This window comes from Nocardia sp. XZ_19_231, from assembly GCF_015355705.1.
Lineage (GTDB): Bacteria > Actinomycetota > Actinomycetes > Mycobacteriales > Mycobacteriaceae > Nocardia > Nocardia salmonicida.
In genome coordinates this window covers 967,191-1,175,309 of record NZ_JACUZI010000003.1, presented here as the reverse complement: position 1 = coordinate 1,175,309, position 208,119 = coordinate 967,191, and the positions used below count along the sequence as shown (strand labels likewise).

At 67.4% G+C, this 208,119-nt stretch carries 208 protein-coding genes and 2 riboswitches (1 of these 210 cut by a window edge); of the genes, 113 read left to right on the top strand and 95 right to left on the bottom strand.

The features are described 5' to 3' along the window. Positions 1-83: 83 nt before the first annotated feature. The 6 genes from IBJ82_RS18685 to IBJ82_RS18660 all read right to left on the bottom strand — a co-directional run bounded on the left by IBJ82_RS18685 (position 84) and on the right by IBJ82_RS18660 (position 9,437). Positions 84-275 carry a calcium-binding protein gene (locus IBJ82_RS18685; RefSeq protein ID WP_228537188.1) on the bottom strand — a complete coding sequence of 64 codons (192 nt, stop codon included), beginning with the start codon at positions 273-275 and terminating at the stop codon, positions 84-86. 810 nt (positions 276-1,085) lie between these two features. Then, a complete protein-coding gene (locus IBJ82_RS18680) occupies positions 1,086-2,345 on the bottom strand; it encodes a S1 family peptidase (RefSeq protein ID WP_194827105.1) in 1,260 nt (419 codons plus the stop codon). Between the two features lie 154 nt (positions 2,346-2,499). After that, entirely contained in the window at positions 2,500-3,861 is a 1,362-nt protein-coding gene (locus IBJ82_RS18675; protein WP_194827104.1) for a S1 family peptidase, read from the bottom strand. A 118-nt stretch (positions 3,862-3,979) separates the two neighbouring features. After that, positions 3,980-5,074, bottom strand: a complete 1,095-nt coding sequence (locus IBJ82_RS18670) for a hypothetical protein (RefSeq protein ID WP_194827103.1) — start codon at positions 5,072-5,074, stop codon at positions 3,980-3,982. Positions 5,075-5,116: 42 nt separating this feature from the next. After that, complete coding sequence (locus IBJ82_RS18665) at positions 5,117-7,633, bottom strand: LuxR C-terminal-related transcriptional regulator (protein WP_228537187.1); 2,517 nt, start codon at positions 7,631-7,633, stop codon at positions 5,117-5,119. Next, on the bottom strand, positions 7,623-9,437 hold the full coding sequence (locus IBJ82_RS18660) for an Hsp70 family protein (RefSeq protein WP_194827101.1): 1,815 nt from the start codon (positions 9,435-9,437) through the stop codon (positions 7,623-7,625). Before IBJ82_RS18660 ends, IBJ82_RS18665 begins: the two co-directional genes overlap by 11 nt. 293 nt (positions 9,438-9,730) lie before the next feature. Here IBJ82_RS18660 and IBJ82_RS18655 point away from each other — a divergent pair, with 293 nt between their 5' ends. From IBJ82_RS18655 to IBJ82_RS18645, 3 genes are read left to right on the top strand one after another with little or no spacing between them, the layout of a single operon-like run. After that, positions 9,731-12,061, top strand: coding sequence for an IniB N-terminal domain-containing protein (locus IBJ82_RS18655; protein WP_194827100.1), 2,331 nt, complete (start codon positions 9,731-9,733; stop codon positions 12,059-12,061). A 17-nt stretch (positions 12,062-12,078) separates the two neighbouring features. After that, on the top strand, positions 12,079-13,917 hold the full coding sequence (locus tag IBJ82_RS18650; RefSeq protein WP_194827099.1) for a dynamin family protein: 1,839 nt from the start codon (positions 12,079-12,081) through the stop codon (positions 13,915-13,917). Further along, positions 13,914-15,476, top strand: a complete 1,563-nt coding sequence (locus IBJ82_RS18645) for a dynamin family protein (protein ID WP_194827098.1) — start codon at positions 13,914-13,916, stop codon at positions 15,474-15,476. Before IBJ82_RS18650 ends, IBJ82_RS18645 begins: the two co-directional genes overlap by 4 nt. Positions 15,477-15,498: 22 nt before the next feature. Here the strand turns inward: IBJ82_RS18645 and IBJ82_RS18640 are convergent, their stop codons facing one another. The 3 genes from IBJ82_RS18640 to IBJ82_RS18630 all read right to left on the bottom strand — a co-directional run bounded on the left by IBJ82_RS18640 (position 15,499) and on the right by IBJ82_RS18630 (position 17,847). Beyond that, on the bottom strand, positions 15,499-15,753 hold the full coding sequence (locus tag IBJ82_RS18640; protein ID WP_194827097.1) for a hypothetical protein: 255 nt from the start codon (positions 15,751-15,753) through the stop codon (positions 15,499-15,501). Between the two features lie 70 nt (positions 15,754-15,823). Beyond that, a complete protein-coding gene (locus tag IBJ82_RS18635; protein WP_194827096.1) occupies positions 15,824-16,138 on the bottom strand; it encodes a hypothetical protein in 315 nt (104 codons plus the stop codon). A gap of 20 nt (positions 16,139-16,158) precedes the next feature. Then, on the bottom strand, positions 16,159-17,847 hold the full coding sequence (locus IBJ82_RS18630) for an MFS transporter (protein WP_370585359.1): 1,689 nt from the start codon (positions 17,845-17,847) through the stop codon (positions 16,159-16,161). Positions 17,848-17,958: 111 nt separating this feature from the next. Between IBJ82_RS18630 and IBJ82_RS18625 the strand changes: the two genes are divergently transcribed. From IBJ82_RS18625 to IBJ82_RS18600, 6 genes are all read left to right on the top strand, one after another. After that, positions 17,959-18,423, top strand: a complete 465-nt coding sequence (locus tag IBJ82_RS18625) for a MarR family transcriptional regulator (RefSeq protein WP_194827095.1) — start codon at positions 17,959-17,961, stop codon at positions 18,421-18,423. A 249-nt stretch (positions 18,424-18,672) separates the two neighbouring features. Further along, complete coding sequence (dnaK, locus tag IBJ82_RS18620) at positions 18,673-20,538, top strand: molecular chaperone DnaK (RefSeq protein ID WP_194827094.1); 1,866 nt, start codon at positions 18,673-18,675, stop codon at positions 20,536-20,538. Positions 20,539-20,579: 41 nt separating this feature from the next. Then, positions 20,580-21,107 carry a nucleotide exchange factor GrpE gene (grpE, locus tag IBJ82_RS18615; RefSeq protein ID WP_255532996.1) on the top strand — a complete coding sequence of 176 codons (528 nt, stop codon included), beginning with the start codon at positions 20,580-20,582 and terminating at the stop codon, positions 21,105-21,107. A gap of 24 nt (positions 21,108-21,131) precedes the next feature. Next, on the top strand, positions 21,132-22,328 hold the full coding sequence (gene dnaJ, locus IBJ82_RS18610) for a molecular chaperone DnaJ (RefSeq protein WP_194827092.1): 1,197 nt from the start codon (positions 21,132-21,134) through the stop codon (positions 22,326-22,328). Between the two features lie 128 nt (positions 22,329-22,456). Further along, the gene (locus IBJ82_RS18605; RefSeq protein WP_062991685.1) at positions 22,457-22,804 is read left to right on the top strand and encodes a heat shock protein transcriptional repressor HspR; all 348 of its coding nucleotides are present in this window, start codon (positions 22,457-22,459) and stop codon (positions 22,802-22,804) included. Between the two features lie 616 nt (positions 22,805-23,420). Then, positions 23,421-24,590, top strand: coding sequence for an FAD-binding oxidoreductase (locus IBJ82_RS18600; protein WP_194827091.1), 1,170 nt, complete (start codon positions 23,421-23,423; stop codon positions 24,588-24,590). A gap of 101 nt (positions 24,591-24,691) precedes the next feature. Here the strand turns inward: IBJ82_RS18600 and IBJ82_RS18595 are convergent, their stop codons facing one another. The 6 genes from IBJ82_RS18595 to IBJ82_RS18570 all read right to left on the bottom strand — a co-directional run bounded on the left by IBJ82_RS18595 (position 24,692) and on the right by IBJ82_RS18570 (position 29,298). Continuing rightward, positions 24,692-25,450 carry an FAD-binding oxidoreductase gene (locus IBJ82_RS18595; protein WP_194827090.1) on the bottom strand — a complete coding sequence of 253 codons (759 nt, stop codon included), beginning with the start codon at positions 25,448-25,450 and terminating at the stop codon, positions 24,692-24,694. A 29-nt stretch (positions 25,451-25,479) separates the two neighbouring features. Beyond that, positions 25,480-26,637, bottom strand: a complete 1,158-nt coding sequence (locus IBJ82_RS18590; protein WP_194827089.1) for an FAD-binding oxidoreductase — start codon at positions 26,635-26,637, stop codon at positions 25,480-25,482. Between the two features lie 200 nt (positions 26,638-26,837). Further along, positions 26,838-27,185: a hypothetical protein gene (locus IBJ82_RS18585; RefSeq protein WP_194827088.1), complete on the bottom strand. Its 348-nt coding sequence runs from the start codon at positions 27,183-27,185 to the stop codon at positions 26,838-26,840. A 1-nt stretch (position 27,186) separates the two neighbouring features. After that, positions 27,187-27,672: a hypothetical protein gene (locus IBJ82_RS18580; RefSeq protein ID WP_194827087.1), complete on the bottom strand. Its 486-nt coding sequence runs from the start codon at positions 27,670-27,672 to the stop codon at positions 27,187-27,189. Further along, a complete protein-coding gene (locus tag IBJ82_RS18575) occupies positions 27,669-28,991 on the bottom strand; it encodes a hypothetical protein (protein ID WP_194827086.1) in 1,323 nt (440 codons plus the stop codon). The genes IBJ82_RS18580 and IBJ82_RS18575 overlap by 4 nt, the downstream gene beginning before the upstream one ends. Positions 28,992-29,016: 25 nt before the next feature. Continuing rightward, positions 29,017-29,298 carry a hypothetical protein gene (locus tag IBJ82_RS18570; protein WP_194827085.1) on the bottom strand — a complete coding sequence of 94 codons (282 nt, stop codon included), beginning with the start codon at positions 29,296-29,298 and terminating at the stop codon, positions 29,017-29,019. 147 nt (positions 29,299-29,445) lie between these two features. Here IBJ82_RS18570 and IBJ82_RS18565 point away from each other — a divergent pair, with 147 nt between their 5' ends. Beyond that, on the top strand, positions 29,446-30,024 hold the full coding sequence (locus IBJ82_RS18565) for a sugar O-acetyltransferase (protein ID WP_194827084.1): 579 nt from the start codon (positions 29,446-29,448) through the stop codon (positions 30,022-30,024). Positions 30,025-30,088: 64 nt separating this feature from the next. Here IBJ82_RS18565 and IBJ82_RS18560 read toward each other — a convergent pair whose 3' ends face one another. Further along, positions 30,089-30,454 carry a hypothetical protein gene (locus tag IBJ82_RS18560; protein WP_194827083.1) on the bottom strand — a complete coding sequence of 122 codons (366 nt, stop codon included), beginning with the start codon at positions 30,452-30,454 and terminating at the stop codon, positions 30,089-30,091. 88 nt (positions 30,455-30,542) lie between these two features. Between IBJ82_RS18560 and IBJ82_RS18555 the strand changes: the two genes are divergently transcribed. Genes IBJ82_RS18555 through IBJ82_RS18540 form a run of 4 tightly spaced genes read left to right on the top strand, consistent with a single transcriptional unit; the run spans position 30,543 to position 33,569 of the window. Beyond that, positions 30,543-31,067, top strand: a complete 525-nt coding sequence (locus IBJ82_RS18555) for a DUF3558 domain-containing protein (protein WP_194827082.1) — start codon at positions 30,543-30,545, stop codon at positions 31,065-31,067. After that, the gene (locus IBJ82_RS18550; RefSeq protein WP_194827081.1) at positions 31,064-31,459 is read left to right on the top strand and encodes a hypothetical protein; all 396 of its coding nucleotides are present in this window, start codon (positions 31,064-31,066) and stop codon (positions 31,457-31,459) included. Before IBJ82_RS18555 ends, IBJ82_RS18550 begins: the two co-directional genes overlap by 4 nt. Position 31,460: 1 nt before the next feature. Then, positions 31,461-32,777, top strand: a complete 1,317-nt coding sequence (locus IBJ82_RS18545; protein ID WP_194827080.1) for a hypothetical protein — start codon at positions 31,461-31,463, stop codon at positions 32,775-32,777. A 33-nt stretch (positions 32,778-32,810) separates the two neighbouring features. Next, complete coding sequence (locus IBJ82_RS18540; protein ID WP_194827079.1) at positions 32,811-33,569, top strand: ESX secretion-associated protein EspG; 759 nt, start codon at positions 32,811-32,813, stop codon at positions 33,567-33,569. Positions 33,570-33,628: 59 nt separating this feature from the next. Here the strand turns inward: IBJ82_RS18540 and IBJ82_RS18535 are convergent, their stop codons facing one another. Then, positions 33,629-34,618, bottom strand: a complete 990-nt coding sequence (locus IBJ82_RS18535; protein ID WP_194827078.1) for an NADP-dependent oxidoreductase — start codon at positions 34,616-34,618, stop codon at positions 33,629-33,631. 212 nt (positions 34,619-34,830) lie between these two features. Here IBJ82_RS18535 and clpB point away from each other — a divergent pair, with 212 nt between their 5' ends. The 8 genes from clpB to IBJ82_RS18495 all read left to right on the top strand — a co-directional run bounded on the left by clpB (position 34,831) and on the right by IBJ82_RS18495 (position 43,883). Then, a complete protein-coding gene (gene clpB / locus IBJ82_RS18530; protein ID WP_194827077.1) occupies positions 34,831-37,407 on the top strand; it encodes an ATP-dependent chaperone ClpB in 2,577 nt (858 codons plus the stop codon). Positions 37,408-37,470: 63 nt separating this feature from the next. Further along, on the top strand, positions 37,471-38,286 hold the full coding sequence (locus IBJ82_RS18525) for a DUF5666 domain-containing protein (protein WP_194827076.1): 816 nt from the start codon (positions 37,471-37,473) through the stop codon (positions 38,284-38,286). Positions 38,287-38,393: 107 nt separating this feature from the next. After that, on the top strand, positions 38,394-39,545 hold the full coding sequence (locus tag IBJ82_RS18520; RefSeq protein ID WP_370585358.1) for a hypothetical protein: 1,152 nt from the start codon (positions 38,394-38,396) through the stop codon (positions 39,543-39,545). Between the two features lie 51 nt (positions 39,546-39,596). Next, a complete protein-coding gene (locus IBJ82_RS18515) occupies positions 39,597-40,403 on the top strand; it encodes an SDR family oxidoreductase (RefSeq protein ID WP_194827075.1) in 807 nt (268 codons plus the stop codon). A 5-nt stretch (positions 40,404-40,408) separates the two neighbouring features. Continuing rightward, positions 40,409-40,972, top strand: a complete 564-nt coding sequence (gene pyrE / locus IBJ82_RS18510; RefSeq protein ID WP_194827074.1) for an orotate phosphoribosyltransferase — start codon at positions 40,409-40,411, stop codon at positions 40,970-40,972. Between the two features lie 69 nt (positions 40,973-41,041). Continuing rightward, a complete protein-coding gene (locus IBJ82_RS18505; RefSeq protein ID WP_194827073.1) occupies positions 41,042-42,100 on the top strand; it encodes a beta-ketoacyl-ACP synthase 3 in 1,059 nt (352 codons plus the stop codon). A gap of 1 nt (position 42,101) precedes the next feature. Continuing rightward, positions 42,102-42,788, top strand: a complete 687-nt coding sequence (locus IBJ82_RS18500) for a lysoplasmalogenase (RefSeq protein WP_194827072.1) — start codon at positions 42,102-42,104, stop codon at positions 42,786-42,788. Positions 42,789-42,887: 99 nt separating this feature from the next. Further along, positions 42,888-43,883 (top strand): alpha/beta fold hydrolase, encoded by a 996-nt coding sequence (locus IBJ82_RS18495; protein WP_194827071.1) that lies wholly within the window; start codon positions 42,888-42,890, stop codon positions 43,881-43,883. Here IBJ82_RS18495 and IBJ82_RS18490 read toward each other — a convergent pair. Further along, positions 43,867-44,313 (bottom strand): hypothetical protein, encoded by a 447-nt coding sequence (locus tag IBJ82_RS18490; RefSeq protein ID WP_194827070.1) that lies wholly within the window; start codon positions 44,311-44,313, stop codon positions 43,867-43,869. The two genes, IBJ82_RS18495 and IBJ82_RS18490, sit on opposite strands and share 17 nt — an antisense overlap. Before the next feature lie 71 nt (positions 44,314-44,384). Here IBJ82_RS18490 and IBJ82_RS18485 point away from each other — a divergent pair, with 71 nt between their 5' ends. The 3 genes from IBJ82_RS18485 (at position 44,385) to IBJ82_RS18475 (ending at position 46,597) form a co-directional block, all read left to right on the top strand. Next, complete coding sequence (locus tag IBJ82_RS18485; protein WP_194827069.1) at positions 44,385-44,687, top strand: DUF4190 domain-containing protein; 303 nt, start codon at positions 44,385-44,387, stop codon at positions 44,685-44,687. A 21-nt stretch (positions 44,688-44,708) separates the two neighbouring features. Beyond that, the gene (locus IBJ82_RS18480; RefSeq protein ID WP_194827068.1) at positions 44,709-45,374 is read left to right on the top strand and encodes a TrmH family RNA methyltransferase; all 666 of its coding nucleotides are present in this window, start codon (positions 44,709-44,711) and stop codon (positions 45,372-45,374) included. A 131-nt stretch (positions 45,375-45,505) separates the two neighbouring features. Further along, the gene (locus tag IBJ82_RS18475; protein ID WP_194827238.1) at positions 45,506-46,597 is read left to right on the top strand and encodes a glycoside hydrolase family 76 protein; all 1,092 of its coding nucleotides are present in this window, start codon (positions 45,506-45,508) and stop codon (positions 46,595-46,597) included. Between the two features lies 1 nt (position 46,598). Here the strand turns inward: IBJ82_RS18475 and IBJ82_RS18470 are convergent, their stop codons facing one another. After that, entirely contained in the window at positions 46,599-47,264 is a 666-nt protein-coding gene (locus IBJ82_RS18470; RefSeq protein WP_194827237.1) for a DedA family protein, read from the bottom strand. 32 nt (positions 47,265-47,296) lie between these two features. Continuing rightward, entirely contained in the window at positions 47,297-47,953 is a 657-nt protein-coding gene (locus IBJ82_RS18465) for a DedA family protein (protein WP_228537396.1), read from the bottom strand. Positions 47,954-48,165: 212 nt separating this feature from the next. Between IBJ82_RS18465 and fbaA the strand changes: the two genes are divergently transcribed. Beyond that, positions 48,166-49,203: a class II fructose-bisphosphate aldolase gene (gene fbaA, locus IBJ82_RS18460; protein WP_194827066.1), complete on the top strand. Its 1,038-nt coding sequence runs from the start codon at positions 48,166-48,168 to the stop codon at positions 49,201-49,203. A gap of 30 nt (positions 49,204-49,233) precedes the next feature. Continuing rightward, a complete protein-coding gene (locus tag IBJ82_RS18455; protein ID WP_194827065.1) occupies positions 49,234-50,352 on the top strand; it encodes a BTAD domain-containing putative transcriptional regulator in 1,119 nt (372 codons plus the stop codon). 55 nt (positions 50,353-50,407) lie between these two features. On the opposite strand, the gene IBJ82_RS18450 is transcribed toward IBJ82_RS18455, so the two are convergent. From IBJ82_RS18450 to IBJ82_RS18440, 3 genes are all read right to left on the bottom strand, one after another. Continuing rightward, the gene (locus tag IBJ82_RS18450) at positions 50,408-51,466 is read right to left on the bottom strand and encodes a fused (3R)-hydroxyacyl-ACP dehydratase subunits HadA/HadB (RefSeq protein ID WP_194827064.1); all 1,059 of its coding nucleotides are present in this window, start codon (positions 51,464-51,466) and stop codon (positions 50,408-50,410) included. A 97-nt stretch (positions 51,467-51,563) separates the two neighbouring features. Next, positions 51,564-53,060 carry a hypothetical protein gene (locus tag IBJ82_RS18445; RefSeq protein WP_194827063.1) on the bottom strand — a complete coding sequence of 499 codons (1,497 nt, stop codon included), beginning with the start codon at positions 53,058-53,060 and terminating at the stop codon, positions 51,564-51,566. Between the two features lie 527 nt (positions 53,061-53,587). Then, positions 53,588-54,028: a hypothetical protein gene (locus IBJ82_RS18440; RefSeq protein ID WP_194827062.1), complete on the bottom strand. Its 441-nt coding sequence runs from the start codon at positions 54,026-54,028 to the stop codon at positions 53,588-53,590. 450 nt (positions 54,029-54,478) lie between these two features. Between IBJ82_RS18440 and IBJ82_RS18435 the strand changes: the two genes are divergently transcribed. Both IBJ82_RS18435 and IBJ82_RS18430 read left to right on the top strand, forming a co-directional pair. Further along, positions 54,479-54,913 (top strand): DUF3151 domain-containing protein, encoded by a 435-nt coding sequence (locus IBJ82_RS18435; protein WP_062991733.1) that lies wholly within the window; start codon positions 54,479-54,481, stop codon positions 54,911-54,913. Positions 54,914-54,938: 25 nt separating this feature from the next. Then, positions 54,939-56,105 (top strand): FUSC family protein, encoded by a 1,167-nt coding sequence (locus IBJ82_RS18430; protein WP_194827061.1) that lies wholly within the window; start codon positions 54,939-54,941, stop codon positions 56,103-56,105. 1 nt (position 56,106) lies between these two features. Here IBJ82_RS18430 and IBJ82_RS18425 read toward each other — a convergent pair whose 3' ends face one another. From IBJ82_RS18425 to IBJ82_RS18415, 3 genes are read right to left on the bottom strand one after another with little or no spacing between them, the layout of a single operon-like run. Next, positions 56,107-56,961: a glycosyltransferase family 2 protein gene (locus IBJ82_RS18425; protein WP_194827060.1), complete on the bottom strand. Its 855-nt coding sequence runs from the start codon at positions 56,959-56,961 to the stop codon at positions 56,107-56,109. A gap of 40 nt (positions 56,962-57,001) precedes the next feature. Beyond that, positions 57,002-57,790 (bottom strand): site-2 protease family protein, encoded by a 789-nt coding sequence (locus IBJ82_RS18420; protein ID WP_194827059.1) that lies wholly within the window; start codon positions 57,788-57,790, stop codon positions 57,002-57,004. Next, positions 57,787-58,416 (bottom strand): hypothetical protein, encoded by a 630-nt coding sequence (locus IBJ82_RS18415; protein WP_228537183.1) that lies wholly within the window; start codon positions 58,414-58,416, stop codon positions 57,787-57,789. Before IBJ82_RS18415 ends, IBJ82_RS18420 begins: the two co-directional genes overlap by 4 nt. A 265-nt stretch (positions 58,417-58,681) precedes the next feature. On the opposite strand from IBJ82_RS18415, the gene IBJ82_RS18410 reads away from it, so the two are divergent. Then, the gene (locus tag IBJ82_RS18410; RefSeq protein ID WP_194827057.1) at positions 58,682-59,971 is read left to right on the top strand and encodes an adenylosuccinate synthase; all 1,290 of its coding nucleotides are present in this window, start codon (positions 58,682-58,684) and stop codon (positions 59,969-59,971) included. A gap of 206 nt (positions 59,972-60,177) precedes the next feature. Next, positions 60,178-60,471 (top strand): hypothetical protein, encoded by a 294-nt coding sequence (locus tag IBJ82_RS18405; protein ID WP_194827056.1) that lies wholly within the window; start codon positions 60,178-60,180, stop codon positions 60,469-60,471. Here the strand turns inward: IBJ82_RS18405 and IBJ82_RS18400 are convergent, their stop codons facing one another. The 3 genes from IBJ82_RS18400 to IBJ82_RS18390 form a co-directional block, all read right to left on the bottom strand. Next, positions 60,472-61,290, bottom strand: a complete 819-nt coding sequence (locus IBJ82_RS18400; RefSeq protein ID WP_194827055.1) for an alpha/beta fold hydrolase — start codon at positions 61,288-61,290, stop codon at positions 60,472-60,474. A 173-nt stretch (positions 61,291-61,463) separates the two neighbouring features. Continuing rightward, a complete protein-coding gene (locus IBJ82_RS18395; protein WP_194827054.1) occupies positions 61,464-62,027 on the bottom strand; it encodes a methylated-DNA--[protein]-cysteine S-methyltransferase in 564 nt (187 codons plus the stop codon). A 37-nt stretch (positions 62,028-62,064) separates the two neighbouring features. Then, positions 62,065-62,328 carry a hypothetical protein gene (locus tag IBJ82_RS18390; RefSeq protein WP_194827053.1) on the bottom strand — a complete coding sequence of 88 codons (264 nt, stop codon included), beginning with the start codon at positions 62,326-62,328 and terminating at the stop codon, positions 62,065-62,067. 62 nt (positions 62,329-62,390) lie between these two features. Between IBJ82_RS18390 and IBJ82_RS18385 the strand changes: the two genes are divergently transcribed. After that, positions 62,391-63,890 carry a PLP-dependent aminotransferase family protein gene (locus IBJ82_RS18385; protein ID WP_194827052.1) on the top strand — a complete coding sequence of 500 codons (1,500 nt, stop codon included), beginning with the start codon at positions 62,391-62,393 and terminating at the stop codon, positions 63,888-63,890. Here the strand turns inward: IBJ82_RS18385 and IBJ82_RS18380 are convergent. Together IBJ82_RS18380 and IBJ82_RS18375 are read right to left on the bottom strand one after the other, a co-directional pair. Beyond that, positions 63,877-64,248: a hypothetical protein gene (locus tag IBJ82_RS18380; RefSeq protein WP_194827051.1), complete on the bottom strand. Its 372-nt coding sequence runs from the start codon at positions 64,246-64,248 to the stop codon at positions 63,877-63,879. The two genes, IBJ82_RS18385 and IBJ82_RS18380, sit on opposite strands and share 14 nt — an antisense overlap. 78 nt (positions 64,249-64,326) lie before the next feature. Then, positions 64,327-65,424 carry a CaiB/BaiF CoA-transferase family protein gene (locus IBJ82_RS18375; protein WP_056823339.1) on the bottom strand — a complete coding sequence of 366 codons (1,098 nt, stop codon included), beginning with the start codon at positions 65,422-65,424 and terminating at the stop codon, positions 64,327-64,329. 128 nt (positions 65,425-65,552) lie between these two features. On the opposite strand from IBJ82_RS18375, the gene IBJ82_RS18370 reads away from it, so the two are divergent. Beyond that, entirely contained in the window at positions 65,553-66,035 is a 483-nt protein-coding gene (locus IBJ82_RS18370) for a DUF456 domain-containing protein (protein WP_370585373.1), read from the top strand. Between the two features lies 1 nt (position 66,036). Here IBJ82_RS18370 and IBJ82_RS18365 read toward each other — a convergent pair whose 3' ends face one another. Both IBJ82_RS18365 and IBJ82_RS18360 read right to left on the bottom strand, forming a co-directional pair. After that, positions 66,037-66,885 carry an amidohydrolase family protein gene (locus IBJ82_RS18365; protein WP_194827049.1) on the bottom strand — a complete coding sequence of 283 codons (849 nt, stop codon included), beginning with the start codon at positions 66,883-66,885 and terminating at the stop codon, positions 66,037-66,039. A gap of 225 nt (positions 66,886-67,110) precedes the next feature. Continuing rightward, positions 67,111-68,499 carry an FAD-dependent oxidoreductase gene (locus IBJ82_RS18360; RefSeq protein ID WP_194827048.1) on the bottom strand — a complete coding sequence of 463 codons (1,389 nt, stop codon included), beginning with the start codon at positions 68,497-68,499 and terminating at the stop codon, positions 67,111-67,113. Positions 68,500-68,690: 191 nt separating this feature from the next. Between IBJ82_RS18360 and IBJ82_RS18355 the strand changes: the two genes are divergently transcribed. The 3 genes from IBJ82_RS18355 to IBJ82_RS18345 all read left to right on the top strand — a co-directional run bounded on the left by IBJ82_RS18355 (position 68,691) and on the right by IBJ82_RS18345 (position 70,967). Next, a complete protein-coding gene (locus IBJ82_RS18355) occupies positions 68,691-69,149 on the top strand; it encodes a hypothetical protein (RefSeq protein ID WP_194827047.1) in 459 nt (152 codons plus the stop codon). Between the two features lie 45 nt (positions 69,150-69,194). Beyond that, positions 69,195-69,314, top strand: a riboswitch (SAM riboswitch). 17 nt (positions 69,315-69,331) lie between these two features. Then, positions 69,332-69,748, top strand: a complete 417-nt coding sequence (locus tag IBJ82_RS18350; protein ID WP_062986129.1) for a rhodanese-like domain-containing protein — start codon at positions 69,332-69,334, stop codon at positions 69,746-69,748. A gap of 10 nt (positions 69,749-69,758) precedes the next feature. Further along, positions 69,759-70,967, top strand: a complete 1,209-nt coding sequence (locus IBJ82_RS18345; RefSeq protein ID WP_194827046.1) for an O-succinylhomoserine sulfhydrylase — start codon at positions 69,759-69,761, stop codon at positions 70,965-70,967. Here IBJ82_RS18345 and IBJ82_RS18340 read toward each other — a convergent pair. The 4 genes from IBJ82_RS18340 to fgd form a co-directional block, all read right to left on the bottom strand. Continuing rightward, on the bottom strand, positions 70,964-72,148 hold the full coding sequence (locus IBJ82_RS18340; RefSeq protein WP_228537182.1) for a type II toxin-antitoxin system HipA family toxin: 1,185 nt from the start codon (positions 72,146-72,148) through the stop codon (positions 70,964-70,966). The two genes, IBJ82_RS18345 and IBJ82_RS18340, sit on opposite strands and share 4 nt — an antisense overlap. A 14-nt stretch (positions 72,149-72,162) precedes the next feature. Then, on the bottom strand, positions 72,163-72,357 hold the full coding sequence (locus IBJ82_RS35380; RefSeq protein ID WP_194827236.1) for a helix-turn-helix transcriptional regulator: 195 nt from the start codon (positions 72,355-72,357) through the stop codon (positions 72,163-72,165). Positions 72,358-72,579: 222 nt separating this feature from the next. Next, positions 72,580-72,936, bottom strand: a complete 357-nt coding sequence (locus tag IBJ82_RS18330) for a hypothetical protein (protein ID WP_194827044.1) — start codon at positions 72,934-72,936, stop codon at positions 72,580-72,582. A gap of 99 nt (positions 72,937-73,035) precedes the next feature. Next, positions 73,036-74,046 carry a glucose-6-phosphate dehydrogenase (coenzyme-F420) gene (gene fgd / locus IBJ82_RS18325; protein WP_194827043.1) on the bottom strand — a complete coding sequence of 337 codons (1,011 nt, stop codon included), beginning with the start codon at positions 74,044-74,046 and terminating at the stop codon, positions 73,036-73,038. 159 nt (positions 74,047-74,205) lie between these two features. Here fgd and IBJ82_RS18320 point away from each other — a divergent pair, with 159 nt between their 5' ends. The 4 genes from IBJ82_RS18320 to IBJ82_RS18305 all read left to right on the top strand — a co-directional run bounded on the left by IBJ82_RS18320 (position 74,206) and on the right by IBJ82_RS18305 (position 77,314). Beyond that, entirely contained in the window at positions 74,206-74,964 is a 759-nt protein-coding gene (locus IBJ82_RS18320; protein WP_228537393.1) for an HAD-IIA family hydrolase, read from the top strand. Between the two features lie 77 nt (positions 74,965-75,041). Beyond that, on the top strand, positions 75,042-76,130 hold the full coding sequence (locus IBJ82_RS18315) for an LLM class flavin-dependent oxidoreductase (protein WP_194827041.1): 1,089 nt from the start codon (positions 75,042-75,044) through the stop codon (positions 76,128-76,130). Further along, entirely contained in the window at positions 76,127-76,738 is a 612-nt protein-coding gene (locus IBJ82_RS18310; RefSeq protein ID WP_194827040.1) for an FMN reductase, read from the top strand. Before IBJ82_RS18315 ends, IBJ82_RS18310 begins: the two co-directional genes overlap by 4 nt. A 27-nt stretch (positions 76,739-76,765) precedes the next feature. After that, positions 76,766-77,314 carry a YceI family protein gene (locus IBJ82_RS18305; RefSeq protein WP_056814989.1) on the top strand — a complete coding sequence of 183 codons (549 nt, stop codon included), beginning with the start codon at positions 76,766-76,768 and terminating at the stop codon, positions 77,312-77,314. Between the two features lie 61 nt (positions 77,315-77,375). Here IBJ82_RS18305 and IBJ82_RS18300 read toward each other — a convergent pair whose 3' ends face one another. Both IBJ82_RS18300 and IBJ82_RS18295 read right to left on the bottom strand, forming a co-directional pair. Continuing rightward, complete coding sequence (locus IBJ82_RS18300) at positions 77,376-77,825, bottom strand: MarR family winged helix-turn-helix transcriptional regulator (protein ID WP_194827039.1); 450 nt, start codon at positions 77,823-77,825, stop codon at positions 77,376-77,378. Then, entirely contained in the window at positions 77,822-78,454 is a 633-nt protein-coding gene (locus tag IBJ82_RS18295; protein ID WP_194827038.1) for a DJ-1/PfpI family protein, read from the bottom strand. Before IBJ82_RS18295 ends, IBJ82_RS18300 begins: the two co-directional genes overlap by 4 nt. Positions 78,455-78,569: 115 nt before the next feature. Here IBJ82_RS18295 and IBJ82_RS18290 point away from each other — a divergent pair, with 115 nt between their 5' ends. Together IBJ82_RS18290 and IBJ82_RS18285 are read left to right on the top strand one after the other, a co-directional pair. Then, a complete protein-coding gene (locus tag IBJ82_RS18290) occupies positions 78,570-78,788 on the top strand; it encodes a hypothetical protein (RefSeq protein WP_056814983.1) in 219 nt (72 codons plus the stop codon). 12 nt (positions 78,789-78,800) lie between these two features. After that, complete coding sequence (locus IBJ82_RS18285; RefSeq protein WP_194827037.1) at positions 78,801-79,898, top strand: flotillin family protein; 1,098 nt, start codon at positions 78,801-78,803, stop codon at positions 79,896-79,898. Positions 79,899-79,965: 67 nt separating this feature from the next. Here IBJ82_RS18285 and IBJ82_RS18280 read toward each other — a convergent pair whose 3' ends face one another. Then, positions 79,966-80,475 (bottom strand): nitroreductase family deazaflavin-dependent oxidoreductase, encoded by a 510-nt coding sequence (locus tag IBJ82_RS18280; RefSeq protein WP_194827036.1) that lies wholly within the window; start codon positions 80,473-80,475, stop codon positions 79,966-79,968. 95 nt (positions 80,476-80,570) lie between these two features. Between IBJ82_RS18280 and pta the strand changes: the two genes are divergently transcribed. Beyond that, entirely contained in the window at positions 80,571-82,649 is a 2,079-nt protein-coding gene (gene pta, locus IBJ82_RS18275) for a phosphate acetyltransferase (protein WP_194827035.1), read from the top strand. Next, the gene (locus IBJ82_RS18270; RefSeq protein ID WP_194827034.1) at positions 82,646-83,845 is read left to right on the top strand and encodes an acetate kinase; all 1,200 of its coding nucleotides are present in this window, start codon (positions 82,646-82,648) and stop codon (positions 83,843-83,845) included. The genes pta and IBJ82_RS18270 overlap by 4 nt, the downstream gene beginning before the upstream one ends. 8 nt (positions 83,846-83,853) lie before the next feature. On the opposite strand, the gene IBJ82_RS18265 is transcribed toward IBJ82_RS18270, so the two are convergent. Genes IBJ82_RS18265 through IBJ82_RS18255 form a run of 3 tightly spaced genes read right to left on the bottom strand, consistent with a single transcriptional unit; the run spans position 83,854 to position 89,014 of the window. Continuing rightward, positions 83,854-86,574, bottom strand: a complete 2,721-nt coding sequence (locus IBJ82_RS18265; RefSeq protein WP_228537181.1) for a serine/threonine-protein kinase — start codon at positions 86,572-86,574, stop codon at positions 83,854-83,856. A 5-nt stretch (positions 86,575-86,579) separates the two neighbouring features. Next, entirely contained in the window at positions 86,580-87,536 is a 957-nt protein-coding gene (locus IBJ82_RS18260; RefSeq protein WP_194827033.1) for a glutamate ABC transporter substrate-binding protein, read from the bottom strand. Further along, positions 87,533-89,014 (bottom strand): hypothetical protein, encoded by a 1,482-nt coding sequence (locus IBJ82_RS18255; protein WP_228537180.1) that lies wholly within the window; start codon positions 89,012-89,014, stop codon positions 87,533-87,535. Before IBJ82_RS18255 ends, IBJ82_RS18260 begins: the two co-directional genes overlap by 4 nt. 128 nt (positions 89,015-89,142) lie before the next feature. Between IBJ82_RS18255 and IBJ82_RS18250 the strand changes: the two genes are divergently transcribed. Continuing rightward, positions 89,143-89,781: an NUDIX domain-containing protein gene (locus IBJ82_RS18250; RefSeq protein ID WP_194827032.1), complete on the top strand. Its 639-nt coding sequence runs from the start codon at positions 89,143-89,145 to the stop codon at positions 89,779-89,781. A 30-nt stretch (positions 89,782-89,811) separates the two neighbouring features. On the opposite strand, the gene thiE is transcribed toward IBJ82_RS18250, so the two are convergent. After that, complete coding sequence (gene thiE, locus IBJ82_RS18245) at positions 89,812-90,510, bottom strand: thiamine phosphate synthase (protein ID WP_194827031.1); 699 nt, start codon at positions 90,508-90,510, stop codon at positions 89,812-89,814. A gap of 79 nt (positions 90,511-90,589) precedes the next feature. Between thiE and thiO the strand changes: the two genes are divergently transcribed. From thiO to IBJ82_RS18215, 6 genes are all read left to right on the top strand, one after another. After that, on the top strand, positions 90,590-91,681 hold the full coding sequence (gene thiO / locus IBJ82_RS18240) for a glycine oxidase ThiO (protein ID WP_194827030.1): 1,092 nt from the start codon (positions 90,590-90,592) through the stop codon (positions 91,679-91,681). Continuing rightward, the gene (gene thiS, locus IBJ82_RS18235; protein ID WP_056814965.1) at positions 91,678-91,893 is read left to right on the top strand and encodes a sulfur carrier protein ThiS; all 216 of its coding nucleotides are present in this window, start codon (positions 91,678-91,680) and stop codon (positions 91,891-91,893) included. The genes thiO and thiS overlap by 4 nt, the downstream gene beginning before the upstream one ends. Then, positions 91,886-92,650, top strand: coding sequence for a thiazole synthase (locus IBJ82_RS18230; RefSeq protein WP_194827029.1), 765 nt, complete (start codon positions 91,886-91,888; stop codon positions 92,648-92,650). The genes thiS and IBJ82_RS18230 overlap by 8 nt, the downstream gene beginning before the upstream one ends. An 85-nt stretch (positions 92,651-92,735) precedes the next feature. Then, on the top strand, positions 92,736-93,668 hold the full coding sequence (locus IBJ82_RS18225) for an ABC transporter ATP-binding protein (protein WP_194827028.1): 933 nt from the start codon (positions 92,736-92,738) through the stop codon (positions 93,666-93,668). Continuing rightward, positions 93,668-94,429, top strand: coding sequence for an ABC transporter permease subunit (locus IBJ82_RS18220; protein WP_194827027.1), 762 nt, complete (start codon positions 93,668-93,670; stop codon positions 94,427-94,429). The genes IBJ82_RS18225 and IBJ82_RS18220 overlap by 1 nt, the downstream gene beginning before the upstream one ends. A gap of 287 nt (positions 94,430-94,716) precedes the next feature. Next, the gene (locus IBJ82_RS18215) at positions 94,717-95,523 is read left to right on the top strand and encodes an adenylate/guanylate cyclase domain-containing protein (RefSeq protein WP_370585372.1); all 807 of its coding nucleotides are present in this window, start codon (positions 94,717-94,719) and stop codon (positions 95,521-95,523) included. Positions 95,524-95,632: 109 nt separating this feature from the next. On the opposite strand, the gene IBJ82_RS18210 is transcribed toward IBJ82_RS18215, so the two are convergent. Then, a complete protein-coding gene (locus IBJ82_RS18210) occupies positions 95,633-95,776 on the bottom strand; it encodes a hypothetical protein (protein ID WP_165610314.1) in 144 nt (47 codons plus the stop codon). Between the two features lie 85 nt (positions 95,777-95,861). On the opposite strand from IBJ82_RS18210, the gene IBJ82_RS18205 reads away from it, so the two are divergent. The 10 genes from IBJ82_RS18205 to IBJ82_RS18160 all read left to right on the top strand — a co-directional run bounded on the left by IBJ82_RS18205 (position 95,862) and on the right by IBJ82_RS18160 (position 106,675). Then, positions 95,862-97,577 (top strand): acyclic terpene utilization AtuA family protein, encoded by a 1,716-nt coding sequence (locus IBJ82_RS18205; RefSeq protein ID WP_194827025.1) that lies wholly within the window; start codon positions 95,862-95,864, stop codon positions 97,575-97,577. Next, the gene (locus tag IBJ82_RS18200) at positions 97,574-98,725 is read left to right on the top strand and encodes an acyl-CoA dehydrogenase family protein (protein ID WP_194827024.1); all 1,152 of its coding nucleotides are present in this window, start codon (positions 97,574-97,576) and stop codon (positions 98,723-98,725) included. The genes IBJ82_RS18205 and IBJ82_RS18200 overlap by 4 nt, the downstream gene beginning before the upstream one ends. Beyond that, positions 98,722-100,320 (top strand): acyl-CoA carboxylase subunit beta, encoded by a 1,599-nt coding sequence (locus tag IBJ82_RS18195; RefSeq protein WP_194827023.1) that lies wholly within the window; start codon positions 98,722-98,724, stop codon positions 100,318-100,320. The genes IBJ82_RS18200 and IBJ82_RS18195 overlap by 4 nt, the downstream gene beginning before the upstream one ends. A gap of 8 nt (positions 100,321-100,328) precedes the next feature. Then, entirely contained in the window at positions 100,329-102,323 is a 1,995-nt protein-coding gene (locus tag IBJ82_RS18190; protein ID WP_194827022.1) for a biotin carboxylase N-terminal domain-containing protein, read from the top strand. Next, positions 102,320-103,480 (top strand): acyl-CoA dehydrogenase family protein, encoded by a 1,161-nt coding sequence (locus tag IBJ82_RS18185; protein ID WP_194827021.1) that lies wholly within the window; start codon positions 102,320-102,322, stop codon positions 103,478-103,480. The genes IBJ82_RS18190 and IBJ82_RS18185 overlap by 4 nt, the downstream gene beginning before the upstream one ends. 240 nt (positions 103,481-103,720) lie before the next feature. Next, positions 103,721-104,503 carry an enoyl-CoA hydratase family protein gene (locus IBJ82_RS18180; RefSeq protein WP_194827020.1) on the top strand — a complete coding sequence of 261 codons (783 nt, stop codon included), beginning with the start codon at positions 103,721-103,723 and terminating at the stop codon, positions 104,501-104,503. 4 nt (positions 104,504-104,507) lie between these two features. Next, positions 104,508-105,122: a TetR/AcrR family transcriptional regulator gene (locus IBJ82_RS18175; protein ID WP_056814935.1), complete on the top strand. Its 615-nt coding sequence runs from the start codon at positions 104,508-104,510 to the stop codon at positions 105,120-105,122. A gap of 70 nt (positions 105,123-105,192) precedes the next feature. Beyond that, positions 105,193-105,399: a hypothetical protein gene (locus IBJ82_RS18170; protein ID WP_056814932.1), complete on the top strand. Its 207-nt coding sequence runs from the start codon at positions 105,193-105,195 to the stop codon at positions 105,397-105,399. After that, positions 105,390-105,821, top strand: a complete 432-nt coding sequence (locus IBJ82_RS18165; protein WP_194827019.1) for a PIN domain-containing protein — start codon at positions 105,390-105,392, stop codon at positions 105,819-105,821. The genes IBJ82_RS18170 and IBJ82_RS18165 overlap by 10 nt, the downstream gene beginning before the upstream one ends. Positions 105,822-105,895: 74 nt before the next feature. After that, positions 105,896-106,675, top strand: a complete 780-nt coding sequence (locus tag IBJ82_RS18160; RefSeq protein WP_194827018.1) for an SDR family oxidoreductase — start codon at positions 105,896-105,898, stop codon at positions 106,673-106,675. 90 nt (positions 106,676-106,765) lie between these two features. Here the strand turns inward: IBJ82_RS18160 and IBJ82_RS18155 are convergent, their stop codons facing one another. The 3 genes from IBJ82_RS18155 to IBJ82_RS18145 form a co-directional block, all read right to left on the bottom strand. Next, positions 106,766-108,844, bottom strand: a complete 2,079-nt coding sequence (locus IBJ82_RS18155; RefSeq protein ID WP_194827017.1) for a glycosyltransferase family 39 protein — start codon at positions 108,842-108,844, stop codon at positions 106,766-106,768. Further along, on the bottom strand, positions 108,841-110,118 hold the full coding sequence (locus IBJ82_RS18150; RefSeq protein WP_194827016.1) for a bifunctional glycosyltransferase family 2/GtrA family protein: 1,278 nt from the start codon (positions 110,116-110,118) through the stop codon (positions 108,841-108,843). The genes IBJ82_RS18155 and IBJ82_RS18150 overlap by 4 nt, the downstream gene beginning before the upstream one ends. 69 nt (positions 110,119-110,187) lie before the next feature. Continuing rightward, positions 110,188-110,814: a bifunctional 2-polyprenyl-6-hydroxyphenol methylase/3-demethylubiquinol 3-O-methyltransferase UbiG gene (locus IBJ82_RS18145; RefSeq protein ID WP_194827015.1), complete on the bottom strand. Its 627-nt coding sequence runs from the start codon at positions 110,812-110,814 to the stop codon at positions 110,188-110,190. Between the two features lie 150 nt (positions 110,815-110,964). Between IBJ82_RS18145 and IBJ82_RS18140 the strand changes: the two genes are divergently transcribed. After that, the gene (locus IBJ82_RS18140) at positions 110,965-111,696 is read left to right on the top strand and encodes a TetR/AcrR family transcriptional regulator (RefSeq protein WP_194827014.1); all 732 of its coding nucleotides are present in this window, start codon (positions 110,965-110,967) and stop codon (positions 111,694-111,696) included. Positions 111,697-111,904: 208 nt separating this feature from the next. On the opposite strand, the gene thiD is transcribed toward IBJ82_RS18140, so the two are convergent. Beyond that, positions 111,905-112,753 carry a bifunctional hydroxymethylpyrimidine kinase/phosphomethylpyrimidine kinase gene (gene thiD, locus IBJ82_RS18135; RefSeq protein ID WP_194827013.1) on the bottom strand — a complete coding sequence of 283 codons (849 nt, stop codon included), beginning with the start codon at positions 112,751-112,753 and terminating at the stop codon, positions 111,905-111,907. 91 nt (positions 112,754-112,844) lie between these two features. On the opposite strand from thiD, the gene IBJ82_RS18130 reads away from it, so the two are divergent. Beyond that, positions 112,845-113,975, top strand: coding sequence for a GTP-binding protein (locus tag IBJ82_RS18130; protein ID WP_194827233.1), 1,131 nt, complete (start codon positions 112,845-112,847; stop codon positions 113,973-113,975). Positions 113,976-114,078: 103 nt separating this feature from the next. Here IBJ82_RS18130 and IBJ82_RS18125 read toward each other — a convergent pair whose 3' ends face one another. Then, positions 114,079-115,215, bottom strand: a complete 1,137-nt coding sequence (locus IBJ82_RS18125) for an epoxide hydrolase family protein (protein WP_194827012.1) — start codon at positions 115,213-115,215, stop codon at positions 114,079-114,081. An 89-nt stretch (positions 115,216-115,304) separates the two neighbouring features. Here IBJ82_RS18125 and IBJ82_RS18120 point away from each other — a divergent pair, with 89 nt between their 5' ends. The 9 genes from IBJ82_RS18120 to IBJ82_RS18080 all read left to right on the top strand — a co-directional run bounded on the left by IBJ82_RS18120 (position 115,305) and on the right by IBJ82_RS18080 (position 122,223). Continuing rightward, the gene (locus IBJ82_RS18120; protein WP_194827011.1) at positions 115,305-115,952 is read left to right on the top strand and encodes a TetR/AcrR family transcriptional regulator; all 648 of its coding nucleotides are present in this window, start codon (positions 115,305-115,307) and stop codon (positions 115,950-115,952) included. Between the two features lie 58 nt (positions 115,953-116,010). Beyond that, a complete protein-coding gene (locus IBJ82_RS18115) occupies positions 116,011-116,433 on the top strand; it encodes a VOC family protein (RefSeq protein WP_194827010.1) in 423 nt (140 codons plus the stop codon). Between the two features lie 45 nt (positions 116,434-116,478). Further along, positions 116,479-117,285 (top strand): ABC transporter permease, encoded by an 807-nt coding sequence (locus tag IBJ82_RS18110; RefSeq protein ID WP_194827009.1) that lies wholly within the window; start codon positions 116,479-116,481, stop codon positions 117,283-117,285. 40 nt (positions 117,286-117,325) lie between these two features. Then, on the top strand, positions 117,326-118,084 hold the full coding sequence (locus IBJ82_RS18105) for an ABC transporter ATP-binding protein (protein ID WP_194827008.1): 759 nt from the start codon (positions 117,326-117,328) through the stop codon (positions 118,082-118,084). Positions 118,085-118,131: 47 nt separating this feature from the next. Continuing rightward, positions 118,132-119,112 carry an ABC transporter substrate-binding protein gene (locus IBJ82_RS18100; RefSeq protein WP_228537384.1) on the top strand — a complete coding sequence of 327 codons (981 nt, stop codon included), beginning with the start codon at positions 118,132-118,134 and terminating at the stop codon, positions 119,110-119,112. Between the two features lie 244 nt (positions 119,113-119,356). Next, complete coding sequence (locus IBJ82_RS18095; protein WP_194827006.1) at positions 119,357-120,877, top strand: MFS transporter; 1,521 nt, start codon at positions 119,357-119,359, stop codon at positions 120,875-120,877. 73 nt (positions 120,878-120,950) lie between these two features. Continuing rightward, a complete protein-coding gene (locus tag IBJ82_RS18090; RefSeq protein WP_194827005.1) occupies positions 120,951-121,382 on the top strand; it encodes an SRPBCC domain-containing protein in 432 nt (143 codons plus the stop codon). Beyond that, on the top strand, positions 121,372-121,701 hold the full coding sequence (locus IBJ82_RS18085; RefSeq protein WP_194827004.1) for a helix-turn-helix transcriptional regulator: 330 nt from the start codon (positions 121,372-121,374) through the stop codon (positions 121,699-121,701). Before IBJ82_RS18090 ends, IBJ82_RS18085 begins: the two co-directional genes overlap by 11 nt. 15 nt (positions 121,702-121,716) lie before the next feature. Continuing rightward, on the top strand, positions 121,717-122,223 hold the full coding sequence (locus IBJ82_RS18080; protein ID WP_194827003.1) for an SRPBCC domain-containing protein: 507 nt from the start codon (positions 121,717-121,719) through the stop codon (positions 122,221-122,223). A 30-nt stretch (positions 122,224-122,253) separates the two neighbouring features. Here the strand turns inward: IBJ82_RS18080 and IBJ82_RS18075 are convergent, their stop codons facing one another. The 9 genes from IBJ82_RS18075 to IBJ82_RS18035 form a co-directional block, all read right to left on the bottom strand. Next, on the bottom strand, positions 122,254-123,045 hold the full coding sequence (locus IBJ82_RS18075) for a thioesterase family protein (RefSeq protein WP_194827002.1): 792 nt from the start codon (positions 123,043-123,045) through the stop codon (positions 122,254-122,256). A gap of 131 nt (positions 123,046-123,176) precedes the next feature. Then, a complete protein-coding gene (locus IBJ82_RS18070) occupies positions 123,177-123,410 on the bottom strand; it encodes a hypothetical protein (RefSeq protein WP_194827001.1) in 234 nt (77 codons plus the stop codon). Positions 123,411-123,517: 107 nt separating this feature from the next. Then, complete coding sequence (thiC, locus tag IBJ82_RS18065; protein ID WP_194827000.1) at positions 123,518-125,161, bottom strand: phosphomethylpyrimidine synthase ThiC; 1,644 nt, start codon at positions 125,159-125,161, stop codon at positions 123,518-123,520. Beyond that, positions 125,154-125,279, bottom strand: a riboswitch (TPP riboswitch). It overlaps the preceding gene by 8 nt. A 73-nt stretch (positions 125,280-125,352) precedes the next feature. Continuing rightward, entirely contained in the window at positions 125,353-127,608 is a 2,256-nt protein-coding gene (locus tag IBJ82_RS18060; protein ID WP_194826999.1) for an MMPL family transporter, read from the bottom strand. A 136-nt stretch (positions 127,609-127,744) separates the two neighbouring features. Next, positions 127,745-128,923, bottom strand: coding sequence for a fumarylacetoacetase (gene fahA, locus IBJ82_RS18055; RefSeq protein ID WP_228537179.1), 1,179 nt, complete (start codon positions 128,921-128,923; stop codon positions 127,745-127,747). Further along, entirely contained in the window at positions 128,920-130,122 is a 1,203-nt protein-coding gene (locus IBJ82_RS18050) for a homogentisate 1,2-dioxygenase (protein ID WP_194826998.1), read from the bottom strand. The genes fahA and IBJ82_RS18050 overlap by 4 nt, the downstream gene beginning before the upstream one ends. Positions 130,123-130,195: 73 nt before the next feature. Beyond that, positions 130,196-131,005 (bottom strand): exodeoxyribonuclease III, encoded by an 810-nt coding sequence (locus tag IBJ82_RS18045; RefSeq protein ID WP_194826997.1) that lies wholly within the window; start codon positions 131,003-131,005, stop codon positions 130,196-130,198. 22 nt (positions 131,006-131,027) lie between these two features. Further along, on the bottom strand, positions 131,028-131,987 hold the full coding sequence (locus IBJ82_RS18040) for a GNAT family N-acetyltransferase (protein WP_194826996.1): 960 nt from the start codon (positions 131,985-131,987) through the stop codon (positions 131,028-131,030). Beyond that, entirely contained in the window at positions 131,977-132,567 is a 591-nt protein-coding gene (locus tag IBJ82_RS18035) for a peptide deformylase (protein ID WP_194826995.1), read from the bottom strand. The genes IBJ82_RS18040 and IBJ82_RS18035 overlap by 11 nt, the downstream gene beginning before the upstream one ends. Positions 132,568-132,738: 171 nt before the next feature. Between IBJ82_RS18035 and IBJ82_RS18030 the strand changes: the two genes are divergently transcribed. The 5 genes from IBJ82_RS18030 to IBJ82_RS18010 all read left to right on the top strand — a co-directional run bounded on the left by IBJ82_RS18030 (position 132,739) and on the right by IBJ82_RS18010 (position 137,017). Further along, entirely contained in the window at positions 132,739-133,074 is a 336-nt protein-coding gene (locus IBJ82_RS18030) for a DUF3263 domain-containing protein (protein ID WP_194826994.1), read from the top strand. A 42-nt stretch (positions 133,075-133,116) separates the two neighbouring features. Continuing rightward, positions 133,117-133,674, top strand: coding sequence for a LytR C-terminal domain-containing protein (locus tag IBJ82_RS18025; RefSeq protein WP_370585357.1), 558 nt, complete (start codon positions 133,117-133,119; stop codon positions 133,672-133,674). 89 nt (positions 133,675-133,763) lie between these two features. Continuing rightward, positions 133,764-134,459, top strand: coding sequence for a superoxide dismutase family protein (locus IBJ82_RS18020; RefSeq protein ID WP_194826993.1), 696 nt, complete (start codon positions 133,764-133,766; stop codon positions 134,457-134,459). Positions 134,460-134,471: 12 nt separating this feature from the next. Next, complete coding sequence (locus IBJ82_RS18015) at positions 134,472-135,614, top strand: glutamate--cysteine ligase (RefSeq protein WP_194826992.1); 1,143 nt, start codon at positions 134,472-134,474, stop codon at positions 135,612-135,614. A gap of 50 nt (positions 135,615-135,664) precedes the next feature. Then, complete coding sequence (locus tag IBJ82_RS18010; RefSeq protein ID WP_194826991.1) at positions 135,665-137,017, top strand: phosphatase PAP2 family protein; 1,353 nt, start codon at positions 135,665-135,667, stop codon at positions 137,015-137,017. Here IBJ82_RS18010 and mnhG read toward each other — a convergent pair. The 8 genes from mnhG to IBJ82_RS17970 form a co-directional block, all read right to left on the bottom strand. Further along, complete coding sequence (gene mnhG, locus IBJ82_RS18005; protein ID WP_056814841.1) at positions 137,014-137,316, bottom strand: monovalent cation/H(+) antiporter subunit G; 303 nt, start codon at positions 137,314-137,316, stop codon at positions 137,014-137,016. The genes IBJ82_RS18010 and mnhG overlap by 4 nt on opposite strands. Continuing rightward, entirely contained in the window at positions 137,313-137,573 is a 261-nt protein-coding gene (locus tag IBJ82_RS18000; RefSeq protein WP_194826990.1) for a monovalent cation/H+ antiporter complex subunit F, read from the bottom strand. Before IBJ82_RS18000 ends, mnhG begins: the two co-directional genes overlap by 4 nt. A gap of 2 nt (positions 137,574-137,575) precedes the next feature. Beyond that, complete coding sequence (locus IBJ82_RS17995; protein WP_228537178.1) at positions 137,576-138,124, bottom strand: Na+/H+ antiporter subunit E; 549 nt, start codon at positions 138,122-138,124, stop codon at positions 137,576-137,578. Beyond that, entirely contained in the window at positions 138,121-139,716 is a 1,596-nt protein-coding gene (locus IBJ82_RS17990; protein ID WP_194826989.1) for a Na+/H+ antiporter subunit D, read from the bottom strand. Before IBJ82_RS17990 ends, IBJ82_RS17995 begins: the two co-directional genes overlap by 4 nt. After that, positions 139,713-140,096, bottom strand: a complete 384-nt coding sequence (locus IBJ82_RS17985; RefSeq protein ID WP_194826988.1) for a Na(+)/H(+) antiporter subunit C — start codon at positions 140,094-140,096, stop codon at positions 139,713-139,715. The genes IBJ82_RS17990 and IBJ82_RS17985 overlap by 4 nt, the downstream gene beginning before the upstream one ends. Beyond that, positions 140,093-142,882: a Na+/H+ antiporter subunit A gene (locus IBJ82_RS17980; RefSeq protein WP_194826987.1), complete on the bottom strand. Its 2,790-nt coding sequence runs from the start codon at positions 142,880-142,882 to the stop codon at positions 140,093-140,095. Before IBJ82_RS17980 ends, IBJ82_RS17985 begins: the two co-directional genes overlap by 4 nt. Positions 142,883-142,996: 114 nt before the next feature. Further along, on the bottom strand, positions 142,997-144,274 hold the full coding sequence (locus IBJ82_RS17975; protein ID WP_194826986.1) for a hypothetical protein: 1,278 nt from the start codon (positions 144,272-144,274) through the stop codon (positions 142,997-142,999). 76 nt (positions 144,275-144,350) lie between these two features. Continuing rightward, the gene (locus IBJ82_RS17970) at positions 144,351-146,606 is read right to left on the bottom strand and encodes an AAA family ATPase (protein WP_194826985.1); all 2,256 of its coding nucleotides are present in this window, start codon (positions 146,604-146,606) and stop codon (positions 144,351-144,353) included. Between the two features lie 77 nt (positions 146,607-146,683). Here IBJ82_RS17970 and IBJ82_RS17965 point away from each other — a divergent pair, with 77 nt between their 5' ends. Continuing rightward, positions 146,684-147,148: a hypothetical protein gene (locus IBJ82_RS17965; protein ID WP_228537177.1), complete on the top strand. Its 465-nt coding sequence runs from the start codon at positions 146,684-146,686 to the stop codon at positions 147,146-147,148. Positions 147,149-147,161: 13 nt separating this feature from the next. On the opposite strand, the gene IBJ82_RS17960 is transcribed toward IBJ82_RS17965, so the two are convergent. The 5 genes from IBJ82_RS17960 to IBJ82_RS17940 form a co-directional block, all read right to left on the bottom strand. Next, a complete protein-coding gene (locus IBJ82_RS17960) occupies positions 147,162-147,509 on the bottom strand; it encodes a UBP-type zinc finger domain-containing protein (RefSeq protein WP_194826984.1) in 348 nt (115 codons plus the stop codon). Further along, positions 147,502-148,959, bottom strand: coding sequence for an ATP-binding protein (locus IBJ82_RS17955; protein WP_194827228.1), 1,458 nt, complete (start codon positions 148,957-148,959; stop codon positions 147,502-147,504). The genes IBJ82_RS17960 and IBJ82_RS17955 overlap by 8 nt, the downstream gene beginning before the upstream one ends. Before the next feature lie 11 nt (positions 148,960-148,970). Next, complete coding sequence (locus IBJ82_RS17950) at positions 148,971-150,638, bottom strand: FAD-dependent oxidoreductase (RefSeq protein WP_194826983.1); 1,668 nt, start codon at positions 150,636-150,638, stop codon at positions 148,971-148,973. 120 nt (positions 150,639-150,758) lie between these two features. Next, on the bottom strand, positions 150,759-150,950 hold the full coding sequence (locus tag IBJ82_RS17945) for a hypothetical protein (RefSeq protein WP_194826982.1): 192 nt from the start codon (positions 150,948-150,950) through the stop codon (positions 150,759-150,761). Positions 150,951-151,139: 189 nt separating this feature from the next. Continuing rightward, the gene (locus IBJ82_RS17940; protein ID WP_194826981.1) at positions 151,140-152,165 is read right to left on the bottom strand and encodes a beta-ketoacyl-ACP synthase III; all 1,026 of its coding nucleotides are present in this window, start codon (positions 152,163-152,165) and stop codon (positions 151,140-151,142) included. Between the two features lie 237 nt (positions 152,166-152,402). Between IBJ82_RS17940 and IBJ82_RS17935 the strand changes: the two genes are divergently transcribed. The 5 genes from IBJ82_RS17935 (at position 152,403) to IBJ82_RS17915 (ending at position 156,393) form a co-directional block, all read left to right on the top strand. Continuing rightward, complete coding sequence (locus tag IBJ82_RS17935; RefSeq protein ID WP_194826980.1) at positions 152,403-152,675, top strand: GlsB/YeaQ/YmgE family stress response membrane protein; 273 nt, start codon at positions 152,403-152,405, stop codon at positions 152,673-152,675. 70 nt (positions 152,676-152,745) lie between these two features. Beyond that, positions 152,746-153,459 (top strand): phosphatidylserine decarboxylase, encoded by a 714-nt coding sequence (locus tag IBJ82_RS17930; protein ID WP_063004109.1) that lies wholly within the window; start codon positions 152,746-152,748, stop codon positions 153,457-153,459. Continuing rightward, the gene (locus IBJ82_RS17925; RefSeq protein WP_194826979.1) at positions 153,456-154,325 is read left to right on the top strand and encodes a phosphatidylcholine/phosphatidylserine synthase; all 870 of its coding nucleotides are present in this window, start codon (positions 153,456-153,458) and stop codon (positions 154,323-154,325) included. Before IBJ82_RS17930 ends, IBJ82_RS17925 begins: the two co-directional genes overlap by 4 nt. A gap of 25 nt (positions 154,326-154,350) precedes the next feature. After that, positions 154,351-155,226 carry an RNA polymerase sigma-70 factor gene (locus IBJ82_RS17920; RefSeq protein ID WP_194826978.1) on the top strand — a complete coding sequence of 292 codons (876 nt, stop codon included), beginning with the start codon at positions 154,351-154,353 and terminating at the stop codon, positions 155,224-155,226. 84 nt (positions 155,227-155,310) lie between these two features. Beyond that, positions 155,311-156,393, top strand: a complete 1,083-nt coding sequence (locus tag IBJ82_RS17915; protein ID WP_194826977.1) for an NAD(P)/FAD-dependent oxidoreductase — start codon at positions 155,311-155,313, stop codon at positions 156,391-156,393. Here IBJ82_RS17915 and IBJ82_RS17910 read toward each other — a convergent pair. Then, positions 156,374-157,633 (bottom strand): hypothetical protein, encoded by a 1,260-nt coding sequence (locus IBJ82_RS17910; RefSeq protein ID WP_228537175.1) that lies wholly within the window; start codon positions 157,631-157,633, stop codon positions 156,374-156,376. The genes IBJ82_RS17915 and IBJ82_RS17910 overlap by 20 nt on opposite strands. Positions 157,634-157,705: 72 nt before the next feature. On the opposite strand from IBJ82_RS17910, the gene IBJ82_RS17905 reads away from it, so the two are divergent. After that, complete coding sequence (locus IBJ82_RS17905) at positions 157,706-158,437, top strand: Clp protease N-terminal domain-containing protein (RefSeq protein WP_194826976.1); 732 nt, start codon at positions 157,706-157,708, stop codon at positions 158,435-158,437. Between the two features lie 245 nt (positions 158,438-158,682). Next, the gene (groL, locus tag IBJ82_RS17900) at positions 158,683-160,311 is read left to right on the top strand and encodes a chaperonin GroEL (protein WP_194826975.1); all 1,629 of its coding nucleotides are present in this window, start codon (positions 158,683-158,685) and stop codon (positions 160,309-160,311) included. A 169-nt stretch (positions 160,312-160,480) separates the two neighbouring features. Here the strand turns inward: groL and IBJ82_RS17895 are convergent, their stop codons facing one another. Continuing rightward, complete coding sequence (locus tag IBJ82_RS17895; RefSeq protein WP_370585356.1) at positions 160,481-161,281, bottom strand: DUF6585 family protein; 801 nt, start codon at positions 161,279-161,281, stop codon at positions 160,481-160,483. A 248-nt stretch (positions 161,282-161,529) separates the two neighbouring features. Between IBJ82_RS17895 and IBJ82_RS17890 the strand changes: the two genes are divergently transcribed. Further along, on the top strand, positions 161,530-162,309 hold the full coding sequence (locus IBJ82_RS17890; RefSeq protein WP_194826974.1) for an alpha/beta fold hydrolase: 780 nt from the start codon (positions 161,530-161,532) through the stop codon (positions 162,307-162,309). On the opposite strand, the gene IBJ82_RS17885 is transcribed toward IBJ82_RS17890, so the two are convergent. After that, positions 162,296-163,240 carry an SMP-30/gluconolactonase/LRE family protein gene (locus tag IBJ82_RS17885; protein ID WP_194826973.1) on the bottom strand — a complete coding sequence of 315 codons (945 nt, stop codon included), beginning with the start codon at positions 163,238-163,240 and terminating at the stop codon, positions 162,296-162,298. The genes IBJ82_RS17890 and IBJ82_RS17885 overlap by 14 nt on opposite strands. Before the next feature lie 115 nt (positions 163,241-163,355). Here IBJ82_RS17885 and IBJ82_RS17880 point away from each other — a divergent pair, with 115 nt between their 5' ends. Further along, entirely contained in the window at positions 163,356-163,805 is a 450-nt protein-coding gene (locus IBJ82_RS17880) for a MarR family winged helix-turn-helix transcriptional regulator (RefSeq protein WP_228537174.1), read from the top strand. 48 nt (positions 163,806-163,853) lie between these two features. Here the strand turns inward: IBJ82_RS17880 and IBJ82_RS17875 are convergent, their stop codons facing one another. The 3 genes from IBJ82_RS17875 to IBJ82_RS17865 all read right to left on the bottom strand — a co-directional run bounded on the left by IBJ82_RS17875 (position 163,854) and on the right by IBJ82_RS17865 (position 164,965). Further along, positions 163,854-164,306: an SRPBCC family protein gene (locus IBJ82_RS17875; RefSeq protein WP_194826972.1), complete on the bottom strand. Its 453-nt coding sequence runs from the start codon at positions 164,304-164,306 to the stop codon at positions 163,854-163,856. Between the two features lie 152 nt (positions 164,307-164,458). Continuing rightward, complete coding sequence (locus tag IBJ82_RS17870; protein WP_194826971.1) at positions 164,459-164,719, bottom strand: hypothetical protein; 261 nt, start codon at positions 164,717-164,719, stop codon at positions 164,459-164,461. Between the two features lie 3 nt (positions 164,720-164,722). Then, positions 164,723-164,965: an MFS transporter gene (locus tag IBJ82_RS17865; protein WP_194826970.1), complete on the bottom strand. Its 243-nt coding sequence runs from the start codon at positions 164,963-164,965 to the stop codon at positions 164,723-164,725. Positions 164,966-165,698: 733 nt separating this feature from the next. Between IBJ82_RS17865 and IBJ82_RS17860 the strand changes: the two genes are divergently transcribed. Together IBJ82_RS17860 and IBJ82_RS17855 are read left to right on the top strand one after the other, a co-directional pair. Then, positions 165,699-166,331, top strand: a complete 633-nt coding sequence (locus IBJ82_RS17860) for a TetR/AcrR family transcriptional regulator (protein WP_228537173.1) — start codon at positions 165,699-165,701, stop codon at positions 166,329-166,331. Then, the gene (locus IBJ82_RS17855) at positions 166,331-167,200 is read left to right on the top strand and encodes an alpha/beta fold hydrolase (RefSeq protein ID WP_063054515.1); all 870 of its coding nucleotides are present in this window, start codon (positions 166,331-166,333) and stop codon (positions 167,198-167,200) included. The genes IBJ82_RS17860 and IBJ82_RS17855 overlap by 1 nt, the downstream gene beginning before the upstream one ends. Before the next feature lie 3 nt (positions 167,201-167,203). Here IBJ82_RS17855 and IBJ82_RS17850 read toward each other — a convergent pair whose 3' ends face one another. Together IBJ82_RS17850 and IBJ82_RS17845 are read right to left on the bottom strand one after the other, a co-directional pair. Continuing rightward, positions 167,204-169,264 carry a prolyl oligopeptidase family protein gene (locus tag IBJ82_RS17850; protein WP_194826969.1) on the bottom strand — a complete coding sequence of 687 codons (2,061 nt, stop codon included), beginning with the start codon at positions 169,262-169,264 and terminating at the stop codon, positions 167,204-167,206. 45 nt (positions 169,265-169,309) lie between these two features. After that, complete coding sequence (locus IBJ82_RS17845; RefSeq protein WP_194826968.1) at positions 169,310-169,840, bottom strand: hypothetical protein; 531 nt, start codon at positions 169,838-169,840, stop codon at positions 169,310-169,312. A gap of 139 nt (positions 169,841-169,979) precedes the next feature. Between IBJ82_RS17845 and IBJ82_RS17840 the strand changes: the two genes are divergently transcribed. Then, positions 169,980-170,954 (top strand): membrane dipeptidase, encoded by a 975-nt coding sequence (locus IBJ82_RS17840; protein WP_194826967.1) that lies wholly within the window; start codon positions 169,980-169,982, stop codon positions 170,952-170,954. Between the two features lie 49 nt (positions 170,955-171,003). Here the strand turns inward: IBJ82_RS17840 and IBJ82_RS17835 are convergent, their stop codons facing one another. Next, positions 171,004-172,032, bottom strand: a complete 1,029-nt coding sequence (locus tag IBJ82_RS17835; RefSeq protein ID WP_194826966.1) for an NADP-dependent oxidoreductase — start codon at positions 172,030-172,032, stop codon at positions 171,004-171,006. Between the two features lie 126 nt (positions 172,033-172,158). Continuing rightward, complete coding sequence (locus IBJ82_RS17830; RefSeq protein WP_194826965.1) at positions 172,159-173,196, bottom strand: AraC family transcriptional regulator; 1,038 nt, start codon at positions 173,194-173,196, stop codon at positions 172,159-172,161. Positions 173,197-173,306: 110 nt separating this feature from the next. Here IBJ82_RS17830 and lpdA point away from each other — a divergent pair, with 110 nt between their 5' ends. The 3 genes from lpdA to IBJ82_RS17815 all read left to right on the top strand — a co-directional run bounded on the left by lpdA (position 173,307) and on the right by IBJ82_RS17815 (position 176,185). Continuing rightward, positions 173,307-174,710, top strand: coding sequence for a dihydrolipoyl dehydrogenase (gene lpdA, locus IBJ82_RS17825; RefSeq protein WP_194826964.1), 1,404 nt, complete (start codon positions 173,307-173,309; stop codon positions 174,708-174,710). Between the two features lie 226 nt (positions 174,711-174,936). After that, positions 174,937-175,437 (top strand): L,D-transpeptidase, encoded by a 501-nt coding sequence (locus IBJ82_RS17820; RefSeq protein WP_194826963.1) that lies wholly within the window; start codon positions 174,937-174,939, stop codon positions 175,435-175,437. 52 nt (positions 175,438-175,489) lie between these two features. Next, positions 175,490-176,185, top strand: coding sequence for a polysaccharide deacetylase family protein (locus IBJ82_RS17815; RefSeq protein WP_194826962.1), 696 nt, complete (start codon positions 175,490-175,492; stop codon positions 176,183-176,185). On the opposite strand, the gene IBJ82_RS17810 is transcribed toward IBJ82_RS17815, so the two are convergent. Continuing rightward, the gene (locus IBJ82_RS17810; RefSeq protein WP_194826961.1) at positions 176,175-176,591 is read right to left on the bottom strand and encodes a helix-turn-helix domain-containing protein; all 417 of its coding nucleotides are present in this window, start codon (positions 176,589-176,591) and stop codon (positions 176,175-176,177) included. The genes IBJ82_RS17815 and IBJ82_RS17810 overlap by 11 nt on opposite strands. Before the next feature lie 84 nt (positions 176,592-176,675). Between IBJ82_RS17810 and IBJ82_RS17805 the strand changes: the two genes are divergently transcribed. Next, entirely contained in the window at positions 176,676-177,515 is an 840-nt protein-coding gene (locus tag IBJ82_RS17805) for an NmrA family NAD(P)-binding protein (protein WP_194826960.1), read from the top strand. A gap of 191 nt (positions 177,516-177,706) precedes the next feature. Beyond that, entirely contained in the window at positions 177,707-178,030 is a 324-nt protein-coding gene (locus IBJ82_RS17800) for a hypothetical protein (RefSeq protein ID WP_194827223.1), read from the top strand. On the opposite strand, the gene IBJ82_RS17795 is transcribed toward IBJ82_RS17800, so the two are convergent. Beyond that, on the bottom strand, positions 178,031-178,408 hold the full coding sequence (locus tag IBJ82_RS17795) for a VOC family protein (protein WP_194826959.1): 378 nt from the start codon (positions 178,406-178,408) through the stop codon (positions 178,031-178,033). It abuts the gene before it with no gap. Positions 178,409-178,500: 92 nt separating this feature from the next. Continuing rightward, positions 178,501-179,046, bottom strand: a complete 546-nt coding sequence (locus IBJ82_RS17790; protein WP_194826958.1) for a carboxymuconolactone decarboxylase family protein — start codon at positions 179,044-179,046, stop codon at positions 178,501-178,503. A gap of 214 nt (positions 179,047-179,260) precedes the next feature. On the opposite strand from IBJ82_RS17790, the gene IBJ82_RS17785 reads away from it, so the two are divergent. Further along, complete coding sequence (locus tag IBJ82_RS17785) at positions 179,261-180,142, top strand: NERD domain-containing protein (protein ID WP_194826957.1); 882 nt, start codon at positions 179,261-179,263, stop codon at positions 180,140-180,142. Here the strand turns inward: IBJ82_RS17785 and IBJ82_RS17780 are convergent, their stop codons facing one another. From IBJ82_RS17780 to urtA, 6 genes are all read right to left on the bottom strand, one after another. Continuing rightward, positions 180,143-180,892 carry a GntR family transcriptional regulator gene (locus IBJ82_RS17780; RefSeq protein WP_194826956.1) on the bottom strand — a complete coding sequence of 250 codons (750 nt, stop codon included), beginning with the start codon at positions 180,890-180,892 and terminating at the stop codon, positions 180,143-180,145. It abuts the gene before it with no gap. Between the two features lie 14 nt (positions 180,893-180,906). Beyond that, positions 180,907-181,599, bottom strand: a complete 693-nt coding sequence (gene urtE / locus IBJ82_RS17775; protein WP_194826955.1) for an urea ABC transporter ATP-binding subunit UrtE — start codon at positions 181,597-181,599, stop codon at positions 180,907-180,909. Further along, entirely contained in the window at positions 181,592-182,395 is an 804-nt protein-coding gene (gene urtD, locus IBJ82_RS17770) for an urea ABC transporter ATP-binding protein UrtD (RefSeq protein ID WP_194826954.1), read from the bottom strand. Before urtD ends, urtE begins: the two co-directional genes overlap by 8 nt. Continuing rightward, the gene (gene urtC / locus IBJ82_RS17765) at positions 182,392-183,522 is read right to left on the bottom strand and encodes an urea ABC transporter permease subunit UrtC (RefSeq protein ID WP_194826953.1); all 1,131 of its coding nucleotides are present in this window, start codon (positions 183,520-183,522) and stop codon (positions 182,392-182,394) included. Before urtC ends, urtD begins: the two co-directional genes overlap by 4 nt. Continuing rightward, positions 183,519-184,403: an urea ABC transporter permease subunit UrtB gene (gene urtB / locus IBJ82_RS17760; RefSeq protein WP_056814698.1), complete on the bottom strand. Its 885-nt coding sequence runs from the start codon at positions 184,401-184,403 to the stop codon at positions 183,519-183,521. The genes urtC and urtB overlap by 4 nt, the downstream gene beginning before the upstream one ends. Before the next feature lie 70 nt (positions 184,404-184,473). After that, positions 184,474-185,724 (bottom strand): urea ABC transporter substrate-binding protein, encoded by a 1,251-nt coding sequence (urtA, locus tag IBJ82_RS17755; RefSeq protein WP_194826952.1) that lies wholly within the window; start codon positions 185,722-185,724, stop codon positions 184,474-184,476. Between the two features lie 338 nt (positions 185,725-186,062). Here urtA and IBJ82_RS17750 point away from each other — a divergent pair, with 338 nt between their 5' ends. Together IBJ82_RS17750 and IBJ82_RS17745 are read left to right on the top strand one after the other, a co-directional pair. Further along, on the top strand, positions 186,063-187,892 hold the full coding sequence (locus IBJ82_RS17750; RefSeq protein WP_194826951.1) for an acyl-CoA dehydrogenase: 1,830 nt from the start codon (positions 186,063-186,065) through the stop codon (positions 187,890-187,892). Next, complete coding sequence (locus IBJ82_RS17745; protein ID WP_194827222.1) at positions 187,889-189,082, top strand: RNA-guided endonuclease TnpB family protein; 1,194 nt, start codon at positions 187,889-187,891, stop codon at positions 189,080-189,082. The genes IBJ82_RS17750 and IBJ82_RS17745 overlap by 4 nt, the downstream gene beginning before the upstream one ends. A gap of 15 nt (positions 189,083-189,097) precedes the next feature. Here the strand turns inward: IBJ82_RS17745 and ramB are convergent, their stop codons facing one another. Continuing rightward, positions 189,098-190,504, bottom strand: a complete 1,407-nt coding sequence (ramB, locus tag IBJ82_RS17740) for an acetate metabolism transcriptional regulator RamB (protein WP_194826950.1) — start codon at positions 190,502-190,504, stop codon at positions 189,098-189,100. Between the two features lie 92 nt (positions 190,505-190,596). On the opposite strand from ramB, the gene IBJ82_RS17735 reads away from it, so the two are divergent. The 5 genes from IBJ82_RS17735 to IBJ82_RS17715 all read left to right on the top strand — a co-directional run bounded on the left by IBJ82_RS17735 (position 190,597) and on the right by IBJ82_RS17715 (position 194,804). Continuing rightward, positions 190,597-192,099 carry an ATP-dependent DNA ligase gene (locus tag IBJ82_RS17735; RefSeq protein WP_194826949.1) on the top strand — a complete coding sequence of 501 codons (1,503 nt, stop codon included), beginning with the start codon at positions 190,597-190,599 and terminating at the stop codon, positions 192,097-192,099. 73 nt (positions 192,100-192,172) lie between these two features. Next, a complete protein-coding gene (locus IBJ82_RS17730; RefSeq protein ID WP_194826948.1) occupies positions 192,173-193,360 on the top strand; it encodes an inorganic phosphate transporter in 1,188 nt (395 codons plus the stop codon). A 12-nt stretch (positions 193,361-193,372) separates the two neighbouring features. Next, on the top strand, positions 193,373-193,654 hold the full coding sequence (locus tag IBJ82_RS17725) for a hypothetical protein (RefSeq protein WP_194826947.1): 282 nt from the start codon (positions 193,373-193,375) through the stop codon (positions 193,652-193,654). Between the two features lie 11 nt (positions 193,655-193,665). Then, the gene (locus tag IBJ82_RS17720; RefSeq protein WP_194826946.1) at positions 193,666-194,031 is read left to right on the top strand and encodes a DUF3349 domain-containing protein; all 366 of its coding nucleotides are present in this window, start codon (positions 193,666-193,668) and stop codon (positions 194,029-194,031) included. Positions 194,032-194,129: 98 nt separating this feature from the next. Next, on the top strand, positions 194,130-194,804 hold the full coding sequence (locus IBJ82_RS17715; RefSeq protein ID WP_370585355.1) for a TetR/AcrR family transcriptional regulator: 675 nt from the start codon (positions 194,130-194,132) through the stop codon (positions 194,802-194,804). Positions 194,805-194,869: 65 nt separating this feature from the next. Here the strand turns inward: IBJ82_RS17715 and IBJ82_RS17710 are convergent, their stop codons facing one another. Next, a complete protein-coding gene (locus IBJ82_RS17710) occupies positions 194,870-195,886 on the bottom strand; it encodes an alpha/beta hydrolase family protein (protein ID WP_194826945.1) in 1,017 nt (338 codons plus the stop codon). A 245-nt stretch (positions 195,887-196,131) separates the two neighbouring features. Here IBJ82_RS17710 and IBJ82_RS17705 point away from each other — a divergent pair, with 245 nt between their 5' ends. Genes IBJ82_RS17705 through IBJ82_RS17690 form a run of 4 tightly spaced genes read left to right on the top strand, consistent with a single transcriptional unit; the run spans position 196,132 to position 199,611 of the window. Continuing rightward, a complete protein-coding gene (locus tag IBJ82_RS17705) occupies positions 196,132-196,926 on the top strand; it encodes an ABC transporter ATP-binding protein (protein WP_228537171.1) in 795 nt (264 codons plus the stop codon). Between the two features lie 8 nt (positions 196,927-196,934). Further along, the gene (locus IBJ82_RS17700; RefSeq protein WP_194827219.1) at positions 196,935-197,690 is read left to right on the top strand and encodes an ABC transporter permease; all 756 of its coding nucleotides are present in this window, start codon (positions 196,935-196,937) and stop codon (positions 197,688-197,690) included. After that, positions 197,687-198,487 (top strand): ABC transporter permease, encoded by an 801-nt coding sequence (locus IBJ82_RS17695; RefSeq protein ID WP_194826944.1) that lies wholly within the window; start codon positions 197,687-197,689, stop codon positions 198,485-198,487. Before IBJ82_RS17700 ends, IBJ82_RS17695 begins: the two co-directional genes overlap by 4 nt. A 59-nt stretch (positions 198,488-198,546) precedes the next feature. Further along, complete coding sequence (locus IBJ82_RS17690; RefSeq protein ID WP_194826943.1) at positions 198,547-199,611, top strand: ABC transporter substrate-binding protein; 1,065 nt, start codon at positions 198,547-198,549, stop codon at positions 199,609-199,611. 40 nt (positions 199,612-199,651) lie between these two features. On the opposite strand, the gene IBJ82_RS17685 is transcribed toward IBJ82_RS17690, so the two are convergent. After that, entirely contained in the window at positions 199,652-200,671 is a 1,020-nt protein-coding gene (locus tag IBJ82_RS17685; protein WP_194826942.1) for an XdhC family protein, read from the bottom strand. Positions 200,672-200,686: 15 nt separating this feature from the next. Further along, a complete protein-coding gene (locus tag IBJ82_RS17680; protein WP_228537170.1) occupies positions 200,687-201,283 on the bottom strand; it encodes a nucleotidyltransferase family protein in 597 nt (198 codons plus the stop codon). Between the two features lie 126 nt (positions 201,284-201,409). On the opposite strand from IBJ82_RS17680, the gene uraD reads away from it, so the two are divergent. The 6 genes from uraD to IBJ82_RS17650 form a co-directional block, all read left to right on the top strand. Further along, entirely contained in the window at positions 201,410-201,901 is a 492-nt protein-coding gene (gene uraD / locus IBJ82_RS17675) for a 2-oxo-4-hydroxy-4-carboxy-5-ureidoimidazoline decarboxylase (RefSeq protein ID WP_194826941.1), read from the top strand. Continuing rightward, on the top strand, positions 201,898-202,215 hold the full coding sequence (gene uraH / locus IBJ82_RS17670) for a hydroxyisourate hydrolase (RefSeq protein ID WP_194826940.1): 318 nt from the start codon (positions 201,898-201,900) through the stop codon (positions 202,213-202,215). Before uraD ends, uraH begins: the two co-directional genes overlap by 4 nt. A gap of 1 nt (position 202,216) precedes the next feature. Continuing rightward, positions 202,217-203,122, top strand: coding sequence for a factor-independent urate hydroxylase (gene pucL / locus IBJ82_RS17665; RefSeq protein WP_194826939.1), 906 nt, complete (start codon positions 202,217-202,219; stop codon positions 203,120-203,122). Then, on the top strand, positions 203,110-204,480 hold the full coding sequence (locus tag IBJ82_RS17660) for an 8-oxoguanine deaminase (protein ID WP_194826938.1): 1,371 nt from the start codon (positions 203,110-203,112) through the stop codon (positions 204,478-204,480). The genes pucL and IBJ82_RS17660 overlap by 13 nt, the downstream gene beginning before the upstream one ends. Positions 204,481-204,668: 188 nt before the next feature. Beyond that, positions 204,669-205,514: an FAD binding domain-containing protein gene (locus IBJ82_RS17655; RefSeq protein WP_194826937.1), complete on the top strand. Its 846-nt coding sequence runs from the start codon at positions 204,669-204,671 to the stop codon at positions 205,512-205,514. 39 nt (positions 205,515-205,553) lie between these two features. Continuing rightward, positions 205,554-208,119, top strand: partial view of a molybdopterin cofactor-binding domain-containing protein gene (locus IBJ82_RS17650; protein ID WP_194826936.1) — the 5' portion only. It continues 506 nt past the right edge of the window; only the first 2,566 of its 3,072 coding nucleotides appear in the window; it begins with the start codon at positions 205,554-205,556; its stop codon lies off the right edge, out of view.

Sequence of the window (208,119 nt, the reverse complement as noted above, 5' to 3'; positions counted from 1 at the left end):
CCGCCCAGGGCCTGTGCTCCGGGTCGACACACGGTCAACCCGCCGAAGGGGGTGGGGACTTTTAGGTGGCCACCAGTGGTGACCTACACGTGGCCACCAGTGGGGACTTTCTCATGGCCAGGGACACCGATCAGCGTTCCCGGTGCGGGTTCTTGGGCTACGACGGTCCAGTTGCGGTCCATCACCTGGGCACGGCCACGTCCGCTGGCGTCCGTGGACCGGGAGAAGAACACTCCTGCCGCCTGGATGGTGTTCTGTGCTTCCTGGAGGTTCATACAGACCACTGTGGGCATGATCGCGGTCGGTGGGGCGGCGGTGGTCGGGGCGGACGCCGGTGAGGTTGCGGGGGGTGGTGCGATCGTGGGTGTGTCGGTGGGTGCGGCGGCTTGGGCTGTGGTGGGTGGGCGCAGTGTTGTTGTCGATGGGGCGCTCGGAACGGTCTCGGCTGTGCAAGCGGTGATTGTTGCCAGCATCGCTGCCGCGATCGTTGCTTTCTGCGCGTGGCGTGCTGATGGAAATGCTTTCCCCGGTGAGTGATTCATGTCTGAAGTCCCCTGCTCACAGTTGCACTGACGGTCGGATGGCCGGTGTGCGCGACTCCCCCCGACAGGAGCGCTGGGCGAGCGTATATCTGGGGTGGGGTGCGGTTGGGCGGTACTGGCAAGTAGTGGGCAATCTGGGTGAGGGGGGCTATGTTCGGTAGTCCCAGGAGGTTTGACGCTGTGTTTATTGGAGCGCTGGCGCGCTCGAGTCGCGGCCCCGAGGGGCCGCCGGTTAGGCGCCGGTGCTTGCTCCTTCGTCGCCTACGCACCGGCGCCTAACCGGCGACCCGGCCGCGACCGGCCACTTCGTGGCCGCCGCTCCCTAGGGGTCGCGGGTGGGGGCTGGGAGTGCGGTCATGGCGGATGTGGGGTGTGCGGTGTGGCGGGGCTGGGAGTGCGGTTGTGGCGGATCTGGTGTGAATGGTGTGAATGGTGTGGGCAGCGTGGGCTTGGGGTGACCACTTAGTGTGTTGACGCCAAAAAGGCCGGTAGCGGGAGTGCTACCGGCCTTTTTGGGGCTGCTCTGTGCCTACATGGTGGTGATCAGTTGGTGCGGACCGCCAGGCCGGGGTTGTCCGAGAGGACGACGGTCAGGGGCTGGGCGAACAGCTGGGGGGTGTCGCCGGTGAGGGCGCCGATGATGTTCGGGATCTCGCAGATCGGGAAGTCGGCGACCGAGGAGGCGCTGGAGATACCCAAGGCCAGACGGCCGGTGACGATGGCGCCGCCGGAGTCGCCGGGGAGGGCGCAGATGTTGGCCGAGAAGCTCTGGGTGAGCTGACGGTCGCCGACCTGGACGGTCTGGTCGACGCCGTTGATCACGCCGCAGCTGAAGCCGGTGCGGGCACCGGACTTGCACACGGGGGCGCCGACCACGGGGGTGGCCACGCCGTCGACGGCGATGGGGGCCTGGCCGGGGATGCGGACCAGGTTGTTCTCGAAGCGGGCACGCGCGTTGTCGTTGACCCGGATGATCGAGTAGTCCTGCTCGCCGAGCACCGACTTCTGGAAGGTGCCGAGCTGGGCGCCCGCACGGTCGCCGTTGACCTCGTACACGGCGGCGGCGTTGCCGGTGCCCGCCGACTCGATGTCGGGGTTGCAGTGGCCCGCCGAGATGTTGATGACGTTGCCGGCGCGGTCGGTGCCGTTGAAGCCGAGCGAGCAGCGCAGCGAGCTACGACCCACGATGGAGGCGTAGCCGTCGCCGCCTGCCAGCGCGCCGTTGCCGTCACCGGCTACGGGGGTGGCGGACAGGTCGATGCGCTCGCCTGCCACCGGCGGAGCGGTGACGATGACGCGGGAGGGGTCGATGAAGCTGGGAAGCGGAAGCCCGGCCTGCTGCACGCGGACCGCGATCGAGTTGTTCACGGTGTCGACGACGACGCCACGCACGAGCGCGGAGATCTCCGGCGGTGCGGCGGCGAGCCAGTTCTCGAAGGCGGTCTTCTCGCCGCGCAGGGTGGACTCGCTCTTGGCGACGTTGCGGACCTCGAAGCCGGCCGACTGCGCGGCTTCCCTGGCCTGGTCGGTGCCGGGTCCGGGGGAGAGCGCCACGACGGCGTTGCCCTGGTCGCTCAGCCAGGAACCGGCGAAGACCTGCGGGAACTGACGCTGCGCGGTGGTGGAGAACGCGGCGACCTGCTGCGCGACATCGGCGCGGCGCAGGTACTCGTCGGGGGAGATCTTCAGATCGCGGGTGACCGCCTCGATGAGCTGGGCGGGCAGGTCTGCGGGCGCGGGCTGCGCGTCGGCAACCGCCATCGTGGGGCCGAACAGCAGAAACGCCGCCGAAGCGGCGATCATAGATTTCCGAGCTCTTCTCGAGCTTCGCGCGGACGGGGTACGACCCATACGTGGCAGGAGCATGGTCCGAACTATATGGGCTCGAGCGACTTATGCCTACTCGGACCGGGCAAGAGATTTCGCTCACCCGGTCCGGTCGGTGATTTGTCCCCGCTCAGCCCGCGTTGGGCTTGGTGCGCACCATGATTCCGCTGCCGAGCCCGCCGCCGGAGGTGGCCTCGATATCGGCCAGGATGGGCCGGATCGGGATCCCGAGGGAAGCGGTGCCGCCGTAGGGGGCGAGCTGGGTGTTGGCTTCGGTGCAGTTGGGCGCGCCGGAGGCGTTCGAGCCGCTGGTGATGCCGAGGGCGAGCGTGCCCGACACGATTGCGCCGCCGCTGTCGCCGCCGAGGGTGCAGGCGGTGCTGGCGAAGCCGCGGATCGTCTTGCTGACGCCCGTCTCGGTGAACAGCTGGGTCTCCACGTGATCGGCCGAGACGAAACCACAGGTGAAGGTGGAGGACTGGCCGGTCTTGCAGACCGGCGCGCCGGTGACGGGTTCGGCGGTGCCGGTGAGCGTCAGGGTGGTGCCTTCGGCACCGCGCACCCGAGGCTGGTCCATGCCCGCGTTCACCGCGCGCTCGTTGAGCTTGATCACCGAGTAGTCCAGCGAGGCGGGCCCGCCGAGCACCGAGCGGGCGAACGAGCCGACCTCGGGGCTGTTGGGGATATCGCGCACGTTCGGTACGTAGACCGAGGCCGCGCCGCCGCCGTCGACATTCGGGTTGCAGTGGCCCGCGGAGATATTGAGCGCGTTACCCGAGGCGTCGGTGCTGTTGAACCCGAACGAGCAGACATCCACACCGCGCAGGTCGGCGTCGTGCAGGTCCTTCTTCGCGGTGATGTAGGTGTCGCCGCCCATCGGCTTGTACTCCACCGGACCACCGCCGCCGGGCGAGAGCACCACCTTGATGGTGGCGATCAGGGTCGGCAGATTGAGCATGTGGCCGGTGCCGGTGTTGGCCACGTTGAGCACGAGCTGGCTGTTGAGCGCGTCGATCGCGATCGAGCTGATCGGCGCGGAGATGGCGGGCGGCAGGCTCGCGATCCACTGACTCAGTTGCACCAGCGCGCCTTCCAGTCCACCGGCCGAGATCGGCGCGAGGTGGGTCTGGTAGCCGGCGGCGGTGACGAGCTTGCCCGCCTCGGCATCGGTGGTGGCAACGACCGCCTTGCCTTCCGGCGTGAGCCAGGCACCGGCGAAGGTGTCGGGGTTGGCGGCGCGGAAATCGGTCGCGTAGTCGCGCAACTGCTGGGCGCGCGCGGCGCGATCGAGGTACTCGGTGGGGGTCATCCCGAGATCACGCGACAGCGCGGTCACCAATTCGCCGGGTAACGCGTCGGCTGAAAGTTGTAGCGGTGCAACAGGTTCCGAGGACGCGATACCGGATCCGAGCAGGGGTGCGAGTAGAACAGTCGCGGCGAACCCGGCGGAGGCTGCCTTGACCGCGGCGCGACGCGCCACCAACTTGCGCATGAAATCCCTTCGTCGACAACCAGTGACCGAGAACACCGCCGGCGGCGATCATGTCGGTCAGCGCATCACTCTAGGGCACGCTCGCTCAGCTGGCGCGGTTACCGTCCGGCTGCTGTATTCAGCGCTGACCCGGGATGGTGAGGGGCGCGGGGAGATAGCCCGGTGGGTAGGTCCCGAAGGGCGACCGGGGACGACTGGTGGTGGGGCTCGGCGGGGTCGTCGGCGGGGTGGTGACCGGTTCCGGGGTGGTCGTCGGCGGCGCCTCGGTGGTGGTCGTGGGCTCCGGCTCGACGGTGGTGGTCGGCGGGGGCGTGGTCGATTCGACGACCGGCGGCGGGGGCGGCGCGGGTGCCGAGGTGGGGGTCAGCGTTTCCGGGCGGGCATCGGAAATCGTCGGGGGCTGGGTCGTTTCGGCGTCACGGATCAGCACCGAGACCGCGACGCCGCCGAGCAGCAGGCCGATGAGCGCGGCGGCGGCGATCAGCAAGGGGGTTTTGCTGCGGGCGGGCTTCTCGGTGGGCGCCACCGCGGGCTCGGCGATCGGGGCGGGCGCGACCGGCGCCATCGCCTTCGTCGGCAAGGGAGTGACCGGCAGCGCCGCCGAGTACGCCTGCGCGGTCACCACGGGTGGCTCCAGCGCGGGCATCACATCGGTGGCGACCATGGCGTTCTCGGTGACGATCGGGTCGGGCGGCGTGGCGCCCGCCGGGGTGGCCAGCACCGCAACCAGCGCGGCCTGGGCGGCGGCGTTGGCGTAGGTCTTGCCAGGATCGGCGCCGTGCTCGGGCTGGGGCAGTTCGTCCTCGCCGAGCAGGGCCACCGACTTCAATCCCAGGTAGTCCAGTGCCTCGCGCACGCCGCGCACGACCTCGGTCGACCAGCCGGCGGGGTGGGTCGCGTAGAACTCGGCGGGACCACTGAGGTGCTCGGTGGTGAGATCGATCAGGCAGAACATGGCCGTCGCGAGGAGGTCTTCGGCGCGATAGGCCTCACCGCCGTCGACATCGACACCGGCCGGGTCACCGATCGCGCGCACGAATCCGGCGATCGAGTGGGCGTGCCCGGTGGGTGCGGGTCCACCGAGGGCGGCGTCACCTTCGTCGGACATGTGCAGGACCGAAGCACGCTCGATGACCTGAACCGTGCCGTCCTCGGTGACCACCGCGGCGATGCATTCGTCATCGGCGATACGCAGGCCGACCCCAGTGGCCATCGGCGGTACACCCCTCACTTCGGCGTAAATCGTCCGCGCGAGTCACACCAGCAGTTGGCCGTGTCCCATCGCGCGCAGCATTGAGAGTAATTCCGATCGTGAGCGCGCGCCTATTCGGCGTCGGATTCGCGCGACGTGATGCTCGACGGTCTTCGCGGAAATGTACAGCCTCGCGCCGATCTCGCGATAGGTCAGACCGAGCAGTACCAGTTCGGCCACCTCGCGTTCACGGTCGCTGAGTGCGCTGGACTCGCTGGTCAGCGGCGTGGGACCCGCGGTTATCTGCGGTAGCGGCTGTGCGGTCGGTCGTGGGGGCTCGACCGGCTGGGCCTGGGTGCGCACCGAGCGCGCGAGTTTGAGCAAGGCGGTCGCGGTCGTCGAATCACCTGCCGCGAGGGCGGCCTCGCTGGCCAGTCGGGCGGCGTCCCAGGTGAGTCCGAGTTCGGCCAGCGCCGACACCGCGGCCTGCACGTCGGCCGCGGCCACCTGTCCGCGCAGCACGAGCAACCAGGTGCGCCCGGCGTCGGCGAGCACGGCGGCCTGCCGGTCACCCGCTTCCGCCGCCGTCTTCAGGGCATGGGCGTGGGGCAGCAGCGCGCGGGGCGACTCGTCGGCCAGCGCGGCCTGTACCCCGTACCAGTGGAAGGAGTTGGTCCAGGCGGGTGCGCGGCCGAGCTTGCGGACCAGCGCCCGCGCGGCGTCGACGAGCGGTTCGATCCGGCGCACGTCTCCCAAGCGGATGCCCGCCAGCCACAGTTCGCCGATCGGCAGCAGGCTCAACAGGTCGGCTTCCAGTTCGTCGAACAGGGGGCAGGCCGCTTGCCACGCGTGAGCCAGGGCGGCGTGGTCGCCGCCGCGGCGGGCCAGTCCCACGGTCAGGGCGTGGGCGAGGAGCTGATCGCGTGGCGCGAGGGTGCGAATGTCGATGTCGGCGAGGGTGCTCGCGGCGCGGCGTTCGTCGCCGCCGAGCAGCGCGGTCCATGCGGTGAGCACCGGAAGCTGTCGGCTACCGCCCATGCCTGCCGCCCGGCGCAGCGCGTCACCGGCGCGGCGCGGCTCGCCGCTACCGAGGCACAGCAGGGTGGCGATCGAGACAGCCGAACAGGGTAGGTAGCGATCGTCGCCGGTGTCGGTGTTGCCCGCTTGGATCAGCGCGGAGATCGCCGCGGCCGTGCCTGCGCCGTGCGGGTCGAGCGATTCGTCGAGCGCGCCCGCGATCAGCCGAGCCCCCGCGTCGGCCTCGGTCGGCGGCCAGTGCTGTGCGGATACGGACATGCGCGCGGCGGCGGCTTGGTCACCGGCCAGGTTGAGGACCATGGCCGCGGGCGCCCAGTCGGCGCCGACTCGCTCCGGTCCGAGCCAGTTGTACAGTCCGGCCGCCCGGCTCACCAGTCCCCGACGGGTGAGCACGCCCGCGCAGATTCGCACCGCGGCGACGAGTTCGGTCCCGGGGATGTTCTGTGCGGTCAGCAGCGGTTCGGCCAGGCGGAGCGCGGTGTCGGTGTCGCCCGCGTGCGCGGCGGCCTCGGCCCAGCGCACCGCGATCGACTCCACCGCGGCGCCCGCCGCTGCCGCTGCCGCGTAGCAGCGGGGGGCCTCGTCCGACTTCTCCGCAGTGCGACAGAGGAACTCCGCGAGCCGGGCATCGACCACGCCTGACTCGGCCAGGATCAGCGCCGTGCGGTCGCGGAGCAGGCCGGCGTCGAGGCGCGCGGTGAGCAGCCTGCGCTGCACATCGACATAGCGGCGATCGCCGAGCAGCGTCCGCAGCGGAGCGACGGCGGGCGAGAGGAGTAGGTCGGCATCGGTGACCAGGGCACCCGCCCTGGCGCGGTCGATCAGCTCGTGCGCGGTGGCGGTGTCGACACCGAGCACCTCGGTGAGTTCTGTCGCGTCCAAACCGGTTCCGGTCGCCGCGATGACCAGCGTTTCGAGCAGCTCGGGTTCGACCGCTTCCAGCAGCGACCGCGTCCACGCGGTGACGGACTCGTTCACCGCTGTCTCGCAGGTCTCGAGCGAGGCCGAACGGGCACCCATCAGCGCTGCGACGACACCGCCGGGAATTCCCGCTGTCAGCTGATGGATGTGCGCCGCGAGCGGCTGGGACACGGCCACGCCGAGTTCCCTGGCGAACGAGGTGATGTGGGCACTGCCCAGTGCGCGCAGATCCACCGTGCGGCCGTTGCGCGCCACCGCGTCGGCCAGCGCGCGCAGCCGGGGATCGTGTGGGCGCGGCTGGGTGGTCAGCACAACGGAGCGTTGTCCGGTTTCGATGGCCGCGCAGAGTGCGCGTAGCTCGGCGTCGCTGTAGCGGTGGATATTGTCGGCGACGAGCACTGCCCGGTCGCGAACCTCGCTCTCGGCATGGTCGGCCGCGGAGTCGACCACCGGAATGCCGCGGCCACGTAGGTGCGCTCGGACGGCGTTGAGCAGGAACGATTTTCCGGTGCCCGCTCGGCCGCGGATCAACAGCAGCACGGTCTGCTCGTCGGCGGTGTCGAGTGCGCGGAAAACGGTTCGGGCGTTCGGGAAGGTGTCGTGAGCGATCTCAGCCACCATTTCCTCCGAGGACCCGGCCCGGCAGTTGCGTTCCCGATTCGAGGGTCTCGCCGACCGCGCCGCCCACGTCGTCGAGCAGACCGCCGGGATCGACCTGGATGGTGGGAACCTGCGGCCTGGTCGGTGCGGGTGCGGGGGCAGGTGCTGGAGCGGGTCCTGGTCCCGGCGCGGGAGCTGGGGCAGGGGCGGGTGCCGGGGCCTGACCAGCGGGCGGTGCCTGCGCCGGTTGCTGCGCGGCGGGACCTGGCTGGCCCGCGGTCGCCGGTGTCTCGGCTGTCGGTGTTCCGGCGGCGGGTGCGCCACCGGCAGGTGCCGGAGCGCCCGCCGCGGGCGTGCTGCCAGGAGCACCGGCGTCGGTCGTGCCGACCGGGATCGCGCCCGACGGCGTCGCGGTGCCGGTCGCGCCTGGCAGAGCTGGGTCGGTGACCACGGAGTTCGTGGCATTCGCAGTCCCGGCCGCGCCGCCCGCGCTGGTCGACGCGGGTGCGCCGGGAACCGGTGGAGCGCCGGTGGTCGCGGCGGGTCCGGTGGGTGAGAGCTGAGTGGCGCCACCGAGCGCGAGGGTGCCGGTGGCCAGCGCGGCCATGGTCAAGGCCGCGGCCGCGACGATCGCCGAGCGTTTGGCCGTGAACATCTTGGTGCGAATCGGTTCCGACGGCGGCAGCGTGAGCACCTCGACGGCCGGGGCCACGGACACCGAGGACGATGCCACCGCCACGGCCGGGATGGCCACGGTGGGCAGGCTGATCGCGGCGATGTCGAGGGCGATCTCGGCCGCGCCGAGTGCCGCGCAGGTCGTGGGGTCGGCACAGGCGATCACCGGCAGGCCGAATTCGGTGGAGATCAGCTCGGCTACCAGGGGAATCGCGCCACCGCCACCGGTGAGCAGCACCCGACCGACATCACCGAGGGTGAGGTCGGCACGGCGGACCGCGTCCTGGAGCAGGCTCATCGAGTCGAACAGGATCGGACGCAGCAGATCCTCGAGTTCGCCCCGGGTCAGCCGGACCTGTTCGGTGTGCACGGAGGGGCTGAGTCTTCCGACCGGAATCGCCGTCGCGGTATTCCTCGACAGTTCCTCCTTCGCAATTCTGCAGCGCTCGCGCAATGCCGACAATTCATCTTCGACAACGGGATCGAATGGATCGATGTCGTTTCCACCCAGGGCATTTGCCAGCACATAGCGCATCGTCAGCAGATCGAATTCGGAACCGGCGATCGCGGTGCTGTGTACCGGCGTACCGAGCAGTCCGGCCTGCTCGCCCGTGCGCAGGACCGTCACCGTCGATCCGCTCGCGCCGAGGTCGTAGACGACCAGCGCACCGTCGTCGAGCGGCCCGTGCTCGATCTCGTAGCGGCGCACCGCGGCGAGCGGCTCGGGCACCAGCGTCACCTCGGGCAGGCCCGAGCGCGCGAGTGCGGACCTGGCGGCCTCGACGGTGACCTCGGGCCACCATGCCGGGTAACACGCGACGGTGGTCGCCGCGTCGTCGGATTCGGCGGCGGCGCCGCGGAGTTCGGTTGTCAGCGCGCGGGTCGCGGCGGCGAACAAATCGGCTGCGTCGTGGGTGGAACCATCCGCTGCCAGCAGGTCTACCGGATCGCCGACTCTGGACAGGTAGTCATCGATGACCACTCCGCGATGGTGGCCCGTCGTGTCGGCGAAGCTCACCGACCCGTCGGTGCCGAGCAGCAGCGCGCTGCGGTGAGTGAGAACGGTGGTACCGGCCTCGTCGCCTGTCGTGGCCGCGGCAGCCGAATTCACCGCTCCGACAGTGATGCCGAGCGCCAGACGCTCTGTCATTGGACAACCCCGTTCGCAGGACTTCCGGTGGACCGGTAAACGCTTGGGTAGAGCGAGATCGCCGAGGGCGGGCGTCCCATCCGATCTGTCGGTTGCTAGGGGGCAGCTGTTACCTGCGATGGGGGAAGTACGGGGAAATTCCCCTAATCCGGGTCGGCCCCTAATGGGGTGCGCCCGGTGGGAACTAGGTATTCGCCCCGTTACCTGTAACGACGTACCCGCCTAGCGTGAAAGACATTCCAACGACAAACAGATCGGGCACCACCACCCATGATCTGGAGGAGCTGATCTCGATGACACCGAACGCGATTCTGGAGTTCATCCTCAATCTGCTGCGCGACCCCGATGCCGCGGCCAGTTACTGCGCCAACCCCTGCCATGCGCTGAGCGTGGCAGGCCTGGCGGTGACCCCGGAGGACATCTCCGCGGTTGCCCCCATGGTGGCGGAATCCGCGCTGGTCAGCGGCGGCTCCCAGCTGCAGGCGATCGTGGCGGCAGGTGCCGCGGCGAGCACGAGCGCGGTTCTCGCTTCCACCGCGACGGCGGCCGCCGCTGTCACCGCGGCTGCCGCAGCCGACGCTGAACTCGACCTCGGCCTGGACGTGGGCCTCGGCGCCGTGGCCTCGGTTGTCGCCGACGCCGCCGCCCAGGTGGGAGCCGGTCTCGACGTCGCCCTGAACGCTGTCACCGGCGCGAACGTGGACGCCGACCTCGGCGCCGACCTGGCTGCCGGTGTCACCGCCGGCCTCAACGGAGCTTTGAACGGCGCGGTCGGCGTGGGTGGCGATTTTGCTGCCGGCATCGGTGGTGCTGTGAATGGTGCGGTCGGGGTAGGTGGCGATCTCGCTACTGGCATCGGCGGTGCCTTGAACGGTGCGGTCGGCGCAGGCGCTGACCTGGCCGCCGGACTCAACGGAGCTTTGAACGGTGCGGTCGGCGCAGGTGCTGACCTGGCCGCCGGACTCAACGGAGCTTTGAACGGTGCGGTCGGCGCAGGTGCTGACCTGACCGCTGGTCTCGGTGGTGCCGTGAATGGTGCGGTCGGCGTGGGTGGCGATCTTGCTGCTGGCATCGGTGGCGCCCTGAATGGTGCGGTTGGCGTAGGTGGCGACCTGGCTGCCGGCCTTGGCGGTGTTGTCGGCGTCGGGGGCGATGTTGCCGCCGGTCTCGGCGGGGTATTGAACGGTGCGGCGGGTGCCGGTCTCGGTGTGGGACTGGACAGTGCGCTGACCGGCGTGGTGGGTGCGGGCGGTGACGTTGCCGCGGGACTCGGCGGCACACTGACCGGCGCCGTCGGCGCGGGCGCCGATCTGGAGACCGGATTGAACGCTGCGCTGGGTGGCGCGGCCGGCGCCGGTGTCGGTCTGGGCGGCGTGCTGTCCGGTGCGGCTGGCGCAGGTGCGGATATCGCGGCCGGTCTCGATGGCGCGGTCGGTGCGGGTGCCGGTCTCGGCGGTGCGCTGAACGGCGCGGTAGGTGCCGGTCTCGACGGTGCATTGAATGGGGCAGTGACCGCGGGCGGCGATGTCGCTGACGGGCTGGGCGGTGGCCTCGAAGCCGGGCTGAGCGGGGCGACCACTGCGGTGGGTGGGCTCGGGGCAGGCGTCAACGGCGGGCTCGGTGCGGTGGCTAACGCGGGAGCGCAGGCTGCGGGCGGGCTCGGAGCCGCCGCGACCACCACTGCGATCACGGGTCTCGACGGTGTAGTCGGCGCCGAGCTCGGCACCGGCTTGGAAACCGGGCTCGGTGGCGCAGGCACGGGTCTGATCGGTGGCATCACCGGCGGTGCGAGTGGTGAGTCGGGTACCGGGTTCGGTGTCGACGGATCGCTCATCGGCGGCGGCTCGGGGCAGGTCACAACCGGCTTGGAATCAGCGCTGCCCACCACGACAGGCATCGGACTGACCACCGGCCTGCAGGGCGGCCTCGATACCGCGACGACTCTCGGCACCGACGTGTCCGGCGCTGTCACGTCGGGTGCACAGGCCGGTTTGGACGGTGCCGTCGAGTCCGGTGTGGGTCTGGCCGGTTCTGCGACCGCTGGTGCGCAAACGGGTTTGAGCGGTCTCGCCGGGTCGGGTGTGGGTCTGGCCGGATCGGCGACCGGTGGTGCGCAGGCGGGTCTGAACGGTGCCGCCGACGTAGGCGCCGGGCTCGCGGGTTCCGCCGTCGGCGGTGCGCACACAGGGTTGACCGGTGCCGCGGAAACCGGCATCGGCCTGACAGGTTCCGCGACCGGCGGCGCCGAAACAGGAACCGGCCTCGAGACCGGCCTCGGCAGCTTCGGCGACGCGGGACTGTCCGGCAGCACCCAGGTCGCGGGCGGCTTCACCTCCGCCGTCGACGGCACGGCACAGGGCAGCACCGCCGCGGTCGGCGGCCTCTCCGGCCAGACCACGGCGACCTCGACAACCCAGGCCGACGCTTCCGGCACGGTCGGCGCGACGACGCAGGGCGCGGTCACCACCGCGGCAGACACCTGGTCCGCGGTCGACGTATCGAGCGCGTTCGGTTCCGGCCTGCACGGTTCCCCGCTCGGCGGGACCGAGACGTCGCTGTTCGGTGAATCGAGCACGGTCACCGACTCCGGAACCGAAGTGCACACCGACGGACTGTTCCACTGAGCGAAACGGGCGTGGCGATGGCTGTTCTCGCACCGAACGCGGTGCCGCTGACGACGGTGTTGTCCGACACCGTCGCGGCGGCCCATGCCGCGGGCCGTGACGACCTGGTCGCGCGCTTGGAGAAGGTGGCCGAGCGGGTGCGCGACCCGCGCCACCGGATCGTCGTCACCGGTCAGCTCGGTCAGGGCAAGAGCCGGTTTGTGAACGCACTGCTCGGAATGGATGTGTGCCGGGTCGGCGACGACGCGACCACCGTGCTCCCCTTGCAGCTGTCCTACGGCGAGCAGCAGCGGGCGTACCTGGTGCTCACCGCGCCGGGAACCGACGAATCGCGGGTGGAGATCCCGTTCGACGAGATCGGCGCCGTCGATACCCGCAGCCCGCTGGCACAGGGCAGGCAGATCGTCCGGATCGAGGCCGAGCTGCCGATCCAGCTGCTCGCCGACGGCATCGTCCTGATCGATACCCCCGGCGTCGGCGGACACGGAAGTGTCTGCGCCGCGGGTGTACTCAGCCTCGCCGCGGCGGCCGACGCGGTGCTCGTGCTCTCCGATGCCTCCACCGAGCTCACCGAACCCGAGCTCACCTTCGTCCGGCAGATCCGCGAAATGTGTCCCGCCGTCGCGGTCCTGCTCACCAAGACGGATCTGTATCCGCACTGGCGTCAGGTGCTCGAGGCCGACCGCGCCCATCTCACGCGCGCGCAAGCCGAGGTCGCATTGATTCCGGTGTCGGCGTTGCTGCGCGCGCACGCCCTGCGTCTGCAGGACGCGCAGCTCGGCCTGGAATCCGGATTCGGTGTGCTGTTCGGTTTTCTGCGCGATCGGGTCGTCGCCCGCGACCAGGCGGTCTCGCGGCAGGCAGTGGCTCGCGAATTGTCTTCGGCAGCAGAGCATCTGGCGCTGGCGCTGGGCAGCGAACTGGTCACGCTGCGCGATCCGGCAAGCGGCGCAGCGGCGGTCAGCGAGCTGCAGTCGGCGCGCGCGGCCGCCGAGGACCTGCAGCGGCGCACTGCGAGCTGGCAGCAGACCCTCACCGACGGCATCACCGACCTCGTCGGCGACGTCGACCACGACCTGCGCGACCGCCTGCGCGGTATCGCCCGCACCGGCCAGGAGTGGATCGACGAGAACGATCCGGGCAGGCATTGGGGTGCGATCACCGAATGGCTGACCGGCTCCGTGGACACCGCGCTCGGCGACAACCTGGTACTGACCCATCGCAGAACGGAACTGCTCGCCGAACGGATCGCCGACCACTTCAGGGAGGTCGGCGCGGTCGAGCTGCCGCAGGTGCATGCCGGGATGGACGAAGAAAGCGGCCTGGTGAGCTCCGGTTCCCTGGCCGATCTCGAGCCGGATATCGGTTTCACGAGCAAGGTGCTCGTCGGTATGCGCGGCTCCTACGGCGGCGTGCTGATGATCGGTCTGGCCACGACCTTCGCCGGCCTGGCGATGCTGAACCCGATCTCCCTCGGCGCGGGTCTGATCGTCGGCGGCAAGGCCTATCGCGACGACAAGTCGGCCCGACTGGCGCGGCGCCGCATCGAGGCCAACGGGGAGGTTCGCCGGTTCCTCGACGACGTGGCGTTCCAGGCGGCCAAGGACACCAAAGACCGGCTGCACCGCATCCACCGCGCGCTGCGCGACCACTTCGCCGGCGTGGCCGAACGCAGTCTGCGCTCGATCGACGCGTCCCTGCGAGCAGCACAGGAAGCGGCCGCGATGGCCGCCGCGCACCGCGCCGAGCGCACCGTCGTGCTGGAACGCCAACTGCACGCCGTCGCCGAGCTGCGGCGATACGCGGAATCGATGCAGATCGAACCGAGACGGGCCGACGGTACGGTATCTGGGTGACCCACCGTTTCGACACCGCCGCGCCCGGCGACCGAACTACACCGAGGATCCTGACCGAGGCGCACGAGTTGGTCGGCGCAGCGGCGCGGGCGTTCGCCCGCGACGAGTACGCGCGCACGCTGCTGGCCGAATGCGAATACCGATTGCGGGAGCCGCTGCGGGTCGCGTTGGCCGGTTCGATCAAGGCGGGCAAGTCGACGTTGCTGAACGCGCTGGTGGGCCAGGCCGTCGCCCCGACCGATGCCACCGAGTGCACCCGCGTCGTCACCTGGTACCGCGACGGCGCGACCCCCACGGTCACCGCGCACGCCGCCGACGGCTCACGCGCGAATGTGATCGTGCGCCGCGGAAGTGGCGCGCACGGCCTGACCTTCGACCTGAACGGTCTGCACTGGGACGCGCGCGGTCCCCGCGAGGTGGACCATCTCGAGGTCGGCTGGCCCTCGGCCGCGTTGTCGCAGACCACGATCATCGATACCCCCGGCACGTCGTCGCTCTCGCGCGAGGTGTCGTTGCGTACCGCACGATTGCTCACTCCCGCTGGTACCGAAGGTGATGCGCGATCGGGTGGCGCTCCGATCTCGGTGCCGGGGGCCGATGCCGTCGTCTACCTGCTGCGCCGTCTCGACGCCGCCGATGTGAGTTTCCTCGAGCAGATCGGTGCCGGCGCCGGTGGTGCGGGCCCTCTCGGCGTGATCGGGGTGGTGTCACGCGCCGACGAGATCGGCTCGGGCCGCATCGACGCGTTGCATTCGGCTCGCGATGTCGCCGCCAGGTTCGCCGGTGAGCTGGAACGAACCGGCCTGTGCCAGGCGGTGATTCCGGTGGCGGGCTTGCTGGCGTTCGCCGCTTCGACGCTGCGGCAGCCGGAGTTCGCGGCGTTCGAGGCGTTGTCCACGGTGCCCGCGGAGGACCTCGGGATCGCATTGCTCTCGGCAGACCGATTCGCCCGCGCCGACATCGCGCTTCCGGTGGCTCCCGAACTGCGCGCGCAGCTGGTAGATCGCTTCGGCCTGTTCGGTATTCGCATGGCCACCATGCTGATTCGCCTCGGTGTCCGCGATTCCCTCTCGCTGGCAGCGGAGTTGGCGGATCGCAGCGGCATCGAGGAATTACGTTCGGTGCTCGAGGTCCAATTCGGCCAGCGCGCCGAGGAGCTGAAGGCGCATTCCGCGCTGAGCACTCTGAATCGAATCCTGATGGCCTACCCCGGAACCGAGGCCGATCGACTGCTGCCCCGAGTGCGCGCCCGGCTCGCCGACGTCCACGGTTTCACCGAACTCCGACTGCTCGGGCGCCTGCGCACCGACGAATTACCGCTGCCCCCAGCGGTACTCGCCGACCTGCACCGCATTCTCGGCGGCGCGGGCGTGGCGGCACACCTGCGCCTCGGCTTGCCCGCCGAGGCCGACTCGAATTCCCTGCGCGCCACGGCTTTCGCCGCCGTCCGCACGTGGCGGGCGCGAGCGGGCCACCCACTCGCCGACCAATCGACCGCTACCGCCTGCCGCGCCGCGGCCCGCAGCGCCGAGGGAGTCCTGGCCGAACTCCCTCGGTGAACAGCGATGGCGCCGGACGCGATCAGAGGTAATTCGCGGTCCCCGAGGAACTTCCGGTCCCGTAACCCAAGGTCGTCGCGAGCCGTCGCACCGCGTTGATCGCGTTACCCAACGGCCCGGCATCGGCGCAAAGCGGCAAGGACGGGCACCCGTCATCCGCCACCGCGGCCACGCCACCGCGCCCGGTATCCGCCGAAGCGGTCGCCGCAGGCCCCACCACGAGCCCGGCGACAACCGCTCCGCCAACCATCAATGCACTGATTCCACGCTCGATCATGCGGCGAAACTATCGCATCGCCGAGCACCCCACCGCCCCCCAAAAGCTGGGGCAGCGACTCTCCCGGATCTCAGTGCGACGCGGTTTCGGTCAGGATCGGCACGACCTCCTCGGCGAGATACAGCTCTACGTCGCGACCGGCTCGCTGGGCATGGATTACCGTCGTCCCGCGTTCGGTTGCCCTGGCCGTCAGTGTCTTTCGGGATTTCGATTCGACCCCGCCACCGATCACGAGCAGGTGAACCTGTTCGTGATCGAGGATCGCGAGTGCCTCGTCGTCGGTGGTCGACCCGAGGACCCGAAATCCGAGCCCGCCCACATAGCCGAGTGCGGCATCGACAACTTCGCGTCCGCGCCCGACGGCAAGCAGATCAACTGTGTACATGTGCGTCCATCCTTGCTGTTTCATGCGGTGACGATTTCCGGCTCGTCATCGAGTACATGCTGCTCCAGCTTGGCCTCCTTCGGCAGTGCCAAGAATCCGAGGCACACCAACAGCAGCATCCCGGCGCCGTAGGACAGCGTGTATCGGAACGTCTCAGCGAAGTTCACCGCGTTCGCCTCGGTGCCTGCCTCGGCGAGTACCCGCGAAATCGCTGAGTCGCCATCAGGATTCGACTGACAGCTGGCGGGCGTCACAGTCGGATCATCCTCCGCCGACCGATCGCGCACGCACGCCGCGAACCCGTCCACGATCTGATCCTGTACCTGTATCGGCACTCCCGCCAGCGCCAGCTCCGCCCGGATCTCGGGCGTCACGGCGGCCACCCCGAGATCGGAATCCCGGTCCAGCACGCTGAAGAACAGCACGCCGACCAATGCGACGCCCAGCGCGGTTCCCAACTGCTGCCCTGTGTTCAGCAGTCCGGAGGCCGACCCGGCCTCGCGCTGCGGTACCTGCCCGAGCAACAGATCCAGCGTCGGCGCCACCACCATCCCGAACCCCGCGCCGGTGAGCACCAACGGCAAGGCCATCTGCCACGAAGTGAACTCGCGTCCGTACCGCACCCCCATCGCCCCGTACAGCGCGAACCCCGCCGCATTCACCAGTGCCCCGATCATCAACACCCGTCGCCCGTACCGAGCGGCCAGTACCCCGACCGAAAGCCCCGCTCCCACACCGGCTCCCACCGCGAACAGCGCCGAAGTGAGCCCGGCCCGCAACGGCGACCACCCGAGCCCGCCCTGCATGAACAACGTCCAGACCAGGAAGAAGCCGCCCATGGCGATCCAGAACAGCAACCAGGTTCCCACCCCGACCGCGAACGGGCGAGACCGGAAAAGCCCGAGGTCGACCAACGGCGAACGCCCCGCCCGAGCCAGCCCACGCTCGTAGAACAGGAACCCGACGAACATCGCGAGGGCCGCCGCGATCATGACGAAAATCCATGCGGGCCAGTCGAGTCGACGTCCCTCGGTCAACGGGTAGACCAGCAGCAGTACGGCCGAAATCGCCAGCACCATCCCGACCGGATCCAGTCGCGGCGGCGTAGCCGACTTCGAATCACTCATCACGAACCACGCCGCGATGAAGCCCGCGATGCCGATCGGGATGTTCACCAAGAAGATCGGCCGCCACCCCAACCCGAACAGGTCGGCCTGCACCAGGATGCCGCCGAGCGCGAGACCGACCGCCGAGGCCGACCCGCCGACACCGCTGTAGATGGCAATCGCCTTGGCCCGCTCCTCCTTCGGGAACGTCGTCTGGATGATGGCCAGAATCTGCGGCACCATCAGCGCCCCCATCGCACCTTGCGCGAAGCGGGAGCCGATGAGCACGGTCGGATCGGTGGCCAGCCCGCATGCCGCCGAGGCGATCGTGAAACCAGCCATGCCGGTGAGGAATACGCGTTTGCGACCGTAGATGTCGCCGAGTCGCCCACCGGTGATCAACACCGCGGCGAAGGCGAGAACGTAGGCCGCGATGATCCATTCGAGCTGTGAGTACTCGGCATGCAGATCGTTGCGAATGCTCGGCACGGCCACATTCACGATGGTCACGTCGAGTAGATCCATGAAGCCGGCGGCCAGGACCACCGCGAACGCGATCCAGCGCCGGGGATCCGCGTCGGGGGGAGTGGGGGAGGTAGTCACGATGGTCTCTCTTCGAGTAGGGAGTGGAGACCTCTCAAACTATGCACCTCAAGTGATTATCAATCAATAGGGCAATCATGAATGGTGCGTTAATCGGCGTATCGTAGGGGTGTGACCGACCCGACGCAGCTGTCGACCCATGCCGGATTCCTCCTCGGCCAACTGGGCTTCCATTCCGCTTGTCGCTTCAGTGATCTGCTGGCGCCGCTCGGCATCAAGCCGCGCCACTTCGGCATGCTGAAACTGCTGAGCGCCCACGACGGCCGCACTCAGCAGGAGCTCGGCGAGGCGCTGGAGATCCACCGCAATGTGATGGTCGGCCTGGTGGACGACCTGGAGAAACGCAACCTCGTGGAGCGTCGTCGCCACCCGAACGACCGCCGTGCCCACGCCCTCCATCTCCTGCCCGCCGCCCATGCCCTCCTGATCGAAGCCGAGCAGCGGGTCGCCGAGCTCGACGCCGAACTCCTGTCCCCGCTGGCTCCCGAGGAACGTGCCGTCTTCCTCGATCTCCTGCGCCGAACCGCGCAAGGCAACGGCCTTCGTCCCGGCATCCACCCCGGCCTCACCCGATAACTCCGTCCGGCCCGTCACGATCCAGCATCAGCGGCTGCAGTTGAGCGCACTCCTGGCAAGAATGGCTCGGGGTCGGGAAGTTTTTTTCGGGTGGCGGGAATGAATCGCCGCAGCTACTGGTTGTGCCGATCAACAACCTGAGCGAACCTGACTCAACTTCGGGTTGACTCACGGTGGATCTCGAAGGCAGGATTGAGCCCACTACGCTCAGCGTTGCAATAACCGAACGTCAAACAGGAGGAAACCACTATGGCTCGTGCGGTCGGAATCGACCTCGGGACCACGAACTCCGTCGTCGCCGTGCTCGAAGGCGGCGAGCCGGTCGTCGTCGCGAACTCGGAAGGCTCGCGCACCACCCCCTCGATCGTCGCCTTCGCGAAGAACGGCGAGGTTCTCGTCGGTCAGCCCGCGAAGAACCAGGCGGTCACCAACGTCGACCGCACCATCCGCTCGGTCAAGCGCCACATCGGCACCGACTGGAACGTCGAGATCGACGACAAGAAGTACACGCCGCAGGAGATCTCCGCGCGCACGCTGATGAAGCTGAAGCGCGATGCCGAGGCCTACCTGGGCGAGGAGATCACCGACGCCGTGATCACCGTCCCGGCCTACTTCGAAGACGCCCAGCGTCAGGCCACCAAGGAAGCCGGCCAGATCGCCGGTCTCAACGTGCTGCGCATCGTCAACGAGCCCACCGCGGCCGCGCTCGCGTACGGCCTGGACAAGGGCGACAAAGAGCAGACCATCCTGGTCTTCGACCTCGGCGGCGGCACCTTCGACGTCTCGCTGCTGGAAATCGGCGAGGGCGTCGTCGAGGTCCGCGCGACCTCCGGTGACAACCACCTCGGTGGCGACGACTGGGACGAGCGCGTCGTTTCCTGGCTGGTCGACAAGTTCAAGGCGTCCTCGGGCATCGACCTGACCAAGGACAAGATGGCCATGCAGCGTCTGCGTGAGGCTGCCGAGAAGGCCAAGATCGAACTGTCCTCGGGCCAGAGCACCTCGATCAACCTGCCCTACATCACCGTCGACGCGGACAAGAACCCGCTGTTCCTCGACGAGCAGCTCACCCGCTCGGAGTTCCAGAAGATCACCTCTGATCTGCTGGATCGCACCCGCGCGCCGTTCCAGTCCGTGATCAAGGACTCGGGCCTGAACGTGGCCGATATCGACCACGTCGTGCTCGTCGGTGGTTCCACCCGTATGCCCGCCGTGTCCGACCTGGTCAAGGAACTGACCGGCGGCCGTGAGCCCAACAAGGGCGTGAACCCGGACGAGGTCGTCGCCGTCGGCGCCGCCCTGCAGGCCGGCGTGCTCAAGGGCGAGGTCAAGGACGTCCTGCTGCTCGATGTCACCCCGCTGTCGCTGGGCATCGAGACCAAGGGTGGCGTGATGACCAAGCTCATCGAGCGCAACACCACCATCCCCACCAAGCGCTCGGAAACCTTCACCACCGCTGACGACAACCAGCCCTCGGTGCAGATCCAGGTGTTCCAGGGTGAGCGCGAGATCGCCTCGCACAACAAGCTGCTCGGCTCCTTCGAGCTCACCGGCCTGCCCCCGGCCCCGCGCGGCGTGCCGCAGATCGAGGTCACCTTCGACATCGACGCCAACGGCATCGTGCACGTCACCGCGAAGGACAAGGGCACCGGCAAGGAAAACAAGATCAAGATCCAGGACGGCTCCGGTCTGTCCAAGGAAGAGATCGACCGCATGGTCGCCGACGCCGAGGCGCACGCCGCCGACGACAAGGCGCGCCGTGAAGAGGCCGAGACCCGCAACCAGGCCGAGTCGCTGGTGCACCAGACCGAGAAGTTCATCAACGAGCAGAAGCTGAGCGAGGGTGGCGCACAGGTCTCCGCCGATCAGCTGGCGAAGGTGGAGACCGCGGTCGCCGAGGCCAAGCAGGCACTCGAGGGCACCGATATCTCCGCGGTGAAGTCGGCCGTGGAGAAGCTGGCCACCGAGTCGCAGGCCCTCGGCCAGGCGATCTACGAGGCCTCCGCCGCCGCCGACGCGCAGTCCGGCAACGGCACCGGCCCCAGCCAGGCCGATGACGATCAGGTCGTCGACGCGGAGGTCGTGGACGAGCCGGTCGACACGGACAAGAAGTGACCGAGGCGAACTCCTCGGAGCAGGAGTTGGTCGACGACATTCTGGAAGACACCGCCGACGAGAACGCGGAGGCCGCCACGGCGGACTCCGCCCTCGACGCCGACGTTGTCGAGCCGGAGAACGACGAGCTGGCCGAGCGCACCGCCGACCTGCAGCGGTTGACCGCGGAATACGCGAACTACCGCCGCCGTGTCGAGCGCGACCGTCAGGCCAACATCGATGCCGCCAAGGCCTCGGTGGTCACCGAATTGCTCGCGGTGCTGGACGATCTGGATCGGGCGAGGGCGCACGGCGACCTCGACACCGGCCCGCTGAAGTCCGTCGCCGACAAGCTAGAGACCGCGCTCACCAAGCAGGGTCTCGTCGAATTCGGTTCCACCGGTGACCCGTTCGACCCCACGCTGCACGAGGCAGTGCAGCACGAGGGTTCGGGCGCCGACCCGGTGATCGGCATCGTTATGCGCAAGGGCTATCGGTTCGGCGACCGGGTGCTTCGGCACGCGCTGGTCGGGGTAACCGATGCCGAGGCCGCGGGGGCATCGGATCCGGATGCCGGCGACAGTCAATAAGAACGCGAAAGGAGGAGATGCCCGGTGAGCCAACGGGAGTGGATCGAAAAGGACTTCTACAAGGAGCTGGGTGTCTCCTCCGGCGCCTCGCAGGACGAGATCAAGAAGGCCTACCGCAAGCTCGCCCGCGACCTGCACCCGGATTCCAACCCTGGTGACACCAAGGCCGAGGAGCGGTTCAAGACCGTCAGCGAAGCCAACGCGGTGCTGTCGGATCCGGCCAAGCGCAAGGAGTACGACGACACGCGCCGCATGTTCGCGGGCGGTGGCGGCGGCGGACGGGCCTACGGCGGCGGCGGGTTCAACCCCGGTGCGGGCGGCGGCTTCTCGCAGGACTTCAACATCGGCGACATCTTCGGTCAGGCCGGTGGCACCGCCGCCGCGGGCGACGGCGGGCTCGGCGATCTGCTGGGCGGGTTGTTCAACCGGGGTGGCGCCGGCGGCCGGGCGGCGGCTCGTCCGCGTCGCGGCTCCGACGTGGAGACCGAGACGACCCTGGGTTTCCGCGAGGCAGCCCAGGGCGTCACCGTTCCGCTGCGGATGACAAGTCCCTCGCCGTGCACCACCTGTCACGGCAGCGGCGCCAAGCCGGGCACCAGCCCGCGCGTGTGTCCGCACTGCAACGGCGCAGGCGTGGTCAGCCGTAATCAGGGCGCGTTCGGTTTCAGCGAGCCCTGCGACGACTGCCGCGGCACCGGGTCGATCATCGACGACCCGTGCACCGACTGCTCCGGCACCGGTATCCAGAACCGCACCCGCACCATCACCGTCCGGATCCCTCCGGGTGTCAGCGACGGTCAGAAGATCCGGCTGGCCGGTCAGGGCGAGGCGGGTCTGCGCGGTGCGCCTTCGGGCGATCTGTATGTCACCGTGCACGTCAGCCAGGACAAGGTCTTCGGCCGTCAGGGCGACGACCTCACCCTGGTGCTCCCGGTGAGCTACAGCGAATTGGTACTGGGGACAACAGTTTCCGTACCGACGCTCGACGGCCGGGTCGGCGTGAAGGTGCCCCCGGGCACCGCCGACGGGCGTATCCTGCGAGTTCGTGGTCGTGGTGTGCCCAAGCGCGGTGCGGCGGGCGGTGCCGGTGACCTGCTGGTCACGGTGAAGGTCGCGGTACCGCAATCGCTCGACTCCGACGCCACCGATGCGCTCAAGCGGTATCAGGAGGCGGAGAAGGCCAGTGGCTTCGAACCGCGTGCAGGATGGGCGGGTGCTTGATGTCCCCGCGCATCGAGCTCAGCGCCCGGAGGAGGTAGCGCAGCGTGACCACGGAGGGTGTAGGGAGAGGCGCGGATAGCCCGGATCCGAAGTCTGTTTCGGGCGCCACCTCGCGTGCCGAGTTCTTCATGATCTCGGTGGCGGCTCAACTGGCGGGGATGCACGCGCAGACGTTGCGTACCTACGACCGGCTGGGTCTGGTCACCCCGCAACGGACATCGGGTGGCGGACGCCGTTATTCGGCCCGCGATGTCGAGGTGCTGCGCGAAGTGCAGCGCCTGTCGCAGGACGAGGGCGTCAACCTCGCCGGCATCAAGCGCATCATCGAGCTCACCAATCAGGTGGAGGCGTTGCAGCAGCGCGTCGAGGAGATGAGCGCGGAGATGGAGCGGTTGCGGGCGGGCTACCGGCCCGATCTGTCGCCGCCGGCGCGCAGCACCGCGCTCGTGGTGTGGCAGCCACGGCATCGTCGCTGAGCCGTCTTCGATTCGACGAGCCTCCGGTTCGCCCATCCGCTGTGGTGGATGCGAGCTGGGGGCTCGTCGGTCTCCGGTCAACCCCCGGCGACCGGCTGGTGACTCTCCAGCAACTCACTTATTCATGATCCTGCTGATCGGAAGTAGCGTTGCGGCGCGCTGAGGTGGGGATTTGTCACTACGAACGTCCAAAAGTTTGCTGGCGGGATGCTGAATTCGGCTCAATCGGAAGGCAATTCGCCGTCCCCGACCAGCCGCTCCGGTGTGCCTACCCTGCGTGTCATGGCTCGGCGCGTCGGGTTACGACATCCCGCCGTTGTAGCGGAAAGGTCGCTCTACCAGGCGCGTTGGTCTCCAATTGCATGGAATGCCGGGTACTTTGAGAAATCGTGAGCAAGTGTTCACCCTCAATTTACGGACCCAAGGTATGTTTCCATGAGAAACTGCTGGGAACCGCCTGGTATTTCAGGAATTACATGCGTGATGTTTAAGAGTACGATTCCTAAGCTGGCAAACCTCGCCTAGACTTCTCGCATCGGCTGCTGACGAGTGTCCTCCCAGCCCGTCACTCGCCGGCGCGGCTAGCGTTCGATGGCGAAACGAGGTTGTGACACATATGGATTCGCGGACTGTCGCTTTGATCCGTACTACGTTCAAGGCGGTTGCTGCGGAAGAAGGTGGACCAGAGAAGCTGTCGAGGTCGTTCTACTCGATCCTCTTCACGGACTACCCCGGTGTCCGAGACTACTTCCCGGCTGCCATGGATTCCCAGCGCGACCGACTGGTCACGGCGATCTCCTTCGCCCTCGACCGCCTAGAGGAGCCCGACAAGCTGCTGCCGTTCCTGGCCCAGCTCGGGCGCGACCATCGTAAGTACGGCGTGCAACCGGCTCACTATGTGGCCGTGGCCAACTCGTTGAAGTCGGCCATGCGGTTGTTCGCCGGCGCGGAGATGTGGACCGATGAGGTCGCCACCGCGTGGGACGAGGGCCTTGCCACCATCAGCGGCGCCATGATCAGCGCGGCCGACAAGGAGACCACACCGGCTACCTGGACGGGCACCGTCGTCGAACATCGCGAGGTGCTGCGCAACCTCTCGATCGTTCGGGTCCAGCTCGACATGCCGATGCAGTACGCCGCCGGTCAGTATCTCAGCGTGCAGATCCCCTCGCGGCCGCGGATGTGGCGCTATCTCTCGCCCGCGAACCCGGCCAATCCCAACGGCGAGATCGAGTTCCACATTCGCGGGGTGCTCGGCGGCTGGGTCAGCCCCGCCATGGTCGCGCACACCGCCGTCGGCGATCAGTGGGCGCTCGGCTCCCCCCTCGGCGGCCTCGGCGTGCCGCGTAACACCAAACGCAAGATGCTGATGGTCGGCTGCGGCACCGGCATCGCCCCCCTGCGCGCGCAGATCATGGCGATGGCTCAGCGCCGGGTGAACCCGAAGGTCCACCTGTTCGTCGGCGGCCACCACCCCTGCGACCTCTACGACCTCCAGGTCCTGAGCCAACTCGCCATCGCCAACAAGTGGCTCACCGTCACCCCCGTCACCGAAAGTGACGAAAACCCCTGGTGGTACTTCGATTCCGGCGAACCCCACCCCGAGTTCCCCGGCCTCGAGCCCCGCATGACCGGCCAAATCGGCAAGGTGGTGGCCAGCTACGGCCCGTGGGCGGACCGCGACGTCCAGATCGTCGGCTCCCCCTCGATGGTCCAAACCACCAAGTTCCGCCTCATGGCCGCAGGCACGCAAGCCCAATCAATCCGCCACGACCCCTTGTTCTGACTTGTCATTCCCGCAGGAACCCAAGCTCAATCAATCCGCCACGACCCCTTGTTCTGACCTGTCATTCCCGCGGGCCGGTCGCGAAACCGGCCCCCGCGATGTCAGGCGCCTTCGGAGATGATGTTCGCCGGGGGAGTGCCTGTTTCGATCAGGCGGTCGACGGTGGTGCGCACCATCGCGGGTGAGCCGCAGACCAGGACTTGGTTCTTGGTGAAGGGGCCGTGGGCGGCGGCGACGTCGGCGAGGGTGCCGTGGAGCATTTCTTGTGGCCCGAAGCCCACGTCGGAGCGGGTCTGCTCGTGCCATTCATCGCGCACCGCGGGATCATCCGGGGTTTCGACAACCGGAATGACCGAAAGCCAAGGCAATTCGCCCGCCAGCAGGAACAGCATGTCATTGGCATAGAGGTCGCGAGGCGAGCGGCCACCGAAGAACAGGTAGGTGCGCGGCGGAGTGTCACGGCGAGCCAGGTCCAGGATCTGGGCGCGCATCGGCGCCAGCCCGGTACCGCCGGCGATCATCACCACCTCGACAGCATCGGGATCAACCGCGAAAACCCCATGGGGAGCATTGATTCGCCACTGATCACCGGGTTTGGTGTCGGCGACGATAGAACTCGAACACCACCCACCGGGCACCGTCCGCACATGGAACTCGAGCTTGCCGTCCAGCGAGGGCGGCAGCGCGGGGGAGAACCGCCGTCGCACCCCGGGATGCTGCGGCACCTCGACCTCTACCGAACCGCCCGGCTCGAACGGTACGAAATCACCGATCAGCCGGATCACGGCGAGATCGTGGCGCAGGCGGTGGTGGCCGACGACGGTAGCCGTCCATGCGGGGTCAGGAAAAGCGTTGCTCATCAGCCTCTTTCGCGATGTCGCGGGCGGGTTCAGACAGGATCGGCTGCGATGATCTCACTCGGTGTACCGGCCCGCTGGAGCGCGTAACGAGTGTTGGCGATCATCGCCGACGATCCCGCGATCTGGATCTGACGGTCCGACCACGCGCCGAAGCTGGTCACCACCGCCCCCAGATTACCGACCAGCCGACGAGGCATGCCCATCGGCGTCTCGCCCGAATCCTGGGGATACCACCAGGGATTGGTGCGTTCCTCGCATACCGGCACCACGGTCAACCACGGATTGGACTGCGAGAGCTGCCACATGTTGTCCACGTCGTAGAGGTCGCCGGGATAGCGCCCGCCGATGAAGAAGTGCACGCGCGGATTGATCCCCCGCTGACTCATCTCGATCAGCTGCGCTCGCAACGGCGCGATCCCCGTGCCGGAGCCGATCATCAGCACATCGCGCCCCGACTCCCGGTCCACGTGCAACCCGCCGAGCGGCCCGGCGATCTTCCACCGGTCCCCGACCTTGGTGTCGTTGACGATCGCCGGACTCACCCAGCCACCACTGATCCGCCGCACATGGAATTCGATCTCGCCATACGGGTTCGCGGGGATGGCGGGGGAGAAGTATCGCCACATATTCGGCCGCTGCGGCACCGCGACCGGCACGAACTGTCCGGCCTTGAACGGAATGGGCCCGTCGGCCTGTAACCGCACGATCGCCAGGTCGTCGAGCACCCGCCGATGCCCCACCACGGTCGCGTCCCAGTACGGCTGCGACGTGTCCTCGTTGGCGCCGATCGCCATCGACGCCGAGATCAACAGCGTGATGTCACGCCAGCCTTCGTCGAGCTCTCTGGTCCAGCGGTTGCCGTGGAAGGTGCGCAGCGCCGCGAGCAGCGCGCGTCCGGCCAGGTCGTAGTGGTCGGCCTCGACCCCGTACTTGCGATGGTCGCGGGCAAGTTGCTCGAGGAAGCGTTGGGCGCGTTCGAAGTCCTCGAGATGGTCGAGGACGAACTGCACCGCCGTCGTGATCCGCTTGGCCTGCATGTCCATGGCAGGCGGAAACAGCTCACGCAACCTCGGGTCCTGCGCGAACAGGTGACCATAAAAAGCACTGATCAGCCGCTCGGAACCACCGGGTGACTCGGCCACCCCGCGGAAATCGGCGCGGACCAGCGCAAGCGAACGCGCATCCACGTCGTCAAGCTCCGTTTCTCTACAGTTGCTGCAAAGTGGCCCCGTCTGCGACGCGGCTGTTACCAGTATGGCCCGAAACCATCATCTCGGTGCGGGGATGCTCATCACGCCCGTTCCCAGCAGCACGGATCGTAAACCCCGCACTCCCGATCAGCGCGATCTCCCCGTCATCGATACGCGTCGGTGATCTTGGGTGGGGGCTACCAGCCGCGTTCGAAGATGCTGGCTTCGTCTTCCTCGTCGAGGGGTTCGGGCCGCGGAAGCTCGATCGCGACGGCATCGTCGGCGATGAACGCCATTGTCGATTCCACCCGGGGATCGGCCGCGAGTTCGCGCATCGCGGCGGTGACTCGGGGTTGCATCTCCAGTACTGCGAGCCGATACGCTGCGAGGATCTTCTCGCCGTGCGGGCCGCTCACCGCGACCACCTGGCTGTCGGCATCGACCTCGACGGTCACCCCGTCGACCGTGCCGATGCCACGGATCTTCTCCAGCGCATGCTGGGCCCGCTGGACTTTGAGGCCGAGCTCGTCGTGTCGACTCGCCATCTCAGCCGCCGGAGGTCGCGGTGAATACCAGGATCGGTTTCTCGGTGTGCAGGTATCCGGTCGCGGTGCCGTTCCATTCGGCGGAGCCGCCGAGCGCGGTATCGAATTCGGGACTGGTGACGTACGAGCCCGCGGGCACCTCGGTGCGCAACACGTCCGGCAGGGCCGGTGGCTGTGCCTGCGCGACGAGGCCGGTGCGCAGGGCGGCGGCGGTGTCGGGTTCGAGTTCGACGACCGCCTCGACCCAGTAGGTGGTCAGGCCGGGCGCGCCACCCGCGTTGTTGCGGCCAAGCCAGAACACCTCGACCGGCTTGCCGATGAGCGGGAAGTACTTCTGCATCGGCTCCGGGTCGCGGCGCAGTTCGTTGGACACGCTGCTGGTCCTTTCCTGCGAATTCGAGTCGGAAGGTGCGGTGGAACAGCCGAACACGGCCAGCGTGGCGAGCGAAATCGCCAGTATCGCGGCGACGCGCTGCGGTGTTCTCACTTCGGGCGACCCTCTCCGGTGCTGCGATCGTTGTCGGGCATGCGGCCGCTGTCGCCGTCGTTGCGGCCGTCGGAGCGGTCCTCGCGACCCGGGTTGCGGTCGGGGCTCGACGTGTCAGCCACGACGCCGCTCGACGGTGGCTGCCCGAGTTCCCAGGACACCGTCCGAGTGACGCTGCCGTGCGATTCGAACGGTTTGGCCCAGCCTATCTCGGCGAAGCGACCGTTGTCCGAATCCGGTGCGCCGGTGGCGATATCGCTCTTGTCCTTGTCGAAATTGTAGTAGTCCGCCGCTTCCACGGTGACATCCATGACCACCCGGTTACCTTCGACGCGGGCATTGGCGTGGCTCCATTGCTGGTAATCGCCGATCGTCTTCTGCCAATTCTCGGTACTCGTACTGCCGGTTGTCGGATCACCGGTGATTTTGAAGTTCTTGTTGCCCGTCCTCGCGAAATAGTCCGCGGCGGCGGCCATGTTGGCGACCTCGGTATCGACGGAGCCACGAACCGTGGGATCTTCCTTGTAGGCCTCGTCGTAGTCGAAGGCGATCTTCTCGCCGTTGTTGTCCCAGTAGTGCCGGTACAACGCGGTGGCATCGTCCAATTCGGACTTGACGTACTCGCCGCCGAGCAGCTTGGCCTGCCACTTCTGCTTGTCGAGCCAGTCCCCGAAGTTGGAGTCCTTCGAGTTGTAGATGAAGGTGTCGTCATGCTTGAGTTTCGGCGCCTTCGGGTCGCCGATCCGGTATCGGCCGTCCGGGGTGGTGGTCAACGAGGGTAGATCCGGTATCGACACGGTGGGTTTGTCTTTGAGCTTCTGCAGCGCGTCGACGCCGAGTTTGATCGCGGTGGCGGCATGCTGCTCGGCGTCGCTGAAGTCTTTGAGCAATCCCGTCAGCTGGGACTGGAAAAAGGACGCCTGACTATTGAGCTTGGCCTGCATGATGAAGGTCATCATCGTGCCTTCGGTCGCCGGATACTTCGGCGGCGTGACGGTGCCGTCGTCGGCGACCTTCATGCCTGCCGCGGGCGCGGCATTGTCGACGATGTCGAGTACCGACGTGCGCGTCCCGTCCAGCCGGGTTCCGAAGGTCTTGTAGTACTCCGCGACGGAGGTGACCACTTCGTCGATTCGGGTGCCGATCAATTTCTGCGAGACCGAACCGGCCGACGCCGCCGCGCTCGCGACGCCCTTCCATCCGGTCACGGTCTTATCGACGGCGGAGGCCATATTGCCGACCTGTTTGGTGAATTCGCCGGTGCCCGTCGTGAGGGCCGTGCTGAAGGTCACCATGGTCGAGGGCTGGCAGCCTCGCACATGACTGATTGTCGCCACGGTCGACTCACGCCAGCTTTCGGGATTGTTCTCCGAAGGCCTGGTCGACTTCTTCGTATGTCTTCGCGCCGGAACCGGCTACGCGGGCCATCTGCCCGATGCGGTCGCCCATCGCGTGGAACGCGGCCTCCGCGTTCTCATCGATCGCTGTGGTGACGCTGTGGACGGGCGAGCCCGGCATGGTGACGGTGACATCCAAGGTGATGCCGGTGAGGAGATCGGCCTGCCCCGTCAATGTCTTGCCCAGCTCCCGCAGCGCGTCCGCGTCCACCTGCAGAATGTCAACCATGGGTTCCCCCGTCATAGCTGTCCGAACTCCCACTGTGCGCGACGCTACCCGATCGAGATGCCTTGCGCACCACTAGCTTCCGTCGGCAGATTCGAGCGCGCATACCGTAGCTTTCCTTATCGGAACGGGGTGCGTGAGAATCGACCGATGGCGAGCGACAATCTCATGTTGATTCACGATCCCGAACTCTTGGCCCAGGGTGAACGGGTGCTCGGAGCCGAGTTCAAGGCGATGCACGAGCGGGTGCTGAAGGTCAGCGCGTTGACGTCCCGGCTGAACTCGCTGCCCTTCGAAAACGAGTCGGGGAAGGCGGCGCTGCTCGAAGAGATCCTCGGCCGTGCGCTGCCGACAGGGCTCACGATCTACCCGCCCTTTTACACCGATCACGGCCTGAACCTGGACCTGGCCGAGCGCGTGTTCATCAACCAGGGCTGCACCTTCCTCGACTACGCCGGGATCCGGTTGGGCCGGGGAGTGATGGTCGGCCCGAAAGCCACCTTCATCACGATGGGCCACCCCGTCGACCCGGAGGAACGCCGGAAGTTTCTCACCGGTGCGCCGATCGACGTCGCGGAGAACGTGTGGATCGGCGCGGGCGCGATGATCCTGCCCGGCGTCAGCATCGGCCGTGACTCGGTGATCGCGGCGGGTGCTGTCGTCGCCGACGACGTTCCGGCGAACAGCCTGGTGACCGGCCCCAAGGCAACCGTGCACCGAAGCTGGTAGCCCGGCCCGGGCGACATCGAATGTGGGCGTGACGCTGACGTGCAGCCCCCGCATCGAGACCGGGTCAGCCGGTGACCTTCTGCACTGCCGCCTGCCGCGCACCCTCGTCGACCTCCCCGATCTCGAACCCCTTGCCCACGATGTGCTGGACCAACGCGGCCTCCGGCGGCAGCCCGTACTTGCGGAGGTAGTAGGGGACAGCGCCGGGCCAGACGAACGCGCCGTCGGTGTGGAAGTTCAACGGCACGTCGCGCTGGGCGGGGTCGAACTCGTCGGCGTCGTGGCTGCGGGCGCTCAGAATCACCGGCGCGTGCTCGAGGTAGGACAGCACCCGATCCTGGATATCGGAGTCCACCGCCGACCGGTTCACCACCGGTTTGCCCTCGGGATCACGCCCGTCGAAGGGCGCCGAAAGTCGAAGTTCGCTCATGCTCAGACAACCTACGCGGCCCCGGCTCTGGTCGGTTGACCGTGCTAATGTGCCTGGTCAAGGCAGTGCTCGGGCGGAAGGGGTGGGGATGAAACGCGCAGGTACGGCGTTGGTGGTTGCCGGTTTGGCGGTTGTCGGGTTGGCGGGGTGTGACTCGGGGGAGTCGACGTCGAAGGGGGCGACCACCACGGCCAAGCCGGTGTTGTGGAATCCGTGCACGGAGATTTCCGATGCTGCGTTGACGGAGGCGGGGGTGGATCCGGCGACGGAGGAGAAGGGCGTCGCGGGGGTTCCGCAGTCGGGGTGGGAGATCTGTGGATGGGAAGGGCGCAGCTTCGCCATCACCGTCTATTCGACCGCTAAGACCGCAGATGAGTTCGAAACGAAGCCGGGCAACGTCGACTTTCGCGACGTCACGATCGCGGGGCGGCCCGGACGGGAGTTCCGAGTTGAGGGCGCATCGAAGCAGCTCGATTGCGACGTGGTGTTCCCTGCGGGTCAGGGTGTGGTCCAACTACAGGTTCTGAACCGCGCGAGCCTCGACGGGTTGACTGACCCTTGCGTATCTCTGGCGCGGGTTGGGGAGACGCTCGCGCCGACATTTCCGAAGTGACCGGGGAGGCACAAATGACTGGAACGTCGCCGTATACGCAACTGCTGGGGCAGGTCCGCTCGGGTGAGGTCTATCTGAACAGCGAGGATGCGGCCTACCACATGTACAAAGCCTGCGATAAGCGGATCGCCGACCTCGATTCGCTCCGCGGCGCCACCCGCCGAGCGCAGGCGGTCAGCGGATTCGGTGATTTCCAGATCGGCAAGGACCTCGAGAAGAAATTCCTTTTGCAGGCGACCGGCGACGAGAACTCGATCGATAACGTCATCCTGAAAGACATCGAAGCCGTGAAAGAGCTCCGCGAAGTCTTCGCGATCTCCTTCAAACGAATCGCAGGCAAGGACATCGAGAACGCCAACGCCCTCGACTACATCACCGAGCAGGTGAGCTGACATGACCGGTATGCAGAGCATCAGCGGCATCGACCTATTCGGCAACCTCCGCGACTTCGTCATGTCCCCGTTCTCCGGCGACGACGGCGACCTCGACAGCTCCGAAATCGCGGATATCCAGAACAAGTACAACACTCAGCGAGATAGCAACCGAAAGAAGGCGGGCGACCTCGGCTTCGACGGTGATTACCGTCCCGCCACCGTGGCGAGGAACGATGGTTTCCCGGGAACTGTCGCGGAACTGCGTGCCAAGGTCGACAAGATCGACCTCGACGCCGTCAACAGTCTGATCGGCGCGTGGAACGAAATCTCCACTCGCAACAGCACTTCCCTCGACGAGTTCCGCAAGCAGATAGCTCGCGGCATGGCCCCGGACGTCTGGACAGGTTCCGCGGCGAACGCCGCCGCGCAAACCGTCGCGGCCTATGACACCACGGGCAAGAAGGTCACCACTGCGGCCGCGCTCACCGCCACAAAACTGGACGAACTCCGCACCGGCCTCGAGCCTACGAAACGTCTCGTCCCACACGAGCCCGAACACCGCAGCGGCCTCGACAATGTCGGCGCCCTGCTCACCGGCCGGGGGTGGCGCGATGACGATGTCGCGCAAGAGAACGCGCGCATCGAAGCCGTTCGTATTCTCCAAACCGTTTACGCCCCAGTGGTGTACGAGTCCGACACCAAGGTCCCGGTGATCCCTATCCCGAAGACCATCGAAAATGGCGGCGGCGAACCTGGAATAACCGGCAGCACAACACAATCCACTACCCAGGGCTCGACAACCCAGCCCACCACTCAGCCCACGACGACTCCGACCACCACACCGGCGTCGACCACTCCCACCACTGACCCGGACGTCACCGACGACACCGACGACTCGACAGACGACTCGACCACCCCCGAATCGACCACTCCTCAGTCGACGGAGCCGGGTTCGACTACCCCCGCCTCGACCACCCCGAGCTCGACCATCCCCGGCTCGGGCTCGCCTTCCGGATCACCTAGTGGCGCAGGCTCTCCCGGCGGCGGGTCCCCTGGCTCGGGCACACCGGGCGCGGGCTCTCCCGGTGGAGCGGTACCAGGAAGTCCGACGGCTGCCGGCACCACCGCGGGCCGCGGCACCGGCACGGGTTCCGGCACAGTCGGCCGCTCCGGCACGCCCGGCATGATGAGCCCCGGCGCCGGCAAGGGCGGCGGCAAGGACGACGAATCGACCAAGGGCATCCCCGACTACCTCATCACTCAGGAACACGGTGACGAACTCACCGGTCTGGACACCCTGCCCAAGATGGTCCCGCCCGTCATCGGCGCAGACTAGTCGCCAATCCTGATGGAACAGAGTAGATCTCCCGTGCGTACCTGGCATTTCACCGCGTTAGATTTCCGCACCCTGTGGGAAGCCGCGGGCCGCGATGTCCTCCCGTACCCCCTGCATCACCGCCACACCGACGTCGAAACCCACGCCGAGGTCCTGCGCCTGCGCAGCAAGGCCGCCGAGAACCTGATGGCCGAGTTCGACAGCGATCTCGACCGCGCCATGGCCGCCCTGCTCGCCCCGCACGCCCGCGTCGAAGTCGCGGGCGCGTCCAAGGGCGTCAAAACGATCCGAGCCCACGGCGGCGCCCGCGACACCTACGCCTCCCTCGCCGTCCAGGCCCCCGGCGACGACACCAACCCCGGCGACATCACCCTCCACCTGTTCGACCCCGAGGCCTTGGCCGCCGCCGTCCTCTCCACCCTCCCCAAAGTCGCCCCCGGCAAAGGCCGCGAAATCCGCGTCACCGCAGCAGAACTCGCCGCCCCCCGCCCCGACGTCCGCGACCGCTGGAACCCCACCCCCCGAGAACAACTCGAATCCTTCCTGGCGAAACCCACCACCACCCTCACCCACATCGGCGTCTACGCCAACGCCAGCGTCGACAACCGCCACACCGAAGGCCGAGACGACTTCCAACTCCACGACATCCCCGGCGACGGCCGCTACGTCTTCTACGGCGAAACCACCTTCATAGCCAAACCCACCACCCCCACCCGAATCAAAACCACCCTCGCCACCATCCTCACCACCACAGCCACCAAGGCCCGCACCGGCACCTACCTCCCCCGCTGACGGTGAGCGCTCGTCCGGCGTCGCGGCGGTGTAGCCCCAAGCGGGCAATGTGCAGTGAATCAGATGGCGAGGACGGTCTTTCCGCGTGCGCTGCCCTGGCCGAGCACGGCGGGAGCAGCTTCTAGTGGCACCGTAATCTGCACCGGAACAACCACATCGCCAGCGGCGACGCGGGACAGCAGGCGGCTCAATTCTGGTGAGCGGCCTTTGGATTCGAAGTTGCCGCCGGTGATGTCGCGTTCGCGGAGCGTGCCTTCGTCGGCCGCCCAGGTCGTCGAGTAGGCGTGTCCGCCTCGGCGGACGAGGGTGGCGTGGGAGGCGAAATCGCCTGCTGCGCTGATCAAGTCGAACAGTACGTCGATCCCGTCGGGGTGTGTGAAGCGGACGGCGCCGGTGACGTTCGAGTCCTGGCGGGTGGCCGGGTCCGGGTCGACGAAATTCGGGTCGGCGGGGCGGGCCTGGGTGTAGTCGACGGTTTCGGCGGCGCCGAGGCGTGCGACCTGGTCGGCGGCATCGCCTCGGGCGGTCGCGATGACATGGGCGCCCGCGATATTGGCCAGCTGAACGAGGAACGACCCCACTCCGCCCGTCGCGCCGACGATCAGCACCGTGTGGCCGGGTTGGATATGCGCGGCGTCGACCAGATCCTGGGCTGTCACGCCGGCGACCGGCAGTGCCGCCGCGGCCACCGTGGTGACGCCGTCGGGGATCGGGACGAGGGTCGCGTCTTCGGGGACTGTGGCGTACTGCGCCCAGCTGCCGTGTCCCGCAGGCGCGGTCAGGAATTTGCCGACCACTTTGTCGCCGACCTCGAACTTGGTGACGCCGGTGCCGATCGCCGAGACGGTGCCCGCGCCGTCGACGCCGAGGATCATCGGGAAGTCGGTGGGCATCTTGCCCTCCAGGATGCCGTCGGCCATCTTCAGGTCGAACGGGTTGACCCCGGCCGCGTCGAGCGCCACTTGAACCTCACCGGGCCCCGCGGCGGGGACCGGTACATCGGCGAGCTCGGGTGTGGCGCCGAACTTCTGAACCACGATCGCGCGCATGGGGGTGAACTCCTCGCATCGGGGGTGAGCCGGGCACCGCAATCCTAGGTGGATAGCCGTCCGACATGCAGTGATTGGTCGTCTTCGGTGGTGTCGCAGCGTAGCGTGAAGCGCGGATCCGAAGTCCGCTGAAAGTTTTTAGAGTTGAGCGGAACAGACTCAACTTTGTGAGCGTTGAACAAGTCGATACCGAACACACACAAGGGAGATTCGTGGACTCGTTCAATCCCACCACCAAGACGCAGGCGGCATTCACCGCCGCCCTTCAGGCCGCCGCGGCGGCGGGCAATCCGGAGATCCGTCCGGCACACTTGCTGGTGGCGTTGCTGGATCAAACCGATGGCATCGCCGCACCGTTGCTCAAGGCCATCGGGGTCGATCCGGCGACAGTCGAACGTGAGGCGGGCGCCCTCGTCGACCGTCTGCCGCGTGCCACCGGCGCCACCACCAAACCGCAGCTGGGCCGTGAGGTACTGGCCGCGATGACCGCCGCCCAGCAGCTCGCCACCGAGCTCGGCGACGAGTTCGTCTCCACCGAGAACCTGCTGGTCGGGTTGGCTGAAGGCGCTTCGGATGTCGCTCAGCTGCTGCGGAAGCACGGCGCCACCCCGGAGGCCCTGCGCGACGCGTTCACCGCTGTCCGCGGCGGCAGCGGCCGGGTCACCAGCGCCGATCCGGAAGCCAGCTACCAGGCACTGGAGAAGTACTCCACAGACCTCACCGACCTGGCCCGCGCGGGCAAACTCGACCCGGTGATCGGGCGCGACACCGAGATTCGACGCGTGGTGCAGGTCCTGAGCAGGCGCACCAAGAACAACCCCGTGCTCATCGGCGAACCCGGCGTCGGCAAGACCGCCATCGTCGAAGGTCTGGCGCGACGCATCATCGAAGGCGATGTGCCGGAGTCGTTGCGCAACAAGAAGGTTGTGTCCCTCGACCTCGGTGCGATGGTGGCGGGCGCGAAGTATCGCGGTGAATTCGAGGAGCGGCTCAAGGCCGTGCTCGACGACATCAAGAACAGCGCGGGCGAGATCATCACCTTCATCGACGAGCTGCACACCATCGTCGGCGCGGGCGGCACCGGCGACTCGGCGATGGACGCGGGCAACATGATCAAGCCGCTGCTGGCCCGCGGCGAGCTGCGCCTGGTCGGCGCGACCACCCTCGACGAGTACCGCAAGTACATCGAGAAGGACGCGGCGCTCGAACGGCGATTCCAGCAGGTGCTGGTCGGCGAGCCGTCGGTGGCCGACACCATCGGCATCTTGCGCGGCATCAAGGAACGCTACGAGGTGCACCACGGCGTGCGCATCACCGATTCGGCGCTGGTGGCGGCCGCGACGCTGTCGGACCGCTACATCACCTCGCGATTCCTGCCAGACAAGGCGATCGACCTGATCGACGAATCGGCGTCGCGCCTGCGGATGGAACTCGACTCGCGTCCCGTCGAGATCGACGAGATCGAGCGGGCGGTACGGCGCCTCGAGATCGAAGAGGTGGCGCTCGAGAAGGAGACCGACGCCGCGTCCGAGCAGCGGCTGGAGAAGCTGCGTCAGGAATTGGCCGACGACCGCGAGAAGCTCAGCCAGCTCACCACCCGCTGGCAGAACGAGAAGAACGCCCTCGATTCGGCGCGCGGGCTCAAGGAGCAGCTGGAGGCACTGCGCGGGGAGTCGGAGCGGGCAGAGCGCGACGGTGATCTCGGCAAGGTCGCCGAGCTGCGATACAAGCGCATTCCCGACCTGGAGAAGGAGCTCGCCGACGCCGAAAAGGCCAGTGCCGCAGCGTCCGACGGTGACGTGATGCTCAACGAGGAAGTGACTCCCGACGACATCGCCGATGTTGTCTCGGCCTGGACCGGGGTGCCAGTCGGCCGGATGCTCGAAGGCGAGACCGCCAAGCTGCTGCGGATGGAATCCGAGGTAGCGGGGCGCGTCGTCGGGCAGGAAGAGGCGGTGCAGGCGGTCTCCGACGCGGTGCGCAGGGCACGTGCCGGTGTCGCCGATCCGAACCGGCCGACGGGCTCGTTCCTGTTCGTCGGACCGACCGGCGTCGGCAAGACCGAGCTGGCGAAATCGCTGGCGGACTTTCTGTTCGCCGACGAGCGCGCCATGGTGCGTATCGACATGAGCGAGTACAGCGAGAAGCACTCGGTGGCCCGCCTCGTCGGCGCGCCGCCCGGATATGTCGGCTACGACCAGGGCGGCCAGCTCACCGAAGCGGTGCGTAGGCGGCCGTATTCGGTGGTGCTGTTCGACGAGATCGAGAAGGCGCACCCGGACGTCTTCGACATTTTGTTGCAAGTTCTCGACGAAGGCAGGCTCACCGACAGCCAGGGTCGCACGGTCGACTTCCGCAACACGATCCTCATCCTCACCTCCAATCTCGGCGCCGGTGGCGACCACGATCAGGTGATGGAGGCGGTGCGCCGCGCGTTCAAGCCGGAGTTCATCAACCGGCTCGACGATGTGGTGATGTTCCACGCGCTCGACGCGAAGCAGCTGGAATCGATCGTCGACATCAACCTGCGTCAGCTGCAGAAGCGGCTCTCGCAGCGCAGGTTGACCCTCGATGTCACCGAGGAGGCCAAGCAGTGGCTCGCCGTGCGCGGCTACGACCCGGCCTACGGCGCGCGACCGCTGCGCAGGCTGATCCAACAGGCCATCGGCGACAGCCTGGCCAAGGAACTCCTCTCCGGTTCGGTCGCCGACGGTGACACCGTGAAAGTGAGTGTGGACAACGCCACCGACAAGCTCGTCGTCGAACGCGAAGTTGTGCACAGCTCGTGATTTGTCCACAGCCCGGTGCGTAGGGACCTCCCAAACGCGCCGGGCTGTCCTACCCTGGAGCCCATGACGAACCCGAACGATCCGTGGGGGCAACGCCCGGAGGATTCGCCGACCGAACGGCTGGGTTCGCCGGGCTCCGACTCGACCACGCCGTACAAAGGCAACTCGTTCGACGAGTGGGGGCAACCGTCGAACCCGACGCAGGCGTTGCCGCCACACGATGCTCAATGGGGTCCCTACGAAAGTGGCTACCCCGCAGGTCAACCCCCGCCGCAGCAGGCGCCGCCCGGCTACGACCAGGGCTACCAGGCGCCGCCGCCCGGGTACGACCAGGGCTATCCCGCCGGGCCGCCACCGGGTTATCCACCGCGTCCGCAGGACGGTGACCAGGAAGAACCGCCCAAACGCCACACCGGTTTGTGGATCGCCCTCGGCTTGGGCGTGCTGGCGTTGATCGCGGTCGGTGGGGTGCTGGCCGGGCTCGTGCTGAGCGGCAACGGCTCGGACGACAACACCGCTTCGGCGCCGACGTCCACTCAACCGTTCGCCCCGCCGACGATGAAACAGACCACGCCGGGCGCGCCGCCGAGCGCGAGTGGTCTGCCCGGTTTGCCGGGCCTCGGCGGCGGCGAAGATCTCGGCGCCACCATGGGCAGCATCACCGCCAATACCGGCACCGAGATCACCATGAGCACCCTCGGCGGATCCGACGTTCGGGTGCTGATCGACGATGCCACCCAGGTGATCTCGCTGACCAGCACGAAGGCGAGCGAGCTTCCCGTCGGCGACATGGTTATGGTGCAGGGCGACAAGAACCCAGATGGGTCGATCCACGCCAAGATCATCATCAGTACGGCGTTGCCGGGCGGCCCCCGATGAGCGACCCGCGCGTCGAATCCCCGGTGCTACCGGGCAATCACGGCGACGGCTGGATAGGCTAGGCGACGATGACGGCTATGTGGTTCGGGTTAGCAGCGATCGCACTCGTGGGTGCGGTAGTTCTGCTGTATTTCGATCGGGTCCAGCGGCAGCGCACCGGACACGCGAGACAGGTGTGGGCGAAGTCCCAGGGCTACACCTACGTGTCGGTGGAGCCCGCCCTCGCCTCGACGTGGCGTCGTGGCGCGCTGGCCAAGCTCGGCTACCTCTCGGCGGTCGATGTGGTCTCCGGTATTCGCAAGGGCGAGAAGTTCGTGCTCTTCGACCTGGAGGACGCGGCGACCCTGGTGGCCGTGCGCCGCCAGATCGGCTCCGAGATCGACGTCGACATGCGGCTCAAGACCGCCGCGCCGCCGAAGGACCACGATCTGGAACTGCTCGGCGCCATCGGCGACCGGGTCGTGTTCGCCACCGATCCGGAGATCGCGCGTCACGCGGTGGATCAGCGGATGGTCGGCTTCATCGAGTCGCTGTCCGACACCGTGCAGATGCTGTGGAGTGAGGGCAACTGGACTCTCGGCATGCTGCCCGTCGGCAGCGGATCCAAGGACTGGGAGACCGCGATCGACGTGGTGCTTCGTCTGTCCGGCCTGCTGCACGTGCTGCCGCCGGTGGCCGAGCCCAACGAATTCAACCGCCCGCGCTCCAGTGCGAATCTGGCGCCGGGTTTCCGGCCCGAGTACGACGAAGACGACGACGAGCGTGAATTCGCCTCGGGTCGTGACGAGTTCGCCGACGCCGACGAGCGTGGCCGCGCCCGCTTCCCCGGCCCCGATGAACTCGAGGCCGACGACGAGCCCTACGTCACCCGAGGCGCGGCGGCCCGCCTGCCCGAGACCGACAAGCCCTACGACAGTCGTGGTGCCGCGGTCGACTTGGACGACGACGAGCGCCACCCCACGCGCGGCGCTGCCGCACGCCCGGACGACGGCCGACCTCGCGACGATCGCGCCCCGATCGGCGGCCGTGCCCCCGCGCTGCCCGCCGATTACGACCCCGATCTCGACGACCCCGAATTCGAAGACCAGCCCGCACCCGGACGCCGTCCGCTCGGCGAACCGCCCAAGCGCCCGTCGCTGGCCGTGGTCCCCGAGCCGCGTCCCCGCACCGAGCCACCGCTCGACGACGCGGAGCCGGGCCAGCCGGGCGGGCCGTTCCACCCAGGTTTCCGCCCGTACCAGGGCCCTGTACCGAAGTGATCCACCTGCCGCGGTAGTCGTCGCGGCATCCTCGACCGGAATCGATCTGCGATGACCGATAGTCCTCTGCGCCTGCCCGGCGTACACCGCCCCGTCGCGATGATCACCGGACCGACGTCCGGCATCGGGCAGGGCTTCGCCCACCGCCTCGCGGCCCTCGGCTACGACCTGGTTCTCGTCGCCAGGAACGAGGAACGACTACGGGAACTCGCCGACGAGTTGGCCCGCCGTTTCGCCACCTCGTCCGAGGTCCTCGTCGCCGACCTGGCCGATGACGACGACCGCGCCCGCGTCGCCGCCCGCGCCGCGAGCGGCATCGCATTCCTCGTCAACAACGCGGGTTTCGCGCATTCGGGTGAATTCTGGACGCTCGAGCCCGCTGAGCTGCAAGCCCAGCTCGACGTCAACGTCACCTCGGTCCTGCAACTCACCAGGGCGGCCCTGCCGCCGATGGTCGCGGCGGGCGCGGGTTCGATCGTGAATGTGGCGAGTGTGGCCGGGTTGATCCCCGGACGGGGGTCGACCTACTCGGCCTCCAAGGCCTACGTCGTATCCTTCACGGAGGGTTTGGCGGGTGGATTGGTGGGCACCGGTGTTCGCATCCAAGCGCTGTGCCCCGGATTCGTGCACACCGAGTTCCACGAGCGCGCGGGCATCGAGATGAGTTCCCTGCCCAAGCGCCTGTGGCTCGACGTCGATCAGGTCGTCGACGGGTGCTTGCAAGATCTGGACTCCGGCCGGGTGATCAGCGTGCCCGGCGTGCAGTACAAGGTGCTCACCGCGGTTGCGGGCTTCGTCCCGCGCACCCTGGTGACCCGCATGAATCGCGGACTCTTCAACGCACGCGGAAGGACATGACTTAGATGATCGACCAAGCACGTCAGGCGCTCACGAAGGCCGATCGCGACCAGCTGGCCACCCTCGTGCGCGATCTCGCGGTCGTGCACGGCAAGGTGACGCTGTCCTCGGGCAAGGAGGCCGACTACTACGTCGACCTGCGCCGCGCGACCCTGCACCACCAGGCCGCCCCACTGATCGGATCCCTGCTGCGCGAGCTCGTCGCCGACTGGGACTTCGACGCCGTCGGCGGGCTCACCATGGGTGCCGATCCGGTCGCGATGGCCGTGATGCACGCGCCGGGCCGCCCGATCGACGCCTTCGTGGTCCGCAAGGCCGCCAAGGCACACGGCATGCAGCGCCAGATCGAGGGCCCCAACGTCGTCGGCAAGCGGGTGCTCGTTGTCGAGGACACCACCACCACCGGCAATTCGCCGCTCACCGCGGTGCGCGCGCTGCGTGACGCGGGCGCGATCGTGGTCGGTGTTGCCACTGTCGTCGACCGGGAAACCGGCGCTGACCAGGTGATCGCCGAGGAGGGGCTGGATTATCGATCCATCCTCGGCCTCGACGATCTTGCCCTGGGATAGCCTGAACAACGCCGAACCCGGACGACGACGTGGTGTGTCCGGACAGTCTGAAGGACGTGTGAGTCACCTGTGGTGAGCATTGCAGTAAACAAAGGTCGCGACAACGTCGCGATGCTCGGGATCGGTGCCTACCGTCCGCAGCGCATCGTCACCAACGCCGAAGTGTGCGAGACCCTCGACTCGACGCCCGACTGGATCTTCGAGCGCACCGGTATCCACAACCGGCGCTGGATCAGTGGCGACGAGACGATCCGGTCGATCTCCGTGGCCGCGGGTGAGCGCGCCCTGAACAACACCCCGATCGATCGAAGCAAGATCGGCGCGGTCATCCTGTGCACCTCGAGCTGGCTCAAGCTCACCCCACACGGCGCCCCCTCGGTGGCTTTCGACCTCGGGCTCAACGGTGTCGCCGCCTTCGATTTAACGTCCGGCTGCGGTGGCTTCTGCTACGGGCTCGGTGTCGCCGCCGACCTGATCCGTGCCGGTTCGTTCGACTACGTGCTGGTGATCGGCGCCGAGACGATGACCGTCGGCCTCGACCCCACCGACCGCGGCACCGCGATGATCTTCGGTGACGGCGCGGGCGCTGTGGTCGTCGGCCCGGCCGAGGACAACGGCATCTCCCCGACGGTCTGGGGCAGCGACGGCGAGAACGCCGAAGCCATCGCCCAGGACGTCGATTTCCTGGCGTACATGAACAAGGCTCAGGCTCTGCAGGGCACCGATCCTGCGGTCGAGGCCGTCGGCCGGATGTCGCTGCACATGGAGGGCCCGAAGGTCTTCCGCTGGGCCGCGGTCACCCTGCCGCGCGCGCTCTCGGCGGCGCTCGAGTCCTCCGGCGTGGCCAAGGAGGACATCGAGGTGTTCGTCCCGCACCAGGCCAACGCCCGGATCAACGAGCTGATGAAGAAGAACCTCGGCCTGGCCGAGAGTGTCCCGATCGCCAACGACATCGAGAACACCGGCAACACTTCTGCCGCCTCGGTGCCGCTGGCGATCGAGGAAATGTTGGTCACCGGCAAGGCGAAGGGTGGTCAGCTCGCGCTGCTGCTCGGCTTCGGCGCGGGTCTGAGCTACGCGGGCCAGGTCGTCACCCTGCCGCCCGCCCCGAAGGAACCGAGCTTCTGACATGCGAAAGCTGCGCGTCGCGTACGTGGTGGCGGCGGCGGTCACCGTGTTCGGTGCCGTCACCGGCCGCGACCGTCTGCAATGGGTCGCCAAGCCACTGCTGATGCCGTTGCTCGCCGCCGACACGGTGACCAGCGGCGTCGAGCTCGATCCGGCCGAGCGGCGGTTGCTGCTCGGCTCGTTGGCCGCGGCCACCGTCGGTGACGTGCTGCTGCTCGATCCCGACGACGACCGCCGCCTCATCGCGGGCGCGTCGTCGTTCGCGGTCATGCAAACCGGCTACTCCCTGCTGTGGTGGAAACGAGGCGCCCGCCCGCGCCCCGAGATCGCCCTACCCAGAGTGGTGGCCTGGGTCGGCGCGGCCGGCCTGCTGCGCGTCAAAGCCCCGAACCTCGTTGTCCCGCTCACCGCCTACGGCGCGACGTTGGGCACGGCCGCCACGCTCGCTTCGGATCCAGCTCTCGCCCCGGATGCGAAAAACATCGCGGGCCTGAACATTCCGAACGCGGACCCACGCAGCGGCTACGGTCTCGGCGCCCTGCTGTTCACGATTTCGGACGGCCTGATCGTCCTGCGCCGCCTGTTCGCCCGCGACGATCGCACCCGCCGGATCACCGAAGGCGCCATTCTGGCCACCTACACCGCCGCGCAGTACCTGCTCACGGAGCCGCCGCCCCAGCACCGCTGATTTCGCGGATACCTGGGAGGTGGTGGGACAGCAGGCACCGTCACATGGCGCTTACCTCTGTGTTGTCGCGATGCAACACCTCGCGCGCACGCTTCCTGGATGAGCGGGGAAGCGCAGTTCATCGAGGTGCACGGGTATCGCCGGGCGTTCAGGATGGCCGGAACCGGTCCGCCGCTGCTGCTCATCCACGGCATCACTGACAGCTCCCTGACCTGGGCGCCGGTTTTCGACGCGTTAGCCGAGCACTACACAGTGATCGCGCCCGACCTGCTCGGCCACGGTGATTCGGATAAACCGCGTGGCGACTACGCCGTGGCGGCCTATGCCAACGGCATGCGCGATCTGCTCAGCATCCTCGGGATCGAGCGGATCACTGTCGTCGGGCACTCCCTCGGCGGCGGCGTGGCCATGCAGTTCGCCTACCAGTTCCCCGAGAAGGTGGAGCGGATCGCACTGGTGTGCCCGGCGGGGATGGGCGCGGGCGTGCATCCCGCTTTCCGGCTCGCGACGCTGGCAGGCGCGGGCCCAGCGCTGAAGGCGATCACGTGTTGGCCGGTCCGCACCGCCGTGCGCGCCGTGATCCCGGTGGTGACGGCGGCGGGTGGACTCGGCCTCGGCCCCGACGCCGAATACGTGCTCAGCCTCTACGGCCACCTCTCCGACGCCGGCGCCCGCAATGCCTTCCTGCGCACCATTCGCGCCGCGGCAGACCGCCGCGGCCAGACCATCACCATGCTGGACCGCGGCTATCTCGCCGCCCACCTCCCGACGCTGGTCGTCGGCGGCACCCGCGACACCGTCATCCCGTCGGGTCACGCCGATCGCGCCCACCGAGCCTTCCCCGGCAGTCGCATCGAAATCTTCGTCGGCGCAGGCCATTTCCCCCATCACTTCGACCCGACCCGCTTCGTCGGGCTGATCCGCGCCTTCATCGAAGAGACCGAGCCTGCGGTCTTCGACCCCCTCCGCTGGCAACGCACTCTTCGTCGCGGCCGGCCGATCGTCGGCCTCCCGTCGCCCACGCCGTCGAACGCGCCCGTGCCGTCCGTCGAGCCCGCGCCCACCGACGCACCCGCGCTCACAGCACCAGGATGATCCGATCGCGGTCCAGCGGGTCCACCCGAATCGGAACTGTCTCTCCCACAACCATTCTCGCCTTGTGGACCGGCATCACATCCACCACGATCGTCCCGTGGTAGCTCTCGGCCCCTGGCACCGTGAGCTCCACATCGAGCTCGGTCAGTTCACTCGCGTGATCGGTCCGGCTCAACGGATGCACCCCATCGATCCGCGCCCACCCCTCCAGCCCGTGCTTGCGCAGCTGCCGATCCGCCCGCGTCGGCATCGAAGCCAACGCCATCGCGATCCCGCACGCCGAGCCGAACAACCCGACCATGATCATCACCTGATACGGCAGCGTCCCCGGTGGTGCGTGGGGAGCCAACCACGCCAGCCACACCGCGAGCGCGATCAGATACCCCGCCACGACGCCGATCAGCGCCCGCGCTACCCGCTCATGATCCATCTCGCTCACCACCCGAAGTCGGTGTTCTTCCAGGGTAAGCGCCCTGCGGTCGCCGCGATTACCCTTGGCCCATGAGCTATCCGCCCCAGGGCTATTACCCGCGCCCGCCGGAGCACCCCGAGTCGACGACGGTCCTCATCCTCGGCATTCTCGGACTGGCCCTGTGCGGCTTGTGCGCCCCGTTCGCCTGGATGAAGGGGCGCAAGGTCGTCGCCGAGATCGATGCCTCCGGTGGGCAGATCGGTGGCCGCTCGCAGGCCAATGCCGGCTACATCATGGGCATCGTCGGCAGCTGCGTCCTCGGTGTGTCGATCCTCGTCGTGGCCGGTTCGGTGCTGCTGCTGGTAATGACGGCCGATTCTTCGACCTACTGAGCTCCCACCTAGCATTGCCGGGTGGATGAACCAGAGGTCGCGGGCCCGACCGAGTGGGGCGAGCACCCGCACGGCCTCGGTCCGTGGGAGCAGGAATACGACACTCCCGCCCCTGCTGACGCCCGCTATGACCCCGTCCTGCTGGCCGAAGGCGACCGCCGCAATGTCGTCGACGCCTACCGCTACTGGACCCGCGAGGCGATCGTCGCCGACATCGATGCCCGCCGGTTCCCCTTCCATGTGGCCATCGAGAACTTCGGCCACGACGCCAATATCGGCACCGTCGTGCGCACCGCCAATGCCTTCGCCGCCGCGGCCGTACACATCGTCGGCAGGCGGCGCTGGAACCGCCGCGGCGCCATGGTCACCGACCGCTATCAGCACCTCGTCCATCACAGCGACCTCGCCGAACTGCGTGAATTCGCCACGCGCGAGGGTTTGACGGTGGTTGCCGTCGACAATGTGCCGGGCGCGGTCCCACTGGAAACGGCCGATCTGCCCCGTCACTGCCTGCTGCTGTTCGGCCAGGAGGGCCCCGGCGTCAGCGATGACGCGAAAGACGCAGCGGCCCTGACTGTTTCGATCGCCCAGTTCGGCTCCACCCGCAGCATCAACGCCGGTGTGGCCGCGGGCATCGCCATGCACGCCTGGATCCGTCAACACGCCGACCTGTCTGCGGCCTGGTAACGGAATGGGCACGGAATGTCGGTACCACCTGGCACCATGGTGCCATGACCTCGCGCAGCGGCCGGCGCCCCCAGCCCTCTGATCGCGCCGGATCCGTGCCCACCCCGGCGCTGTGGTCCGAGCGTGCCGATATGGCCGAGTCCGCGATCATCTCGCGGCATCTGCGAATGCTGTGGAGTTGTCCCGGAACGGAATTGGGTGTTGTCGGCTGGCCGGCGACCCGCCGCGAACGGGCCTTCGCGGGCTGGCACTACTGGTGGCAGGCCCACCTGCTCGATGTGGCGGTCGACGCCGCCAATCGCGTGCCCACCCCCGCCCGGCGCAGGCGCATCGGCGCGATCGCCCGCGCCATCCGGCTGCGCAACATCACCGGCTGGACCAACCGCTACTACGACGACATGGCCTGGCTGGCCATCGCACTGGAACGCGCCGAGCGCACCCAGGAACTCACCTCGGCCCGCAGTGGGCTGATCGCCCTGGAACAGAAGCTCTACGGCGCCTGGGAACCCGAGGTCGGCGGCGGCATTCCGTGGCGGATCAAATCGGACTTCTTCAATGCCCCCGCCAACGGCCCGGCCGGCATCGCCCTCCTACGCCTCGGTCGCGTGGAGCGCGCCCGCGAGATGGCCGACTGGATCGACGCCACCCTCCGCGACCCCGAATCCGGCCTGATCCTCGACGGCATCCACCTGCCCTCCGGTGAGATCGAACGTCCGGTGTTCAGCTACTGCCAGGGTGTCGTCCTCGGCCTGGAAGCCGAGCTGGCCGTGCACACCGACGACGATGAACGCCACGTCGAACGGGTCAGCTCACTGCTGGCCGCGGTGGAAGAACACATGACCACCCGCCTGGTGATCAACGGCGGCGGCGGCGGTGACGGTGGTCTGTTCAACGGCGTGCTGGCGCGCTACCTCGCGGTGGTCGCCCTGATGTTGCCCGGCGAGGGCAAGCAGGCCGAAACCGATCGCCGCACCGCCGCGGCCATCGTCAAAGCCTCGGCCACCGCCGCCTGGGCCAACCGGCTCGAGGTCGAGGGCGAGCCGCTGTTCGGGTACGACTGGTGCAAACCGGCCAGGCTTCCCGGCGGCATCGCGGGCGCGGGCAAGTTCACCGCGGGCGGGTCGGTGACGGCCTCGGCGGTGCCCGAACGCGACTTGTCCGTGCAACTGTCCGGCTGGATGCTGATGGAAGCGGCCTACCAGGTCAGCGCGGCCGGGCTGTAGCTCAGCGCTCGGTGTCGCCCGCGATGCTCGGCTCGAGGTCGTAGTCGTCGACCGGTCGCGCCATCTCCTGGCGATAGTGCCGGATGCCGAGGACGGTGCCGATGATCAGACCCACGATCAGCGTGCCGATCACGACGGGCATCAGCCACGGCACCTGCTCGAGGAACTCGCCCGCGTAATACCCGATCAACAACAGCACCGGCGCCCAGATGATCGCGCCGAGCGTGCTGGCGACGGTGTAGCGCCGGTGATCCATCCCGGCCGCGCCCGCCACCATCGGGCACAGCGTGCGCACCCACGGAATCCAGCGGGCCACCAGCACCGCGAGGAACCCGTGCCGTTCGAGCAGACCCGTGACCTTGGCCAGATTCTTGGTGTTGATATAGCGGCCGTTCTTGCGCGCCACCAGGCGATGCCCGGTACGCGCACCGACGACATAGCCCACTTGATTACCCGCGATCGCCGCGAGCATGGTGCCCACCGACAGCGCCCAGACCTGCGCTTCGCCATTGGCATGGGAGGCGAGCACGATGCCCGCGGTGATCAGCATCGAATCACCGGGCAGGAACAGCCCGATGATGAACGCACATTCGAGAAAGACGAAAACGAGCACCACCGTGCAGACCACAGCGGGGCCTGCCGAGATCAGCGGATCGAAGCTGCCCATAGCGAGGGTCGACGGTACTGCGGTCACAGGGATCAGTGCGTCTCGTTCGTCGAAGCAGCCAGCTCGCCGCTCTGCGCCGGCGCGGCCGGTGCGTTGCGGCGCTCGAGCACCTTCTTACCGACCGTGATGACCGCGGGCAGGATCGAGACGAACACGATCAGCAGGAAGATTCCTTCGATGTGGTCGCGGATGAACGGCACATTGCCGAGGAAGTAGCCGAGGATCGTGACGCCGCCACCCCACAGCACCGCGCCGATGATGTCGAACGCCACGTACTTGCGGTAGCTCATCTGCGACACACCGGCCAGCACCGGCATGAACGTGCGCACGATCGGCACGAACCTGGCCAGGATGATGGTCTTGGGGCCGTGCTTCTCGAAGAACTCGTGCGTCTCGGTGACGTAGTGCTTCTTGAAGAAGCGGCTGTCTTCCTTGTTGAAGATGGCCGGACCGATCTTTCGGCCGATCCAATACGCACATTGATCACCGAGGAAGGCTGTGAGAATCACCAACGGTACGAGGACCCAGATCGAGAGGGTCGAGCCCGGTTGCGCGGCGAGCATGCCGCCGGTGAACAGCAGCGAGTCACCTGGCAGCAACGGGAACAGCAAACCGGTCTCGATGAAGACAATCGCCAGGATGGCGGGCAGCACCGCATTCGCGAGCCAGGTCTCTTGGAGTAGATACATCGGGTCCAGCAACTGGGTCAACGCAAGGTTGGTCGTCACCGCATCGGATACCGCCAGCAAAGTCACGGCCCCCACAGTACCGGTCCGATCTGTGACATGAGTGCCCTGCGGGTGAACCTCGGCCCACCGGGTGATCTCGCGTTCGCCTTCCTAATTTAGGGTGTGGCCTGACAGAATTGGTTTTTGCTCCCCACAAGACGGAGGTCACTGCTGTGCCTATCGCGACCCCGGAGGTCTACGCCGAGATGCTCGGCCGGGCCAAGGCGCACTCGTTCGCATTCCCGGCTATCAACTGCACCTCGTCGGAGACGATCAACGCCGCCATCAAGGGCTTCGCCGACGCGGGCAGTGACGGCATCATCCAGTTCTCCACCGGTGGCGCCGAATTCGCTTCGGGCCTCGGCGTGAAGGACATGGTCACCGGCGCGGTGGCGCTGGCCGAGTACGCGCACGTCATCGCCGCGAAATACGACGTGACGATCGCGCTGCACACCGATCACTGCCCCAAGGACAAGCTGGACACCTACGTGCGTCCGCTGATCGCGATCTCGCAGGAGCGCGTGAACAACGGCCAGAACCCGCTGTTCCAGTCGCACATGTGGGACGGCTCGGCCATCCCGATCGACGAGAACCTCGAAATCGCCAAGGAACTGCTGAAGGCCTGTCAGTCGGCCAACATCATCCTCGAGGTCGAGATCGGTGTCGTCGGCGGCGAGGAAGACGGCGTCGAGGCCGAGATCAACGACAAGCTCTACACCTCGTCCGAGGACTTCCAGAAGACCATCGAGGCGCTCGGTGCGGGCGAGAACGGGCAGTACCTGCTGGCCGCCACCTTCGGCAACGTGCACGGTGTGTACAAGCCGGGCAACGTGGTGCTCAAGCCCGAGGTGCTGGCCGAGGGTCAGCGCGTGGCCGCCGAGAAGCTCGGCCTCGAGTCCGGCGCGCAGCCGTTCGACTTCGTCTTCCACGGTGGTTCGGGCTCGCTGAAGTCCGAGATCGAGGACTCGCTGCGCTACGGCGTGGTGAAGATGAACGTCGACACCGACACCCAGTACGCCTTCACCCGCCCGGTCGCCGGTCACATGCTCGCCAACTACGACGGTGTGCTGAAGATCGACGGTGAGGTCGGCAACAAGAAGGTCTACGACCCGCGCAGCTACCTGAAGAAGGCCGAGACCTCGATGGCCGAGCGCGTGACCGAGGCCTGCAACGACCTGAAGTCGGCCGGACGCTCCGTCAGCGGTTCCTGATTTTCGCACCAACAAACGGGGCCCGAGCTCATGAGTCTTGATGTCCGTGTGCTCGGGCCCGTTCGACTGCTCGTCGGCGGCGAGCCGGTAGCGGTCGGCGGGCCCAAGCCGCGCGCTCTCCTTGCCGCGCTCACCGTCAACCGGCGGCGCGCGGTGTCTTCTGCTGTGCTCGCCGAGATGGTCTGGAACGAGGATCCGCCGGATTCCTACGCCGCCAGCCTGCAGGTGTTCGTGTCGAATATTCGCAAGGCACTGCGCAATGCGGGGATCGATTCGGCGCAGGTGTTGCGGACCGAGGGTGCGGGCTATCGGCTCGAAATCCCCGATACCGCCTGTGATCTCGGCCGGTTCGAGAGTGCGCGCGAAGCCGGTTCGCGGTGTTTGGACGTGGGCGACCACCCCGGTGCCGCCAATCTTTTCGGTGCGGCACTGCGGGAATGGACCGGGCGGGCGCTGGCCGATCTGGCCGGATTGCAGTTCGCCGACGGGTTCGCCACCGCGATGAACGAGGAGCGGCTACTCGCCGTCTCCGCCCGCGTCGACGCTGAAATCGCCTGTGGGCGGGCTTCTTCGGTAATCGGCGAGTTGGTGTCGATGACCAACGAACATCCGCTGCGCGAGCCGCTGTGGGGCCAGTTGATCACCGCGCTGTACCTGTCCGGGCGGCAGGCCGATGCGTTGGAGGCCTGCCGGCGGGTGCGTGGCGTGCTGGCCGAGGAATTGGGGATCGATCCCGGAGCCGCGTTGATCGAGCTGGAGCGGCAGGTTCTGCGGCAGGAGCCGTTGAATGTGTTGGCTTCCAGACGTTCTGATCAGGTGGCCGCGGCGATGACCGAGACTGTGACCGAGGTTCCGCAGTCGATTCGCAACGGCAATCTGCGGTTCGCCGATGGGCGGACGTTGCCGATTCCGCACGGGGGAATCCGGATCGGCCGGATGACGGACAACGAGCTGGTGCTCGATGATCCGAAGGCCAGTCGGTATCACGCCCACATCATGCCCAGCCGGGCTGGATTGCTGATCAAGGATCTGCACTCGGCTAATGGGGTTTATGTCAATGAGGTGCCTATTGACAGTGGTGCGTTGTTGGCCGATGGGGATGTAATCCGAATCGGTGGGACTGTTTTGGTGTTCATTGCTGTGAAGTAGGGGCCGGGCGCGCGTGTCCGCGGCCGCAAGGGTGCCGGCCGCGGACACGGTGGGGTTACGTCAGGCGGATTTCGGCTGCTGCTCGGCCGAAGAGCTTGCGGCCCTCGGAGATTCCGCTCAGCAGGACTGTCGCCGCGCGGCGGTCGGGGTCTACCGACTTGATCTTTCCGGAGAACTCGATGACGCCTGCCTCGGCGGGGGGAACCGGGACGAATCCCGAGAAGCGGACGCTCAGCTTCTCGATGGCGGTGGGGTCGCCGAGCCAATCGGTCAGGTACTGCGCGGCCAGGCCCATGGTGAGCAGGCCGTGGGCTACCACGGTGGGCAGGCCCGCCAGTTCGGCGGCGCGGTCGCTGAAGTGGATCGGATTGGGGTCGCCGGAGACGCCCGCGTAGTTGGCCAGGTCGCCGCGGGTCAGACGGGCGGTGGCGGGGGGAAGTTCGGTTCCCTTTGTCAGGGTGTCGAATTCGGGGGTGGTGTTGACCGCTACGGTTTCGCGCTGGGGGAGCGCGGGGGCGGTGCCGGTGAGGCGGATCAGCAGGTCACCGGTGCCCACGCCGCCGATGGAATCGGGGCGCGGGTGCATGCTGATGTTCTCGACGGCCTCGACGATATCGGGGTCGACCTCGACACCGCGGCGGGCCACGATCGTGGTGGTGCCCTGCACGGCGACCTGGCCGTGCTGGTTGCACAGCGTGAAGCCGACGTTGATGAAGTCGTTGTCGCCGAACTGGCGGATCGACTCGATCTCGAGCTCGGTGCTGATCCGGTCGCCCGCCAGCATCGGGTGGAACAGCTCGAAAACCTGGTCGGTCTGCAGCACCTGCGACAGGTCGTACTCGCTGAGCACGCTGTCGAGCAGGGCTCGGGTGCCCGTCATGCCGATCACCGAGGCGAAGGTCGGCGGGGCGATCACACCGTCGTAGCCGAGCTTGCGCGCGTCGACTTCCTGCTGATGGGCGGGGTGCAGATTCTGCACTGCCCTGGCGAATTCTCGGATCTTCTCGCGGCCGACTTCGTAGTGATCGCGGAACCCGAAGCGCTGACCGACCGGTGTCGCATCCGGGACCACAGCATCGATGTCCGGCTGCTCCACTGTCTGTTCCCTGCTCATGATCCAGAAAACTTACTTGTTTACTGGTCTGGATCACCAGTTATGTGTGACCCGTCATAGCAGTCAGAAGTGCTCGCTATGACGGGTCGACGCACGGTCAGGGGGTACCCGCGGGGTCACACACCTTCCAGCTACCGTCGGTGCGCTGCAGGTCGAACGTCCGCGCGGTCCGCTTCGACGGATCCGCCGAGGTGTACACCGTGGCCTGAGCCAGCGCGGTATCGCCGGTGATCCGCACCGCGTCCACACTGTCGACGACCGGGATGGAACCGCGCTCGGTCGAGACTTCGTGCACGCCCTTGAACTGGTCGGCGGTGATGCCCTGATAGAACGTGTGCAGCTCGCCGCACGTGCTCGCCCGCAGGTCCTCCAGGTCGCCGCTGCGCAGCGCGTCGGTGTAATCCCCGATCACGGCCTTCACCTGGCCCTCGGGCGAATCGTCCGCGCCGCCCATCAATGCCACGACTGTCGCGATCAAGGCGATGACCAGCACCGCGGCACCGCCGGCGGCCAGTAGCCATTTCTTCGACTGCTTCGCGCCGGGTTCGGCGGGGGCCTCGCCCGGCACCCCGATGCGCTGGGGCGGCGCGACCTGCCGCTGCCCCTCCGCCAACTGCTGCGCAGGTCGGGTCGGCTGAATATCGGCAGGCGAAGGCGCCGATCCACCCGTCCGCTGCGGCGCACCCGGACCGCGAGGCGGTGAAGGCTGAGTCTCTTCGACCCCCAACTGCTCCGCACCGCGCGAACCTTGCGGACCGGGGCCCATCGGACCCTGCTGGCCGAGGCCCTGTTGTCCCGAGCCGACCGGCGCCTGCTGCCCCGGTCCACCGGGCCTGGGGCCGACAGGTCCTTGCTGCGGACCGCGCGGCGGTCCCTGCTGACCCGGGCCCATCGGCCCGTGTTGCCCCGGACCTGCGGGGGACTGGCCCGGACCGGCGGGTCCGAGCTGGCCGGGCCCCGGCTGTCCGGCCTGTCGTGGTCCGGCCGGACCACGCGGCGTATTCGGCGGCGGAGTCATCGCCGGCCGTCCACCGGCGGGCGGCACCACCCGATCGGTCCCACCCGGACCGGCGGTCTTCGCCCGCTGTACCGGCATGGCGGTGGTCGGCGAATCCGCCGACGCCACCTTCATCGCCACGGTCTGATCCTCGGAAGAGGGGCCGTTGCCCGTCGGCTTGCTCGTGCTGAACTTCTCTGTCGCCTCGACGTCGACCGACTTGTCGTCCCGCGAGGCCGCCGCTCCAGTCTCAGACGAATCGGCCTCGGGCACTTCGGCCGAAGCGGCAGTCGGGTCATCTTCGGGCTCTGCCGCCGGGGTAGCACTGCGAGCGGTCTCGGACTCCTTCGAATCAGCCTCGGCCGCAGCCTTATCGGTGGCACTCGGGGGTGCACCGCCGTCCTGCACGCGGGTGCTGGAGTCGCTCTCGACCTTCGGGTCCCGAGCTTCCGGCGCCTCGTCGGATCCGCTGCCCCCTGCCGCTACCGCGGCACCCGCGGCCGCGGCACCCGAGCCGAGTTCGGACTTATCGCTCGGCGCAAAGGCATTGTCGTCCTTCGCATCTGATTCATCGATGGTGAGATCAGCCCGGCTCATCGCGGCCGTCGGTACATCCGCTTGAGCCGACTTCGCTTGGTCACCACCTATTTTCACCGTGCGGTCATCCGCCGAACCACGGCCAGCGGCCGGACCCCGCCCGGGAATCGACATCGCGGTCGTCGGTGCGTCAGGGCCCGCGAGATCAGCGTCCTGCTCGGCACGAGGCGCGGAGCTCGGAGCGTCCGGCTCGCCGCCCCGGTTCTTGCCGGGCAAACCCTTCGACAGCCCCGCCAACGGCGACCCCGCACCGGCCGAATTCTGCTCGGGTCCTTGCTCTCCCGGCCGCCCCACAGGCGCGTTCCCTTGCCGACCGACCGGTGCCGGTCCGCCGGGTCCGCTCACACGCGGAGCACCGCCCGGTCCGGCAGGGCGCGATCCCGCATTACCCGGCCCGCCTGGCTGCCGAGCACCGGGCGCACCGGCAGGTCCGCCTCCTACTCGGGGTCCACCTGCCGACGACCCCGGTCCACCGCTCGGCCCGCGTCCACCGCCTTGCACCGGCCCGCGTCCCGCTTGGGGGCCGTTCACCGGGCCTGGCCCACCGACCGGAGCCCCGGGCCGTGATCCACCCTGGCCCGGATGCTGTTGTGCACCAGGTGCGTTGCCGGGCCGACCCGAAAATTGCTGTGCGCCGGGCGCATTGCCCGACTGTCCCGCGCCCGGTCGCGAACCACCCGGCGTGAACCCTGGCCGACCCCAGGACTGTTGTGCCCCCGAACCCGGAGGCTGTTGTCCACCAGGCGTATTCCCCGGCCGCGCGGAGCCCTGCCCCACACCGGGTGCAGCGCCGCCCGGTCGTCCACCGGCGGGATTGCCCTGCGGAGCCCGAGGTCCACCCTGCGGGGATCCACCCGCATTGCCCTGCGTGCTTGCGCGAGGTCCACCGGGAGCATCTGCACCGGGACCACCCGAGCGCTGCGGACCACCGGGCTGATCGCCCTGCCCTGCGGCAGGCTGTGTCCCACCGGAACGAGCGTCCTGCACGCGCGCAGCATCATCGGGCTGACGCGGCAGATCCCCTCGCCGAATCACCACCGTCTGGTCCGCGCTCACCGGCGGCCTCGTCGCGCGGTCCGGCTCGGTGACCGACTCCGGCGCGCCGGGAGGAGACGCGGACGAATCGTCACGCTGGCCGGGCGCGCCGGGACCGGCAGACTCTGCTGCCGGGTTGTTCTCGTCGGTCGGGTCGGACACCTCTGTACCCCTCGCTCAGGCTCGAACGTTGCACTCTGCGCTCAGCCTAATAGGCACGGACGCGAAGCGGTCCCAAGTCTCGCGCGCACGGTCGTAGCGAAGGTGCCGCTACGACCGGCCAGTGGCTCCGAGTCGGGTGCGCATCGCGGGAATGCGGCGCGTGGGGGAGCGCTGCGGCGGGCCGGTCGGCGCCCGTCGGACCCTCGGTGCACAATGAACCCATGACCTCCTTCGGTGACCTGCTCGGACCGCAGCCGGTCCTCCTTCCCGAACTGACCGACGCCGAAGACGCCATTGCCGCGGGCACCGACCCCGTCGAGGTCGTCGCGCAATACCCCGCCGCGTCGATCGCGTGGGCCCAGCTGGCAGAGGCCGCTCTGAAGCGCGCCGGCGGCGAGGTGAACCACGACACCGTCGCCGCGTACGCCTTCGCCCGCACCGGTTACCACCGCGGCCTCGACCTGCTGCGTCGCAACGGCTGGAAGGGTTTCGGCCCCGTGCCGTGGAGCCACGAAGCCAACCAGGGCTTCCTGCGTAGCGTCGGCGCGCTGGCGAGCGCCGCGAAGACGATCGGCGAAACCGAGGAGTACGCGCGCTGCCTCGACCTGCTCGAGGACTGCGATCCGCGCGCGGCGAGCGAACTCGGCCTGGACTGAGTCAGTGGTCGGGTCCGAGTCGTAGGTGAGCGAACACAGGCCTTTCGTCGCCGTCGCCACTCCGGTGGTCGCGGCTGCCAAGGTCAGCACCGTCGGCCGGTACCGGGCGTCGATCGAGCGCCTTCGGCTCTCGGCGGTCCCGATCATCCAGTGCGCGCTCGGCGCCGCACTGGCCTGGTTCATCGCCCACAACCTCATCGGCCACGTCGAACCGTTCTTCGCGCCGACCGCCGCGGTGGTCTCCATCGGCGTCTCGTTCGGTGCGCGAGTGCGCCGGTCGGTGGAGCTGGTGGTGGGTGTCGCGGTGGGCATCGGCATCGGTGACCTGTTCATCGCCCAGGTAGGCACCGGTGTCTGGCAGGTGGCCCTGGTGGTCGGCGGCGCCATGTCGGTGTCGATTTTTCTCGGCAGCGGCGCGCTCATGACGATTCAGGCGGCTGGTTCGGCCGTGCTGGTCTCGACTTTGAATCAGGCGCCCGGCGCGGGCCCCAACCGCATGATCGACGCCTTGATCGGCGGACTCGTCGGCGTGCTGATGGTCGCGCTGATCCCGCTGCATCCGGTGCGCCGCGCCCGCGAACATGCCGCCGACGTGCTGTCGGTGATGAGTAAATCGATGATCACCTGCGCCGAGGGCCTGCTCGAACAGAACTCGACGAAGGTGTCCGACTCGCTGTCGGCGGTGCGCGACACCCAGCCCAAGATCGACGCTCTCCGCGACGCGCTCGCGGGCGGCCGTGAGATCAGCCGCATCTCACCGCTGTACTGGAATTCCCGAAAACGCTTGGAACGCATCCACAACGCGGCCGACCCACTCGACAACGCCGTCCGCAATACCCGTGTGCTGCTTCGCCGTTCGCTCACCCTGGTCCGCGACGACGAGGTCCTCGATCCGCGCTTGATCGACCTGCTCGACCAGTTGGGCCACGCCACCGACGTGGTCCGCAAGATGATGCTGGCCGACCCGGGCGAACAACCCGATCAGGCCGAAGCCCTCAAATCGGTGCGCAGCGTCGCCAAGGGCGCCCGCCCCGAACTCGTTGTCGGGGCGGGATTGTCGGCGCACGTGGTGTTCGCGCAGCTGCGTTCGATCGTGGTGGATCTGATGGTGGTGTGCGGGATGCAGCGCATCTCGGCGATCGCCCTGCTCCCGCCCACCGTGCCCAATCCGTATGTGACGCCCGAGGAGTAACTCAGTCGCCGACGGGGGAAACGCGCGGGCGCCCCGAACGCAGCGAGAAACGCTTGCGATCGAAATCCCACGCCCGGTAGATCGGCCACTGCGAGGTGTGCATGATCCAGGCGCCGGTGATCACCGCGCGATGGAACGGCACGACGGCGTAGCCCTGATTGGCGATGGTCTGTAGGCCGCGCAGCTGGTATTTCCACCACACGTCCGGCGGGGTCTTGCGACGGCGTGCGGAGATCTCGGCCCGCAACGCAGGCAGCTGGTCGATGCGCAGCTTCGCCTTCGACAGGCACAGCGCCAGATCGAGGTCTTCGTGCAGGTCACGGCGGGTAGTGGTAGCCGAACGCACCTGCTCCCACGCCGAGCGCCGGATCGCCATATTGGCGCCGTGCACATTGCCGACGGGCTGGGTCTTGATCAGCCCGAGCCGCTCCTGGCCGCCGATCGCGGCGGCGAGGAAGATGCCGATCGGGGAATCGTGATAGGTGCTGATGCCGGTCACCGCCGTGGTGTCCGGGTGGGAGTCGAGATGGGAGCGCACGGTGGCGCCCCACTCGGGAGAGACGAGGGTGTCGGCGTCGATGCGGCCGAGAATGTCGCCGCGTGCCTTGTCGAAACCGGTGTTGCGAGCGAACGCGACGCCGGGCTGCGGCTCGGAGATCAGTTCGATCTGCGGATGTCGAGCGGCTAGTTCGGCGACGATCTCGCGGGTGTTGTCGGTGCTGCCGTTGTCGACGACGACGATCTCATCGATCGCATCCTGGCTGACGAGGCGCTCGAGGCATGCGGCGATGCCCGCTGCTTCGTCGAGTGTCGGGATGACGACGGACAGGACAGCGGACGATTCAGTGGAGCTCATACGCAATTTCCGTTCCAGGGTCGATTCTGACCCGAGGCTATCAACGCCAGAATCGGGTCAACTGGCCGCCGTAGGCAGCCCACACCTCAGGTACCCCCGAGAGTTCGAACAATGCGTAAACACCGTTGAAGAACACCTGGCTGAGCGGCGTGAAGAAGATGACAGCGAACAGGATCAACATGCCGTACGGCTTGAACTGATCGAGCGAGCGCCGCGTCTGATAGCTCAGCGACGGCTCGATGATCCCGTAGCCGTCCAGCCCCGGCACCGGCAGCACGTTCAGGAGGAACGCGGTGATCTGCAAAAACGCCAGAAAACTGAGCCCGCACCAGAACGCGGTGTGCTCGGTGACCGTTCCGAAAGCCCGGATCACGATCAGCAGCACCACCGCGCACAGCGCGTTCGACGCGGGCCCGACCGCGCTCACCAGGCGCTGCACACTCGTCTTGAACCGTGTCGTGTCGACATACACCGCGCCGCCGGGCAAACCGATCCCGCCGAGCGCGATGAACACCAGCGGCAGGCCGATCGACAGCACCGGGTGGCTGTACTTCAGCGGATTCAGCGTGAGATACCCACGCACCTCCACCTCGTGATCGCCCGCTCGCCACGCCACGTACGCGTGGGAGAACTCGTGCAGGCACAAACTGACGATCCAGCCGAACACCACGAGCAGGAACACGCCGACTTTGGCGCGCACCGAGTCGATGTCGGCGTCCCAGGCGAGTGCACCGCCGCCCACGGTGATCAGCACGATCAGCAGGAAAACCGGGCTCGGCCGGACCGCGCTGTGCCCGGACCGCCGTTCCGAGGGGAAGGAGTAAGTCATCGCACCAATAACCAGGGTTGTTCGAATCGATAGAAAGTCGAGCGGGGAACGGTGCGTTCGGCGGTGATCCCGTCGCGGGTGACCACAGCCCGCGGGGTGCCGAGTTGGGCGGCGCGACCGGAAACCCAGGTGCGCTTGCGCAGACCTTTACGCACTCGCGCGCGGACGCCGGGCATGGTCATCGTCGGCGAGATCAGCATCGTGGTGACCTTGCCGGTGAACAGCAGCGTGTCGTCGACATAGGCTTCGCCTTCGAGCTTCTCGCCGTCGACGCCGGTGATGCTCGCGCGCCCGACCAGTACGGTGCCGGTGTCGTCGCGGATCAGCGGCGTCTCGATCGCCCGGCCCTCCACCGCTCGCTTCGCGGCGCCGTTACCGGTTCCGGTCTGATAGACCCGCGAGGCGTAGGTGGTCTCGACCGGCACGAAACCGACTTCGACGTGCAACCGCTCGGTGCGCATCAGATGGGTGAGCACGGCGGCGAGCGAGGCATCGGCGCCGAGCACGATCAGACGCGGGAGGCTGTCGGCGGCCAGCACCGGGAGCAGCTCATCGATCACCGCGACATCGGGCACCTGCCCGGTCTGGGTATTGGGTAACGAGGAGAGGGCGATCGGGACCGGCATTTCACCGCATCGGAGAACGTGGGTACTCAAACTGCGGTACACCCTCCTCGGTCACGCAAACTCACTGCCGACTGGTAACCGTAACCGATCAGGGCAGGTGCGGTAGGGCGGGGTCGGCACGCTCCGCGGGGCAGGTCGACGGGACCTGATCAGGCGTCGGCTAGACTGTGCCTCCGGCCACCGCCTCAGTGTTGGACGCGCCAGCGTCTACGGCAGGTAGCTGCAGTGCCGCGTGTGCTGCCGTCGATCTGTAGGAGACTCCGAAATGCCGGCAATCGTCCTCATCGGTGCCCAATGGGGCGACGAGGGTAAGGGCAAAGCTACAGACCTGCTCGGTGAGCGGTTGCAGTGGGTGGTCCGATACCAGGGCGGCAACAATGCCGGCCACACGGTGGTTCTCCCCAATGGCGACAAGTTCGCGCTGCACCTGATTCCGTCCGGCATCCTCACCCCCGGTGTCAAGAACGTCATCGGTAACGGTGTCGTCGTCGACCCCGGCGTGCTGCTCGACGAACTCGCCGGTCTGGAAGAGCGCGGAGTCGACACCTCCGGCCTGCTGCTCTCCGCTGACGCGCACCTGATCATGCCGTACCACGTGGCCATCGATAAGGTCACCGAACGCTTCCTCGGCAACCGCAAGATCGGCACCACCGGTCGCGGTATCGGCCCCTGCTACCAGGACAAAGTCGCCCGCGTCGGCGTCCGCGTGGCAGACGTGCTCGACGAGAAGATCCTCACCCAGAAGGTCGAGGCCGCCCTGGAGTTCAAGAACCAGGTGCTGGTCAAGATCTACAACCGCCGCGCGCTCGATCCGCAGCAGGTGGTGGACGAGGTGCTCGAGCAGGCCGAATCGTTCAAGCACCGCATCTCCGACACCCGGCTCGAGCTGAACCTGGCGCTCGAGCGGGGCGAGGCAGTGCTGCTGGAAGGCTCGCAGGGCACGCTGCTCGATGTCGACCACGGCACCTATCCGTTCGTCACCTCGTCCAACCCGACCGCGGGTGGGGCCGCGGTGGGTTCGGGCATCGGTCCGAACAAGATCGACACGGTGCTCGGCATCCTGAAGTGCTACACCACCCGCGTCGGCTCCGGCCCGTTCCCGACCGAGCTGTTCGACAACTTCGGTGAGTTCCTGGCCAAGAACGGTGGCGAGGTCGGTGTCACCACCGGTCGTGCGCGGCGCTGTGGTTGGTTCGACGCGGTGATCAGCCGGTACGCCACGCGCGTCAACGGCGTCACCGACTACTTCCTCACCAAGCTGGACGTGCTGTCCGGCCTGGACACGGTGCCGATCTGCGTGGCCTACGAGGTCGACGGCAAGCGGGTCGAGCAGATGCCGACCACGCAGACCGGGTTCCATCACGCCAAGCCGATCTACGAGGAGCTGCCGGGTTGGTGGGAGGACATCTCCCACGCCCGCACCTTCGAGGAGCTGCCCGCCAACGCTCAGGCGTATGTGCTGCGGCTCGAAGAGCTGTCGGGTGCGCGGATCTCGTGCATCGGAGTGGGTCCGGGTCGCGACCAGACGATCGTTCGCCACGACGTGCTCGCGTGATGTGAGACCGAAGAACTAGCCAGAGGTCCGGTGCCGGTTTACGGCACCGGACCTTTGTTTCGGGCGGGGTGCCCGACATCTGTTCGCTATCGATGTGTGGCATCCGCGGTCGCGGGTGGCGTGCTCGGCAGCGGTTACGGCGGCACTCTCTGACAGGCGAACGTCGCCGGGGTAGCGTCGAAACGGGTTTCGGAAGGAGGTGGACGATGGCGATGCGTGGTGTTTTCGCCGCTGCGGCATTGCTCGCGCTGGCGGCACTACCGGGATGCGCCGCGCCGGATGCCCCCGCCCCCTCGCCCAGTATTGCCCCGGTGACTTCGGTGTTGCCGCCCGCGCAGACGCTGGCCCCCTCGCAGCAGCGCAACGAGCGCATTCGCGGGATGCTCTACAGCGCCGGTTGCACGAGTAACAGCTGCGTTCAGGCCTACTTCGCCTGTTTGGACGGCTACCTCACCGGGGAGCCGTGCCAGTTCTTCCGCGACCACCCACCGCCGCCCTGATCACCTTGTGCGGGTGAGGAATTCGCCGACAGCGGGGGCGAGGATCGAGATCTTCGGGTTGTGACTCACCCCGGGGAGTTCGGCGAACTCCGCCTTCGGCAACGCGGCGGCCGCGGCCTTCGAGCCCTTGATGAGCAGTGGCGCGGTGCGGTCGCCCGCGAGGACGAGCACCGGAACCTCGACACCCTGCCAATCGGCCGGATCCAGCTTCTTGCCCTGCATGTACGGCTTCATCACAGCCCAGTCGTGGGCTGTCGAATTCGACGTTGCCGCAAGCGTTTTCCAGAACGGCGTCACCCGCATCGCCGCCACCATGAGCAGCGGCATCCCCATCGCCTTTGTCATGTAGTACCGCACGGTCTTCCCGCGCTCACCCGCGGCGATCATCGGATGGAGCTTGACTTCCAGATCCTTCGGCGGCACATGGCCTTTCGTGTCGACCACGAACGGGGGCTCGAAAGCCACCACTTCGGTGACGCCCGATACCGACTGCGCGGCCAGCAGTGCGAGCGCGGCGCCGGAGGACCAGCCGAACAGCGCCGCCTTCGGGCCCTCGGCCTCGACCAGCGCCGCGATATCGGCGACCTCGTTGGCCGCGTCGTACACACCGGGGGAGTCCGTGCTGTCGCCACGCCCGCGCCGGTCGTAGTTCAGCACCGTCAGCCCGTAATCGTCGGCCAGCGCCTGCGCGAGTTCGACCATCGTCGGGAACTCGCGGTAGCTGAACGCACCACCGACCAGGATCACGGTCCCGGCCGTCCCCTCGCCGATCCGGTCGTAGGCAATCGTGGTGCCGTCGGCCGACGTCACAGTATGCATGGGGAATTCCTCTCGATAACGGGCCGCCGCGCTCGACGGTACGCGATCGCCTCGACCGCAGGTCCGCGCGGGTTTCGCGGACCCGGCAGTTGACCACCGACCGGGCGAGTTCGATCTTGCTCGTTGAGACGGTGGCCGCCGAGGGAATTCATCGGTAGCGACCTGGATGCCGATCAGAACAACATCGGCTCGCCGAAACCCGGCGTCCGTTCGATCTCCAACAGCCGCGCTTTGGTGCCGATCCCGCCCGGCGCCGAGAACCCGTGCAACGCATGATCGGCCGCCAGCACCCGATGGCACGGAATGATGAGCGGCACCGGATTGCGTCCCAATGCTTGTCCCACTGCCTGCGCGGAGCCGGGAGCGCCGATGCGGCTCGCGATATCGCCGTAGCTGAGCGTGTGACCTGGGTCGATGTCGCGCGTCACCGCGTACACCGCGCGATGGAATTCCGGCACACCCCGCAGGTCCACCTCGATCCAGCGCAGCGAATCGAGCGCCCCGTCGAGGTGAGCGCGGATACCCGCGATCGCCTCGACGATCACGGGCCCCGGCGCGCTCTCCGGCACCACGGACCCATCGAACGGCCGGGTGATCCGCGCGAGGGTCTCCTCCTCGCTGGCCTCCGGTAGCTGGAACCGGACAACGCGATCACCGTGCCAGGCGATCGCGCACAGCCCGATAGCGGTGTCGAACAGTGCCGAGACCACCGTCTCGGTCTGCGTCGAGTCACTCATGGTCACAGTGTGCGCCGACCCACCGACAAAGACACGCTCACGCGGCGAGCGACCCCGGCTGTGTGTCCGTCGAGGCATTGTTAAGGCCAGTTTCGGGCAACTGGACTGCATTGTCGTCGACCTCGTGCGACCGCATCGCATCGAGATCCCGGAAGAGCCGTTGCTCGTCGTAGGTGCCGAAAGCCCGGTCATGCGGCAGATATTGGAAAGGCCAGAACGGCAGCTCGCCCTTCTTTGGCGAGAAGTGGTAGACCGCCAACCCGAAGGCAACGGCAACGGCGAGGGCGAGGAAAGTGGTCATGTCAGTAAGAATCCACCGACTGGCCTTGCTTAGAAATATCCACTTAGGGAATACTGGACTTTATGGCGACAAGAGTGATCGGTGCGGCAGGCTTGGCTCGCGACCTCGGCCGGTGGCGTGACCCGGAAACCGACGGCGATTCCGAACGTCGCCCGCACCGGCCCGCCTACCTGGCCTTGGCCGAGGCCATCCGGCTGCTGATCCACGACGGTCGGGCCCCGCTCGGCGTCGCGCTGCCCAGTGAGCGCGATCTGGCGGGCACCCTCGGCGTCAGCCGCACCACCATCACCTCCACGTATTCGCTGCTGCGTGAACACGGCTACCTGATCAGCCGTCAGGGTTCGCGCAGCACGGTCGCGCTGCCGCCCGCGATCCAGCACGACGGCGCCAAACCGAGCCGCGGCATCATGGCCCTGATGGCGCAGCCGGAACTGCCGACCATCGACATGACCTACGCCGCGATGCCTGCTTCGCCTGAATTGCACGATGCGTATTCCATCGCCCTGCAAGGGATTCCGTCCTACCTCGGCACCCACGGCATGGACCCGGTCGGCATTCTCGCGCTACGCGAAGCACTGGCCCGCCGCTACACCGCCCGTGGCCTGCCGACGGAACCGGAACAGATCCTGGTGACTCTCGGTGCGCAACACGGACTTCGGCTGCTCCTCAACGTGCTCGCCTCGCCGGGCGCGCGAGTACTGATCGAGCACCCGTCCTACCCGAACGCCATCGAAGCCATTCGCGATGTCGGCGCCCGCCCCATCCCGATCCCGCTTCGGCCCGAATTTCCCGACGCCGGTTGGGATCTCGAAGGCTTGCGCAGCACCGCGAGGCAGACCGCGGCCACCCTCGCCTACCTGGTTCCCGACTTCAACAACCCCACCGGCCTGCTGCTCGGCGCCGAAGGCCGCGCCGAACTGGCCGCCATCGCTCGTGACACCAGGATGACCGTCGTCGTCGACGAGTCGATGGGCGAATTGAACCTGTCGGACGCGACGATGCCCCCGCCGGTCGCCGCGTTCGCGAAAGGCTCCGAGATCGTCACGATCGGTTCGGCGTCGAAGTCGTTCTGGGGTGGCCTGCGCGTCGGCTGGATCCGCACCAATCAGCCCCTGATCGCCAAGCTGCTCGGCATCCGCTCCACCGTCGACCTCGGCACTCCGGTGATGGACCAGCTCGCCACCGTCCACCTGCTCGAGAACGCCGAACCGATCCTCGAGCGTCGCCGCGAACAGCTACGCGCCCAGCGCACCGCCCTGCTCGACGCCGTCGCCGAAGACCTCCCCGGCTGGCACATCGCGGTCGGCGCGGGCGGCATGTCGGTGTGGGCCCAGCTGCCGAGCCCGGTCTCCACCGCGCTGGCCGCCACCGCCCCCAACCACGGTGTATTACTCGCCGCCGGACCACGTTTCGGCGTCCAGGGCGCCTTCGAACGTTTCGTCCGACTGCCCTACACCCATCCCGCGGCCGACCTGCGTATCGCCGTCAAATCCATCGCCGCCGCCTACGACGCCCTCACCCCGCGCGCCGCCGACCCACTCCAACCGCTCACCTGCTACTGAACGCGCACGGGTTGTGCCCGGTGGACGCGGGCTCCGGGCGGACGGTCTCGTACCCCGCTCCGAACATGAACAGCACCGCGAGCACCGAACCCACCGCGGTCAACGGCACCGCGACGGCGCTGCGTTCGGACGGATAGCGGAACAACAGCACCAGCAGACACAGCAGCGAGATCGCGGCGGCCAGCAGTAGCCCGGTCGCGAGCCCGTTCAGCACGGTCACCATCACCGGCACCGGTGCCTCGGTGTGGCAATGGTTTTCGGCGCTCTGCGCTCTACGGGTGTCGAACAATCCCTCGGCCAGGATGAAGCACAGCACTGCGGCGCCGAAGGTGGTGACCGCGATGAGGGCGGCGAGCACCTTCGGTGGCGTTCGAACGGTTCGGATCCTCGGCCTGTCGTCGATAGTGGAAAACATTACCGACGACAGGCCGACAAATCAGTCAGCCCAGACCGTTTCGATCGGTGTCGCGACGTTCGGCGGGGGAGTGGGCGTGCCGCCCGGGGTGCGCGAGAACCGCGGCGCAGGCGCGTGCTGCACCACACCGTCGATCTCGATCAGGCCGGTACGGGCCACGATATGCGGGTTCTCGGTGGCCTCGGTGAAGGTCAGCACGGGCGTGGTGCAGGCGTCGGTGCCGTCGAAGATCGCGGCCCACTCGTCGCGGGTCTTCGTCAGGAACTTGTCGGTGAACAGCTTGCGCAGCTGCTCCTGACCGTTCGGGTCGATCTGCATCGGCAGACCTTCGGGATCGATCTCCAACCCCGCCAGCAGTTCGGCGTAGAACTGCGGCTCGATCGCGCCGACGGCCATGTACTTGCCGTCGGAGGTCTCGTAGGTGTCGTAGAACGCCATGCCGGTATCGAGCAGGTTGGTGCCGCGCTCGTCGGACCACAGGCCGACCCCGCGCATGCCCCAGATCATGTGCGAAAGCGAAAGCGCCCCATCGATCATCGCGGCGTCGATCACCTGGCCCTTGCCGGAACTCTGCCGCTCCACCAGCGCGGCGAGCACGCCGAACACCAGGAACATCGAGCCACCGCCGAAGTCACCGACCATGTTCAGCGGCGGTACCGGCCGCTCGCCTTTGCGCCCGATGGCATTGAGCACGCCGGTGAGCGAGATGTAGTTGATGTCGTGTCCCGCGCGATCGGCGAGCGGGCCGTGCTGGCCCCAGCCGGTCATCCGGCCGTACACCAGGCGCGGGTTGCGGGCCAGCACATCGTCCGGCCCGAGGCCCATGCGCTCGGTGACGCCGGGACGGAAGCCCTCGAGCAGCACGTCGGCCTTCTCGACCAGGTCGAGGATCTTGGCGACGTCGGCGGGGTCCTTCAGATTCGCCTCGACGATCGTTCGCCCACGCCACTGCGGGCGCTCCATGAAGCCGGGCAGCTGGTTCGGGCGCTGCACGCGCACCACGTCGGCGCCGAGGTCGGCCAGTAGTAGCGCGGCGTGCGGGCCCGGCCCGATGCCTGCCAACTCGATGACCTTGATGCCCGCAAGGGGCCCCTGCTTGGCGGTGGACTCCGTGCTCACGCGGTGACCTCAGTTCGTTGTCGAACGGTATTGACACACTGACAATAGCGCTGGGGTGGCGGCTCGGGTAGAGCATGGGCGAGAATTCGCATGAGCGCGACTCGGCGCGGCAACGGGAGGACCCGGTAGTGGGCGTGTGGGGTGAGGTCCTTGTCGGCCTCGTCATTCTGGTCGGCATCGTCGGCGTGATCGTTCCGATTCTGCCGGGGGTGATCCTCATCTTCGCGGCGATCGCGGTGTGGGCGTTCATGACCGGTGGCGCGACGGCCTGGACGGTGCTCGCGGTCGCGACCGTCGCGCTGGTGCTGTCCGGCGTCGTGAAGTACACCTGGCCGGGAAAGCGGATGCGCGAAGCAGGAGTGTCGAACCGCGCGCTGCTGGCCGGTGGGGTGCTCGGCATCGTCGGCTTCTTCGTGATCCCGATCGTCGGCCTGTTCATCGGCTTCGTGCTCGGTGTGTACCTGGCCGAGCTGTATCGCTTGAAGACCAACGACCTGGCGTGGCCCGCGACGATGCACGCGCTCAAGGGCGTTGGCCTGTCGATGCTGGTCGAGCTGTTCGGCGCGCTGATCGCCTCCGGCGTATGGCTCACCGGGGCGATGGTGAGCTGACCTATTCGATCACCGGCAGCGGGCGGGTGTGCTCGTCCGCGCCGGGCAGTTGGTTGCGCGGGATCGGGATGGTCGGGTTCTCGACACGCGGGATCGGCACCGGCTCGCGGCGCACCGCGGGCAGTCGGTAGAACTCGCGGGCGTTGTCCTCGAGTACCGCGTGCATATCCGCGCCGACCACCTGGCAGATCAGGTCCACATCGCGTTCCTCGAACGGCCTACCGGCGCGCGTGCCGGGCAGATCGCTGCCGAACATCAGCGCACCCGGGTTGACCGCGTGGATGCGGCGCAGGGTCTCGGCCACATCCATCTCGACCCGCCCGAACCCGGTCGCCTTCACCCTGGCGCCGCGGTCGACCAGGTCGAGCAGGTACGGCAGACCCACCGCGGACATACCGAGATGGTCGATCGAGAGCGCGGGCAGCTTCGAGATCACCGGTTGCAGCGAGGCCAACATCTGACCGTCGATGTAGAGCTCGACGTGCCAACCCACCAGTTCGTGCGCGCGCAACGCCTGCAACGTCATCTCGGTGATGTCGGCGGCGGCGCGCTTGAGATTGAACCGCAGGGCCCGCACGCCGGCGCGGTCCAGCTCGAGGATCTCGTCGTCGGTGGCATCGAGATCGAGTCGGGTCACGCCGACCCAGTCGGGACCGAGCGCGGACAGTGCTGCCTTCAGATACGTCTGATCGGCGCCTTGGAAAGACGCGCTGACCACAGCGCCGCCGCGAACCTCGAAGTGCCCCATACGCTTTCGATAGTCATCGATCACATAGGGCTCGGGTAGATAGCCTTCGTTCTCGATCAGCGGAAACCGCGGATCGATGATGTGGACGTGGGCATCGAACACCAGTACAGAATGCCTTATCTTCGGAGCGCTGGCGCGCTCGAGTTCGCGGCCCCGCCGGTCCCGTCGATCAGGCACCGTTGCTTGCTCCTTCGTCGCCTACGCAACGGCACCTGATCGACGGGACGGCCGCGAACCGCCGCTAACGCGCCGGACCCTCCTCAGGGTCGGGTCGTGCGGGGCTGGGAGTGCGGTCATGGCGGACCTATTGGTGTAGCTGGCGGCGGCTCAGGCCTTGTTCGGCTCGGACGCGCGCAGCATGTCTTCGCGCTCGACGACCTTTACGCGCTCACGGCCTTCGGGCTCGCCGAGGGCGCGCTCGTGGGCGTCGAGGCGGTACCAGCCCGCCCACGTGGTGAACGGGATGCCCTTGCCCTCGAGGAACTCGGTGACGGCGTCGAGCTCGGGCTTCGGCGCGGGGGCGAAAGCCTTGGCGTCGTCGAGCAGGCAGGCGATGGTCTCGTTGGCGTCGCCCTTGGTGTGGCCGATGAGGCCGACCGGGCCGCGCTTGATCCAGCCGGTCACGTAGGTGGCAGGCATGAACCGGGCGTCGCCTTCGGCGGTGTCGTCGGAGATCACGCGACCGGCCTCGTTGGGCACCGTGCCCGCCTGATCGTCGAACGGCAGCTGGGTGACGTTCTGCGAGAGGTAGCCGACGGCGCGGTACACGGCCTGGATGTCCCAGTCGGTGAAGTTGCCGGTGCCCTTGACGTTGCCGGTGCCGTCGAGCTGGGTGCGTTCGGTCTTCAGGCCGACGACCTTGCCGTCGGCGCCGAGGATCTCCGAGGGCGATTCGAAGAAGTGCAGGAACAGCTTGTGCGGGCGGTCGCCGTGATCGCGGATGGCCCACTGCTCCAAGGTGTTGGCGACCATGTCGACCTGCTTGGAGTTACGGCGCGCGGCTTCGGAGCCCTCGTCGTAGTCGATGTCCTCGGGGTTGACGATGACCTCGATCGTCGGCGAGTGATCCAGTTCGCGCAGCTCGAGGGGCGTGAACTTGGCCTGCGCGGGGCCACGGCGACCGAACACGTGGACCTCGAGGGCCTTGTTGCCCTTGAGCCCTTCGTAGACGTTCGGCGGGATCTCGGTCGCCAGCAGCTCGTCACCGGTCTTGGCCAGCACGCGCGCGACGTCGAGGGCGACGTTGCCGACACCGAGGACGGCGACTTTCTCGGCCTCGAGGGGCCACGAACGCGGGACGTCGGGGTGGCCGTCGTACCAGGACACGAAGTCGGCGGCACCGTAGGAGCCGTCGAGGTCGATGCCGGGGATGGTCAGGGCGCGGTCGGCGTTGGCGCCGGTGGAGAAGATGACCGCGTCGTAGAACTGGCGCAGGTCGTCGAGGGTGATGTCGGTGCCGTAGTCGATGTTGCCGAGCAGACGGACCTGGTCTTTGTCGAGGACCTTGTGCAGGGCGGTGATGATGCCCTTGATGCGCGGGTGGTCGGGGGCGACGCCGTAGCGGATCAGACCGAAGGGCGCGGGCATGCGCTCGTAGAGGTCGATGCTCACGTCGGCATCGGACTTCATCAACGCGTCGGCGGCGTAGATACCGGCCGGTCCCGCACCCACGATCGCAATGCGAAGTGGGCGAGTCGCTGCACTCTGTTCGGTCATTTCTACGCGCACCCTTTGGTCGAGAACTGATTTGACGGCGTCAACTTAGCTTAGGCTAAGTCGATATACCGGCTTACTGGCAGCTGCCATCCCACGCGGCAGCCGACCGCAATCAAGGCGATTCTAGCTGCGGCGTTGCAGCTACCCGGCGTGCGGTGTAGCTGCCCGCGCGGGTCTGTCAGGATTACAACATGAACGAGGAGCAAAGAGGCTCGGATGACCAGCCCATCGTGGTGGATCAGACCGACAAGCGTTCCATCGTCCCGTTCGTCGCGGCCGCGGTGATCGCGATCATCGTGCTCATCGGCATCGTGGCGGGCGGACTGCTCTCACCCGCTGAGAAAAATGTCACAGAGGCCGACCGTCTCGCGGCCGCTGTCACCAACTATATCGACGCCCGCTCGCGCAGCGACCTCCGTCCACCGACCGGTGTGGCCTGCCCAGGCTTCAACGAAGAGTCCTCCGGCCTCGGCGAACAGCTCGGTGGCCCGAAATCCACTGTCACGATCGACGGCAGGGGTTTCGAGAACGCGACCGTGAACGGCGACCGCGCCAAAATCGACGCGGCCGTGGTGGTCAACAGCAACCCGGCCACGATCAACTGGAAACTGACCCGCGTCGACGGCGCGTGGCTGGTGTGCACCTTCTGAATCGTTTGACACGGTGACCTGTGCCGAGGCAATCTCAGATCGCAAGGTCATGAGTGCCAGCGTCAAGCCCCGGCTCGCTGGTCGGCAACCCTCCTCCGCGGTGGGGTGCTCCGGGTGACGACCTGGCCGTGTGTCCGGGGACTTCCGGCACGGCAAGAGCGGATTCACGCAGGAGGATCGACATGACTTACGCCGGCGACATCACCCCTGAGAAGGCGTGGGAGCTGCTCACCGAGCACCCCGGCGCCGTACTGGTCGACGTGCGCACCGAAGGCGAGTGGGCACACATCGGTATCCCCGACACCAGCTCCATCGAACGCCCGGCCCATTTCATCGAATGGGTCGACGGCACCGGCACGCGCAATCCGGAGTTCGGTGTGCAGCTCGAGAAGGCACTCGCCGATCGTCCCGACGACGCGCCGGTCGTGTTCCTGTGTCGCTCCGGTCAGCGTTCCGCGCACGCGGCGAACCTGGCGACGGCGGCGGGCGTGGCACCGTCTTACAACGTGCTCGACGGTTTCGAAGGTGGTCCCGACGCGTTCGGTCAGCGCGGCAGCACCGGTTGGCGCGCTGTCGGCCTGCCGTGGCGTCAGGCATAAGGAGAAAAGCATGATCACCGGTGGTTCGTTCGACAAGCCACTGCCCGAGGGCGTCGGTCCGGGCACGCTCGGCGTGCGTGGCGGCCTGCGCCGTTCCGGTTTCGACGAGACGTCCGAGGCGCTGTATCTGACCTCGGGTTTCGTCTACGAGAACGCCGAAGCCGCCGAGGCCGCGTTCACCGGCGACGTCGAGCACTTCGTCTACTCCCGCTTCGGCAACCCGACCGTGGCGATGTTCGAGGAGCGCATCCGCCTGCTCGACGGCGCCGAGGCGGCCTTCGCGACCGCGTCCGGCATGTCGGCGGTGTTCACCGCGCTCGGCGCGCTGCTGAAGGCGGGCGACCGTCTCGTCGCCGCCCGCAGCCTGTTCGGTTCCTGTTTCGTGGTCTGCAACGAGATCCTCCCGCGCTGGGGCATCGAAACCGTCTTCGTCGACGGTGACGACCTCGACCAGTGGGAGCAGGCCCTCTCCGTCCCCACCCAGGCCGTCTTCTTCGAGACCCCCGCCAACCCGATGCAGACCCTCGTCGACGTCCGCAAGGTCACCGAACTCGCCCACGCCGCGGGCGCGAAGGTGGTGCTGGACAACGTCTTCGCCACCCCCCTGCTCCAGCGCGGCTTCGAACTCGGCGCCGACGTGGTCGTCTACTCTGGTACCAAACACATCGACGGCCAGGGCCGCGTCCTCGGCGGCGCCATCCTCGGCGCCAAGGACTACATCGACGGCCCCGTCAAAACCCTGATGCGCCACACGGGCCCGGCCCTGAGCCCCTTCAACGCGTGGACCTTGCTCAAAGGCCTGGAAACCATGCCGCTGCGCGTACGCCACTCCACCGAGTCGGCCCTGCAAGTGGCTAAATTCCTGGAGACCAAGAATTCGGTCGACTGGGTGAAATACCCCTTCCTGGAATCACATCCACAACACGCCCTCGCCAAGGAGCAGATGACCGGCGGCGGCACAGTCGTCACCTTCGCCCTCAACGGCGACGACGGCAAGAAGCGAGCCTTCGAGGTCCTCAACCGCCTCCGCATCATCGACATCTCCAACAACCTCGGCGACGCCAAAACCATGATCACCCACCCCGCCACCACCACCCACCGAGCCATGGGCCCGGAAGGGCGCGCGTCAATCGGCTTGTCCGACGGGGTAGTTCGCATCTCGGTCGGTCTGGAAGACCTCGAGGATCTCCTCGGCGACCTCGACCACGCCCTGAGTTAGCCCTCGCACGAGTTGAGCGAAAGCTCCAATTCCCCTCGGCGTAAGCGCAGCTCACGCCGAGTCCTGTTCAACGGAGAACCGGAAAACGGGAGCTGGTCGAAATCGACAGTCGCGGCGGCGCGGAGCGCAAGTTGCTGCGCTGACTTCGCGGCCTTGTCCGGCAGCCCGACTTGTCCGGCGAACTCGGCCCAGTGCTTCGCTCGAAGGCCCCTGGTTCGTCCGGCGATCGGCAACGCCATCGAATCGTCGTCGTAGACGAGAGTGCACGGAATGTCGTACAGCGGCGCGATACTCCAGCGCCCCATGCTGTCCCGAAGTACCCCGACGTTCTTGCCGTGCAGGTCACCGTTGCCGGTCAACCACGCGAACAGGAACTGCAGGTAGAGATTTCGTGCTGCGATCAGAGGGGCACGGACCATTCCAGCAAGCGCTTCGACGACCTGTACCGCATCAACGTTGTACTTCGACGACGGCGGCAATCCGAGCACCTGGGTGGCATCCTCGAACGCGAGACGACGCCATCCGTCCCCTTCATGCACACGGTCGAACCGTTGGACCAGCAAGCCTGGCTGCCCAGATCGGTCGTGCACCAGGTCCGACCTGACAACCGCAAGCTTCAATCCCCGTGCCGCGGCCAGGTGCGCGGATTCGTTCTCGATCAGATACGGATATCCCGACTGTGACAGCTTCAGGATGAATCGACCGAAGCCCGCAGCAATCGGCGTGCTGATCATCGACGCGCTCGCCTTGTTCTGGATGCCAGGGATCGCCTGTCGATCGACATCGTCTACGAGGCGGTCGAATTCGAGCTCGTCGGCTGACATGCAGTCGACCAGCGCGGGAACGTCAACAGGTTGTGCGCCGGCGGGAAACACTTGAACGTCACCCGGTACATCGGCACCGACCGCGAGTAGCAGGCTGAGTTCGTCGTCAGTGCTGGTCTTTACAGCACGACGAAGCACCGTCAAGCGGTGCCCTTCCGGCAGCAGGCCCGCGAAGAATGCCGGTACAGACCCCGATCCGCCGATGACCGGCTCGGTGCCGAGCGGCAAAGTGGAAGCGACCGGATCCCCGGAATACTCGGGTGCGTACTGAAATTCGGTGCCGCCTTGCCGTGTCCGGTTGATCGAGGCAGCGAGGGTACCGGCTTTATAGACATCTGCGCTCCTGACGGTGCGCAATGCTTCGAAGTCTGTCATGGCGTGACCGCCAGGGATAGCCCCAGCGCGGCGGCCACCGCTGCGACAGTCCCGATGCTGGGTGAACCTCGCCCCTGCTCGATATCGCGGACCGTTCGGGTCGAGGTGCCCGCAATTTCGGCAAGCTGCTCCTGCGTCAAGTGATGGAGGCGCCGCTCCGCCCGAATCCTCGCGCCCACCGCATGCAACATATTCGCAGCCGCCTTCAGTCGGCAGAATTCCGCCGAATTTTCCATCGGCGAAGTTAGGGTACCTCAAATAGTGGGATACCGGCAATATTCTGCCGACTTAGTGAGAGGTGTCCACCCCTGCCGCCCCGGCAGGGCTGAACCGGCAGGATGTTGCCGAACTGTGACTAGTCGAGGTGCTGAAGACCTCGAAGATTTCCTCGGCGACCTGGACCACGTCCTGAGCTAGCTCCGGGTATCTGTCCTTGCGGCGTCCAGAATCGCGATCGCCTCGTCGATCGGATCGATGACGAAAAGTTCGGTTCCGGCGTCGGTGTCGACGCGCAGACGTGTGCGGATGCCGCCGCTGAACAGCCCGCCATCCGGGCTTTGCCGCCCGACGCCGCGCAGTTGGGTCAGCGGCGCTTCCCAGCGCTTGCCGCCCATGATCGCGTCGAGGTGATTGGGTACGAAGAGCAGTCGGGTTTCGGTCAGGTGGAGGCGTCCGCCGATGGCCCTGCCGCCTTGTGTTCGATTGGCGAGCTTCTGCCAGATGACGTTCTCGTTGGCGTTCAGCGTGAGGCTACCGATCCACAATCCCATGGTTCATTTCCTTGTGTCGTTCCGGTGTTCGTGACCATGGATCGATATCTGGCCGGGCGCCGTTAATGGCGCCCGGCCAGGGATCTGAGCAGACCGGTCTCAGCCCAGGGCGCGCAGGCGGGGGGCGAGGTCTCGCTTGAAGAGGTCGAGGAAGCGGAGTTGGTCTTGGCCGGGGGCGTGGAAGACCAGGTGGTTGAGGCCGGCGTCGAGGTAGGGCTTGATCTTGGCGACGGCTTCGTCGGGGTCGCTGGCGACGATCCAGCGCTTGGCGACCTGTTCGATCGGGAGGGCGTCGGCGGCCTTTTCCATTTCGATGGGGTCGGTGATGTCGTGCTTCTGTTCGGGGGTCAGGGAGAGCGGGGCCCAGAAGCGGGTGTTCTGAAGGGCCAGTTCGGGATCGGTGTCGTAGGAGATCTTGATCTCGATCATCTTGTCGATCTCGGCGACATCGCGTTCGACCTTGGCGGCGCCCTCGACGACGGCGGGCAGCAGCTTCTCGGTGTAGAGGTCCATGCCCTTGCCCGAGGTGCAGATGAAGCCGTCGCCCGCGCGACCGGCGTACCTGGCCACCACGGGGCCGCCTGCGGCGATGTAGACGGGGATTCCACCCTTGGGAACGTCGTAGATGGAGGCGCCGACGGTGTGGTAGTACTCGCCGTCGAAATCGACGCGATCTCCGGTCCACAGTTCGCGCATCATCTTCACCGCTTCACGCAGGCGGGCGAAGCGCTCTTTGAAATCGGGCCATTCGCCCTTGTAGCCGGTGGCGATCTCGTTGAGCGCCTCGCCGGTTCCGACACCGAGCATCACCCGGCCCGGGTACAGGCAGCCCATGGTGGCGAAGGCCTGCGCGATCACGGCCGGGTTGTAGCGGAAGGTCGGGGTGAGTACCGAGGTGCCGAGCTGGATGCGTTCGGTGCGCTCGCCGACGGCCGCCAGCCAGGCCAGCGAGAACGGGGCGTGGCCGCCGTCGTGGCGCCATGGCTGGAAGTGGTCACTCACGGTCGCGCTGTCGAGGCCGTGCTGCTCGGCGGCGACGCCGAGTTCGACCAGCTCTCGCGGCCCGAACTGCTCTGCCGATGCCTTGTACCCGAGCTTGAGCTCAACCATTCCAGCCACTCCTGTCGTCCGTTGACCCCTGCCATCACGACACTAGCGCGCGGTCGGTCATCCGCGCCCACGCTGTTTCGTCACCCACCATGCCGAGTTTTAGCGGACAATTAACTGGTGACCACCAAGGATGAGCAGATCTTGTCGTACCTCACCGACATGGACGGCGTGCTGGTGCACGAGGATCAGCTGATCCCCGGCGCCGACGAGTTCCTCGCCGAACTGCGCGCCAACGAGATCCCGTTCCTCGTGCTCACCAATAACTCGATCCGCACTCCGCGCGATCTGCAGGCCCGCCTGCGCCACACCGGCCTCGACATTCCCGAGGAGTCGATCTGGACCTCGGCGCTGGCCACGGCGACGTTCCTCGCAGACCAGCGCCCCAACGGCACCGCGTATGTGGTCGGCGAATCCGGCCTCACCACCGCGCTGCACGAGATCGGCTACGTGCTCACCGACAGCGATCCCGACTACGTGGTGCTCGGCGAGACCCGCACCTACTCCTTCGAGGCCATCACCACCGCGATCCGCCTGGTCGATCGCGGCGCCAAGTTCATCGCCACCAACCCCGATGCCACGGGCCCCTCCCGCGACGGCGTCCTGCCCGCCACCGGTTCGGTCGCGGCACTGATCACCAGGGCCACCGGTAAGGAGCCGTACTACGTCGGCAAGCCGAACCCGCTGATGATGCGCTCGGCGCTGCGCCAGATCGGTGCGCATTCGCAGTCGACGGTGATGATCGGCGACCGGATGGACACCGACGTGATCGCGGGGCTGGAGGCAGGTATGCGCACGGTGCTGGTGACCTCCGGCATCTCGACCAAGTCCTCGGTGGAGGCCTACCCGTTCCGTCCGACCATGGTGGTCGACTCGGTGGCCGACCTGATCGGCCGGACCCGCCGCCCGTTCTCCGCCTGATCATGTGACCTGCGCCTCATCGGAATAGGTTGGCCCCTTCGCTGGTTATAGTTGCCATGGCAACCAAAGGAGGGCCCGTGCAGTTCGGAATCTTCAGCGTCGGCGATGTGACCACCGATCCCACCACCGGCCGCACCCCCACCGAGGCCGAGCGGATCAAGGCGATGGTCGCGATCGCGCAGAAGGCCGAGGAAGTGGGTCTCGATGTGTTCGCGATGGGCGAGCACCACAATCGACCCTTCGTGCCGTCCTCGCCGACCACGATGCTCGGTTATATCGCCGGGCGCACCGACAACATCTTGCTGTCCACCTCCACCACGCTGATCACCACGAACGACCCGGTCAAGATCGCCGAGGACTTCGCGATGCTGCAGCACCTGGCCGACGGCCGGGTGGACCTGATGCTCGGTCGCGGCAACACCGGCCCGGTCTATCCGTGGTTCGGCAAGGACATCCGCGACGGCATCCCCCTGGCCATCGAGAACTACGCTCTACTGCACCGGCTGTGGCGCGAAGACGTCGTGAACTGGGAAGGCAAGTTCCGTACGCCGCTGCAGTCGTTCACCTCGACGCCGCGACCGCTCGACGACGTGCCGCCGTTCGTCTGGCACGGGTCGATTCGTAGCCCGGAGATCGCCGAACAGGCCGCGTACTACGGCGACGGCTTCTTCGCCAACCACATCTTCTGGCCCACCGACCACTTCAAGCGGTTGATCGACCTGTACCGCCGTCGCTACGAGCACTACGGCCACGGCAGCGCCGACCAGGCCATCGTCGGACTCGGCGGACAGGTGTTCCTGCGCAAGAACTCGCAGGACGCGGTCCGCGAGTTCCGCCCCTACTTCGACAACGCGCCCGTCTACGGGCACGGACCGTCGCTGGAGGAGTTTACCGAGCAGACCCCGCTCACCGTGGGCAGCCCGGAGCAGGTCATCGAGAAGACGCTCACCTTCCGCGAGCACTTCGGCGACTACCAGCGCCAGCTGTTCCTGGTCGACCATGCCGGACTGCCGTTGAAAACGGTGCTCGAGCAGCTCGACCTGCTCGGCGAGGAGGTAATTCCGGTGCTGCGCAAGGAATTCGCGGCCCGACGTCCCGCGCATGTGCCCGACGCGCCCACCCACGCATCGCTGGTGGCCGCACGAACGAAGGAGTTGACCGCATGACCACCCGCATCGCCGTGGTGTCGGCCGGGTTGTCGCAGCCCTCGTCCACGCGACTGCTGGCCGACCGGCTGGCCGCCGCGACGGCACGGGAACTGGGCGGTGACGCGGAGCTGGACTTCGTCGACCTGCGTGATCACGCCCGCGAACTGGCCGACAACCTGCTCACCGGGTTCCCCGCCCCGTCGCTGCGGGCGGCGATCGACAAGGTCGTCACCGCCGACGGTCTGATCGCCGTCACACCGATTTTCAGCGCCTCGTACAGCGGTCTGTTCAAGACGTTCTTCGATGTGCTGGAACCGGATTCGCTGGCCGCGATGCCGGTGCTGACCGGCGCCACCGGCGGCACCGAACGGCACTCCCTTGCTCTCGAGCACGCGGTGCGTCCGCTGTTCGCCTATCTGCGCTCGATCGTCGTGCCCACCGCGGTCTACGCGGCCTCGACCGATTGGGGCGCCAACGGCGCCGACCAGGCGCTGAACAACCGAATAGACCGCGCCGCCACCGAATTCAGCGCATTGCTACTCGGCAGGACGGCCACCCGGCCGACCGATCCCTATCTCGACACGACCCCGTTCGAAGACCTACTCGCAGCAAATCTTCCCCACTGATCCAACCCCCTTAGAAGGAGCACACTCATGACCACCGCCATCGCCAAGGGACTCACCGCAGGCACCTGGGCCATCGACCCCACCCACTCCACCGTCGGCTTCTCCGTACGCCACCTGATGGTGAGCAAGGTCCGCGGTCGCTTCACCGACTTCGACGGCGCCCTCGTGATCGCCGAGGACGGCACCGCCACCGCACACGCCGAGATCCGCGTCGACTCCCTCACCACCGACAACGCCCAGCGCGACGGTCACCTGCGTACCGCCGACTTCTTCCACGCCGAGCAGTTCCCGCTGATGACCTTCAAGTCCACCGGATTCCGCGGCGAGGGTAGCGATTTCGTCGTCGACGGCGAGTTCACCGTGCGCGGCAACACCAAGCCGGTCACCCTCGAGGTCGAGTTCCTCGGTGTCAGCCCGGGGATGGGCAACGGCCCGGTCGCCGGCTTCGAAGCCAAGACCGTGGTCTCGCGCCGCGACTTCGGCCTCGACATCGACATGCCGCTGCCTGACGGCGGCGCCGTGATCGGCGACAAGATCACCCTCACCCTCGAGATCGAGGCCGGCCTGCAGAGCTGAGCTCCGCGCCGAATCGACGCCCCCATCACCGTCCGGTGGTGGGGGCGTCGACGTGTTCCGGCTAGTCCTCGTCGGCGATGATCGTGTCGAGGGTCGCCGCGAGGCGAGTGAGGGTCGCGACCGTCGCTGCGAACTCGGTCGGACCGAGTGCCTTCGCCAGCCGGTGCGCCATGGCCGCGTGCTGCGGGTCGATGCGCCGAATGGCGGCCTGGCCCTCTTCGGTCATCGCGACCAGCTTGGCTCGCTTGTGTGCCGGGTTGGGTCGGTACTCGCACATGCCCTTGCCGACCAGCAGGTCCGCGATCCGCTGCACGCTCTGCCGGGTGATGCCCATCGCACGGGCGATGCCGGCCACCGGCTGTGGCTGTTCCTGCACGGCGGCCATCACCTGCCACCAGGCCACCGAGATCCCGGCCGGTGCGGACAGCCCGTCACCGATGGTCAGGAACTGACCGTTGAGCCGGAAGACGGTGAGGGCGGCGCCGTCGAGTAAGTCCTGTTCGGAGTTCAAGCTGCGTGGGTCTCCTCGTATTCAGCCAGCGCGGCGTACCCGGCCGGGTCTTTCTGCGCATACAGCTTGTACCAGGCCTCGAGTACGTGCGGTTCGTACAGGTCAAGGCGCGCGAAGATCTCTCTCGCGAATTCGAACGGTGACATGCCGTCCGCGGTGATCACGTCACGGTCGGTGATCGCCGCCGTCTCGACGTAGTGCTCGGCACCCGAATATCCGCTGTAGACAAGGAGTTCCGCCGCATTGCTGGCGTGTGCGCGGTCATCGAGCAAGCCCACCGTGGCCAGACCGAAGGTGGCGCCGCAGATCGCGGCCACCGGCACCCCGGCGTCGACGAACTCCTTCGCCTTGTGCGCGAACGCGTTCAGGTCCCCACTCATCCACAGGTCCGCGCCCGGCAGGATCAGCATCGCGCTGTCGGCCGGATCGAGATCGGCGAGGGCGAGGTCGGGCGTTACTCGCAGGCGCCCCATGGTGGTGATCGGTTCGGTGGTGAGGCCGACCGTCGCGACCTCGAACGTTCCGGGCTCCCGGTGCCAGTTTCCGTTGGCGATGTGCGCCGTGGCGGCCCCCACTTCCCAGTCGGCGAGGGTGTCGTAGACGGCTACGTGAACTGTTGTGATCGACATGACAGTATCCTGTCATATTTGACAGGATACTGTCAATAAGAATTTTACTACCGGCTTATAGCCGACGCTCCGTACTCTGACGGCATCCGGTGCGAGACAGGGAGGTTCACCCGCGATGACCGATTCCGTGCACGGCATGACGGGCACCATCACGTCACCGATTCGGGAGGCGGGCGCACTGGGTGAGGTGCTGATCTCGATTCGCGGGGGTACCGAGCTCTACCTCGCCCGAGCCGATGAGCCGATCGCCGCCTGGACCACCGTGTTGATCGTCGCTGTCCATCCGGGGCGGCTGGTCGATGTGGTCACTTGGATTCCGCTTCCCTCAGAATGAAAGGGGCCCGCGATGCTGGGCTATCACGTACCCGATCCCGACGAAGCCATGCTGGTCAGTGGTGCCAAGACCAAGGACGACACCCCGTTCAAGGTGGTCATCGGACGCGGCACCTGGGTGATGCCGCTGTTCCGCAAGGTCCGCTACCTGTCGCTGGCCATGTTCGAGTCCGAGATCCGCGAGCGCTGCGTGACCAAGCAGGCCATCCAACTCGATGTGCGTGCGGTGATCGCGTTCAAGGTCGCCAACGACACCCAGTCGATCGTCAATGCGGCACAACGCTTCCTGTCCGAACAGGAACAGGAGATGTCGGTGCTCACCGGCCGGATCTTCTCCGGTCACCTGCGCTCGATCGTCGGCTCGATGACCGTCGAGGAAATCATCCGCGAACGCCAGAAGCTGGCCGACGAGGTCCTCATCGCCTCCAAGGTGGAGATGAGCAATATCGGCCTGTGGGTCGACTCGTTCCAGATCCAGAGCATCGACGACGGCAATCTCGGCTACATCAACGCGCTCGCGGCACCGCACAACGCGGCGGTCCAGCGTGATGCCCAGATCGCCCAGGCCCAGGCCGCCCAGCGCTCCGCCGAAGCCGAACAGGAGTCGTTGCGTCGTCGCGCCGAATACGAGCGCGAAACCTCCATCCTCAAGGCCGAGTACCAGCGCGACATCGACAAGGCCAATGCCGAAGCGGCACAAGCGGGCCCGCTCGCCGACGCCATCGCCAGGCAGGCCGTCCTGCACGCTCAGGCCGAGCAGGCGCGCAAGAACGCCGAACTCCGCGAACAGCAACTCCGAGCCGAAGTGGTGAAACCTGCTGAGGCGGAGGCGGAACGCGTCCGCATCCTCGCGGTGGCCGAAGCCGACCGCACCCGCATTCAGGCCGAAGCGGCAGCGTCCAACAACCGAATCGCACTGGACCAGATGCTCATCGAACAACTCCCCGAAATCGTCAAGCAAGCCGCACACGGCCTGGCGGGCGCCAACCTCACCGTCCTCAACGGCCCCGACGGCGTCGGCGAACTGCTCAACGGCATGGTCGGTCAGGGTCTGACGGTGTTCAACTCCCTGCAGAAGGCACTGTCGAACGGCGAAGTCGACAAGGTCTGATGCGCGAGGGCGTCCCGGGCCTGACGAGCCCGGGACGTCGCGGGGCACCTCGGGTACGCGGACCCGGTCAGATGGTCCGGCGCAGGGCGAACATGCGTAGATCGCGGGTGGTGCGCTCGCGGTAGGCGGCGTAGGCGCCGGTGATCTCGACGAAGCGGGCGAAGATCGCGTCCTGGTCCGCGTCGGGGACCGGGGTGGCGGTGACCGGGATGCGCTCGCCCGCGATGGCGACGGTGGCCGACGGGTCGGCGAGCAGGTTGGCGGTCCACGCGGGGTGGCGTTCCTGGCCGAAGTTGGAGCCGATCACGTACAGGGTGTCGCCGTCGTGGACGTAGAGCAGCGGCTGGGTGCGGGCGACGCCGGACTTGCGGCCGGTGGTGGTGAGCAGGATCACCGGGGCGCCGATCGGGCCGAGCACGGTGTACTTGGCGTCGGTGCGTTCCAGCAGGGCGCGGTCGAGCGAGGTGATCGTGCGGACCAGCCAGGACCCCGGCTTGGTCGCGGCGAAACGGTTGGCTGCGCGGGACAGGGGATTGGTGCGCGAACCCCACTGCCGATCCGGGAACTGCGATGTCATGGGGCGGACTATAGCCCGACCGGGGCGGACTATAACGCGACCGATCGGACCACACCGGACCCCTGAATCGCCGACAATTCACTAAGCTCGCGAGCATGGTCGAACAAGCGCCGTCCACCGTGTACATCGCCTCACCCGAGGGTGACACCGGAAAATCCACGGTCGCACTGGGTGTCCTCGGCATGCTCTGCGCGACCACCGCACGCGTCGGCGTGTTCCGTCCGATCACCCGCTCGGCCGACGAACCCGACTACATCCTCGAACTGCTGCTCGAGCACAGTACTGCCGATATCAGCTACGAACAGGCCATCGGCGTCACCTACGAGGACGTGCATCGCGACCCCACCGCCGCGATCAGCGACATCGTGATGCGGTTCCACGACGTCGCGAAGGCCTGTGACGCGGTGGTGATCGTCGGCAGCGACTACACCGACGTCGCCAGCCCGAGCGAGCTGCGCTTCAACGCCCGCATCGCGGTGAACCTGGGCGCGGCGGTGCTGCTGGTCGTTCGCGGCGCGGACCGCACGCCCGGCGAGGTCAAGCAACTGGTCGAACTGTGTACCGCCGAGCTCACCACCGAGCACGCTCACCTCGTCGCGATCGTGGCCAATCGCTGCGCTCCCGACGAGCTCGACGAAATCGCCACCACGCTGGCGAGTTTCGATGTGCCGTCGTGGACCCTGCCCGAGGTGCCGCTGCTGATGGCGCCGACGATGGCCGAGCTGTGCGAGTCCATCGAGGGCGAAATCTACAGTGGCGACCCGGAGTTGCTGCAGCGTGAAGCGCTGCGCATCATGGTCGGCGGCATGACCGCCGAACACATCTTGGAGCGACTCTCCGACGGTGTGGTGGTGATCGCGCCCGGCGACCGGTCCGACGTCCTGCTCAGTCTGGTGAATGCCCATGAGGCAGCGGGCTTTCCGTCGCTGGCCGGGGTCATCATGAACGGCGGCCTTCGCCCGCATCCGGCGATCGCGCGGCTGATGGAGGGTCTGCAGCCCAGGCTGCCCATCCTCGCCACCGAACTGGGCACCTACGACACCGCTAGTGCCGTGCACGGCACCCGTGGCCGGATGTGGGCGGGCAGTCCGGGAAAGGTGGACACCGCGCTCGCGCTGATGGAGCAGCGGGTCGACGCACCGGAACTGTTGCGGCGCATTCAGGTTCCGACTTCGACGGTGGTGACACCCCAGATGTTCGAGTACCGGCTGATCGAACGCGCCCGCGCGGATCGCAAACGCATCGTGCTGCCCGAGGGCGACGACGACCGCATCATTCGCGCCGCCGGACGGGTGCTGCAGCGCAAGATCGCGGACCTCACCATCCTCGGTGACGAGGCCTCGGTTCGTGCCCGTGCCGCCGAGCTCGGTGTCGACATCGCCGACGCCGAGGTGCTGGCCCCGCGCACCTCGGGCTACCTCGACGACTTCGCCGCCGAATACACCGAACTGCGCAAGCACAAGGGCATGACGCTCGAGCGTGCGCGCGAAACCATGGCCGACATCTCGTATTTCGGCACCATGATGGTCTACAAGGGGATCGCCGACGGCATGGTCTCCGGCGCCGCGCACACCACCGCGCACACGATCCGTCCCTCATTCGAGATCATCAAGACGGTGCCCGGCGTCTCCACGGTGTCGAGCGTGTTCCTGATGTGTTTGGCCGATCGTGTTCTCGCCTATGGCGATTGCGCCGTGGTGCCCGATCCGACCTCGGAGCAACTGGCCGATATCGCGGTGTCCTCGGCGGGCACGGCCGCCCGGTTCGGGATCGACCCGCGGGTGGCGATGCTGTCGTACTCGACCGGTGCCTCCGGGACCGGCGCTGATGTCGACAAGGTCCGCGCGGCAACCGAACTCGTGCGCGAACGCGCGCCGGAACTGCCGGTGGAAGGCCCGATCCAGTACGACGCCGCGATCGAACCCGCCGTCGCCAGCGCCAAACTGCCCGATTCCGAAGTAGCCGGCAAGGCAACGGTTTTCGTCTTCCCCGACCTCAATACCGGCAACAACACCTACAAGGCGGTGCAGCGCAGCGCGGGTGCGGTCGCGATCGGGCCGGTGCTGCAGGGGCTGCGTAAACCGGTGAACGATCTTTCGCGCGGCGCGCTGGTCGCTGACATCGTCAACACCGTGGCGATCACCGCCATCCAGGCACAGGGAGACGGCAAGTGAGCGATCTCGTCCTGGTGCTGAACAGCGGCTCTTCGTCGATCAAATATCAACTACTGCACGCCGTCTCGGCAGAGGTGTTGGCGTCCGGGCTGGTCGAGAAGATCGGCGAGTCGAACGGTGGGCGGATCGTGCACGAGGCAGGCCCCGCCAAGCTCGAGTACAACGGCACGATCGAGGACCACAAGGCCGGTCTGCTGCGGGCGTTCGAGATGTTCCGTGAGACCGGCCTCGATCTGACCACGATCGGAATCGGCGCGGTCGGGCATCGGGTGGTCCACGGCGGCGAGGTGTTCTGGGAACCGACCCTGATCACCGACGATGTGCTGCACGCGATCGACGAGCTGTCGGTGCTCGCGCCGCTGCACAATCCCGCCAATGTGGTCGGCATCGAGTCGACGCGAGAGCTGCTGCCCGACATTCCCGAGGTCGCGGTCTTCGACACGGCGTTCTTCCACACCCTGCCCGACGCGGCCAAGACCTATGCCATCGACGCGAAATTGGCGGCCGCCCACGGCATTCGCAAGTACGGCTTCCACGGCACCTCGCACCAGTACGTGTCGGAGAAGGCCGCGCAATACCTGGGTAGGCCGACCGAAGAGCTGAACCAGATCGTCTTCCACCTGGGCAACGGCGCGTCCGCCTCGTCGATCCAGGGCGGCGTCGCGATCGACACCACCATGGGCATGACCCCGCTCGAAGGTCTGGTGATGGGCACCAGGCCGGGCGATCTCGACCCCGGCGTGATGCCGTTCCTCATGCGCGCGGCCGACCTCGACGTGAGCGAGGTGGAACAACTACTCAATCGCAACTCAGGCATCAAGGGCCTGTCCGGGGTGAACGACTTCCGCGAGCTGCAGAAGCTGATCGACGGTGGCGACACCCAGGCGAAGCTCGCCTACGACGTCTACATCCACCGCCTGCGCCGCTACCTCGGCGCCTATCTCGTGGAACTCGGCACCGTCGACGACATCGTCTTCACCGCCGGTGTCGGCGAGAACAGTCCGGCGGTGCGCGCCGACGCATTGGCGGGGCTGCAAGCCCTGGGTATCGAGATCGATCCCGCCCGCAACGAGACGAGAGCCCCTGGCATCCGCCGCATTTCGCCGGACTTCGCCCCGGTGACGGTGCTGGTGGTACCCACCAATGAGGAACTGGCCATCGCGCGCGCGGCCCACGAACTGGTCGGCGGGCGCTGAGCTCCGGCTCAGAACCAGGATTTGGGGCGCAGCGAGTTGGCGAGGTCGACGAGGGCGTAGCGGTGGTCCCGGTCCGGTGCGTTGCGGGCGAGGGAACGCAGGCCGGATTCGGTGCCGTCGCGCAGTTCGCGTTCGGTGAAGCCACGCCCGAACAGCTTGGCGTCCTTACGTTTCGGAGTGTTCCCGGCCTGTAGCCAGGCCAACGCGGTGCCCTGGACCAGGGTGCGCATGAGGGTGGCCCGGTGCTCGCCGGGGGCGACGGACTGGGCGCGCGAGGCAGCCAGTCGCAGGACCTGTTCGTCGAGTTCGGCGACGGGGGAGCTGGTGAGCAGCAACAGGATCGATGTGGTCTGGGCGGTGGTGAAATGGCGGGACGCGGCGGGCACGTCGTCGAGCGCGTGTACCGCTTCACCGACTCGCCCCGCCACCGCCAGCTGCCTGGCGAGGCCGAATGCCGCGCTCACCACGGCCCGGTCGGTGCGCCACACGGTGTCGTAATAGCGTTCGGCGAAGCTGCGCCACTGTTCGGGCGCCACGGAATCCCAGTGTTGCAGTATGAGTTCGGCGGTGGCGGCCAGCGCCAGCTTGGGCGCGATCTCCCCCGGCAGCACCCGCAGCACCGCCTCGAACGACGCGAAGGCGGCTTCGTAGTCGAGTTCGAGCAGATACGCCTGACCGGTGAACCAGTCCGTGCGCCAATCGGTTTCGTTGGGAAACCGGTCGAGCATGTGCAGAACCGCCGCCGACTCGCCCAGTTCCAGCCGCGCACGCGCCTCGGCGAAGAGCAGCTCGCCCGCCAGGGTTTCGGGCGCGTTGGCGGGGTCGGCTTCGGCGCGCTCGCGGGAGTCGTGCAGCGCCTCGAGCACCCGCTCCGGTTCCGGGTTGGCGGTCGCGGCCAGCAGCGGAGCCGACGGGTCGGCGGGGTCGATCAGCGGAATCGGGAGTGCGGCGACCACATCGCGGGAATCCAGTAGCGGTGAGCGACCGACACCGTCGAGGTAGGAGTCGGTCTGGCTGATCAGTTCCTCGGTTCCGAAGCTGGTGCGCTGTGGACTGAACACTGTGGACAGCTGTGGATGTTCGGTGCCGGTGTCGAAGGCGAGGATCTCGCGCAGCACACCGGCCAGCTGCGCCGACATCGCCCGTGCCGACGGAAAACGCTGTGCCGGATCGAGATCGGTGGCGGTGAGCAGGAATCGATGGAAGAACTCGTAGCGGGCGAGCAGCGGCTCGTCGGCGGGGTCGGGGATGCCGTCGAGGTAGCGGCCGTGTTCGCTGGGCAGTGCCAGCGTGAGCGCGGCGATCGTCCGGCCGACGGTGTAGACGTCGGAGGCCGGCGTCGGTCCGGTCTTGGCGATCTCCGGCGCCTGGAAACCCTTGGTGCCGTACAGGTTTCCGTAGGCGTCGATGGTGGCGACCGCGCCGAGGTCGATCAGCTTCACCTGGTCCTCGGTGACCATCACATTGTCGGGCTTGAGGTCGTTGTAGGTGAGACCGATCGAGTGCAGATATTCCAGCGCGGGCAGGATCTCCAACACATACGCGATGGCCTCGGCCAGCGGCATCTGCTCGCCACGCGGCCGTGCGTCGAGAATGTCACGCAGCGAATGGCCGCCCACGTACTCCATCACGATGTAGCCGATGGACCCGTCACCCGCGGTGTGCTCGACGAAGTTGTGGATCTTGACGATGCTCGGGTGCGCCACCTCGGCCAGGAACTGCCGTTCGGCCACCGCCACGGCCTGCGCTTCGGCATCACCCGCGTGCAACAGCCCCTTGAGCACCACCCAACGATCGCTCACATTGCGGTCGATGGCCAGATAGATCCAGCCGAGCCCGCCGTGCGCGATGCATCCCTGGATCTCGTACTGCCCGGCGACCATATCGCCCTCGTGCAGCGACGGCCGAAAATCGTAAGCGGCCCCGCAGGTTTCGCATTCACCACTGGTCGCCGCCGCCCGCGCCGGCGTCGAACGCCCGACCGGATTGCTACAGCGCCAGCAGAACCGCCGCCCCTCCGACACCATCGGATCCGCCAGCACGGCAGCACGCGGATCGGCCGGGGTCACCGTCGGAATCGGCACCAGCCCGGCCCCGAGCCGTCGGGTGGGTCGCGACCGCGCCGTTCGCACGCTGCGCCCCGACCGTGCGGTACCCCCGCCGGTCTGCGGCGTGGACGGCCAGGATTCGGGATCGACCGGAGTCGGCTGCGTGCCACGCTGAGCGGCCTCGGTGGCCGCGTACGGCGCGGTCATGGGGTCCCGCTGCGCGGCTTCGGTCGGCGCGTACGGCGCGGTGCGCGGTGCCGCTTCGGTCGGTGCGTACGCCGCTGACTCGGTTTCCGGGGGACGATTCGCCCGCTGTGTGGCGAGCTGCTCGTCCGCCTGCTGTGCCGTTGCGGCCTGGGAAATCTCGCCCGATCGCTCGACGGCGCCTAACTCTTCGGCTCGCTGGGTGGCATCGGTCGCCGGGGTGTGGTCGCGGCTGCTCGCCTGCTGTCGGGCGAACTCCGCGGCCGCCTCGGCGGTGAGTTTGGGCAACGGCCGCGTCTCGTCGTCGCCGGGCAATGTCCACCCACCCGGCAGCGTGCCCGGCCGCTGACGCTGGGTCAGCTGGGTCGGCTCGCGCCGTTCCGGGTCGGGCGCCGGATCGTGAGGCGTCGACTCGGCGCCGAGCTCCGGGTCCGGATCGGTTTGTCCCAGTTCGCCATTGACGGGATCGGTGCTCATGGCTGTCAGTCCTGGTACTTCGGTGCGGGCGGGCTCGGTGTCTCGCCGAGGGTCGCGAGCCAGCGGCGGTGGATGCGGGTCCAGGTGCCGTCGTTGCGGATGCGGTCCAGGGTGGCGTTGACGAAACGCACCAGGTCGTCGTCGCCTTTGGGGATACCGATGCCGTACGGCTCGGCGCTGATGCTGCCGCCGACCACCTCGGTGTAGGGGTCCTGAGCGGCCAGACCGGCCAGGATCGAGTCGTCGGTGCTCACCGCGTCGACCTGGCGTTGTTGCAGCACCACCAGGCAGTCGGCCCAGGTCGGCACCGTCAGAATCGTGGCGGCGGGTTGGTCGCGGCGGATGTGATCGAGGGAGGTGGTGCCGCGCACCACGCACACGCGCTTGCCCGCCAGATCGGCGAGGCCGCCGATACCGGAATCCTTCACCGCGAGCACCCGCTGGTCGGCCCGCAGATACACCGTCGAGAACGCCACTCGCTGACGTCGCTCGCAGGTGATGGTCATCGTCTTCGCGATCAGGTCGACCGTGTGATCCTGCAATGCGCGCTCGCGCTCTTCCGAGGCGAGACTGCGGTATTCGATCAGATCGGGGTTGCCGAGCAGGTCGCGGGCGATCTCGCGGGCGATATCGGCGTCGAAGCCGACGATGCGGCCGCTGAGCGGATCGCGGAAGCTGAACAGATTGCTGCCCGCGTCGAGTCCGACGACGAGCCTGCCGCGCGCGCGGATGGCATCGACCGTCGGTCCGGACGCGGTGCTCGGCCGCAGACTCGCGGTCGGATCACCGCACTGCTCGCCACCGGTAGCGGGCACGGGGGTATCGGTGCCGATCGGAATCGCCTTGGCGGGCAGCGGCGGTTCGGAATAGACGCCGCGCTGATCGGGCGCGGGTGTGCTGTCGGAGCAGCCGGCGAGCAGCCCGACCAGCACCAGCGCCGCGAAAACGCGCCCGCGTCTCACCGGTACTCCCGCAGCCGCGGCCACAACCCGAGCACGACGCAAGCCGCCGCCGCGATCCCGAGCACGAATGCGCCGGGGGCGAGGAAAGACAGCACGTCGATCGCCTGAGAGACCTTCGCGCGCAAGGTGTCTCGTGTCACCGCGCCCGCCTTGTCCAGTGCCCGGTCGAGTGCGTCGACCTGGGCGGCCGAATCTGCGGCGCTCGGACCGGTGGCCACGGCGGCCGCGCCCGTGAAATCGCCACGTTCGAGGGTGTCGTTCATCCGCTGATGGGCCGACTGCCAGCGGGTCAGCGCGGCCCGCGCGTGCGCCACTTCGTCGCGCGCGGGGGCGTCATCGGGATAACCGGCGAGCAACTCGTTGAGCCGGGCGGCATTGGTATCGAAAGTGCGGTCGTAGTCGCCGGTCGCATCGCGGCGAACCAGCTTCACCATTTCCGCTGATCTGGCTTGCTGCACCAGGATTCGACTCTCGGCCAGTCGCGCCGACGGCACCGCTCCTTCGTCCCGGCAGCGAATCATCGCCACCGCGGACAACGATCCGGCCGCAACCGTCCAGATCAGCGTCAGTGCCAGCGCGCCGGTGCCGATCAGCAGGCCCATATTGAAGAACCGGCGCGAGCGCCGCGCCAGCTCGACCTGCACCCAGATCAGCGCACCGAGCGCCACCACCAGCAGCGCGATCGCCGTCCACGGTGGCTGCACGTGCCGGTACTGCGCGGCGGTGACCGCGTCGAACCGATGGTCTTCCAGCTCCTCGGCCATCGGCAGCAAGCCGGTCTGCATCTGATGCGATGCCTCGCTCAGATACGCCGCGCCGACGGGGTAGCCGTTGCGGTTGTTCACCCGTGCGGTCTCGATCAGCCCGCTGTAGACGGGCAGCCCGGTCGCGATGCCGGTGCGCAGCCGGCGATCGGTGCCCGACGGGTCGGCCGCTTCTTCGTCGGAGACGTGTCCGGCCTGCGTCACCAGCTCCGCGGCGGCTTCGCCGATGGCCTGGGTGTAGCGGTCGCGCACGGCCTTGGGTTCGAGTCCGCCCGCGATGAAGGCGGTGCCCGCGGCGGCGTCGGCGATCGAGAGCGAGGTGTAGAGGTGGTTGGCCGAATGCGCGTCGGGTTCGGTGTCGTCGAGCAGGACGCCGAGAGCTTGCTGACGCTCACTCACAGTCGTCGAAGTCACCGCGCCCGCGGTCACGCACAGCACCATCAGGACCAGTCCGGCGGCAACCAGCCGCCCCGGCGAAGAGTGCGCGAAGCTGCGCAAGCGGGCGGGTTGGAACTGCGCGCGCAACGCTCTGACGTCGGGCGCGGGCGGCCGGTCCACGGTCGCAGTCGGTCGGCGCAACGGCGCCCAGCGCGGTGTCACCGGCGCGGCTCCCGAGGTCTCGGAAGGCTTCGCACCTGCCGTGGCCTGCGGCGACGGGCGAACACGGACGGCCGCCACCTCGGTCGAGGCATTGCGATTCCCCGGTTCGTCCATCGTTCACCTCCCGGCGCTGTTCGTGCACACCTACCTGTGCGGAGTTTATTGTGGGCCTACGGGTAGCGCAGCCCCTCACATACCCCCGAAGCGGTTGCTGTTCGGCTGCTCGGAGGAAAGAGTATGGGATGCGCGGCGACGGAGACGGCTGGTACAAGAGCCCTGACGGGGTCAAGCACTGGGGCAAGTTCGGTGCGGCGGGGCTACTGCTGCGCGCGCCGTTGCCCGGTGGCGGGTCGGCGGTGCTGTTGCAGCACCGGGCGCCGTGGAGTCATCAGGGCGGTACCTGGGCGCTGCCCGGCGGCGCACGCGATTCGCACGAGTCACCCGAGCACGCGGCCGTCAGGGAGGCGGAGGAGGAAGCGGGCATCACCGCCGACCTGCTCCGCGTACGCGCCGAACGCTTGACGATGACCGCCGCGAGCGGCTGGACCTACATCACCGTCATCGCCGACGCCGACAGCCAACTCCCCACGGTCGCCAACAAGGAATCCGCCGAACTGGCCTGGGTTCCCGAGGACGAGGTCGCCGACCTTCCGTTGCATCCCGGCTTCGCCTCCTCCTGGATCGAACTGCGCGCGGTGCCGTTGCGGGTGCGGCTCGAGGCCGATACCGAACTCGCGCAGGCGCTTCCCCGCACAATTGAATTGCCAGACCAGGGCTTCTTCTGGCTGCACGCCCGGGTCGACGGCCCCGGCATCGAAGTGGTCCTCGACGCCGAGCCGACCGAGGGCCCGACCCTCACCAGGGCCGACGTCCTCGCCTGAGTGGCGGGCAGCGTCGCTGTCTGCCCGCGCTCAGTTCGCGTCGAGTAGTGCTTGTTTGAGTTCGCGGGCCGCGGCTTCCGGGTCGGCGGCCTCGGTGATCGCCCGGACCACGACGACGCGGCGGGCACCAGCGGCCAACACCTCCGGCAGTCGCTGCGCGTCGACGCCGCCGATGGCGAACCAGGGGAGCGTGGGATGGGACTCGGCGGTCGAGCGGATGAAGTCCACGCCTGCGGCCTGGCGGCCGGGCTTGGTCGGCGTGGTCCAGATCGGGCCGGTGCAGAAGTAGTCGAGGTGGCCGTCGATGGCGGCCAGGCCCGCCTGATTGCGGTTGTGGGTGGAGCGGCCGATCACCACATCGGGGCCGACGACGCGTCGCGCGTAGGTGGGCGGCAGGTCACCCTGGCCGAGGTGCAGCACGTCCGCGCCCGCGGCCAGGGCGATATCGGCGCGGTCGTTCACCGCGAGCAAGGCGCCGTGACGTCGCGTCGCGGCCTTGATCTCGGCGAGCGCGCCCAGCTCGGCCTTGGCCTCCAGCGCGCCGAATTCGGCTTCGCCCGGTGACCCCTTGTCCCTGAGCTGCACGATGTCGACGCCACCGGCTAGCGCGGCGTCGACGAATCTGGCCAGATCGCCCTTCTCCCGGCGCGCGTCGGTGCACAGATACAGCAGCGCACTCGACAGACGCTCCCTGGGCGGGACGGAACGGTTCGGATGGGAGGGCTGCACGTTCACGACGGTAGTCGCGCTACCGTTGGAGTGCGAACGCCGTGGCGGGCGATAGGCAAAAAAGGACAGGTGGAACGTGATGCGGACTCTGGCGGTCGTTGGCGGCGGCGCCGTCGGACTCGCCGTCGCATGGCGGGCCGCCGAGGCGGGCTGGACGGTCACCGTTTACGACCCGGAACCGGCGCGCGGCGCGTCCTTCGTGGCCGGTGGAATGCTCGCTCCGCTGTCGGAAGGCTGGCCCGGTGAGGATCGCGTGCTCGCTTTCGGCGCGGCCGCGCTGGCCGAGTGGTCCGCCTTCGGTGACAGCCTGCGCGCGATCTCCGGCGAGTCGATGTTCGTGGCCGATGAGACGCTGACCGTCGCTCTCGACAGCGCCGATGCCACCGATCTGCGCACCGTCTCGGAGTGGTTGGCCGGTTTCGGCCACGACCTGCGAGTGCTCGACCGGGCGGGAGTCCGCGCGCTGGAACCCGCACTCGCGCGCACCGTCCGCGCGGGCCTGCACGCGAAGACCGAACCCGCCATCGACAACCGGCGGGTACTGCGTGCTCTCCAGTCCGCCTGCGCCGGGGCCGGTGTCGAGATCCGCACCGAAGCTGTTGTCGCACTGGACGATCTACCGCACGACCGGGTCGTCCTCGCGGCGGGCGCCCGCTCCGCCGAGCTCTGGCCCGGCCTGCCGGTGCGCCCGGTGAAGGGCGAAATCCTCCGGTTGCGTCGCAGGCCCGGCGTCAGCCCGCCGCCGACCAGGGTGATCCGCGCCCGGGTCCACGGCCGACAGGTTTACTTGGTCCCCCGTGAAGACGGAATCGTCGTCGGCGCAACACAATACGAAGCGGGCTTCGACACCACTGTCACCGTCGGTGGTGTCCGTGACCTGATCGCCGACGCCGAGACCATCCTGCCCGGCATCGCCGAATACGAATTGGCCGAAGCGAATGCGGGTTCGAGGCCGGGAACACCCGACAACCTCCCGCTGCTCGGCCACCTCGACGACCGGGTCGTCGCCGCCACCGGTCACGGTCGCAACGGCATGCTCACCCTGGCGCTCACTGCCGCGGTCGTGCCCGCACTGCTCGACGGCGCCACCCCCGCGGTAGTCGAAGCCGCTTCACCCCAACGTTTTCCGGCATCGCAGATGCCATCTCTGTCGCAAGGAGGAGTTCGATGACCTCGACCATCCCGATCGGCGTCACCGTCAACGGTGTCGACCACGAGTTCCCCGAGCCGCTCAGCGTCCGCGAACTGCTGGCAAAGCTCGAATTGCCCTGCCGGGGGGTGGCATTGGCGGTCGATGGCGCGGTCTTCTCGAAATCCCGCTGGGACGAGCCGGTCGGTCGCGGCTGGACCATCGAGGTGCTCACGGCGGTGCAGGGTGGCTGAGTCCGTTGCGCCGTTGCGTATCGCGGACAAGGAGTTCGGTTCGCGCCTGATCATGGGCACCGGCGGCGCCGAGAACCTCGCAGTCCTGGAACAGGCCCTGATCGCGTCGGGCACCGAGCTCACCACTGTCGCCATGCGCCGAGTCGACGCCGCGGGCGGCACCGGCGTGCTCGACCTGCTCAAGCGCCTCGACATCACTCTCCTGCCCAACACCGCAGGTTGTCGCACCGCCGCCGAGGCCGTGCTCACCGCCCAGCTGGCCCGCGAGGCCCTCGACACCAACTGGGTCAAGCTCGAGGTGGTCGCCGACGACCGCACCCTCCTGCCCGACCCCTTCGAACTCCTCGATGCCGCCGAGAAGCTCGTCGACGACGGTTTCGTGGTCCTGCCGTACACCACCGACGACCCCGTTCTCGCGCGCCGTCTCGAGGAGGCGGGCTGCGCCGCGGTGATGCCGCTCGGCTCTCCGATCGGCACGGGCCTCGGCATCGGTAACCCCCACAACATCGAAATGATCGTCGCCGCCGCAGGGGTTCCCGTCATCCTCGACGCGGGCATCGGCACCGCCAGCGACGCCGCCCTCGCCATGGAGCTCGGCTGCTCGGCGGTTCTGCTCGCCACCGCCGTGACCAGGGCGAAAGAGCCCGAACTCATGGCATCGGCGATGTCGGCGGCGGTGCGCGCCGGCTACCTGGCCAGGCAGGCGGGCCGCATCCCCAAGCGTTTCTGGGCTCAGGCTTCTTCCCCAGCCGTCTAAGGGTCGAAGGTCATCCTCGAGGATGACCCGACTCGCTACTTCTCGGCGACGCGCGTTGCGTGGGTTGTCAGGCAAGCTAGGGCTCATGATCGAGCTGAAGGGCCTGACGAAGCAATTCGGCCAGACCGTCGCGGTGCAGGACCTCACGTTCACCGTCCGACCAGGACTGGTGACCGGGTTCCTCGGACCCAACGGTGCCGGTAAATCGACGACCATGCGGATGATCCTCGGATTGGACAAGCCGACGGCGGGCAGTGCGCTCATCGACGGCAAGCGGTACCAGCAGCTGGAACGCCCGCTCACGCAGGTCGGCGCGCTGCTGGATGCCAAGTGGGTGCATCCGAACCGCTCGGCGCGCGCCCACCTGGAGTGGCTGGCCGCCTCCAACGACATCCCGAAGTCGCGGGTCGAAGAAGTCCTGCGCCTGGTCGGCCTGTCCGAGGTGGCGAACAAGAACGCGGGCGGATTCTCGCTCGGTATGTCCCAGCGCCTCGGCCTGGCGGGCGCGCTGCTCGGCGACCCGAAGGTGCTGCTGTTCGACGAGCCGGTCAACGGCCTCGACCCGGAGGGCATCCTGTGGATCCGCCGGTTCATGCAGCGCCTGGCCGCCGAGGGTCGCACGGTGCTCGTGTCGAGTCACCTGCTCTCGGAGATGTCGCAGACCGCCGAGCAGCTCATCGTCATCGGTCGTGGTCAGCTGATGTTCGACGGCACCACCCAGGAGTTCATCGACCGCGCCTCCGAGCAGTCGGTGCGCGTGCGCAGCCCGCAACTGGATCAGCTGCGCAGCCTGCTCACCTCGCACGGCATGACCGTGAAGGAAGACGGCGATGCCGCGCTGATCGTCGCGGGCGTCTCCTCCGACGAGGTCGGCAAGGTGGCGGGCACGAACAACGTCACGCTCTACGAGCTGGCGCCGCAGCAGGCTTCGCTCGAGGAAGCGTTCATGCGGATGACCGGCGGCGCCGTGGAGTACCACGGTGAAAGCTTCGACCAGGCGATGGGAGGTGCGCTCTGATGGGCGTGCTCGCAGCGGAACGAATCAAACTCACCTCGACCCGTTCGCCCTGGTGGTGCTCGGCGGTCGTAGTGGTCCTCGGTATCGGCCTCGCTCTGCTGATCGCGCTGGTCACGAATGCCGACACCGCGGGCAACTCGGAGGAGGGCCCGCCGTTGCTCACCCCGACCGTCGCGGTATCGGGTGTCTCCAGCTTCGGCGTGATGGTGCTGATGATCATGGCGGCGTTGACGGTGACCAGCGAATATCGCTTCGGCGTCATCCGCTCCAGCTTCCTCGCCGTCCCGAACCGGTCCAAGGTCGTGCTGTCCAAGACCGCGCTGGTCGGCGTGTACGCGGCGGTGCTGACCGGTGTCCTCTCGCTCATCGCCTTCATCGTGGCCAAGGTGATCGTCGGTGACGACGCTCCCGGTCTCGTGCTCGACGGCAACTGGCGAGCCCTCTACAGCGTTCCGATCTATGCCTTCCTGTGCGTCATGCTCGCCATCGGCGTCGGTGTGCTGGTCCGGCAGTCCGCCGCGGCCATCTCGCTGATCGTGTTGTGGTCGCTGCTGGTGGAGAACCTGCTCGGCGCGTTCGGCAGCTTCGGCCGCACCGTGAAGCCGTTCCTGCCGTTCCAGAACGCGAACCGATTCCTGAGCGTCGAGGAGTACGCCGGCGACTGGCACTGGGGAGTATGGGGCAGTCTGATCTACTTCGCCGTCTTCGTGGCGATCGTTTTCGCCGGGGCGCTCGTGCTGGTCAACCGCCGCGACGCCTGATAATCCAGCCCGGGCCGCCCTCGTAATCGCCCGGGCCGCGAGGGCCGCGACCTTGTCGGGAGGTCGCGTGACCCGACCTTCGGGCTTCCGCTGCCCGGTAGCTCGAAGGTAGGACCGCCGGTCCGCTGCACACAAGCAGCGGACCGGCGGTCGTCGTCGGGTGATATAACCTTTTGGGCGTGAGTGAAACGCCTTCTGGCGGGGTGAATCCGCGGCGCGACGCCGCTGCGGACGTGTCCATCCCGTTGGAGCCGATCGTCAGTGGATCCGCCGAATCCGACCCCGGCGTGCGCGCAGGGCGGAAGCGCCCCCAGATCTCGTCGAAATTACAGGCCGCCAACCGTCGGGCCGACGTGATCGGTGCGCTGCGCAGGGCGCGCCAACAGCTGCCCGGTGACCCCTCGTTCGGTGATCCGCTGTCGGTGACGGGCCCCGGTGGTGCGCGCGCGGTGGCGAGAGCCGCGGACAAGATCGTCGGCGGCGCGCCGACCGCGGCCAGGGAGATCGGGTTCGGCGCCCTTCAGGTGTGGCAGGCCGGGTTGGAGCGGATCGGTCGTGGGCGTGGCAGCGAGGAGGTGACCATCGTGTTCACCGACCTGGTCGGGTTCTCGAGTTGGTCGCTGTCGGTGGGCGACGAGCTCACCCTGGAACTACTGCGCAAGGTCGCCAGGGCCATCGAGCCGCCGATCGTCGAGCGTGGCGGTCAGGTGGTCAAGCGGATGGGCGACGGGCTGATGGCGGTGTTCTCCTCGCCCGATCGGGCCGTGCGCGCCGCGCTGGCGGCTCGCCGCAATCTCGCCGAGGTCGAGATCGCCGGTTACCGCCCGCGCATGCGGGTGGGCCTGCACACCGGTTCTCCCCGTGAGATCGGTGGCGACTGGCTCGGCGTCGACGTCAATATCGCCGCCCGCATGATGGAGGCCGGCGGCAACGGAAATACGATGGTATCCAGCATCACCTTGGCCGCTCTGCGCCCGGAAACGCTGGATGAGCTGGGTGTTGTCGCCAAACCGTACAAGCGGAATTTCTGGGCGGCGCCGCTGAACGGTGTGCCCGAAGACGTCAGGATCTTCAAGCTACATACGACGGGCTGAGCGTTTCGCCAGCCGATCCTGTTCCTTCCAGTAGGCCCGGAACGCCTGCTGGGTAGGGGTCGGCTCGGTCGTCAGCGCCTGCCAGTTCGTCGAGCGCGCGAAAGTCTTGCTATTCGAGCCAGAGCGCGGCGCCGAGGCCCGCGAGGACGGCGGCGACGATCAAACCGATCGACATCGCGCGATTGTTCTTCCAGGTCGTGTACGCGCCGCCGAGCAGGAATCCGGCGAGGGCGAAGAGGAGGACGGACAGCATGGGCTCCATCTTGCCTGGTGAATTGCCCGCGATTAACAAGCACGCTTGCTTGCTTTTTTTCTGAACCGCTGCGATCCTGGGTGCCATGAGTGCTCTCTCCGCTGATCCTGACCTGATCCGGATCGGGAATTGTTCCGGGTTCTACGGTGACCGGCTCAGCGCTATGCGCGAAATGCTGGAGGGCGGGCAACTCGACGTGCTGACCGGCGACTACCTCGCCGAGCTCACCATGCTGATCCTGGGCCGCGACCGGATGAAGGACCCCAGCCTCGGCTACGCAAAGACGTTCGTGCGCCAGATCGAGGACTGCCTGGCCCTCGCGCTCGAGAAGAACGTACAGATCGTCACCAACGCGGGCGGCCTCAATCCGGCCGGGCTGGCCGAGCGGCTGCGCAAGGTGGCCGCCGACCTCGGGCTGGACGCCAAGATCGCCTACGTCGAGGGCGACGACCTGGTCGCACGCGCCGCCGAGCTCGACCTGGGTCAGCCGCTCACGGCCAACGCCTACCTCGGCGCGTGGGGCATCGTCGAATGCCTGAACTCCGGCGCCGACATCGTCGTCACCGGCCGGGTCACCGACGCCTCGGTGATCGTGGGCCCGGCGGCGGCCCACTTCGGCTGGGGCCGAACCGATTACGATGCGCTGGCAGGCGCCGTCGTGGCCGGGCACGTGATCGAATGCAGCACCCAGGCCACCGGCGGCAACTTCGCCTTCTTCACCGAACTCGGTGACATCGGCCGCCCCGGCTTCCCGATCGCCGAGATCCGTCGCGACGGGTCCTGCGTGATCACCAAGCACGACGGCACCGGCGGCGCGGTCACCGTCGACACCGTCGAAGCCCAGCTCATGTACGAAATCCAGAGCGCGCGCTACGCCGGACCCGACGTCACCACCCGCCTGGACAGCATCGCGCTGAGCCAGGAGGGCAAGGACCGTGTGCTGATCAGCGGCGTCACCGGTGAGGCCCCGCCGCCGCAGCTCAAGGTCTCGCTCAACACGCTCGGCGGCTTCCGCAACGAGATGTCGTTCATCCTCACCGGCCTCGACATCGAAGCCAAAGCCGAACTGGCGCAACGACAGCTGGAATCCTGGCTGCCGGACAAGCCCGCCGAGCTCACCTGGACGCTGGCCCGCCTCGATCGCCCCGATGCCGAGACCGAGGAGCAGGCCAGCGCGATGCTGCGCTGTGTGGTGCGCGATTCCGATCCGAACAAGGTCGGCCGCGGGTTCTCCAGTGTCGCGGTGGAATTGGCACTGGCCAGCTACCCGGGCGCCAGCTTCACCGCGCTGCCCGGAAACGGTTCCCCCTACGGTGTCTTCACCCCCGGCTTCGTCGACGCGCACGAGGTGCCGCACGTGGCGGTGCTGGCCGACGGCAGCCGCGTCGATATCGCCCCCGCCACGGAAACCCTGGTCCTGGAACCTGTTTCCGAACCCGAGCTCCCCACGCCGCTGCCCCCCGCCGAGACCGGTCGCGTGCCGCTCGGCACGATCGCTCTCGCCCGCAGCGGCGACAAGGGCGGTGACGCCAATATCGGCGTGTGGGTGCGCACCGACGACCAGTGGCGGTGGCTGGTGCACACGCTCACCGTCGAAAAGCTGCAGGAACTTCTCCCCGAGACGGTCGAACTGGCCGTCACCCGCCACGTGCTGCCCAACCTGCGCGCGGTCAACTTCATCATTTCCGGCCTGCTCGGCAAGGGCGTCGCCTATCAGGCGCGCTTCGACCCGCAGGCCAAGGGGCTCGGCGAATGGCTGCGCTCCCGCCACATCGATATGCCGACGGAGCTGTTCGCATGACGTCTGTTTGGGAAACGCCGGAGCGACAAGAGCTGCGCGCCACCGTGCGCGGGTTCGTGGAGCGGGACATCCTGCCCGACCTCGACGCCTGGGAGCGCGCGGGCGAGCTCCCGCGTGAACTGCACAAGAAGGCGGGCGAACTGGGCCTGCTCGGCATCGAGTACCCGGAATCGGCGGGTGGCGAGGGCGGCACCGCCATCGACTCGGTGATCGTGGGCGAGGAGATCCATGTCGCCGGTGCGTCCGGTGGGCTGTGGGCCTCGCTGCTGACCTGCGGAATCGCGTTGCCGCACATGATCGCCTCGGGCAACCAGGCGCAGATCGATCAGTGGGCCAAGCCGACGCTGACCGGTGACCTGATCGGCTCGCTGGCCATCACCGAGCCAGGCGGCGGTTCCGATGTCGGCCACCTCACCACCACCGCCGTGCGCGACGGTGAGGACTTCATCATCAACGGCGCCAAGACGTTCATCACCTCGGGCTGTCGCGCCGACTTCGTCGTCACCGCGGTGCGCACGGGAGGCCCTGGCGCGGCGGGTGTTTCGCTGATCCTCGTGCCGAAGGACACGCCCGGCTTCACCGTCAGCCGCAAGCTGGAGAAGATGGGCTGGCTGGCCTCCGATACCGCCGAGCTGTCGTACGTGGACGTGCGGGTGCCCGCGTCGAACCTGGTGGGGGCAGAGAACAGCGGCTTCGCGCAGATCGCCGCCGCGTTCGTCAGCGAGCGGGTCGGCCTCGCGGTGCAGGCGTATTCGCTGGCCCAGCGCGCGCTCGATCTCACCGTGCAGTGGTGCCGTGATCGCGAGACCTTCGGTCGTCCGCTGATCAGCCGCCAGAAGGTGCAGATGACGCTCACCGATATGGCCCAGCGCGTGGATATTTCGCGCACCTACACCCGGGCGCTGGTGGAGCGCTACGTCGCCGGTGACGAGAACCTGATCGCCCAGGTGTGCTTCGCCAAGAACAACGCCGTCGAGACCGCCGAATGGGTGGCCAACCAGGCCGTGCAGCTGCACGGCGGGATGGGCTACATGCGCGAGGCCGAGGTCGAGCGCATCTACCGCGATGTGCGCATCATCGGCATCGGCGGCGGCACCAACGAGATTCTGACCATGCTGGCGTCGAAAGTATTGGGGTACCAGGCATGACGACCTTCCGTTCCATCCTCGACAACACCTCGCCCGAGTACACCTCGGCCGCCGAGGCGATGTCGGTCAAGCTCACCGAGGTCGAGGCGGAGTTCGCCAAGGCTATCGCCGGTGGCGGCGCCGACAAGGTGGCCCGCCACCACAAGCGCGGCAAGCTGACGGCGCGTGAGCGCATCGAACTGCTGCTCGACGAGGACTCACCGTTCCTCGAACTGTGCCCACTCGCGGCCTGGGGCAGCGACTTCCAGGTAGGCGCCTCGACGATCGCCGGAATCGGCCTCGTCGAAGGTATCGAGTGCATGATCGTCGCGCCCGACCCCACCGTGCGTGGTGGCGCCTCGAATCCGTGGACGCTGCGCAAGCAGTTCCGGATCAACGAGATCATCAGGGAGAACCGGCTGCCGGTGATCTCACTGGTCGAGTCCGCCGGTGCGGATCTGCCGACGCAGAAAGAAGTCTTCATCCCCGGCGGCGCGATGTTCCGCGACCTCACCCAGGCCTCGGCCGCCGGAATCCCCACCATCTCACTGGTTTTCGGTAACTCGACCGCAGGCGGCGCCTACATCCCCGGCATGTCCGACTACGTCGTGATGGTCAAGGAGGGTGCGAAGGTCTTCCTCGCTGGCCCGCCGCTGGTGAAGATGGCCACCGGTGAGGATTCCGACGACGAGACCCTCGGCGGCGCCGAGATGCACGCCCGCACTTCGGGTCTGGCCGATTATCTGGCCGCCGACGAGCAGGACGCGATTCGATTGGGCCGCAATATCGTTCGCCGCCTGAACTGGAAGAAGCAGGGTCCCGAGCCGCGCGCCGAGGTCATCTCGCCGCTCTACGATCCCGAGGAACTGCTCGGCATCGTGCCCTCGGACCTGAAGATCCCGTTCGACCCCCGCGAGATCATCGCTCGCGTCGTGGACGGCTCCGATTTCGACGAGTTCAAGCCGCTCTACGGTTCCTCGCTGGTCACCGGTTGGGCCGAGATCAACGGCTATCCGATCGGCATCCTCGCCAATGCGCGCGGCGTGCTGTTCTCCGAGGAATCGCAGAAGGCCACCCAGTTCATCCAGCTGGCGAACAAGAAGAACACGCCACTGTTGTTCCTGCACAACACCACCGGCTACATGGTCGGCAAGGAGTACGAGCACGGCGGCATCATCAAGCACGGCGCGATGATGATCAACGCCGTCGCCAACTCGAAGGTGCCGCACATCTCGCTGCTGGTCGGCGCCTCCTACGGTGCCGGGCACTACGGCATGTGTGGGCGCGCGTTCAACCCGCGCTTCCTGTTCGCCTGGCCGAGTGCGAAGTCCGCCGTCATGGGCGGCGCGCAGCTGGGCGGCGTGCTCACCATCGTGCAGCGCGGCGCGGCCGAGTCCAAGGGCCTGCCGTTCGACGAGGAGGCCGCCGCCGGTCTCGCCGCGATGGTCGAGGCGCAGATCGAGGCCGAGGCCATGCCGATGTTCTTGTCGGGCAGGCTTTTCGACGACGGCATCATCGACCCCCGCGACACCCGCACCGTGCTGGGAATGGCCCTGTCGGCCATTCACACAGCCCCGATCAAGGGCGCCGATGGCTTCGGCGTCTTCCGAATGTGAGATGCGCTGTGGCCATTACTAACGTTCTCGTTGCCAACCGTGGTGAGATCGCGCGCCGCGTGTTCGCCACTTGCCGTCGGATGGGTATCGGTACCACCGCGGTCTATTCCGATGCTGATGCCGCGTCGCCGCACGTATCGGAAGCCGACGCCGCCATCCGGCTGCCCGGCAACACGCCCGCCGAGACCTACCTGCGCGGCGAGCTGATCATCGAGGCCGCCTTGTCGGCCGGTGCCGACGCGATCCACCCCGGCTACGGATTCCTCTCCGAGAACGCCGAATTCGCGCGGGCGGTGCTCGACGCGGGTCTGGTGTGGATCGGTCCGCCGGTCGCGGCCATCGAGCAGATGGGCTCCAAGGTCGAGTCCAAGAAGATGATGGACGCCGCCGGAGTTCCCGTTCTCGCCGAGCTCGACCCGGCCGAGGTCACCGACGCGCACCTGCCCGTGCTGATCAAGGCGTCCGCCGGCGGTGGTGGTCGCGGCATGCGTGTCGTGCGCGACCTGGCCGAACTGCGGGATCAGATCGCCGGCGCCCAGCGCGAGGCCGAGTCGGCCTTCGGCGATCCGACGGTGTTCTGCGAGCGCTATCTGGAAACCGGGCGTCACATCGAAGTCCAGGTCATGTCGGACACTTTCGGCAAGACCTGGGCGGTGGGCGAGCGTGAGTGCTCGATCCAGCGTCGTCATCAGAAGGTTGTCGAGGAAGCCCCGTCGCCTCTGGTCGAGAAGGTCGACGGCATGCGTGAGCGGCTGTTCGATGCGGCGCGTCTGGCGGCCGAGGCGATCGGGTACGAGGGCGCGGGCACCGTCGAGTTCCTGGCCGACGAGAAGGGCGACTTCTTCTTCCTGGAGATGAATACCCGCCTCCAGGTGGAACATCCGGTCACCGAGCAGACCACCGGCCTCGACCTGGTCCGCCTGCAGTTGCAGGTGGCCTCGGGTCTGCCGCTGCCCGCGACCCAGCCCGCGCAGCGCGGTCACTCGATCGAGGTCCGCCTCTACGCCGAGGACCCCGCCAACGACTGGCAGCCACAGAGCGGCCCGGTACACAAGATCGAGATTCCCTTCACCGCTGGTGAATTCACCGTCCTCGATCAGCCCGGCGTGCGTCTCGACACCGGCGTCGTGGACAACTCGCTGGTCGGCGTGCACTACGACCCGATGCTGGCCAAGGTGATCTCCTACGCCGAAACCCGTGCGGAGGCAGCGCATCTGCTCGCCACCGCGCTCCAGCGCGCCAAGATCCACGGCCTGGTCACCAACCGTGATCTGCTCGTGCGGGTGCTGCGCCACCCGGCGTTCCTCGCCGGTGACACCGACACCGCCTTCTTCGCCACCCACGACCTGGCCGTGCTCTCGGCGCCGCTGGCGTCGGAGGCCGACGAGGCGCTCTCGATCGTGGCCGCGGCGCTCGCTGATTCGGCTGCCAACCGAAGCACCTCGCGCCTGGCCGGACTCACCCCGAGTGGCTGGCGCAACCTGCCTTCGCAGCCGCAGACCAAGTCCTACGAGAGCCGCACCACCGGAACACACGAGGTGCGCTACCGCTTCACCCGCACCGGTGTCGCGGTCGAGGGACACGAGGGCCTCGAGCTGATCTCGGTGGCCGCCGATCGCGTCGTCCTCGGTGTTCCCGGCGAACGTGGCTCGGTGCGTAGGCAATTCGAGATCGCCCGCTACGACGACCTCGTCGCGATCGACTCCCCGCTCGGCCCGGTGGCCGTGCGCAGGCTGCCGCGCTTCACCGACCCGTCCGAGCAGGTCGCGGCCGGTTCGCTGCTCGCGCCGATGCCAGGCAGCGTGATCCGCCTCGGCGCCGCCGAAGGTGACCTCGTCAAGCAGGGGCAGCCGATCCTGTGGCTGGAGGCGATGAAGATGGAACACACCATCGCCGCGCCCGCCACCGGCATTCTCAGTGCACTCAATGTGACCGTCGGCCAGCAGGTCGAGGTCGGAACCGTCCTCGCCGTCGTCGAGGAAGAAGAGCAGGAGCAGGCATGAGTTTCATCGAAACCGAAGAGCAGACCGCGCTGCGGGCGGCGGTCGCCTCGCTCGCGTCGAAGTACAACTACCGCGACTACGTGCTGCCGCTCTCGCGCAAGAACGAGCCGCTCACCGAACTGTGGGACGAAGCGGGCAAGCTCGGCTTCCTCGGCGTGAACCTGCCGGAGGAGTTCGGCGGCGGTGGCGCGGGCATGTACGAGCTGGCGCTCGTGCAGGAAGAGCTCTCGGCCCAGGGCGCGGGCCTGCTGCTGATGGTCGTGTCTCCGGCCATCTGCGGCACCATCATCACCAAGTACGGCACCGACGCGCAGAAGCAGACCTGGCTGCCCAAGCTCGCCGACGGCACCTCGAAGATGGTCTTCGCGATCACCGAGCCCGACGCGGGCTCCAACTCGCACCAGATCACCACCACGGCCCGCCGCGACGGTGACGACTGGATCCTCAACGGCCGCAAGATCTTCATCTCCGGTGTAGATCAGGCCGAGGCCATCCTGGTGGTCTCGCGGACCGAGGACCACAAGACCGGCAAGCTCAAGCCCGCGCTGTTCATCGTGCCGGTCGACGCGCCCGGCCTGGTGAAGAACGTCCAGGAGATGGACGTCATCGAGCCGGACCACCAGTACACGCTGTTCTTCGACGACGTGCGCCTGCCCGGCGACGCCCTGGTCGGCTCCGAGGACGCGGCACTGGCGCAGCTGTTCGCCGGGCTGAACCCCGAGCGCATCATGGGCTCGGCCATGGCGATCGGCCTCGGCCGCTACGCCATCGACCGGGCGGTGGAATACGCCAAGGAGCGCACGGTCTGGAAGACCCCGATCGGTGCGCACCAGGGCATTTCGCATCCCCTCGCGCAGATCAAGATCGAGCTGGAACTGGCCAAGTTGATGATGCAGAAGGCCGCGACGCTCTACGACTCGGGTGACGAGTTCGGTGCCGCCGAGGCTGCCAATATGGCCAAGTACGCGGCGGCTGAGGCCAGTATCAAGGCGCTTGATCAGTCGATCCAGACCCACGGCGGTTCGGGTCTGACTCGTGAGGTCGGCTTGGCGGCGATGCTGCAGGCGGCGCGGATCATGCGGATTGCTCCGGTGAGCCGGGAGATGATTTTGAACTTCGTTTCGCAGCATTCTTTGGGATTGCCCAGGTCTTACTGATGTTCGGTAGTCCCAGGAGGTTTGAGGCTGTGTTTATTGGAGCGCTGGCGCGCTCGAGTCGCGGCCCCGAGGGGCCGCCGGTTAGCCACCGGGGCTTGCTCCTTCGTCGCGTACGCCCCGGCGGCTAACCGGCGACCCGGCCGCGACCGGCCACTTCGTGGCCGCCGCTCCCTAGGGGTCGCGGGTGGGGGCTGGGTTGGGTGGTCATGGCGGATTCAGTGGATTTAAGAGGAGGCTTTGATGGACGGATCGGCTGATAGTCCTTATGTGCGGTACGAGGTTGTTGATGGGTTCGCGACGCTGACCTTCGATTCGCCGCACAACCGGAACGCGCTCTCGTCCAAGCTGGTTCGTGAGCTGCTTGCGGGATTCGATGCTGCGGCAACTGATCCCGCTGTGCGTGGCATTGTCCTCGCCCACACCGGCGACACCTTCTGCGCGGGCGCCGACCTCAAGGAGGCGAGTACCGCCGATCCCGCGGTGGCCGCCGACGAGCGCACCCGCGTGATGATCGACGTGCTGCGCGGCATCCTCGCCTCGCCCAAGCCGGTGATCGCGCAGATCGACGGCAATGTCCGCGCCGGTGGCATGGGCATCATCGGGGCCTGCGACCTCGTCGTCGCGGGGCCGGGCAGTAGTTTCGCGCTCACCGAGGTGCGCATCGGGATGGCGCCGTTCATGATCTCGCTCACCCTGGTGCCGCGGCTGGACCAGCGGGCCGCGAGCCGCTACTTCCTGACCGGCGAGAAGTTCGATGCCGCGACCGCGCAGGAGATCGGCCTGGTCACCGTGGCCGCTGAGGACGCCGCCGCCGAGGTGAAACGCCTGTCAGGGGAGCTGCGCAAGGGTTCACCGCAGGGACTGGCCGAGTCCAAGAAACTGGTCAACGCAGCCCTGCTGGCGACCTTCGATGCCGAGGCGGAAGCACTGGCCAAGCGGTCGGCGAGCTTCTTCGGCACCCCCGAAGTGATCGAGGGCATGACGGCCTTCTTCCAGAAGCGCCCACCCAGCTGGGCACAATAGTCCGATGGCGACACCCCACGAACCCAAGCAGGACCGCAGCCGGGCCACCCGGCAGCGGCTGCTGGAGGCGACCATCGACTGCCTGGCCGAAACCGGCTGGGCAGCTGCCACCGTGTCGGTGGTCGCTGAGCGGGCCGGGGTGTCGCGCGGCGCCGCTCAACACCATTTCCCCACTCGTGAGGAACTGATCACCGCCGCGCTCGAGTTCATGTTCGAGTTCCGGATGGACATGGCCAAGGCCGAAGCCGAGACGGTGAACGCGGTCGCCCAGGGCGAAGGCCGAACGCGCGCCGTCGTTTCCGCGCTGGTCGAGTCCTACACCACCCCGTTCTTCAAAGCCGCCCTCCAGGTCTGGACCCACGCCGCCGCCGATCCGGCCCTGCGCGAACGCATCCTCCCCCTCGAGGCCCGCTTCGGCCGGACCTCCCACCGCCGCGCCGTCGAGGCACTCGGCGTCGACGACTCCGACCCGGTCGCCCACCACCTGGTCCAGGCCACCCTCGACCTCGCTCGCGGCCTCGGCCTCGCCGACGTCCTCACCGACGACTCCGCCCGCCGCAAACTGATCGTCGACCAGTGGGCCGCTACTCTCCACACCGCCCTCAACATCACCCACTGAACCCTTGTGACCTGGTCATTTCAGAGTATATAGTTCGACCATGGGGGAATATATATCGAGGGACTGTGTGATGACCAAACGCCTGATCGAGATCGACGACGAGCTACTCGAGTCCGCGCAGGACGCGCTCGGGACCGCTGGCGTCTCCGATACCGTTCGCGCCGCGCTGAACTCGGCCGTGGTGGCGCATGCGCGCGCGAGCGAAGTCGAATGGTTGGTCAACGGTGGCATGGCCGAAATGGCCGACAAGGATCGGCGCGACGACGTATGGCGATAACGGCGCGCTATCTCATCGACACCAGCGCGGCCGCTCGAATGCGTCATCCGGACGTGGGGGCCGCACTCGGGCCGCTGCTCGAGGCCGGATTGATCGCCACCTGCGCACCGCTCGATTCCGAGGCGCTCTACAGCGCCCGAAGTCCGGCTGAATACGAACAGATTCGTTTTCGACGCCGCGCAGCCTATGAGTACCTACCCACCAACGACGAACATTGGCAAAGCGCTTTCACGATTCAACGCGAACTCGCGCGGTCGGGCCGCCAGCGCGCGGTCGGCATCCATGACCTGCTCGCTTCGGTGCTTGCGATAGAACACCGCCTTGTCCTGTTCCACTACGACTCCGATTTCGAAACAGTGGCGTCGGTGGTGGATCTCAATCATCGCTGGGTCGCGCCTGGAGGAAGTCTCAAGACGTCGTGACCAGGTGATGTCACACTCCCGTCGCCTACTTCGTCGTCTCTGTGAACGCGAAAGAAGCGACGGAGGAGTGGATCATGGCGGAGCAGAACAAGATCGCGGTGGCTGGGGCGACCGGGCGGCTGGGCAAGCATGTGGTGGATGTGCTGGTCGAGCGCGGGCACGAGGTGGTGGCCTTCTCGCGGGGCAACGGGGTGGATATCGAGACCGGTGCGGGGCTGGACGAGGCGCTGACCGGGGTGGATATCGTCATCGACGCCTCCAGTACGCCTTCGGCGGACCAGCAGGTGGCGACCGAGTTCTTCACCGCCTCCGCGCGGAATCTGCATGCGGCGGGGGAGCGGGCCGGGGTGGAGCGGCTCGTCGTGGTGTCCATCATCGGGATCGACGGTTCGCTCGCGGGGTACAACGCCGCCAAGCTCGCCCATGAGCAGGAGCTGCTCAAAGGCGCTCTGCCGGTGCAGATTCTGCGTGCCGCGCAGTTTCACGAGCTCGTCGAGGTGATGGTGGGGTGGGGCACGCAGGACGGCGTCGCCTACATCGCGGGCATGCGCACCCAGTTGGTCGCCGCTCGAACCGTCGCCGAGGCGCTGGTCGACCTCGCCGTGAATCCGATTGCCGCCGAGGACATTCCGTTCCCAGAGATCGCGGGTCCCCAGCCGGAGACGATGGCCGCCGCCGCCACCGCGCTGGTAGCGGCACGCGGTGATGCCCTCCAGATCATCGAGACCTCCGACTCCGCCGACCCCGACCGCGAGCAGTTCGAAAACGGCACCCTCCTGCCTTCCCCGCACGCCACCTTGGCCGGGCCGTCCTTCGCCGAGTGGATCGCCGCCACGATGGCCGTCGCTCGCTGACACAGCCGTGACCGAGCGCGGTCGACACAGACACGAACGCCGGGCCCGACGGATCGAGATGATCCGCCGGGCCCGGCGTGTGTTCGGGACCTACGACTTCGGTTGGGTGAGGTCGTAGAGGGTTACCCCGTCGACCGTGGTGGCGGTGTAGTTCGCCGTCACCCAGGCGGTGATCGCCGAGCTGGTCGATGCACTGTTCCCGCCGGGGCCACCGCGCCCGCCGGCGACGAAGTAGTGGATCTTTCCGTCGGCCACGTACTGCTGGAACTGTTCGAGGGTGGGCGACGGATCGCTGCCGTTGAATCCGCCGATCGGCATCACCGGCAGCTCGGTGGCGAGTTGGTACCCGGCCGCGCTGTTGGAACCGACCGCCGCCGCGACCCAGGTGTAGTCGGTGCTGTTCGACTCGAGCAGAGTGACGATCTGATCGCTCGGACGTGATCCGCCCAGCAATCCGCCCGCGCCGCCCATGCGCTGGTCACCACCGACGCCGTCGGCACCGGTCGCACCCTGCGCGGAGCCGTCCGCGGTCGCGGCGGGCCCGCCTTGTCCGGGCGCACCGTTCGAGGGCATGCCGGTCTGCGCGCCCGTAGGCGCACCGTCGGGTGGCGTGCCATCCGGTGTGGCGGATCCATCGGCGCCGGGTCTGCCGCCGTCTGCGCCGGGACGCATGCCGGGTCCACCCATTCCGTGCATCCCACCGGCGCTCGGCCCCGCGGACGGAATCGCGCCGGAATGCGCGGATGCGAGGGTGTCGACGGAGTAGGCGATCGGCCCGGCGAGCCCGATGAAGGCGGCGGCGAGCGCGGCGATCACCGACTGCTTGCGCGTCAGCGGGAACACGAAGGCAACAGTGGCGACAACGCCGACGACCAGAATCGTCCAGCGCAACCACGGCAGGAAGGAAGCGCTGCGCGACAACAACATCCATGCGGTCGCCGTGGTGAGCCCGATGGCGACACCGCCCGCGCACCGCACCCACAGCCGATCACGCGCACCCCAGATCTGCACTGCCCCGATCCCCACCAGCGCCGCGACAGCAGGCGCGAGCGCCACCGTGTAGTACTGGTGGAAGATCCCCGCCATGAAGCTGAAAACCAGCCCGGTGACGAGAAGCCAACCGCCCCAGAGGATCAGCGCGGCCCGACGACGGTCAGTGCGCGGCGCGCGACCGCACAACACGAGCCCGACCACCAGCGCGAGCAACGCCGCCGGAATCAACCACGCGATCTGACCACCCTGCGCGGGTTCGAACATCCGGGTGATCCCGGTGCTGCCCCACATGCCGTTCCCGCCTGCGGGCAGTTCACCACCTGGCCCGACGCTGCCGGTCTCGTTGCCGTTCAATCGCCCGAGCCCGTTGTAGCCGAGGGTGAGTTCGATGATCGAATTGTTCTGCGACCCACCGATCCACGGCCGGGAATTCGCGGGCCACAGCTCTACCGCGAGCAACCACCAACCCGCCGCGACAACCATCGCCGCGCCGGCGGCGAACAGCTGCGCGATCCGTTTGCCCAGCTTCGGCGGCCCGGCGATCAGATACGTCAGCGCCAGGGGCGGCACCACCAGCAGCACCTGCAACTGCTTGGCGAGGAACCCGAATCCGATCAATCCGCCGGTGAGCAGCAACCAGCGCCAGCGCCCGTCCGCGACCGCACGCGTCATCGCCCACGCGGCCCCGATCATCAGAAACACGAGCAACGCGTCAGGATTGTTGAATCGGAACATCAGCACCGCAACGGGAGTCACCGCGAGAGCGGTGCCCGCGATCAACCCCGCTGCCGGTCCGAACGACCTGCGCACCGTTGCCCACAACAGCGCGACGCTCGCCACGCCGAGCAGGACCTGCGGCACCAGCATGCTCCAGCTGTTCAGTCCGAACAGCCGTACCGAAAGTTCCATCACCCACAGCGAAGCGGGCGGTTTGTCCACGGTGATCGAGTTCGCGGCATCGGAGGAACCGAAGAAGAACGCCTCCCACGATTGCGAACCCGCCTGTATCGCGGCGGCATAGAAGTCGTTGGCCCACCCGTTGGCGCTCAGATTGATGAGGTAGGCGATCAGCGTGCCGAGCAGCAGCACCGCCAACGCGGGTCGTTCCCAACGCTTTCGGGTCGGCTCGGCGTTCACGAGGCCGGTGGGTGACGGCGGGGCGATGGTCGTGGTCATCGGCGCACCTGCAGCACGTTCCTGCGCTCTGCCGACCCGAACATCGGAGTGGCAGTGGCACCGTCGACGCCCGCGTGCCGGAACACCCAGCGCAGGCCCACAAAACGGGCAAGCGTCGCAACGAGATTGGCGGTGATCAGCACGGTGAGCTCCACCGCGACGGGCGCGTCGTGAGCCCAACGGTGCAGGGCGAACAGCGACCCGCTGGTGATCGCCAGCCCGAACGCGAAGATGGCCAAGCCCTGGAACTGGTGCGACACCGCGTTGCCGCGTCCGCGCACACCGAAGGTGAACGCCCGATTGGCGGCGGTATTGCCCACCGCGGTGACCAGCAGCGACACCAGATTGGCGCCCTGGCTGCCGACCAACGGCTGCAACAGCAGATACAGGGCGATGTAGGCGAGCGTCGAGGTCACCCCGACGATCGCGAACCGCACCAGCTGGCCGACCATGCCGAGCGGCACCCCGGCCACCAGCGGCTCACGCCCGACGGCGGCCCGCAACTCGTCGACGGGGAGCGCGCCGGTGGTCAGTGCCCTGGTCAACCGCCAGATCCCGCGCAGATCCTTGCGCGCGGTGTCGATGATGTCGACCCGGCTGTCCGGATCGTCGATCCAGTCGACGGGCACCTCGTGAATCCGCAGACCCGCGCGCTCGGCCAACACCAGCAGCTCGGTATCGAAGAACCATTCGCCATCGCGCACCAGCGGCAGCAGCTCGCGCGCCACCTCGGTTCGCACGGCTTTGAATCCGCATTGCGCATCGGAAAAGCCCGCCCGCAGCGTTGTTTTCAGCAGCAGGTTGTAGCAGCGGGAGATGATTTCGCGCTTGGGTCCGCGCACCACCCGCGAAGACGAGTCGAGCCGGGTGCCGATCGCGAGGTCGGAATGCCCGGACACCAGCGGTGCGATCAGCGGCAACAGCGCGTTCAGGTCGGTCGACAGGTCGACGTCCATGTACGCCACCACCGCCGCGTCCGACCCCTCCCACGCGGTCCGCAATGCCCGCCCACGCCCTTTGGCGTCCAGGTGCAATACCTGGACGCCGTCGAGCTCCGCCGCGAGCAGCTCGGCCACTGCGAGAGTGGCGTCGGTGCTGGCATTGTCGGCGATGGTGATGCGGGCCGTGAAGGGGAATCCGGCGCGCAGGTAACTATGTAATCTCCGCACGCACAGGCCGAGGTCGACCTCTTCGTTGTAGACGGGTATCACTACGTCGAGCACCGGCGCGCGGCTGCTCTGCATGGCCTTCTGCTCGGCCTCGGTCTGAGTCATGACACCCAGACTCGATGGCCGCGCTGCCACCGAGCTGGGACCGAGCTGGGAGGTTGCTGGGGATCGTGATCAGCCGCGACGCAGGCGCAGCACGCTGTCGACGCGCTGCCCGACCACACCGTCGGGGCTGGTCGACGGGGTGTGGACCAGCTCGGCGGTCTCTGCCTGCCACTCGGGTCCGAGCTCGAGCTGCTCGAGTACCTGCTCGATGGTCGGGAACACATGGGCGTGCATCTCGCTGGCGGCCCAGCTCGGCGCGGCCGCGTGCGCGCCGATCACCAGCACGCCACCCGGCGCGACGGCGGCCGCCGCACTGCGCAGAATCCCGGCCCGCTCGTCCGGCTGCTCCACCGGCGAGTGCAGGAACTGCGCGGACACCAGGTCGAAGGCGCCCGCCGGGAAGCTCGCTTGGAGGTCGTGGCGATCCCACACGATCGTCACCCCGGCCTCGGTGGCCCGCCGCGCGCCGCGCTCCATCGCGGTCGCGGAGATGTCGACCGCAGTGACCTGCCAGCCGCGCTTGGCCAACCAGATCGCGTCGGCACCTTCGCCGCAGCCGAGATCAAGGGCAGTCCCCGGGGTCAGCTCGGCGACCTCACGCACCAGAAGGGGGTTCGGGTTACCGGTCCAGATCTGCTCGCGTTCGCGGTAGAAGTCTTCCCAGAACTCTTCGGCGTTCGCCACGGTCTCGGTCATCGATGCTCCTGGTCAGTCAGGGTGAACGGATCATCCGATAGTGCATCGGCACCCCTGATAACCGCCAGATACTTTGCTGTTTCAGCAAATGTGTTCCCGCTCTCGGTGGGGTGCGTAACCCGCGGTACGGCCCGCCCTAGTATTACTAACGTGACGCGCGGTTACCCCAAGACGGACGAGGCGCCGCGTCGTCGTGTCGACGCGCGGACCGAACGCTGGCGCGAGCATCGCGTGCAGGTGCGCATCGAGTTCGTCGATGCGGCTTTCCGGGCGCTCGATCAGGTCGGGCCCGATGTGAGCATGGGCGATATCGCCAAGGAGGCCGGTGCGGCCAAGCCGAAGCTGTATCGCCATTTCGAGGACAAGACCGACCTCTACAACGCGATCGTCGACCGCCTGCGCGACATGCTCTGGGAGCGTGTGCTCACCAGCGTGAATCTCACCGATGATTCGATCGCCGAACTGGTCCACACCGCGGCCACCGAGTATGTAGCGGTGGTGTCGGCACACCCGAATGTCTTCCGGTTCATGCTGCACAGCCATTTCAGCCAGCAGGCCAAGGAAACCGAACGCGCACTGGTCGCGGCCCGTCAATCGGCGAGGCGGGCGGCGGAATTCTTCGCGGGCCTGCTGCCGACGGAATCGATCGATGTGACCGGGATCGAATTGGTGAACTATTCGATTTTCGGTGCGGTCGCCTCGGCCACGGACTGGTGGCTCGGTGCGAATCAACGCGAGGTTTCGGCGATGCCGGTCGAGCGCTTCGTCGACTATCTGGCCGAGAGCATCTCGGCGCTGGCACAGGCTCATGCCCGCTTCAATGGAGTCAAGATCGACCCGTCGAAACCCTTGCACGACGCGTTCTGTTCCGCCTCTCCGTGACTTCTAGCCAGACTCAGGCAGTGTCGGACTTGCGTCGGCGGCCGGCGGGGCGTGCGGAATGGGTTAGCTCGAGTCGGTGAGTTACCCATGCGTCGATCCATCGCGCCCGACACGAACTCCGTTGTTCTCGCCGATCACGCCTTTGGGGTCGGCGGGGGTGCGATGGGTTCAGTATGAACCTGGGCACCGACAAGTTCGCGACGCCACGCTAGGCGTTGGTGTGGAGTCTCCAGAGTGGTGAGACGGGCCCATGGCCCGCGCCGAGGTCGTACGAAGCCGCCAGGCAGCGGTAGGTCCATTCCTTGGCGAACTCCACCGCGTCGGGCACCGAGTAGTCGTTGGCGAGCGCGCTGGCGATCGCCGCGGCCAGGGTGTCGCCGCCGCCGTGATCGTTGCCGGTGGCGATGCGCGGCGCGGTGAACTCGCGGAAGGTGTCGCCGTCGTAGAGCAGATCGGTGCTGAACTCCGACGCGCGCAGGTGCCCGCCCTTCACGATCGCCCACTGCGCACCGAGCGCGTGCAACGCCTCGGCGGCCTTGCGCGCGGTGGCGTCGTCGATCACGTCGATGCCGGTGATCAGGCGCACCTCGTCGAGGTTCGGGGTGACGACGGTCGCGAGCGGAATCAGCGTATTACGCACTGCCTCCAGGGCTTCCGCATGAAGCAAGGGATCCCCGTGCATGGAGGCCGCGACCGGATCGACCACCAGCGGGATGGTGCCGTCGCGGCCGATTCCCAGCTCGCGACATACCTCGGCGACCGCTTCGATGATCGCGGTGGAGGCGAGCATGCCGGTCTTGGCCGCGCCGATGCCGATGTCGCGAACGACCACCCGCACCTGATCGGCCACCACCTGCGCCGGGATCTCGTGAAAACCGCTGACGCCCACCGTGTTCTGCACGGTCACGGCAGCCACCGCCACGCACGCGTGCACCCCGCACAGCGCCATGGTGCGCGAATCGGCCTGGATACCGGCGCCGCCGCCGGAGTCGGTGCCCGCGATGGTGAGCGCGCGAACGGGGGTCTGACCATCGGGGGTCAGCGGCAACATCTTCACGCCCCAACCCTACGGCCGCGCACGCGGGCGGGAGACCCCGCCCGCACACTGCAAATGAAAACCATTATCATTAACTCTCGTGACCAATACCCTGACACAGCTGCCCGTCACCGTCCTGTCCGGCTTCCTCGGCGCGGGCAAGACCACGCTGCTCAATCACATCCTCGCCAACCGCGACGGCCGCCGGGTCGCGGTCATCGTCAACGACATGAGTGAGGTCAATATCGACGCGGCGCTGGTCGCGGGCCAGGGGCACCTCGACCGCACCGAGGAGAAGCTGGTCGAGCTCACCAACGGCTGCATCTGCTGCACCCTGCGCGAGGATCTGATCGAGGCCGTCGCCCGCCTGGCGCGCGAGGGTCGCTTCGACCAACTGGTGATCGAGTCGACCGGTATCTCCGAGCCCATGCCGGTGGCGGCCACCTTCGACTGGGAGTTCGACGACGGGTTCCGCCTCGGTGAGATAGCCCGCCTCGACACCATGGTCACCGTCGTCGACGCCTCCACCTTCCTGGCCGAACTCGTTCGCGGCCAGGCGCTGGCCGACCGGGACCTCGCAGCGGGTGAGGGTGACGGGCGCTCGATCGCGGATCTGCTGGTCGACCAGGTGGAGTTCGCCGATGTGCTGCTGATCAATAAAACCGACCTGGTCAGCGCGAACGCGGCGGCCACCATCGAGGCGACCGTACGCAAGCTCAACCCTCGCGCCCACGTGCTGCGCACCGAGAAGGGCGTCGTCGACCTGTCCGAGGTGCTCGCCACCGGCCGCTACAACCCGGAGGTCGCCGCCGAGTCGGACGGCTGGGCAGCGGAGCTGGCTGGCGGACATACACCGGAGACCGAGGAATACGGGATCAGCAGCATCACCTTCCTCGCCGATCGACCTTTCCATCCGCAGCGCCTCGCCGACGTCTTGGCGCAAATGCGGGGGATGCTGCGCAGCAAGGGATTTTGCTGGATCGCGAGCCGCCCGGAGCTGGCGGCGATCTGGTCGCAGGCCGGTCCGAATATCACCTTCGAACCCGGCGCGTGGTGGTCGGAGCTGGAAGTGCCCGCGGGACAGGAACTCGTCTTCATCGGGGTACGTCTGGACGCGCCCGACGTGCGGCGCCGACTCGAGGCCGCGCTGCTCACCGATGCGGAGTTCGCGGCGGGTGCGAACGCGTGGACCGGCTACGCGGATCCGTTCCCGGCCTGGGCGGACTTGCACGTGCATCACTGATTGGCATCTTTGGTACGCGTATCACACTGCGCTGGTGCATGATTCGAATGGGCCGCGACCCACGCACCGATGAGGGGAGCGTGGGCCGCGGCACCTGATCGAATCAGGCGAGCCCGGCGAAGAACTCGCGGATGTCGCCGACCAGCACCTCGGGTGCCTCGTGCGCGGCGTAGTGTCCGGCCGCGTCGTTGGCGCCGCCCGTGCCCACGCCTGCGTCGTAGGAGTTCCAGCTGACGATCTTGCTGTGGTCACGCTCGGCGAACCGGCGGATCGACTGGAAATCGCCTGCGAACATCGCCAGCCCGGTCGGGACCGTGGTCGGTTCGGTCGGCTGCTCGGCGGCGTGCGCGTCCTCGTAGTAGAAGCGCAGCGACGAACCGGCCGTCCCGGTGAGCCAGTACAGCGCCACATTCGCGATCACGAAGTGCGCGTCGAGCGTTTCGCCGAACAGCTGCGCGTTCCAGCCGAGCAGACCCACCGGGGAATCGGCCAACGCGTAGGCCAGGGTCTGCGGCTGCTGGCTGTGCAGGGCGTTGAACGCCATCTTGTTCTCGTGGAACCACTGAAGATGTTGCAGCGCGGCCATATCCGCCTCGGAGAGGCCTTCGAACTCGGCCGGGTCGCCGGACGGGAACGAGAACAGCTGGGTGACGTGCACGCCGATCACATTGTCGGGCGCGATCCGGCCGATTTCGGGGGAGACCATCGACCCGCCGTCGTTGCCGATGGCGCCGAAGCGCTCGTAGCCGAGGCGCGCCATCAGCTCGACCCAGGCGCGAGCGGTGCGGTAGCGGTTCCAGCCGGTGCTGCGGGTGGGGCCGGAGAAGCCGAAACCGGGCAGCGAGGGGATGACCAGGTGGAAAGCGGGCTGATCGGCCGATTCCGGCTCGGTGAGCGGCGCGATCACGTCGAGGTATTCGAGGATCGAGCCGGGCCAGCCGTGGGTGAGGATTACCGGCGTCGCATCGGGGCGCGAGGAGCGGATGTGCAGGAAGTGGATGTCTTCACCGTCGATCTCGGTGGTGAACTGCGGGTAGGCGTTGAGCTCGGATTCCAGCGCGCGCCAATCGAACTCCTCGAGCCAGTACTCGGCGAGGCCGCGGACGCGACCGGCCGGGACGCCGTAGGCATCGCCGACGCCGGGCAGCTCGTCCGGGAACAGGGCGCCGCGCAGGCGGCCGGCGAGATCGTCGAGCTGGGCCTGCGGAACTTCGATCCGGAACGGGGTGATGGTGGCCATGTCGACTCCTCTTATTGAAACGGAATGTTTCGTTCTGTTCCAAACATAGCAGAACGGATCGTTCCGTTTCAAGTGGTAGCCTGATATTCATGGTGAAGCAGAACGAAACCGCAGATCAGCCCCGCTTGCCCGGCCGTAAGGCACAGGCCGCGCGCAACGACGGACTGATCCTCGACGCCGCCCGCGCGGTGTTCCTCGACGATCCGAACGCGCCGATCGCCGCCGTTGCCGAACGAGCGGGGGTCGGGATCAGCGCGCTCTACCGGCGGTATCCGAGCAAGGAGGTACTGCTGCGCACGCTCTGTCACGAAGGGTTGCGCCGTTTCAACGCCGAAGCCGATGCGGCGCTGGCGGATTCGGACGGTTGGCGCGGATTCGTCGGATTCCTGGAACGGGTCGTCGAGGCCGACGTGCACTCGCTCACCGCGCGCCTCGCGGGCACCTTCACCCCCGACGAATCGATGCTTCCCGACGTCATGCACTCGGGCGAGGTCGGCGAGGAGCTGGTCCGCCGTGCCCACGCGAGCGGACGTCTGCGCTCCGACATCGACGCACTCGACCTGGGCCTGATCCTCGAGGCCTGCGCCGCGATCGCGATGCCGGACTCGGTGCGCACCGCCGAACTGCGTCAACGGGTACTCGCGGTGATCGTGGACGGGCTCACCTGCGAGGGTGATCTGCCCGGGCCACCTCCCGCTCCCGGAGAATTCGCGTGGCGTTGGGAACGTAAGTCCTGATCGGCTCGGAGCTGGCAGACTTGGCGCTTCACCCCGGACTACAACGCGGAGGCGCGTAGTGAACTGGACTCTGGAAGTTGTGATCGTCCCGGTCTCCGATATCGACCGGGCCAAGGATTTCTACGCCAACCGACTCGGCTTCGCCGTCGACCACGACTCGGTGATCTCCGACGACGTGCGCATCGTGCAACTCACCCCACCCGGCTCCGGCTGCTCGATCGTGATCGGCAAGGGCGCGGTGCCGGAGATGCCGCCCGGCTCGCTCAAGGGCCTGCAACTCGTGGTCCCCGATATCGAGCAGGCGCACGCGGAGCTCGTGGCGCGCGGGGTCGAGGTCAGCGAGGTGCAGGAGCTCGGCAAGAATCCGCGGCCGGTCCCGCATCCGCTCGACAACGTCGGCTTCGTCTTCTTCAGCGACCCCGACGGCAATGCCTGGGCCGTGCAGCAGATCTCCAGCAGAGCCGACAAATCCTCGAGCTGATTCGAACCCTGTCGGTATACCTCTTCCGGCGGGCACCATGCTCGCATGCTGTTGGAGAGGCCCACCGAAACCGACGAGCGACGGATCCCGCTGTACCGCCGCCCGGGGTTCCTGCGTGCGCTCTCACCGATCGCGCTGTTGCTCGCCTGGCAGCTCGCCAGTACCAGCGGCGCGATCCCCGCCAAGAAGCTGCCCGCGCCGGCCGCGGTGTTCGACGCGGGTCTGGAAACCTACCGCTCCGGCCAGCTCACCGAGGCTCTCCTGGTCTCCGGCCAGCGGGCCCTGTACGGCTTCGCGCTCGGCGCGGTACTCGCGCTGGTGCTCGGCGTGCTCGCGGGCCTGAGCAAGATCGGTGAGTACGCGGTCGATCCGCCGTTGCAGATGATCCGCACCATCCCGCTGTTCGGTCTGATCCCGCTGTTCATCATCTGGTTCGGCATCGGCGAGGAACCCAAGGTCTACCTGATCGCGCTCGGCGTGTTCTTCCCGCTGTACCTCAATACCTTCTCGGGCATCCGCCAACTGGACCCGAAACTGCTCGAACTCGGCAGTGCCCTACACCTCGGACTCGCCGAACGCCTGCGTCTGCTGGTCCTGCCCGGTGCCCTGCCGCAGATCCTGGTCGGCGCGCGCCAGAGTCTCGGCATCGCCTGGCTCTCGCTGATCGTGGCCGAACAGATCAATGACAGTGCGGGACTCGGCTTCGTCGTCAACAACGCCCGCGAATTCCTGCGCACCGACATCGTCGTGTTCGGCTTGGTGGTCTACAGCCTGCTCGGCCTGCTCACCGACTCGATCGTGCGACTGCTCGAACGCCGCGCCCTGCGCTGGCGCCCGGCGGTGCACCGCTGATGTCTGTCACCCGCCGCCGTTCGATCGCGAGGTTCCCATCATGACCGCTGCCGCCGCCACGACTGTCACCCCTATCTCCGCTCGGTCGGCCCGGGTGCCCGCCGCGCGAATCAGCCGGCTGAGCAAGCGATTCGGTGAACGAAGTGTGCTCGACGGGATCGATCTCGAGATCGGCGCCGGCGAGATCGTCGCGCTGGTCGGACGCAGCGGATCGGGCAAGTCCACCCTGTTGCGCATACTCGGGGCCCTCGATACCGCCACTCGCGGTGAGGTTTCCGTCGAGGGTCGGCCGACGATCGTCTTCCAGGAAGCGCGGTTGATCCCGTGGCAGCCGGTGGTGCGCAATGTCGCCCTCGGCAGGCCGAAGCCACGCCATCGACGTGCCGACGAGCAAGCCGCCCGCGACCTGCTCGCCGAAGTCGGTCTCGCGGGCCGCGCCGACGCGTGGCCGCTCACCCTGTCCGGCGGTGAGGCCCAACGTGCCGCGCTGGCAAGGGCATTGGTGGCCGAGCCGACCCTGCTGCTGCTCGACGAGCCCTTCGGCGCCCTCGACGCGCTGACTCGGCTGACGATGCACGACCTGCTCCTTCGCCTGCACGCCCAGCGCGAATTCGGCGTCCTGCTGGTGACCCACGACGTGCTGGAGGCGATCACCCTGGCCGACCGCGTTCTGGTCCTCGACGACGGCCGAATCGCCGCCGACGTGCCCATCGAGCTGCCACGCCCACGCACCGCCGCCGCGCCGGAAGTCGCCGAATACGCGACGCACCTGCTCGCGCTGCTCGGCGTCACGCACTGACCCTCCCGTACCGACGCACGAAAGTAGCTCCAGTGAAACGCAATCCGATGACCCGTCTGGCAGGCCTCGCGCTCGCCGTTGCCGCAACGCTCACCCTGAACGCCTGCGGTGACGACGCGGCGACCGAGAGCGCACCCTCGGGTCCGGTCGATCTCAGCACCGTCACGCTGAAAGTCGGTGATCAGAAGGCGATTTCGATCGAGGTGCTGCTGAAGGCATCGGGACAGCTGGAGAACCTGCCCTACAAGATCGAATTCTCCACCTTCACCGCCGGTCTGCCGCTGGTCGAGGCGGCGAGCGCGGGCGGCATCGACATTGCCCAGACCGGCAATACCCCGGTGATCTTCGGCGCGGCCGCCGACGCCGACATCAAGATCGTCGGCGCGCTCTCGGCGACCGGAAAGGGTGACGCGATCCTGGTCGGCAAGGACTCGACGATCGCCTCCGTCGCGGCGCTGAAGGGCAAGAAGGTCGCCGTCTACAAGGGCAGCTCGGCCAACGCGAACCTGCTGCTGCAACTGCAGAAGGCGGGCCTGTCGCTGAGCGATGTCGAGCCGGTCTACCTCGCCCCCGGCGACGGCTACACCGCGCTCACCCGCGGTGACGTCGACGCCTGGGCCACCTGGGACCCCTACACCGCCATCGCGGAAAAGGAGATCGGCGCCAAGTCGATCGCCACCGCCGACCAGGCCGCCAACGGCTACAACTTCTGGGTAGCGGGCAACAAGGCCGTCGCCGACGCGGGCAAGTCCGCCGCCCTCGCCGACTTCTTCCAGCGCTACGCCGCCGCCACCAAGTGGTCCTCGGACAACCTCGACGCCTGGTCGACCAAATACGCCGAACTGACCCAGATCAGCGTGGACGCCTCCCGCACCACCTGGACCCGCTCGATCAAGGAGCCGATCAAACTCACCGACCAGGTCATCGCCTCCGAACAGGAAATCGCCGACGCCTTCACCAAGGCCAAGGCCATCCCCGGCAAGGTCGACTTCGAGTCCTTCGTCGACACGCGCTTCGACAAGGCGTAAGCCTCACCGAATTGCCGCCGCAACGCTTTTCCGAACGCGAGCGCGACGTTGTGGCCGCCGAATCCGAACGAGTTGTTGAGCGCGTAGTCGATCCGCTGCGGTCGTGCGCTGCCCGCGCGCTGAAAGATCGCTGCCGCCCAGTGTTGTCGGCGCTGGATGCACGGCTCGCTCGGTAGGTTGAGCAGCGGATCGGGTGCCACGGATCCGGATACCGGTCACGACCAGGAATCGGCGGTGAGGCGGCATGGTGGACGAGGGCGCGCAGACGTACGGGTCGGTGCGTTGGCTGATGCTCGCGGTGTTGTGCGCCAGTCTATTGCTGGTGGCGATGGACGCCACGATCCTCAATGTGGCGTTGCCGTCGCTGATCAACGACCTACAGGTCGGGCCGCTGGAGCAGTTGTGGATCATCGACATCTACGGGCTCGTGCTCGGCGGGCTGCTCATCACCACCGGTGCGCTCGGTGATCGGGTGGGGCGAAAGCTGTTGTTCATCAGCGGTTTCGTGCTGTTCGGCATCGCCTCGGTGGTCGCCGCTACTGCGGGGAGCGCGGGGCAGTTGATCGGTGGGCGAGTGCTGCTCGGGATCGGCGGTGCGATGGTGATGCCGTCGACGCTGTCGCTGATCCGCAATATCTTCACCGATGTGCGGGAACGCACCATGGCCATCGGGATCTGGGCGGCGGTCGCGGGTGTGGGCGCGACGGTCGGGCCCATCGTCGGCGGGTTCCTCGTCGAGCATTTCGGGTGGTCGTCGGCGTTCTGGCTCAATGTGCCGGTGGTGCTCGTGACGGTAGTGGTCGGGCTGTGGGTGTTGCCGGAATACCGTGCGCCACAGGCGGGCAGCCTGGACTGGTTCGCCGCGGGGCTGTCGGTGGCGGGCATCGTCTGCCTGGCGTGGGGCGTCAAACATCTCGCGAAAGGTGAAGCGAGCGTGGCGGACTGGACGATCCTGGTCGTCGGCATCGCCGCACTGACCTGGTTCACCCGGCGTCAGCTCACCGCCACCGACCCGCTGCTCGACGTGCGCCTGTTCCGCAACGGTGCGTTCACTGCGGCGGCCGTCGCGACCCTGCTGGCGATGATGGCGATCGGCGCGGCCATGTTCCTGATCTCGCTGTGGTTGCAGTACGTCCACGGCTACAGCCCCTCACAGGCGGGTATCCGGATGTTGCCCGCCGCGCTCACGCTCCTCACCGCCTCCCTGCTCACGCCGATGTTGATGGAGAAATTCGGTGTCCGCGCGGTGCTCGGCGTCGGGCTCGGCGCGGTCGCGCTCGGCTTCCTGCTGCTGGCGGTGAGTCCGGAACCCACCACCTATCCGGTGGTCGCGCTGGTCCTGGTGTCCTTCGGCCTCGGCGACGGTATGGCCGTGACCGCGGCGGCCGCGGTCCTCGTCGGCGCCGTTCCCGCCGACCGCGCAGGCCAGGCGGGCGCGGTGGAGGAGACCAACTACGAGGTCGGTGTCGGGTTCGGCGTCGCCTTGCTCGGCAGCCTGCATGCCCGGATATTCAGTCAGCACATGACGGCTCTGCCCGTCCCCGCGGACAAAGTGGACCAGGCGAGCGGTTCGATCGGCGGGGCGGCCGAGGTGGCCACCGAACTGTCCGAACCCGCCCGCGACGAGCTCGCCCACGCCTCGAGTCACGCCTTCGACGTAGCGCTCACCACCACGTCCTATATCTCGGCCGCGGTCGTCGCGGTGGTGGCCGTCGGAACGGTCTGGCTGGTCCCGAAAGGTTTTCGCGTCACCGGCGACTACTGACACCCTTGACGCAACCCGAGGGTTGCAATACTCTGAGTTGCAACCAGTCGGTTGCTATACATGAGGAGGCATCATGGGATTCCCTGATCAGATAGTCCGGACCGTCGAGCTCGCGCATCCGCCCGCCAAGGTGTGGGCGGCGATCACCACCGCGGAAGGGCTGGGTAGCTGGTTCGGCAATACCGCCGAGATCGACCTGCGCCCGGGTGGGGACATGCGGATGACCTGGAAGGAAGGGTTCGCCGCGAACATGCGGGTGGAGCGGGTCGAAGAGCCCTCGGTGTTCGGTTACACCTGGCCGATCAACGGTCTGCCCGACGAGGACCCGCGGCGCACCTATGTCGAGTTCAACCTCGAGCCCCACGGCAGCGGGACCCGGCTCACGGTGACCGAGACCGGTTTCGCGCAGCTGCCCGACGAGGCGCACAAGGAAGCGTTCGAGGGCAATGTCGGCGGCTGGAAGAGCGAGCTGGGCGAGCTCGTCGAGTACCTCGATGCGGCCTGAGCTGGAGGCCACCGCCGAACGGGTCTTCGTCGCGCTGGCCGATCCGAGCAGGCGGTCGGTACTGGCCGCACTCGCCGCGCACGGTCCGGCCACCGCGACCGACCTCGCCGATCGACTGCCCATCACCCGGCAGGCGATCGCGAAACACCTGGTCCTGCTCGCTGATGCGGGCCTGGTGATCGCGGAACCGGGGGAGCGGCGCCGCGTGCGCTACCGCCTCGATTCCGCCCCGATGCAAGTGGCACAACAGTTTCTGGCCGCCATGGCCCGCGACTGGGACAGGCCATTCGACGCCCTCCGGAAATACCTGGACGGCTGAACCGAAGGAAAAACGATGAGCGACAACAACTTCACCGCGACCACCACCGTCGACGCGAGTCGCGAGGAAGCGTTCGCGGCGATCAACAACGTCCGCGGTTGGTGGAACGAAACCATCGAAGGAGCCACCGGCACCGTCGGCGACAGCTACCGCTTCGAGGTCCCCGGCGCCCACCGCTGCACGATGACCACCACCGAGTCGATCCCCGGCGAGCGCCTGGTCTGGCACGTCACCGACGCCCACATGTCTTTCATCGCGGACACCGCCGAATGGGAGGGCACCGACGTGGTTTTCGACCTCATCGACCGTGACGGTGCCACCGAGATCCGCTTCACCCATGTGGGTTTGCGGCCCGCCGACGAATGCTACGAAGTGTGCGCCAATGCCTGGGGCGGCTATATCACCAAGAGCCTGTACGAGCTGATCACCACCGGTACCGGTGACCCGTTCCGCACCGACAGCACCTTCGATTCCGAACTGCTCAAGCATGGCAACACCGACCTGGTGAAGCCGCGTCACTGAGTCCCGCGACCCCGCGAGATCCGGCTGCCGCTAGCGCGGTGCCAGCAGCAGCGTTTGGGTGCTGCGACCCAAGGGCCCGGTCTCGTCGAAGAGCGCGGATTCGGCGAGGCCGATGCCGTGCGGCTGCGGATGGGTGACCGCGTCGAGGCACACCCACTCGCCGACCGGCTGACGATGCAGAGTGACGGTGAGATCGGTGTTGATGAACAGGTACTTCGACCAGTCGAGGACCGCGCTGACCCCGTTGCCCGAATCGGCGGCGGCCAGCGTGCGCTCCAGCGGACTCGGGGTGGTCCCCGCGACGATCGGGTACTTCAACCGGATCCAACAGACCGCGGGGCCCGGCGCGGCAAAAGAGCCTGCGCTGAAACGGTATTCGATGCCGGTGTGGAAACCGATCGCCTGATCGGACGGAAACTGCTCCGGCTCGGTCGCCGCGGGCAGCGGCCTGGTGCCGGTCGGCAGGAACTCGGTGGGCAGATCGAGAGCGGGCTCGGAGAGCTTGAGCCGCCACGCGTTGGCCTGCATCACCGGGCCGCGCTCCGACGACAACGTCGCCTCGATCAGTTCGACACTGCGCCCCGACCGCACCACCCTCGCCTGCGCGGTGAGCGGAGCCAGCGGCACCGGCCCGAGAATCTCTACGGCGACCCGCCCGACCTGGAATCCCGGCCGCGGCTCACATCGCTCGATCACATGCCCGAGCAGCGCCGACGGTGGTCCCGCGTGCTGGGCGTCCGGCGACCACGGGCCCCGGGTCAGCTCGGTCGAGAGGTATCGGTTCGGGTCCGCGGGGTCTTGGCGGTAGAAGGCATCGGCCACCCAGCCGACGTTACCCCGCGCGATGATCCGGGGCAGCCGCGGTGCTCGAAGATGGTATCGGCACAGCCGGGCGAACCCACCGATCGGCGCGCGACCCACCACGAAGGTCGGTCGCGCGGCGAGATCAGGCCCTAGGCGCTGCCCGTCGAGAGGGCTGTGAACAGGTCGAACAGCGGACGCAGGGCGCAGGGGCTGGTGTCCGAGGTGCAGCCGATGGACGACGAGCCGGAGTCGGCGACCGGGAGGGACGCGGCCTGGGCGGTGCCGAGCGGGGCGGCGACGGACAGGGCGGCGGCCGCGAGGGCCCCGGCGACGATGCGCTTCATTGATTCACTCCAGTGCTCGGCGTGCCGGTAGATCGACACGCCGCCAACGTTACTTAGCGCCAGGGCGAGCGAAAGCCCCGAAATCCAGGGTGGCCGCCCGCCCGATCGTGGAGATCGGACGGGCGTCAGCGGTGGTGGTGCGGCGGTCAGGAGACGACCGGGAGGTATACCTTGCTGCCCTGGTCGGCGAACTCGGCGGACTTCTCGGCCATGCCCGCCTCGATCGCGGCCACATCGGTGAGCCCCTGCTTCTCCGCGTACTCGCGCACGTCGGCGGAGATACGCATCGAGCAGAACTTCGGACCGCACATCGAGCAGAAGTGGGCGGTCTTGGCGGGCTCGGCGGGCATCGTTTCGTCGTGGTACTCGCGGGCGGTGTCGGGATCGAGCGAGAGCGCGAACTGGTCGTGCCAGCGGAATTCGAAACGGGCCTTGGACAATTCGTTGTCGCGGTCCTGGGCGTGCGGGTGCCCCTTGGCGAGGTCGGCGGCGTGGGCGGCGATCTTGTAGGTGATCACGCCGACCTTGACGTCGTCGCGGTTGGGCAGGCCGAGGTGCTCCTTGGGCGTGACGTAACAGAGCATCGCGGTGCCCGCCTGGGCGATGATCGCGGCGCCGATGGCCGAGGTGATGTGGTCGTAGGCGGGCGCGATATCGGTGGCCAGCGGGCCGAGGGTGTAGAACGGCGCCTCTTCGCAGAGCTCTTCCTCGAGCTTCACGTTCTCGACGATCTTGTGCATCGGCACGTGGCCGGGGCCTTCGATCATCACCTGCACGCCATAGGATTTCGCGATCTTGGTGAGCTCGCCGAGGGTTCGGAGTTCGGCGAACTGGGCCTCGTCGTTGGCGTCGGCGATGGAGCCCGGACGCAGGCCGTCACCGAGGGAGAAGGTCACGTCGTACTTCGCCAGGATCTCGCACAGCTCACGGAAGTGCGTGTACAGGAACGATTCCTGGTGATGCGCCAAACACCAAGCGGCCATGATGGATCCACCGCGCGAGACGATGCCGGTGACCCGCTTGGCGGTGAGCGGGATGTAGCGCAGCAGCACGCCCGCGTGCACGGTCATGTAGTCGACGCCCTGCTCGCACTGCTCGATCACGGTGTCGCGGTACATCTCCCAGGTGAGCTTGGTGGGATCGCCGTTCACCTTCTCCAGCGCCTGATAGATCGGAACGGTGCCGATCGGGACCGGGGAGTTGCGCAGGATCCACTCGCGGGTCTCGTGGATGTTCTTGCCGGTGGACAGGTCCATGATGGTGTCGGCACCCCAGCGCGCGGCCCACACCATCTTCTCGACCTCCTCGGCGATCGACGACGACACCGCCGAGTTGCCGATATTGGCATTGATCTTCACCAGGAACTTCTTGCCGATGATGGTCGGCTCCAGCTCCGGGTGGTTGTGGTTGGCCGGGATCACCGCACGACCCAGGGCGACCTCGTCACGCACCAGTTCGGGCGAGACACCCTCGCGGGCGGCGATGAACCGCATCTCGGGGGTGATGATGCCCTGGCGAGCCCAGGCGAGCTGGGTCGGCGGGCCGTCGACGGACGGGGTGTCCCATTCGTCGCGCAGTTTCGGTAGCCCTGCTTCGAGGTCGATCACCGCGTTGTCGTCGGTGTAGGGACCTGAAGTGTCGAAGACATCGAAGCTGTCCCCGTTGGTGAGGTTGATGCGACGAACCGGGATGCGCAGGCCGTCTACCTCCTGGTAGTGCTTGACGCTGCCCTGGATCGGACCGGTGGTGACGGTGTCGACCGTTCTGTCAGAAGACGCGTTCGAGCCCACGATAGTTCCTCCCTACGCCGGCATTACCCGGTCAGGTTCATACGGTCGACGGCCCTGAACGCCCGATTGGGCTAGCCGTCCTCTCAGCCCGCTGGTGCGAGCCCCCGTTGGTGTGAATTGCCCCGCCGACGTTACCCGCCGGGGATCGCGACCCGCCCGGGGACAGCCGGACGGGTCGCGCGCGAGGCTCGCTACACCGACGCCGAGTCGAGCTGCTTCGGCGCGTCGTGTGTGCTGTCCTCGGCCTCATCGAGCCCGAACTTGTTGTGCAGCACCACGAGCGGCTTCGGCGACCACCAGTTCCAGGTGCCCATCATCCGCATGAGCGCGGGGGCGAGCAGACCGCGGATCACCGTCGCGTCGCTGATCACCGCGAGCGCACAGCCGAGGCCGAACAGTTTCATCATCGACACTCCGGAGGTGGCGACGCCGAGGAACACGATGCTCATCAGTACCGCGGCGGCGGTGAAGATACGTCCGGTGCGGGCCACGCCCATCGCGACGGCCTCGGTATTGCCCTCGGTCGTCTTCGGCCCGGCCAGCCATTCCTCGCGAATCCGCGACAGCAGGAAGACCTCGTAGTCCATGGACGCGCCGAAGGCCAGGCTGAACATGAGGATGGGCATAGCCAGGTTGAGGGTGCCGGTGGCGGTGAAGCCGAGCAGCCCCGACAGGTGGCCTTCCTGGAAGATCCACACCATCGCGCCGAAGGTCGCCGCCAGCGACAGGATGTTGAGGATCAGCGCCTTCACCGGCAGCACCACGCTGCCGGTGAACAGGAACAGCAGCACCAGCGTGGTGAGCGCGATCAGCGCGCCCGCCAGCGGCAGTTTGCCGGTGATCGCGTTGACCGAGTCCTGGTTCAGCGCGGCCGGGCCGGTGATCAGGGCTTTCGACGGGGCGGGCACGGTGCGCAGGGTGTCGAGCTGGGCGCCGCCCGCGTCGGAGTAGGGGTCGAGTGTGGTGGCCACCGACAGGTAGGCGCCGTGCTGCGTGTCCGTCATCTCCGGCACGCCCGCTGCCACCCGCAGCCCGTTGCGATACACCGCCGCGCTGCTGAGGACGGCCGGTACGTCGGGCACCTTGGACAGGTCGCGGGCGTAGGTCTCGAGTTCCGCAGTGCTGCCGCGGAATTCGGGCAGCACGATGGTCGCGCTCGACGCGAGGTCGGCATCGAATTCGGTGCGAAGGATGTCGCCCACCTCGCGACTGGCGACCTCGGTCGGCAGCGACCGGTCGTCGGGATAGCCGAACTGGACACCGAGGAACGGCGAGCCGAGCAGCAGCAGGAACGCGGTGGTGGCCAGCGCGATCGACATCGGTCGCTTCATCACGGCCACGACCAGGCGATACCAAAACGTCTGACGCGGCGCCTTCTCCGTGCCCGGAGCCAGCCGGAACAGTCGGCGCATCGGTGCGCGCAGGTCGCCCGCGTCGATGCGATTGCCGACCAGGATGAGCAGGGCGGGCAGCACGATCACCGCGGCGGCCGCCGCGGCGGCGACCACGGCGATGCCCGCGTAGGCGAAGGATTTGAAGAAGTACTGCGGGAACACCAGCAGTGCCGACAGCGACAGCGCGACGACCAGCGCCGAGTACACGACCGTGCGACCGGCGGTCTGGATCGCGCGGGTCACCGCTGCGGTCGGGGTAGCGCCCCCGGTCAATTCCTCGCGATACCGGCTGACGATGAACAGGCTGTAGTCGATCGCCAACGCCAGTCCGAGTGCGGTGGTCATGTTCAGCGCGAAGATCGACACGTCGGTGAGGGCGGTCAGCACGCGCAGAATGCCCAGCGACGCCGCGATAGCGAACAGTCCGATCGCCACCGGCAGTGCGGCGGCCATGAGGCTGCCGAACACCAGTGCCAGCAGCAGACCGGTGATCGGGATCGCGATCGCCTCGGCGATGATCAGATCCTTGCTGATCTGGGTGTTGATGTCGGCGAAGGAGGCGGCGAGCCCACCGGCCTTGATCGTGACCGGACCGCTCTCGACCTGTAGTTCCTCGCTCAGCTTCGCCGCCCGAACGGGCAGTTCGGCGTCGTCGCCCTCGATGCTGGCCAGGATCAGCGCGTGCTTTCCGTCTTTGCTGAGCATCGCCTGTTCGAGATCGGGGCGCGCGGTCCAATACGACTGCACCCCGCTCACCTCGGGATGGGTGCGCAGTACGGCGATCACACGGTCGGCGGCCTCGCGCGCGGCGGCGGAGTTCGCGACGTCCTCGGTGGAGATGTCGAGGACGTAGTTGGGCTCGCTACCGGGGAAGTGCTCGCTCAGGTATTGGCTGGCCTGCACGGAATCGAGATCGGCGGTGACGAACCCGCCCGATTTCATGTGCGAGTGCACCGTGGCGCCGATCGCGCCACACAACACCATCAGTAACACTGCGACCGCGACCACCAACCGTGGTCGGGCAACGGCGGTGCGGGCGATTCTCGTCAACATCGTCGGGTGCCCTCTGTTCGGAAACGTTCGAACCGTCACCGTATCCCCGATCGATTCCGCCCGATACCGCCTCGGGGTGGAGGTGTGTCAAGTATCATCTCCGCCCCAGGGTGGACGCGGGACAGATCCGCTGGGGCTAGCCGGAAGTGGGCAGGATTCGGCCACCGACTTCGCCGAGGCCGATTCGCCGTCCCTCGGTGCCCGGCGCGGTGGCGGTGATCGTCACCTGGTCACCGTCGGCCAGGAACGTGCGTGCCTGATCGTTCACGGTGATGGATTCGGTGCCACCCCAAGACAATTCGATGAAAGACCCGCGTTGCGACGGCTCCGGTCCGGAAATCGTGCCGGAGGCGTAGAGGTCACCGGGGCGGATCGAGGCGCCGTTGGCGGTGAGGTGGGCCAGCATCTGGGCGGGGGACCAGTACATGCGCGAATAGGGCGGGTGCGCTACGACTTCGCCGTTCCAGGCGACGGTGAGATCGATGTCGAGGCCGTAGTCGTCGGCGCCGCGCAGGTACGGCAGCGGCTCGGGATCCTGTGCCGGGAGCGGCACCCTGGCCTGCGTCAGCGCGGAAAGGGGCGTAATCCACGCCGACATCGACGTGCTGAACGACTTGCCGAGGAACGGACCGAGCGGCTGGTACTCCCAGGCCTGGATATCGCGGGCCGACCAGTCGTTGACCAGGGCGACGCCGAAGACGTGCTCGGTGAAATCGTCGACGGTGACCGGTGTGCCGAGCGTGGAGCCGGTACCGACGACGAAGCCCAATTCGGCCTCGATATCCAGGCGTTCCGACGGTCCGAAATCAGGTGTGCCGGAGGCTGTTCGGCGCTGGCCCTGCGGCCTGATGACCGGCGTATCCGAGACGACGACGGTGCCCGCCCGGCCGTGGTAGCCCACCGGCAGATGACGCCAATTCGGTAGCAGCGGTTCACTATCCGGACGGAAGAGCCTGCCCAGGTTGGTGGCGTGGTCGATGCTGGCGTAGAAGTCGACGTAATCGCCGATCCGCACCGGCAACGCCATCCGTACCGAGGACACGGGGTGTACGGCATCGACCGGCAGCGCGGTGTCGGCGAGTTCGCGCAGCCTGTCGCGGACTTCGCGCCACCGGCGACGACCCTGTGCGAGAAAGGCATTCAGGTCGGGACGTGCGAACGCCGAATCGTCCAGCAGCGCGGCCAGATCGAGCACGGAATCGCCCAGTCGGGCCCCGACCCGGAACCCGCCGCCAGGCGGTGCGAAAACGCCGTAGGGCATGTTCTCCGCCCCGAACAGGGAATCGTCGGGGACCTCCACGCGCAGCAGGCTCATCCGAGCCCCGGCCCACGACCCGACCAGGTCCACGCGTACGCCGGATCTTCGCAGGCCAGCGCGCCCTCGCCGAGTTGCAGCGGCCGGAACGTATCCACCATCACCGCCAGTTCGTCGAAGAACTCCGCCCCGATGCTGCGTTCGTAGGCGCCGGGTTGTGGGCCGTGCGCATAACCGCCCGGATGCACCGACACCGAACCCTGGGCGATCCCGGAACCCTTGCGCGCCTCGTAGTTTCCGCCGCAATAGAACATGATCTCGTCGGAATCCACATTCGAGTGGTAGTACGGCACCGGAATCGACAGCGGGTGATAGTCGACCTTGCGCGGTACGAAATTGCAGACGACGAAATTGGCGGCCTCGAAGGCCTGATGCACCGGCGGTGGCTGATGTACGCGGCCGGTCAGCGGTTCGAAATCGGCGATATCGAAGGTGTACGGATACAGGCAGCCGTCCCAGCCGACGACATCGAACGGATGCCTCGCGTAGGTCATCCTGGTCCCGATCACCTCGTTGCCCGCACGATGTTTGACCAGCACCTCCACGTCGGTGTCGTCCACGAGCAGCAATTCGAGTGGTCCGTGCAGGTCCCGCTCGCAGTACGGCGAATTCTCCAGCAGCTGACCGAATTTCGAGAGATAGCGTTTGGGCGGGGTGATGTGGCTCGACGCCTCGATCACGTACGCGCGCAACGGTTCCTCGCCCATCGGCAGCCAGCGGTGGGTGGTCGACCGCGGCATGAGGACCTGGTCGCCCTGGTGTACCGGCAGGATTCCGAACACGCTCTCCACCACGGCCGCACCGGATTCCACGTACACCAGCTCGTCGCCGATGGCATTGCGGTACAGCGGTGACGCGCCCTTGGCGACCACGTACGAGATCCGCACATCGGCATTGGCCAGCAGCAACCTGCGTCCGGTCACCGGGTCGACCGTCGTGGCCGTATCGCCGGGGAACAGCAGTGGTAGCCGCAGATGTCGATGGTGCAGTGGATGATTCGGCGTCAATGTCTGGTCGGGTAGTTCCCAGACAGTCGCGTCGACAATGGCGGGCGGGAGACCACGGTGATACAGCAGAGAGGAGTCCCCGGAGAACCCCTCCTCGCCCATCAACTCTTCGTAGTAGAGGTTGCCGCGCTCATCCCGATGCTGCGTATGCCGCTTCGGCGGCACCGACCCGACCCGGCGATAAAACGACATAAAGCGCACCTCCCGCTACGTTGCAGGGTGAAACTTCCACCTCCAACGTAACCGAGAATGCGCGGCAGTTCCGTCAGAATTCGGCGATCACCGGCGCGTGGTCGCTGGCACCCTTGCCCTTGCGTTCCTCGCGGTCCACCGAGGCGTCCTTGATCCGGTCGGCCAGGGCGGGGGAGGCGAGGATGAAATCGATGCGCATGCCCTCCTTGCGGGGGAAACGCAGCTGGGTGTAGTCCCAATAGGTGTAGACGCCAGGGCCGGGGGCGAACGGGCGCATCACATCGCGGAAGCCGATATCGAGCATGGACTGGAACGCCTCGCGCTCGGGGGCGGAGGTGTGGGTCTTGCCGACGAACAGCTCCGGCGCCCAGACATCGTCGTCGGTGGGGGCGATATTCCAGTCGCCGACCAGCGCGATCTCGGCCTGTGGGTTCTCGGCCAGCCAGCCCGCCGCCTTCTCGTGCAGGGTCGAGAGCCAGTTCAGCTTGTAGGTGTAGTGCGGGTCGGCGAGCGTGCGGCCGTTGGGGACGTAGAGACTCCACACCCGCACCCCGCCGCAGGTCGCACCGAGCGCGCGCGCCTCGACCACCGGCGATTCGATCAGCGAATCGCCGGCGTCCTTGTCGAAGCCGGGCTGATCGGGGAAGGCGAGCTCGACATCGGTGAGCCCGACCCGCGAAACGATCGCGACCCCGTTCCACTGATTGAGCCCCACGTGCGCCACCTCGTACCCCGCGGCCTCGAACTGCTCGAAGGGGAACTGATCGTCACGGCACTTGGTCTCCTGCAACGCCAGTACGTCGATGTCGTGGCGGTCCAGGAAGGCGATCGTCCGATCGACGCGGGAGCGGATCGAGTTGACGTTCCAAGTGGCGAGACGCACGGAAGTGACGGTCCTTTCGAGGCTAATGACTCTGGGGGGCGGCGTAGCGATAGGCGTGGTGTTCCATGAAGCCGAGTTCGCGGTAGAGGGCGAGCGCGCCGGGGTTTCCCACCTCTACCTGGACGTAGGCGTGGCTCGCGCCCTGCTCGGCACCCCACCGGATCAGTTCGGCGCACAGCAGCGCGCCGAGTCCGTTGCGGCGGTGCGCTGTTGCTACGGCCACACAGGTGAGGCCCACCCAGCGTCGGCCGTCGGGGGCGGTGGTCACCGCGCCGCGGCCGATGGACAGGGGCTCGGGCAGGCCGAGTGAGGCGAAGCCGAGGGTGCCGTCCAGGACCGAGGTGAGCACGGCCCGGTCCGGTTCGCGCACGGCGGGGTCGAGGGGGATCTCGCCGCGGTAGCGGTGTGTCCGCAGCCAACCGTCCTCGGGCTCGTCGGTGATCCGGACCATCGACGGGCCTTGCGGCAGGACGAAATTCGCGATGTCGAGACCGAGGACCACGGTCTCGCTCCAGGTGTTCCAGGTCGGCGGGACAGGGGCGAGCCGGTCGGGCAGTTGCAGCAGCAGCGGCAACTCCTGACTCGTGTACCAGTCCGCGATCTTGTGCATGGTGTCGATCGACAGCACCGCGGGCACGCCCGACTCACCCAGTGGGACAGCCGAATTCGCCCGCCCGGTGTAGCCGTTACCCGCTCGCACCAGCCAACCGTCGATCCACAGGTGAGCGCTGCCCGGCCAGGCCATGGCCGCTGCGGTCTCCAGTGACCGGATCTCCTTGGTTCGAATAGGCCGGGGCCCCAGTGCTTTCAACGCGACGACGCGATCGGCGGACACCGACACCAGCTCACCCTCGACGGTGCGCACCGCCGGCGGCTCCAGCGACACCAGTTCGCCGATCACATCTGTGAGCGGTTGGGGATAACCCGCGGGCAGCTGGTACCGCATCACCACCCGCCGCCCGAGCGGAATGTCAGTCGTCATGACCGAACGGATCAGGAACGGTTCCCGGGATCCAGCTCAAACCCGGTGTACCCCAGCCATTTCGCTTGATCGCCTTCTTGGCGGCGCGGGCATTGCGGCCGATCAGCACGTCGACGTAGAGGAAACCGTCGAGGTGACCCACCTCGTGCTGCAGCATGCGCGCGAAGAAGCCGGTGCCCTCGAGTTCGACCGGCTCGCCGTTCTCGTCGGTCCCGGTGACCTTCGCCCAGTCCGCGCGACCGGTCGGGAACTGCTCGCCGGGTACCGACAGGCAGCCTTCCTCGTCGTCATCGGGGTCGGGCATGGTCTCGGGGATCGCGGAGGTCTCGAGCACCGGGTTCACCACCGCGCCCTTGCGGCGAACGGGGTTGCCGGTGGCGTCGAAGTCGGGGCAGTCGTAGACGAACAGCCGCTTGCCGACGCCGACCTGATTGGCCGCGAGACCGACACCCTTGGACTCTTCGAGCGTGTCGTACATATCCGCGATGAGCTCGGCCAGCTCCGCGGGGGTCTCCGTCACCTTCGCGGTGGGGTTGTGGAGAACGGGGTCACCGACGATCACGATCGGGAGAATTGCCATGCTCGCCATTATCGCCGCTCGGGTGGGCCGACGATCGGCGGACCCCTGTGGCCCGCGCCACCCCTACTGGCCTTCAGTCAACACGCCGTGACATGGGTCGAAGGATCGGGACAACCCATGGTTGAATACGACGGTATTCACCCATCTCGTGATACTCGGCGAGGGAGCAAGATGGACGGCGCAGCAGCTCGGGATGGCTCCGGGATCCCCGACGGCCCCACTGCGGGCGAACAGGATTCGGCGGCCGACGAGAGCACCGGTCTGAGTCGCCGCGAACTCGACATCCTGGACTTCGAGCGCAAATGGTGGAAATACGCGGGCGCCAAGGAAGACGCGATCCGCGAACTGTTCGCCATGTCGGCCACCCGGTACTACCAGGTGCTCAATGCGATCGTCGACTCCGAGGCAGCGCTGGCGGCCGATCCGATGCTGGTCAAGCGGCTGCGCAGGCTGCGGGCGAGCAGGCAGAAGTCGCGTGCCGCTCGCAAACTCGGTTTCCAGGTCTGACATGAGGGCCACACACCCGCTGTTGCGGCTAGGGTTGGGCGGGTGAGCAACCCGAACCCCACTCCCGGCGGCCCGCCGTTGCGCGCGCTGGCGATGGTGTTGATCGCGCTGGCCATTGTCTTCGCCGGTCTGGGTGCGATGTCGCTGTCGAACTCCGATGTCCAGGCCTCGGATACGGAGACCGAGACCACCACCTCCAGCGCGGTCGCGCAGGCACCGGCCACCACCAAGCCCGCGCCGACCACCACCAGCGCGGCCGACCCGACCACGACGACCTCCGTCGCGCCGACGACCACGACCGCGATCACGACGCCCACGGCGGGTACGGCGGATCAGGCTGTGCCGGTGCGGGTGCTGAACAACAGCCTGGTCGCAGGCCTGGCGGCCCGCACCGCGAGCGAGCTGACCACCGCGGGCTGGACCAATGTGAGCACCGGCAACTACAACGGCGCGAACCTCACCACCACCACCGTGTACTACGGCGGCGGCACGGGCGACAAGGCCGCTGCCACCGCGATCGCCGAGCAGGTCGGCGGAACGGTCGCGCCCAAGACGGGGGACACCTCACCAGGTGTTGTCGTCGTGCTGACCGGTCGCTGACCGAGGCGCGGCACGCGGTGCCGTAGGCCGTGTCGCCGCTGTGGCATCATCTTGAGCGGTATAGCCCCAGTCCGATAAGGAGTCTCCTGATGGCCACGTCGACAACTCGTCGCCCGTCCTGGCGCATTGTGACCCCGGTGCTCGCGGTCGCCGCGCTCGGGCTCGCAGCCTGCACCAACAGCCAGGAGTCGAGTGACGTCAAGGGCACCACGCCGCCGGTGTGGACCAGCTCGTCGGCACCCGCGGGTGAAAGCGGCGGCCACGGTGGCGGTCACGCCGCACCGTCGGCGACCGCGGCCCCCGGCCACAGCGACGATCACGGTGGCGCGGCAGGCGGCCTGAAGACCTCGCTCAAGAACGGCGCGGGCGCCGAGGTCGGCACCGCGACCATCGTGCAGGAGGGTGGCCACCTGGTCGTCACCGTCGAGGCGCGCGGCCTGACGCCCGGCTTCCACGGCCTGCACTTTCACCAGAACGGCACCTGCGAGGGCGACTTCGCCTCGGCAGGCGGGCATCTGCAGGTCGGCGGGGCCACCGCGCACCCGGCCAGCGGTGACCTCACCTCGCTGCAGGTCGGCGCCGACGGCACCGCGAAGCTGGTCACCCGGACCGACACGGTCACCCTCGACAACGTCAAGGGCAAGGCGCTGATCGTCCACGGCGGCGCCGACAACTTCGGCAACATCCCCCCGCGCTACACGCGCGAGGGCGGCACCGGCCCGGACGAGACCACCCTGACCACCGGCGATGCGGGCGCCCGGGTGGCGTGCGGCGTCGTCGGTTAGCGAGGCGTACCCATGGCCGGGGCATTCGAGTCGGTTTCGTTTCGCGGTTCGCCCCGGCCGACCATCGGCATCGAGTGGGAGATCGCGCTCGTCGACAAGGTGACGCGTGATCTGTCCAACACCGCCTCGACGGTGTTCGACGCGGTCGGTGACCTGCGCGCGCACGACGGCACCCCGCAGGTCACCAAGGAATTGCTCCGCAACACAGTCGAATTGGTGACCGGGGTACACGAAACGGTCGGCGGCGCGGTGGAAGACCTGCACGGCACCATGAACGCGGTGCGGCGCGCGGCCGATCCACTCGGTGTCGACCTGTTCTGCGCGGGCACCCACCCCTTCGCGCAGTGGTCGACCCAACAGCTCACGCGCTCACCGCATTACGACGAGCTGATCGAACGTACCCAGTGGTGGGGCCGCCAGATGCTCATCTGGGGCGTGCACGTGCATGTGGGAGTTTCGCACCGGGACAAGGTCTTTCCGATCCTGAACTCGCTGCTGCTGTCGTATCCGCATCTGCTCGCGCTGTCGGCGTCCTCGCCCATGTGGTCCGGTGACGACACCGGGTACGCGAGCAACCGGGCGCTGATGTTCCAGCAGTTGCCGACCGCCGGACTGCCGTTCCAGTTCGAGAACTGGCGTCAGTTCGAAGGTTTCGTCCACGACCAGATGAAAACCGGTGTGTTCGAACAACTCGGCGGCATGCACTGGGACATCCGGCCCGCGCCCAAGTGGGGCACCATCGAGGTGCGGGTGTGTGATGGCCTGTCCAGCCGGGCCGAACTGGCTTCGGTGGCCGCGCTGATCCACTGCCTGATCGTCGACCTGGACCAGCGCCTCGAAAACGGTGAGGACCTGCCGACGCTGCCGCCATGGCATGTGCAGGAGAACAAATGGCGGGCCGCGCGCTACGGGCTCGACGCGATCGTGATCGTCGACGACGCCAGCAATGAGCGTTTGGTCACCGACGATCTGATGGACCTGCTCACCCGGCTCGAGCCGACCGCGAAGCGTCTGGGCTGTGCCGACGAGCTGGCCGCTGTGGCAGACATTCTCCGCCACGGCGCCTCCTACCAGCGGCAACGCCGAGTCGCCGCGCAGACACAGGGCGACATGATCGCGGTCGTCGACGCGCTGGTGCGCGAGCTGGATCAGTAGCGTTCAGCTGCGCGGGGAGGCGGCGTTAACCCGCCGTTTACGATGGCTGGATGCTTGTCGAACATCCGCGCGCCGTCGCGGGGGGTGCCACCCTCGGTTCTCGTCTGCGTGAACCACGCACGCTCGCTGTTGTCGCCGTGGTCGCGGTGCTCGCGCTGCTGGTCGGACTGCAGATCGTTGCCTCGATCAACGGTTTCGACGGTCCGCTGGCCAGCTTGGCTCGTGACTTCGTCGGTACGCCCAAATCGATGTCGGTGCCGTGGGCCGGGCTCGTGCTCGCACTTGTCGGGATCTCCACGCGCCGCCGGGTGATCGCGCTGGCCGCCGCGATCGGGATCGATGCGGTGTGGGTCGCGCTGCGGCTCATCGACGGCAAGCCGTTCACCGTCGGCAACGGGCCGACGATCGTGCTTGCCGCGCTTGCGGTCGTCGCGGCGGTGCGCTGGCAGGGTCGTGAGCGCGGTGACGCGTTGAAGGCCGTGGCGCTCGGTGCGCTGCTGGTGCTGGCAACCAAGGTCGGCGATGTGTGGTTGCACCTGACTTCGGCGGTTCGCCCGACCGTGCTCGACGAGTACGCGCTGCTCGCCGATCACGCGCTCGGTGACCCGTCGTGGGTCGTCGGGCGGGTGCTGGATGTGCTCGGTCCCGAGGTGTACGCGGTGCTGCACTGGGTCTACATCGAACTGCCGGTGGCCGCGATCGCGATCGCGGTGTGGCAGCTGCGCAAGGTGGTCACGACCGGACAGTGGCCCAGCCACTATCTGGTGCGCACCTTCCTGGTGCTCGGTCTGGTCGGACCGCTGTTCTATGTGCTGTTCCCGATAGTCGGGCCGATGTTCGCGTTCGGGGCCGACGGGCACGGTTTCCAAGTGGGTAACTTCTGGCCCGCCGCGCTGCCCCCGCTCGACTCGAACCCGGCCGCGCTGCCGTTCGACGAATTCACCCCGCGCAACTGCATGCCCTCGATGCACACCGCGTGGGCACTGTCGCTGTTCATCCACACCCGCCGCGATATCGACGGGTCACGCGCGCCGATCTGGATGCGTTGGGGCGGCGCGTTCTGGCTGGCCGCCACGGTGACCGCGACGCTGGGGTTCGGCTATCACTACGGCGTCGACCTGGTGGCGGGCGCGGTGCTGTGCCTGACCGTCGAATCGGCGTTGCGCGCGCCCGAGCGGGGCTGGGGCGCGTTCCGGATCCGGCTGGTCGGCTTCGGCACGGCGGTGTTCGCGGCGCTGCTGCTGTCCTACCGCTACCTGGCGGTGCCGATGGCGGAGTATCCGGTGGCCGCGGGCGCGATCGTCATCGGGCTGTTGGCCGCGGTGGCCGTAGCCTTCCACAACACCTGGTTCGCCACCGCCCCCGAACCTGCCATCGAACGCATCGCAACGCCCGCCGTTTAGAACAACCCGTCGCGGTGACGTTGTTCTCGGTAGGCGGTGCGGCCGATGAGATGGGCGACGACCGGGGCCGTGATGATCGTGAACAAGCCCGTGAGGACGAGCATCCAGACATTGATGTCGTCGCGGATGTCGATGCCGGTGCCGACGAGCACCAGCAGGAGGCCGACCACCTGCGGTTTGGTGGCCGCGTGCATGCGGGTGAGGGTGTCGGGGAAGCGGACGATGCCGATCGACGCCGTGAACGCGAGCGCGCAGCCGGTCAGGATCAGGACCGCCGATACCCACTCCCACCCGCTCATCGGTCGTCCCTTACCCGGAATCGGGTGACCGCGGCCGAGCCGAGGAAACCGACCAGCGCGAGCGCCACGATCGCCGGGATCACCGTGGTGTCATCGCTGTAGGCGGCCCAGACCGCGAGCCCGGAGGCGGCGATGGCCATCAGTGAGTCGATGCCGACCACCCGGTCCAGGGTGCTCGGGCCTGCGAGTACGCGGTAGCTGGTGATCACCGCGGCGGCGGTGAGCAGGATGGCGGCGATTATCGCGACGACGGTCATGGTTACACCTCCGGTGGGGGGTCGACGCGGCGACGTTCGCTCGGTCGTTCGAAGGCCTTGATCATCAGGTGTTCCAGACGTCGGGTGGTGCGGTAGAACTTCGCGACCGCTTCGTCGCTGCCCACATCGAGCACATGGACGTAGACCACGCAGCGCTGGCGGTCGAGTTCGAGGACCATGGTGCCGGGGATCAGGTTGAGCAGGTCGGTGCACATCACCAGCACCAGATCGGACTGGATGCCCAGGTGCACGCGCAGCACGCCCGAAACCGGCGGTCCGCTGGGTCGCAGCGCGAACCAGGCCACCTGCAGGCTCGATTCGAGCGAGTAGTAGACGCTGACAGCGATCAATTCGAGGAACGAGAGCGGATGGAAGCGCCCGGCCACCGGGACCGACGGCAGTGGCAGCGCGACGATCACGATCAGCGCGACCACGACGCCGGCGAGCGCGTTGGCGAGACTCCAATCCCCCCAGAGCGCGACCCAGACGGCGGTGAGCCAGAGCAGTACGCCGATGCGAAGGGCGTTGTCGCGGTGAATGAATCGGCTCATCGTTGCTCCGGTCCGAGCACGGAGTCGATGTAGACCGACGGGTGGTCCAGGTCGACGGCGGCACGTTCGGCGATGCCGAGGATCGGCCCGGCGAACACGGTGAGCGCGAGCCCGGCGCAGACGAGCCCGACGGTGGCCAGCACCATCAGTACCGGCATCCGGCCGGGATCGGTGCGGTCCTCGTAGTGCACATCTTGCGAATCCTCCACCAGGGTCGGCAGATTCGCCGCGGTGAGATGGCCTTCCGGCGCCTCTTCGCGCGGTCGCCAGAACGCTTTGCTCCAGACCCGCGCCACCGCGTAGAGCGTGAGCAGGCTCGTGACCACCGAACCCCCGACCAGCACCCAGGCCAGGACGCTGCCGTCGGCGGCACCGGCTTCCAGGAGCGCGACCTTGCCGATGAATCCTGAGAACGGCGGGATACCACCCAGATTCAGAGCGGGGAGCAGGAACAGCATGCCGAGGAGCGGACTCGCGGTGGCCAGGCCGCCGATCCGTCGCAGCGACACCGACCCGGCTTGGCGTTCGATCAGTCCGACCGCGAGGAACAGCGCGGTCTGCACGAGAATGTGGTGGGCCACATAGAACACCGCGCCGGTGAGCCCGGCGGTGGTGGCGAGGCCGATGCCGAAAACCATGTAGCCGATGTGGCTGATCAGCGTGAACGAGAGCAGTCGCCGGATATCGGTCTGCGCGATGGCGCCGAGGACACCGATGAGCATCGTCGCCAGCCCGCACACCAGCAGGATGTCGTCGAACGCGCCATCGGGGAACCAGAGTGTGTGGGTGCGGATGATCGCGTACACACCGACTTTGGTGAGCAGACCCGCGAACACCGCGGTGACCGGCGCCGGCGCGGTGGGATAGGAGTCGGGCAGCCAGCTCGACAGCGGGAACACCGCCGCCTTGATCCCGAACGCGACCAGCAGCACCGCGTAGCAGGCGGTGCGCACGCCGCTGGGTGTCGCTTCCAGACGCAGGGCCAGTTGCGCGAGATTCAGGGTGCCCGTTGCCGCGTAGGTGAGGCCGATGCCGATCAGGAAGATCAGCGACGACACCATCGACACCATCACATAGGCGATGCCGGTGCGGATCCGTTCCTCGGTGGCGCCGACGGTGAGCAGCACGAACGAGGCGACGAGCAAGATCTCGAAGCCGACGAACAGGTTGAACAGATCACCGGCCAGGAACGCGGTCGACACGCCCGCGGTCAGAATCAGGTAGGTGGGACGGTAGATCGAGGTCGGCTGGTGTTGGTCACCGTCGGAAATATTCTGTCCCGCACCGTAAATGGACACCACGAGGAGCACGAAGGCCGAGACCAGCAGCATGGCGGCGCTGAGCCGGTCGACGACGAGGGTGATGCCGATCGGGGTCGGCCAGCCGCCCACCTGCACGGCGGTGGTGCCGTCGCGGTCGGCGAGGTAGAGCAGCAGCCCGCTGATCACCAGCACCACCGACAGCGCCGTCAGCGTGATCATCGCCTGGAGGCGCGGGCGTCGGCCGAACACCAGGGTGGCCGCGGCGGCGAGCAGCGGAACCAGCACGGGCAGTGCGGCGATGGTGGGCAGCAGATCCGGGGACAGGGTCACTGTTCGGGATCCTCGCGTTCGCGCCGGGCGGCGACCTGGGCGTCCTCGGGGTCGTTGGTCACGTCTTCGGTGGTGGTCAGCATGTAGGCGCGATAGGCCAGCGCGAGGACGAAAGCCGCCAGGCCCATGGTGATCACGATCGCGGTGAGCACCATCGCCTGTGCGAGCGGGTCGGCCATGCCGTCGGGGGAGGTGTCGGGGCTGCCGAGGATCGGTGGTTCGCCGTCCGGGCCGCCCATCGTGAGGATCAGCAGGTTCACCGCGTTGCCGAGCAGGATCATCCCGAGCAGCATCTTCGACACCACCCGCTCGAGCAGCAGGTAGACACCGCACGCGGTGAGCACGCCGATGGTGACGAGAAGAACGAGGTTCGCGGTCATACGAGTTCCTTGTCCAGGCGGGCGCCGAGGCTGCGCAGCACGTCCAGCACCAGCCCGACGATCACCAGGTAGACGCCGAGATCGAAGAACAGGGCGGTGACCAGTTTGATGTGGCCGAGCAGCGGCAGCGTCACCTCGATGATCGCCGAGGACAGCGGAGGTGCGCCGAGCAGCAGCGATGCGGTGGCGGTGCCCGCGGCGAGGGCGAGGCCCGCCCCGAGCAGGTGTCCGGCGTCGACCGGCAGCGCTTCGCCCAGTTCGTATCGGCCGCCCGCGAGGTAGCGCAGGGTCAGGGCCAACCCGGCGACCAGGCCACCGGCGAAGCCGCCGCCGGGCGCGTTGTGGCCGGAGAAGAAGAAGTACACCGACAGCACCATGATGGTGGGGAAGACCAGGCGGGTGGTGATCTGCAGGACCATCGAACGGTCGCGCCGGTCGAGCAGGCGCGCCGCGGGCAACCAGCTCACCGCGTCGGGGTCGTAGTTCGGTGAGTCGGCGGCGCGCGGCGCGCTGCCGAAGCGGCGGCTGCGGAAGACCAGCGACGCCACGCCGGTCGCGGCGACGACGAGCACCGAGATCTCGCCGAGGGTGTCCCAGGCACGGATGTCGACCAGCAGGACGTTGACCGCGTTCTTCCCGCCGCCCATTCGGTAGGCCGCATCGGGGATGGCTTGCCAGATCGGGTTGCCATGCCTGGCGGCGATGGCGAACGCGGCGAGGACGGGAACGGTGATGCCGACGCCGATGGCCAGTAGCGCCCGGCGGAATTTGAACGCCGTGCCCTGGCTCGCGGCGATCTCCGCGGGGAACGCGCGCAGCACGAGCACGAAGACGACCAAAGTCAGTGTCTCGACCAGGAATTGGGTCAACGCGAGATCGGGTGCGCCGTGCAGCGCGAAGATCACGCCGCTGCCGTAACCGGTCACTCCGACTACGAGCACGCTGGCCAACCTGTTGCGCAAGACGGTGGCGGCCAACGCCATCGCGATCATGATCGCGCCGATCGCGGCCTGCAACGGTGAATCCCACAGTCGCAGTTGCACTCCCGTCCGCGTGCCGACGGCGAGCATGACCGTCGGCAGCACGATGAGCGTGCCGAGGATGGTGGCCTGACTGGCGGGCAGCGAACCCGACTGCACGGTTCCGGTGATGCGCAACGAAAGTCGGTCCATCGCGCGCAGGGCCGCGTCGTAGTTGCGATCGGCGTTGCCGAGACGCGGGTGCGCGGGTTCGCCGATCCGGCCGCGGATCAGGAACAGGGCGACACCGGCCACGACGATGACCACCGTCAGCGCGAGCGGTCCGGTGAAGCTGTGCCAGAGGGCGAGATGGGTGTCGAGGACGCCGGGCAGCGACTCGGCGTACGGGCTCAGCCATCGGTCGACGGCCTGGGTGTCGAGCCCGCCCGCCAGCCCGGCCACCGCGAGCACCGCGGGCGGACTGAGCAGCAATGCTCCGGGTGCGTGCCAGGTGACCTCGCGCTCGGGATTGGCGGTGACGCCGAAAGCGCCCCAGACGAATCGGATGCTGTAGGCCACGGTGAACGCCGAACCGAGCGTGACCCCCGCCAGCAGGGCGAACCGCACCGGTGGGCTCAGCACATCGGCCGACCACAGCGCGCCGAGCGCCGACTCCTTGCCGACGAATCCGAGCAGCGGTGGCAGTCCGGCCATGCTGAGCGACGCGAGTACCGCGATCGCGCACAGCACCGGCGCACGCTGCCCCAACCCGGATAGTCGGCGCAGATCTCTGGTGCCCGCGCCGTGATCGATGATGCCGACCACCATGAACAGGCACGCCTTGAACAGCGCGTGCGCCACCAGCAGCGTGAGCCCGGCCAGCGCCGCGTCGGGGGTGCCGATACCGACCATCGTGATCATCAGACCCAGCTGGCTGACGGTGCCGAACGCCAGCACCAGCTTCAGATCGTGCACCTGGATCGCCCGCCACCCGGCGAGCAGCATCGTGCCGATGCCGAGCGGCAGGAGCATCAGATGCCATGGCGGTGTCTGCGCGAGCGCGGGCGCCAGCCGGGCCACCAGGTAGATACCGGCTTTCACCATCGCGGCGGCGTGCAGGTACGCACTCACCGGCGTCGGCGCCGCCATCGCACCGGGCAACCAGAAGTGCAGCGGCACGATCGCCGATTTACTGATCGCCCCGAGCAGTACCAGGCCGATCGCCACCGACACCGCGCTCCCCGACGGAACAGCGCCGGCCGCGAGCACATCCGAGAACAGGAAACTGTCGTAGCGGAGCCCGAGGATGACGATCCCGACCAGCATCGCCAGCCCGCCCGCACCCGTCACCAGCAGCGCCTGGATCGCGGCCCTTCGGCTGACCGAACGCTCGGCGTAGTGGCCGACGAGCAGGAACGACAGCACCGTCGTGATTTCCCAGAACACGTACAGCAGGAACATGTTGTCGCTGGTGACCAGCCCGAACATGGCACCGGCGAATCCGGTCAGCTCGGCTGCGAACACCCCGAGCCGGGCTTCGTCACGCTCGAAGTAGCGACCGCAGTAGGCCAGGATCAACGCGCCGATGCCGAGCACCAGCGTGGACATCACCGCGGCGAGGGAATCGAAACGCAGATCGATGTTCATCGAGATCTGCGGCGCCCACTGCACCTGCGTGCGCACGGTGTCTCCCCAGTGCGCGATCACCCACCCGAGGCTGCCCAGCGGGACCAGCGCCAGCAGATAGAAAGCGTTGCGGCCCAGCACTCGTACGCACAGCGGGGCCAGCAGGGCGGCCAGTGCGTGGACGAGCAGAACGGCTAGCAACTCCCCCTCCGTCGGGTAGGTAGCGGTCGAGTAGCGCGCCCCGATCCTACGGGCGCGAGCGCGAGGTTCGGCGACACCGAGGTTGTCGCGTCGGCCATGTCGTGTGCGGTGTGGCTATGGCTGACTCGCCCGCGGCGGCGTGGCGGGCCGGATCTGGTACAGCACCGCGAGCCCGACCGCGGCGCCGACGATGATGGCCAGCGCGACCTGGCCGGGCACCCGCTCCGACACCGCGACGCTGCTCGTCGGCCAGTGTCGCTGCCCGGTGGGAATCGCCCACAGGATCGACGGCAGATACAGCGCACCGAGCCCGAGCATCGCGCTCGGCAGGTAGCTGACCCGGAGCGAACCGATGGCGAAACCGGCGACACAGGTCACCAGCACCACCCCGGCCGTCCACACGAACGCCCAGGGCAGGAATTCGGCCAGTGCGGCGAAACCGCAGATCGCGGCGGCGCCGAGCAGCGCGCCCCACGGTGTCGGCCAGCGCAGGCCCGCCAGGATGGCGCCGACACCGACGACGAGAACGAGGAGCAGATGCCAACCGAGACTCGGTGCGTCACCGAGCGAATCGGCGGCCGCGGCCACGCTCACGGCGACTAGGACGCCGGTGCCGTCGCGGCCGGGCAGCAGTGCGGCGGCGGCGAACGCCGCCACGAGCGTGACGATCACGGCGAGCGCGATCCGCCAGGAGTTGCCCTGTCGTTCGTCGAACTCGCGACCGAGCCAGTCGGTGGCGATCAGCAGCGACAGCGACAGCACGGTGGTGGCGATGATCGGGGTGATCGGCAGATCCGCCGCCATCCGCGGTATCGCGGGCAACATGATGCCGTGTCGGTGTCGCGCGGTGTTCACCGCCAGCAGCACGACCGCGGCGCCGATGAGCCAGTGCGGGGTGTGCACGGCTTTGTCCGCCGTCGCCGTGGTGTTCGAGGTGAACACCGCGACGACTTGGCCGTACACGAACACGACCAGGACCCCGAGCCCGAAACCGACCGCGGACCAGCGCATCCGCCACGCGCAGATGCACAGCGCGCCGAACAGCACCCCGCCGCACAGCGAGTCGATGTAGTTCTGGGTGGTGAGTACATCGGCGGAGGTCATCGCCTGCCCGATGAAGTAGTTGATCGCCAGCGCCGCCGCCCCACCCGTCGCGGTGAGCCAGATCAGCCCCGGTCGGGTGATCGGCCTTGACAGCACGGCGACCACGACAGCCACGATGAGACCGAGTGCGGCCGCGCGGGGAACGCTGTTGATCAGGCTGGTGACGCGGTAGGGGGAATCGATCGCCGAATCCTCACCGAAGCTGAACGGGAGGAACAGCGACATCCCCGCGACCGCGGCCCCGGCGAACGCCGTGACCGCGTCCAGACCATCACCGATCTTGGGCACCGTATCGACGATACCGGCGACTACCCCTCCCACCTGGGATGTCGTGTCCGGATACCTGGGCGGCGAGTTCCGGAGATCAAGCCCTGCTCTCGGCGTAGCGGCGCAGCGATTCGACCTGCGCGGGGTCGAGGGACGGGCGCACGGTGGCGCGGGCGGCGGCCACGTCCTCGGCGGTGACGTCCGCGGCGGCCATATCGCGGCGCAGCGCCGAGAGTGCGGCTTCACGGAGCAGGGCGGCACAGTCGGCGGCCGAGTAGCCGTCGAGATCTTCCGCAAGGGCGGCCAGGTCGACATCCTCGGCGAGCGGAACCGAGCGGCCCGCCGTGCGCAGGATCTCGAGCCGCGCCGGGCCGTCCGGCGGTGGGACGAAGACGAGGCGGTCGAGTCGGCCAGGCCGCAGCAGTGCGGGGTCGATCAACTCGGGGCGGTTGGTCGCGCCGACCACCACCACATCGCGCAGGGGTTCGACACCGTCGAGTTCGGTGAGCAGGGCGGCGACCACCCGGTCCGACACCCCGGAGTCACTGCTCTGGCCGCGCCGAGGCGCGAGCGCGTCGACCTCGTCGAGGAAGATCAGCGACGGCGCCGAGTCGCGGGCCCGCTGGAACAGTTCGCGCACCGCTCGTTCCGAGGAGCCGACCCACTTGTCCATCAGCTCAGCGCCTTTCACCGAGTGCACGCTGAGCTGACCGGTACCTGCCAGTGCCCGCACGAGGAAGGTCTTGCCGCAGCCGGGTGGCCCGTAGAGCAGGATGCCGCGAGGCGGTTCGACGCCGAGGCGGGCGAACGAGTCGGGGTGGCGCAGTGGCCACAGCACCGTTTCGGTGAGTGCCTGCTTGGTCTCGACCATGTCGCCGACGTCGTCGAGGTCGAGCGATCCGATCGCCAATTCCTCTGTCCCCGAACGAGACAGCGGGCGGATCACATCGAGTGCGCCGATCAGGTCGTCCTGGGTGAGTGCTGGTTCGGTGTGTTCGCGGCTGGCCCGGCCCGCCGCGCGCACCGCCGCTTCCCGGCACAGTGCGGTCAGGTCGGCCACCACGAAACCCGGTGTGCGCGAGGCGATGACCTCGAGATCGAGTTCTCCCGCGGGTACCTTGCGTAGCAGCTGTTCGAGCAGTGCCCGTCGAATCGCCGCGGTCGGCAGCGGAAGTGCCAGTTCGCGGTCGCACAGGTCCGGTGCCCGTAGCCGCGAATCCACCTGCGTCGGATGGGCGGTGGTGGCCAGCAGCGCGACACACGGCGCGCGCACCGCGGCGCGCAGCTGGTCGAGAATGAGAGTGGCGACGGGGTCGGCCTCGGCGGGCAGCAGTGCGTCGATATCGGTGATCAGCAGCACGCCGCCCTGTCCGGTGGCGACATCGGCCACCGCCTCGGCGACCTCACGCAGCCGGGTGCCGCTCTCGGTCGCGCCGACGCTCGGGCCGTCGAGTTCGACGATGCGACGTGGTGCGGCAACAGCTTTGGCGAAGGTTGCCTTGCCGCCTCCGGCCGGACCGGTGATGAGCACGCCGAGGTGCGCCGGTGCGCCGAGGGTCTTGAGCAACTCGGGTTCGTCGAGCGCCAAGCTCAGCCATTCGGCCAGCTTGGCCGCCTGGCCCTGCACCCCTGCCAGGTCCTCGATCTGGACCGGCGTGCTGCCCGAACTCACCTTCACGGCGGCAGGTTCTTGCTCATCCGACTCCGGAACCCCTTGCTGCCCGAGCGCGCCGGACCTATTTCCCGACGGCTGCCGCGTGTCGCCGTTGCGTTCCAGGGTGTGTTGGGTCGCGGCCGCGCCCGCACCCCAGCCGACGGCCGAATTCGTTTGCACGCTCACCGGTCCCGGCATCGGCTCGATCGCCGTGACGGTGAGCAGTTCGGTGGTCCAGGCGATGCCGAAGGCACGCGAGAGCGCCTGCGTGGCCGCCGAGGAACTGATGTCGGGTCCGAGATCGCGCGGCAGCAGCGACACCGTGTCACCGACGGTCACCACTTTGCCGAGCAGCGCCTGGCGCAGCGTGGCTGCCGCGATGCTGGCCATCGCGTGCGCCGAGCCGCTCAACGAGATCTGCCTGGCGCCGAAGACCGTCACCGGGGCCACCGTCACCGCCGCGTTCTCCCGCAACCCCACGTTCGACAGCGTCACGTCGTCGAGCAGGGCCACTCCCGGCGGACTGTCCGCGGGCGCCTTCGCCACCACCGCCGCGGTCCTGCGCGCGCCGATCAGGGCGATGCCGTCCCATTCGCGCAGACCGAGCGCGGTGAGCGTCTCGGGGTGCAAGCGCACCACCCCGCGACGAGCATCGGCTGCGGAGGGGTTGAGCCGGGCGGTGAGCGAAAGTTCAGCCACCGCCCCATTCTGCCGCGTCGCGGCGCGATCAGGAATCGATAGGCTGACCGCAAGGTCAGACGGCCATTCTGGCTGACATGACGAACTATCGCCGCAAGTCGGTACGCTGCACCGGACGCGCCGGAGGTGCCGGCGCCGCGATCTACCGGGGAAAGCAGCAGATGAACCGAATCTCCCTCGCCGTTCTGGCCGCCGGGGCACTGACCCTGACACTGGTCGGGTGTGGTTCCGGCGACGACTCCGCCGACGCGAGCGGGCTGCGCAAGGGCACGCCGAGCTCCAGCGCGCCCGCCACCACCACAGCGCCCTCCTCGAGCGCGGCGCCGACCTCGGCCGCCACGAGCGCCGACATCACCTGCACGCAGTTCAAGTCGCTCGACGCGGACGGCGAGAAGAAGGCGATCGACAAGATCCTCGCGGAGAATCCCGGTGGGCCGTTCGAGGGCAGCCCCAACGTGGCGCTCAGCACGGTGAAGCTGGTCTGCCTCGTTCCGGCCAATGCCGACAAGCCGGTCGCCGACGCCGCCGGGATGAAGCCTTAGTCGCTCGGCTCGGTCAGCTCAGGAGTGATTGCCAGTTCGCGGGCACCCGCGAGACGGGGCCGGGCACGGACTGATCGGTCGGATGGCTGGTCGGCGGGGCGAGTTCGGGACCGTCGCTGTACATCTCTCCACTGGAGAAGTTGTAGAACCAGTCCTCGCCCGGTTCGTAGCTCTGCATGAACGGGTGCGAGGTGGCCTCGAAATGCTTCGTCGCGTGCTTGCTGGGGGAGCTGTCGCAACAGCCGACGTGCCCGCATTCGGCGCAGCGGCGCAGATGCACCCACCAGCCGCCGCTCTCGTCACACTCGACGCAACCGGCGCCGCTGGGCGGCACGCTCGGATCGATCCCCGCTTCAGCCATCCTGACCTCCTGTAGTAGGTGTGCTGACATCCTCCGCTGTCGGTCGCAACGGTAGGCGGACGATGAACCGCGTGTTGCCGGGTTCCGACTCGACCCGGATGTCACCGTTGTGCTTGTTGGCCACGATCCGGAACGAGATGTCGAGGCCGAGGCCGGTGCCGTCGCCGACCGGTTTGGTGGTGAAGAACGGCTCGAAGATGCGACCACGCGCCTCGGGGGGAATGCCCGGTCCGGTGTCGCCGATCTCGACGGCGGCGCAGTCGTTCTCCTTGAAGGTGCGGATCGTCAGGGTGCCCTCGCCGCCCATCGCGTAGACCGCGTTGTCGATCAGGTTGGTCCACACCTGATTGAGTTCGGCGGCGAAGCAGGGGATCGGCGGCAGGCTGCGGTCGTAGTCCTTCACCACACGGACGCCGTCACCGAGTTTTCGGTTGAGCATCACCAGGGTGGAATCGAGCAGTTCGTGCAGGTCGACGACCTGATACGGCGCGCGATCCATCTGCGAATACTGTTTGGCCGCACCGACGAGGGTGGAGATGCGGGTGGTCGAGTCGAAGATCTCGTTCATCAGCAACTCGGTCTCGATGGTGTAGTTCAGCCAGCGCACGGCGCCCTCGAACACCGGCGCCTGGCACGCTTCCAGCGTCGCGTGCACGCCCTCGAGCCAGTCGGTGTCCAGGCCCGCCTGCACGAAGGTCGGCGCCAGATTCCAGCCGTCGGCGATGCCGCGCTGTTCGAACCAGTCCGCCAGCGCGTCCTCGCGATCGGCGGCTTCCAGCGGGCTGAGGTCGGGTGCCTTGGCGACCTGGTCGGCGGCCTGCTCCTGCATCTCGACGAGCTTGACCAGCGCGTCGGCCGGGAACTTGCCCTCGGCCATCATCTTGAGCTTGTGCCGCATCCCGGCGACGCGTTCGCGCAGGCCGGAGGTGGCGCGCACCGCGGCGGCGGCGGGATTGTTGAGCTCGTGGGTGAGCCCGGCCGACAGCGAACCGAGGGCGAGCAGCCGTTCCCGTTCGGCGATCCGCTGGCTCGACTTCTGTCCGCCGAAGAACGCGCCCTCGAGCAGGTGCACGGCCATCGGGAACCATTCGTGCATGATCCTGGCGAAATCGGCCGCGTCGATGACCAGGAACCGGGAGCGGCGCAGCACGTACATCGAGCCGTTGTAGTCCTGGTTCGCCCGATCGCCCAGATAGGCCATCCAGGCGCCCGCGTACACCCCGCGATGGTCGGTGCGGTTGATCTCGATCTCCATGCCACCGGACAGCTTGGTGAGCCGCACCTCGCCGTCGATCAGCACGTAGAAGCAGGTGGCCGGTTCACCCTCGCGGAACACCGGGCCCGGGTCGACGTACTCGATGCGCCCGATGTCGCACAGTTCGGCGAGCTGGTTCTCGTCGAGCTTCTCGAACAGGAACAGCGTGCGCAGTTCTTCCGGATCGCAGATCATCGAGTCCTCACTCACGCCAGATACCGGTGGACGAGCATGACCGCCATCGCGCCCTCACCAACCGCCGAGGCGACCCGCTTGGCGGATTCGGCGTGCACATCGCCCGCGACGAACACACCGGGGACGCTGGTCTCGAGGTGCTGCGGCGGGCGTGGCAGTTCCCAGCCGGGTGGTCGCGCGCCGTCGACCATCAGGTCAGGTCCGGCCAGCACATATCCGGCCGCGTCACGGGTGACGACGCCGTCGAGCCAGGCGGTCTGCGGAGCGGCGCCGATGAACAGGAACAGGCGTTGCGCGTCGACCTTGTCTTCGGTGCCGGTGCTGTTGTCGCGCAGGATGATCCGTTCCAGATGCGTGTCGCCGTCGGCGCCGACAACCTCGGTCTCGGTGTGCACCACGATGTTCGGAATACCCGCGATCTGGCGGACGAGATAGTGCGACATCGACCGCTCCAGCGAGTCGCCCCGAACAACCAGGTGCACGCGACGGGCATTGCGGGACAGGAACACCGCGGCCTGCCCGGCCGAATTGGCCCCGCCGACGATGTAGACATCCTGGTCGGCACATTCAGCCGCCTCGGTCATCGCCGATCCGTAATACACACCACGCCCGGTGAATTCGTCCACGCCCGCCGCCGGATGACGTCGGTAGTCCACGCCCGTGGCGATCAGAACCGTGTGCGCGCACAGCTTTCCGCCATCGGCGAACCGCACCGTGCGCGCCGAACCGTTGACCTCGAGCGCGACCACATCGCGAGTGGTGATGATCTCCGCGCCGAACTTCGCCGCCTGCCGCCGGGCCCGATCCGCCAGCTGCGAGCCCGATACCCCGTCGGGAAATCCGAGGTAGTTCTCGATCCGCGAGCTCTGCCCCGCCTGTCCGCCGGTGGCCGTGCGCTCCACCAGTACCGTGCGCAACCCCTCCGAGGCGCCGTACACCGCCGCGCCGAGCCCGGCAGGCCCGCCGCCCACCACGATCAGATCGTAGAAATCCCCACTGGGTTCGACGGTGAGCCCGACATTTTCGGCGAGTTCGCTGTCGGTCGGCTGGATCAGCGCGATGCCCGCGGCCGTGATCACCACCGGACAGGTCAGCGGATCGGCGCCCGCCGCCTCCAGCAGCCGGGTGCCCTCCGGTTCGTCGACCGGGTACCACCGATACGGCAACTGATTGCGCGCCAAGAACTCTCGCACCTGCGAGGACCGCGGCGACCATCGATCGCCGACGACCTTGGTCTCGTACACCGGCCGTTGCTCGGCACTGCGCCAGACATCGAGCAACCCGTCGATCACCGGGTACAGCTTCTCCTCCGGCGGATCCCACGGCTTGAGCAGATAGTGGTCGAGATCGATGACATTGATCGCGTCGATCGCGGCATCGGTGTCGGCGTAGGCGGTGAGCAGTACCCGGCGCGCGTACGGGTGCAGGTCCATCGCCTGCTCGAGGAATTCGATCCCGTCCATGCCGGGCATCCGGTAATCGGCGATCAATACCGCCACGGGCTGCCCACGCAGTTTCATCTCCCGCAGCGCCTCCAGCGCCTGCTGCCCCGATTCGGCCCGCAGAATCCGGTAGTCGGCGCCGTAGCGGCGGCGCAGATCGCGCACGACCGCCCGGGAAACGCCGGGGTCGTCGTCAACGCTCAGAATGGCCGGTTTGGTTACCGAGGGAGTGCTCACGTTTCGAGTATCCCCCTGTCTCGGGCCGGGCATCCGACGTGTGTCTTCCGAGGGGCCCGCCCTGATCTGGACTGAGTGGAGGGTGCGACGAAGGAGTGCCCGGAGGGCCCCGCTCCAAAATTACAGCTGGTGGTGCAGGACCAGGTCGAGCTCGGTCGGGGTGAGCAGGCGTTCGAGGCGTTCCTCGCGTTTGAGACGGGTGCCCCGCGGCACGAGCGCGCTGGGGAGCGCGAAAGCGTCGTCCGATCCGATGCTCGGCAGGAGCGGGACCTCGTTGATGTGCCTGCGTGGCAGGAGTGAGCGCAGTTTCACGGCCGATCACCTCGGGTTGACGACGGGAACGCTGGAGGCTGAGCTTCGTCGATCAGCAAACGTCGGTAGCGAAAAGTTTGCCAGCATGTCCGAGTTGGTGCAAGCGGGACAAGGTGGACACGGCGAGCCAACCGGTAGGTGGCCTGCTTCGGCGCAGGCCACCCCGGTTATGTGAGATTTGCTGATCAGCTATTTCCAGGCGGGCAGCGTGACAACCTGTGCCGCATAGGACAGCCCGGCGCCGAAGGCGATCAGCAGCGCGGTGTCGCCCGGCTTCGATTCGCCCTTGCGCAGCAGCGCCTCCATCGCGAGGGGGACCGACGCTGCCGAGGTGTTGCCGGCGTCCTCGATGTCGTTGGCGAGCGCGCAGTGCTCCGGGAGTTCGAGCACCCTGGCCATGATCTCGATGATCCGGCCGTTGGCCTGGTGCGGGATCATCGCGTCGAGATCACCGGCGGTCAGGCCCGCACGGTCGATCGCGTCGCGGCAGACCTTCTCCAGCGAATGCGCGGCCCAGCGGAACACCGCGGTGCCCTCCATCGTGAGGTAAGGGCGCACCGCGTCGGTGCCCTTCTCCTCGATCTCGTCGAAGAACTCCACCCAGTCCTTGGTCTGGCGGATGGCGTGGTGCTGGGTGCCGTCCGAACCCCACACGGTCGGGCCGATGCCCGGTTCGGCGGACGGGCCGACAACGACCGCGCCCGCGCCGTCGGCGAACAGGAAGGCCGTCGCACGGTCGGTGAAGTCGATGGTGACGCTGAGTTTTTCGACGCCGATCACCAGCACGTGATTCGAGGTGCCGGCCCGGACCAGGTCCGATGCCATGCCGAGCGCGTGGCAGAACCCGGCGCAGCCCGCCGAGATGTCGAAGGCGGCCGAGCCGGTCATGCCCAGCTCGGTGGCGATGCGTGGCCCGATTGCCGGGGTGAGCACCAGATGGGTCGACGTCGCCACGATGACGCAGTCGATCTGGTCGGCCTGCACCCCGGCGGCGGCGATCGCGTCGCGTGCGGCGGCGACGCTCATGGATTGGATGGTTTCCTCGTCGGAGGCGAAGCGCCTGGTGTTGATGCCGGACCGGGTGCGGATCCACTCGTCGCTCGAGTCGATCGGCCCCGCTAGCTCGTCGTTGGTGACCACCCGGGTCGGGCGGTAGACGCCCAATCCGAGGATCGCGGTGTGCTCTGCACCCGTCGTCTGGGCGATTCGAGCCATTGTGAGTCTCCTATGTACCTGTCAACCTGCGGCAGCACCGCTGGGTGTACCCGAAGCATCGAAATCTGTCCCTCATCGCCCGCGGCCCGTGCGTGGACGCCATGTGAACGCTCAGACATGAGGCATCCTCATATTACGCCTCGGATCGTGATCTCAGTGTCGATTGTCACAAGGCAGCCGGGGGTATCTTGGTGACAAGGCGTTTGCTCGCCGGCCCATCGAGGAATCGAGGACACCATGCTCGGACTCGGCATCATCAGTTGGATCATCATCGGCGGTCTGGCCGGTTGGATCGCGAGCAAGTTCATGAAGACCGACGCACAGCAGGGCATCCTGCTCAACATCGTGGTCGGGATCGTCGGCGGTCTGCTCGGCGGATTCCTGCTGAGCCTTTTCGGCGTCGATGTAGAAGGCGCGGGCTGGATTTTCAGCTTCATCACCTGTCTGGCGGGAGCCTGCGTGCTGTTGTTCCTGGTGAAGCTGGTCACCGGGCGTAGATCGGTCCACTGACCACGGGTGCTTGCCCCGGGCTTCCCGTAAGGTGTGATCGCTTGTAGTCATCACACGAAAGAGGGAGCCCGTGGCACGCCGCCCCACCCCGCCCGGCACGCCCGATACCACCGGAGTCGGACACGTCGTCGACCTGGTGCGGGCCGCTGTACCCCCGCTACATCCCGCCGGATTGCCGTTCGTCGCGGTGCCGTTGGCGGTGGCGGTCGTCGGCGGACGTAATAAATGGGTGCGTCGGGCCGGTCTGACCGCTGCCGCAGCCTGCGCCGCCTTCTTCCGGCACCCGCATCGCGTGCCGCCGAACCGGCCGGGCATCGTGGTCGCGCCCGCCGACGGTGAAGTGGCCCTTGTCGACACCGCGGTGCCGCCTGTTGAGCTCGGGCTCGGCGACAAGCCGTTGCCGCGCGTGAGCATCTTCCTGTCGGTGCTCGATGTGCACGTGCAGCGCGTTCCGGTGTCCGGAACCGTGCGCGAGGTGCTGCATCAGCCGGGCAAATTCCTCTCGGCCGATCTACCGGAGGCCTCCGATGCCAACGAACGCAACAGCATGGTCATCGATACCGCCGACGGTAAGCAGGTCGTCGTGGTGCAGATCGCCGGTCTGCTGGCTCGTCGCATCGTCTGCGATGCCCGCGTCGGTGACCTGCTCACCATCGGTGACACCTACGGCCTGATCCGGTTCGGGTCCCGCGTCGACACCTATTTCCCGGTCGGCACCGAACTGCTTGTTGCCCCCGGGCAGCGCACGATCGGGGCCGAAACCGTCCTGGCTGTCCTGGGATGATCGAGCAGGCCCGTAAGCGTCCCCGCTCAGTACGGCTGCTCCCGAGCGTCGTCACCATCCTCGCCCTGTGTGCGGGCCTGTCAGCAGTGAAGTTCGGCCTCGACGGTGAGCTCGGTATCTCGTTGGCGATGGTCGGTGCGGCCGCCGTGCTCGATACCCTCGACGGCCGCCTCGCGCGCATGCTCGACGCCACTTCCAAGATGGGCGCCGAACTCGATTCGCTGTCGGACGCCATCTCCTTCGGCGTCGCGCCCGCGCTGGTCATCTATGTGACCTTGCTCGACAGCTACAGCGCGGGCTGGATCGTCGCGCTGCTGTTCGCGGTGAGCCTGGTCCTGCGCCTTGCCCGCTTCAACACCCTGCTCGACGACGATTCCCGGCCGACTTGGGCGCGCGAGTACTTCGTCGGTGTGCCCGCGCCCGCCGGTGCGTTGATCGCGCTGGTGCCGATCGCGTTGAAGGTGCAGTTCGGCGACGGCTGGTGGGACAGTTTCGCCTTCGTCGCCGCGTGGACGGTCTTCGCCGCACTGCTGTGCGTGAGCACCATTCCGACCCTGGCGATGAAGTCGGTGTCGGTCGCCCCGCAGGCGGCAGCGGGCCTGCTCGTGCTGACCGCTCTGGCGGCGGCACTGCTGGTCACCTTCCCGATCGTGCTGCTGCTGATCTTGGTGGCGCTGTACCTGGCGCACATCCCGTTCGCCTGGCGGTCGGCCCGATGGGTGGCCGCGCGACCGGAAACGTGGCAGCACAAGCCGGCTGAGCGGCGGGCGCAACGGCGCGCGCAGCGGCGGATGCCCGCGATCCGCCGACCGGCGATCCGTGGATCCGCGCGCCTGCGTCTGCGTCGGCCGCGCAACGACGAGTAGAACGCAGTCCGGCAAAGGGGCACAGGTGGAATCCGACGGCGTCGCCGAGTTCATGGAGCATCGGCAGCGGTTGTTCTCGCTGGCATATCGGATGTTCGGCGCGGCGACCGAGGCCGAGGACGTGGTGCAGGAGGTCTATCTGCGGTGGGCGCTGGCCGACCGGGGCGAGATCGCCAATCCTGAAGCATGGTTGACGACCGTCACCGTGAATCTGTGTCGCACCCAGCTCGTTTCGGCCCGTGCCCGCCGCGAGACCTATGTCGGGCAGTGGCTGCCGGAGCCGGTGCCGACCGGCGCCGGCGCGCTCGGCCCGTTGGGGACCGTCGAGGAACGCGAGTCGGTGTCCCTGGCCGTGCTCACGGCGATGGAACGGCTCAGCCCGATCGAGCGCGCCGTGTTCGTGCTGCGCGAGGCCTTCGGATACCCGCATGCCGAGATCGCGCAGATGCTCGATCTCACCGAGGCCAACACCCAGCAGATATTCCATCGGGCCGGTCAGCGCGTGCGCACCGGCAAACAGCGCTACGTGGTGTCGGCCGAGCACGCGCGCACGATGATCGAGAAGTTCCTGCAGGCGGCGTCCACCGGCGATGTGGGTGGTCTGCGCGCACTGCTCGCCGACGATGTGGTGTCGGTCGCCGATGGCGGCGGCCGGGTGGTCGCGGCCAAGATCCCGGTGGTCGGCGGCGATGTGGTCGCGCGCTACCTGTCCAACCTGCGGCGCTTCCTCGGTCCCACGTCGCGGTTCGAATTCACCGAGATCAATGGCGATGTGGGTCTGATCCTGCTCCAGGACGAGGTCCCGGCCGGTGTGCTGGTCTTCGACTTCGACGAAGCGGGTTCGATCGCGGCGGTTCGCACGGTCGTGAACCCGATCAAATTGGGTGCCGTAACCGTGTGATGCAGGTCACCTCGAGAAGCTGTCAGGAACTCGGCGGCTGATCAGTCTGGTGTGTGTAGGCATTTCGAGAGAAGGAGCCACACCATGACCGGTCAGCATCGGATCGTCGTCCTCGGCGCCGGGTACGCGGGACTCACCGCGGCCCGCGCCCTCGCGAAGAAGACTCGCGACACCCAGATCACCGTCGTGGACGCCCGCGCCGAATTCGTGCAGCGGGTGCGTCTGCACCAGGCCGCCGCGGGCCAGCCGGTGAAGCGACTCGACCTGCGGAAGTCGCTGGGACGCAAGGGTATCGAGTTCATCCAGGCACGAGTCACCGACCTGGACCCGGACCGCAAGATCGTCGCCGTCGACGGTGAGTGGACGCTGCACTACGACACCCTCGTCTACGCGCTCGGCAGCCAGGCCGACCGCAACGCCGTACCCGGTGCCGCCGAGCACGCGAAGTTCGTCGCCACCGCCGAGGACGTGACGGCGCTGTCGGGTCAGATCGTCATCGTCGGATCGGGCCCGACCGGCATCGAACTCGCCACCGAACTCGCTGAATCGCAACCGGATTCGCGGATCAGCCTGCTCGGCTCCGAAGACCCAGGCGCCTGGCTCTCGCCGCGCGCACACCAGACGATCCGTGCCGCGCTCACCCGGCTCGGCGTCGAAATCCGGTCCGGCGTCAAGGTTGTCGAGGTGCTGCCCGATGCTGTCCGGCTCGCCGACGACACCCTGGTGCCCGCCGCCACCACCGTCTGGACCACCGGTTTCACCGTTCCCGACCTGGCTCGTCGCGCGGGGTTGGAGGTCGCCGCCGACGGTCGCATCCGCACCGACGACACGCTGCGCTCGGTGTCGCACCCCGACATCTACGCCGTCGGCGATTCCGCGCTGATGGCCGGGGTGGACGGTCGTCCGCTGCGGATGGCTTGTGCGACAGCGATTCCCGCGGGGCAGTACGTGGTCGGGGCGATCACGGCGCGGGCGCGCGGTCGCGAACCGCAGCCGATGGAGGGGCGCTACGTCGCGCAGTGCATCAGCCTCGGCCGCCGTGACGCGGTGTTGCAGCTCGTGAAAGCCGATGACACCCCGACGAACAGGGTGTTCACCGGTCGGATCGGTGTGGTGATGAAGGAGCTGATCGTGCGGGGGACCGCTTTCACCGTGGGGTTGCGGTAAGTCCGGGCGCGTGGCGCTCGGCCCGACCTCTGACGAGGCGGGCCGACATCCGTGCCCAGGGTGCGATGGCGATCAGGCCGAGCACGCCAAGCCACGGCAGCCGCCACCACCAGCGCACATCGTGCTCGACCGTCATCGGGGCCGCCGTCAGTAGCCGTGCTGTCGAGGACCACACCACGAAGGCGTCGCCGATCGGCAACAGCCCGAACGCATAGCGTTTGGACCACGGCAGATCGATCGGCAACCCGATCAGCTCGCCCTCCGATCCGATCGCGGCAGCCAACGCCCGGTCACCGTTCACCCTGGCCGCGCCGACGGCGACGACGGTGGCGGACAGGCTGATCCCGGCGACCAACGGGCCGGAATCGACATCACCGCTCCCGTCGACTCCCTTCGGATACTCGCGAACGGCGGGACCGAAACCTCCTGGGTGAGCGAGGAACTGGTCGCGATACAGCGCGTACTGGTTCCTCGCGAACGCTGGATCGATCTCGGGCAGGAACCGAAGGATCACTGTCTGCGAGGTCGCCCGCGCACCGGTCGTCATCGATCCGTCGGTCGGTGAAACCTGATGCGGTAGGAGACCGGTCGCGGGGTCGAGTCGGGTCTTCGCCTGCTCGAGCCAGCGATCGATCACCGGGGTGTACTTCGCACCGAACAGTGTGTCGTGCAGGCGAAGTGAAGCCATCGCGACGGTCGAGTCGACGGGCCAGGCCTGGCCCTGATAGGCCTGGAGAAACGGCGTGTCGGCCGCCGAGAACGCCTGTGCGATCTCGGTGCTTCGCGTGGAGAACTGCTGCACCGCAGCGGTATCGGAGCTATCGAGCGACAGGATCGCCCCGCGCAACCAGTTGGTCCACCCCGCCCAGAACACCCCGTACGTGGGTTGCAATCGAGGGCTGAAAACCGCGCGACCCTCGTCGGACTCCAATCGCGCCAGCGCCCACCGTGATTCACGCAGCGCGTCATCGCGCAGCCCTGAGTCGGTGTGCGCGGCCTGCACCCAGGCCAGACCGTAGAGCACGTTCGAGAAGACGTACCCCTCCGGAAACAGTTCTTGCGCAGCCGTATCCGACCCTTCGTCGAGTGCGTCACGCACGAAGGCCAACTGCCGCGCCGTCGACCCCGGCTGTTCGTCCAACCCCGGCTGTGGCCATAGCAGTTGTCCGGCGCCGACCAGGCACACCGCCGTCACGGCAATCCCCACTACGCGCGGCGCCCAGCGCCGAAGTCTCCCCATGACGCCACTGTGCCAGGAATTGACCGTCAACCAATCGTTGACGCCCTGGCATCGTCAACCTACAGTTGACGTATGAGCACTCCGAACTTCCGCCTCGACGACCTCATCGACGGCATCAAAAAGGCCCGCCCCGACAATGTCCTCGACCAACTCTCCGACGCCGTGGTCGCCGCCAATCACCTCGGTGAGACCGCTGATCATCTGATCGGCCACTTCGTCGACCAGGCGCGCCGCTCCGGTGCCTCCTGGACCGATATCGGCGCCAGCATGGGCGTCAGCAAGCAGGCCGTCCAGAAACGGTTCGTGCCCAAGGGGCCCAGCGACACGGCCGCGATGGATCCGCAGGCCGGCTTCGCCAAGTTCACCGACCGGGCCCGGCAGGTGGTCGTCGGCTCCCAGGAGGCGGCCCGCGCCTCGGGGAGCAGTCAGATCGCGCTCGGGCACCTGATTCTCGGCCTGATCGGTCAGGCGGAAGGTCTGGCCGCCAAGGAGATCGTCGCCAGGGGTGTCACGCTGGACGCGGTGCGTGATGCCGCGATCGCCTCGCTGCCCGCCGCCGACGGTGACGTGCCCGCTCTCATCCCGTTCGACGGCGACACGAAGAAGGTACTCGAGCTCACCTTTCGCGAGGCGCTGCGCCTCGGCCACAACTACATCGGCACCGAACACATCCTGTTGGCTCTGCTGGAGCAGGAGAACGGCGCGGGCGTACTCAGCGGTCTGGGCCTTGACAAGGCCGTCGTCGAGGCCGAGCTCGTCGAGGTGCTGAGTCAGTTTCTGGCTTCGGTGCAGGACGAGGCCTGAGACGGCGGTCGCGCCCGGTATGTCCTCCGTGCCGGGCGCGACCTTGCACTCTCGTCACCCGAGTGCTAAAAATGGCTTTGGCACTCGTGACTGTTGAGTGCCAGGTCGGGGTGGTGAGATCGGGTTCCATCGACACCCTCGGTCGTCCGTCGCGGGCACCGCACCTGGCCGGCGTAACTTTTGGGGCGATCCAACCTGTGGTCGTCTCGTGTGTCAGCCATAGACATGTGGAGGATCTCAACGCAATGGCCAAGACAATTGCGTACGACGAAGAGGCCCGTCGCGGTCTCGAGCGGGGTCTGAACGCCCTCGCCGACGCTGTCAAGGTGACGCTGGGCCCGAAGGGTCGCAACGTCGTGCTCGAGAAGAAGTGGGGCGCCCCCACGATCACCAACGATGGTGTTTCCATCGCCAAGGAGATCGACCTCGAGGACCCGTACGAGAAGATCGGCGCAGAGCTGGTCAAGGAAGTCGCCAAGAAGACGGATGACGTCGCCGGCGACGGTACGACCACCGCCACCGTGCTGGCCCAGGCGCTCGTGCGTGAAGGTCTGCGCAACGTCGCGGCCGGCGCGAACCCCCTCGGCCTCAAGCGTGGCATCGAGAAGGCAGTCGAGGCCGTCACCGCTCGCCTGCTCGACACCGCCAAGGAGATCGACACCAAGGAGCAGATCGCTGCTACCGCTGGTATCTCCGCGGGCGACCCGGCCATCGGCCAGCTCATCGCCGAGGCGATGGACAAGGTCGGCAAGGAAGGTGTCATCACCGTCGAGGAGAGCAACACCTTCGGGCTCCAGCTGGAGCTCACCGAGGGCATGCGCTTCGACAAGGGCTACATCTCCGGTTACTTCGTGACCGACCCCGAGCGTCAGGAAGCGATCCTCGAGGATCCGTACATCCTGCTGGTGTCGTCGAAGATCTCGACCGTGAAGGACCTGCTGCCGCTGCTGGAGAAGGTCATCCAGGCCGGCAAGCCGCTGCTGATCATCGCCGAGGACGTCGAGGGCGAAGCCCTGTCGACCCTGGTCGTGAACAAGATCCGTGGCACCTTCAAGTCCGTCGCCGTCAAGGCGCCCGGCTTCGGTGACCGTCGCAAGGCCCAGCTGGCCGATATCGCCATCCTCACCGGTGGCGAGGTCATCAGCGAAGAGGTCGGCCTCTCCCTGGAGACCGCCGGCATCGAGCTGCTCGGCACCGCGCGCAAGGTCGTCATCACCAAGGACGAGACCACCATCGTCGAGGGTGCGGGCGACGCGGAGGCCATCAAGGGCCGCGTGGCGCAGATCCGCGCCGAGATCGAGTCCTCGGATTCGGACTACGACCGTGAGAAGCTGCAGGAACGTCTGGCCAAGCTGGCCGGCGGCGTTGCGGTGATCAAGGCCGGTGCCGCTACCGAGGTCGAGCTCAAGGAGCGCAAGCACCGCATCGAAGATGCCGTGCGCAACGCCAAGGCCGCCGTCGAAGAGGGCATCGTTGCAGGTGGTGGCGTCGCGCTGCTGCAGGCCGCTCCCGCGCTCGACGGCTTCAGCGGTCTGACCGCTGACGAGGCGACCGGTGTCAACATCGTGCGCGTCGCGCTGTCGGCCCCGCTCAAGCAGATCGCCTTCAACGCGGGCCTCGAGCCCGGCGTCGTGGCCGAGAAGGTCTCCAACCTCCCCGAGGGCGAAGGCCTGAACGCCGACACCGGTGTCTACGAGAACCTGCTGGCCGCCGGCGTTGCCGACCCGGTCAAGGTCACCCGCTCGGCCCTGCAGAACGCGGCCTCCATCGCCGCGCTCTTCCTCACCACCGAGGCAGTAGTCGCCGACAAGCCGGAGAAGTCCGCCCCCGCAGGCGGCGACCCCACCGGTGGCATGGGCGGCATGGACTTCTGATCTCCTGATCAGTAAGTTCCCCGCAAGCCACGAAGGCCGGTCCACCACTCGGTGGACCGGCCTTCGTCATGAAAAGGGGCGGAACGGTTCAGCGGGTATTCACTGACCACGCAGTGAAACGAGTGAAAGTGACTGACATGCAACCGGTTACACAGACGGGTCTGCGAAGCTAGACCACTGGTGTGAGGCGGAGGCGCTCGGCCAGCTCGTTGAAGATGTAGAAGTTGGGGATGGTGCTGACGGGGGCCAGGGACATCCATATGCCGGAGAGTTTGATGCGGATGTGGCCGCTGCGGGCGTCGATGAGTTGGATGTCTTCCCAGGGCAGGGCCTCTTCGCGGAAGGTGAGGGCGTCCAGGGAGAGGGAGAGTTCGCCGAAGGGGACGGTTTCGCCGTTGTCGATGGCGGCTACCGCGGCGGGGAGTTGGGTTGCGGTGACGGCGGATTGGATGGCGCGGGCCCATTCGCGGGCGCGGGCGAAACCCTCTTCGTCGATGGTGGCTTCGACACCGCCGGGACCCGACAGTTCCAGCAGGTAGGTGACGGGCGTGGTGTCGTGGAAGGGGATGGCTTGCTGACGCACTTCGGTGCTGTCCCACCGGAATCCGGCCACGCGTTGACCAGAGCGGTAGACGGTGACGCCGTGGTCGAACAGGTCGATGCGGGCGGCGCGGTTCTGCCGGTTGATCACGCCGCGGTGTAGTGCGAGCAGCACGGGCGCGGCGGCGATCACCAGCAGGGTGACACCACCTTGCCAGCCGCCGACGGCCGCGACGATGACGCCGATGGTGGCGATGCAGCCCGCCACGATGCCGCAGCCGCGCACGAAGGTGTCGTCGGCGGGGGTGGCGAGAAAGGTGTCACGGTGCGCGCCCAGGTGCTGATACTCCGCCATCAGGTGTATCAGTTGGGTCAACGGCACCGCATGCCGAGTATCGGCTACGTCCTCCGGCCTGTTCGGAGTGATCACTCGTCCCTCCAAGAGGCGTTTTCATCCGCGGCGAAGCGTATGCGACCCGGCGAAATATTGCCACCGGTATGGATCGGAAATTCTGGCCACGACCGGGCGGAATGGCTCAGCCGATGGCGAAAGCGACGAAGAATCCCGCCGCGGTTGCCCTCGACACCGAATCCGCGAAACCGTTGCCCAGCAACGTCACCGCGACGCGCGCGAAATGCTGTGAACGCTCCGTGACTGTGCCGATTAGGGTGGTTGACGTGTTGTTTCTGGACGAGGGCGAACCCACCGCGCCGGCGATCGTGTTCATCCACGGCATCCCGGGCTCGGTCGACTGGTTCGCTGCCGTCGCCGAGCGAATGACCGCCACGTTTCGCGTGATCCGAGTCGATATGCACGAGCTCGGCGCCGACGGTGACTTCAGCGCCGCGGCCCGCGTCGCGCCGCTCGTCACGCTCATGGACGACCTGGACCTCACCGACGTGACGGTGGTCGGCCATTCGTTCGGGGCCGAGATCGCTTTGGAACTCGCCGCCGTCTCCCACCGCGTTGCGCGCGTGGTGGTCGTCGGCCAAGCCCCTGATTACCAGGCTGCCAGGATCCCGACGGCCGCGAAATGGGTTGTCCGCCCGTGGGCGGTGCGCCTGGCGCAGCGGTGGACACCGGGGCCGGTGATCCGCCTGGCGAGCCGATCGGCCTTCGCGCCCCGCTTCCGCTACGACTCGGCGCCCGGGCTGGCCGACGCGCTGGTGCGCGACTTCCGTGCCACTCTCCCCACGGGCCTCGCCTACGCGGTGGGCGCCCGAGCCGACGACTTCGCCGAGCAACCCCTCGACACCCGCGTGCGGGCCCTCGACCAGCCCGTCCTCGCCATCCACGGCCGTCACGACCACCTCTACGGCAGCGCCGAAACCCTCGCCCGTTTCGCCGCCGCGGGCGCCGATACCCACCTCGTCGAACACGCGGGCCACTCCCCACAAGTCGAGCAACCGGACGAATTCGTTTCCGTCCTGGGCGAATTCATCGCTAGAACCCGTTGATCGCCGAAACCACGAATGGCCCCGGTGTGCCCGCCTGACCCAGTGGCCCGCCCTTGTCGAACTGCGACGACACGATCAGTGCGCGCTCGCCCGAATGCACCATCGTCGTGGGAACATTCAGCGCTGGATCGTGGAATTCGCCGGTGCGGGTAGCGGTGGCGCCGTTGTCGCCGAGGGCCCAGCGGCTGATCGTGTTGTCGAGGTTGTGGACTATCCACAGCGTGTTGTCGCGCAGGTCCAGCCCATCGCCGTGTCGCGCGTCGCCACCGGTCAGCACTACCTTTCGGATCGGATCCGCGCCGCCGGTGAGGTCGATGCGGTACAGCTCGGCCGCTGACATGGCGACGACGATCAGAAACTTCCCGGCCGGGTCGGCGACAATGCCGTTGAGCTCGAACACCTTCGGGTCGCGCGGCCCGAGCGCGGTGGTCAGGTCGTAGGCGACTGTCAGTGCACCTCCGGCGCCGATTACCGCCTTGTAGACCACATTCCGCACGCTGTCGGTCAAATAGGCCGACCCATCCGCGCCGAAATCCAGGTCGTTGACGAAACGCGGTGCGTCACCGGGCACTTCGAAGCGCGCGAGCAGCGCTCGTGATCCGGTGTCGTAAACACTCACGCCCACACCCGAATCGATCACCCACAGTCGACCACTTCGATCGACCTTCACGCCGTTCGCCGTCTTCCTGCCGTCGGCGCCCGCGGGCAGGAACACCTCGGCGCGCGAAGTGTCGGCGCCGGCCCGATACACCGTGCCGTCCGCGAACGACCCGACGTAGGTGTCACCGTTGCGCGCGTCCACGCCGATGCCCTCCGGGTATACGGCGTTGCCGGGCAGTTCATAAGCGGTGCTCAGCGTCGGTGTGGCGGGCGAGGTCCCGCAGGCGGCCAGGGTCAGGCAAGCGGCGGCAGCGGCGACGGTTCTCAACATGATGAAGCCTCTCAGTGATGTAACGCCAAGCATCAAGCGATAGGCAGTAACTTAAATTAGAGTCGTTATGATCGTCAAGGGCTTTACGAAGTGATGGGCGGATACCATGCAACGCATGACGTCCATGTCCGCCGCCGAGAGGCTCGGCACGTATATCAAGCGCGCCGAGCAAGCCCTGATCGCGACGAAGACGGCCGCGCTCAAACCCGCCGGGCTGACCGTCGCGCAGTACAGCGCGCTGCTGCACCTCGCGGAGAATCCCGGTATCTCGGCCGCCGCTCTGGCCCGGCTGGCCGGCGTCACCCCACCGACCATGAACACCGTCCTGACCAACCTCCAGGAGCGCGGCTTGGTGGACCGGACCCCGCACGAGTGGCACAAGAACGTGCTGGAAACCCGCCTCACCGAGGAAGGACGGACGGTGATGAACGATGCCGACGTCCGCGCGATCGCGGTGGAGCGTGCCTTGGCCGAGCGATTCACCGCGGCCGAACTGGCGGCGGTGCAGGAGCTGCTCACGCGCGGCACGCAGGCGCTCGACGAGATCCGCGACAACCTGGCATAACGAAAGAGCCCGCCGGATGATTCCGGCGGGCTCACGCGATGTTCGAGGTCAGCGCTCGGCGGCGACCTTCACCTTGCTCAGCGTCTCCTGCATACCCGAGACCAGATCGGCCTCGAACTTCTCCTCGCCGCCCATGGCGACCTTGATCGCTCCGCGCAACCAGCCGGGCAGGCCCTTGGCGTCGACGGTGCGCGTCTCGACGACGCGGGTACCGGTGGCGGTCGGTTCGAGCTCATAGGCCCAGACCGTGCGGTTCTCGTTCATCCGGAACGCCAGCGCCTTGTTCGGCTCGAAGCGCACGATCCGCGAGGTGGTCGGGTAGACCTTCCAGCCGACCTTGTTGATGTTGACGGTGAAAGCGCCGTCGCGAACGCCACCGACCGCGACCATCTTCACCGTCGTGGGGCTGAGCTCGGGCATGCGGCGCAGGTCTGCGAGCACCGACCAGACCTTATCCGGCGATGCGGCGATGTCGATGCTGGCTTCGAGAGTGTTCGGCAACGGTGCCTCCGGGGTATGCGTGACGGGCTGTCACGCTCAGCATAGGCACCGTGACCTCGGCTGACCTCCGCCCATGGTCGGATTCTTGCAGGCCGCGCCGAACGCTGGTCAAAAATATTGTGCCCGAATACGTTTCGACGGCAACCCGCCATCTACGGCGGGGCGCTCCGGGTGACGACGTCGTCGGGCGGCGCGAGCGGTACGTCGGTGTAGGTCCCGACGATTGACCCGAGCACGGCAAGGCCGCTGACGTGGGGCAGCGTCAACCGTGGGCCGCGCAGCAGCGCGACGAACGCGGTGAAGGCCGAGCCCGCCGCGTCGACGAACACGGCTTGTCGGCCGGGAGCGTCGTCGACCAGCGGCGCGATCACGCCCACGCCGAGGAGCGTCAGGTCCGATATCGAAGCCGTCAACCGCTAGATCGCCCGCATGCCGATCCCCGCGCCCGGACTCGGCGCCGAGATCGCCACAAGGGCGGACAAGGCCGTCACCGCGAGGCCCCCGACGTTCACCGGGCGTCGTCCCCAGCGGTCCGATAGTGGGCCGGTGATCGGAAACCCTGCGCCGTAGGCGAGCCCGAAAGCAGTTGTTGTCCAAGTCGTCGCGGCGCGGCAGGTGCCCCACACCGCGGCCAGGTCGCCGAGTACCGGCAGCGTCACGCAGGGCTTCCTGGCGACGAGAATCCCTACGGCACAGATCGTTACGACTGTTCTTCCCGTCGGCGCCCACCCCCGTTCCGTCGCTTCAGTAGTCGTGGCCGAAGTCGGGCAGGACCGGTTCGATAGCGCGAGATCGGCTGAGTTCGCCACGCGCGCAAGCGTATATGTGCAGCAGAGTCGTCATGGGAACAGGAGTACCGAGCCCAGCGACCGCCGACAATGATTTGTCGCACCCTGACGGTTACTTCCCGGTTCGACGGATGCGAGAACCGCGCTTCGGTACACTCACGTTTCACATCGCGGTTGCCCCAGCGCGTCGACGACGAGCAGCGCCTCGTTCGCGAATCGGCTCATGCTCGGTCCGGGCGAGCCCCGAGTTCCTTGGTCTTGTGTCCCGTGACAAAAAATTCTAGAAAATTCCTTTAAAACACCTCCACTTCACATTGTGTCTGGGTATCGTCCGAGACGGCAAATGGCCAGTGACAACGAAGTCACAAAACATCGACTTGGAGTGACACATGCTTTACAACATCACTGATGACAGCAGCGACGGCAACATTCTCACCCTGCTGCTCGGTCTGCTCGCCAGCTCGCTGAGCACCGGTTCGGTGCAGGGCTCGGGCAACTGAGCCGTCTGTAGCCAACTTTCGGCTAACGCGCGGTTAGCCGATTGGGCAGCCGAAGGGCCTGATCCATGACGAGGGGATCAGGCCCTTCGGTATTGTCAGCGACAATGTCACAGGATGCGAATACGGGACGAATGTATGCCGGGCAACCCGTAGAGGACCGGCAACGCCAGCGGCGTGCGCGTTTTCTTGAGTCAGGCCTGACGGTCTTCGCGCGCGACGGGTACGCAAACAGTTCGGTCGGCGCCATCTGTAAGGACGCGGGACTATCGTCTCGGCAGTTCTACGAGGAGTTCACCGGCCGCGAATCTCTGCTGCTGGAGCTGTACGAGCAGATCGACCGACATTCGCGCGAGGCGGTGGCTACCGCGCTCGAGGACAAGGCCGAGGCGACCGTGCTCGAGCAGATCGACGCGGCCGTGCGGGCCTACGTCGAGTCGATCGGCACCGATCCCCGTAAGGCGCGGGTGGCGCTGGTCGAAGTGGTCGGAGCCGGCCCCAAGGTCGAGAAGTTCCGTCTCGAACTGCGTCGCGTGTGGGGGTCGCTGCTGGCCAGTGCCGCCGAAGACGCGGCCATGCACGGCGAAATCCCGCCCGGCGACTACGAACTGCGGGTACTCGCGATCATCGGCGCGGTGAACTATGTCGTCGACGGCTGGAGCGGCAGCGACCCGCGGCCCCCGCTCGACGAGGTGATCAAGGTGCTGAGCCGGGTGATCCTGGGCGCGGTCGGGGCTTGATGGCCCGGGTCGAGATCGTCGAGATCCAGGTACCCGACGGCAGCACCCTGCCGGTGCGGCTCATTCCGGCCACCGGCGCACACCGGCATCCGGTGACCCCGGACGCGCCACGCCCGGTGGTGGTGATCGTGCCCGGCCTTGCGGTGCCGGGGGAGTTCTACGAGTACTTCGGACATCGGCTGGCCGCCCGCGGATTCGATGTCGCCATCGGCGAACTGCGTGGTCAGAGTGAGAGCACGCGTCGTCCTGACGCCGAAAGTACCTACGGCTACCACGAACTGGTCTCGGTGGATTTTCCGGCGATGCTGGCCGCGGTGCGCAACCGGTTCCCGGCCAGCACGCCGTACCTGCTCGGCCACAGCATGGGCGGCCAGCTCGCGTCGATGTACGCGGCCAGGGTGCGCGGCAGGCTCGGCGGCTTGATCCTGGTCGCTTCCGGAACGCCGTATTTCCGTGGGTATCGCGGTGTCTTCGGGCCGGGCGTGCTGGTGGGCACCGCAGCGGTGGCGGTCGCGTCGAACCTGGCCGGGTTCTGGCCGGGGGACCTGCTCGGCAAGCGCGCGTACGGCAGGCAGTCCAAAGTTCTCATGTCGGATTGGGCGAGGCTGGCACGCACCGGCCGCTTCGTGCCCGTCGGCGCCGATATCGACTACGACGAGCGGATGTCGCGGCTGAAGTTTCCGGTCCTGTCGATCACCATCGCCGGTGACGACCTGGCCCCGCAGACCTCCGCCGACCACCTGCTCGGCAAGCTGCCCGGCACGCAGGTGACCCGGTGGTTCCAGCCGGAGGCCCTGGGGCACAACGGCTGGATCACCAATCCGGACTCCACCGTCGACACGGTGGAGAAGTGGCTGCGCGACCGCTGACCCTCAGGCCGAGCGGCGGCCCTCGATCAGCATCTGGATGAAGAACTCGTAGACCAGCGCGGACAGGTAGGCCGACTGCTTGTTGTCGGCGGCGCCGCCGTGACCACCCTCGATGTTCTCGTAGTACCAGACGGTGCGATCCTGCGACTCCAGGAGCGCGGCCATCTTTCGCGCATGGCCGGGATGGACCCGGTCGTCGCGGGTGGAGGTGGCGAGCAGGATCGGTGGGTACTGCTTGCCGGGGTCGGTGTTCTGATACGGCGAGTACTCGCTGAGGTACGCCCATTCCTCCGGCTTGTCCGGGTCACCGTATTCGGCGACCCACGACGCACCGGCCAGCAGCAGGTGATAGCGCTTCATGTCCAGCAGCGGGACCTGGCAGACGATGGCGCCGAGCAGTTCCGGGTAGCGGGTGAGCATCACGCCCATCAGCAGCCCGCCGTTGCTGCCGCCGATCGCCCCGAGCCGGTCGGGGGTGGTGATGCCGCGGGTCACGAGGTCGCGGGCGACCGAGGCGAAGTCCTCGAAGGCGCGGTGGCGGTGCTCTTTCAGTGCGGCAGTGTGCCATTCGGGGCCGTACTCGCCGCCGCCGCGAATGTTGGTCATCACGTAGGTGCCGCCGCGTTCGAGCCAGTTCATGCCCGCGGAGCCGAGATAGGCGGGGGTCTTGGAGATTTCGAAGCCGCCGTACCCGTTCATGATCGTCGGTCCCGGTGTGCCGCGCCGGTCGCGATGGCGGATCACGAAGTAGGGCACCGCGGTTCCGTCGTCGGAGGTGGCGAAGAACTGTTCGGTCTCGATGCCGGTGGCGTCGAAGTAGCCGGGCGCCTGCTTCAAAGTCACCGCGGTTTCGCCGATGGCGCTGCTGAGCAGGGTTGTCGGGGTGGTGAAACCGGTGGTGGTGAGCATGAATTCGTCGCCACCTTCCAGCGGGTCCAGGTTGGCCACCGAGGTGGACGACATGGCGGGGGAATCGGTGAGCGCACTGGCGGCCCAGCCGTCCGGGCCGGGGGTGAGCACGCGGAATCCGGTCTGCACGTCCTGCAAGGTGGTCAGGATCAGGTGGTTCTCGGTCCATCCCCACGATTCCAGTGAGGTGTGCGGATCCGGTGCGAAGAGGACGTCGAATTCTCTGGCACCGGCGAGGAAGTCGTTCAGATCGGTGACCAGCAGACTGCCGGGCGCGTAGGTGGTCTCGGCCGGCGTCCACTCGGTCTTCAAGCGCACCAGGAGCCAGTCTCGATACCAGTCGACATCGGCGTCGGTGGGGGTTTCGATCAGGCGCCACGCGCCGTCCTCGAGCAGGGACACCTCGCTGTTGAAGAAGTCCGTTGACCGATGCAGATAGTGCCGCTCGTAGCCGGGGTGGCGGTCGTAGCCCGCGCCGATCGAGACATCGCTCGGCTTGCCCTCGTACACCGTTTCGGCGGTGGACAACGCGGTGCCACGTCGCCAGCGCTTGGCGATGCGCGGGTAGCCGGAGTCGGTGAGCGATCCGGGTCCGAAGTCGGTGCCGAGGTAGACGGTGTCGGCGTCGATCCAGCCGATGCGCGACTTGGCCTCCGGCAGGGAGAAGCCGCCGTCCTCCGGGGCGATGAATTGCCTGGTCGTCAGGTCGAATTCGCGCTCGACGGTGGCGTCGGCGCCGCCGCGGGACAGATGGATGATGGCGCGTTCCTGCGACGGCCGCAGCACGGCGGCGCCTGCCCACACCCAGTTCTCGCCGTCCGCCTCGGCCAGCGCGTCGACGTCGATCAGCACATCCCACTCGGGCTCGTCGGTGGCGTAGGACTCGAATGTCGTGCGCCGCCACAGCCCGCGCTGATGCTGCGCGTCACGCCAGAAGTTGTACAGCCACGGACCCCGTCGGCCGGGGTAGGCGATCTTGGTGTCGTCGTCGAGCATCGCCAGCACGCGCCGCTCCATATCGGCGAATCGGTCGGTGGCCGCGAACCGCCGCCCCACCACCTCGTTGCGGGCGCGCGCCCAGTCCAGCGCGCCCTCGTCGGTCACGTCCTCGAGCCAGAGATAGGGATCGGTCACATTCTGCTCAACGCCGCTCATCCCCACATTGTTGCCGATGTGAGGATTCGCATGTTGCGCGAGCCGTCACCAGTAGTGGGCGACGTCCACGACTACGCGGGCCGGGCCATCGAGGGTGCTCACACGGAAGGGTAGGCGGGCGCGGACGCCGAGGCCGAAAGTGCTCTGACCTTCGAAGGAGCCGGCGAATGCGGCTTGGCGGAAGGTCGGGTAGCCGTTCACATTGACGAGCTCGGTGCGGCTCGGCGGGTTGTAGGTGCTGTTGCCCGCGTTGTCGTAGGCGGGAGACAGGACGGCGATCTGTAAGAAGGCGCCACCGCGAAGGGGGACAGCGGCGCCGGAGCCGTCCTGGGTGACCGTGCCCACGTAACCGACGCGGTAACCGGCGGTGGGCCCGGACAGATCGATCACGAGGCGGTCGAAGCACTCGTGGCGGCCTGCGCGGACGTCGGTGATGGTGGCGCCCGAGTAGTTCGAGGTCGATTTGTCCTGTGAGCCCCAGGCGAGACCGCAGTAGGACGGGGTGGCGGACGCGGGCAGTGTCGACAGGCCGAGGCAGGTCGCGAGGGAAGCGAGGAGGACGAGGACGCGACGCATGTCGCACCGCCTTTGAATCAAGAGCCATGGGTCGGGGATGCAGTACTGACTTATCGGACGAATCAGACATCGCGTTAGCGTCGGTTCGACGTCGAATACGCCGCGAAACGTACGATCACAGGTCACGAATCAACCGGAGGTGGATGTGTTCCTGTGGGAGCAGCATTGTTGTCTGCCGTTGCGGCCCACGGCCAGGATCGCGGAGCTGGCTCGGTACCCCGCGGGGTCGTATCTGTCGGTCAACGTCGGGTACTCGGCGCAGACCAAGGATGATTCGCTGGCCTTGCTGCACCAGTTCCGGGACGAGGCAGCGACGGATTCGCGGTTCCGGTTGGTCGACCGAGTAAGCGATGTCGGCGCGCCCGGGGTGATCGCGCTGGCCTTCGACCTCGAGTATTCCGGGCCGCTCGACGGTGATCTCGACAATGTGGAGCTGTTCTACGACCTCGGCGTGCGCTCGTTGCTGCCCACCTACAACCATGTGAACGCGGCGGGCTGCGGCTGCCTCGACAGCGACGACACCGGACTGACCGGATATGGAAAAGACTTGGTGCGCAAGCTCAACGAGGTCGGCATGTTCGCCGACGGCTCGCACTGCTCGCGCCGCACCGGCCTCGACATCGCCACCCACACCTCGGTTCCGATGATCTACAGCCACTCCAATTTCGCCGCGCTCTGGGACCACCCGCGCAATATCACCGATGAGCAGGCACGCGCGTGCGCCGCCACCGGTGGGGTGATCGGCATCAACGGCGTCGGAATCTTCCTCGGCCGCAACGAGCCCGCCGCGCGCGCCGAGCGGGTCGCGGCGACAGCCGACCACATCCGATACGGCGTCGACCTGGTCGGGATCGACCACATCGGGATCGGGTCGGACTATTCGTTCGACGGTCAAGAGTTCAACGACGAGATCCGTGCCAACCCGGGCGCGTTCTCCGACTCGTACACGAAATGGGGCCCGCTGCAATGGACCCCGCCCGAGGACCTGCTCGGCGAATCCGACGTGCCCGGCCTGGACGAGCTCCTCGCGGTCCGTGGTTTCACGCCTGCCGAGCGCGAGGCGATCTTCGGCGGCAACTTCGCTCGGGCCGCGAGCCACGTCTGGCGTGAGTGACCTCGCCCCGCCGGACCGAGAAGTTCGGTGCGCGGCAGGGCGTTCGGGCTCAGGCGAGGTGGACGAGCATTTTGCCGGTGTTGGCGCCGGTGAGAACACCGAGGAAAGCGGCGGGCGCCTGGTCGAGTCCTTCGTAGACGGTTTCGGCGGTGTGCAGGGCGCCGTCGGCGAGCCAGCCCGCGGCCTTGGCGATGTACTCGCCGAAGATCGGGAAGTAGCTGGTGACCAGCATGCCGCGCAGGGTGATCTCCTTCGTCGCCGCGAGGTAGAGGTCGGGGGTCTGTCCGGTGGTGGTGCCGTTGTAGCCGCTGATCGCGCCGACCAGGGCGATCCGGCCGTGCTGGTTGAGCGCCTCGACGGCGACCTTCAGGTGTTCGCCGCCGACGCTGTCGAGGTAGACATCGATGCCATCGGGTGCGGCCGCCGCAAGTTGACCACCGAGATCGCCGACCCGGTAGTCGATCGCCGCGTCGAAACCGAACTCCTCGAGCAGCTTTCGGGTCTTGACGGAACCACCGGCCGAGCCGATCACCCGCTTCGCACCGAGCGCCTTGGCGATCTGGCCCGCCACGCTGCCGACCGCTCCCGCCGCAGCCGAGATGAATACGGTGTCGCCGGGCTCGACCCGGGCGACGTCGGTGAGCGCGGCGTAAGCGGTGAGTCCCGTGGTTCCGAGCACGCTCAGGAAGTGCTGCGGTGCGGCGAGTTCCGGGTCGACGAGGGTGGCGGTCGCGGCGTCGACGATGGCGTGTTCGCGCCATCCGGCGAAGTGCGTGACCGTGGCGCCGACCGCGATATCGGCTGAACGGGAGGCGATCACCTCGCCGATCGCCGAACCGTCGAGGGCCGTACCGAGTTCGAAGGGCGGGATGTAGGACGCCTTGTCGTCCATCCGGCCGCGCATGTATGGATCGACCGACATCCAGGTGTTGCGGACCAGGATCTGGCCCTCGGTGAGTTCGGGCAGCTCCCGTTCCACAAGGGCGAAATCGTCGGCGACCGGTGCGCCGTTCGGGCGGGCGGCGAGGTGGATCTCGCGGGTGAAGGTGGGCAGTGCGCGGGTGGCCGTATTCGACATGATCGAGCCTTCTTTCGAGGTCAGCCGGTGTTTCTCGCCGGTGATGACTACGTTATTGCGGCCGGAACCCCGCTCCCAGGTCCGCAGACGCCACCACCCGGTCCGTTCACGCCATGGTGGGCGCGCTCATCCCGCGCGCGAGGCGGTCGGTGTGGTGCCGGTCCATCGGTGGAAGGCCTTGCGCAGGGCGCGGTCGTCGGTGAAGGCGAGGCGCTGGGCAATGGTGGCCGTGCTGTGGCCTCGGTCCAGCAGGATTCTCGCGCGTTCGTGGCGGAGCAGGTCGAGCTCGTCGCGCCAGGACGTGCCGTGTTCGGCGAGATGACGTTGCAGGGTGCGCTGGCTCATGGCAAGGCTTTTCGCGACGCGGGGCAGGGCTGGGTCGCCCGCGTCCAGTGCCGCGCCGAGGGCGATGCGAAAGGCATCGAGGGGATCGGCGATCGGGCGGGCGGAGGCGAGAACCAGGTCGGCGTGGCTGCGCATCAAGTCGGCCAGCATCGGATCCGCGCGGGCCAGCGGTGCGTTGGCGTCGTCGGCGTGGAAGGTGATCGAATCGGCCTCGGCCTCGAATTCGATGTCGGCGGTACCGAATACGGCGACCAATCCGGCGTGGTCGGCCGGTGCGGCGTGGCCGAAGCTCACCCGGGTGGGCACGAGCGGGCGGCCGATCGCTTCGCGCGCACGGCGCAGGTAGTAGGCGAGCACGTATTCGTTGACCACCGAAGCCACCGCCGGATCACTGGCCGAGGTCCGGTAGCCGATGGTGAGATCCCCGTCGCCGGACAGGTCGAAACCCTCGGTCGCCGCGGTCACCAGGCGGTGATAGGGCTGGGCCGCACGCAGTGAATCCGCCAGTGTCCGGCCGGTTGTCACCAGATAGTCCCAGGTGTTGAGCGAGCCGAGCGGGGCCGCCGCGGCGATCGCGGCCCCCGACCCCGCACCGGGTCGCGCCTGCGCGATCAACTCCCACAACCGCAGCAGCGAACTCATCGGGATCCGGTTGAGCTCACCGCGCAGAACCACCTCGTCGGTACCGGCAACGCGAGCCAGCTGGTCCTCGGCCGCACCCGCCTGCCTGGCTGCCTGCACGAGCAACCGGACGAGATGGGTCGACGCCGTGCCGTCGAGCCGGCTACCGATTCCGCCCGCCGACCCAGCACCGCTCACCTTCTCGACATTACTGGGCGCAGGAGTGACCAGCGGCCGGTCGAGGGCACATCTCACCTATAGGGGGGACGGGTGGGTGAACTCCCCGAAACAGAGTTAGGCTCGGTGACGTGACTTCCCACTACGATGTCGTCGTTCTCGGCGCTGGTCCCGGCGGATATGTCGCCGCGATCCGTGCCGCTCAACTCGGCCTGCGAACAGCGATTGTCGAGCAGAAATACTGGGGTGGCGTGTGCCTGAACGTGGGCTGCATCCCGTCCAAGGCACTGCTGCGCAACGCCGAGCTGGCCCATATCTTCCACAAGGAGGCCAAGACCTTCGGCATCTCCGGTGAGGTCAGCTTCGACTTCGGCGCCGCCTTCGATCGCAGCCGCAAGGTGGCCGACGGTCGGGTCAAGGGCGTGCACTTCCTGATGAAGAAGAACAAGATCGACGAGTTCGACGGTCTCGGTACCTTCACCGGCCCGAACTCGATCGACGTCGCCCTCACCAAGGGCGGCGCCGAGACGATCACGTTCGACAATGCCATCATCGCCACCGGCACCACCACCAAGCTGCTGCCGGGCACCCAGCTCTCCGAGAACGTGGTCACCTACGAGGAGCAGATCCTCACCCGTGACCTACCCGGCTCGATCCTGATCGTCGGCGCGGGCGCCATCGGCATGGAGTTCGCCTACGTCCTCAAGAACTACGGCGTCGACGTGCGGATCGTGGAGTTCCTCGACCGCGCGCTGCCCAACGAGGACGCCGACGTCTCCAAGGAGATCACCAAGCAGTACAAGAAGCTCGGCATCACCATCTCCACCGGTGCGGCCGTGCAGTCGATCGACGACGACGGCTCCAAGGTCACCGTTCAGATCAAGGACAACAAGTCCGGCGCGATCGAGACCGTCACCGTCGACAAGGTGCTGCAGGCCGTCGGCTTCGCACCGCGGGTGGAGGGCTACGGCCTGGAGACCACCGGTGTCGCGCTCACCGACCGTGGCGCCATCGAGATCGACGACTACATGCGCACCAACGTGGCGCACATCTACGCGATCGGTGACGTCACCGCCAAACTGCAGCTCGCCCACGTGGCGGAGGCGCAGGGCGTGGTCGCGGCCGAGACCATCGGCGGCGCCGAGACGATGCCCCTCGGTGACTACCGGATGATGCCGCGCGCCACCTTCTGCCAGCCGCAGGTCGCCAGCTTCGGTCTCACCGAGCAGCAGGCCCGCGACGAGGGCTACGACGTGAAGGTCGCGAACTTCCCGTTCCAGGCCAACGGCAAGGCACACGGCCTCGGCGATCCGACCGGCTTCGTGAAGCTGATCGCCGACGGCACGCACGGCGAACTCATCGGCGGGCACCTGATCGGCCCCGACGTCTCCGAGCTGCTGCCGGAACTCACCCTGGCCCAGAAGTGGGACCTCACGGTCAACGAGTTGGCCCGCAATGTGCACACCCACCCGACGCTGAGCGAAGCGTTGCAGGAAGCGATCCACGGCCTCGCGGGGCACATGATCAACTTCTGAGATATCAGCCGACAGGGCCGGGTGCGCGAATCGCGTACCCGGCTTTTGGTTTCTATTCGGTCTTTTTCCGGGCGTTGATTTGGTGAATCAGGTTCTGTGGCCGATGATCGACATCACCTCCAGGTAGTTGTTCCACGCTCGTGTTCGACATATTTGTGTTCCATGAGATGGTCCCCTCACCCGGGCAGGCTCGCGGGTGGCGGGCACGGTTGAGAGGCAACGACTGATGAGCAAGAGCATTCTCGGTTGGACAGCACGGATCGCGGCACTAGCCGCCGTCGCTGTGGCCGGCTTCGGCACGGTGACACCGGCAGTCGCGGAACCTCTTTTCCCCGGTGGGCCGGACGTTCCCGGTGTTCCCGCCATTGTTCCCACCGCATCGCCGTGCCCGGTCGTCGAAGCCAGGGCGTGCCTGCGGCTGTCGACGAACGAAGCGTGGCTGGTCGACAACGGCCGGGTGATCTTCGGACCGACGCCGATTTCGCACGGCATGGCCGGATACGAAACGCCGCCCGCGGTGACCAAGATTTCCTTCAAGCGGGAATTCCACTGGAGCACGATGCACAATGCGCCCATGCGATGGGCGACCTTCTTCAACGGCGACATGGCATTTCACGTGGGACCGGTCGATTCGAAATCGCACGGCTGTGTGCGGATGACCGAAGACGGCGCCCACCGTTTCTTCGACTACCTGAAGCCGGGCGACATCACCCAAGTTATCGCGTAGGTGCGCCGGTAACTCACCAGGTCGAGCAGACCCGGTGAGCTAACGTCTGTCCATGCGTCGTTGGCTGGTGGGTGGGGTTGTCGGCATCGTGCTGGTTTCGGTGGTGGCGGTCGGCCTGTACGTGGTGATGAATTCGCGGACCTATCAGGTGGCGGGGCGGCTGGTCGATCGGGTCGAGACCGACGAGAAGGTTGTCGCGTTGACCTTCGATGACGGCCCGACCGCGCGTACCCCGGAAGTGCTGCGGGTACTGGGCGAATCGCAAGTTCGCGCGACCTTCTACCTGGTCGGCGACAACCTGGCCGCCCATCCCGAATACGGTGCGGCGATCGTGGGAGCGGGCCACGAGATCGGAAATCACTCCTATTCGCACCGGCGCATGGTGCTGGTCTCCGATGACACCGTGCGTGCCGAGATCGAACGCACCGACGACGAGATCCGCCGCGCCGGGTATCCCGGACCGATCACGTTCCGCCCGCCCTACGGCAAGAAACTGTGGGCGCTGCCGCGGTACCTCGCCGACCACGATCGCACCACGGTGACCTGGGATGTCGAGCCCGATTCCGCGGGCGGCGCGTCACGGGCGGCCATCGTCGCCGATACCCTCGCCGAGACCAGGCCGGGCTCGATCATCTTGCTCCACGTCATGCACGGCGCCGAGTCCCTTGCCGCGGTCCCCGAGATCGTCGACGGATTGCGTGCGCAGGGCTATCGATTCGTCACTGTCTCGGAGCTGCTCACGCGTTGAGCTGGTCCTGACCGATGGCCCCGGCGCGGTGGTAGCTGTCCTGTGCCGCGCGGACGGCATCCATATTTGATTCCAGCACGACGATCAGCGACCGCAGATGGTCGGCGACCTGCGCGCCCAGTTCGGTGAGGGTGTATTCGACGCGGGGCGGGATCGCTTCCAGCACCTCGCGATGAACCATGCCGTCGCGTTCCAGCGCCTGCAGGGTCTGCGAGAGCATGCGCTCGCTCACGCCGTCGACCCGGCGGCGCAGGGCGCTGAAGCGGACCGGGCCGTCGCGCAGCGCGACCATGGCCAGCACACCCCACCGCCCCGCGATGTTCTGCAGGACGGGACGGGAGGTGCAATTGCGCGCGAAGACGTCGGCTTCCAGCGTGGGGTCGTGGTCTGCGGGCGGCTCTGACATGACTCCATCTTACCCACTTGACGCAAGTGCCCGCTAAAGGCATAGTGCTTACTAATAGTTAGTACTTGTGACCTGGAGGTAGCAATGACCGTGGCAGTGACAGCAGCAGGCGGACAGCTCGGCCGGTTGGTCGTGGAGGCCCTGCTCGCCGCAGGGGAGCGGCCCGTCGCGATCGTGCGCGATCCGCAGAAGGTGGCCGACCTGGCCGCGCGAGGAGCCGACGTGCGGCAGGCGTCCTACGACGACCCGGCGGCCCTCGATGCCGCGCTGGTGGGCGTGGATCGGGTGCTGCTGATCTCGGGCAATGAATTCGGCTCTCGAATTGCCCAGCACACCAATGTCATTCGCGCCGCCGAGCGAGCCGGCGTCGAACTGCTGGCCTACACCAGCATCCCCCGCGCCGACAGCAATCCGATGCTGCTGGCAGCCGAGCATCGAGGCACCGAAGAGGTGCTGGCCACCGCCACCGTGCCGACGGTGCTGCTGCGCAACAGCTGGTACTGGGAGAACTACGGCGGCGCTGTCGCGAACGCAGCGGAGACGGGCGTCCTGCACGGCGCGATGGCGGCCGGTCGCGTCTCCGGCGCCGCACGGGCCGACTACGCCGAGGCCGCCGCGCGCGTGCTCACCGGCACGGGGCACGAGGGCCGCGTCTACGAACTGGGCGGCGACGACGCGCTGACCGGCGCAGACCTGGCGGCCGCGGTCGCCGAGGCAAAGGGCTCCACGGTGCGCTACGCGGACCTCGCCGAAGGCGACTATGCGGCAGCCCTGCGCGCGGCGGGCCTCGACGACCAGGTCGCCGCCGCCCTCGCCGACGCCGACGCCCGTATCGGTGAGGGCCTGCTCGAGGTGAACACCGGGGACCTGACCAAACTCCTCGGCCGCCCGGCGACCTCCGCGTCCACGGTCTTCGCGCGGTAGTCGTCGCCCTTGTGACGACAGCACATGGGTAACTCGCCGGGAACGGGCTAACGGCCTCTACGCCTGCCGATGGATCGTCCTCCGCGCCTGGATCTGGCTCGAAGTCGCGGGGAGGCGGTACCGTCGGCGGTGTGGCTGATCAAACTCCCCGTCGACCCGCGCACTCTTGGTTGAGTGGACTGCTGTTCTTCATGGGCATCCTGCACTTCGTAGCACCCAAGCCGTTCGACAAGATCGTGCCGCCGCAGCTGCCCGGCAACCCGCGGACCTACACGTATGGGTCCGGGGTTGCCGAGCTGGGCGTGGCTGCCGCGCTGGCGGTGCCGCGCATGCGGCGGCTCGGTGGGTGGCTGGCCGCGGCGCTGTTCGTCGGTGTGTTCCCCGCCAATATCCAGATGACGGCGGATGTTCTCGGTAACCCGAAAGCGCCCAAGGTTTTCAAGGCAGGCGTGCTGGCGCGGTTGCCGTTGCAGATCCCGATGATCGTCGCGGCGCTGCGGATCGCGCGCCGCTGATCAGACCCACTGCACGAGCTGGATGACGATGCCGTTGGGGTCGGTCATCTGGAAGTAGCGCTCGCCCCACTCCTCGGTTTCGATGGGTGTCTCGATCGGGACGCCCTCGGCCCGCAGGCGGTCGTATTCGCGGTCGATATCGTCGACGACGAACACGACCAGCAGCCCCTCGCCCGCGCTGCCCGCGATGCGGGCGGGCTTGAACGAGCCGAGGCCGGTACGCAGGTAGATCACGTCCATGCCCGCGTCGGCCCGCTCCACATTGACGAATCCGTCGGCGGCCATCTTCTCGGTGAAGCCGAGGTGGTCGATCAGGAACTGGGCAGAGGCCTGCGGGTCGGCGACGTTGAGCGATAGGGCAGAAGCGGTGATCTGCATGGGTTCTCCTCGATGACGATGAACTCCGTACGTTGTACGTCTTTACTGTGGGAGATCCCGCGCAGTCCCGCTATATGACCTGGGTCACATTGTCAGAACGTGTCGCGCTCGATCCGCAGGGTCGTGATCGTCGACGCCAGACCTTCGTACTGATTGATCAGCAGCACGATCTCGATCAGCACCCGCTCGTCGTAGTGCTCGGCCAGCGCGGCCCACGCCGCGTCGTCCACATTCCGGGTGGACACCAGCTGATCGACGGCATTCAGCAAGGCCCGCTGCCGAGGTGTCCAGCCCTCGGCTTCTGGACCTGCGGCAACGCGCTCGATCTCGACGGCGGACAGCCCTGCCTTTCGCCCCAACCGGCGATGATGATCAGCCTCGTAGTCGCACGCGCGCAGCTGTGCGACGCGCAGAATCACCAGTTCGGCCTCGGCGCGCGGCAACCTGCCACCCGGCATCAGCTTGCCGGAGAAATGCAGCCAGCCGCGAAAGAGTCCGCCGGTGCGACCGAGGGTGCTGAACAGATGCGCGTCATCGGTGCCCGACGCGCGGGAAAGTACCTGCCAGACAACCCAGTTGATCGGCCCGAGTTCACCGAACCTGCCCGGTGAAACGCGTGGTAGTGGCGCTGAATCCATCGGTGATCCACCTGTCTTCTCGAACATCGTCGGCCAGGATCGGAGCGTACTCGCCGGTATAGCCGTGGTGGGCTGCCTCCAGGGTCCATCCTGCGTTTCTGCCGGTTTTCTTTGGTTTCCAGTGGTTTTCGGAACAGTTGCGCGTCATGATCGGTGGGTACCGCAGCGGGCAGCGGCGGTGTGAGGTCGCAGCACTGGTAGGGGAACATCGCACATGCTGGTTCGGATCAGACCGGGTGCCGAGCTCACCGGCGCCGAGCGCGAGCTCGTGGGTTGCCTGCGCGCTTATCCGAGTACGGGGCTCGCGCTGGTGGATTGCCGGGTGGGTGACCGGCGGCTCGGTGCGGTGATCGTGACGCCGCGCGGGATCACGGTGGTCGAGGTCAAGGGCTTCCGGCGGCGGCAGAGCGGCCTGCTCACCGCCACCGCCGACGGCTCGTGGCGGATCAGCGACAGTCCGCTGGATTTAGAAGCCGAGCCGTCGAACGGTCTCACCGACCGGGTCGAACACGGAGTGCACGCGGTGCGGGTCGCGCTGGAACGGGCGTTGCAGGACAGCAGGCATGTGTCCGGCGCGGTGGTGCTCGTGCCGTATCGCGGTGTGGTCGTCCGGCCCGCGCGCACCGCGCTGCGGCCGGGGCTCGACGTGCTGGTCGCGAACAGTGTTGACGCCCATGAGCTGCGGGTATATCTCGAAGGGTTCTCGGCGGGGCCTCGCGAATGGACGATCGATCGGGTGCTCAACACCTGCGCGACGCTCGGGGTGGCCGAGGTGCCAACGCGCGCCGAGTTGGCCGAGGAAGGGTTCACCGGCAATCGGCCCGCGCCGACCCCGGTGGTACCGCAGGTGCGCAAGATCAGCGCGCCCGCCCCGCCCGCCGATCCGTCGCGTCGGGGAAAGCTCGTCGGCATCGGAATGTTCGCCGCCGCGGTGCTCGGCATATTCGTCGTCTTCGTGGTGGTCGGGGTGGCGTTGTTCCAGGATTCGCCCGATTCGCGACCGATGTCGGACACGTCGCAGACCTCGACGACCCGTGCGCCCTCGACGGCTACTCCGCGCAAGACCGAGTGCTGGCCGTTCCAGCAGGACTGTTGATCAATCCCGTACGGCGCGACCGAGTTTGGTGAAGGCGATCGCCTGTTCCGCCCGCACCCGAACGTGGGCGCGGGAGGAATCGATGTGGGCGGTGAGGGTGTGCAGGGCCTGTTCGTCGTCGCCGGCCAGCACCTGTTCGGCGATGGTGATGTGATCGGCCGTCATGGCCGCGACCCGTTCGGCGGTGGGCACGTCCATGGTGCGCACCGGGCGTACCCGCAGGTACACGGCTGCCAGTGCTTCGGCGAGCGCGGAATTTCCCGCGGCCCTCAGTAGCTCGGTGTGGAACTGCTCGTCGGCGGCGACCAGATCGGGTCCGGGTTCCGGTGGGGTGTCGCGGTACTCGAGCCAGCGGGCCAACTCGGCGCGCACAGTGGGTAGGTCGTGCTCGGTCGGGACGTGTACCTGGACGGAACCACCGGCAGCAATTCGCTGAAAACCCCGAGATTCCAGAACAATTCGTAGCTCATAGAGTTCGTCGAGTTCGTTCAGGCGGGGCCGGTACAGGTAGAGCCCATCGGAATGGCGCTGCACGAGTCCGTCGGCCTGGAGCCGGGCCAGCGCCTCGCGCACCGGGGTGCGCGAGACGCCGTAGCGCTCGGCCAGCCGTTCGGCGCGCAGCCGTTCGGTCGGCGCCAGATCCCCGGTGGCGAGGTCGTGGCGCAGTTCGTCGTAGACGCGCGCGGCCAGCGGAACCCGCCGCTTCCCTCCGGCGGGACGCAAGTCCTCGCCCGATCCCCTCCCGGCCATGCGCGCCGCTGCGATCAGATCGCCATCGCCGCGCGGACCGCGGATTCCGCGCCTGCCCCGCCTGCCCCGGTCGAGCCGAGATGCCCCGAGTGCAGCACGTAGTACTGCTGCGCGGCCTGCAGTGCGAAGCCGATGTGCTGCTCCACCAGCAGCACGCTCAAACCACCGCGCTGCGTCAATTCGATGATGGTGCGCTCGATTTCGGCGACCACCGACGGCTGGATGCCCTCGGTCGGTTCGTCGAGAATGAGCAGCTTGGGCTCGGTGATCAGGGCCCGCGCGATGGCCAGCTGCTGCCGTTGACCGCCCGAGAGCAGGCCGGCCTTGCGGGTGAGCAGTTCACGCAGGGCGGGGAACAGATCGAGCGATTCGTCGATCAGCGCCTTGCCCCGTTTGCGCCCGTCCGCGACCACCTGCAGGTTCTCGGCGGTGGTCAGCTGCCCGAAGCTCTGCTGACCCTGCGGCACGTAGCCGATACCCCGCTTGACCCGCTGCGAAGGCGAGAGTTTGGTGATCTTCTCGCCGTCGAAGGTGATGGTGCCCGACTTGGTGGGCAGCAGGCCGACCGCGGTGCGAAGCAGGGTGGTCTTGCCCGCGCCGTTGTGGCCCATGATGGCGACCACGCTGTCGTCGGGCACGGTCATGCTGACGCCGTGGATCACCTCCGTGCGCCCGTACCCGGAATGGATGTCGTGTAGCTCAAGCATCGGCCGACTCCTTGTCTGTCGCGGCGAGATTCGCGGTGCCGAGATAGACCTCCTGCACCTTCGGATCGGCCTGCACCTGTTCCACGCTGCCCTCGCTGAGTACCTTGCCGCCCGCGAGCACGGTGACCGAGGTGGCGAAGGAGCGCATGAAGTCCATGTCGTGCTCGACCACGACGACTACTCGGTCACTACCGATGCGGCGCAACAGGTTTCCGGTCTCTTCGCGCTCCTCGGCGCTCATGCCCGCGACGGGCTCGTCGAGCAGCAGCACCGACGCGTTCTGCACCAGCAGCATGCCGATCTCGAGCCACTGCTTCTGCCCGTGCGCGAGTACCCCGGCGGGCTTGTCGCGCAGCGCGCTGAGACCCGTTGTCTCCAAAGCCTCTTCGATGCTGGGCAGGACCGACTTGCGGGTGCGCAGCAGCGACCAGGCCGAACGCCCCGCGCCCGCCGCGATATCCAGGTTCTGCAACACGGTCAGCTGTTCGAAGACGCTGGCCGTCTGGAACGTGCGCCCGATGCCGAGACGCGCGATCTGGTGCACCTTCTTGCCGAGCAGTTCGGTGCCCGACTTCTGCGCCGAACCGGTGGCCGGAACGAGGCCGGTGATGGCGTCGATCAGTGTGGTCTTGCCCGCGCCGTTCGGGCCGATCAGGAACCGCAGGTCGCCCTGCAGCACCGTGAGATCGACCTCGGTGACCGCCTTGAAACCGTCGAAACTCACCGAGAGGCCGCGGATTTCGAGGTAATCGCTGTCCATGCCTGCGTTGCCGCCGGCTTTGGGTTCGAGTGTCATCGCGCGTGCACCTCTTCCTCGATCACGACCGGCGCGGGTTCTTCCGGTGCGGGCGGCGACTTCTTGCGACTGTCGAGCCAGCCCTTGAACATCGGCCACAGTCCGGCCAGCCCGGCGGGGATGAAGCCGACGACCACGATGAACAGGATGCCCTGCATGTAGGTCCAGCCCGACGGGAACTGTTCCGACAGCGAGGTTTGCGCCCAGGCGACGCCGATCGCACCGAGAATCGGCCCGAGCAGCGTGGTGCGGCCGCCGATGGCGACACCGATGAGGAAGGCGATCGACGGGATGACGCCGATGTCGGCGGGGGAGATGATGCCGACGATCGGAGTGAACAGCGCACCGGCGATACCGGCCAGGAACGCCGCCACCACATAGGCGACGATCTTGATATTGGCCGGGTCGTAGCCGAGGAAGCGCACGCGCTCCTCGGCATCGCGCACCGCCACCAGCAGTTCGCCGTAGCGGCTGCGGTTGAGCTGGCGGATCAGCGCGACCACCACCAGCAGCGTGCCCGACGCGATGAAGAACAGCATCTGCCGGTTGGCCGGGTCCGACAGCCGGAATCCGAAGAAGGAGCGGAAGTCCGACAGACCGGTGAAGCCGCCGATGGCCTGCTGGCCGGTGAGCAGGATCGCCAGCGCCGCGGCCAGCGCCTGGCTCAGGATGGCGAAGTAGGCGCCGCGCACCCGGCGCTTGAACACGCCGTACCCGAGCACCGCGGCGACCAGCGCGGGCAGCACCAGGATGGCGAGAACGGCCACCGGCGCGGAACTGAACGGCTGCCAGAATCCCGGCAGTTCGCTGATGCCGGAGATCTCCATGAACTCCGGGACGTCGTTGCCGAGGCGGGCGGCATCGGCGAGCTGCATGTGCATGGCCATGATGTAGGCGCCGACGCCGAAGAACACGCCCTGACCCAGGGTGAGCATTCCGCCTCGGCCCCAAGCCAATCCGATACCGGCGGCCACGATGGCGAAGCAGAGGAACTTGGCGAGCAGGTTCAAGCGGAAGTCGCTCAGAACCGCCGGCGCGACGCCGAATAGTAGGATCGCGGCAACGCCGAAACCGAGTAGTGGGGTGAGCCGCGGATATTCGCGGAGACGTTCGGTGAGTGCGGTCATGCCAGGCTCCTCGTCCGCACGGTGAACAGGCCCTGCGGGCGGACCTGCAGGAAGATGACGATCAGCACGAACACGATCACCTTCGCGATGGACGCGGTGGTGGAGTATTCGATGAACGAGTTGAGCAGGCCGAGCGCGAACGCCGCGATCACCGTGCCCTTGATCTGGCCGAGTCCACCGATCACCACCACCAGGAACGCGTCGATCAGATAGCTCTGGCCGATGGTGGGGCTGGTCGAGCCGATCAGCGTGAGCGCCACACCGGCGACACCGGCCAGCCCGGAGCCGATGAAGAACGTGCTGATATCGGTGAATCTGCTGGAGATGCCACTGGTTTCGGCAAGTCCGCGGTTCTGCACGACGGCGCGGATCCGTCGGCCCATGGGCGTGGTCTTGAGTACGGCGGCCAGGGTGGTCACCGCGACGATCGCCAGCACGAGGATGAAGATGCGGGTCTTCGGCACGACCGCGCCCGCGATGGTGATGCCGCCGCTGAGCCATTCGGGCACCAGCACGTTCTTGGCGGGCGCGCCGAAGATGTCACGCGCGGCCTGCTGCAGCACGAGTCCGACACCGAAGGTGACGAGCAGCGTGTCGAGCGGGCGGTCGTACATGTAGCGGATGAGCCCCATCTCCAGGGCGGCGCCGAGCAGCCCGCCGATGAGGAAGCCCACCAGCAGGGACACGACCAGCGAAACTCCCGCTGACGAGAAGACCTGCTGCACAACATAAGTGGTGTAGCAACCGGCCATGATGAATTCGCCGTGCGCCATATTGATGACGCCCATCTGACCGAAGGTCAGTGACAGACCGAGCGCGGCGAGCAGAAGAATGGATCCCAGACTCAACCCTGTGAAGAGCTGACTGATCAGCACGTCCATTGCAGTGGACTCCTTGGAACTGGGGCGGTGTGGGACGCGCGAGCCGCGCGTCCCACACCTGTCGGGCTTTTTACTTGAGGCCCTTGGCCCACTCGTAGGACTTCAGGTACGGGTCGGGGATGATGGCCTTGCCGGAATCCCAGACCGTGTAGATCAGGCCGTCGGGGCGGATCTCACCGATGCGGGCCGTCTTGGTGATGTGGTGGTTGGAGCCGTCGATGGTGACGGTGCCCTCCGGGGCGTCGAAGCTCACGCCGTCGGCCGCGGCCTGAATATCAGCTACCGCGAACGACTTCGCCTTCTCGACGGTGTTCTTCCACAGGTAGACCGAGGCGTAGGCGGCTTCCATCGGGTCCGAGGTGGGCTTGTCGGCGCCGAAGGCGGCCTTGTAGTCGGCGACGAACTTCTTGTTCGCCGGGGAGTCGACGGTCTGGTAGTAGTTCCAGGCGGTCAGCTGGCCCGCGATGTTCTGCGCGCCGATACCGGCGACCTCTTCCTCGGCGATCGACACCGAGACCACGGGCATCTCAGCGGCTTTCAGGCCCGCGTTGGTGTACTCGCGGAAGAAGGCGACATTGGAGTCACCGTTGAGGGTGTTGAACACCGCGCCCGCCTTGGCGGCGCGCACCTTGTTGACGATGGTGGAGAAGTCGGTGGAGCCGAGCGGGGTGTAGTCCTCGCCCTTGATCTCGATGCCGTTGGCCGCGGCGTAGGCCTTGATCTCGCGGTTGGCGGTCTGCGGGAAGACGTAGTCGGAGCCGACCAGGTAGAGGGACTTGATGCCCTTCTGCTTCAGGTAGTCCAGCGCGGGGATGATCTGCTGATTGGTGGTGGCGCCGGTGTAGAAGATGTTCTTGGAATCTTCCAGACCCTCGTACTGCACGGGGTAGTAGAGCAGCGAGTTCAGGCTCTCGAACTTGGGCTTCATGGCCTTGCGGCTCGATGAGGTCCAACCGCCGAATACCGAAGCGACACAGTCGGAGCTGATCAGCTTCTCGGCCTTCTCGGCGAAGGTCTTGGGGTCGGAGGCGCCGTCTTCGAGGACGATCTCGATCTTCTTACCGAGCACACCGCCCGCCGCGTTGATCTGGTCGATCGCCAGCTTGGTCGAATTGGCCACGGTCACTTCGGAAATAGCCATGGTGCCCGACAGCGAGTGCAGCGAGCCCACCTTGATGGTGTCCTTGCTGGTGTCGACGCAGGAGGCGGCGGTCGAGCCGGTCGACGCGTCGTCGCGAGCACCACAGCCGGTGAGCAGCAGGCCGGCGACGGCCACCGCGGCAGGCACGACAAGTGCCTTGACCAAACGGGATTCAGACATGGGGCGGTTCTCCTCATCAGGTGTAACGGCGGCGCCACACGCGCCACAACGAACACCACGGCTGTTCCCCGGCGACTGGATGTACACCGAGTTGTATACAGCTGCTGTATTCGTGATTCGAGACAGTAGATGGAACTTGTTGCACCCGAATGTCTCCCGGTCACGTGCCCGTTTCGTCTGTTTCGTCCGTGTGAATTGTTCGACTGAGGGACTGCCGAAGGATCGGCGTACCTACGGTTGCGTAAGGGCGCGCAGGTGCGGCACGCTTCGATTTGTACGACGTCGAGCAGCCGAGTCACACGGCAATCGGCCGTGTGCGGTCAGTCGAGGAGGGCCCCGTGGGGCACTACAAGGCGAACGTGCGTGACATCGAGTTCAACCTGTTCGAGGTGCTGAACCTCGACAAGCTTCTTGACACCGGGGCCTACGGCGACCTGGACTCCGATACTGTGCGTCAGCTCCTCGTCGAGGTGAAGAACCTGGCCGAGGGGCCGATCGCGGACTCGTTCGCCGACGCCGACCGGCACCCGGTGGTCTTCCGCCCCGATACCCACGACATCACCGTGCCCGAACCCCTGCGCAAGACGGTGGACGTGGTGCGCGAGGCGGGCTGGCACCGCCTCGGCATGCCGGCGGGTATGGACGGCACCGCCGCCCCGAACGTGCTCATGTGGACGATCAACGAGCTCATCATCTGCGCCAATCCGGCGGCCAGCTTCTTCAACATGGGTCCGCTGATGAGCTCGGTGCTCTATGAGCTCGGCAATGACGAACAGCAGCGCTGGGCACGGGGCGGGTTCGAGCGCGGGTGGCAGGCGACCATGGTGCTCACCGAGCCCGATGCCGGATCCGATGTCGGGGCCGGTCGTACCAAGGCTGTGCCGCAGCCCGACGGGTCATGGCACATCGAGGGGGTGAAACGGTTCATCTCCGGCGGTGACGTGGGGGATACGGCGGAGAACATGTTCCACCTGGTGCTCGCCCGGCCGGAGGGCGCGGGCCCCGGCACCAAGGGGCTTTCGCTGTTCTACGTGCCGAAGTTCCTCTTCGATCCCGAGACGCTCGAACCGAGCGCCCGCAACGGTGTGTATCTGACCGGGGTCGAGCACAAGATGGGGATCAAATCCTCACCGACCTGCGAGCTGACCTTCGGCGGCACTGCGGTGCCCGCCAAGGGTTGGCTGGTCGGCGATGTGCACAACGGCATCGCCCAGATGTTCAAGGTGATCGAGAACGCTCGGATGACGGTGGGTGTGAAGTCGTCGGGGACGTTGTCGACCGGGTATCTGAACGCGCTCGAGTACGCCAAGACGAGGGTGCAGGGTGCGGATCTGACGCAGATAGCCGATAAGGCGGCGCCGCGCGTCACCATCACCCATCACCCCGATGTCCGCCGGTCGCTGGCCATGCAGAAGGCCTACGCGGAGGGGCTGCGAGCGGTCTATCTGTATACCGCCGCGCATCAGAACGCGGAGGTGGCGCAGCTGGTGTCCGGGGCCGATCCCGAGACCGCGCACCGGGTGGACGATCTGCTGCTGCCGATCGTCAAGGGCGTCGGATCCGAGCGTGCGTATCAGTTGCTCACGGAGTCGCTGCAAACGTTCGGCGGCTCCGGCTATTTGCAGGACTATCCGATCGAGCAGTACATCCGTGACGCCAAGATCGACTCGCTCTACGAGGGCACCACGGCGATCCAGGCTCAGGACTTCTTCTTCCGCAAGATCATTCGCGATCGTGGCGTCGCCTTGGCCCATGTGAATGCCCAGATCAGCGCCTACCTGGACAACGACACCGGCCGCTTCGCCGTCGAGCGCGCCCTGCTGCGCACCGCCCAGGCCGACATCGGCGCTATGGCCGCCACCCTCACCGGCTACGCCATGGCTGGCCGGACCGAACCCACCGAGCTCTACAAGGTCGGCCTCGGCTCGGTCCGCTTCCTGATGTCGGTCGGCGACCTCCTCATCGCCTGGCGCCTGCTGGTCCAGGCCGACATCGCGGCCGCCGCCCTGGCCTCCGACGCCGCCCCGCAGGACCGCCCCTTCTACCAGGGCAAAGTCGCCGCAGCGAGCTTCTTCGCCAAGAATGTCCTCCCCGAGCTCACCGCCACCAGGAACATCCTCGCCACCATCGACAACGACATCATGGCCGTCCCGGAGGAGGCCTTCTGAGTTCGGCCGCGGGGCAGCAGCAGTCGTTGGCGCAAGCATTCGGCTGTGCCCGAGTCGTGTTCAACGACGCCCTCGCCATCCGACAGCAGGCGTTCCGGGAGGGCCGCCGGGTTACTGATGCGGAACTGTCGAAGTTGTTGACGGAGTCGAAGAAGACCCCGCAACGAGCGTGGTTGGGTGGGGTGTCGGCGGTGGTGTTGCAGCAGCAGGCCCTGGCTGATCTGAATACCGCGTACCGTAACTTCTTCGGCTCAGTCACCGGCGCACGGAAGGGGTCGAAGGTCGCGGCGCCGCGGTTCCGGTCACGGCGTGACAACCGACAGGCGATCCGGTTCACCCGAAACGCCCGGTTCACGGTCACCGCCGGGGAGAAGTTGCGGTTGCCCAAGATCGGGGACGTGAAGGTGGTGTGGTCGCGTCGCCTGCCGTCGGAACCCTCGTCTGTCACGGTGATCAAGGACGCGGCCGAAAGGTACTTCGCGTCGTTCGTGGTGGAAGTGGAAACCCGGCCGTTGCCTGACGTCGATGCCGAGGTGGGTATCGATGTGGGGTTGGCGTCGTTCGCGGTCCTCTCCGATGGGCGGGTCATCGAGAACCCGAGGTTTCTTCGTCGGGCCGAACGCAAGTTTCGTAAAGCTCAACAAGCACTCGCGCGGAAGCAGAAGGGCTCCAACAACCGGGGTAAGGCCCGGATCAGGGTTACCCGCGCGCACGTGAAGGTGGCTGATCAGCGCAGCGATTTCGCGCACAAACTGTCCACGACGATTGTCCGTGATAACCAAGCGGTGTTTGTCGAGGATTTGTGTGTGAAGGGGTTGGCGCGGACTCGCCTGGCGAAGTCGGTGCATGATGCGGGTTGGGCGATGTTCACTCGCCTGGTCGGGGAGAAAGCGGCCCGGTACGGACGGTATTTCGCCAGGGTGGACCGGTTTTTCCCGTCGTCGCAACTGTGCTCGGCATGTGGGGTTGTCGATGGGAAGAAGCCGTTGTCGGTGCGGTCGTGGACGTGCCGGTGTGGCGTCACCCACGACCGGGATGTCAACGCTGCTAAGAATGTTCTCGCCGCTGGTCAGGTGGAGAGGTTAAACGCTTGTGGAGTGCGGGTGAGTCCGGGGTGTGTTCCGGCGCTGCGCGGTGAAGCAGGAACCCGCCGAGAGCGCCCGAGCGTGCTGGTAGGAATCCCCGTCTAAAGGACGGGGAGGATGTCAATTGATGAGGTACGGCGAGACCGTGCTGCGGTGTTCGCTGATATCGAGAGCCTTGCCCAGCGGGGGGAAGGCGCGCTGGGGGCAGTTGGAGCGCACGCAGACTCGGCAGCCCGCGCCGATGGGGGTGGCGTTGGCTTCGCCCAGGTCGATGCCGTCGGCGTAGACGACGCGGCCCGCGTGGCGTAGTTCGCAGCCGAGGCCGATGGCGAAGGTCTTGCCGGGTTGGCCGTAGCGGGTGGCGCGGCGTTCCACGGTGCGAGCGATCCAGAGGTATTTGCGGCCGTCGGGCATCTGGGCGATCTGGGTCATGATCTTGCCGGGGTAGGCGAAGGTCTCGTAGACGTTCCACAGCGGGCAGGTGCCGCCGCTGGCCGAGAAGTGGAAACCGGTGGCGGACTGGCGTTTGGACATATTGCCCGCGCGGTCGACGCGCACGAAGGAGAAGGGGACCCCGCGCAGAGTCGGTCGTTGCAGGGTCGAGAGGCGGTGGCAGATGGTTTCGAAACTCTGCGAGAAGAACGCTGACAGCCGCTCGATGTCGTAGCGGAAATTCTCGGCCACTTCGTGAAAGTGCGTGTAAGGCAACACCATCGCGGCCGCGAAGTAGTTCGCCAGTCCGAGCATCGCGAGTTTGTGCGAGGCGTCGGAGGCGAAATTGCCTTCGTCGACCAGCTTTTCGAGCAGTGGCCCGCATTCGAGGTAGGCCAGTTCGGCGGCGAGCTTGAAGGTGCGTTGGCCACCGGACAGATGTGGGGAGATCTCGAGCTGTTTGGTCTCGGGGTCGAAATGGTGCAGGACGCCCTCGCCGAGGTCGATGCGCTCGCTGATCCGCACGCCGTGCGCGCGCAGCAGGCGCACGATCTCGGTGCTCACCTCGCCGCCGTGGAATCGGATGCGCGCGGTGAGATCCTCTGCGGCGGTATCCAATTCGTGGATGTAGTTCTGGCGCTGATAGAAGTAGTCGCGCACTTCCTCGTGCGGCTTGCTGATCGCGGCGCTACCGGAGCCGTCGGCGAACCGGTCCTCGGTGGCGGCGGCCAGCTGCGCGCTGGTGTTGCGGTAGCGGTTGTGCATGGCCACCAGGGCGCGCGCCATCGACGGATGCGCGGAGACCATGTCGGCGATCTGCTGGGTGTCGGCCTCGATGCCGAGTTCGGCGTCCATCACGACTTCGGACAACTCGGCGATCAGCCGGGTGTCGTCCTGGGCGGAGAAGAAGGTGGGGTCGACGCCGAAGACTTCGTTGATGCGCGTCAGCACCGGCACGGTGAGCGGTCGCACGTCGTGTTCGATCTGGTTCAGATAGCTGGCCGAGATCTCCAGTTTCTGCGCGAGCGCGACCTGGCTCAGCCCACGTTCGGTACGCAGCTGGCGCAGCCGCGCTCCGACATAGGTCTTGGCCATATGTCCAGTTTAAGGGCCTTTCGCAGGCTTGCCAAAGGATTCTTAACAACGGCCTCGAGCTCTGTGTCACACCCTCGCGATACTGTCGTGAGGTGCTGTACAGCGATGTCGTCACGGCCTCCGCTGCCGTGCGAGCGACTCGGTCGCGCAAGGCGAAAACCGCCGCGCTGGCCGAGCTCTTCGGTGCCGCCGGGCCCGCCGAGATCGGCACCGTGGTGGCGTGGTTGTCCGGTGAGCTGGTGCAGGGCCGGATCGGGGCCGGTTGGCGCACGGTGACCGGGCTCGAGACGCCGCCGAGCAGCGAGGCGAGCCTCACCGTCGGTGCGGTGGACGACATCTTCTCCCAGCTCACCGGGCTGAACGGCAAAGGTTCGACCAACCGGCGTCGCGAATTGCTCACCGCGCTGTTCACCTCGGCGACCGAGGAGGAGCAGTCCTTCCTGATCCGCCTGCTCACCGGTGAACTGCGTCAGGGCGCGCTCACCGCGATCGTCGTCGAGGCGCTCGCCCAGTCCACCGGTATCCCGGTCGACGTGGTGCGCCGCGCCCACATGCTCTCGGGCCAACTCCCCACCACCGCGATCGCCGCGCTCGCCGGGGGCGAACGAGCACTGTCGGCATTCCGTCTCGAAGTAGGCCGCCCCGTGGCGCCGATGCTCGCCTCGCCCGGCGGCTCACTGGATGAGGCCCTCGCCGAACTGGGCTCCGACATCAGTGTCGAACACAAGCTCGACGGCGCCCGCATCCAGGTGCACCGCGACGGCGACCAGGTCTGGGTGTTCACCAGAACCCTGCGCGACATCACCACCGGCGTCCCCGAACTCGTCGACCTGGTCAAAACCCTCGACTGCGCCACCGTGGTCCTGGACGGCGAAACCCTCGCGCTCACCGACTCGGGCCGCCCACGGCCGTTCCAGGAGACGATGAGCAGGTTCGCCACCATCGGCGATCCACGCCAGTTGCACCCCTATTTCTTCGACTGCCTGCACCTCGACGGCGTCGACCTCATCGACGAACCACTGCGTGTGCGCCGCGTCGCGCTCGAGCAGGTCGCGGGCGACCACAGCATCCCCGCGCTCATCGCGCCGACGCCCGAGGCCGCCGCCGACTGCTATGACGACGCATTGGCCGTCGGCAACGAGGGCGTGATGGTCAAGGCGCTCGATGCCACGTACGCCGCGGGCCGACGCGGCAAGGCCTGGCAGAAGATCAAACCCGCGCACACCCTCGACCTACTGGTGATCGGCGCCGAATGGGGCTACGGCCGCCGCACCGGGTTCCTGTCCAATCTGCACCTGGCCGCCCGTGATCCGGAGACCGGCGAGCCGGTGATGGTCGGCAAGACCTTCAAGGGCCTCACCGACGAACTGCTGCGCTGGCAGACCGAGGAATTCCCGCGCCACGAAACCCACCGCGACGGTCAGACCGTGTACCTGCGCCCCGAACTGGTCGTCGAGATCGCGCTCGACGGCGTCCAGACCAGTACTCGATATCCCGGCGGGGTGGCGCTGCGCTTCGCCAGAGTGGTCCGCTATCGGCCGGACAAGGAACCCGCCCAGGCCGATGCGATCGACGCGGTGCGCGCACTCGGCTGAGGGTCAACGCAGTTCAGGAGACCGACCCGCAACAGTTTGGCAATCCGGCGGCAGCATACGACACACTGTTCGGGTGAGCGCCGAATTAATGATCCTGTTGATCGTCATCGCCACAGCTCTCGCTTTCGACTTCACCAACGGATTCCACGACACGGCCAATGCCATGGCGACGTCGATCGCCACCGGCGCGCTGAAGCCGAAGACGGCGGTAGCCCTCTCCGGTGTGCTGAATCTGATCGGTGCCTTCCTGTCGGTGTCGGTGGCGGCGACGGTGGCCAAGGGCATCGTGAAACTGAACGATGTGAGTGGACACGACCTGCTGGTCATCGTCTTCGCCGGCCTGGTCGGCGGCATCCTGTGGAATCTGTTGACCTGGCTGCTCGGCCTGCCGTCGAGTTCCTCGCACGCGCTGTTCGGCGGGCTGATCGGCTCGACGATCGCCGCGCTCGGCTGGAACGGCGTGATCTGGGCATCGGGGTCGGACGGCGTGCTGATCAAGATCGTGCTGCCTGCGCTGCTCGCGCCGGTGATCGCGGCCATGGTGGCGGCCATCGGCATCTTCCTGGTGTACCGGATCACCCACGGCGTCGACCGGGCGAAGACCGACGAGGGATTCCGCTGGGGACAGATCGGCTCGGCCTCACTGGTCTCGCTGGCGCACGGCACCAACGACGCGCAGAAGACGATGGGCATCATCTTCCTCGCGCTGGTCGCCTACGGCTCGCTGGGCAAGGACGACCACATGCCGCTGTGGGTGATGGCTTCCTGCGCGGTCGCGATCGCCCTCGGTACCTACCTCGGCGGCTGGCGGATCATCAGGACCCTCGGTAAGGGCCTGGTCGAGATCGAGTCACCGCAGGGTCTGTCCGCCGAGTCGACCTCGGCAGCGATCATCCTCACCTCGGCGCACTTCGGACTGCCGCTGTCGACCACGCAGACCGCGACCGGCGCGATCCTCGGTACCGGCATCGGCAAGGGCGCCGAGGTGCGCTGGCGAGTGATGGGCCGGATGGCCGTCGCCTGGCTGCTAACCCTGCCGATGGCGGGCATCGTCGGCGCGATCTGCTGGGTGATCGCCCACCTCATCGGTGGGCTCCCCGGTGTCCTCGTGGTGTTCGGCCTGTTGATCGCCGGGGCGCTGGGAATCTATCTCCGGTCGCGCCGGGACCCGGTCGGCACCCACAATGTGAACGAATGGCCCGATGGCCATCAGCCACCCACCTCGGCACCGTCGCCGATCGACCAGAACCATGTCGGGTAGAGGGGAGCGATCGTGCACACCGTGATCACCAATCTGAGTTCACTGTGGGAAGTGCTGCTCGCCGCGCTGATCTTCGGCGCGGGCGTACCCGCGGTTTTCGCGTACGCCGTGCGGTGGTGGGCCGATGCCGAGACCGTCGACGCCGAGGGCCGAGTTCGGCGCAACTATCCGGCGCTGGCCGGTGCGCTGACCTGTCTGGTCCTCATCGTCGTCGTGGTGATCGCCGGAATCCTGTTCACCGCCAAGGCATTCATCGCTCACCAGTTCGGCATCCACCTGTTCGGCCAAGCATGAGTGAGGAAGCCATGACCGATCCGAACCCCGCCTCGCCGAGCCCCTCGGTCCGCGGCAACCTGCTCTCTCGGGTGCTCGGTTGGTTGCGTGCCGGGTATCCGCAGGGCATTCCGCAGTCGGACTACGTCGCATTGTTCGCGGTGCTGCACCGCCACCTCACCGACTACGAGGTGGTGGTGATCGGCGAGGGGCTGGTAGAGGCCAGCCGCGAGGGCGAAAAGATCAGCGAGGCCGATATCGCCGCCGCCATCGCCGATTTCGCGAAGCAGCAGCCCGCGTCCGATGATGTCTCGCGGGTGGCTTCGCATCTGGCCGCCGGCGGCTGGCCGTTGGCCGAGCCGCTCGACGACGGCGAACCCACTATCGAACAGAATTGATCACCCCGTTCGACAATTCCGTCGCGCCAGCGGAATTCGCTCGTGGCGACAATGGCGAATCGACTGGCTACCGGGCGATCGCGCGCTAGCATGCATCCGTGGTTCGGCGTGCGGATGTAACCGATAGTGGTCGTAGTTACGGTGGATTGTCGCGCCAGCAGCGAGTAGCGCTGCGCCGCAACAGGTTGACCGACGCGGCGCTGGAACTATTCGGAACCCAGGGATATTCGTCGACCTCGATCGAACGACTGTGTTCGACCGCGAATGTGTCGACCCGCAGTTTCTACGAAGACATCGGTAGCCGCGAGGCATTGTTGATCGCACTCGTCGACCGGTTGAACGCCGCCGCGCTGCGCCGCCTCGACGAGGCCTTGGAAAGCACCAGTGAACAGCCGCTGGTGGTGCGCGTGGTGGAGAGTTTCCGTGCGTTTCTCGCGGTGACCTGCCGTGATCGCCGGGCGGCGCGGGTGTTCTATGTCGAGGTCGTCGGGGTGAGTCCGGTGGTGGAGGAATGGCGGCGCGCGCAGCGGCGGTCGATTTCGGCCCTGCTCACGCGGGAAGCCCAACGTGCCGCCGAGCGCGGCGAGGCGGAATCGCGCAGCCTGCACCTGTTCGGCCTCGCGGTAATCGGCGCGGTGAATTCGCTCGCCCAGGAGATGGTGCACGCCACCGTTCCCGGTGACGCGATCTCGGTCGACGAGATCTGCGAGGAGATCGCCTATTTCATCCGCTCCGGGCTCACGGTGCGCACCGCGGTCGCGCCCACCGCGTAGTTGGGCGACAACGCAAAAAGCGGGAGGCATCCGAATCCGGATGCCTCCCGCTTTTCAGTGGGAAATCAGATACCCATGCCCTGAGCGAGCATCGGCCACGACTCGTGCAGCGCCTGCTCCCAGTACGGCCAGTAGTGGGTGCCCATCGGGGTGAACTGGTAGGTCGCCGGGATACCCAGCGAGTCCAGCTTGGCCTTCAGGTTCTGTGTGCAAGCGTTGGTCGCGGCTTCGATGCCGATACCGAGACCGAGGTTGATCACGCCCATCGGGCCGGGCGAACCGTTGAGGTAGTAGGCGACGTCGGCGTTGGTCGGCATGCCGCTACCGCTGGAGATGTAGAGGTTGGTGCCGCGCAGCTTCTCCGCGTTGACGACCGGGTCGTTCTCGACCCACGCCGGATCGTTGTCCGGGCCGTACATGTTCGCGGTCTTGCCGCCTGCCCAGGTCTCCACGGAGAACTTGACGGCCTGCTTGCCCATCGGGTCGGCGATCTGCGCGCAGCCACTGTAGGCGGCGACGGACTTGAACAGACCCGGGTTGGCCTCGGCCAGCTGCAGCACCGAGGTGCCGGAGGTGGACAGCCCGGCCAGCGAGTTCAGGCCGGTCGAGTTAAGGGCGCCGTCGAGCAGCGGCGGGAGCTCCTGGGTGAAGAAGGTGTTCCACTTGTTCAGGCCCAGCTTCGGGTCGTCTTGCTTCCAGTCGGCGTAGTAGCTGCCGCGACCACCGATCGGCTGGACCACATTGACCTGCTTGTCGGCCAGGAAGCTGAGCGCCTGGGTCTGCGCGGCCCAGCTGGCGGTGCCCTCGCCGCCGTCGAGACCGTTGAGCATGTAGAAGTTGGGGGCGGGCTTCGACTCGTCGACGGGACGCTGCACGTCGATCGTGATGTCCTTCTTCATCGCCGCCGAGTACACCTTCAGGTGCCACACGCGTCCGTCTTTGACGATGGACGACACGGCTGAGGGCTTCTCGGGCTCGGCGGTCGCGGCGCCACCGGCGACAACGGCCACCGACAATGCGGCGGTCAGAGCCACGGCGGTGGTGCGCAGCGCGGCCACGGTACGTAGTGCAGAGAGCTTCATCGAACAGTCGGTTCCAGTCCACGGGCCCTGTCGGGCACGTCATCGCAGTGCTTCCCCCGGTCGCCGAGAGCATATGCGCTCGACGCTCGCAGGGCTGTCAGATCCTCCGTCACTCTATGTCCTCTCACATGAGCGAATCGTTACCGGTTCACTTGTGTGGTGACCTCGAGCACGGTTTACGGGGGCGCAATCTGGGCTCCGATTCGGAAATGCCGTGGCAACCAGCCGCTCTTATGGTGACGAGCATGGGTAAGGAAATCCCCGGTAGCGCGACCGCCGGGATCGAGATCAGTGGGTTGAGCAAGACCTTCAAGGTAGGCCGCAACACGGTCGGCGCGCTGGATTCGGTCGATTTGCGGACTTCTCACGGTGCATTCCTGGCATTGCTCGGGCCGTCGGGCTGCGGCAAATCGACGGTGTTGCGGATTCTGGCCGGCCTCGACGATCCGAGCGCGGGTACCGCCCGGATCAACGGCCTGTCCCCGGAACAATTGCGCGGCGGTCATCAGCTCGGAATCGCTTTCCAGGATTCGGCGTTGCTGCCGTGGCGCAGTGTCGAGTCCAATATCGCGCTTCCGTTGCAGGTGGCCGGGCTGCCCGCCGCGCCGGACCGGATCGCCGAACTGATCGCGCTGGTCGGCCTCGAAGGGTTCGAGAAGGCCAAGCCCGCTCAGCTGTCCGGCGGTATGCGTCAACGGGTTTCGATCGCGCGGGCACTGGTCGTGCAACCGTCGGTGCTGTTGCTCGACGAACCGTTCGGCGCGCTCGACGACATGACCAGGCAGCGATTGAACCTGGAACTGCTGCGCATCTGGACCGAGAAACCCGCGACCACGCTGATGGTCACCCACGGGATCGGCGAGGCGGTGTTCCTCTCCGATGTGGTGGCGGTGATGAGCCCGCGACCGGGCCGGGTGCTGGAACTGGTCGAGATCGACCTGCCGCGACCGCGCACGCCCGAGATGATGCGGACCCCGGAATTCCACAAGCTCTGTGACTACCTGTCCGAGTTGCTGTTCGGGCGAGGTGGGGTCGCGTGAGCGCGGGCATGGGCCGCGCGGCCGGTGTACTGGGCGTGGTGGCGCTGATCGCGCTGTGGTGGGCGCTGGCCGCCGCGGGCACCGCGGGCGGGACGATTCCCACGCCGTGGCGAGTCCTTTCCACCATGTGGTCGGACGGGTGGGGGCTCTACGGACCCAACTTCCGGGTCACCGCGATCGGGGCGGTGCAGGGCTTCCTGTGGGGGAACCTGCTGGCGATCGGGATCGCGGCGCTGATCATGTTGGTGCCGCGGATCGAACCCCTCGCCACCCAATTGGCCATCCTGAGCTACTGCACGCCGCTGGTGGCGCTCGGCCCGATCATCCTGGTGGTATTCGGTGGACGCACGCCCACGGTGTTCCTGGCCGCGATGTACTGCTTCTTCACCACCATGGTCGGCGCGGTGAGCGGCTTGCGCTCGGCCGACCCGGCGAGCCTGGATCTGGTGCGCGCCTACGGCGGTGGCCGCTGGCAGCGGCTGTATCGTGTCCAATCCATCGCGGCGCTGCCGAATACGTTCGCCGCCTTGAAGATCGCCGCGCCGTCGGCCGTGCTCGGCGCGATCATCGGCGAGTACCTCGGCGGCGTCGACAGCGGCATCGGAGTCGCGCTCACCGCGGCGCAGACCGCCTACAACGTGCCACGCACCTGGGGCATGGCGATCGCCGCCGCCGCACTGGCCGGGCTCGGCTACCTGCTGGTGGCGGGTGCGGCCCGACTGATCACGCCGTGGACGGCGACCGCCGAGGAGTCGACGCGATGACCACCACCGTCTTGCGCAGGATCGGCCGCTTCCTGCTGCCGCTGGCGAGCTCGCTGATCCTGCTGCTCGTCATCTGGACGCTGTTCCTTCGCCTGTTCCCGCAGATCGGTCCACGGGTGGGCAAGACACCGTCGGATGTCTGGGCCTACCTGGTGACCTCGGCGGGTGCGGCGACGGCACGGCAGGCGATCTTCGACGACCTCGCGATCACCCTGCGCGACGCGGCATCGGGCTTTCTGGTCGGGATGATCGGCGCGCTCGGCGTCGCCGCGCTGTTCGTGCTGTATTCGGCTGTGCGACAGACGTTCATGCCGGTCGCGATGCTCTTGCGTTCGGTGCCGTTGGTCGCCCTGTGTCCGATCGTCGTGCTGATCTTCGGCCGTGGCACGGCGGGGGTGACGGTGCTGACGGCGATCGTCGTGTTCTTCCCCGCCCTGGTGATGATCATGACCGGCCTCAGTGAAGCACCGAGGCAGGCAATGGAATTGGTGACGGCCTACGGCGGCTCGCGCTGGACACGGCTGCGGATGGTCGCGGTGCCCGCAGCGCTGCCTTCGGTGTTCGCCGCGGCCAGGATCTCGGTACCCGGTGCGTTGATCGGTGCCCTGCTGGGTGAATGGCTCGGTAGTGGAACAGGATTGGGCGCGAGCCTGGTGCGGGCCATCCCGATGTTCCAGTACAACCGGCTGTGGGCGTCCATCGTGGTCGTCACAGTGGTGTCGGTGCTGCTGTACGCGATTGTCGGAGTGCTGGAGAACGTGGTGCTCGCGCGCTTCGGTCCGAACGCGGGAAAGTAGGAATAGCGGCGGAACGTGGCCGCAAAGAGAACGAAACGCGCCGAACCTACATTTTGCGTATGAACAGTGTCGACCGTCGTTCCTTTCTCCGCTTTTCCGCATTGACCGGCGCCGCGCTCGGCGGCGCCGGATTGCTCGCCGCCTGTGGCGGCGGTTCGAACACATCCGCGAACGGTTCGACCGACGACGGCTCGAAATTCGGCAAGGTCGCTATCCAGTTGTCGTGGATCAAGAACATCGAATTCGCAGGTGAGTATTTCGCCGATTCGAAGGGCTATTTCAAGGATGCGGGATTCGGTGCGGTAGATCTCGTCGCGGGTGGCGCGGCGTCGACTTCGGTGGAAGCCGGCCTCGATACCGGCAAGATCTGGCTCGGCCTTTCCGCGCCGCAGACCACCGCACCCGCCGTGCTCGAAGGACTGCCGGCCAAGATCGTCGGTGCGACCTATCAGAAGAATCCGTTCGCGATTGTCAGCTCGGCCGGTAAGCCGATAAAGACGCCCGCGGATATGAAGGGCCGCAAGATCGGCGTGCAGGACACCAATCAGCTCATCTTCAGTGCCCTGCTGGCCGCCAACGGCATCAGTCCGGGTGAGGTGACCGTGGTGCCCGCGCAGTTCGACCCGACCCCGCTGGCCAACGGTGAGGTCGACGGCTGGGTGAGCTACGTGACCAACGAGCCGATCACCCTGGCCGCCAAGGGCTTCGCCAACGACCACTTCCTGTTCGCCGACTTCGGTCTGCCGCTGGTCGCCGAGACGATGACCGTCAGCCAGCACACCATCGACCACGAGCGCGACAAGCTCAAGGCTTTCCTGACCGCCCAGATCAAGGGCTGGAAGGACGCCGTCGCCAGCCCCGCCGAGTCCGCGCGCCTCGCCGTCGAGGTCTACGGCAAGGATCTGAAGCTCGACCTGGCCGAGCAGACCGACGAAGCCATCGCGCAGAACGACTTGGTCGTCTCCGCGTCGACCGCGACCGACGGACTGCTGACGATGTCGGACGCGCTGATCGAGCAGAACATCGCCGCCCTACGCACCGCCAAGATCGATATCAAGGCCGACCAGCTCTTCGACCTGTCGGTCATTCGTGAGATCTACGCCGAGAATCCCGGTTTGAAGTAGACGCTCGGCCGGCGCCGCAGGTCGCGGCGCCGGCGGCACATCAAATCGCCATGCCCACAGCGGCTGTCGAGACGTAGTCGCGTCGGGCCGCCAGGCGCAGGCCCGCGCGGGAGGCGAGGAAGTCGGCGGTGATGAAGACGGCGGTCTCGGCGGGGGTGCGCGGCCCGGACTCCAGTCCCGCGGGTACGTGCACGCGGGCCAGGGTCGGCTCGTCGAAGCCGCCCGCCCGCAGGTCGTCGAGGCGGCGGGCCTGGTCGGCCGGGGTGCCGAGGGCGGCCAGGTATCCGAGCTCGGGTAGGCGTAAGGCGACGGTGAGCAGCGGGATCTCGAAGCGCGGCTCGTTGGCCAGCACGACGATCGCGGTGCTGCTGTCGACCTCGCCTGCGGCCGACAGGGTGTTGAGGTAGCGATGCGGCCAGTCGACGACCACTTCGGCACCGGGGAACGAGGCCGGGTCGGCGAACTCGGGGCGCGAGTCGCAGATGCTCACCCGGTAGCCGATCATCCGCGCCTGTGCGACGAGGGTGGCCGCATAGGCGTTGGCGCCGAAGATGATCAGGCGCGGCGGCGGGCAGTACGAGGCGACGAACAGATCCGACTCGGGCAGCGCGACGAGTTCGGTCGCGTGCTTGCGGTCGGTGACCAGATGCTGGCCGATCACATCGGGATCCTGATTCCAGACCACGGTGAACACGGTGACCCGGCGATGGGCTTGGATATCAGCGGCAATAGTGGGGAATTCGGGAAAATCGCGGCAGGAGAACGGTTCTACGAAGATATCGACGAGCGTGCCGTCGTCGGCGGTCGATTCCATCCCGGTGAGCATGCTGTAGCGACGCAGTTGCCGGACGCCGGTGCGACCCGCTTCCAGAGCCGCTTCATACACGGTCTCTTCCAGCCGGCCGGAGGCAATGGATCCGAAGACGCCACCGTTGGGGGTGACGAGCATCGAAGAGCCGATGGGCAGGGAATTGGTGCCGATAGTACGGACCACGGTGGCGAGGCCACCCGTACGGCCCGAATGCCACACTCGCAGAAGGTCATCGACGATATCGCGCATATCTCACAACTCCGATCACCGTGCGCCGACTTCCGGGAAATCGCGATCGGTCCCTGTCGCCAAGTCGGTGCACGTGACGCACACCATATCCTGTCGACCGCCCAAATAGGAACCGGCCCCGGTATCGCCTACAGCTACCTCCGAAATGGCTTCCCAGTGCTTGTTCTCGATCACAACGGGGTGTCCAGGTGTGTCGAGAAACACAGCACGAGCAAGTCCGCTCTGGCTCGAACGCGCCGCGGCGAGCACTCTGGCGACCACATCGGCCCCGACATCGGGAGTATCGACGGGCAAGAACGCCACATAGCGGGTGCCTGTCTCGGTGGCGGCGCGCAGGCCCGCGCGCACCGTCGCGGAGAGTCCGGTCGCCCAGTCGGCTACCCACCGCCACTCGGTACCGGCGGGCAGTCCGAGAGCGGCCGGATCGGGTCCGGTCGCGCCGAGCGCGACGATCACCGGATCGCAACCACCGTCGCGCAGGGCGGTGATCGCCGAGCGCAGCCAGGCGCCGTTCTCGGCGAGTGCCTTGGGTTTGCCGTATCGCGTGCCCGCACCCGCCGCGAGGACGATGCCCGTGCACGAGGAGTGCTCGGAACGGTCCATCGGGGGCATGTGAGCGAAGGTAATGACGCAATGTTGCCGCTCGATTACAACAGGGGAGCGCAGCGGCGACGACACGCCGACGTGATGGACTGCACATCGGTGGCGGCGGGGCGGGGATCGCGCGATGCTGGATCGATGACGAGCCAAGGGTTGAGCCTCGCGGGTTTCAACGATCTACCTGCGGCGACGGCCGAAGAGGCATTGCTTGCCTGTTGCTCCGCGCCGCGCTGGGCACGGGCTGTCGCGGCCGCGCGTCCCTACGCGACCACGGAATCGCTGTCGGCGGCCGCCGACGCGGCGTCGGCCTCGCTCGATGACGCCGATATCGACGCGGCGCTGGCTGGTCACCCGCGCATCGGCGACCGCCCGACCTCGGCGGTGTCGGCGCGCGAACAGTCCGGCGTGGCCGGCCAGGACGTGCGCTCGGCGCTGGCCGAGGGCAATCGCGCCTACGAGGCGAAGTTCGGCCATATCTATCTGGTCTGCGCCGCGGGCCGCAGCGGCGAGGAGTTGCTGGCGGTGTTGCGGGCGCGCTTGGACAACGATCCGTCGACCGAAAGGCAGGTCATGCGAACAGAACTGTCGAAGATCAACCGGCTGCGCCTGGCGGGACTGGTGGTGTCATGACGAGCCTGAGCACCCACGTCCTCGATGCTGTGCGCGGTGCGCCCGCGGCGGGTGTCGCCGTGTGGCTCATGCGCGAGGACCAGCGGCTCACCGAAGCGCTCACCGATGCCGACGGGCGGGTGAAAGAGCTTGCGGCCGGGCTGAATCCGGGCGACTACCGCCTCTTCTTCGACACCGGCAGCTATTTCGCGGCGCAGGGTAGCGAGACCTTCTATCCGGAAGTCTGCGTCGCGTTCACGGTGGGTGAGCAGCCGCATCTGCATGTGCCGCTGCTGCTGTCGCCGTTCGCCTATTCCACCTACCGAGGGAGCTGAGATGGCACTGACTGGTCCGATCGTGTTGACCGATCATCGATATGGCAAGGCCGAGAATCGGGTTGTGCGTTTCTACAAAGAGAACGCGCGCCACGAGATTCGCGACGTGAACGTCTCCACCGCTCTGCGGGGCGATTTCGAGGCGGCATACACCGACGGTGACCAGCGTCACGTTCTGCCCACCGACACCCAGAAGCACACCGCTTTCATCTATGCGAAGAAGCCGGGCCTCGACACCATCGAGGACTACGCGATCGCGCTCGCGAAGCATTTCGTCGATACGGTCGAGCCGGTGTCGAGTGCGCGGATCGACGTGGACTCCTATGGCTGGCAACGGGTGTCGATCGGCGGCGCCGAACACGATCACACGTGGGTGCGGCAGGGGCCCGAGGTGCGCACGGCCGCGGTGACGGTGGCGGGTACGGGGGCCGAGCAACAGACCTGGGTGATCGGCGGGATCAAGGACCTGGTGCTGCTCAAGTCGACCGGCTCGGAGTTCGCCGACTTCCTCACCGACGAGTACACGACCCTCGCGCCGACCCATGATCGGGTGCTGGCCAGTTCGCTGGTGGTCCAGTGGCGGTTCGCCGAAACCGGTGGAGTCGACTGGGACGAGGTGTACGCCGGGATTCGCGCCACGCTGCTCGAACTGTTCGCGACCACGTATTCCAAGGCGTTGCAGCAGACGCTGTACGCGATGGGAACGGCTGCGCTGGAACGTTTTCCGATGCTCGCCGAGATCCGGTTGTCGGCGCCGAACAAGCACCACTTCGATTACGACCTGGCGCAGTTCGAGATCGAGAACAAGGGTGAGGTCTTCTGGGCGGCCGACCGGCCGTACGGCTCGATCCACGCCACCCTGGCGCGCGCGGACGCACCCGACGCGGGGATCGCGTGGCAGCCGTGAGCGCGCCGGATCTGCTGATCCACGGATGCGCGGTGGTGACCGTCGACGCGGCGGGCACCGAGTACCGCCACGGTTGGGTCACCGTGCGTGGCAACAGGATCGATGCCGTCGGCGAGGGTGAGCCGCCGGAACTCGGTCCCGAGGTCGCGCGGATCGACGGGCGCGGCTGTGTACTCACGCCCGGTCTGGTCAACACCCATCACCACCTCTACCAGTGGATCACCCGCGGGCTGGCCGCCGACAACACCCTGTTCGAGTGGCTGACCACGCTGTATCCGGTGTGGGCGCGGATCGACGAGAAATCGGTGCGGACCGCGGCCACCGGCGCGCTGGTCTCGCTGGCGCGCAGTGGCTGCACGACGTCGTCGGATCACCATTACGTGTTCCCGCGTGGCGGCGGCGATCTGCTCGCCGCGGAGATCGGGGCGGCCGCCGAGGTGGGGCTGCGGTTCCACCCGGCGCGCGGGTCGATGGATCTCGGACAGAGCAACGGCGGGTTGCCGCCGGACTCGGTGGTGGAGTCGATCGACGACATCCTCGCCGCGAGTGCCGCGGCCGTCGAGGACTGGCATGACCCGTCCTTCGACGCGATGGTGCGGATCGCGCTGGCCCCCTGCTCGCCGTTCTCGGTGACCGCCGATCTCATGCGCGAGTCCGCGGCGCTGGCGCGTTCCGCGGGAGTCCGGCTGCACACCCACCTCGCCGAAACCCTCGACGAGCAGCAATTCTGCCTGGAGAAGTTCGGGTGCACGCCCGCTGAGTACATGGAACAGCTCGGCTGGCTCGGCGAGGACGTCTGGTATGCCCACGCCGTGCATCTCGACGACCCGGCGATCGCGGCGATGGCCCGGACCGGGACCGGGATCGCGCACTGCCCGACGTCGAACGGTCGGCTGGGCGCCGGGATCGCGCGGACCGCCGACCTGGTGGCGGCCGGTGTGCCCGTGGGTCTCGGGGTCGACGGTGCGGCCAGCAACGAGTCGAGTTCGATGATCGAGGAGCCGCGCAACGCGCTGCTGTATGCGCGGGCGGTCGGCGGGCCGCGGGCGATGACGGTGCGGACCGCGCTGGAACTGGCGACCATGGGCGGCGCGAGGGTGCTCGGGCGCGCCGAGGAGATCGGGTCCATCGAGCCGGGCAAGCTGGCCGATCTGGCGCTGTGGCGGCTGGATACCCCTGCTCACGCGGGCATCGAGGACCCTGTTGTCGCGCTGGTGCTCGGGTCGGCTCCGCCGTTGGCCGCGCTGGTGGTGAACGGGCGCGAGGTTGTTCGCGACGATGTGGTGCTCACCGTGGACGAGATGTCGGTCGGCGCCGAGGTGGCCCAGGCGCAAGCCACGCTGCTGGCCGGTGCGTGATCGGGCGCAGCGGGTCGGCTGAAGGCGGTTGTCGTCGGCGACGGCGTGCTGAACTGCGGTTTTGCTCGGATCGGCGCACACTGGATGGCGTACACCGGGTTAACCGCGGCGCAATCTGGCGCGGGTTTCGTGCAACATCGTGGCAACTCCCGGCCCCTACTGTGGCCGGTGAGGTAAGCGAGGTGAACGTGGATCTGGATACTGTTTCCGAGGTTGTTCTCGCCCGCGAGCGCGCCGATCTGGCACAGGTCGGAGCGGGTAGCGCGGTGCTGGCGGGCGGCACCTTCCTGTTCTCCGAGCCGCACGATCATCTCGACCGGCTGGTCGACATCACCACCCTCGGCTGGGCGCCGCTGACGGCAGGCGCGCAAGGGCTGGAGATCGCCGCGACCTGCACGCTGGCGGAGTTCGCCGGCGCCGGGCCCGGCCGCGAACTCGGCACGCCGATGCTGCGGCCGGAGTGGCCGGGGACGGCGCTGTTCGCGCAGTCCTGCCGGGCGCTGCTGGCCTCACACAAGATCTGGCGCACCGCCACCGTCGGCGGGAATGTGTGCCTGTCGCTGCCCGCTGGTGCGGTACTCGGCGCGCTCGTCGCCTTGGACGCGACGGCGGTGATCTGGCCACGTGGCGGCGGCGAGCGTCGAATCAGCCTGCGCGACTTCGTCACCGGGCCCGGCGAGAATCTGCTCGCCTCGGGCGCTGTCGTGCGCTCCTTTCTGGTGCCCACTTCGAGTCTCTTGGCGCGCACCAGCTTTCGCAAGATCGCCTTGGCTCCGCTCGGGCGTTCCGGATCGGTGGTGATGGGCAGACGCGAGGCCGACGACCGCTGCGCGATCACCGTCACTGCGGCGACGGTGCGACCGATCGTCCTCGACTTCGATTCCTTACCTTCGCAATCCGAGGTGACCGACGCGCTGGCCGAACTGGACGACGACGTGTGGTTCGACGACCCACACGGTGCGCCGGACTGGCGCGAGCACGTGACCGGGCTGCTGGCCACCGAGGTCGCCGCCGAACTCGGGGAGGCGTCGTGAGTTCAGATGGCTGCGTAGTACGGAACACGGAGGTGGTTCATGAGGCTCGATATCGACGGCCGTGCGGTCGAAGTGAGCGCGCGGCCCGGCCAGTGCCTGCGCACGTTGCTGCGCGAACACGGTGAGCTGGCGGTCAAGAAGGGCTGCGACTCCGGCGACTGCGGCGCCTGCTCGGTGTTGCTCGACGGCGAACCCGTCCACTCCTGCCTGATCCCGGCACACCGCGCCGCCGACCGCGCGGTGACGACCGCCGCGGGACTCGGCGATACGGACGGGCCGAACCCGGTGCAGCGCAGCTTCGTGGCGAACGCCGGGTTCCAATGTGGTTTCTGCACTGCTGGAATGGTGGTGACAGCATCGGGTCTGGCCGCCGTTCGGCCCGACACAGCTGTGGACAACTCGGCTGCTCAGGCAATCACCGACGCGGAACGCGCCGAACTGCTGAAGGGAAACCTGTGCCGCTGCACGGGTTATCGCGCCATCGCCGATTCCTTGGCCGCACCCTGTGCATCACTGTGCACAAATACCGAGTCGCAGGTGGAATCGCCGGACACGGGAACGCTGCCGGACGTGTCTGCGGCCACCGCGGCGCGTAGCGATGACGGTCGGTCAGCTCATGCGCCTGGTGATGACGTGCGGGCGCGAGGTGATGAAGCGGCACGATCGGAGGGGCCGGTCGTCGCGGAGGGGCCTGGTGTCGAGTCCTATGTGGGCGGGCATCTGGCCGGCGAGGTCACCGCGGTCTCGGCCGAAGAAGGGCCGCAGGTCGGGGCGTCTGCCGTGTCGGTAGTGGAGGCGCGGGTCGGTGGGGTGATGCGGCGGAAGTATCGGCCGGGGCAGATCGGCGACGGAGTGGGGGCGCCCGCGGGGGCGCGGATCGTGCGGGGTGGGGAGGCGTTCACGATGGACGTGGTGCCGGGGGCGGGGGAGCAGATGCCGCCGGTGGCTCCGTGGCATCTGGCGGTGCTGGCCAGTCCGCACGCGCATGCGCGGATCGTCTCCATCGACGTGGCCGCGGCGCGGGCGGTGCCGGGTGTGCACGCGGTGTTGACGCATGTGGATGGACCGCGGACCGCGTTCTCCACGGCTCGTCACGAACTGCGCGAGGACGATCCGGACGACACCTTCGTGCTCGACAGCACGGTCCGGTTCGTGGGGCAACGGGTAGCCGCCGTGGTGGGGGAGACCCTGGACGCCGCACGTGCGGGGGTGCGAGCGCTGCACGTGGAGTACGAGGTGCTGCCCGCCGTCTTCGAGCCCGAGGCAGCGTTGGCCGATGGCGCACCGTTGCTGCATGCCGACAAGCCGGACTCGGCACGGATCGCCGACGCGCGGCGCAATCTGATCGCCGAGATCCACGGCGGTGTGGGTGATTTCGATGCCGGCATCGAGCAAGCCGCGAAAGTGGTGAGCGGCGTGTGGAATTCACCTCGCGTGCAGCACGTGCACCTGGAGACCCACGGTGGAATCGGCTGGCTAGACGACGCGGGCAGGCTCGTCGTCCGCTCGAGCACGCAGGTGCCGTTCCTTGTACGCGACGAACTGTGCCACCTGTTCGGGCTGGATCGAGATCGCGTGCGAGTGTTCGCCACTCGCGTGGGCGGCGGATTCGGAGCGAAGCAGGAGATGCTGGCCGAGGATCTCATCGCGCTGGCCGTGCTGCGCACCGGGCATCCCGTGCAATACGAGTTCACCCGCACCGACGAATTCACCTCGGCCACGTGCCGTCACCCGATGCGCGTCGCGGTCACCGCGGCCGCCGACGCGGCGGGGGTGCTGACCGCGTTCTCGGTGGACGTCCTCGCCGACGCGGGCGCCTACGGCAATCACAGCGCGGGCGTGATGTTCCATTCGGTCGGCGAATCGGTGGCCGTCTACCGCTGCCCGAACAAGCGGGTCGACGCGCAAGCGGTGTACACCAACAACGTTCCCTCCGGCGCGTTCCGTGGGTACGGGCTCGGCCAGGTGATCTTCGGCGTCGAATCGGCGATCGACGAACTGGCCCGCGAACTCGGCATCGACCCGTTCGAATTCCGCCGTCGCAATGTGGTGATTCCGGGCGATCAATTCACCGCCGCCGAAATCGACGATTCCGACCTGACTTTCGGCAGTTACGGTCTCGACCAATGCCTCGACACCGCCCAACAGGCACTCCGTCGCGGCAACGGTGTCGCGGCGCCCGGCCCGCACTGGCAGGTGGGCGAGGGGATGGCCGTGGCCATGATCGCGACCGTGCCCCCGCGTGGACACCATGCCGATGCCACGGCGAGCCTGCTCTCCGATGGTCGCTACGAAATAGGAGTCGGCACGGCGGAATTCGGCAACGGAACCACGACAGTCCACGCCCAGCTCGCGGCCACGGCACTGGCCACCGCCGCCGAGCGGATCGTCATCCGCCAGTCCGACACCGACGTGGTCGGCCACGACACCGGCGCGTTCGGCTCCACCGGCACCATGGTCGCGGGCAAAGCCTCCTACGCGGCGGCGCTCGAACTGCACGCGATGATGCTGGCGAGGGCGGCGAAGGTGAGCGGCCACCCCGAACGCGACTGCCTGCTCGAGGCGGGCGGCGTGCGCTGCGGCGACGAGCTGATCACCGCGGCCC

Bases quoted from the DNA above. Each gene is read 5' to 3' on its own strand.
- pta (WP_194827035.1), top strand. From the start codon at position 80,571: ATGGTCGAACAAGCGCCGTCCACCGTGTACATCGCCTCACCCGAGGGT.
- IBJ82_RS18195 (WP_194827023.1), top strand. From the start codon at position 98,722: ATGACGACCTTCCGTTCCATCCTCGACAACACCTCGCCCGAGTACACC.
- pyrE (WP_194827074.1), top strand. From the start codon at position 40,409: ATGATCGACCAAGCACGTCAGGCGCTCACGAAGGCCGATCGCGACCAG.
- IBJ82_RS17685 (WP_194826942.1), bottom strand. From the start codon at position 200,671: ATGCGCGATATCGTCGATGACCTTCTGCGAGTGTGGCATTCGGGCCGT.
- IBJ82_RS18680 (WP_194827105.1), bottom strand. From the start codon at position 2,345: ATGATCGCCGCTTCGGCGGCGTTTCTGCTGTTCGGCCCCACGATGGCG.
- IBJ82_RS18670 (WP_194827103.1), bottom strand. From the start codon at position 5,074: ATGGCCACTGGGGTCGGCCTGCGTATCGCCGATGACGAATGCATCGCC.
- urtE (WP_194826955.1), bottom strand. From the start codon at position 181,599: ATGCTTGAGCTACACGACATCCATTCCGGGTACGGGCGCACGGAGGTG.
- IBJ82_RS18265 (WP_228537181.1), bottom strand. From the start codon at position 86,574: ATGAGCACCGATCCCGTCAATGGCGAACTGGGACAAACCGATCCGGAC.
- uraH (WP_194826940.1), top strand. From the start codon at position 201,898: ATGACGAGCCTGAGCACCCACGTCCTCGATGCTGTGCGCGGTGCGCCC.
- IBJ82_RS17960 (WP_194826984.1), bottom strand. From the start codon at position 147,509: ATGGCTGAAGCGGGGATCGATCCGAGCGTGCCGCCCAGCGGCGCCGGT.
- IBJ82_RS18515 (WP_194827075.1), top strand. From the start codon at position 39,597: ATGACCGATAGTCCTCTGCGCCTGCCCGGCGTACACCGCCCCGTCGCG.
- IBJ82_RS17955 (WP_194827228.1), bottom strand. From the start codon at position 148,959: ATGATCTGCGATCCGGAAGAACTGCGCACGCTGTTCCTGTTCGAGAAG.
- IBJ82_RS18105 (WP_194827008.1), top strand. From the start codon at position 117,326: ATGACCGCTGCCGCCGCCACGACTGTCACCCCTATCTCCGCTCGGTCG.
- IBJ82_RS17800 (WP_194827223.1), top strand. From the start codon at position 177,707: ATGGGCATCCTGCACTTCGTAGCACCCAAGCCGTTCGACAAGATCGTG.
- IBJ82_RS17965 (WP_228537177.1), top strand. From the start codon at position 146,684: ATGACGAACTATCGCCGCAAGTCGGTACGCTGCACCGGACGCGCCGGA.
- IBJ82_RS18665 (WP_228537187.1), bottom strand. From the start codon at position 7,633: ATGGTGGCTGAGATCGCTCACGACACCTTCCCGAACGCCCGAACCGTT.
- IBJ82_RS17885 (WP_194826973.1), bottom strand. From the start codon at position 163,240: ATGTTGAGAACCGTCGCCGCTGCCGCCGCTTGCCTGACCCTGGCCGCC.
- IBJ82_RS17915 (WP_194826977.1), top strand. From the start codon at position 155,311: ATGACCGGTCAGCATCGGATCGTCGTCCTCGGCGCCGGGTACGCGGGA.
- IBJ82_RS18410 (WP_194827057.1), top strand. From the start codon at position 58,682: ATGCCGGCAATCGTCCTCATCGGTGCCCAATGGGGCGACGAGGGTAAG.
- IBJ82_RS18545 (WP_194827080.1), top strand. From the start codon at position 31,461: ATGACCGGTATGCAGAGCATCAGCGGCATCGACCTATTCGGCAACCTC.
- IBJ82_RS18095 (WP_194827006.1), top strand. From the start codon at position 119,357: ATGGTGGACGAGGGCGCGCAGACGTACGGGTCGGTGCGTTGGCTGATG.
- IBJ82_RS17940 (WP_194826981.1), bottom strand. From the start codon at position 152,165: ATGGCTCGAATCGCCCAGACGACGGGTGCAGAGCACACCGCGATCCTC.
- IBJ82_RS18500 (WP_194827072.1), top strand. From the start codon at position 42,102: ATGCGAAAGCTGCGCGTCGCGTACGTGGTGGCGGCGGCGGTCACCGTG.
- IBJ82_RS18660 (WP_194827101.1), bottom strand. From the start codon at position 9,437: ATGACAGAGCGTCTGGCGCTCGGCATCACTGTCGGAGCGGTGAATTCG.
- IBJ82_RS17810 (WP_194826961.1), bottom strand. From the start codon at position 176,591: ATGTCAGAGCCGCCCGCAGACCACGACCCCACGCTGGAAGCCGACGTC.
- IBJ82_RS17780 (WP_194826956.1), bottom strand. From the start codon at position 180,892: ATGGCCGGGAGGGGATCGGGCGAGGACTTGCGTCCCGCCGGAGGGAAG.
- IBJ82_RS18360 (WP_194827048.1), bottom strand. From the start codon at position 68,499: ATGACCGAACAGAGTGCAGCGACTCGCCCACTTCGCATTGCGATCGTG.
- IBJ82_RS17710 (WP_194826945.1), bottom strand. From the start codon at position 195,886: ATGAAGCTCTCTGCACTACGTACCGTGGCCGCGCTGCGCACCACCGCC.
- IBJ82_RS18560 (WP_194827083.1), bottom strand. From the start codon at position 30,454: ATGAGCGAACTTCGACTTTCGGCGCCCTTCGACGGGCGTGATCCCGAG.
- IBJ82_RS18595 (WP_194827090.1), bottom strand. From the start codon at position 25,450: ATGAGCAACGCTTTTCCTGACCCCGCATGGACGGCTACCGTCGTCGGC.
- fahA (WP_228537179.1), bottom strand. From the start codon at position 128,923: ATGAGCCTGCTGCGCGTGGAGGTCCCCGACGATTCCCTGTTCGGGGCG.
- IBJ82_RS17695 (WP_194826944.1), top strand. From the start codon at position 197,687: ATGACCACCACCGTCTTGCGCAGGATCGGCCGCTTCCTGCTGCCGCTG.
- IBJ82_RS18220 (WP_194827027.1), top strand. From the start codon at position 93,668: ATGGGCGTGCTCGCAGCGGAACGAATCAAACTCACCTCGACCCGTTCG.
- IBJ82_RS18475 (WP_194827238.1), top strand. From the start codon at position 45,506: ATGGCCGAGTCCGCGATCATCTCGCGGCATCTGCGAATGCTGTGGAGT.
- IBJ82_RS18085 (WP_194827004.1), top strand. From the start codon at position 121,372: ATGCGGCCTGAGCTGGAGGCCACCGCCGAACGGGTCTTCGTCGCGCTG.
- ramB (WP_194826950.1), bottom strand. From the start codon at position 190,504: ATGGCCAAGACCTATGTCGGAGCGCGGCTGCGCCAGCTGCGTACCGAA.
- IBJ82_RS18415 (WP_228537183.1), bottom strand. From the start codon at position 58,416: ATGCCGGTCCCGATCGCCCTCTCCTCGTTACCCAATACCCAGACCGGG.
- IBJ82_RS18295 (WP_194827038.1), bottom strand. From the start codon at position 78,454: ATGTCGATCACAACAGTTCACGTAGCCGTCTACGACACCCTCGCCGAC.
- urtA (WP_194826952.1), bottom strand. From the start codon at position 185,724: ATGTCTGAATCCCGTTTGGTCAAGGCACTTGTCGTGCCTGCCGCGGTG.
- IBJ82_RS18040 (WP_194826996.1), bottom strand. From the start codon at position 131,987: ATGACGACTGACATTCCGCTCGGGCGGCGGGTGGTGATGCGGTACCAG.
- IBJ82_RS18015 (WP_194826992.1), top strand. From the start codon at position 134,472: ATGGCCGGGGCATTCGAGTCGGTTTCGTTTCGCGGTTCGCCCCGGCCG.
- IBJ82_RS17910 (WP_228537175.1), bottom strand. From the start codon at position 157,633: ATGGGGAGACTTCGGCGCTGGGCGCCGCGCGTAGTGGGGATTGCCGTG.
- IBJ82_RS18495 (WP_194827071.1), top strand. From the start codon at position 42,888: ATGAGCGGGGAAGCGCAGTTCATCGAGGTGCACGGGTATCGCCGGGCG.
- IBJ82_RS18320 (WP_228537393.1), top strand. From the start codon at position 74,206: ATGGACGGCGTGCTGGTGCACGAGGATCAGCTGATCCCCGGCGCCGAC.
- IBJ82_RS17790 (WP_194826958.1), bottom strand. From the start codon at position 179,046: ATGGATTCAGCGCCACTACCACGCGTTTCACCGGGCAGGTTCGGTGAA.
- IBJ82_RS17820 (WP_194826963.1), top strand. From the start codon at position 174,937: ATGAGCAAGAGCATTCTCGGTTGGACAGCACGGATCGCGGCACTAGCC.
- IBJ82_RS18350 (WP_062986129.1), top strand. From the start codon at position 69,332: ATGACTTACGCCGGCGACATCACCCCTGAGAAGGCGTGGGAGCTGCTC.
- IBJ82_RS18080 (WP_194827003.1), top strand. From the start codon at position 121,717: ATGAGCGACAACAACTTCACCGCGACCACCACCGTCGACGCGAGTCGC.
- IBJ82_RS17705 (WP_228537171.1), top strand. From the start codon at position 196,132: ATGGGTAAGGAAATCCCCGGTAGCGCGACCGCCGGGATCGAGATCAGT.
- IBJ82_RS18535 (WP_194827078.1), bottom strand. From the start codon at position 34,618: ATGCGCGCGATCGTGGTTCAGAAGTTCGGCGCCACACCCGAGCTCGCC.
- IBJ82_RS18160 (WP_194827018.1), top strand. From the start codon at position 105,896: ATGGCGGAGCAGAACAAGATCGCGGTGGCTGGGGCGACCGGGCGGCTG.
- IBJ82_RS18145 (WP_194827015.1), bottom strand. From the start codon at position 110,814: ATGACCGAGACCGTGGCGAACGCCGAAGAGTTCTGGGAAGACTTCTAC.
- IBJ82_RS17690 (WP_194826943.1), top strand. From the start codon at position 198,547: ATGAACAGTGTCGACCGTCGTTCCTTTCTCCGCTTTTCCGCATTGACC.
- IBJ82_RS18120 (WP_194827011.1), top strand. From the start codon at position 115,305: ATGGTGAAGCAGAACGAAACCGCAGATCAGCCCCGCTTGCCCGGCCGT.
- IBJ82_RS18000 (WP_194826990.1), bottom strand. From the start codon at position 137,573: ATGACCGTCGTCGCGATAATCGCCGCCATCCTGCTCACCGCCGCCGCG.
- IBJ82_RS18205 (WP_194827025.1), top strand. From the start codon at position 95,862: ATGAGTGCTCTCTCCGCTGATCCTGACCTGATCCGGATCGGGAATTGT.
- IBJ82_RS18305 (WP_056814989.1), top strand. From the start codon at position 76,766: ATGACCACCGCCATCGCCAAGGGACTCACCGCAGGCACCTGGGCCATC.
- IBJ82_RS18420 (WP_194827059.1), bottom strand. From the start codon at position 57,790: ATGACTTACTCCTTCCCCTCGGAACGGCGGTCCGGGCACAGCGCGGTC.
- IBJ82_RS17855 (WP_063054515.1), top strand. From the start codon at position 166,331: ATGGCCCGGGTCGAGATCGTCGAGATCCAGGTACCCGACGGCAGCACC.
- IBJ82_RS18490 (WP_194827070.1), bottom strand. From the start codon at position 44,313: ATGGATCATGAGCGGGTAGCGCGGGCGCTGATCGGCGTCGTGGCGGGG.
- IBJ82_RS18020 (WP_194826993.1), top strand. From the start codon at position 133,764: ATGGCCACGTCGACAACTCGTCGCCCGTCCTGGCGCATTGTGACCCCG.
- IBJ82_RS17835 (WP_194826966.1), bottom strand. From the start codon at position 172,032: ATGTCGAATACGGCCACCCGCGCACTGCCCACCTTCACCCGCGAGATC.
- thiS (WP_056814965.1), top strand. From the start codon at position 91,678: ATGACCTCGACCATCCCGATCGGCGTCACCGTCAACGGTGTCGACCAC.
- urtD (WP_194826954.1), bottom strand. From the start codon at position 182,395: ATGACACTCGAACCCAAAGCCGGCGGCAACGCAGGCATGGACAGCGAT.
- IBJ82_RS18100 (WP_228537384.1), top strand. From the start codon at position 118,132: ATGACCCGTCTGGCAGGCCTCGCGCTCGCCGTTGCCGCAACGCTCACC.
- IBJ82_RS17850 (WP_194826969.1), bottom strand. From the start codon at position 169,264: ATGAGCGGCGTTGAGCAGAATGTGACCGATCCCTATCTCTGGCTCGAG.
- IBJ82_RS18635 (WP_194827096.1), bottom strand. From the start codon at position 16,138: ATGTACACAGTTGATCTGCTTGCCGTCGGGCGCGGACGCGAAGTTGTC.
- IBJ82_RS18255 (WP_228537180.1), bottom strand. From the start codon at position 89,014: ATGGACGAACCGGGGAATCGCAATGCCTCGACCGAGGTGGCGGCCGTC.
- IBJ82_RS18170 (WP_056814932.1), top strand. From the start codon at position 105,193: ATGACCAAACGCCTGATCGAGATCGACGACGAGCTACTCGAGTCCGCG.
- IBJ82_RS18330 (WP_194827044.1), bottom strand. From the start codon at position 72,936: ATGGGATTGTGGATCGGTAGCCTCACGCTGAACGCCAACGAGAACGTC.
- IBJ82_RS18125 (WP_194827012.1), bottom strand. From the start codon at position 115,215: ATGGCCACCATCACCCCGTTCCGGATCGAAGTTCCGCAGGCCCAGCTC.
- IBJ82_RS18445 (WP_194827063.1), bottom strand. From the start codon at position 53,060: ATGAGCCGGGCTGATCTCACCATCGATGAATCAGATGCGAAGGACGAC.
- IBJ82_RS18570 (WP_194827085.1), bottom strand. From the start codon at position 29,298: ATGGTTGACATTCTGCAGGTGGACGCGGACGCGCTGCGGGAGCTGGGC.
- IBJ82_RS18385 (WP_194827052.1), top strand. From the start codon at position 62,391: ATGGCGACAAGAGTGATCGGTGCGGCAGGCTTGGCTCGCGACCTCGGC.
- pucL (WP_194826939.1), top strand. From the start codon at position 202,217: ATGGCACTGACTGGTCCGATCGTGTTGACCGATCATCGATATGGCAAG.
- IBJ82_RS18675 (WP_194827104.1), bottom strand. From the start codon at position 3,861: ATGCGCAAGTTGGTGGCGCGTCGCGCCGCGGTCAAGGCAGCCTCCGCC.
- IBJ82_RS18030 (WP_194826994.1), top strand. From the start codon at position 132,739: ATGGACGGCGCAGCAGCTCGGGATGGCTCCGGGATCCCCGACGGCCCC.
- thiO (WP_194827030.1), top strand. From the start codon at position 90,590: ATGCGGACTCTGGCGGTCGTTGGCGGCGGCGCCGTCGGACTCGCCGTC.
- IBJ82_RS18355 (WP_194827047.1), top strand. From the start codon at position 68,691: ATGAACGAGGAGCAAAGAGGCTCGGATGACCAGCCCATCGTGGTGGAT.
- IBJ82_RS17720 (WP_194826946.1), top strand. From the start codon at position 193,666: ATGACCGATCCGAACCCCGCCTCGCCGAGCCCCTCGGTCCGCGGCAAC.
- IBJ82_RS35380 (WP_194827236.1), bottom strand. From the start codon at position 72,357: ATGTTGCATGCGGTGGGCGCGAGGATTCGGGCGGAGCGGCGCCTCCAT.
- IBJ82_RS17925 (WP_194826979.1), top strand. From the start codon at position 153,456: ATGATCGAGCAGGCCCGTAAGCGTCCCCGCTCAGTACGGCTGCTCCCG.
- IBJ82_RS18010 (WP_194826991.1), top strand. From the start codon at position 135,665: ATGCTTGTCGAACATCCGCGCGCCGTCGCGGGGGGTGCCACCCTCGGT.
- IBJ82_RS17680 (WP_228537170.1), bottom strand. From the start codon at position 201,283: ATGCCCCCGATGGACCGTTCCGAGCACTCCTCGTGCACGGGCATCGTC.
- IBJ82_RS17795 (WP_194826959.1), bottom strand. From the start codon at position 178,408: ATGCAGATCACCGCTTCTGCCCTATCGCTCAACGTCGCCGACCCGCAG.
- IBJ82_RS18050 (WP_194826998.1), bottom strand. From the start codon at position 130,122: ATGTCGTTTTATCGCCGGGTCGGGTCGGTGCCGCCGAAGCGGCATACG.
- IBJ82_RS18655 (WP_194827100.1), top strand. From the start codon at position 9,731: ATGACACCGAACGCGATTCTGGAGTTCATCCTCAATCTGCTGCGCGAC.
- IBJ82_RS18165 (WP_194827019.1), top strand. From the start codon at position 105,390: ATGGCGATAACGGCGCGCTATCTCATCGACACCAGCGCGGCCGCTCGA.
- urtC (WP_194826953.1), bottom strand. From the start codon at position 183,522: ATGACCGCACTCACCGAACGTCTCCGCGAATATCCGCGGCTCACCCCA.
- IBJ82_RS18485 (WP_194827069.1), top strand. From the start codon at position 44,385: ATGAGCTATCCGCCCCAGGGCTATTACCCGCGCCCGCCGGAGCACCCC.
- IBJ82_RS18470 (WP_194827237.1), bottom strand. From the start codon at position 47,264: ATGGGCAGCTTCGATCCGCTGATCTCGGCAGGCCCCGCTGTGGTCTGC.
- IBJ82_RS17815 (WP_194826962.1), top strand. From the start codon at position 175,490: ATGCGTCGTTGGCTGGTGGGTGGGGTTGTCGGCATCGTGCTGGTTTCG.
- IBJ82_RS18465 (WP_228537396.1), bottom strand. From the start codon at position 47,953: ATGTATCTACTCCAAGAGACCTGGCTCGCGAATGCGGTGCTGCCCGCC.
- IBJ82_RS18345 (WP_194827046.1), top strand. From the start codon at position 69,759: ATGATCACCGGTGGTTCGTTCGACAAGCCACTGCCCGAGGGCGTCGGT.
- IBJ82_RS17700 (WP_194827219.1), top strand. From the start codon at position 196,935: ATGGGCCGCGCGGCCGGTGTACTGGGCGTGGTGGCGCTGATCGCGCTG.
- IBJ82_RS18175 (WP_056814935.1), top strand. From the start codon at position 104,508: ATGGCGACACCCCACGAACCCAAGCAGGACCGCAGCCGGGCCACCCGG.
- IBJ82_RS18650 (WP_194827099.1), top strand. From the start codon at position 12,079: ATGGCTGTTCTCGCACCGAACGCGGTGCCGCTGACGACGGTGTTGTCC.
- IBJ82_RS18605 (WP_062991685.1), top strand. From the start codon at position 22,457: ATGATCTCGGTGGCGGCTCAACTGGCGGGGATGCACGCGCAGACGTTG.
- IBJ82_RS18310 (WP_194827040.1), top strand. From the start codon at position 76,127: ATGACCACCCGCATCGCCGTGGTGTCGGCCGGGTTGTCGCAGCCCTCG.
- IBJ82_RS18565 (WP_194827084.1), top strand. From the start codon at position 29,446: ATGGCGAGCGACAATCTCATGTTGATTCACGATCCCGAACTCTTGGCC.
- IBJ82_RS17785 (WP_194826957.1), top strand. From the start codon at position 179,261: ATGCTGGTTCGGATCAGACCGGGTGCCGAGCTCACCGGCGCCGAGCGC.
- IBJ82_RS18180 (WP_194827020.1), top strand. From the start codon at position 103,721: ATGGACGGATCGGCTGATAGTCCTTATGTGCGGTACGAGGTTGTTGAT.
- IBJ82_RS18585 (WP_194827088.1), bottom strand. From the start codon at position 27,185: ATGGCGAGTCGACACGACGAGCTCGGCCTCAAAGTCCAGCGGGCCCAG.
- IBJ82_RS17860 (WP_228537173.1), top strand. From the start codon at position 165,699: ATGTCACAGGATGCGAATACGGGACGAATGTATGCCGGGCAACCCGTA.
- IBJ82_RS18155 (WP_194827017.1), bottom strand. From the start codon at position 108,844: ATGACCACGACCATCGCCCCGCCGTCACCCACCGGCCTCGTGAACGCC.
- mnhG (WP_056814841.1), bottom strand. From the start codon at position 137,316: ATGAGCGGGTGGGAGTGGGTATCGGCGGTCCTGATCCTGACCGGCTGC.
- IBJ82_RS17880 (WP_228537174.1), top strand. From the start codon at position 163,356: ATGACGTCCATGTCCGCCGCCGAGAGGCTCGGCACGTATATCAAGCGC.
- IBJ82_RS18455 (WP_194827065.1), top strand. From the start codon at position 49,234: ATGAGTCTTGATGTCCGTGTGCTCGGGCCCGTTCGACTGCTCGTCGGC.
- IBJ82_RS18600 (WP_194827091.1), top strand. From the start codon at position 23,421: ATGGATTCGCGGACTGTCGCTTTGATCCGTACTACGTTCAAGGCGGTT.
- IBJ82_RS18450 (WP_194827064.1), bottom strand. From the start codon at position 51,466: ATGAGCAGGGAACAGACAGTGGAGCAGCCGGACATCGATGCTGTGGTC.
- IBJ82_RS18060 (WP_194826999.1), bottom strand. From the start codon at position 127,608: ATGTTGACGAGAATCGCCCGCACCGCCGTTGCCCGACCACGGTTGGTG.
- urtB (WP_056814698.1), bottom strand. From the start codon at position 184,403: ATGGACGTGCTGATCAGTCAGCTCTTCACAGGGTTGAGTCTGGGATCC.
- dnaK (WP_194827094.1), top strand. From the start codon at position 18,673: ATGGCTCGTGCGGTCGGAATCGACCTCGGGACCACGAACTCCGTCGTC.
- IBJ82_RS18685 (WP_228537188.1), bottom strand. From the start codon at position 275: ATGAACCTCCAGGAAGCACAGAACACCATCCAGGCGGCAGGAGTGTTC.
- uraD (WP_194826941.1), top strand. From the start codon at position 201,410: ATGACGAGCCAAGGGTTGAGCCTCGCGGGTTTCAACGATCTACCTGCG.
- IBJ82_RS18640 (WP_194827097.1), bottom strand. From the start codon at position 15,753: ATGATCGAGCGTGGAATCAGTGCATTGATGGTTGGCGGAGCGGTTGTC.
- IBJ82_RS18525 (WP_194827076.1), top strand. From the start codon at position 37,471: ATGACGAACCCGAACGATCCGTGGGGGCAACGCCCGGAGGATTCGCCG.
- IBJ82_RS18090 (WP_194827005.1), top strand. From the start codon at position 120,951: ATGGGATTCCCTGATCAGATAGTCCGGACCGTCGAGCTCGCGCATCCG.
- fgd (WP_194827043.1), bottom strand. From the start codon at position 74,046: ATGGTTGAGCTCAAGCTCGGGTACAAGGCATCGGCAGAGCAGTTCGGG.
- IBJ82_RS17905 (WP_194826976.1), top strand. From the start codon at position 157,706: ATGAGCACTCCGAACTTCCGCCTCGACGACCTCATCGACGGCATCAAA.
- IBJ82_RS18400 (WP_194827055.1), bottom strand. From the start codon at position 61,290: ATGCATACTGTGACGTCGGCCGACGGCACCACGATTGCCTACGACCGG.
- IBJ82_RS18390 (WP_194827053.1), bottom strand. From the start codon at position 62,328: ATGACCACTTTCCTCGCCCTCGCCGTTGCCGTTGCCTTCGGGTTGGCG.
- IBJ82_RS18435 (WP_062991733.1), top strand. From the start codon at position 54,479: ATGACCTCCTTCGGTGACCTGCTCGGACCGCAGCCGGTCCTCCTTCCC.
- IBJ82_RS18250 (WP_194827032.1), top strand. From the start codon at position 89,143: ATGCGCGGCGACGGAGACGGCTGGTACAAGAGCCCTGACGGGGTCAAG.
- IBJ82_RS18290 (WP_056814983.1), top strand. From the start codon at position 78,570: ATGACCGATTCCGTGCACGGCATGACGGGCACCATCACGTCACCGATT.
- IBJ82_RS17935 (WP_194826980.1), top strand. From the start codon at position 152,403: ATGCTCGGACTCGGCATCATCAGTTGGATCATCATCGGCGGTCTGGCC.
- IBJ82_RS17985 (WP_194826988.1), bottom strand. From the start codon at position 140,096: ATGACCGCGAACCTCGTTCTTCTCGTCACCATCGGCGTGCTCACCGCG.
- IBJ82_RS18225 (WP_194827028.1), top strand. From the start codon at position 92,736: ATGATCGAGCTGAAGGGCCTGACGAAGCAATTCGGCCAGACCGTCGCG.
- IBJ82_RS18185 (WP_194827021.1), top strand. From the start codon at position 102,320: ATGAGTTTCATCGAAACCGAAGAGCAGACCGCGCTGCGGGCGGCGGTC.
- IBJ82_RS18200 (WP_194827024.1), top strand. From the start codon at position 97,574: ATGACGTCTGTTTGGGAAACGCCGGAGCGACAAGAGCTGCGCGCCACC.
- IBJ82_RS18425 (WP_194827060.1), bottom strand. From the start codon at position 56,961: ATGAGCTCCACTGAATCGTCCGCTGTCCTGTCCGTCGTCATCCCGACA.
- IBJ82_RS17805 (WP_194826960.1), top strand. From the start codon at position 176,676: ATGACCGTGGCAGTGACAGCAGCAGGCGGACAGCTCGGCCGGTTGGTC.
- IBJ82_RS18035 (WP_194826995.1), bottom strand. From the start codon at position 132,567: ATGGCAATTCTCCCGATCGTGATCGTCGGTGACCCCGTTCTCCACAAC.
- IBJ82_RS18285 (WP_194827037.1), top strand. From the start codon at position 78,801: ATGCTGGGCTATCACGTACCCGATCCCGACGAAGCCATGCTGGTCAGT.
- IBJ82_RS18395 (WP_194827054.1), bottom strand. From the start codon at position 62,027: ATGAGTGACTCGACGCAGACCGAGACGGTGGTCTCGGCACTGTTCGAC.
- IBJ82_RS18280 (WP_194827036.1), bottom strand. From the start codon at position 80,475: ATGACATCGCAGTTCCCGGATCGGCAGTGGGGTTCGCGCACCAATCCC.
- groL (WP_194826975.1), top strand. From the start codon at position 158,683: ATGGCCAAGACAATTGCGTACGACGAAGAGGCCCGTCGCGGTCTCGAG.
- IBJ82_RS18555 (WP_194827082.1), top strand. From the start codon at position 30,543: ATGAAACGCGCAGGTACGGCGTTGGTGGTTGCCGGTTTGGCGGTTGTC.
- IBJ82_RS18405 (WP_194827056.1), top strand. From the start codon at position 60,178: ATGGCGATGCGTGGTGTTTTCGCCGCTGCGGCATTGCTCGCGCTGGCG.
- IBJ82_RS17845 (WP_194826968.1), bottom strand. From the start codon at position 169,840: ATGCGTCGCGTCCTCGTCCTCCTCGCTTCCCTCGCGACCTGCCTCGGC.
- IBJ82_RS18110 (WP_194827009.1), top strand. From the start codon at position 116,479: ATGCTGTTGGAGAGGCCCACCGAAACCGACGAGCGACGGATCCCGCTG.
- IBJ82_RS17995 (WP_228537178.1), bottom strand. From the start codon at position 138,124: ATGAGCCGATTCATTCACCGCGACAACGCCCTTCGCATCGGCGTACTG.
- IBJ82_RS18150 (WP_194827016.1), bottom strand. From the start codon at position 110,118: ATGACTCAGACCGAGGCCGAGCAGAAGGCCATGCAGAGCAGCCGCGCG.
- IBJ82_RS18210 (WP_165610314.1), bottom strand. From the start codon at position 95,776: ATGCTGTCCGTCCTCCTCTTCGCCCTCGCCGGATTCCTGCTCGGCGGC.